The 217,909-nt window shown below is 63.7% G+C and carries 207 protein-coding genes, 1 tRNA gene, 1 pseudogene and 1 riboswitch (1 of these 210 only partly in view); of the genes and pseudogenes, 109 read left to right on the forward strand and 100 right to left on the reverse strand.

Features of this window, described 5'->3' with window-relative positions; all coding sequences use genetic code 11:
- The 8 genes from AWH62_RS01850 to AWH62_RS01885 form a co-directional block, all read right to left on the reverse strand.
- Window positions 1-159, reverse strand: partial view of a hypothetical protein gene (locus AWH62_RS01850; protein ID WP_075188741.1) — the start only. The gene continues 822 nt to the left of window position 1, outside the view; only the first 159 of its 981 coding nucleotides appear in the window; the start codon lies at window positions 157-159; its stop codon lies beyond the left edge, outside the window.
- Between the two features lie 148 nt (window positions 160-307).
- On the reverse strand, window positions 308-1,576 hold the full coding sequence (locus tag AWH62_RS01855; protein ID WP_075188742.1) for a DUF819 domain-containing protein: 1,269 nt from the start codon (window positions 1,574-1,576) through the stop codon (window positions 308-310).
- Between the two features lie 122 nt (window positions 1,577-1,698).
- Complete coding sequence (locus AWH62_RS01860; RefSeq protein WP_075188743.1) at window positions 1,699-3,732, reverse strand: M13 family metallopeptidase; 2,034 nt, start codon at window positions 3,730-3,732, stop codon at window positions 1,699-1,701.
- 142 nt (window positions 3,733-3,874) lie between these two features.
- On the reverse strand, window positions 3,875-5,959 hold the full coding sequence (locus tag AWH62_RS01865; protein ID WP_075188744.1) for a M13 family metallopeptidase: 2,085 nt from the start codon (window positions 5,957-5,959) through the stop codon (window positions 3,875-3,877).
- Window positions 5,960-6,103: 144 nt separating this feature from the next.
- Window positions 6,104-8,167, reverse strand: a complete 2,064-nt coding sequence (locus AWH62_RS01870) for a M13 family metallopeptidase (protein ID WP_075188745.1) — start codon at window positions 8,165-8,167, stop codon at window positions 6,104-6,106.
- Between the two features lie 78 nt (window positions 8,168-8,245).
- Window positions 8,246-11,464, reverse strand: coding sequence for an efflux RND transporter permease subunit (locus tag AWH62_RS01875; RefSeq protein ID WP_075188746.1), 3,219 nt, complete (start codon window positions 11,462-11,464; stop codon window positions 8,246-8,248).
- A gap of 29 nt (window positions 11,465-11,493) precedes the next feature.
- Window positions 11,494-12,768 (reverse strand): efflux RND transporter periplasmic adaptor subunit, encoded by a 1,275-nt coding sequence (locus AWH62_RS01880; protein ID WP_075188747.1) that lies wholly within the window; start codon window positions 12,766-12,768, stop codon window positions 11,494-11,496.
- Between the two features lie 2 nt (window positions 12,769-12,770).
- Complete coding sequence (locus AWH62_RS01885) at window positions 12,771-14,186, reverse strand: efflux transporter outer membrane subunit (RefSeq protein WP_075188748.1); 1,416 nt, start codon at window positions 14,184-14,186, stop codon at window positions 12,771-12,773.
- Between the two features lie 284 nt (window positions 14,187-14,470).
- Here AWH62_RS01885 and AWH62_RS01890 point away from each other — a divergent pair, with 284 nt between their 5' ends.
- The 6 genes from AWH62_RS01890 (at window position 14,471) to phoB (ending at window position 21,683) form a co-directional block, all read left to right on the forward strand.
- A complete protein-coding gene (locus AWH62_RS01890; RefSeq protein WP_233128231.1) occupies window positions 14,471-15,868 on the forward strand; it encodes an ATP-binding protein in 1,398 nt (465 codons plus the stop codon).
- Window positions 15,869-16,014: 146 nt separating this feature from the next.
- On the forward strand, window positions 16,015-17,715 hold the full coding sequence (gene pstC / locus AWH62_RS01895) for a phosphate ABC transporter permease subunit PstC (protein WP_075188749.1): 1,701 nt from the start codon (window positions 16,015-16,017) through the stop codon (window positions 17,713-17,715).
- Window positions 17,708-19,450 carry a phosphate ABC transporter permease PstA gene (gene pstA / locus AWH62_RS01900; protein ID WP_075188750.1) on the forward strand — a complete coding sequence of 581 codons (1,743 nt, stop codon included), beginning with the start codon at window positions 17,708-17,710 and terminating at the stop codon, window positions 19,448-19,450. Before pstC ends, pstA begins: the two co-directional genes overlap by 8 nt.
- Window positions 19,451-19,454: 4 nt before the next feature.
- Window positions 19,455-20,246: a phosphate ABC transporter ATP-binding protein PstB gene (gene pstB, locus AWH62_RS01905; RefSeq protein WP_075188751.1), complete on the forward strand. Its 792-nt coding sequence runs from the start codon at window positions 19,455-19,457 to the stop codon at window positions 20,244-20,246.
- A gap of 31 nt (window positions 20,247-20,277) precedes the next feature.
- Window positions 20,278-20,961, forward strand: a complete 684-nt coding sequence (phoU, locus tag AWH62_RS01910; RefSeq protein ID WP_075188752.1) for a phosphate signaling complex protein PhoU — start codon at window positions 20,278-20,280, stop codon at window positions 20,959-20,961.
- A gap of 32 nt (window positions 20,962-20,993) precedes the next feature.
- Entirely contained in the window at window positions 20,994-21,683 is a 690-nt protein-coding gene (gene phoB / locus AWH62_RS01915; protein ID WP_075188753.1) for a phosphate regulon transcriptional regulator PhoB, read from the forward strand.
- A gap of 36 nt (window positions 21,684-21,719) precedes the next feature.
- On the opposite strand, the gene AWH62_RS01920 is transcribed toward phoB, so the two are convergent.
- Together AWH62_RS01920 and AWH62_RS01925 are read right to left on the reverse strand one after the other, a co-directional pair.
- Complete coding sequence (locus tag AWH62_RS01920; protein WP_233128232.1) at window positions 21,720-22,274, reverse strand: class I SAM-dependent methyltransferase; 555 nt, start codon at window positions 22,272-22,274, stop codon at window positions 21,720-21,722.
- A 313-nt stretch (window positions 22,275-22,587) separates the two neighbouring features.
- Window positions 22,588-23,118: a GcrA family cell cycle regulator gene (locus tag AWH62_RS01925; protein ID WP_075188755.1), complete on the reverse strand. Its 531-nt coding sequence runs from the start codon at window positions 23,116-23,118 to the stop codon at window positions 22,588-22,590.
- Between the two features lie 204 nt (window positions 23,119-23,322).
- Here AWH62_RS01925 and AWH62_RS01930 point away from each other — a divergent pair, with 204 nt between their 5' ends.
- The 3 genes from AWH62_RS01930 (at window position 23,323) to AWH62_RS01940 (ending at window position 26,352) form a co-directional block, all read left to right on the forward strand.
- Window positions 23,323-24,135 (forward strand): ABC transporter permease, encoded by an 813-nt coding sequence (locus AWH62_RS01930; RefSeq protein WP_075188756.1) that lies wholly within the window; start codon window positions 23,323-23,325, stop codon window positions 24,133-24,135.
- An 80-nt stretch (window positions 24,136-24,215) separates the two neighbouring features.
- On the forward strand, window positions 24,216-25,403 hold the full coding sequence (locus AWH62_RS01935) for an aspartate aminotransferase family protein (protein WP_075188757.1): 1,188 nt from the start codon (window positions 24,216-24,218) through the stop codon (window positions 25,401-25,403).
- Window positions 25,404-25,431: 28 nt separating this feature from the next.
- Window positions 25,432-26,352, forward strand: coding sequence for an Hsp33 family molecular chaperone (locus AWH62_RS01940; RefSeq protein WP_075188758.1), 921 nt, complete (start codon window positions 25,432-25,434; stop codon window positions 26,350-26,352).
- Window positions 26,353-26,362: 10 nt separating this feature from the next.
- Here the strand turns inward: AWH62_RS01940 and AWH62_RS01945 are convergent, their stop codons facing one another.
- The gene (locus AWH62_RS01945) at window positions 26,363-27,820 is read right to left on the reverse strand and encodes a TrkH family potassium uptake protein (protein WP_083634914.1); all 1,458 of its coding nucleotides are present in this window, start codon (window positions 27,818-27,820) and stop codon (window positions 26,363-26,365) included.
- 51 nt (window positions 27,821-27,871) lie between these two features.
- Window positions 27,872-28,264, reverse strand: a complete 393-nt coding sequence (apaG, locus tag AWH62_RS01950; protein ID WP_075188970.1) for a Co2+/Mg2+ efflux protein ApaG — start codon at window positions 28,262-28,264, stop codon at window positions 27,872-27,874.
- Between the two features lie 165 nt (window positions 28,265-28,429).
- Here apaG and AWH62_RS01955 point away from each other — a divergent pair, with 165 nt between their 5' ends.
- From AWH62_RS01955 to AWH62_RS01965, 3 genes are all read left to right on the forward strand, one after another.
- On the forward strand, window positions 28,430-29,446 hold the full coding sequence (locus AWH62_RS01955) for a 2'-deoxycytidine 5'-triphosphate deaminase (protein WP_075188759.1): 1,017 nt from the start codon (window positions 28,430-28,432) through the stop codon (window positions 29,444-29,446).
- A gap of 70 nt (window positions 29,447-29,516) precedes the next feature.
- Window positions 29,517-29,590: transfer RNA gene (locus AWH62_RS01960), tRNA-Gly, on the forward strand.
- Window positions 29,591-29,683: 93 nt separating this feature from the next.
- Entirely contained in the window at window positions 29,684-30,607 is a 924-nt protein-coding gene (locus AWH62_RS01965) for a hypothetical protein (RefSeq protein ID WP_075188760.1), read from the forward strand.
- A 117-nt stretch (window positions 30,608-30,724) separates the two neighbouring features.
- Here the strand turns inward: AWH62_RS01965 and AWH62_RS01975 are convergent, their stop codons facing one another.
- Together AWH62_RS01975 and AWH62_RS01980 are read right to left on the reverse strand one after the other, a co-directional pair.
- Complete coding sequence (locus AWH62_RS01975; protein ID WP_075188761.1) at window positions 30,725-32,140, reverse strand: glycosyltransferase; 1,416 nt, start codon at window positions 32,138-32,140, stop codon at window positions 30,725-30,727.
- A 295-nt stretch (window positions 32,141-32,435) separates the two neighbouring features.
- On the reverse strand, window positions 32,436-32,924 hold the full coding sequence (locus tag AWH62_RS01980; RefSeq protein ID WP_083634916.1) for a histidine phosphatase family protein: 489 nt from the start codon (window positions 32,922-32,924) through the stop codon (window positions 32,436-32,438).
- 136 nt (window positions 32,925-33,060) lie between these two features.
- Between AWH62_RS01980 and AWH62_RS01985 the strand changes: the two genes are divergently transcribed.
- From AWH62_RS01985 to AWH62_RS02000, 4 genes are all read left to right on the forward strand, one after another.
- Window positions 33,061-33,714: a peroxiredoxin gene (locus AWH62_RS01985; protein WP_075188763.1), complete on the forward strand. Its 654-nt coding sequence runs from the start codon at window positions 33,061-33,063 to the stop codon at window positions 33,712-33,714.
- 142 nt (window positions 33,715-33,856) lie between these two features.
- A complete protein-coding gene (locus AWH62_RS01990; protein WP_143742865.1) occupies window positions 33,857-34,123 on the forward strand; it encodes a hypothetical protein in 267 nt (88 codons plus the stop codon).
- Window positions 34,120-34,530: a hypothetical protein gene (locus AWH62_RS01995; protein ID WP_075188765.1), complete on the forward strand. Its 411-nt coding sequence runs from the start codon at window positions 34,120-34,122 to the stop codon at window positions 34,528-34,530. Before AWH62_RS01990 ends, AWH62_RS01995 begins: the two co-directional genes overlap by 4 nt.
- A complete protein-coding gene (locus AWH62_RS02000) occupies window positions 34,527-34,727 on the forward strand; it encodes a helix-turn-helix transcriptional regulator (protein WP_075188766.1) in 201 nt (66 codons plus the stop codon). The genes AWH62_RS01995 and AWH62_RS02000 overlap by 4 nt, the downstream gene beginning before the upstream one ends.
- 11 nt (window positions 34,728-34,738) lie before the next feature.
- Here AWH62_RS02000 and AWH62_RS02005 read toward each other — a convergent pair whose 3' ends face one another.
- From AWH62_RS02005 to AWH62_RS02020, 4 genes are read right to left on the reverse strand one after another with little or no spacing between them, the layout of a single operon-like run.
- Window positions 34,739-35,845 (reverse strand): ABC transporter permease, encoded by a 1,107-nt coding sequence (locus tag AWH62_RS02005; protein ID WP_075188767.1) that lies wholly within the window; start codon window positions 35,843-35,845, stop codon window positions 34,739-34,741.
- Window positions 35,846-35,858: 13 nt separating this feature from the next.
- Window positions 35,859-36,785: an ABC transporter ATP-binding protein gene (locus AWH62_RS02010; RefSeq protein WP_075188768.1), complete on the reverse strand. Its 927-nt coding sequence runs from the start codon at window positions 36,783-36,785 to the stop codon at window positions 35,859-35,861.
- The gene (locus AWH62_RS02015; protein WP_075188769.1) at window positions 36,782-37,732 is read right to left on the reverse strand and encodes an HlyD family secretion protein; all 951 of its coding nucleotides are present in this window, start codon (window positions 37,730-37,732) and stop codon (window positions 36,782-36,784) included. The genes AWH62_RS02010 and AWH62_RS02015 overlap by 4 nt, the downstream gene beginning before the upstream one ends.
- Entirely contained in the window at window positions 37,729-38,367 is a 639-nt protein-coding gene (locus AWH62_RS02020; protein WP_075188770.1) for a TetR/AcrR family transcriptional regulator, read from the reverse strand. Before AWH62_RS02020 ends, AWH62_RS02015 begins: the two co-directional genes overlap by 4 nt.
- A 106-nt stretch (window positions 38,368-38,473) precedes the next feature.
- Between AWH62_RS02020 and AWH62_RS02025 the strand changes: the two genes are divergently transcribed.
- Entirely contained in the window at window positions 38,474-38,929 is a 456-nt protein-coding gene (locus AWH62_RS02025; protein WP_075188771.1) for an ABA4-like family protein, read from the forward strand.
- Between the two features lie 556 nt (window positions 38,930-39,485).
- Here AWH62_RS02025 and AWH62_RS02030 read toward each other — a convergent pair.
- Window positions 39,486-41,558 carry a pentapeptide repeat-containing protein gene (locus AWH62_RS02030; protein ID WP_158025535.1) on the reverse strand — a complete coding sequence of 691 codons (2,073 nt, stop codon included), beginning with the start codon at window positions 41,556-41,558 and terminating at the stop codon, window positions 39,486-39,488.
- Window positions 41,559-41,709: 151 nt separating this feature from the next.
- Between AWH62_RS02030 and AWH62_RS02035 the strand changes: the two genes are divergently transcribed.
- From AWH62_RS02035 to AWH62_RS02055, 5 genes are all read left to right on the forward strand, one after another.
- On the forward strand, window positions 41,710-43,299 hold the full coding sequence (locus tag AWH62_RS02035; protein ID WP_198928853.1) for a lysine--tRNA ligase: 1,590 nt from the start codon (window positions 41,710-41,712) through the stop codon (window positions 43,297-43,299).
- A gap of 130 nt (window positions 43,300-43,429) precedes the next feature.
- A complete protein-coding gene (locus AWH62_RS02040) occupies window positions 43,430-43,864 on the forward strand; it encodes a hypothetical protein (protein WP_075188774.1) in 435 nt (144 codons plus the stop codon).
- Window positions 43,864-44,298, forward strand: a complete 435-nt coding sequence (locus AWH62_RS02045) for a hypothetical protein (RefSeq protein ID WP_075188775.1) — start codon at window positions 43,864-43,866, stop codon at window positions 44,296-44,298. Before AWH62_RS02040 ends, AWH62_RS02045 begins: the two co-directional genes overlap by 1 nt.
- 3 nt (window positions 44,299-44,301) lie before the next feature.
- Complete coding sequence (locus AWH62_RS02050; RefSeq protein ID WP_075188776.1) at window positions 44,302-44,520, forward strand: helix-turn-helix transcriptional regulator; 219 nt, start codon at window positions 44,302-44,304, stop codon at window positions 44,518-44,520.
- Between the two features lie 132 nt (window positions 44,521-44,652).
- Window positions 44,653-46,842 carry a TonB-dependent siderophore receptor gene (locus tag AWH62_RS02055; RefSeq protein ID WP_075188777.1) on the forward strand — a complete coding sequence of 730 codons (2,190 nt, stop codon included), beginning with the start codon at window positions 44,653-44,655 and terminating at the stop codon, window positions 46,840-46,842.
- On the opposite strand, the gene AWH62_RS02060 is transcribed toward AWH62_RS02055, so the two are convergent.
- Window positions 46,839-48,212, reverse strand: coding sequence for a cytochrome P450 (locus AWH62_RS02060; protein ID WP_075188778.1), 1,374 nt, complete (start codon window positions 48,210-48,212; stop codon window positions 46,839-46,841). The two genes, AWH62_RS02055 and AWH62_RS02060, sit on opposite strands and share 4 nt — an antisense overlap.
- A gap of 111 nt (window positions 48,213-48,323) precedes the next feature.
- Between AWH62_RS02060 and AWH62_RS02065 the strand changes: the two genes are divergently transcribed.
- A complete protein-coding gene (locus AWH62_RS02065) occupies window positions 48,324-49,085 on the forward strand; it encodes a hypothetical protein (protein WP_075188779.1) in 762 nt (253 codons plus the stop codon).
- Between the two features lie 9 nt (window positions 49,086-49,094).
- On the opposite strand, the gene AWH62_RS02070 is transcribed toward AWH62_RS02065, so the two are convergent.
- Window positions 49,095-49,721 carry a helix-turn-helix transcriptional regulator gene (locus AWH62_RS02070; RefSeq protein ID WP_075188780.1) on the reverse strand — a complete coding sequence of 209 codons (627 nt, stop codon included), beginning with the start codon at window positions 49,719-49,721 and terminating at the stop codon, window positions 49,095-49,097.
- 90 nt (window positions 49,722-49,811) lie between these two features.
- Here AWH62_RS02070 and AWH62_RS02075 point away from each other — a divergent pair, with 90 nt between their 5' ends.
- The 5 genes from AWH62_RS02075 to AWH62_RS02095 all read left to right on the forward strand — a co-directional run bounded on the left by AWH62_RS02075 (window position 49,812) and on the right by AWH62_RS02095 (window position 53,568).
- Window positions 49,812-50,780, forward strand: coding sequence for an IS1595 family transposase (locus tag AWH62_RS02075; RefSeq protein WP_075188781.1), 969 nt, complete (start codon window positions 49,812-49,814; stop codon window positions 50,778-50,780).
- A gap of 99 nt (window positions 50,781-50,879) precedes the next feature.
- Window positions 50,880-51,092, forward strand: a complete 213-nt coding sequence (locus AWH62_RS02080) for a hypothetical protein (RefSeq protein WP_143742867.1) — start codon at window positions 50,880-50,882, stop codon at window positions 51,090-51,092.
- Between the two features lie 207 nt (window positions 51,093-51,299).
- A complete protein-coding gene (locus AWH62_RS02085) occupies window positions 51,300-51,935 on the forward strand; it encodes a hypothetical protein (protein ID WP_158025536.1) in 636 nt (211 codons plus the stop codon).
- 245 nt (window positions 51,936-52,180) lie between these two features.
- On the forward strand, window positions 52,181-52,537 hold the full coding sequence (locus tag AWH62_RS02090; protein ID WP_075188784.1) for a DUF952 domain-containing protein: 357 nt from the start codon (window positions 52,181-52,183) through the stop codon (window positions 52,535-52,537).
- Window positions 52,537-53,568, forward strand: a complete 1,032-nt coding sequence (locus AWH62_RS02095; protein WP_143742868.1) for a quinone-dependent dihydroorotate dehydrogenase — start codon at window positions 52,537-52,539, stop codon at window positions 53,566-53,568. Before AWH62_RS02090 ends, AWH62_RS02095 begins: the two co-directional genes overlap by 1 nt.
- Here AWH62_RS02095 and AWH62_RS02100 read toward each other — a convergent pair.
- The 11 genes from AWH62_RS02100 to AWH62_RS02150 all read right to left on the reverse strand — a co-directional run bounded on the left by AWH62_RS02100 (window position 53,520) and on the right by AWH62_RS02150 (window position 61,341).
- Window positions 53,520-54,887, reverse strand: coding sequence for an MATE family efflux transporter (locus AWH62_RS02100; RefSeq protein ID WP_075188786.1), 1,368 nt, complete (start codon window positions 54,885-54,887; stop codon window positions 53,520-53,522). The two genes, AWH62_RS02095 and AWH62_RS02100, sit on opposite strands and share 49 nt — an antisense overlap.
- A 46-nt stretch (window positions 54,888-54,933) precedes the next feature.
- Window positions 54,934-55,278: a UrcA family protein gene (locus tag AWH62_RS02105; protein ID WP_075188787.1), complete on the reverse strand. Its 345-nt coding sequence runs from the start codon at window positions 55,276-55,278 to the stop codon at window positions 54,934-54,936.
- 137 nt (window positions 55,279-55,415) lie between these two features.
- Window positions 55,416-55,784, reverse strand: coding sequence for a thiol-disulfide oxidoreductase DCC family protein (locus AWH62_RS02110; RefSeq protein ID WP_075188788.1), 369 nt, complete (start codon window positions 55,782-55,784; stop codon window positions 55,416-55,418).
- Window positions 55,785-55,880: 96 nt separating this feature from the next.
- Window positions 55,881-56,204, reverse strand: a complete 324-nt coding sequence (locus AWH62_RS02115) for a UrcA family protein (protein ID WP_075188789.1) — start codon at window positions 56,202-56,204, stop codon at window positions 55,881-55,883.
- Between the two features lie 211 nt (window positions 56,205-56,415).
- Complete coding sequence (locus AWH62_RS02120; protein WP_075188790.1) at window positions 56,416-56,841, reverse strand: PaaI family thioesterase; 426 nt, start codon at window positions 56,839-56,841, stop codon at window positions 56,416-56,418.
- Window positions 56,838-57,326, reverse strand: coding sequence for a PaaI family thioesterase (locus AWH62_RS02125; RefSeq protein ID WP_075188791.1), 489 nt, complete (start codon window positions 57,324-57,326; stop codon window positions 56,838-56,840). The genes AWH62_RS02120 and AWH62_RS02125 overlap by 4 nt, the downstream gene beginning before the upstream one ends.
- A gap of 60 nt (window positions 57,327-57,386) precedes the next feature.
- Window positions 57,387-58,220 (reverse strand): response regulator, encoded by an 834-nt coding sequence (locus AWH62_RS02130; protein ID WP_075188792.1) that lies wholly within the window; start codon window positions 58,218-58,220, stop codon window positions 57,387-57,389.
- Window positions 58,221-58,294: 74 nt separating this feature from the next.
- Window positions 58,295-58,615 carry a DUF6460 domain-containing protein gene (locus AWH62_RS02135; protein WP_075188793.1) on the reverse strand — a complete coding sequence of 107 codons (321 nt, stop codon included), beginning with the start codon at window positions 58,613-58,615 and terminating at the stop codon, window positions 58,295-58,297.
- 60 nt (window positions 58,616-58,675) lie between these two features.
- Window positions 58,676-59,506 (reverse strand): mechanosensitive ion channel family protein, encoded by an 831-nt coding sequence (locus tag AWH62_RS02140; RefSeq protein WP_083634918.1) that lies wholly within the window; start codon window positions 59,504-59,506, stop codon window positions 58,676-58,678.
- A 74-nt stretch (window positions 59,507-59,580) separates the two neighbouring features.
- Complete coding sequence (locus tag AWH62_RS02145) at window positions 59,581-60,312, reverse strand: hypothetical protein (RefSeq protein WP_075188794.1); 732 nt, start codon at window positions 60,310-60,312, stop codon at window positions 59,581-59,583.
- A gap of 81 nt (window positions 60,313-60,393) precedes the next feature.
- Entirely contained in the window at window positions 60,394-61,341 is a 948-nt protein-coding gene (locus AWH62_RS02150) for a hypothetical protein (RefSeq protein ID WP_143742869.1), read from the reverse strand.
- Between the two features lie 136 nt (window positions 61,342-61,477).
- Between AWH62_RS02150 and AWH62_RS02155 the strand changes: the two genes are divergently transcribed.
- Together AWH62_RS02155 and pdeM are read left to right on the forward strand one after the other, a co-directional pair.
- Window positions 61,478-63,964 (forward strand): ligase-associated DNA damage response DEXH box helicase, encoded by a 2,487-nt coding sequence (locus AWH62_RS02155; RefSeq protein WP_075188796.1) that lies wholly within the window; start codon window positions 61,478-61,480, stop codon window positions 63,962-63,964.
- On the forward strand, window positions 63,957-64,658 hold the full coding sequence (gene pdeM, locus AWH62_RS02160; RefSeq protein WP_075188797.1) for a ligase-associated DNA damage response endonuclease PdeM: 702 nt from the start codon (window positions 63,957-63,959) through the stop codon (window positions 64,656-64,658). Before AWH62_RS02155 ends, pdeM begins: the two co-directional genes overlap by 8 nt.
- Here the strand turns inward: pdeM and AWH62_RS02165 are convergent.
- The 5 genes from AWH62_RS02165 to AWH62_RS02185 form a co-directional block, all read right to left on the reverse strand.
- Window positions 64,655-64,936: a hypothetical protein gene (locus AWH62_RS02165; protein ID WP_075188798.1), complete on the reverse strand. Its 282-nt coding sequence runs from the start codon at window positions 64,934-64,936 to the stop codon at window positions 64,655-64,657. The genes pdeM and AWH62_RS02165 overlap by 4 nt on opposite strands.
- Before the next feature lie 20 nt (window positions 64,937-64,956).
- Window positions 64,957-65,805, reverse strand: a complete 849-nt coding sequence (locus AWH62_RS02170; protein WP_075188799.1) for a TIGR02186 family protein — start codon at window positions 65,803-65,805, stop codon at window positions 64,957-64,959.
- 1 nt (window position 65,806) lies between these two features.
- Window positions 65,807-66,742 carry a sulfite exporter TauE/SafE family protein gene (locus AWH62_RS02175; protein ID WP_075188800.1) on the reverse strand — a complete coding sequence of 312 codons (936 nt, stop codon included), beginning with the start codon at window positions 66,740-66,742 and terminating at the stop codon, window positions 65,807-65,809.
- A gap of 6 nt (window positions 66,743-66,748) precedes the next feature.
- Window positions 66,749-69,874, reverse strand: a complete 3,126-nt coding sequence (locus AWH62_RS02180; protein ID WP_158025537.1) for a peptidoglycan-binding protein — start codon at window positions 69,872-69,874, stop codon at window positions 66,749-66,751.
- Between the two features lie 284 nt (window positions 69,875-70,158).
- Window positions 70,159-71,814 carry a hypothetical protein gene (locus AWH62_RS02185; protein WP_075188802.1) on the reverse strand — a complete coding sequence of 552 codons (1,656 nt, stop codon included), beginning with the start codon at window positions 71,812-71,814 and terminating at the stop codon, window positions 70,159-70,161.
- Window positions 71,815-71,947: 133 nt separating this feature from the next.
- On the opposite strand from AWH62_RS02185, the gene AWH62_RS02190 reads away from it, so the two are divergent.
- The 8 genes from AWH62_RS02190 (at window position 71,948) to AWH62_RS02225 (ending at window position 80,782) form a co-directional block, all read left to right on the forward strand.
- Window positions 71,948-72,430, forward strand: a complete 483-nt coding sequence (locus AWH62_RS02190; protein ID WP_075188803.1) for a MerR family DNA-binding transcriptional regulator — start codon at window positions 71,948-71,950, stop codon at window positions 72,428-72,430.
- Window positions 72,431-72,502: 72 nt separating this feature from the next.
- Window positions 72,503-74,293: an acyl-CoA dehydrogenase C-terminal domain-containing protein gene (locus AWH62_RS02195; RefSeq protein WP_075188804.1), complete on the forward strand. Its 1,791-nt coding sequence runs from the start codon at window positions 72,503-72,505 to the stop codon at window positions 74,291-74,293.
- Between the two features lie 136 nt (window positions 74,294-74,429).
- On the forward strand, window positions 74,430-75,596 hold the full coding sequence (locus AWH62_RS02200) for an acyl-CoA dehydrogenase family protein (RefSeq protein WP_075188805.1): 1,167 nt from the start codon (window positions 74,430-74,432) through the stop codon (window positions 75,594-75,596).
- Between the two features lie 2 nt (window positions 75,597-75,598).
- On the forward strand, window positions 75,599-76,069 hold the full coding sequence (locus AWH62_RS02205) for a hypothetical protein (RefSeq protein ID WP_075188806.1): 471 nt from the start codon (window positions 75,599-75,601) through the stop codon (window positions 76,067-76,069).
- A 107-nt stretch (window positions 76,070-76,176) separates the two neighbouring features.
- A complete protein-coding gene (locus tag AWH62_RS02210; RefSeq protein WP_075188807.1) occupies window positions 76,177-76,614 on the forward strand; it encodes a hypothetical protein in 438 nt (145 codons plus the stop codon).
- The gene (locus tag AWH62_RS02215; RefSeq protein ID WP_075188808.1) at window positions 76,614-77,219 is read left to right on the forward strand and encodes an FMN-binding negative transcriptional regulator; all 606 of its coding nucleotides are present in this window, start codon (window positions 76,614-76,616) and stop codon (window positions 77,217-77,219) included. The genes AWH62_RS02210 and AWH62_RS02215 overlap by 1 nt, the downstream gene beginning before the upstream one ends.
- Before the next feature lie 123 nt (window positions 77,220-77,342).
- Window positions 77,343-78,548, forward strand: a complete 1,206-nt coding sequence (locus tag AWH62_RS02220; RefSeq protein WP_075188809.1) for an acetyl-CoA C-acetyltransferase — start codon at window positions 77,343-77,345, stop codon at window positions 78,546-78,548.
- Between the two features lie 23 nt (window positions 78,549-78,571).
- Complete coding sequence (locus tag AWH62_RS02225; RefSeq protein ID WP_075188810.1) at window positions 78,572-80,782, forward strand: 3-hydroxyacyl-CoA dehydrogenase NAD-binding domain-containing protein; 2,211 nt, start codon at window positions 78,572-78,574, stop codon at window positions 80,780-80,782.
- A gap of 1,894 nt (window positions 80,783-82,676) precedes the next feature.
- Here the strand turns inward: AWH62_RS02225 and AWH62_RS16945 are convergent.
- Complete coding sequence (locus AWH62_RS16945; protein WP_158025538.1) at window positions 82,677-82,826, reverse strand: hypothetical protein; 150 nt, start codon at window positions 82,824-82,826, stop codon at window positions 82,677-82,679.
- 729 nt (window positions 82,827-83,555) lie between these two features.
- Between AWH62_RS16945 and AWH62_RS02235 the strand changes: the two genes are divergently transcribed.
- The 5 genes from AWH62_RS02235 (at window position 83,556) to AWH62_RS02255 (ending at window position 88,245) form a co-directional block, all read left to right on the forward strand.
- The gene (locus AWH62_RS02235) at window positions 83,556-83,780 is read left to right on the forward strand and encodes a hypothetical protein (RefSeq protein ID WP_143742870.1); all 225 of its coding nucleotides are present in this window, start codon (window positions 83,556-83,558) and stop codon (window positions 83,778-83,780) included.
- Window positions 83,781-83,984: 204 nt separating this feature from the next.
- Window positions 83,985-84,656 carry an AraC family transcriptional regulator gene (locus AWH62_RS02240; protein WP_075188813.1) on the forward strand — a complete coding sequence of 224 codons (672 nt, stop codon included), beginning with the start codon at window positions 83,985-83,987 and terminating at the stop codon, window positions 84,654-84,656.
- An 86-nt stretch (window positions 84,657-84,742) separates the two neighbouring features.
- Window positions 84,743-85,927 (forward strand): hypothetical protein, encoded by a 1,185-nt coding sequence (locus AWH62_RS02245; RefSeq protein WP_143742871.1) that lies wholly within the window; start codon window positions 84,743-84,745, stop codon window positions 85,925-85,927.
- An 82-nt stretch (window positions 85,928-86,009) separates the two neighbouring features.
- Window positions 86,010-87,125, forward strand: a complete 1,116-nt coding sequence (locus AWH62_RS02250; RefSeq protein ID WP_075188815.1) for a glutathione S-transferase family protein — start codon at window positions 86,010-86,012, stop codon at window positions 87,123-87,125.
- A 91-nt stretch (window positions 87,126-87,216) separates the two neighbouring features.
- Complete coding sequence (locus AWH62_RS02255; RefSeq protein WP_075188816.1) at window positions 87,217-88,245, forward strand: ankyrin repeat domain-containing protein; 1,029 nt, start codon at window positions 87,217-87,219, stop codon at window positions 88,243-88,245.
- Here the strand turns inward: AWH62_RS02255 and AWH62_RS02260 are convergent, their stop codons facing one another.
- Window positions 88,246-89,013, reverse strand: coding sequence for a class III extradiol ring-cleavage dioxygenase (locus tag AWH62_RS02260; protein WP_075188817.1), 768 nt, complete (start codon window positions 89,011-89,013; stop codon window positions 88,246-88,248).
- Window positions 89,014-89,100: 87 nt separating this feature from the next.
- Here AWH62_RS02260 and AWH62_RS02265 point away from each other — a divergent pair, with 87 nt between their 5' ends.
- The 4 genes from AWH62_RS02265 to thiD all read left to right on the forward strand — a co-directional run bounded on the left by AWH62_RS02265 (window position 89,101) and on the right by thiD (window position 92,740).
- A complete protein-coding gene (locus AWH62_RS02265; RefSeq protein WP_075188818.1) occupies window positions 89,101-89,991 on the forward strand; it encodes a LysR family transcriptional regulator in 891 nt (296 codons plus the stop codon).
- A 90-nt stretch (window positions 89,992-90,081) separates the two neighbouring features.
- Window positions 90,082-90,930, forward strand: coding sequence for a hypothetical protein (locus AWH62_RS02270; RefSeq protein ID WP_143742872.1), 849 nt, complete (start codon window positions 90,082-90,084; stop codon window positions 90,928-90,930).
- 41 nt (window positions 90,931-90,971) lie between these two features.
- Entirely contained in the window at window positions 90,972-91,889 is a 918-nt protein-coding gene (locus tag AWH62_RS02275; protein WP_075188820.1) for a tetratricopeptide repeat protein, read from the forward strand.
- A gap of 41 nt (window positions 91,890-91,930) precedes the next feature.
- Complete coding sequence (gene thiD / locus AWH62_RS02280) at window positions 91,931-92,740, forward strand: bifunctional hydroxymethylpyrimidine kinase/phosphomethylpyrimidine kinase (RefSeq protein ID WP_075188821.1); 810 nt, start codon at window positions 91,931-91,933, stop codon at window positions 92,738-92,740.
- 6 nt (window positions 92,741-92,746) lie between these two features.
- Here the strand turns inward: thiD and AWH62_RS02285 are convergent, their stop codons facing one another.
- Window positions 92,747-93,658, reverse strand: coding sequence for a DMT family transporter (locus AWH62_RS02285; protein ID WP_233128234.1), 912 nt, complete (start codon window positions 93,656-93,658; stop codon window positions 92,747-92,749).
- The gene (locus AWH62_RS02290; protein WP_233128235.1) at window positions 93,655-94,803 is read right to left on the reverse strand and encodes an aminotransferase class V-fold PLP-dependent enzyme; all 1,149 of its coding nucleotides are present in this window, start codon (window positions 94,801-94,803) and stop codon (window positions 93,655-93,657) included. Before AWH62_RS02290 ends, AWH62_RS02285 begins: the two co-directional genes overlap by 4 nt.
- Window positions 94,804-94,892: 89 nt before the next feature.
- Between AWH62_RS02290 and AWH62_RS02295 the strand changes: the two genes are divergently transcribed.
- On the forward strand, window positions 94,893-96,086 hold the full coding sequence (locus AWH62_RS02295) for a phosphoserine transaminase (protein ID WP_233128236.1): 1,194 nt from the start codon (window positions 94,893-94,895) through the stop codon (window positions 96,084-96,086).
- 64 nt (window positions 96,087-96,150) lie between these two features.
- Window positions 96,151-96,720, forward strand: coding sequence for an acyloxyacyl hydrolase (locus AWH62_RS02300; RefSeq protein WP_075188822.1), 570 nt, complete (start codon window positions 96,151-96,153; stop codon window positions 96,718-96,720).
- 213 nt (window positions 96,721-96,933) lie between these two features.
- On the opposite strand, the gene AWH62_RS02305 is transcribed toward AWH62_RS02300, so the two are convergent.
- A complete protein-coding gene (locus tag AWH62_RS02305) occupies window positions 96,934-97,494 on the reverse strand; it encodes a hypothetical protein (RefSeq protein ID WP_075188823.1) in 561 nt (186 codons plus the stop codon).
- A gap of 145 nt (window positions 97,495-97,639) precedes the next feature.
- Between AWH62_RS02305 and AWH62_RS02310 the strand changes: the two genes are divergently transcribed.
- The gene (locus tag AWH62_RS02310; RefSeq protein WP_075188824.1) at window positions 97,640-98,767 is read left to right on the forward strand and encodes a GNAT family N-acetyltransferase; all 1,128 of its coding nucleotides are present in this window, start codon (window positions 97,640-97,642) and stop codon (window positions 98,765-98,767) included.
- On the opposite strand, the gene AWH62_RS02315 is transcribed toward AWH62_RS02310, so the two are convergent.
- A complete protein-coding gene (locus tag AWH62_RS02315; protein WP_158025539.1) occupies window positions 98,764-99,912 on the reverse strand; it encodes a GNAT family N-acetyltransferase in 1,149 nt (382 codons plus the stop codon). The two genes, AWH62_RS02310 and AWH62_RS02315, sit on opposite strands and share 4 nt — an antisense overlap.
- Before the next feature lie 260 nt (window positions 99,913-100,172).
- On the opposite strand from AWH62_RS02315, the gene AWH62_RS02320 reads away from it, so the two are divergent.
- Complete coding sequence (locus AWH62_RS02320; RefSeq protein ID WP_075188976.1) at window positions 100,173-101,462, forward strand: adenylosuccinate synthase; 1,290 nt, start codon at window positions 100,173-100,175, stop codon at window positions 101,460-101,462.
- On the opposite strand, the gene AWH62_RS02325 is transcribed toward AWH62_RS02320, so the two are convergent.
- Window positions 101,459-102,592, reverse strand: a complete 1,134-nt coding sequence (locus AWH62_RS02325) for an acyltransferase (RefSeq protein WP_075188826.1) — start codon at window positions 102,590-102,592, stop codon at window positions 101,459-101,461. The two genes, AWH62_RS02320 and AWH62_RS02325, sit on opposite strands and share 4 nt — an antisense overlap.
- 140 nt (window positions 102,593-102,732) lie before the next feature.
- Between AWH62_RS02325 and AWH62_RS02330 the strand changes: the two genes are divergently transcribed.
- The 3 genes from AWH62_RS02330 to AWH62_RS02340 all read left to right on the forward strand — a co-directional run bounded on the left by AWH62_RS02330 (window position 102,733) and on the right by AWH62_RS02340 (window position 105,788).
- Entirely contained in the window at window positions 102,733-103,266 is a 534-nt protein-coding gene (locus AWH62_RS02330) for a hypothetical protein (protein WP_143742873.1), read from the forward strand.
- An 89-nt stretch (window positions 103,267-103,355) separates the two neighbouring features.
- Window positions 103,356-104,138 carry a helix-turn-helix transcriptional regulator gene (locus AWH62_RS02335; protein ID WP_083634922.1) on the forward strand — a complete coding sequence of 261 codons (783 nt, stop codon included), beginning with the start codon at window positions 103,356-103,358 and terminating at the stop codon, window positions 104,136-104,138.
- A 117-nt stretch (window positions 104,139-104,255) separates the two neighbouring features.
- On the forward strand, window positions 104,256-105,788 hold the full coding sequence (locus tag AWH62_RS02340; RefSeq protein ID WP_075188829.1) for a serine hydrolase: 1,533 nt from the start codon (window positions 104,256-104,258) through the stop codon (window positions 105,786-105,788).
- Here the strand turns inward: AWH62_RS02340 and AWH62_RS02345 are convergent.
- Entirely contained in the window at window positions 105,773-106,282 is a 510-nt protein-coding gene (locus AWH62_RS02345) for a hypothetical protein (RefSeq protein WP_143742874.1), read from the reverse strand. The two genes, AWH62_RS02340 and AWH62_RS02345, sit on opposite strands and share 16 nt — an antisense overlap.
- A gap of 110 nt (window positions 106,283-106,392) precedes the next feature.
- Window positions 106,393-106,495: riboswitch (TPP riboswitch) on the forward strand.
- Here AWH62_RS02345 and AWH62_RS02350 point away from each other — a divergent pair.
- From AWH62_RS02350 to AWH62_RS02390, 9 genes are all read left to right on the forward strand, one after another.
- Window positions 106,490-106,855: an MmcQ/YjbR family DNA-binding protein gene (locus AWH62_RS02350; protein ID WP_075188831.1), complete on the forward strand. Its 366-nt coding sequence runs from the start codon at window positions 106,490-106,492 to the stop codon at window positions 106,853-106,855. Its footprint overlaps the riboswitch before it by 6 nt.
- The gene (locus AWH62_RS02355) at window positions 106,852-107,697 is read left to right on the forward strand and encodes an MBL fold metallo-hydrolase (protein WP_075188832.1); all 846 of its coding nucleotides are present in this window, start codon (window positions 106,852-106,854) and stop codon (window positions 107,695-107,697) included. Before AWH62_RS02350 ends, AWH62_RS02355 begins: the two co-directional genes overlap by 4 nt.
- Window positions 107,690-108,220, forward strand: a complete 531-nt coding sequence (locus AWH62_RS02360; protein ID WP_143742875.1) for a hypothetical protein — start codon at window positions 107,690-107,692, stop codon at window positions 108,218-108,220. Before AWH62_RS02355 ends, AWH62_RS02360 begins: the two co-directional genes overlap by 8 nt.
- The gene (thiC, locus tag AWH62_RS02365) at window positions 108,217-110,094 is read left to right on the forward strand and encodes a phosphomethylpyrimidine synthase ThiC (RefSeq protein ID WP_075188834.1); all 1,878 of its coding nucleotides are present in this window, start codon (window positions 108,217-108,219) and stop codon (window positions 110,092-110,094) included. Before AWH62_RS02360 ends, thiC begins: the two co-directional genes overlap by 4 nt.
- A 210-nt stretch (window positions 110,095-110,304) precedes the next feature.
- Entirely contained in the window at window positions 110,305-111,342 is a 1,038-nt protein-coding gene (locus AWH62_RS02370; RefSeq protein WP_143742876.1) for an FRG domain-containing protein, read from the forward strand.
- Between the two features lie 192 nt (window positions 111,343-111,534).
- Window positions 111,535-112,134 carry a hypothetical protein gene (locus AWH62_RS02375; protein ID WP_075188836.1) on the forward strand — a complete coding sequence of 200 codons (600 nt, stop codon included), beginning with the start codon at window positions 111,535-111,537 and terminating at the stop codon, window positions 112,132-112,134.
- 874 nt (window positions 112,135-113,008) lie between these two features.
- A complete protein-coding gene (locus tag AWH62_RS02380; protein ID WP_075188837.1) occupies window positions 113,009-114,790 on the forward strand; it encodes an ABC transporter ATP-binding protein in 1,782 nt (593 codons plus the stop codon).
- Window positions 114,791-114,891: 101 nt separating this feature from the next.
- A complete protein-coding gene (locus AWH62_RS02385) occupies window positions 114,892-115,728 on the forward strand; it encodes a thioredoxin family protein (protein ID WP_075188838.1) in 837 nt (278 codons plus the stop codon).
- Between the two features lie 15 nt (window positions 115,729-115,743).
- A complete protein-coding gene (locus AWH62_RS02390) occupies window positions 115,744-116,565 on the forward strand; it encodes a PhzF family phenazine biosynthesis protein (RefSeq protein ID WP_075188839.1) in 822 nt (273 codons plus the stop codon).
- Between the two features lie 24 nt (window positions 116,566-116,589).
- On the opposite strand, the gene AWH62_RS02395 is transcribed toward AWH62_RS02390, so the two are convergent.
- Complete coding sequence (locus tag AWH62_RS02395; RefSeq protein ID WP_143742877.1) at window positions 116,590-117,060, reverse strand: hypothetical protein; 471 nt, start codon at window positions 117,058-117,060, stop codon at window positions 116,590-116,592.
- A 209-nt stretch (window positions 117,061-117,269) separates the two neighbouring features.
- Here AWH62_RS02395 and AWH62_RS02400 point away from each other — a divergent pair, with 209 nt between their 5' ends.
- Entirely contained in the window at window positions 117,270-118,631 is a 1,362-nt protein-coding gene (locus tag AWH62_RS02400; RefSeq protein WP_075188841.1) for a serine protease, read from the forward strand.
- Between the two features lie 92 nt (window positions 118,632-118,723).
- Here AWH62_RS02400 and AWH62_RS02405 read toward each other — a convergent pair whose 3' ends face one another.
- Window positions 118,724-119,995: an alpha/beta hydrolase-fold protein gene (locus tag AWH62_RS02405; protein ID WP_075188842.1), complete on the reverse strand. Its 1,272-nt coding sequence runs from the start codon at window positions 119,993-119,995 to the stop codon at window positions 118,724-118,726.
- Between the two features lie 75 nt (window positions 119,996-120,070).
- Between AWH62_RS02405 and AWH62_RS16950 the strand changes: the two genes are divergently transcribed.
- Entirely contained in the window at window positions 120,071-120,739 is a 669-nt protein-coding gene (locus tag AWH62_RS16950; protein ID WP_158025540.1) for a lysoplasmalogenase, read from the forward strand.
- Between the two features lie 218 nt (window positions 120,740-120,957).
- On the opposite strand, the gene AWH62_RS02415 is transcribed toward AWH62_RS16950, so the two are convergent.
- The 5 genes from AWH62_RS02415 to AWH62_RS02435 form a co-directional block, all read right to left on the reverse strand.
- On the reverse strand, window positions 120,958-121,998 hold the full coding sequence (locus AWH62_RS02415) for a DUF481 domain-containing protein (RefSeq protein WP_075188843.1): 1,041 nt from the start codon (window positions 121,996-121,998) through the stop codon (window positions 120,958-120,960).
- 86 nt (window positions 121,999-122,084) lie between these two features.
- Entirely contained in the window at window positions 122,085-122,972 is an 888-nt protein-coding gene (rpoH, locus tag AWH62_RS02420) for an RNA polymerase sigma factor RpoH (protein WP_075188844.1), read from the reverse strand.
- A 157-nt stretch (window positions 122,973-123,129) separates the two neighbouring features.
- Window positions 123,130-124,764 (reverse strand): hypothetical protein, encoded by a 1,635-nt coding sequence (locus tag AWH62_RS02425; RefSeq protein WP_158025541.1) that lies wholly within the window; start codon window positions 124,762-124,764, stop codon window positions 123,130-123,132.
- A gap of 57 nt (window positions 124,765-124,821) precedes the next feature.
- Window positions 124,822-125,211 carry a DUF6768 family protein gene (locus tag AWH62_RS02430; protein WP_075188846.1) on the reverse strand — a complete coding sequence of 130 codons (390 nt, stop codon included), beginning with the start codon at window positions 125,209-125,211 and terminating at the stop codon, window positions 124,822-124,824.
- Between the two features lie 19 nt (window positions 125,212-125,230).
- Entirely contained in the window at window positions 125,231-125,797 is a 567-nt protein-coding gene (locus tag AWH62_RS02435; protein WP_075188847.1) for an RNA polymerase sigma factor, read from the reverse strand.
- 185 nt (window positions 125,798-125,982) lie between these two features.
- Between AWH62_RS02435 and AWH62_RS02440 the strand changes: the two genes are divergently transcribed.
- Together AWH62_RS02440 and AWH62_RS02445 are read left to right on the forward strand one after the other, a co-directional pair.
- Window positions 125,983-127,017 carry a hypothetical protein gene (locus AWH62_RS02440; protein WP_143742879.1) on the forward strand — a complete coding sequence of 345 codons (1,035 nt, stop codon included), beginning with the start codon at window positions 125,983-125,985 and terminating at the stop codon, window positions 127,015-127,017.
- Between the two features lie 21 nt (window positions 127,018-127,038).
- Entirely contained in the window at window positions 127,039-127,710 is a 672-nt protein-coding gene (locus AWH62_RS02445; RefSeq protein WP_075188849.1) for a M12 family metallopeptidase, read from the forward strand.
- Here the strand turns inward: AWH62_RS02445 and AWH62_RS02450 are convergent.
- Window positions 127,707-128,114: a hypothetical protein gene (locus AWH62_RS02450; protein WP_075188850.1), complete on the reverse strand. Its 408-nt coding sequence runs from the start codon at window positions 128,112-128,114 to the stop codon at window positions 127,707-127,709. The genes AWH62_RS02445 and AWH62_RS02450 overlap by 4 nt on opposite strands.
- Before the next feature lie 351 nt (window positions 128,115-128,465).
- Window positions 128,466-129,539, reverse strand: coding sequence for a DUF481 domain-containing protein (locus AWH62_RS02455; RefSeq protein ID WP_075188851.1), 1,074 nt, complete (start codon window positions 129,537-129,539; stop codon window positions 128,466-128,468).
- A gap of 203 nt (window positions 129,540-129,742) precedes the next feature.
- Between AWH62_RS02455 and AWH62_RS17200 the strand changes: the two genes are divergently transcribed.
- Window positions 129,743-129,865: a hypothetical protein gene (locus AWH62_RS17200; RefSeq protein ID WP_255371583.1), complete on the forward strand. Its 123-nt coding sequence runs from the start codon at window positions 129,743-129,745 to the stop codon at window positions 129,863-129,865.
- A 111-nt stretch (window positions 129,866-129,976) separates the two neighbouring features.
- Here the strand turns inward: AWH62_RS17200 and AWH62_RS02460 are convergent, their stop codons facing one another.
- The 7 genes from AWH62_RS02460 to AWH62_RS02490 form a co-directional block, all read right to left on the reverse strand.
- Window positions 129,977-130,180, reverse strand: a complete 204-nt coding sequence (locus tag AWH62_RS02460) for a hypothetical protein (RefSeq protein ID WP_075188852.1) — start codon at window positions 130,178-130,180, stop codon at window positions 129,977-129,979.
- Window positions 130,164-130,613, reverse strand: a complete 450-nt coding sequence (locus AWH62_RS02465; RefSeq protein ID WP_075188853.1) for a nuclear transport factor 2 family protein — start codon at window positions 130,611-130,613, stop codon at window positions 130,164-130,166. Before AWH62_RS02465 ends, AWH62_RS02460 begins: the two co-directional genes overlap by 17 nt.
- Window positions 130,614-130,716: 103 nt before the next feature.
- Entirely contained in the window at window positions 130,717-131,307 is a 591-nt protein-coding gene (locus AWH62_RS02470) for a hypothetical protein (protein WP_143742881.1), read from the reverse strand.
- A gap of 101 nt (window positions 131,308-131,408) precedes the next feature.
- Window positions 131,409-131,861: a hypothetical protein gene (locus tag AWH62_RS02475; RefSeq protein ID WP_075188855.1), complete on the reverse strand. Its 453-nt coding sequence runs from the start codon at window positions 131,859-131,861 to the stop codon at window positions 131,409-131,411.
- Between the two features lie 172 nt (window positions 131,862-132,033).
- A complete protein-coding gene (locus AWH62_RS02480; protein WP_075188856.1) occupies window positions 132,034-133,032 on the reverse strand; it encodes a hypothetical protein in 999 nt (332 codons plus the stop codon).
- A 1-nt stretch (window position 133,033) separates the two neighbouring features.
- Window positions 133,034-133,957 carry a thioesterase family protein gene (locus tag AWH62_RS02485; protein ID WP_075188857.1) on the reverse strand — a complete coding sequence of 308 codons (924 nt, stop codon included), beginning with the start codon at window positions 133,955-133,957 and terminating at the stop codon, window positions 133,034-133,036.
- A 12-nt stretch (window positions 133,958-133,969) separates the two neighbouring features.
- Window positions 133,970-134,413, reverse strand: a complete 444-nt coding sequence (locus tag AWH62_RS02490; protein WP_075188858.1) for a transcriptional repressor — start codon at window positions 134,411-134,413, stop codon at window positions 133,970-133,972.
- A gap of 116 nt (window positions 134,414-134,529) precedes the next feature.
- On the opposite strand from AWH62_RS02490, the gene AWH62_RS02495 reads away from it, so the two are divergent.
- The 3 genes from AWH62_RS02495 (at window position 134,530) to AWH62_RS02505 (ending at window position 139,966) form a co-directional block, all read left to right on the forward strand.
- The gene (locus AWH62_RS02495; protein WP_075188859.1) at window positions 134,530-136,698 is read left to right on the forward strand and encodes a TonB-dependent receptor; all 2,169 of its coding nucleotides are present in this window, start codon (window positions 134,530-134,532) and stop codon (window positions 136,696-136,698) included.
- A 208-nt stretch (window positions 136,699-136,906) separates the two neighbouring features.
- The gene (locus tag AWH62_RS02500) at window positions 136,907-137,692 is read left to right on the forward strand and encodes a SapC family protein (RefSeq protein WP_075188860.1); all 786 of its coding nucleotides are present in this window, start codon (window positions 136,907-136,909) and stop codon (window positions 137,690-137,692) included.
- Between the two features lie 153 nt (window positions 137,693-137,845).
- Window positions 137,846-139,966: a protein-disulfide reductase DsbD gene (locus tag AWH62_RS02505; RefSeq protein ID WP_075188861.1), complete on the forward strand. Its 2,121-nt coding sequence runs from the start codon at window positions 137,846-137,848 to the stop codon at window positions 139,964-139,966.
- A gap of 8 nt (window positions 139,967-139,974) precedes the next feature.
- On the opposite strand, the gene AWH62_RS02510 is transcribed toward AWH62_RS02505, so the two are convergent.
- Window positions 139,975-140,451 (reverse strand): hypothetical protein, encoded by a 477-nt coding sequence (locus tag AWH62_RS02510; protein WP_075188862.1) that lies wholly within the window; start codon window positions 140,449-140,451, stop codon window positions 139,975-139,977.
- Between the two features lie 180 nt (window positions 140,452-140,631).
- Between AWH62_RS02510 and hisS the strand changes: the two genes are divergently transcribed.
- Window positions 140,632-142,107, forward strand: coding sequence for a histidine--tRNA ligase (hisS, locus tag AWH62_RS02515; protein WP_083634952.1), 1,476 nt, complete (start codon window positions 140,632-140,634; stop codon window positions 142,105-142,107).
- Between the two features lie 269 nt (window positions 142,108-142,376).
- Here the strand turns inward: hisS and AWH62_RS02520 are convergent, their stop codons facing one another.
- Window positions 142,377-143,519 (reverse strand): hypothetical protein, encoded by a 1,143-nt coding sequence (locus AWH62_RS02520; protein WP_075188864.1) that lies wholly within the window; start codon window positions 143,517-143,519, stop codon window positions 142,377-142,379.
- Between the two features lie 216 nt (window positions 143,520-143,735).
- Here AWH62_RS02520 and AWH62_RS02525 point away from each other — a divergent pair, with 216 nt between their 5' ends.
- Window positions 143,736-144,845 (forward strand): glycoside hydrolase family 3 protein, encoded by a 1,110-nt coding sequence (locus AWH62_RS02525; protein ID WP_075188865.1) that lies wholly within the window; start codon window positions 143,736-143,738, stop codon window positions 144,843-144,845.
- A gap of 108 nt (window positions 144,846-144,953) precedes the next feature.
- Here the strand turns inward: AWH62_RS02525 and AWH62_RS02530 are convergent, their stop codons facing one another.
- The 3 genes from AWH62_RS02530 to AWH62_RS02540 form a co-directional block, all read right to left on the reverse strand.
- Window positions 144,954-146,921, reverse strand: coding sequence for a S9 family peptidase (locus AWH62_RS02530; RefSeq protein WP_075188978.1), 1,968 nt, complete (start codon window positions 146,919-146,921; stop codon window positions 144,954-144,956).
- Between the two features lie 506 nt (window positions 146,922-147,427).
- Entirely contained in the window at window positions 147,428-149,083 is a 1,656-nt protein-coding gene (gene groL, locus AWH62_RS02535) for a chaperonin GroEL (protein WP_075188866.1), read from the reverse strand.
- A 54-nt stretch (window positions 149,084-149,137) separates the two neighbouring features.
- Complete coding sequence (locus AWH62_RS02540) at window positions 149,138-149,425, reverse strand: co-chaperone GroES (protein ID WP_075188867.1); 288 nt, start codon at window positions 149,423-149,425, stop codon at window positions 149,138-149,140.
- Between the two features lie 267 nt (window positions 149,426-149,692).
- Between AWH62_RS02540 and AWH62_RS02545 the strand changes: the two genes are divergently transcribed.
- From AWH62_RS02545 to AWH62_RS02555, 3 genes are all read left to right on the forward strand, one after another.
- Window positions 149,693-150,376, forward strand: coding sequence for an OmpA family protein (locus AWH62_RS02545; protein ID WP_075188868.1), 684 nt, complete (start codon window positions 149,693-149,695; stop codon window positions 150,374-150,376).
- A gap of 199 nt (window positions 150,377-150,575) precedes the next feature.
- Entirely contained in the window at window positions 150,576-151,823 is a 1,248-nt protein-coding gene (locus tag AWH62_RS02550) for an EAL domain-containing protein (RefSeq protein ID WP_075188869.1), read from the forward strand.
- A gap of 48 nt (window positions 151,824-151,871) precedes the next feature.
- Entirely contained in the window at window positions 151,872-152,723 is an 852-nt protein-coding gene (locus AWH62_RS02555) for a TIGR01459 family HAD-type hydrolase (protein ID WP_075188870.1), read from the forward strand.
- 12 nt (window positions 152,724-152,735) lie between these two features.
- Here AWH62_RS02555 and AWH62_RS02560 read toward each other — a convergent pair whose 3' ends face one another.
- Both AWH62_RS02560 and AWH62_RS02565 read right to left on the reverse strand, forming a co-directional pair.
- Entirely contained in the window at window positions 152,736-153,425 is a 690-nt protein-coding gene (locus AWH62_RS02560; protein WP_075188871.1) for a protein phosphatase CheZ, read from the reverse strand.
- A 54-nt stretch (window positions 153,426-153,479) separates the two neighbouring features.
- Window positions 153,480-153,866, reverse strand: a complete 387-nt coding sequence (locus AWH62_RS02565) for a response regulator (RefSeq protein WP_075188872.1) — start codon at window positions 153,864-153,866, stop codon at window positions 153,480-153,482.
- Between the two features lie 109 nt (window positions 153,867-153,975).
- On the opposite strand from AWH62_RS02565, the gene AWH62_RS02570 reads away from it, so the two are divergent.
- The 6 genes from AWH62_RS02570 to mutL all read left to right on the forward strand — a co-directional run bounded on the left by AWH62_RS02570 (window position 153,976) and on the right by mutL (window position 161,724).
- On the forward strand, window positions 153,976-154,431 hold the full coding sequence (locus AWH62_RS02570) for a MaoC family dehydratase (protein WP_233128237.1): 456 nt from the start codon (window positions 153,976-153,978) through the stop codon (window positions 154,429-154,431).
- A gap of 6 nt (window positions 154,432-154,437) precedes the next feature.
- Window positions 154,438-155,382, forward strand: coding sequence for a bifunctional riboflavin kinase/FAD synthetase (locus AWH62_RS02575; protein ID WP_075188873.1), 945 nt, complete (start codon window positions 154,438-154,440; stop codon window positions 155,380-155,382).
- Between the two features lie 180 nt (window positions 155,383-155,562).
- Window positions 155,563-158,544 carry an isoleucine--tRNA ligase gene (ileS, locus tag AWH62_RS02580; protein ID WP_075188874.1) on the forward strand — a complete coding sequence of 994 codons (2,982 nt, stop codon included), beginning with the start codon at window positions 155,563-155,565 and terminating at the stop codon, window positions 158,542-158,544.
- A complete protein-coding gene (gene lspA / locus AWH62_RS02585) occupies window positions 158,537-159,136 on the forward strand; it encodes a signal peptidase II (protein ID WP_075188875.1) in 600 nt (199 codons plus the stop codon). Before ileS ends, lspA begins: the two co-directional genes overlap by 8 nt.
- Before the next feature lie 75 nt (window positions 159,137-159,211).
- Window positions 159,212-159,754, forward strand: a complete 543-nt coding sequence (locus AWH62_RS02590) for a DUF3035 domain-containing protein (RefSeq protein WP_075188876.1) — start codon at window positions 159,212-159,214, stop codon at window positions 159,752-159,754.
- 80 nt (window positions 159,755-159,834) lie between these two features.
- A complete protein-coding gene (mutL, locus tag AWH62_RS02595) occupies window positions 159,835-161,724 on the forward strand; it encodes a DNA mismatch repair endonuclease MutL (RefSeq protein WP_075188980.1) in 1,890 nt (629 codons plus the stop codon).
- A 162-nt stretch (window positions 161,725-161,886) separates the two neighbouring features.
- Here mutL and rsmD read toward each other — a convergent pair whose 3' ends face one another.
- Window positions 161,887-162,447, reverse strand: coding sequence for a 16S rRNA (guanine(966)-N(2))-methyltransferase RsmD (rsmD, locus tag AWH62_RS02600; RefSeq protein ID WP_075188877.1), 561 nt, complete (start codon window positions 162,445-162,447; stop codon window positions 161,887-161,889).
- A gap of 6 nt (window positions 162,448-162,453) precedes the next feature.
- The gene (locus AWH62_RS02605) at window positions 162,454-163,548 is read right to left on the reverse strand and encodes a pseudouridine synthase (protein ID WP_075188878.1); all 1,095 of its coding nucleotides are present in this window, start codon (window positions 163,546-163,548) and stop codon (window positions 162,454-162,456) included.
- A gap of 38 nt (window positions 163,549-163,586) precedes the next feature.
- Here AWH62_RS02605 and tadA point away from each other — a divergent pair, with 38 nt between their 5' ends.
- The 3 genes from tadA to AWH62_RS02620 all read left to right on the forward strand — a co-directional run bounded on the left by tadA (window position 163,587) and on the right by AWH62_RS02620 (window position 164,973).
- Window positions 163,587-164,081: a tRNA adenosine(34) deaminase TadA gene (gene tadA / locus AWH62_RS02610; RefSeq protein WP_233128238.1), complete on the forward strand. Its 495-nt coding sequence runs from the start codon at window positions 163,587-163,589 to the stop codon at window positions 164,079-164,081.
- Complete coding sequence (locus AWH62_RS02615) at window positions 164,071-164,403, forward strand: TfoX/Sxy family protein (RefSeq protein ID WP_075188879.1); 333 nt, start codon at window positions 164,071-164,073, stop codon at window positions 164,401-164,403. Before tadA ends, AWH62_RS02615 begins: the two co-directional genes overlap by 11 nt.
- A 105-nt stretch (window positions 164,404-164,508) precedes the next feature.
- Entirely contained in the window at window positions 164,509-164,973 is a 465-nt protein-coding gene (locus AWH62_RS02620) for a hypothetical protein (RefSeq protein WP_075188880.1), read from the forward strand.
- Here the strand turns inward: AWH62_RS02620 and AWH62_RS02625 are convergent.
- From AWH62_RS02625 to purD, 5 genes are all read right to left on the reverse strand, one after another.
- Window positions 164,970-165,545 carry a GNAT family N-acetyltransferase gene (locus AWH62_RS02625; RefSeq protein ID WP_075188881.1) on the reverse strand — a complete coding sequence of 192 codons (576 nt, stop codon included), beginning with the start codon at window positions 165,543-165,545 and terminating at the stop codon, window positions 164,970-164,972. The two genes, AWH62_RS02620 and AWH62_RS02625, sit on opposite strands and share 4 nt — an antisense overlap.
- Window positions 165,542-166,285, reverse strand: a complete 744-nt coding sequence (locus tag AWH62_RS02630) for a sulfite exporter TauE/SafE family protein (RefSeq protein ID WP_075188882.1) — start codon at window positions 166,283-166,285, stop codon at window positions 165,542-165,544. The genes AWH62_RS02625 and AWH62_RS02630 overlap by 4 nt, the downstream gene beginning before the upstream one ends.
- A gap of 687 nt (window positions 166,286-166,972) precedes the next feature.
- Window positions 166,973-168,037: a phosphotransferase gene (locus tag AWH62_RS02635; RefSeq protein WP_075188883.1), complete on the reverse strand. Its 1,065-nt coding sequence runs from the start codon at window positions 168,035-168,037 to the stop codon at window positions 166,973-166,975.
- Window positions 168,037-169,335 (reverse strand): amidohydrolase family protein, encoded by a 1,299-nt coding sequence (locus AWH62_RS02640; protein WP_075188884.1) that lies wholly within the window; start codon window positions 169,333-169,335, stop codon window positions 168,037-168,039. Before AWH62_RS02640 ends, AWH62_RS02635 begins: the two co-directional genes overlap by 1 nt.
- Before the next feature lie 83 nt (window positions 169,336-169,418).
- Window positions 169,419-170,696 (reverse strand): phosphoribosylamine--glycine ligase, encoded by a 1,278-nt coding sequence (gene purD, locus AWH62_RS02645; protein WP_075188885.1) that lies wholly within the window; start codon window positions 170,694-170,696, stop codon window positions 169,419-169,421.
- Window positions 170,697-170,824: 128 nt separating this feature from the next.
- On the opposite strand from purD, the gene xseA reads away from it, so the two are divergent.
- From xseA to AWH62_RS02665, 4 genes are all read left to right on the forward strand, one after another.
- Window positions 170,825-172,282, forward strand: coding sequence for an exodeoxyribonuclease VII large subunit (xseA, locus tag AWH62_RS02650; RefSeq protein WP_075188886.1), 1,458 nt, complete (start codon window positions 170,825-170,827; stop codon window positions 172,280-172,282).
- Window positions 172,283-172,331: 49 nt separating this feature from the next.
- Entirely contained in the window at window positions 172,332-172,562 is a 231-nt protein-coding gene (locus AWH62_RS02655) for a DUF2093 domain-containing protein (RefSeq protein WP_075188887.1), read from the forward strand.
- Window positions 172,559-173,470, forward strand: a complete 912-nt coding sequence (locus tag AWH62_RS02660; RefSeq protein WP_083634929.1) for a M23 family metallopeptidase — start codon at window positions 172,559-172,561, stop codon at window positions 173,468-173,470. The genes AWH62_RS02655 and AWH62_RS02660 overlap by 4 nt, the downstream gene beginning before the upstream one ends.
- Before the next feature lie 407 nt (window positions 173,471-173,877).
- Window positions 173,878-174,534 carry a hypothetical protein gene (locus tag AWH62_RS02665; protein ID WP_075188888.1) on the forward strand — a complete coding sequence of 219 codons (657 nt, stop codon included), beginning with the start codon at window positions 173,878-173,880 and terminating at the stop codon, window positions 174,532-174,534.
- A gap of 57 nt (window positions 174,535-174,591) precedes the next feature.
- On the opposite strand, the gene AWH62_RS02670 is transcribed toward AWH62_RS02665, so the two are convergent.
- The 4 genes from AWH62_RS02670 to AWH62_RS02685 are packed head-to-tail and all read right to left on the reverse strand — an operon-like array spanning window position 174,592 to window position 178,639.
- Window positions 174,592-175,515 carry a lysophospholipid acyltransferase family protein gene (locus tag AWH62_RS02670; RefSeq protein ID WP_075188889.1) on the reverse strand — a complete coding sequence of 308 codons (924 nt, stop codon included), beginning with the start codon at window positions 175,513-175,515 and terminating at the stop codon, window positions 174,592-174,594.
- Window positions 175,516-175,524: 9 nt separating this feature from the next.
- The gene (gene lpxK / locus AWH62_RS02675) at window positions 175,525-176,538 is read right to left on the reverse strand and encodes a tetraacyldisaccharide 4'-kinase (protein WP_075188890.1); all 1,014 of its coding nucleotides are present in this window, start codon (window positions 176,536-176,538) and stop codon (window positions 175,525-175,527) included.
- Entirely contained in the window at window positions 176,535-177,830 is a 1,296-nt protein-coding gene (locus tag AWH62_RS02680) for a 3-deoxy-D-manno-octulosonic acid transferase (RefSeq protein ID WP_075188891.1), read from the reverse strand. The genes lpxK and AWH62_RS02680 overlap by 4 nt, the downstream gene beginning before the upstream one ends.
- Window positions 177,827-178,639, reverse strand: a complete 813-nt coding sequence (locus tag AWH62_RS02685; protein ID WP_075188892.1) for a lysophospholipid acyltransferase family protein — start codon at window positions 178,637-178,639, stop codon at window positions 177,827-177,829. Before AWH62_RS02685 ends, AWH62_RS02680 begins: the two co-directional genes overlap by 4 nt.
- Before the next feature lie 103 nt (window positions 178,640-178,742).
- Here AWH62_RS02685 and AWH62_RS02690 point away from each other — a divergent pair, with 103 nt between their 5' ends.
- Window positions 178,743-179,405 carry a beta-lactamase hydrolase domain-containing protein gene (locus AWH62_RS02690; RefSeq protein ID WP_075188893.1) on the forward strand — a complete coding sequence of 221 codons (663 nt, stop codon included), beginning with the start codon at window positions 178,743-178,745 and terminating at the stop codon, window positions 179,403-179,405.
- 129 nt (window positions 179,406-179,534) lie between these two features.
- Window positions 179,535-181,142, forward strand: a complete 1,608-nt coding sequence (locus AWH62_RS02695; protein WP_075188894.1) for an ATP-binding protein — start codon at window positions 179,535-179,537, stop codon at window positions 181,140-181,142.
- Window positions 181,143-181,169: 27 nt separating this feature from the next.
- Here AWH62_RS02695 and AWH62_RS02700 read toward each other — a convergent pair whose 3' ends face one another.
- From AWH62_RS02700 to AWH62_RS02725, 6 genes are all read right to left on the reverse strand, one after another.
- Window positions 181,170-182,921, reverse strand: a complete 1,752-nt coding sequence (locus AWH62_RS02700) for an ABC transporter ATP-binding protein (protein WP_075188895.1) — start codon at window positions 182,919-182,921, stop codon at window positions 181,170-181,172.
- 15 nt (window positions 182,922-182,936) lie between these two features.
- On the reverse strand, window positions 182,937-183,191 hold the full coding sequence (locus tag AWH62_RS02705; protein WP_075188896.1) for a DUF4170 domain-containing protein: 255 nt from the start codon (window positions 183,189-183,191) through the stop codon (window positions 182,937-182,939).
- 35 nt (window positions 183,192-183,226) lie between these two features.
- Complete coding sequence (locus tag AWH62_RS02710; RefSeq protein WP_075188897.1) at window positions 183,227-184,588, reverse strand: TldD/PmbA family protein; 1,362 nt, start codon at window positions 184,586-184,588, stop codon at window positions 183,227-183,229.
- A 40-nt stretch (window positions 184,589-184,628) separates the two neighbouring features.
- Window positions 184,629-185,021, reverse strand: coding sequence for an MAPEG family protein (locus tag AWH62_RS02715; RefSeq protein ID WP_075188898.1), 393 nt, complete (start codon window positions 185,019-185,021; stop codon window positions 184,629-184,631).
- A gap of 37 nt (window positions 185,022-185,058) precedes the next feature.
- Window positions 185,059-185,709, reverse strand: coding sequence for a DsbA family protein (locus AWH62_RS02720; RefSeq protein ID WP_233128239.1), 651 nt, complete (start codon window positions 185,707-185,709; stop codon window positions 185,059-185,061).
- A gap of 181 nt (window positions 185,710-185,890) precedes the next feature.
- Entirely contained in the window at window positions 185,891-186,109 is a 219-nt protein-coding gene (locus tag AWH62_RS02725) for a hypothetical protein (protein ID WP_075188900.1), read from the reverse strand.
- Between the two features lie 205 nt (window positions 186,110-186,314).
- On the opposite strand from AWH62_RS02725, the gene AWH62_RS02730 reads away from it, so the two are divergent.
- Window positions 186,315-186,887 carry a YkvA family protein gene (locus AWH62_RS02730; RefSeq protein ID WP_075188901.1) on the forward strand — a complete coding sequence of 191 codons (573 nt, stop codon included), beginning with the start codon at window positions 186,315-186,317 and terminating at the stop codon, window positions 186,885-186,887.
- Between the two features lie 68 nt (window positions 186,888-186,955).
- On the opposite strand, the gene AWH62_RS02735 is transcribed toward AWH62_RS02730, so the two are convergent.
- Window positions 186,956-188,149, reverse strand: coding sequence for an LL-diaminopimelate aminotransferase (locus AWH62_RS02735; protein ID WP_233128240.1), 1,194 nt, complete (start codon window positions 188,147-188,149; stop codon window positions 186,956-186,958).
- Between the two features lie 274 nt (window positions 188,150-188,423).
- On the opposite strand from AWH62_RS02735, the gene AWH62_RS02740 reads away from it, so the two are divergent.
- From AWH62_RS02740 to AWH62_RS17090, 4 genes are all read left to right on the forward strand, one after another.
- Window positions 188,424-188,843: an MAPEG family protein gene (locus tag AWH62_RS02740; RefSeq protein ID WP_075188903.1), complete on the forward strand. Its 420-nt coding sequence runs from the start codon at window positions 188,424-188,426 to the stop codon at window positions 188,841-188,843.
- A 60-nt stretch (window positions 188,844-188,903) separates the two neighbouring features.
- Window positions 188,904-189,977, forward strand: coding sequence for a peptide chain release factor 1 (prfA, locus tag AWH62_RS02745; RefSeq protein WP_075188904.1), 1,074 nt, complete (start codon window positions 188,904-188,906; stop codon window positions 189,975-189,977).
- Window positions 189,978-189,982: 5 nt separating this feature from the next.
- Window positions 189,983-190,930 (forward strand): peptide chain release factor N(5)-glutamine methyltransferase, encoded by a 948-nt coding sequence (prmC, locus tag AWH62_RS02750; protein ID WP_083634934.1) that lies wholly within the window; start codon window positions 189,983-189,985, stop codon window positions 190,928-190,930.
- Window positions 190,931-191,143: 213 nt separating this feature from the next.
- Window positions 191,144-191,872 carry a DUF4167 domain-containing protein gene (locus AWH62_RS17090; protein ID WP_083634935.1) on the forward strand — a complete coding sequence of 243 codons (729 nt, stop codon included), beginning with the start codon at window positions 191,144-191,146 and terminating at the stop codon, window positions 191,870-191,872.
- Here AWH62_RS17090 and AWH62_RS02760 read toward each other — a convergent pair.
- Window positions 191,869-192,624, reverse strand: coding sequence for an MOSC domain-containing protein (locus AWH62_RS02760; RefSeq protein ID WP_075188905.1), 756 nt, complete (start codon window positions 192,622-192,624; stop codon window positions 191,869-191,871). The genes AWH62_RS17090 and AWH62_RS02760 overlap by 4 nt on opposite strands.
- 167 nt (window positions 192,625-192,791) lie before the next feature.
- On the opposite strand from AWH62_RS02760, the gene clpB reads away from it, so the two are divergent.
- On the forward strand, window positions 192,792-195,398 hold the full coding sequence (gene clpB / locus AWH62_RS02765; RefSeq protein ID WP_075188906.1) for an ATP-dependent chaperone ClpB: 2,607 nt from the start codon (window positions 192,792-192,794) through the stop codon (window positions 195,396-195,398).
- A gap of 309 nt (window positions 195,399-195,707) precedes the next feature.
- Here the strand turns inward: clpB and AWH62_RS02775 are convergent, their stop codons facing one another.
- The 8 genes from AWH62_RS02775 to AWH62_RS02810 form a co-directional block, all read right to left on the reverse strand.
- Complete coding sequence (locus AWH62_RS02775) at window positions 195,708-196,793, reverse strand: beta family protein (protein ID WP_075188908.1); 1,086 nt, start codon at window positions 196,791-196,793, stop codon at window positions 195,708-195,710.
- Between the two features lie 16 nt (window positions 196,794-196,809).
- Window positions 196,810-197,358 carry an ImmA/IrrE family metallo-endopeptidase gene (locus AWH62_RS02780; RefSeq protein WP_075188909.1) on the reverse strand — a complete coding sequence of 183 codons (549 nt, stop codon included), beginning with the start codon at window positions 197,356-197,358 and terminating at the stop codon, window positions 196,810-196,812.
- 20 nt (window positions 197,359-197,378) lie between these two features.
- Window positions 197,379-197,921 carry a hypothetical protein gene (locus AWH62_RS02785; protein WP_075188910.1) on the reverse strand — a complete coding sequence of 181 codons (543 nt, stop codon included), beginning with the start codon at window positions 197,919-197,921 and terminating at the stop codon, window positions 197,379-197,381.
- A 192-nt stretch (window positions 197,922-198,113) separates the two neighbouring features.
- Window positions 198,114-199,187: an ACR3 family arsenite efflux transporter gene (arsB, locus tag AWH62_RS02790; protein ID WP_075188911.1), complete on the reverse strand. Its 1,074-nt coding sequence runs from the start codon at window positions 199,185-199,187 to the stop codon at window positions 198,114-198,116.
- Complete coding sequence (locus AWH62_RS02795; protein WP_075188912.1) at window positions 199,184-199,690, reverse strand: arsenate reductase ArsC; 507 nt, start codon at window positions 199,688-199,690, stop codon at window positions 199,184-199,186. Before AWH62_RS02795 ends, arsB begins: the two co-directional genes overlap by 4 nt.
- A gap of 81 nt (window positions 199,691-199,771) precedes the next feature.
- Window positions 199,772-200,212 (reverse strand): glyoxalase superfamily protein, encoded by a 441-nt coding sequence (locus tag AWH62_RS02800; RefSeq protein ID WP_075188913.1) that lies wholly within the window; start codon window positions 200,210-200,212, stop codon window positions 199,772-199,774.
- A gap of 328 nt (window positions 200,213-200,540) precedes the next feature.
- Entirely contained in the window at window positions 200,541-201,068 is a 528-nt protein-coding gene (locus AWH62_RS02805; protein WP_143742883.1) for a hypothetical protein, read from the reverse strand.
- Window positions 201,069-201,578: 510 nt separating this feature from the next.
- Window positions 201,579-203,036, reverse strand: a complete 1,458-nt coding sequence (locus AWH62_RS02810; RefSeq protein WP_075188915.1) for a M23 family metallopeptidase — start codon at window positions 203,034-203,036, stop codon at window positions 201,579-201,581.
- A gap of 246 nt (window positions 203,037-203,282) precedes the next feature.
- Between AWH62_RS02810 and chpT the strand changes: the two genes are divergently transcribed.
- The 7 genes from chpT (at window position 203,283) to AWH62_RS02845 (ending at window position 211,628) form a co-directional block, all read left to right on the forward strand.
- Window positions 203,283-203,954: a histidine phosphotransferase ChpT gene (gene chpT, locus AWH62_RS02815; RefSeq protein WP_233128241.1), complete on the forward strand. Its 672-nt coding sequence runs from the start codon at window positions 203,283-203,285 to the stop codon at window positions 203,952-203,954.
- A gap of 130 nt (window positions 203,955-204,084) precedes the next feature.
- On the forward strand, window positions 204,085-206,886 hold the full coding sequence (locus AWH62_RS02820) for a chemotaxis protein CheA (protein WP_075188917.1): 2,802 nt from the start codon (window positions 204,085-204,087) through the stop codon (window positions 206,884-206,886).
- Entirely contained in the window at window positions 206,883-207,368 is a 486-nt protein-coding gene (locus tag AWH62_RS02825; protein WP_075188918.1) for a chemotaxis protein CheW, read from the forward strand. Before AWH62_RS02820 ends, AWH62_RS02825 begins: the two co-directional genes overlap by 4 nt.
- Before the next feature lie 14 nt (window positions 207,369-207,382).
- Window positions 207,383-207,757 carry a PleD family two-component system response regulator gene (locus AWH62_RS02830; protein WP_075188919.1) on the forward strand — a complete coding sequence of 125 codons (375 nt, stop codon included), beginning with the start codon at window positions 207,383-207,385 and terminating at the stop codon, window positions 207,755-207,757.
- A gap of 11 nt (window positions 207,758-207,768) precedes the next feature.
- Window positions 207,769-208,962 carry a chemotaxis response regulator protein-glutamate methylesterase gene (locus tag AWH62_RS02835; protein WP_075188920.1) on the forward strand — a complete coding sequence of 398 codons (1,194 nt, stop codon included), beginning with the start codon at window positions 207,769-207,771 and terminating at the stop codon, window positions 208,960-208,962.
- A 1-nt stretch (window position 208,963) separates the two neighbouring features.
- Complete coding sequence (locus AWH62_RS02840) at window positions 208,964-209,800, forward strand: protein-glutamate O-methyltransferase CheR (RefSeq protein ID WP_075188921.1); 837 nt, start codon at window positions 208,964-208,966, stop codon at window positions 209,798-209,800.
- A gap of 523 nt (window positions 209,801-210,323) precedes the next feature.
- Window positions 210,324-211,628 (forward strand): AraC family transcriptional regulator, encoded by a 1,305-nt coding sequence (locus AWH62_RS02845; protein ID WP_158025542.1) that lies wholly within the window; start codon window positions 210,324-210,326, stop codon window positions 211,626-211,628.
- Window positions 211,629-211,676: 48 nt separating this feature from the next.
- Here the strand turns inward: AWH62_RS02845 and AWH62_RS02850 are convergent, their stop codons facing one another.
- A complete protein-coding gene (locus tag AWH62_RS02850; RefSeq protein WP_075188923.1) occupies window positions 211,677-212,204 on the reverse strand; it encodes a porin family protein in 528 nt (175 codons plus the stop codon).
- Between the two features lie 309 nt (window positions 212,205-212,513).
- Here AWH62_RS02850 and AWH62_RS02855 point away from each other — a divergent pair, with 309 nt between their 5' ends.
- The 3 genes from AWH62_RS02855 to AWH62_RS02865 all read left to right on the forward strand — a co-directional run bounded on the left by AWH62_RS02855 (window position 212,514) and on the right by AWH62_RS02865 (window position 213,541).
- Complete coding sequence (locus AWH62_RS02855; RefSeq protein ID WP_075188924.1) at window positions 212,514-212,822, forward strand: hypothetical protein; 309 nt, start codon at window positions 212,514-212,516, stop codon at window positions 212,820-212,822.
- 300 nt (window positions 212,823-213,122) lie between these two features.
- Window positions 213,123-213,299 (forward strand): DUF1328 family protein, encoded by a 177-nt coding sequence (locus AWH62_RS02860; RefSeq protein WP_075188984.1) that lies wholly within the window; start codon window positions 213,123-213,125, stop codon window positions 213,297-213,299.
- A 47-nt stretch (window positions 213,300-213,346) separates the two neighbouring features.
- Window positions 213,347-213,541, forward strand: coding sequence for a hypothetical protein (locus AWH62_RS02865; protein WP_143742886.1), 195 nt, complete (start codon window positions 213,347-213,349; stop codon window positions 213,539-213,541).
- Here the strand turns inward: AWH62_RS02865 and AWH62_RS02870 are convergent.
- The 3 genes from AWH62_RS02870 to ctrA all read right to left on the reverse strand — a co-directional run bounded on the left by AWH62_RS02870 (window position 213,538) and on the right by ctrA (window position 215,373).
- Window positions 213,538-213,963, reverse strand: coding sequence for a hypothetical protein (locus AWH62_RS02870; protein WP_075188925.1), 426 nt, complete (start codon window positions 213,961-213,963; stop codon window positions 213,538-213,540). The two genes, AWH62_RS02865 and AWH62_RS02870, sit on opposite strands and share 4 nt — an antisense overlap.
- Window positions 213,964-213,972: 9 nt before the next feature.
- Window positions 213,973-214,545 carry a hypothetical protein gene (locus AWH62_RS02875; RefSeq protein WP_143742887.1) on the reverse strand — a complete coding sequence of 191 codons (573 nt, stop codon included), beginning with the start codon at window positions 214,543-214,545 and terminating at the stop codon, window positions 213,973-213,975.
- Window positions 214,546-214,677: 132 nt separating this feature from the next.
- On the reverse strand, window positions 214,678-215,373 hold the full coding sequence (ctrA, locus tag AWH62_RS02880) for a response regulator transcription factor CtrA (RefSeq protein ID WP_075188927.1): 696 nt from the start codon (window positions 215,371-215,373) through the stop codon (window positions 214,678-214,680).
- Window positions 215,374-215,900: 527 nt separating this feature from the next.
- Between ctrA and fliI the strand changes: the two genes are divergently transcribed.
- Together fliI and AWH62_RS02890 are read left to right on the forward strand one after the other, a co-directional pair.
- Window positions 215,901-217,244 (forward strand): flagellar protein export ATPase FliI, encoded by a 1,344-nt coding sequence (gene fliI, locus AWH62_RS02885; protein ID WP_075188986.1) that lies wholly within the window; start codon window positions 215,901-215,903, stop codon window positions 217,242-217,244.
- Complete coding sequence (locus tag AWH62_RS02890; protein WP_075188928.1) at window positions 217,241-217,660, forward strand: flagellar FliJ family protein; 420 nt, start codon at window positions 217,241-217,243, stop codon at window positions 217,658-217,660. Before fliI ends, AWH62_RS02890 begins: the two co-directional genes overlap by 4 nt.
- Window positions 217,661-217,806: 146 nt before the next feature.
- On the opposite strand, the pseudogene AWH62_RS17095 reads toward AWH62_RS02890, so the two are convergent.
- A pseudogene (locus AWH62_RS17095) lies at window positions 217,807-217,909 on the reverse strand (IS110 family transposase); the annotation flags it as partial.

Raw genomic sequence — 217,909 nt, forward strand, 5'->3', positions numbered from 1 at the left:
ATAGACATCATATTCCGGCGCGATCCGCACGCGGGCGTAACACTCGCCGGTGGCGGCGGTGGTTGGCGGATCCGGCGGGAACCATTCGGTATCACCGGCAAACGCGGTCGACGCGGTCAGCAGTGTGATGGCACTGGCGCACAGGAGTTGGTGTTTCATCTTGCATCCCCCCTAGGAATTCGCTGAAGGCACGCTGATCCGCCCCTCGATTAAATAAGGTTAACGGAAACAAGGGGTGTCGTTAAGAAATAATACGCGTCAGACGGTATTTTCAACCCTCAGGGGAAATGGAAGAGGTGTTTTCAACTCAAGGGGTTACGCTGGCGCCCATCATGAACATCATCAAGTAGCCGGTCATCATGGCGGCCCAGGTGCCGACGATGTAGCCAACGACCGCCAGCAGCACGCCGACCGGTGCCAGGGATGGATGGAAGGCCGCTGCGACGACCGGCGCCGAGGCCGCGCCGCCAATGTTTGCCTTCGAGCCGACCGCGATGAAGAAGGTGGGGGCCTTGATCAGCCACGCGACGAGCAACAGCAGCGCGACGTGGACAAGCATCCAGATGATGCCGATCACGAAGAACTCCGTGTTGCGGAAGATCGCCGTGATGTCCATGCGCATGCCGATGGTGGCGACCAGCACATAGATGAAGACCGAACCGACCTTCATGGAGCCGACACCTGACAGCTTGCGCGCCTTGGTAAAGGACAGCGCGACCCCGATCACCGTGGCCGACAGCATTAGCCAGAAGAAACCTGAGTTAAGCCCGAGGTCCGCCAAGCCCGGGAAGTTGGCTCCGACCCAGGGCCCCATGAAGTCAGCGACGATATGGGACAGGCCCATGGCCCCAAGGCCGAAGGCGAGGATGATCATCAGGTCCTTGAGCTCGGGTATCCGGGCATGGGTCTTCTCGAAACCCTCGGCCTTTTCGCGCAGTGTATCGACCGAACGGCTGTCGGCGTTCAGCGCCTTGTCGATGCGCTTGGCGTTGGCGACACCAAGCAGAAGGAAGGCCATCCAGATATTGGCGACGATGATGTCGACCGCGATCCAGGCCGAGTAGACCTCGCTTCCGACGCCGAAGAATTCATACATGGCGGCCTGGTTGGCACCGCCACCGATCCAGGTGCCGGCCACGGTCGACATGCCGCGCCAGACCGCATCCGGACCGGTCACACCGATCAGGTCGGGGAAGAGGATGCTGGCAATGAAAAGCGCGACCGGGCCGCCCAGCACGACGCCGATCGTACCGGTGAAGAACATGATCAGCGCCTTGGGGCCGAGCTTGAAGGTCGCCGGCAGGTCGGCCGACATGGTCAGCAGGACCAGCGCGGCGGGCAGCAAATAGCGTGAGGCGACGAAATAGGTCTGCGAGGCTTCCGGATCGACAATGTTGAACAGGTTCAACAGCGAGGGCAGGAAGTAGCAAAGCAGCAGGGGCGGAAAAATCCGGTAGAAGCCCTTGGCCAGCTTGTTGTCGAGGTTGGAGGTCCAGAATACGGCGCCGAGCAGGACGGCAAGCAGGCCCATGATGATCGCGTCATTGCTGAAGAGCGGCGCGGTTTCGGCGTCCATGAATTCCCCCGAGAATGGTTCTTGTTGGCGGATAGGACCGGTTTTGGTGAAACATGGCAAGGCGCCGGATGCAAAACGGCCCGGCTGTGATGCCGGGCCGTTTCGTCAGTTCATCCTCAGGCCTACCAGATCGAGACGCGCTCTTCCGGTGGCAAATAGAGGTCATTGTCCTCGGTGACGCCGAACGCCTCGTACCAGGCATCCATGTTGCGCACGACGCCATTGGCCCGGTATTGGCCCGGACTGTGCGGGTCGGACAGGAGTTGGCTGCGCGCGGCATCGTCGAGTTGGATCACGCGCCAGACCTGGGCCCAGGACATGAAGAAGCGTTGCTCGCCGGTATAGCCGTCCAGTACCGGCGCTTCATTGCCGTGATCGGCCAGATACATCTGATAGGCCCGGTGGGCCATGGACAGGCCGCCGATATCTCCGATGTTTTCACCAAGGGTCAGCTGCCCGTCGACATGCATGCCCTCGATCGGCGAGAATTGCTCGTACTGGGCAATGATCCGGTCGGTACGGGCATCGAACTGTTCGCGGCTGGATTCGGTCCACCAGTTCCGCAACACGCCATCGCCGTCGGACTGGCTGCCCTGATCGTCAAAGCCATGCCCGATCTCGTGACCGATCACGGCGCCGATACCGCCGAAATTGACTGCCGGGTCGGCGTTCGGATCAAAGAAGGGCGGTTGCAGGATGGCCGCCGGGAAGACGATCTGGTTGCCGGTGGAGTTGTAATAGGCATTCACCGTTTGCGGTGACATGCCCCACTCCCAGTCGCGGATCGGCCCGCGCAGCCGATCGCGACTGTCAGCGCGGAACCAGGCATTGATGCGCCAGGCATTGCCGAACAGGTCGTCGGACCGGATTTCGATCTCGGAATAGTCCGGCCAAACCTCGGGGTAGCCAACCTTGGGGAGGAATTTGTCGAGCTTGTCGAGCGCTTCGGTGCGGGTCTCGGCATCCATCCATTCGAGGGTCTCGATCCGCTCTTCCAACGCGCGGCGCAGATAGTCGACGAGTTCGTCCATCTGTTCCTTGTGCTCGGGCGGAAAGTATTGCTCGACATAGATCTGGCCGATCGCTTGGCCCAGATTGCCATTGACGAACTGGATCGCGCGGCGGTCCCGGGGGCGCGGCTCCTGGGCGCCGCTCATCGTCCGGCCCCAGAAGTCGAAGGAGCGGTTGTAGATTTCCTCGGACAGAAGATTGGTGTTCGAATTGACGTAGGCGAAGGTCAGGTAATCCCGCCAGGTCTCGACTGGCGTGTCAGCGAAGACGGCAGCCAGGCCAGTAATCGCGGACGTTTGGGAGACGATGAAATTCTCCTGGTCGGCATAGTCGGCCGTTTCGAAGAAGGCATCCCAGTCAAAGCCCGGCGCCAGTTCGCGCAACTCGGCCAGCGATGTCGGATTATAGGTGGCGACACGGTCGCGGCTCTCGGCCGGGGTCCAGTGGACATTCGCCATCGCGGTTTCCAGCGCGATGATGCGGTCGGCGCGCGCTTCGCCATCATCCAGCCCGAGGAAGCCGAACACGTCGGCGATATAAGCGCGGTAGGCGGCGCGATATTCGACGAAGCGCTCATCTTCCAGCAGGTAATAATCGCGCGTCGGCAAGTGCAAGCCGCCCTGGTTGAGATACAGGATGTAATGGCTCGGATCACCTTCGTCTCGCTGCACCGACGTGCCGAAGATCGAGGCATGACCGAGCATCCCCATTACGGCAGCAATGTCGTCATGACTGTCGGCATCGGTGATCGGCGCCAGACCTGGACGGACCGGATCAATCCCGAGCGCGTTGATCGCGTCGACATTCATGTAGGACGCGTAGAGGTCGCCCACTTGTTGGGCGAGTGTTCCGGCCGGCGCGTGGGCAGCGGCACTGTCGCGAATGATGCCCTCGATCCGTTCTTCCGATTGCAGATAAAGCTCGTGGAAGGCGGTGTAGGAAGAAAAGCCTGCCGGGATCTCGGTCGTGTCGAGCCAGCCCTCATTGACGTAGCGGAAGAAGTCATCGCCCGGGTTCAGCGTGTCGCTGACATGGGCGGTTTCGACACCCCAGTCCCCGAGAATGGCGTCTTGCGCCAGGGTGGGACCAAGAGCGGTGAGTGACAAGGCAATGCCGGCGACGCCGGCGCGCAGGATGTGTTTCATCAGTTACCCCCGAAAAACGGTTTCAGACGCCGCAAAATTGGAATCGGGCAGGCGTCGCGCCGATGGGGGATTGATTAAGCTTCCGCAATGCAAAACGGCCCGACGCGAGCGCCGGGCCGTTTCGTGGGTTTAGGGTTAAACCCTACCAGATCGAGACGCGTTCTTCCGGGGCCAGATAGAGTTCGTGGTCCTCGGTCACGCCAAAGGCCTCGTACCAGGCGTCATTGTTTCGGACGACGCCATTGATGCGGTACTGGGCCGGGCTGTGCGGGTCGGACAGGAGCTGCGCGCGCAGGCTGTCCTCGGTGCGCACATTCCGCCAGACCTGTGCCCAGGCCATGAAGAAGCGCTGATCACCGGTGAAGCCGTCGAGCACTGGCGCTTCGCCGCCATTGTCGGCCAGATACATCTGGTAGGCGCGGTGTGCCATCGACAGACCGCCGATATCACCGATGTTCTCACCCAGCGTCAGCGAGCCGTCGACCGTCTGGCCTTCGACCGGCGAGAAGCCATTATACTGGGCGACGATCTGGTCGGTGAGGGCATTGAAGTTCTCGGCGCTGTCATCAGTCCACCAGTTGCGCAGGACGCCGTCACCGTCGGACTGGCTGCCCTGGTCGTCGAAACCATGGCCCATTTCGTGGCCGATCACGGCGCCGATGCCGCCAAAGTTCACGGCCGCGTCGGCATAGGGGTCGAAGAAGGGACCCTGCAGGATGGCAGCCGGGAAGACGATCTCGTTGGCGGTCGATGAATAGTAGGCATTCACCGTTTGCGGCGACATGAACCATTCCCACTCGCGGATCGGGCTGCCGAGGCGGGCGCGGTTGTCGGCCCGGAACCACGCCGCGATCCGCTCGGAATTGCCGAACAGGTCATCGGCCCGGATTTCAATCTCGGAATAGTCCGGCCAGATGTCCGGATAGCCAATCTTGGGCAGGAATTTCTCAAGCTTGTCGAAGGCTTCGATGCGGGTCTCGTCATCCATCCATTCGAGCGTCTCGATGCGCTCGCGCAGGGCACGACGCAGATACTCGACGAGTTCTTCCATCTGCGCCTTGTGCTCGGGCGGGAAGTATTGGTCGACATAGATCTGGCCGATGGCCTGGCCGAGATTGCCGTTGACATACTGGATGCCCCGGCGATCGCGCTCGCGCGGCTGTTCGGTGCCCCGCAGGGTGCGGCTGTAGAAGTCGAAGGAACGCTCGTAGAATTCCGGCGTCAGAAGGTTCTGGTTCGAGGACATGTAGCGGAAGCTGAGATAGTCCTGCCAGGCCTCGACCGGGATTTCCGTGAACAATGTGGCCAGCGACTGGATCGCCGTGTCCTGACGGACCACGACTTCGCTCTCGCCGTCAAATTCGAGCGCCGTCATGAAGGCCTGCCAGGGGAAGCCCGGCGCCGAAGCGGTCAGATCGTCCATGCCCACCAGGTTATAGGTGCGAACCCGGTCACGGCTCTCTGCGCGCGTCCAATGGATTTGTGCGATGCGCGTTTCCAGATCGAGCACGCCCTGGGCCCGCTCGGCCGCATTGTCCATGCCGATCATGTCGAACACGTCGGTCATGTAGGCCACATAGGCGTCGCGATAGCCGACGAAGGTCTCGTCATCGCGCTCGTAATAGGACTTGTCCGGCAGGCCGAGACCGCTCTGGCTGACCGAGACGATGTAGCGCTGGGGATTGCCCGGGTCGCGGCCGACGCCGGCGCCGAAGATCGAAGCCGTGCCGGGGCTGCCCATCAGCGTGGCGATGTCGTCATGTGATTGCGCTTGCGCGATGGTGTTGAGCATCGGCCGTGCCGGCTCCAGACCGCGCGCCTCAAGCGTATCGGTGTCCATGTAGGAGGCGTAGAGATCGCCGACCTGCTGTTGCAGGGTGCCGGCCTCGGCGTTGGCAGCGACCGCCTCCTGGATGATGCCTTCCACGCGTTCTTCCGACCGCAGATAGAGCTCGGTGAAACCGCCAAAGGACGAGAAGCCCTGCGGCAGCTCGGTCGTGTCCAGCCAGCCTTCATTGACATAGCGATTGAAGTCATCGCCCGGAGCCACGGTCTCGGAGACGTATTCAATCTCGACACCCCATGTGCCGAGGTCCGGCGAGCCGGCCGGCATCGCGGCGGTGTCCTGGGACGCGGTCGTATCGTTGGCAGTATCCGGCGTCTCGCTGGTCGGCGAGCAGGCCGCCATCAGCGCCACGCAGGCGCTGGTCAGCAGAAGCTTTTTCATGGTGTTTCCCCTCAGAGCGATTTCATTGGCGGAAACACTAGTGCGATAGGGCGGCGGCGCAATACGCGGGAGACATGTCTTACAGCCCTGTAACAAAACGGCCCGACGTTTCCGCCGGGCCGTTTCATACGGTCAGGTGTGAACCTACCAGATCGAGACACGCTCTTCCGGTGGCAGGTAGAGGTCATTGTCCTCGGTGACGCCGAAGGCCTCGTACCAGACGTCCAGATTGCGAACGACGCCATTGGTCCGGTATTGCGACGGGCTGTGCGGGTCAGTCGCCAGGCGGTTGATCAGGTTTTCTTCCCGATACAGGCGACGCCAGACCTGGGCCCAGGCGAGGAAGAAGCGCTGCTCGCCGGTGAAGCCGTCGATCACCGGGGCTTCACCATCGCAGCAGGCATCGAGGTGACGCTGATAGGCCGTGTAGGCCATCTGCAGACCGCCCAGGTCGCCGATATTTTCACCCATGGTGAACTCACCATTGACGAAGCGACCTTCAACCGGGGAATAGCCGGAATACTGGGCTTCCAGCACGTCGGCCCGTTCTTCGAAACGCTCATTGGTGGCCTCGCTCCACCAATCCCGGATCGAACCGTCATGATCGAAGCGGCGGCCCTGATCGTCAAAGCCATGGCCGATTTCGTGGCCGATCACGGCACCGATACCGCCGTAATTGATCGCCGCGTCAGCATTGGGATCAAAGAAGGGCGGCTGCAGGATGCCGGCCGGGAAGGTGATCTGGTTCATCAGCGGATTGTACGACGCATTCACCGTTTGCGGCGGGTAAGGCCAGGCATTGCGATCGACCGGACCCGCGAGGTCGGCGATTTGCTCATTCCACTCGAATTCGGTCAGGCGGAAGAGGTTGCCAAACAGGTCGTCGGCCTGGATTTCCAGTGCCGAATAGTCCTGCCATTCGTCGGGATAACCAATGCGTGGCTCGAAGGTGGAGAGCTTCTGCAGTGCATTGGCCCGGGTCTCGTCATCCATCCAGTCCAGCGCTTCGAGGCGGCCCTCAAAGGCAACAGTGAGATTGGCCACGAGGTCTTCCATCGCCGCTTTGGACTCCGGCGGGAAATGACGTTCGACATAGACTTGGCCGACGGCCTCGCCCAGCTGGCCACCGACCAGGTTGACGCCGCGGCGATCGCGCGGCCGCTGCTCCTCGGCGCCGTTCAGCGTGGTGCCGAACATGGCGAAATTGGCGGCGTCGAATGCTTCCGGCAGTGCGCCGGCATTCGAGCGGATGAAGTGGAAGGTCATGTAGTCCTGCCACACATCAACCGGCGTTTCCTCGAAGATTGCGCCGGCCGCTTCAATGGCACTCGGCTGGGCGACCAGATAGGTGGCGACGCCATCAAGACCAAGCTGTTCCATGCCCGCTTCGAAGTTCAGCTGGGGCGCGAGGCTGGCAAGCTGCGCCATCGGCATGGGGTTGTAGATCTTCTGGATGTTGCGGCTGTCGGCCTGGGTCCAATGGGACTCGGCGAGACGCATTTCCAGATCGAAGATCGACTGTGCCTTGGCGGCTCCGTCCTCGATGCCGGCCAGATCGAAGATCTGGGCAATGAAGGCCAGATAGGCATCGCGGATCGATTGGTTTTCCTCGACCAGGTAGAAGTCGCGGTCCGGCAGGCCTAACCCGCCTTGGCCGACAAAGACCGTGTAGCGGGTGGTGTCGGCCGGATCGGGGATGATGCCGACGCCGTAGGGCGACTGGTGATGGATCGTCGCGAACAGGGCATTGATGTCGGCATGGGTCTGGGCTGCCGCGATCTCGTCGAGATAAGGCTGGGCCGGCGCCAGGCCGAGCTGGTCAATGGTCGAGGTGTCCATCCAGCTGCCATAGAGATCGCCGACCTTTTGTTCGATCGAGCCGTTCGCAGCGTCGAGGGCCGCCAGTTCCAGAATGATGTCCTGGACCTGTTCCTCGGCTTCAAGTGCGAGCTCGGTGAACATGCCGTAATTGGTCAGGTCGGCCGGAATTTCGGTGCGGTCGAGCCAGGCGCCATTGGCGTAGCGATAGAAATCATTGCCGGCCACGACACTGGTATCCATGCCCGTCAGGTCAAAGCCCCAGGCGCCGATTTCCGGGCTGCCGGTGGTGGCTGTATGCGTGTTTTCGGCGGTCGTGTCATTGGATGGTGCCGGTTGGCAGGCCACGGTAAGCGCCAGCACGGCGGTGCTCAGCAAGAGCTTTTTCATGCGATGATCCCCTTGTTTCATTGTCCAAGACGCAAAAACGCCCCGCGCTAGATACAACGCGGGGCGTTTTGACGCCAATTATTCGGCAGGCGAATGGTCGAGATGGCCGGGCCGTTCGCCATGGGCGAAATCGGTGTCGGTATAATGCTCGCCAAGGGCCGGCTGTTTCTGGCCCGTCCACATCATCCGGAAGAAGCGGGCGATGTCGACGCCGATCGCGTACATGGCCGGAACCATCACCAGTGTCAGGAAGAGCGCGAAGATGACCGCAAAACCCAGGGCGACGACCATCGGCTTGAGGAATTCCGCCTGGGTCGAGCGCTCGGCCATCATCGGGAAAATCCCGAGGAAGGTGGTGACCGAGGTCAACAGGATCGGGCGGAAACGCTGCACACCGGCATCGACCAGCGCTTGGAAAGCCCCGACGCCATTGGCCCGCAGCCGGTTGACGAAGTCGATCAGCACCAGGTTGTCGTTGATCACGACGCCAGCCGCGGCGCCCACTCCGAAGTAGGAGAAGAGGGCGATCGGCATGTCGAACATATAGTGCCCGAAAATGGCGCCGGTCAGCGAGAACGGGATCGCGATCATGATCACGATCGGCTGGAAGTAGCTGCGGAAGGCGATCGCCAGCAGCAGATACATCGAGATCAGCGCGAAGAGCAGCAGGACCATGACTTCGGCCATGAATTCGCGCTCACCTTCGGCTTGGCCGATCTCGTCGCGCGAGACGTGCGGGAAGCGGGCTTCGAAGGTCTCCCAGTAGTTCTCGTTGAGACTGGTATTGACGTCGCCGCGGGCTGCCGGGTCAGACAGTTCGGCACTGACCGTGATGGTCCGCATGCCGTTGCGGCGGTTGATCCGGTTGAGGCCCGGTGCGAAATCCGCCTCGGCGACAGCTGCCAGCGGGATCTCCCGGCCGTCAGCGGTCCTGATGCGGACATCGCGAAGCGTGTCGAGCGAGCGGCGCGAGGCTTCGTCCATGCGCACCATCACCCGGACATCCTGGCCGTCACGCGGCAGGCGTTGCACTTCCTCACCCCAGAAGGCCTGACGGACCTGGCGGGTCACGTCATTCAGGGTCAGGCCGAGTGCCTGGGCGTTGGGACGCAGGCGGACCTGCAATTCCTCGGTCGAGGTCTGCATCGAGTCGACGACGTCATAGAGCGTGTCATAGCTGCGCAGTTGGGCTTTCAGATCGTCTGCCGCAGCACGCAATTCGTCGAGATTTTGCCCGGACAGGGCGAAGTTCATCGAATTGCCGCCGTCATTGATCGTGGAGTCGAGGCGGATTTCCTCGGCATCCGGGATCGGTCCCAGAAACTCGCGGATCTGGGCCGCGACTTCTGATGTCGGCAGGTTGCCGGGGCGGACTTCCGGATCGGCAAGTGTGATCCAGGCCCGGATACGGCCATCGGTTGCCAGGGTCGAGCGGCTTTCGATCATGTCGACTTCGCCCGGGAACTGCTCCCGATAGTAGCTCAGAGCCTCGTCCTGGGCCTGGTCAAGCTGTTGGCGAACCTGCTCGGTCCGGTTCCAGGGCGTGCCCTCGGCCAGGGTGATCGAGGTCTGGATCGTCTCATTCTCGATCTGCGGCATGAAGACCGAGCCGACGCGGTTCGTCGTCAGCATGAAGATCGAGATCAGGAAGACAAGAAAGAAGCCGAGGAAGGTCGCATAACGATTGCGGATGCAGGCCTTGGCGACCGGGCGGTAGACACCGCGGGCAAAGGTCAGCAGCGAGTTGGCGATCATCCGTTGCACGGCAATCAGCGGCCCGAAGAGGCCGGTATTGGACTGCGGCTTCATGTGCGACAGGTGGGCCGGCAGGATGAGCAGGGACTCGATCAGCGAGAAGGCCAGCGCCGCGATCACGACCAGCGAGATCTGGCGGGTGAACTGGACTTCCGGACCGGTCAGCAACATCCAGGGCGAGAACATCATGATGGTGGTGATGACGGCGAAAATCACCGGCTTGGCCACCATCTGCGTGCCGACGATCGAGGCCGTCAGCCCGGGTTCGCCGCGTTCGACGCGGTCGTGGATGTTCTCGCCGACAACGATGGCGTCATCGACGACGATACCGATCACCAGCAGGAAGGCGAACAGGGACAGCATGTTCAGCGTCACGCCGAGCATGGGCAGGAGCAGGAAGGCGCCACCGAAGGCCACGAAAATGCCGACAGTCACCCAGAACGCCACGATCGGACGCAGGAAGAGGAAGAGGACGATCAGCACCAGAATGCCGCCGAACAGGGCCGATTTGGCAATCGTCTCCATACGCCCCGTATACATTTCCGAGTTGTCCCACCACAGCGACAGGTGGACGCCATCGGGCAGTTCGGCGCGCTTGCGATCAATGTAGTCCCGGACCTGTTGTGAGGTGTCGACGACATCGATATTGGGCGAGGTCTCGACGACCACCAGCACCATCGGCTCACCATTATAGGTGGCTTCAAGGTTGAAATCGTTGAATCCGTCCGTCACCCGGGCAACGTCACGGACGCGCAGCGTACCGCCGTCCGAGGTCTGCCGGATGATGATGTCCTCGAATTCGGGCGCCGTGTCGGCGAGCTGGCGCGAGGTGATGTTCACATCACCGAGATCGGTTCGCACGCTCCCCGCCGATGCATTCAGCGAGCTGGAGCGGACGGCGCGGACGATCTCGTCAAAGGTCAGGTCATAGCGGCGCAGCGTCTCTTCGGAGACCTCGATGGACACTTCTTCGCCGCGGGTTGCCCACATGTTGACGATGGAGGCACCCGGGAGCTGGGCCACTTCATCGCGGATCTCGCGCCCGATCGCCTGAAGCTCACGCCGGTCGGGGCTGCCATGCACGGCAAATCCGACGACTTGGTCCTGCGAGCGCCAGGGCGTCACAACCGGGCGGAAGGCTGATTGCGGCAGGTTGTTGACCGAGTCGACTTCCAGCTTGATGGCGTCAATGAACTCACCAACATCGACCGAGCGCTTGCCCTCGATATTGATGTTGCCGCCGCCTTCGCGGGCCGTCGAGGTGATGGTCTCGATCCCGTCCATGTCGGACAGGGCTTCTTCGATTCGGACGATGATCTGTTCTTCGACTTCCTGCGGTGAAGCGCCGGGCCAGGCAACGGACACGCTGGCGCCGTTCACCGACACGGTCGGGAAGACTTCGCGGTTGAGCGAAGTATAGCCGATGAAACCGCCGAGAACGGCGATGATCATCACCAGGTTGGCGGCGACGGAATTCCGCGCCCACCAGCCGATAATACCGCCCCGCGGGGCTTCGTCATGAGTGGTGTTCGGGTCGGTCATCGCCGTATTCCTCCCTGGGGACTGTTCGATCAACCGGCGCTTGCGACAGCTTCGCTGTCAGCTTCGCCGGTTTCGGTTTCAGCCAGGCCTTCGGCCGTGTCTTCTTCGTCATAGGTTGCTGAATGGGACGCTATCATTGTGCCTTCGGCGTCGAATGTCTGGATGCGCATGCCATCACTGGCGCCGCGGATCGGCGAGGTGACGACCATTTCGCCGCCACGGACACCGGACGAGACCACGACCCGCTCGGAGTTGGAGTCGATGACCTCAACCGTGCGGACCGACAGCGTTCCGCCTTCTTCGGCGACATAGACGCTGTTCTGGCCGCGCAGAGCTGACCGCGGCAGGATGTAGGCGTTTTCCACATCCCGTCCGGTGATGCTGGCCGTGACAAACAGGCCGACTGCCAGCGGCGTCCCGTTCGATGCGCCGGCGCCATAGGGGTCGGTCACTTCGGCAATCGCGTAGAGGACGCGGGTTTGCGGGTCGATGGCACTGTCGGTGCGGGTGATGCGGCCCTGCCAGGTTTGCTGGCTGCCACCGAGGGCGGCGCGCAGCTGGACCGGCATGCCTTCGCCATCGCCGCCGGCATTATAGGCGATCGGAATGCCCAGCAGGCCGAGTTCATGATCGGTCAGCGGCAGGCGGACCAGCACGGCATCGGTCGAGAAGACCTCACCCAGCGGCGTGCCCGGAGAGACATACTGGCCGAGATCGGCATTCTTGACGCGGACGCGACCGCTGAAGGGTGCAGAAATGCGGGTGCGTTGCAGGTCGAGGCGTGCCGATTGCAGCGCGGCTTCGGCGGCGGCCAGCTGGGCCCGGGCTTCGGCCAATTGCGGCTCGCGCAGCGTCAAGGCAGACGCCTCGCCGTCACCGAGCTCGGCCCATTCGCTGGCAGCCAGTTCGGATTCGGCCTGTTCGCGGACCAAGGCTTGCTGGGCTTGGGCGACCTGCGCCGAGGCGCGGGTCACGGCCAGGCGATAGTCGGCATCCTCGATCTGGACCAGGGTCTCGCCGGCTTCGAAGAAACCGCCCTCGATGAAGTCGGGGTTCACGAAAGTGATACGGCCGGCGACTTGGGGAACCAGATTGATCTGGGTGCGTGGCCGCGCCTCGCCCTGCGACGTCACTTGCAGCGCGATGGTGTCCAGCCGAGCCTCGTCGACAAAGACCGCGACCGGCCGCGGTGCCGCATTGGCGCGCTCAGGGCGCTGTTGTGATGCCACCAGGCTGATGATGACGCCAATGCCGACTGCGCCGACAACGATCAGGATCAAAAAACGTCCGAGAAACTTACCCATGATTATTCTCCTGTGTGCGCGGCCGGGTCTGCGGACTGGGCCGCGGAGAAATCGCCGGCGAGGGCGAGATAGAGGTCGACGCGATTGGTCACACGTTCGCGACGCGCCGAGATGTATTGGCTTTCAGCGCTGATCCGCCGCGACTGGGCGGTCAGCAGTTCGAATATGGTCGAGACGCCGCGGGCATATTCGCGGACCACAAGATCCTCGGCAGCGGCGGCTTCTTCATAGGCTTGGCGCAAATTCTCGACGCGTTGGGCGAGAATGGCGTCGGCATGGATCGCGTTTTCCGATTCCTGCCACGCGGTCAGCACGGTCGAAACATAGCTCGCGACCAAGCCTTCGGCATTGGCATAGACCTGATCACGCTGCGCCAGCAAGGTGCCGCCATCGAAAATCGGGGCCACAAGCGACGCCGTGATGCTGGAGACCAGCGTGTCGAGGTCGAACATGTCCGAGACGTCGACACCGCCGGTACCGGACGATCCGCGCAGTGACAGGCTCGGAATGAGGGCCTTGGCTGCGGCCTCAGACTGCAGGCCGGCGGCATCGAGGCGATCACGCGCGGCGCGCACATCCGGGCGGCGACCGAGCAGGTCGACCGGCGTGCCCAGCCCGCCAAGGGTGGCAAGCTCCGGGAAGTCGCCTTCCGGCGCGAGGCTGGCGGACGGATAGCGACCAAGCAGGGTTTCGAGGCTGCGCGCGGACGATGCTTCGGCACGCTGGCGCGAGGCGAGGGCCGCTTCCGACGAGGCCAGCGCACTGCGGGCGGTACGAACGTCCGAACTGCGGACCAGTCCGCGGGCGAACCGGCGTTCAGTAAGGTCGAGTGAGCTCTGGCGCGTTGCGACATCGCGTTCGGCCAATTCGGTCTGCTGGCGGGCTTCGATCAGCGAGAACCAGCCCTTGGCCACCAGTCCGGCGACCGACAATTGCGCGGCGCGCACGTCTTCGGCCGCGGCTTCGGCGTTGAGGCCGCTGGCGCGTGAGTTGTCGCGGAGGGCACCCCACAGGTCGGTTTCCCAGGATGCGGACAGCCCCAGGCTGACGCTGTCCGATCCGGCACCGGTGTTACGCTCGGTGCGGGTATAGCTGGCGCTGCCGTCAAGCTGTGGAAGGAAACGCGCACCGTCGATGCGGGCGGCGGCCCGGGCACCATGATACCGTGCCAAGGACTGGGCCAGGGACGGATTTCCCGCGAAGGCCTCGTCGATGAGAGCGGTCAGCCGCGCATCCTGGAGGGAGGCGACCCAGTCGCGGGCCAGTTCGGCGCCGGCTTCACCCGTCCCGGCCGACCAGGAGGTCGGTGCCGGGGGAAGGGTTCCATCGGCACTGAATTCCCGCGTCTCGAAGGCCTGCATCGTGCTGCAGGAAGCGGTGGCCAGTGCTGTGGCGATTACTAGCAAACGTTTTGCCATGCGTTGTCCCCGCACGTCTTGATCTGAATTGGAATTGCATCCTAGGAAGGGCATAGCGAAAGTCAACAGATTTTTATCGAAAAACACTAAATGCATAGCGAATGGCATGAAAACTCTCTCGAAATTCGTGATGTCGTCCGCCTGCCATGACACCTTTGATGCCGCAGGCTCGTCATTTGGATGCAAATCACGCTAGAAGCGGCGCGCGACAGGGCGCTCCGGTCAAGCTTTGCGCCCGATTGGCGCGCTACATGACGCATCATCAGTGCGAAGGCGACTAAAACTTGAGCAATAAAAGGGACTCAGAGGCGCCGCTGATCCGGATCAGGCGGCGCGACACAGCGGCGGTCGCTGCGCTCGGCAGCATGGTGCTCATCCTGTTCTGGCTGTTCGGCGAGCTGGGACTGCTGGAAACCGTGGTGGCGATCGCCACCATCGCGGCCCTGTCGACTTTTTATTACCTGACCGTGCGCACAACCCTCAATCCGCTGCCGGACCCGGCGTCGCGGCGCGAGCATGAGGCCAGCGGTCCCGACAGCCCGGCAAATGCCAAGCTGATGTTGGACAGCCTGCCCATTCCGGTCCTGCTCATCGGGGCCGGAGGTCGCATTGAAATTGCCAATCCGGCGGCGCGCGAGTTTCTCGGTCTCGGCCCGGTGACCGGGCATTTGTCGGCCGTGCTGCGCCAGCCGCAAGTGCTTGAGGCGGTCAGCGCGGCGCTGCGCGGGCAAACTGTCGACCCGGTGGAGTATTCGATGATGGCGCCGGTTGAGAGTCATGTCCGGGCCTTCGTCGCGCCAGTCGCGTCGCAGGGTGATCCGGCGCAGCCCTGGCGCGCCATGCTGGTGCTGTCCGATGAAACCTCGATCAAGCGGGCCGACCGCATGCGGGCTGACTTTCTGGCCAATGCCAGTCATGAACTCCGGACGCCGCTGGCGTCATTGGCCGGTTTCATCGAGACCTTGCGCGGCCATGCCAAGGACGACCCGGACGCGCGCGACCGTTTCCTCGGCATCATGTTCGATCAGACCGAACGCATGCAGCGATTGATCAATGATCTGCTGTCGCTGTCCCGGGTCGAAATGGACGAACACGTACTGCCGGGCGGTACTGCGGACATGGCTGCGATCATTGATGACGTCGTTGACGTTCTGCGACCGCAGATCACCGAGAAATCTATCACCCTGTCCGTCGAGGCCGACCCGGCGACGGCGATGGGGGATCGCGATCAATTGCTCGAGGTCGTGATGAATCTGGTCGAAAACGCAATCAAGTATTCCGAACCCGGCGCGACGGTGACGCTGCAGCTCAGCAATGATCTTACGCGTGACCAGGCCGAGCGGCCGGGCCTCTTGTTGGGCGAGGGGGCAAGTCGTTTGACCCTGGCCGCGCCCAGTTCGGATGCAGCCGACCGGTTCGTGGCGGTCCGGATCCGCGATGCCGGCAAGGGGATCGAGCGCCGGAACCTGCCGCGGCTGTCCGAGCGATTCTACCGCGTTGATGGTCAGAAGAGCGGTCCCAGGGAGGGCACCGGCCTCGGTCTCGCCATCGTCAAGCACATCATCAACCGGCATCGTGGCGGCTTCACGGTCGAGAGCCTGCCGGGCGCTGGTTCTGTTTTCACCGTGTTTTTGCCTGTCATGAAACGCATGCCAAAAACGTCTCAAACACCAAGGGCTTGAGGCAAAATTCGGAATATCCCTGCAGGCAGTTCGGGCGCTGTCACAAAACTGTAGCCCGACTGTCATAAACGGAGCGCGCACCGGGCGTACCACGCAGCACGGTGCCAACGAAACCCGACCACCATCGGCGAGCCGAGGGGAATTGCATGTCGATTATCGCCATAGTCGCTCTCGCGATCATCGTGATGCTGGCCGGCGCCTTCTATGTCGGTCGTTCGCGTGCGATCGCGGCTGTCGCCGGCGCGACAGCGGGCCTGCATTCCCTCCCCAATTATCACGGCTATTATGTAGCGATCTGGACCGGGCTTCCCGCGTTTCTCCTGCTCGCCGTCTACGGCATGTTCGGAACTCCGCTGGTTGACCGGTTGACGGCCAGCGAGCTGCGCCGCGACGCCGTCGTGCTGACCGCCGATTTCGAGGCCGGACTAGTCGCCGACACCGCCACGCGTGATCTGGAGGAAGCCCTCACCATGCTGCGTGCGCGGGCCGCAGCGATCACCAACTCGATGGCTGATTTGCGCGACGCCAGCGGCAGCGATCGTGACCCCCACCGGCTTGAGGCGCTGGGGGTCGAACAGACCGAGCTGGTCAATCAGATCGCGACGGCCGAGGAGGCCCGGCTGGCCCGTCGCAACATGTTGCGGGATGCGGTCGCCCGTGCCGCTGCCGAGGACGGGGCCAGTCTGCGTGCGCTGGCCGGGTTTGAACTCGTTCATGCTCCGCGGGAACGCCGCCAGCTGTTTTTGTCGGATGCCCGCCGGATCGCCACCGACGGTCTGGCGAGCCGGTCGAGCGATGAACTCGATGCGGCGGCTGCGGTCATGGCGCGTCATGACACCCAGATGCGCAACCTGTTCGCCGGACTGGCGCTCGCCCTCGCCGTGGCCGGTCTGATCCGGACACGCGGCCAAGTCGCAGTCGCCTTCCGAGCCCGCAATCATGTCGAAAGCCTGGTTACCGCGATGCTGTTCCTGTCGTCGGTCATCGCGATCCTGACAACGGTCGGCATTGTCTTCTCGCTGCTGTTCGAAAGCATACGTTTCTTCTCGACCGTGCCGCTGACCGAATTCCTGTTCGGTTTGCAATGGTCGCCGCAGATTGCGTTGCGGGCTGATCAGGTCGGCCAGTCCGGCGCTTTCGGGGCCGTGCCATTGTTTGCCGGCACGGCGATGATCACCCTGATTGCAATGGTTGTCGCAGTCCCGATCGGTCTTCTGTCCGCGATCTACCTGTCCGAATATGCCGGGCCGCGCTTCCGCCTGACGGCGAAGCCGATCCTGGAAATCCTCGCCGGCATTCCGACCGTGGTCTATGGCTTCTTTGCCCTGCTCACCGTCGGGCCGGCCATCCGCAGCTTCTTTGCCATGGTCGGCATTGACGACGTGGTGACCCAGAGCGCGCTATCTGCCGGCCTGGTCATGGGGGTGATGATCATCCCCTTCATTTCCTCGCTCAGCGATGACGTCATCAATTCGGTGCCGCAATCCCTGCGGGACGGATCCTATGCCATGGGCGCAACCAAATCCGAGACAATCGGCCGCGTGATCATGCCAGCCGCCTTGCCGGGCATTGTCGGGGCTGTCCTGCTGGCCGTGTCGCGTGCCGTCGGCGAGACCATGATCGTGGTGATGGCCGCCGGCCAAGGCGCCAACCTGACCGCCAATCCGCTGGAATCGGTGACCACCATCACGGTTCAGATCGTCATGTTGCTGACTGGTGACCAGGAATTCGACAGCCCCAAAACCCTGTCGGCTTTTGCCCTCGGTCTGGTCCTGTTTGTCATCACCCTCCTGATGAACGTCATCGCGCTGCGCGTCGTGCAAAGATACCGGGAAAAATATGACTGATACCCCCGACATCTCGCCGATCCGGTCCGCCGTCAGCAAGAATCTCGGCGCGCGCTATCGCGCCGAATTGCGCTTTCGTGCCGCCGGTCTCGCCGCCGTTGCGGCGGCCGTTGGCATTCTGATCGTATTGCTCAGCTCGATCGTTTCCGGCGGCCTACCGGCATTCACGGTCAATGAGCTGGAGCTGACGGTCGATCTTGAACGCGAGGTCATTGATCCGCTTGGCGATGGCAGCGAGGAGTCGCTGCGCCGGGGTGGTTATAGCCGTGTCTTGCAGAGTGCGATGCGGGCCGAGTTCCCGGAGGTGCAGGCGCGCCGTGACCTGCGCAACCTGTTCAGCCTGTACACCGCGCTCAACGCGACCCGCCTGATGGACGAGGTGCTTGAAAATCCCGGGCTGATCGGTAGCCGGCATGTCTTCACCATGCCGCTGGCAGATGATCTCGACCTTTACCTCAAGGGCCTGCTGGTCGAGGACCGGGTCCTTGATACCGACGGGGCGCTGTCCTTGTCGGTCGAGGGTGATGCCGTGACGGTGCGTTCCAGCGCGACCGACTTTCGCGACCTCGCGGGCGAGTTTGCCCGCACCTTGCGCGCCCGTGCCACCCTGCTCGAGGTCGAGGCCGACACGCTGGCTGAACGCGCCGAAGGCCTGTCCGGCAATGACGCCGAGGACATGCTTTATGATGCCGAGCTCAACCGGCGCCGGGCGCTCGACATCCGCGCGACCCTGGAGCGGGACGCTGGCCCATTGGCACTCGATGCCAGCTTGCCGAGTGTGCTGGTCGAAGTCGACGGGCGGGCAGTTGCGCTGACCAGTATCGCTGCAGACGGGGCGACGGCGAGCGGCCGCTTCCTGCTCGGCTCAGAGCCGGTCGACGCCATGTCAGACTGGACGCTCTATGTGATCGACACGCCGGCCGAGCGCCGCCGGGTGAGCGATCAATTGATCGTCTGGACACGGGCCCTCGAGGCCCGCGGCGTGATCAGTTCCGCGTTCAACACCTATCTCTTCGCCAATGCCGACAGCCGCGAGCCGGAACTTGCCGGCGTCAAGGGTGCCTTGTTCGGTTCGATCCTGACGATGATCATCACCATCACGATCTCGGTCCCGATCGGCGTCTTCACGGCACTTTATCTGGAAGAATACGCGCCGAAGAACCGCTTCACGGCTTTGATCGAGGTCAATATCAACAATCTCGCGGCCGTTCCTTCCATTGTCTTCGGCCTGCTGGGCCTGGCGGTCTTCATCAATGCGTTCGGCCTGCCGAGATCAGCGCCGCTGGTTGGTGGCCTGGTCCTGTCCTTGATGACGCTGCCGACGGTGATCATTGCGACCCGCGCGGCGCTGAAGGCTGTGCCGCAATCGATCCGGCAGGCGGCGCTGGCCGTGGGGGCCTCACGGACCCAGACCGTCTTCCACCATGTTCTTCCCCTGGCGGCGCCGGGCATCCTGACCGGTTCCATCATTGGCCTGGCCCAGGCGATGGGCGAAACCGCGCCGCTCCTTATGATCGGCATGGTCGCTTTCATTGCTGACGCCCCGACGCTGGGCCTGGAAGGCTTTACCCAACCCGCCACCGTCATGCCGGTCCAGATTTTCCTGTGGTCGGATGGCGCCGAGCGGGCCTTCGAGGCGCGCACGGCCGCCGCAATCCTTGTTCTTCTCGCGCTGATGATCGGCTTCAATGCCCTGGCCATCTATCTGCGCCGTCGCTTCGAGCGGAGATGGTAGATCCATGACCGACGCTATTCACAACCCGGCTGACGAGCTGCCGATCAAGGTCGCTGCGCGCGACGTGACCGTGAGCTATTCCGGCAAACAGGCCTTGCACAATGTCTCGATCGACATTCCCGATCGCTCGGTAACTGCCTTCATCGGCCCGTCGGGCTGCGGCAAGTCGACCTTCCTGCGGTGCCTGAACCGCATGAATGACACGATCGAGGGCGCCAAGGTCGGCGGCTCACTGACCATTGACGGCCAGGAAATCAACGACAAGTCGATCGACCCGGTCGTGCTGCGCGCGAGCGTCGGCATGGTGTTCCAGAAGCCGAACCCGTTTCCCAAGTCGATCTATGACAATGTCGCCTACGGACCCCGTATCCATGGCCTCGCCCTGTCGCGCCCCGAACTCGACGAGATCGTCGAGAATGCCCTGCACAAGGCCGGCCTGTGGGCGGAAGTGTCGGATCGGCTTGCCCATCCGGGCACCAGCCTGTCGGGTGGCCAGCAGCAGCGTCTGGTCATCGCGCGCGCCATAGCCGTCAATCCGGAAGTCATCCTGATGGACGAGCCGTGCTCGGCCCTCGACCCGATCGCGACGGCGCGGATCGAGGAGCTGATCGACGAGCTGCGCGAGAATTACTGCATCATCATCGTGACCCACTCGATGCAGCAGGCGGCGCGGGTCTCCCAGCAGACCGCCTTCTTCCATATGGGCAACCTCGTTGAGTACGGGCCAACCGAGGACATTTTCACCAACCCGCGCGACACCCGCACGCAGGACTACATCACCGGACGCTTCGGCTAGGCCGCTGCATCCATCGAGAAGGGGGCCAGTCATGGCGCTTTCAAGAACTGCGCATATCGTCACCGCCTATGGCGAGGAGCTGGATCAGCTCGCCGACGATCTTGCCCGCATGGGCGGGTTGGTCGAGACCCAGCTTGAAAAGGCCATCGCTGCGGTTGTCCGCCGTGATGCCAGCGTCAAGCCGGACATCAAGGCCCGCGAAGCCCAGGTCAATGCTTTGCAGGTCGACGTGGAAAAACGCGTCCTGCGCCTGTTTGCCCTGCGCCAGCCGCTGGCGACGGATCTGCGCATGACGATTTCAGCACTCAAGATCGCCACCGACCTCGAACGTGTCGGCGACCTGGCCAAGAATATCGCCTATCGCGCCGGCGATCTGGCCGGATATGCCCCGGTCTCGCTGACCCAGCAGGTCGAGCGCCTTGGCGCTATCGTCATCAAGCAATTGCGCGAAGTGCTGGACGCCCTGTCCTCGGCCGATGTCGAACCGGCCGTGCGGGTCTGGCATTCCGATGATGAGGTGGACGAGCGCTACAACACGCTGGTTCGCGAGATGCTGCTGTCGATGACCGAGGATTCCGGCCTGGTTGGCCCGGGTGTGCACATCCTGTTTGTCGCCAAGAACCTCGAACGTATCGGCGATCATGCCACCAATATTGCCGAAGCCGTCCACTTCATGGTGACCGCGTCGCCACTGGTCGAAGACGGCAAGTCCTGAGCCATAGCTGATCGATAGCCCGGAGCCGGTCGATGAAACCCCAAGTCCTTGTCGTTGAAGACGAAGATGCCCTCGCCACCCTACTTCAGTACAATCTGGAGAAGGAGGGCTACACCGTTGCGGTTGCCGCTGATGGCGAAGACGCGCTGATGCAGGCCGAGGAGACCACGCCCGACCTGGTGCTGGTCGACTGGATGTTGCCGAAAGTGTCCGGCATCGAGGTCTGCCGCCGCCTGCGCGGTCGCCAGGAAACGGCCAATGTGCCGATCATCATGCTCACCGCCCGCGGCGAGGAGACGGATCGTGTGCGCGGTCTCGATACCGGCGCCGACGACTATGTCGTCAAACCCTTTTCGATGACCGAGCTGTTTGCCCGCATCCGTGCCGTGCTGCGCCGCATCCGTCCGGGCCTGGCCGAGGACGTGATCGAGGCCGGCGATATCACCATGGACCGGGTCGCCCACCGGGTGCGCCGTGCCGATCGCGAAATCCATCTCGGGCCGACCGAGTTCCGCCTGCTGGACTATCTCATGCAGCACCCGGGCCGGGTCTTCTCGCGCGAACAATTGCTGGACGCGGTCTGGGGGTCGGACGTCTATGTCGAGGCCCGTACCGTCGACGTCCATGTTGGCCGCCTTCGCAAGGCGCTCAACAACAAGGACGAGCGTGACCCGATCCGCACCGTGCGTTCGGCCGGCTATGCGTTTGATGTGAATGCGTGATCGCGTCGAGCTTCACTCGCTAGGCGTCATTGGGCGCTAAACCGCTTCCAGTACCACAAGCCGGCATTTGTGCAGGTGATAAGGGGCGACATCGTACTCCTTGAGGCGGGCAGCGCCGGAGGCGTCCAGGCCTTTGAGATGGGCCAGATAGTCGTCGGCGTCCCAGACGTCCTCATGCACGGTGGCGACGATCAGACCGCCCGGGCGGGTGATGCGGACCAACTCGTCGAAACCCTTCGGGCCGACATGGGCGTGGGTGAAGGTGCCGACGCACATGACCGCGTCATACTGGTTGGTCTTGTAGTCGAGCGGGCCGGTCATGTCGGCGGTTCGCAAATCCTCATACGCCCCCTTCTTGCGGGCGAGGTCGAGCATGTCCGGCGAAATATCCATGCCGTCGATCAGCGCGCTGGCGCGTTCCGCCAGTTCGACACCGGCGAGGCCGGTGCCGCAGCCGGCATCAAGAACCGATTTGCCGTCCAGCTTGGCGAGGCTTGCCAGCTTCTCGGCGACCACGGCCGGCGCGACATAGCCCATACCGTCTACGGTGTCCTCTTCGTAATGATCAGCCCACTCCTTGTAAGCTTCCACGCACTCATCGGGATTTCCCGTTAAGTTGTAAATCCTATTCAGAGTGCGATTTTTTGATTTGGCTTCCATCGTGACCTCCTGAACAGATGAGCGCTATTATGCGCAAACTTGGTCTTATTCCAAGTTTTGTGGAGATCGCAAATTTAATGTTTGTATAAGTCTATACGTTGCCGAGCAAAATATGTGGTCACTTGGCGCAGAGGCGAGGCTGGTGCTTGCGGGATATGGTCGGAACCGGGATTTCGGCAAAAAAACGGCCGCCTCGAAAACGAGGCGGCCATTGTCTGTCCCGGTACCTGGGTGAGGGGTCGGGTCAGAAATTATAGCGGCGCGTGGCAGCAATTGCGTCGAGTGCAGCCGAAGCGTCGGAATTGCGGCGACGGCGTTTCTGGCTCGGCTGGTAGGCCATGTCGGAATGCGCGTTGCAATAGGCCTGACCGGTGTCGGTCTTGCGGCCGCAGAAACGGAATTCCGACTGGGACGGATCGCCGATCGGCCATTTGCACATGCTTTCGCGGAGCGTCAGCACGGTGGCGAATTCGCCGGACGGAAGGACGGCTGGCTCCACCGGCGCCGGCGTTGCAGCCGGGGGCGCTGAGGGGGAGGGGCGCGCAACGGTGCGAGCCGGCGCGGTGGAAGCCGTTGTTGCGCGCGGGCGGGAGGGTTTGGCGGTGCGGCGGGCCGGTCGCGACGGGGTCGCCCGACCTGACAAACCAAGACGGTGCACCTTGCCAATGACGGCATTGCGGGTCACACCACCGAGCTGTTTCGCAATCTGACTCGCGCTCAGGCCTTCCGACCAGAGTTTCTTGAGTTCTTCTACGCGTTCGTCAGTCCAAGCCATCGCCCTAGTCTCCCGTTTGGGATGCGCTTGCCTACCTTGATGATGGTAAACCGCGCATTGCTCAATGCATGTTTAATTACACTAGATATTGTACCCACGCGGAGCGGTGCCACAAGATGGGGTTATGGTCATACCTGTGGAAAGCTCCCTTGCAACACCAATCGTTAACGAAGATGGTTACCGGGAAATTAAGGGTAATTCGATATGAGTAACGCTGCCTTAACCGATTTTCCACAGCCCAAGAAATTCGGCCTTTTCAACGGGTTGGGTCTTTGGACTTTGTACAAGAAGGAAGTTCGGCGATTCCTCAAGGTCGGCATGCAGACCGTGCTCGCACCGGTCGCAACCACGCTGCTTTACATGACTGTCTTTGCTGTCGCCATCGGAGCGCGGCGCGGTGATGTCGGCGGCATTCCGTTCGCGGAATTCCTGGCGCCGGGCCTGATCCTGATGGGGCTGTTGAACAATGCCTTCGCGAATTCCGGCTCTTCGATCCTGGTCTCGAAGGTCCAGGGCAATACCGTCGACTTCCTGATGCCGCCGCTTTCGGCGCTGGAGCTCTTTATCGCCTTCACGGCCGGTGCGATGACGCGCGGCGTGTTGGTTGCGGCCGTCACGGCCATCACTTTGGTACCCTTCATTGATGTCATGCCGACACACTGGTGGGCGGTGGTCTATTTCGGTTTCAGCGCGGCGGCCATGCTGTCGATGATCGGTATTGTCGGCGGACTCTGGGCCGAGAAATTCGACCACATGGCGGCGGTCACGACTTTCGTGATCACGCCGCTGACCTTCCTGTCGGGCACTTTCTATTCCATCACCAATCTGCCCGGACCGTTGGCAACGATCAGTCATTTCAATCCCTTCTTCTACATGATCGACGGCTTTCGCTATGGTTTCACCGGCCATGCCGATGGCAACCTGCTGATTGGTGTTGTCCTGCTCGCCGTGATCAACCTTGCACTGGGCGCGGTGAGCTATGCGCTCCTGCATGCAGGCTGGCGCTTGAAGAGCTGATCGGCGCGGCCTAGAGGAGAGGAAAGGCCCGCATCAAGACCGGGCCGGATAGCCAGCCGGACACTCCAGGAGGACACGACATGCCCGCACCGATGATGGACACCTATGCCCCGCCGGATCTGGTCTTCGACCATGGCAAGGGCGCGCGCCTGTATACGGGCGATGGCGCAGGGTATCTCGACTTCATTTCGGGCATTGCGGTAAATTGCCTGGGTCACGCGCATCCCAAGGCGGTCGCGGCGCTGACCGAGCAGGCCGGCAAGCTCTGGCACCTGTCCAATATGTTCAGGGTGCCGGCCGGTGTCGAACTGGCCGACAAGCTGACCAAGGCGACCTTTGCCGACCGCGTCTTCTTCACCAATTCCGGTGCCGAGGCGATGGAGTGCGCGCTCAAGACGGCGCGTCGCTATCACTATGTGAACGGCAATCCGCAGCGCTATCGCATCATCACCTTCACCGGCGCCTTTCACGGCCGCACCTATGGCGCGATCAATGCCGGCGGCAATCCGAAATATCTCGAGGGCTTCGGTCCGGCGATGGAAGGCTTTGACCAGGTCGAGTTTGGCGACCTGGACGCGGTCAAGAATGCCATCAGCGACGAGACGGCTGCCATCTGTGTCGAGCCGGTCCAGGGTGAGGGCGGTGTGCGCGCCCCCGAGGACAGCTTCCTGCGCGGTCTGCGCCAGCTCTGTGACGAGCACGGCCTGATGCTGGTCTATGATGAAGTCCAGTCCGGTGCCGGCCGGACCGGCAAGCTGTTTGCCCACCAATGGATCGAGGGCGCCGAGCCGGACATCATGGCCGCGGCCAAGGGCATTGGCGGTGGTTTCCCGATGGGCGCCTGTCTCGCTACGGAAGCAGCGGCTGAAGGCATGGTCGTCGGCACGCACGGGTCGACCTATGGCGGCGGCCCGCTGGCCATGGCGGTTGGCAATGTCGTGTTTGACGAGCTCACCTCGGATGGCTTCCTCGACCAGGTGGTCGAGGTCTCCAACTATCTCAGCCAGCAATTGCATGGGCTGATGGACCGTCATCCCGACAAGATCGAGGAAGTGCGCGGCAAGGGCCTCTTGATCGGCATGAAACTGAAGCCGGGTTTCGACCCCAAAAAGCTGGTGGGCCTCGCCCGCGACCGTCATCTGTTGATCGGCGCCGCTGGTGACAATGTCTCGCGCATGGCGCCTCCGCTGGTCATCACCAAGGACGATGCCAGCGAGGCTGTCGCGGTGCTGGACGAGGCATTGGCTGCTCTGGAACCAACCGCCTGATCCTGTCAGGCTTGGATGATCAACAAGGATTTCGACCGTGAGTGACCCGCTCGGTGAACACGACAATATTGTTGCCGGCTTTCAGGTTGAAGGCCGCACCGTTCGCGGGCGGATCACCCGGCAGGGCGCCGTGCTCGACGAGATCCTGTCGGCGCATGACTATCCCGAACCGGTCGCGCGCCTGCTGGGCGAGGCCGTGCTGATCACCACGCTGGTCGGTGCTGCGCTGAAATTTGACGGTCGCCTGATCGTGCAGGCCCAGGGTGATGGACCGGTCCGCTTTCTCGTTGCTGAATACGTCACCGGCGAGGGCGTTCGGGGCTTTGCCTCGATGGACCGCGATGCGGTGGATGCGGCCTTGGCCGCCGAGATCGCGCCGGAAGCGATGATGTCGACCCTGCTCGGGCGCGGTTCCTTCGCCATGACCATCGATCACGGGCCGGATATGGACCAGTATCAGGGCGTGGTGGCGCTGGAAGGCGAGAGCCTGAGCCAGGTCGCCGAAACCTATTTCCGTCAGTCCGAGCAAACGCCGACCCGGCTGCGTTGTGCGATCGGCGAGATATGGACCGGCGATGCGGCGCGGCAATGGCGCGGCGGCGGGGCCCTGCTCCAGTCGGTGGCGGGTGACGAAGCCCGCGGGTCGGCCGAGGAGGACTGGGATCACGCCCGTGCCCTGTTCGAGACGGTCGAGGATGCCGAGCTTCTGGATCCTGACCTGTCTGCCGGGGCGCTTCTTTATCGCCTGTACAATGAGGACGGTGTTCGCCTGCTCGAGCCGGCGGCTGTCACCAAACGCTGTTCCTGCGAGCGTGAACGCCTGCGGCGCATCATCGCCTCTTTCCCGGCCGATGACCGGGCCGAGATGGAGGCTGACGGGGCCATCGTGATGACCTGTGAATACTGCAATCGCGACTGGCGTTTCGCGCCGGACGAGGTGGCGGGCTGAACAGCGCCCCCTAGGCGCGCCAGAAGCGCGGGCTGAGCAGGACAAGCACGGCGAGGACTTCCAGCCGCCCGATGAACATGTTGGCGGTCAGTACCCATTTCACCGGATCGGACAGTGGCTGGAACGTGCCCGATGGCCCGATAAGGGTGCCGAGTCCCGGGCCGGTATTGGTCAGCGTGGTGCCCGCACCGGACAAGGCCGTGATCAGGTCCAGTCCCAAGGCGGACAGCAGGGCCGCCGAGACCGCATAAACCGCGAAGAAGACAAAAAAGAAGCCCAGCACCGAATGCAGGATGCTCTCCGATACCGGTCGGCCATTATACCGCATGGGGATGATTGCATTGGGGCGAAGCAGCCGGGCCAGGTATCGGCGGATTGCGGTGCCGGCGATCTGGAAGCGGAAAATCTTGATCGAACAGGTTGTCGAGCCGGCACAGCCGCCGATGAACATGAAGATGAAGAAACAAGCCTGTGCGAAGGGTCCCCATTGTCCGTAATCCGTGGTGGCAAAGCCGGTTCCGGTGATAATGGAGATCGCGTTGAAGCTGGCATGGCGCCATGCCGCTACATCGTCGGTCGGGATGTCCTGCAGCATCAGCAAGGCTGTGAGTCCGACCGAGGCCATCAGGATGACGAGCAGGAAGCCACGCACCTGTGCATCGCGAAACAGACCGCTGAACCGCCCCCTTGCCGCAAGCAGGAACAGGGCGAAGGGCAAGGAAGCCAACACGATGAAAACCGTCGTGATCATGTCGGCGCCCAGATGGACATATTGGCCCATGGAATTGTCCGACGTGGAAAAACCGCCGGTCGAGACCGTCGACATGGCGTGGCAAATTGCCGGCAGCCAGTCCATCCCCACCGCGATGTAGGCAAGGAAGCAGATCACCGTCAAAAGCAGGTAGATGATGGCGATCCCGGCAGCGATCTGGGTTGCGCGCGGCAAGACCTTGTCGGATTTGTCGCCGCTCTCCAGCTGGAAGAGCTGCATGCCGCCAATGCCGAGCATCGGCCAGAAGGCCATGGCGGTGACAATGATCCCGATGCCGCCAATCCATTGCAGGATGGCCCGCCACAGCAGCAGGCCCGGCGGTCGGTAATCGAGGCCGGTGATCACCGTGGCCCCGGTCGTGGTCAGGCCCGAGATCGACTCAAAAACGGCATCGGTCCAGCTCAACCCCTCGCCGGACAGGCGTAACGGCAGCGCCGCACACAGTGCCAGTGCTAACCATGCGCCGACGATCAGGACAAAGGCGCCGCGCGGCGGCATGTCGCCGACCGGGCCGCGCGTGCCCAGTGTCACGGCGCCGCCGATGAAGACACCGATCACGGCGGAGAGGATGAAGGCTGTGGCGCTCTCCTGGTCGCCATCGACGAGATCAACTAGGGCAGGCGCCAGCATGGTCACGGCCAAGACGGTGACCATCATGCCGATCATGAAGAGGACTTGCCGCAGGGCCTGGGTCACGGTTGCAGGGCTTCCTGGGCCAAGACGTGCCGGGCGGAGGCGTTCATCGGATCAATGCAGCCAGAGCCGGTCGGACGGGCGGTCGAGCGAGAAGCCGGGGATGGTGGCGGCAAAGCTCTCACCATCGCCGCGGCGCATTTCATAGCTGCCGCTCATGAAGCCGGACGGGGTCGGCAGCGGTGCGCCGGAGGTATAGCGAAAGCGCTCACCGGGCTCGATGACCGGCTGTTCGCCAATCACGCCCATGCCCTGCACATGCTCGGTGCGGCCATTGGCGTCGGTAATCACCCATTTGCGGGCAATCAGTTGCACCGGTTGCTCGCCGGTATTTTCGATCTCGATCGTATAGGCCCAGACATAGCGCCCCTCGTCCGGAGTGCTTTCGTCTTCGAGATAGTCCGGACTGACACTGATCCGCACGCCGCAGCTTTCGTGCTGGTACATGGAGCGCCCCTGTGACCGGCACGCCCTGTGCCGCCGGTCGGTTCTGAATTCGCCGCCATCATCAACCTGCGGGCGGGCCGGCTCAACCCCCACGGTCAGCATCGCTGGACAGGGCGGGCTGGATGTTGGACATCTGCCACGCACCAGACATGCTGATCGAGAGCCATGGCCGACACCGGAATCCTACCTGACCATCATCTCGCCGCCCTCGTCGGACAGGGTATCCTGACCACGCAGCAAGCACTGGCGGACGGCCAGGTGCAGCCGGCCAGTATCGACTTGCGCCTGGGCAGCAAGGCCTGGCGCTTGCGGGCCAGCTTCCTGCCCGGTCCGGACCGCACGGTTGCCGAACGTCTCGATGATGATCTGGTCATGCACACGGTCGATCTCACCGCCGGCGCGGTCTTGGAGACAGGTTGCGTCTATCTCGCGCCACTGCAGGAAGGCCTCAAATTGCCCGCCGGTCTGACTGCCGCGATGAATCCCAAAAGTTCAACCGGTCGTATCGACGTCTTCACCCGTGTCATCACCGATCGCGGGGTTGCGTTCGATCAGGCCCCGGTCGGGTATGACGGGCCGCTCTATGCCGAGATATCGCCCTGCACCTTCTCGATCCTTGCCCGTGAGGGCGACCGTCTCAGCCAGGTCCGGTTTCGCCAAGGGGCGCATTCGACCTTGCGCGAAGTCACCGTCAGCGTTGACCTGGCCGGGTTTGGCGATGGCATTGTCGGCTATCGGGCCCGTCGTCATTCCGGGCTCGTCGACCTTGCGCGGATCGGCGGACATGCGGCGAGCCGTTATTGGGAGCCGCTGCGGGCGCCGGATCGGCGCCTCATTCTGGATCCGGGTGAGTTCTACATCCTGGCATCGCGCGAGGCGGTCGAGATCGGCCGTGGCGAGGCGGCCGAAATGGCGCCGATCGCCACAGAGATTGGCGAGTTCCGCGCCCACTATGCCGGCTTCTTCGACCCGGGCTTTGGCACAGCCGAGGCGGGCGGTGTCGGGGCGCGGGCGGTGCTGGAAGTGCGTGGTCGCGATGTCCCCTTCATTCTCGAGCACGGCCAGCCGATCGCCCGTCTTGTCTATGAGCCGATGCTCGAACCGCCGCAGACGGCCTACGGCCAGGTAGCGTCGAACTACCAAGCGCAAGGCCTGAAGCTGTCGAAGTTCTTCACGCTCTGAGCCGGTCGCAGCCGGGCGTGCAAATCGCGGCTTCCGCTGTGGCAATCAGTGCGTATAAGCTGACGGTGTCGCGGGTGTAGCTCAATGGTAGAGCAGAAGCTTCCCAAGCTTACGACGAGGGTTCGATTCCCTTCACCCGCTCCAGTCCCTGCGCCCGTTTCCGTCGACCCGCCGGGCAGAGCCGTCACATAAGGCGTGTAGCCTATCTTTCATTGTGGTGGTTTTGAGGAGTGTCCAATGTCAGCAACGACTGCGGCACAGGCGATACGGCGCGGGATTTCGCAGGTGATCTCGACAGCGCTTGGCGCATTTCGCACGATGCTGGGCTATCTCACATTCACCGCGACCCTGCTGACCGCACTGACGCTTGTGGTGCGGCGCGACTTTTCCAATGCCGTTCTGTCGGTGGTCGAAGATTGGCTCAGCCAGCTTGGGCAGGTCGCCGATGTCGTCGACAGGATCGTGGTCGCGTGGCACGAAATTGCGGTCGTCCCGCTTGCCGCATATCTCGGTGACTGGCTGGATTGGCATCCATCGCTGCTTGTCGTTGAAGTTGCCACGCTCGTACTGTTTGCCATCGGGCCGTTTTTGCGCGCGGTGTGGACGGCGCAGACAATCAGGTCTTCAGTCCGGAAACGCTTGCGTTGGGTCGTTGAGCTACAGTCGGCCAAGGAGACGCAGTCGGCTGCGATCAGCGAACTCAAGAGTATCCAGGATGAGCTGCAAGCCTCCTATGATGATCGCAATTGGACGCGGGCCAAGAAGGTTGGCAAGGCGGTGGGCGGGCTGGCGCTTGCCGGCTTGAGCCTGCTGGCGGGAGGCGCGAATGTTCGCTTTGTGCAACCGCTGGCCAAATCGGCCTGGGACAGCCTTTCCAGTTGGGATGAGGTCCGGGACCGCATCATCGAGCTCGGCAAGGACGTCGAAATGCTCGAGAAGGAACAAGCCCGGATTGAGCGCCAGATCGAGGCCTTGAGCGCGCGAGACAACCATCTGATCGGCCGTCTGGTGACGGTGTCGGCGGAGGCGGCGGCCGCGCAAATTCGGGACCATGTTGCGCACAAAATGCGGCTGGCGGTCGCGCTGTCCCGCTTTGCGCTCGGCGTGGTGATGGCGGTCGTCCTCGCCTATGTCGTTGAGTGGACCTGGCCGGGGCTTTGAGCGCTACACATTTCGTTCCAGCCTAGCGCTGAGGCCGGAACGCCGCCGGGTCCATGCCGGCCAGCTCCACCAGGTGTGCCACCATCACGATGGCGATTGCCGCGGCGAGAATGGCGATCAGCGTCCAGGGGATGAGGCGGGGCCCGCGTTCGGGGCGGACCGGCTGTCCGGCGCGCCAACGCGCGAGGAAGAAGGCGCCGATGCAGGCGGCAAGGCCGATGAGTGTGGGGGTGAGTGAGAGGTACATGGCCGCCCCGTCATGGCGCTCAGGCCGTGTTCGGTTTTCTCCCAGTGATGTGGGTTGGTCAGGAGTTGACGCAAGGCCCGTGCCGCCGCAAGCGTTTGCAACAGCCAATAGCCGGGCATGATCGCCAGATCACGGACCCGCAGGCGCAGTCCGGCGCGGCGCATCGCGATGGTGGCGCATGTGAGGGCACTGGCATAGCCGGTCAGCATGAAGGCCAGGGCCGCCAGGCTGTCGGGCCAGGCGGCCGGGGCGAGCGCGAGCGCCGCGATGCAGACCAGGCTCAGCGGACCGTGGATCAGTGCCGACAAGGCGGCGCCGCCCAGGACGAGGGCGCCGGGCCAGACCTGTCTCCAGGGTGTGTCGGGGCGGGCCGCGAGCACAGCCAGCGTCTGGGCATAACCCTTGATCCAGCGGGTGCGCTGCGTGACCCATGGTGCCAGGCGCAGCGGGGCTTCTTCCATCGTCATCGGCGCAATCAGGCCGCAACGATAGCCGGCGGCATGCAGGCGCAAGCCGAGATCGGCGTCTTCGGTGACATTCCAGGCATCCCATCCGCCGACCCGGATCAGCGCGTCGCGGCGGAAATGATTGCTGGTTCCACCCAGCGGCAGTGGCCATCCCATGCGTTGATAAAGCGGCAGGAGGGCGTGGAAATGGGCGGCGTATTCCAGTGCGAATTGGCGCGTCAGCCAGGTTTCGTTGCGGTTGAACCAGTTCAGCGGGGCCTGGATACAGGCCAGTCGGGCGTTGCCGGCGGCAAAGACTTCCGCAGCCCGGCGCAGCTGACCGGGGTCAGGCCTGTCCTCGGCATCGTGCACGGTGACCAGTTCGCTGCGGCACAGGCGCAGGGCGTAATTGAGCGCGCGCGGCTTGGTGCGCGGATGGCCCGGCGGCACAATGATGATCTCGAACCGGTCATCCAGCGCCAAGGCGCGTGCGACATGCAGGGTCTCGCCATCCCCGGCTTCCAGTACCAATTTGAAGCTGACCCGGTCGGGCGGATAATCGATTGCGAGCAGGCTGGCGGCAAGCTGTGGCAGGACGGCCGCTTCATCATAAAGTGCGACCATGACGCAGGCGGTCGGCAGGTCTGTGTCCGGAAGCGTCGGCGCCGCTTGCCAGCGTGGTGCCACGACACTGGCAGCGAGCCGCAGGCCGATCAGTGCCGCGAACAATGCGCAGACAAGGCAGCTGGCGAGCGACAAGGCGAGGCCAGGGGCGAGCAGAAACAGGATCAGGCTGCCGACAAGTCCGGCGAGGCTTGCTGTAGCGAGGCCGTGCGACACCCGGCCAAAAGCACTCAGCTCGGGCGCCCGGCATGGCAGGCCACAAGCGGCGTGATCCCGCCACAGGTGCGCCAGTCGTGCCGGCGGCCGCGCCAGTCGTGTGGGCCGGAAGGCGTGTCCGCCTTGGGGGCGCCAAGGCCGGAAGGTTGATGTTACGGAGTCACGCCTTGCAACGGTTCGCGGTCGCGTGCGAACGCGGGTTTCGTCGTCCAGCATCGCCATGGTGCAAAGATCCCCACTGCCTCCCATGGGCGCATACAAGCATGGCTGCACCTTTAACGCGAATCATTTGGCATTACGTCTTGGGATTGCTGCAGGTCACGAAGTGCGGCTGGCGCAGATCACAATCGGTCAGTTCGAACACGCTGGCCGTCGCGGTGGGGTAGCCGGACGGAAGATCGCGGGTCGCGCCGCACAGCTGGGCCAGCTTGTGGGCAAAGCCGCCAATGCCCGGATTATGGCCGACCAGAAGGACGCTCCGTCCCGGCGCCAATACGTCGCGCGTGGCCCGTTCCAGCATGTCGGTCGAGGCGTGGTAGAGCACCATCGGGTCGTCCATTTTCGGTGAACCGATTTGCGGGACCAGCTGGTCGAAGGTCTGACGCGTGCGCCAAGCGGGCGACACAAGGGCGATGTCGGCGCTGATGCCGAGCGCCGCCAATGCCTCTCCGGCATCACCGGCATCGCGGCGGCCGCGCGGTGTCAGTCCGCGCTGGAAATCATCTTCCGCTTCCAGCCGGTCGACGGCCTTGGCATGTCGCATAAGGATCAATGTGGCAGTCATGGCGTCCGCTGTTTCAGGCCAGGTCCGGCTGTTGCAAAGTCGGGCGTGCCGGGCGGAACAGGGCTTGATCTCCCGACCGACAAGGCGCACCTACTCCTAGGCCAGTTTCATCGCGTTTTGAACCGAGGAGAAAGCCATGGGCCTGCTGTTGGGCGATATCGCCCCGAATTTCCAAGCCGAGACGAGTGACGGACCGATCAGTTTTCACGACTGGATCGGCGATGACTGGGTGATCTTCTTCTCCCACCCGGCCGACTATACCCCTGTCTGCACAACCGAGCTGGGCTTTACCGCCAGGCTGAAGGACGAGTTTGCCAAGCGCGGCGCCAAGGCGATCGCGCTGTCGGTGGACAGCGTCGAGGACCACAAGGGCTGGATCAAGGACATTGAGGAAACCCAGAATGTCCGGATGAACTTCCCGATCATCGCCGATACGGATCGCTCCGTGTCCGAGCTCTACTCGATGATCCATCCCAATGCCGATCCCAAGCTGACCGTGCGTTCGGTCTACATCATCGATCCGAACAAGAAGATCCGCGCCACCTTCACCTATCCGCCCAGCGCCGGCCGGAATTTCAATGAAGTGCTGCGCCTGATCGACAGCCTGCAACTGACCGACGGCTACAAGGTCGCCACCCCGGTCAATTGGGAAGATGGCCAGGACGTGATCGTCGTGCCGTCGATCTCGGACGCCGAAGCCGACAAGCTCTTCCCGGCCGGCTACAACAAGATCAAGCCCTATCTGCGGGTGACGAAACAGCCGAACAAGGTCGATGAGCCTGCGGAGTAGGCGCATTTTATACGGTCGGAAGAGAGGCGCTCAGGGCAACCGGGCGCCTTTCTTTTCGCATTCGATTGTAAGGCACCCTTGACGACAAGTTTCCTTTACGCCACATAGTCAAGGTCACTTTACAAGCGTGAAGGAGGTTTTCATGACGATGCGTGACTGGATGAAGGATTTTGGAGATGCGGGCGACCCGCCCAGCCTGGTCTCTCTGGCCCTGTTTGCCGTGGTCTTTCTGCCCGCGATCTTTCTGGCCGGCATGGTCGGTCCCTCGCTGGACATGGTGCGGGACGTTATCGGTGGTTTGTCCCCGGAGATGAAAATGGCCGGCCTGACGGTGTTCATTCTCGGCGTGATGGCGATTGCCCGCATTATCTCGCTGTTGGCCAGCGGCGACGAAAAGGACGTGTCATGAGTGCAAGTGAAAAACAGGCCTCGGTGACCCGTCGCTATTTCTGGCGGACTTTCGTGGCGATGATCGCCTTCACCGCCATTCTCGTTGCCATCGACAAGGTGTTGAACCCTTCGCTCAATGGTTGGGACGCCATTTCGGCCTGGCCATTGGTGGCGCTGACCTGTCTGCCGCTACTGGTCTATGGCTATGAAGTCATTCGCTATGTGCGCTCGATCGACGAGATGCTGGCGCGCATGCAGGTCCGCGCGGCGGCGATCGCAATGCTGGCGATGCTCCTGTTCAGCGCGGTCTTCGGGGTGGCCGAGATCTACGGGATCATGGAACCGCTCAACATGACCATGCTGTTTCCGTTGGCGGCCGTCGTGCACTCTCTTGCAGCCGCCGTCCAGCAGGTCCAGGTGCGATGAAGAACCGGCTCAAGGACTTGCGCGGCGAGAAGGGGTGGAGCCAGCAGGTGCTGGCCGACCATCTCGACGTCTCCCGCCAGACCGTCAACGCGCTGGAGACCGGCAAGTACGACCCGTCCCTGCCGCTCGCCTTCAAACTGGCCCGCCTGTTCGGCGAACCGATCGAGAGCATTTTCGATGATGAGTGGGCGGGTTAGCGCCTGCCCACTCAGTCCAGCGTCCGGCGGTAGCGCAGCATCGCCACCGCTGCGATCGCCGTGAAGATCACCAGAAGCGGCCAGATCTGGGGCCAGACGTGATCCAGTCCGGCGCCCTTCAGCATGATCGCGCGAACCGCCCGGATGAAATGCGTGGCCGGGATGATCTGTCCCAACGCTTGTGCCCACTGCGGCATGGCGGCGAAGGGAAACATGAAACCGGACAGGAGGATGGAGGGCAGGAAGGCAAAGAAGGTCAGTTGCATCGCCTGCATCTGGCTGCGCGCCACGGTCGAGAACAAAAAGCCCAGCGCCAGATTGACCAGGATGAAGAGCGAGACTGCGACCAGGAAGGCCGGCGGCGAACCCTCAAAGGGCACGTCGAACAGCAAGCGGGCACCCAGCAGCATGATTGCCACCTGGATGAAGCCGACCACGACATAGGGCGTGATCTTGCCGATCATCACCTCGTGCGGCCGGGTCGGGGTGGAGAGGAGGGCCTCCAGCGTGCCGCGCTCGGCCTCGCGGGTCAGCGCCATCGAGGTCATCATCGCCATGGTCATGGTCAGGATGATGCCAAGAAGTCCCGGCACGATATTCAGCGCGGTCCGCCCGGCCGGATTATAGCGACGGTGAATCACGGTTTCGACGGGAGGAGACAGGTCGCCCAGCATGGGTTCCAGTGCTTGCTGGACGATGGTGGCGAAAGCGCCGCTGCCAGCCCCGGCCGCCACGGGGTCTGTGGCATCGACATCGAGCAGGATTTGCGGCCGCTCGCCGCGCGCGAGGGCGCGTTCGAAGCCGGGCGGAATGGTGACGATGAAGACAGCCTCACCGTCGCGCATGGCGTTCTCAACCGAGGCACCCGGCGCGACCGTCCCGACAATGTCGAAATACGCCGATATCTCCATGGCCTGCAGGATGGCGCGGCTGGCCGGGCCATTATCCCCCATCTCCACAAGGGTCGGCAGATGGCGCGGATCGGTATTGATGGCATAGCCGAACAGCAAGAGCTGCATCACCGGAATGCCGACCATCATGCCGAAGGTCAGCCGGTCGCGCAGCATCTGGATGAATTCCTTGCCCAGGATGGCCAGGATGCGGGACAGGGACTTCATGGCGTGAGACTCGTCACTGGAAATTGTCCTCCGCACCGCTCATCAACCAGATGAAGGCTTCTTCCAGCCCGGTCTTGGCCGCGCTCACGCTCAGCCCGTCGCGCCCGTCATAGGGCTGCGCGGCGGCGGCCAGTGCGTCGGCATCGCGGCCGGAAATGTGCAGGGCGGCGCCAAAGCGCGCGATCTGCTCGACACCCGGATCCTGTTCCAGCGTGTCATAAACCGGCTGCAGGCCGGGACCTTCAATGCGGATCGTGTGCAGGCCGATGCGCGACGGGATCTCACCCGCGGGGGCGTCGATCAGCTTTCGGCCATAGGCGATGAAAGCGATATTGTCGCATTGCACCGCCTCATCCATGTAATGGGTCGAGACCAGCACCGTAACGCCCTGCTTGGCCAGTCGCCGGATCCGGTCCCAAAAGTCGCGCCGCGCCTTGGGGTCAACGCCCGCGGTCGGTTCGTCGAGGAGCAAGAGACCGGGCTGGTGCAGCGAGGCGGCGGCGAGGGCCAGGCGTTGTTTCCAGCCGCCGGAGAGATTGCCGGCCAGCTGTTTTGCGCGTGGCGCCAGATCACATTCGTTGAGCGCCCGGTCGACGACATCACGCACCTTGGGCAGGGCATGCAGCCGCGCCATGAAGGTCAGGTTTTCGCGCACGGTCAGATCGCCATAGAGCGAGAAGCGCTGGGTCATATAGCCGACCCGTGCCTTGATCTCCCGGCTCTGGCGGATGATGTCGAGGCCGAGCGCCGTGCCGCCGCCACCATCGGGCTTCAACAGGCCGCACATCATCCGGATCGTGGTCGTCTTGCCGGACCCGTTGGGGCCCAGAAAGCCATAGATCTTCCCGGGCGGGACAGCCATGTCGAACCCATCGACGACCCGGGTACCGCCGAAAGACTTGCTCAATCCCTGCACGTCGATGGCGAGAGCGTCACTCATTGTGCGGGCTCAAGAAAGAGCGGGGTACCGGGTGGGGGCGGATCAGACGCGAAGCGGGCTTCAGCGCGATAGACCAGACGCGCCCGCTCATTGTCGGAATAGAGGATGGGTGGGGTGAATTCGGCTTCGTCGTCGATCGTCGCAATGGCCACCTCGAGACCGGTCGGGCAGGCATCACAGCTCACCCGAAGCCGGGTTCCGACCGGCAGGCTGGCCAGGGCGGGTTCCGGGATGAAGATCACGGCATGCACGGCGTCGTCGGGCAGGAGGTCATAGACCGGCGCGCTGGGTCCTGCCTGTTCGCCGCCAAAACGCAATTGGCGATGGATGCGCGCATCGACCGGAGCGCGGGTCGTGCGCTGCTCCAGCCGGTAGAGGGCGGCATCGCGGTCGGCTTCGGCGCCGGCGATCTCGGCTTGCAGGGCGCGCAACTGATCGGCCCGGGCGGGCAGGCGCACAATGTTGAGCCGCTGGCGCATTTCATCGACCCGGGCATCCGCCGCTGTCGCGGCAGCCCGGACAGTGTCCAGTCGGGCCTGGGAGATATGGCCGTCGGCAAAGAGGGCCTGGCTGCGCTCAAGCGAATGCGCGGCGTCGTTCTGGGCGGCCAGGGCCTGGCGCAACAAGTCCCGCGCGGCCTCGATTTCCGGGTCACGGGCGCCGGCGAGGGCATCATCATAGCGCGCAGTGGCGGCATCGATGCGGGCGGTAGCGGATGCGAGGGCCGCGATCTCGGCCGTGGCGTCCTGGCGAAAGAGCTCGTCGCCCTCACTCACCCGATCGCCCTCGCGCGCGGCTGTGTCGATGAGCTGGCCGGGCTGCTGGGGTGCGATGCGGATGAAGTCGCCTTCGGCATAGCCGTGCAGCGTGGTGTCCGTTTCCGCACTGCAGGCGGTGAGTCCCAGGGGCAGGGCCAGAAGGAGGGCAAGCGTGCGAAGTCGGGTCATAAGGCGGGAACTCGCGGCTTGAGACCATTGAGGAGAATGTCAGCCAGGGCGTCGGCCATCTCGGCTGGATCCGTGAGCTGGTCGGGCGGGAAGCCGAAAATCGAGGTCAGCGCCATATGCGCGATGCCGGGCCCGCCCGTGGCGCGCATGAAGGCGTCAGCATCGACATCCCGGAAAGCTCCGCTCTCGACACCCGCCGCAAGGAGCGCCCGCAAGGCACGGCGAGCCACATCCAGGACCTGGCTGCGGTAATGGGCAGCGATCTCCGGGAAGCGGCCGGCCTCGGCGAAGACCAGGCGCGGCGCGGCATTGATGTCCGGATCGCCCATGGCCGTGAAGAGCATGCGCAGAAGACCGCGAAAAGCGGTTTCCGGGTCCTGCGGTGCGCCCAGCGCGACCAGCCGCTCGGCACCCTTGGCCAGCTCGCCGGCGGATTGTTCGACCAAGCCGTTCAGCATGGCCTCTTTGGAGGCAAAGTAGAGATAGACCGCCCCCTTCGACAGGCCGGCCTCCCGGGCAATGTCCTCCACGCGCGCCGCGGCAAACCCCTTGGCCGAAAACACGGCGAGGGCGGCGTCGAGGATCTCGTCGGGGCGGGCGTCAGGGCGGCGTCGTCGTTTGGGAGCGGAGGTCATGAGATTGTTTATAACTGACCAGTCAGTCAGTAACAAGGGTGGAGCCGATCGCGAATCTGGATGAAGTAGTCCGGTTCGCCCCTATCCATCGCGGAAGGAGTTCGTGATGAGCTATGACACCCTTTACACCGTGCTCAACCTGTCCGTTGTGCCGGCTTGGGCCCTGCTGATCCTCGCACCTGGTTGGTCATGGACACAGCGCCTGGTTCACTGCGCATTGATCCCGCTTGTCCTTGCTGCGATCTATCTGAGCTTCCTGACGCTGGGGATCGGTTTCGGCCAGTCCGACCCGGAGGCCGGCATGTCCAGCCTGGCCGCTGTCCAGGCCCTGTTCTCGCACCCGGTCGGCTTGCTGACCGGCTGGGTCCATTTCCTGGTCTTTGATCTTTTCGTTGGTGCCTGGATAAGCCGCGATGCCCGGCGGATCGGCCTGGGCCGCTGGATCGTGACGCCGGCCCTCATCCTGACTTTCCTGTTCGGACCGGTCGGCCTGTTCATCCATCTCCTCGCCCGCAAGTTCAGCGGCAAGGCGGGCTGGTCGCTGGACGAGGTGGCAGGCTAGCGCCGCAGTGTTGTGGCGACCCGCGACTGCCCCAATACGGGAGGGAGCGCGTCGGGGGTCGCGCTCCCTCCCTGGGTTTGCATTCCGGCCGCCATGGGGGGAGAGCGGCGCAGAACACAAAAAACCCTCCTCGAGCGGGCGCTCGGGAGGGCCAACAACCGGGACTGTGGGGCCAGTCTACCGGGTGGAAGCGTCATCCTCCGCGCGCACAACCACCGCCGGCCAAAGGGCCGGGCGGGAGAGGCGATATCGGGTCTGAACTGGGTTCATGATCGTCTCTTCTTGTGCGCAGGACCGGATGGGCCGGTCCCGAGCGGGGCTAACGGGAGGCGGCTTATGACGCCGTCCGACTTCGCGTTCAAGGCGAAATCGACACGTCTGGGTTGGATCGGTGCGAAGTGTGGCTTTTGGGTGACGGGTTTGTGGTGTGGGGTGCCGTCTTCAGTCCTTCTCCCGTGGGAGAAGGTGCCCGAAGGGCGGATGAGGGGGATCAGCCCGCCATCATCGGGATTTCCCCCTCACCCTGCCCCTCTCCCAAGGGAGAGGGGAAGCGTGCCTAGTTGATCTGGAATTTCCGGCGCAGGGCGAGGGCGGAGAGAAAGAGGAGGATCAGCGAGATCAGCGATTGCCCCGCCGACAGCAGGCCCAGCAGCAATCGCGTGGCCGGTGCGTCCGCTGTCATCGCGGCGAAGGGCTGGCTGTCGGTCAGGGCGAATTTGAGCGGGCCGAGCATGTTGGTCAGGGCCAGTTCCAGAGCGGCCAGGCTGGCGCGGTTCAAGGCTGGGTCCGGATCGGGCCAGAGCTGGTTCGTATCCTGGCTCAGCAGGCCGAGGGCGATCATCGTGTAGAGTAGGAAGAAGATTATGGCCGTGGCGAGCAGGGCAAGCAGCGGCCGCGACGACGAGGCGCCATAGTCGGCAACGAGGCCGTAAAATCGTGAGGCGAGATTGGAGAAAATGGAGATCTGGGTTTCCGGCTTCTGCTTGATCCAGTAGACCGGCCGTCTTTCCCGCGCCTTCAACTCCATCCGGTGAAAGGCCTGCTCGCGCTGCCGGTCACTGCCGCGCGCCATGGCGTGTTTGAGGACGAGGCAGCCCTTCTCCAGCGCGGCAAAGCGGGCGTCGCGGCCCCGCCTGTCGCGATCACCATCCTTGTTGGCGTCGTAGGATGGATCGGCGAGGATATCCGTATCGCGGCGAACAGTCGCTTCTGTTTCGTTGCGGGCGCGGTGGAAGTCGGCATTCTTGGGGTGGTCCGAGCCGATCAGCACGCCCTGATCGAAGATGGCGCCCTGAAAGGCGGAGAAGGGCAGGTGTTCCACACCTTTGAAATCCACCGTCTCATGAAAGCGCGCCCCTTCCAGCGCGCCATTGCGGTGTTCAGCCTGTTCGGGAAAGCGGCAGCGAGCAAAATCCGCGAGGGCATGGAAGGTCGAACCGCGGAAGCTGAGTTCCGCATCAAAGCGGGCGCCGGACCGGACGGCAGTGTCGCGCAAGCCAAACTGAAAGGCGTCGCCATATCGGACACCACCCTCGAACGTGCAATCCCGAAAATAGGTGGCCTTCTCGAATTGGGCCTCAATAAAACGGCACTCATGCTTTGCGTTTATTTTGTCGAAGTTCGCGTCTCCGCCGGAGAATTGCGCGTCTGAGAAGTCAGCGTACCCGCCGGAGAATTGCGCTTGATTGAAGTAAGCGTCTCCGCCGGAGAATTGCGCGTCTGAGAAGTCAGCGTATCCGCCGGAGAATTGCGCTTGATTGAAGTAAGCGTCTCCGCCGGAGAATTGCGTTTTCCAGAAGAAAGCGTCTCCGCCGGAGAATTGCGCTTGATTGAAGTAAGCGTCTCCGCCGGAGAATTGCGCTTTATAGAAGTTAGCGTATCCGCCGGAGAACTGCGCTTGGCTGAAGTTCGCAGGGGAGTCAAAGCGGGCGTTTCCCAGATGCAGATGTTCGAGCCAGCGGGTGTGACGGGCGGCCAGATTGTAAGCACCGGGTGGGTCGGCCTGTGGGTTTGCCCCGGGCGCATCGCTATTGGTCGATCGGGCGCGGTCGGTATCAGGGTGTTCAGGGTGGGTGGGAGGGCGGGGCAGGGCGCGAAGATGGGCGCCGGTCAGCTGGGCCCGGTGATCCGCGCCCTTGAGTGACCCTTTTTCAAAGCCATCTGTATGGATATCGCAAGATTTCGTATGACTGAACAGGCGCTCCAATTCATCGGTGAGAGCTGTCCACAACGGATGCGCGGGATCAATTTTCCAGCTTTCCGATCCGTCTTTCCAGCGTTCGGGCAAATGCAGGATGTGAAAGCGCGGTTGGCTTGGTGTTTCGATCAGGACGCCGTCCGCGATCAGCCGCTTGTCCCCACGCCAACGCCGGGACGCGGCATCCCAGCGGAAATAGTCCTGCAAGTTGGCAGGCCGTGCCGAAGCCGTGGCGTGGCTGGTCTCGATCAGGGTTTTCGTCTTGGCCTCGGTGCCTTCCTGTACCGACCAACCAATCCACGGATGGACCGGATCGCCATCCTCGTCCAGCCGTCCCAACCCCTCCCAGCTATAATCCGCCGCCCACCAGCCCTTCCACCATTCCTCGTCTGCCGCTTTGATCGCGGCCTGGCGTTCTTCCTTGGTCAGCATGGGTTTGGCGCTCTTGTCCTGCATCTTCCGCGCGAGTTAAGCGCAGCCGCGTCGAAAAGGCCATCGCTGCCAAGCCCCGCCAGCTTGACCCTGCCGCCCTTCCCCTCTACCTCGCGAGCTCCTGTCCACATGCATGAGAAAGTTGCCCGGGATGTCTGTTTCCGATCTTGCCCAAAACGCGAAGGCCTGGCCGTTTGAACAAGCGCGCCTGCTCAAGAAGCGTCTGGACAAGCTGGGGCGAAAATCCGGGCCGGTCGTGTTCGAGACCGGCTATGGCCCGTCGGGGCTTCCGCACATGGGCACATTTGGCGAGGTGGTGCGCACCACCATGGTGCTGCGCGCTTTCGATGCGCTGACCGGCGGGGCCTATGAGCCGCAGCTGATCTGTGTCTCCGACGATATGGACGGCATGCGCAAGGTGCCCGACAACCTGCCGCAGCAGGACATGCTGAACCAGCACCTGCAGGAACCGCTGACTGTGGTGCCCGACCCGTTCGGCACGCATGAGAGTTTCGGCGCCCACATGAATGCCCGCCTGCGCGGATTTCTCGACGGGTTCGGCTTCACCTACACCTTCCAGTCGGCGACCGAGCTCTACAAGTCCGGCGCCTATGACGCGATGCTGCGCCGTGCCGCCGAACGCTATGACGACATCATGGCGGTGATGCTGCCGACGCTGGGGGCGGAACGCCAGGCGACCTATTCGCCTTTCCTGCCGATTTCGCCGAAGACGGGCCGGGTCCTCTATGTGCCGATGAAGGCCGTCGATGCAGCGGCTGGCACGATCACCTTTGACGATGAGGACGGGACCGAGACCACGCTGCCGGTCACCGGTGGCCATGTGAAGCTGCAGTGGAAGCCCGATTTCGGCATGCGCTGGGCCGCCCTGGGCGTTGATTTCGAGATGTTCGGCAAGGACCACCAGACCAATGCGCCGATCTATTCGCGCATCTGCAAGATCCTCGGTGCCGAGCCGCCGACGCAATTTGTCTACGAACTCTTCCTCGACCAGAAGGGCGAGAAGATCTCCAAGTCCAAGGGCAATGGCCTGTCAGTCGAGGACTGGCTGAAATATGCCCCGGCGGAGAGCCTCTCCTACTATAATTTCGTCAAGCCGAAGACGGCCAAGCGCCTGTATTTCGACGTCATTCCCAAGGCGGTTGATGAGTATATGCAGCATCTGGCGGCCTATGCCGGCCAGACGCCGGACAAGCAGTTGGAAAATCCGGCCTGGCATATCCATGACAGCAATCCGCCAACGGATACCTCGCCGATTTCCTTTGCCCTGATGCTCAATCTCGCCTCGGCCGCCTCGGCCCATAGCACAGACGTGATGTGGGGCTTTATCGGTCGTTATGTCGAAGGCGCCTCGCCGGCCAGCCATCCGCTGCTCGACCAGCTGGCCGGCTTTGCCGTGCAGTATTTCCAGGACTTCGTGAAGCCAACCAAATCCTTCCGCGCACCCACCGACATGGAGCGGGCAGCGATGGAGGATCTCTTGTCCCGCCTTCGCGCGATGGATGCCGGCGAGCGTGACGCTGCCAAGATCCAGGACGAGGTGTTTGCCGCTGGCAAGACGCAGGAATTCGACAATCTGCGTGACTGGTTCCAGGCCCTCTATGAAGTCCTGCTCGGCCAGTCACAGGGACCGCGATTTGGCTCCTTCGTCGCCATTTACGGCGTTGGCGAGACCATCAAGCTGATCGAAAAAGCGCTGGCGGGCGAGCTGGTAACAGGTTGATTTGACTGGAAGGCCCGCCATGCGGGTCTTCTTTTTCTCACAAAATGTAAGAAAAATTTGACATAAAGTCCGATCCTTCTTACATAACGTCATGTCAAAAAAATCAGACACAGAGAATGGAGTATTTGACATGAGTTTTCACGAGAAAAGCAATATCGCCATGCTGCTGCTGACCGGCGGTGTCTATGCCTGGTACTTCGCGACCTCAGCCGGTGTCCTGTTCGGCGGAGCGATGAGTCCTGAGGACGCGCTCGACCTGACCAATACCAAGATGCTGGTCACGGTCGGCATTATCATCCTGGCCTCCATCGTCGCCAATATCGCGATCGCAATTTCGGCCCCGTCGCAGGCCAATGAGGACGCCGACGAGCGTGACAAGCTGGTCGAGATGCGCGGTGACCAGCGCGGCGGTTTCGTGCTGGCCCTGTTTGCCCTGGCGGCGATGGCGTCGGCAATGACCGCGCAGCCCTACCACCTGATCGCCAATCTGATCCTGGCCGGCCTGGTCGCCAGCGAGCTGGTCAAGGGCGTGTCCAAGCTGGTCGATTATCGGCGGGGTGTGTGATGTCCGGTTTCCTCGAAAAACTGAACCGCGCCGCCGCGATCGGCACCATCCTGGCCTTGGGCTGGTATCTCATCCGGGTTGTGCCGCAACTCACCAGCGGGCCGTTGGACGACGTGTCCTGGAAGGGGGAGATGATGATTGCGGTGGTGATCTTCGTGGTCACCCTGATTGCCGACAGTATCCGGGCTGCCATCGCCAGCCGGGAAGAACTCGTCGAGGCGGATGTGCTGGATGATGAGCGCGATGACGTGATCGAACGGCGCGGCGACGCCTGGGGTGGGCATGCCATGCATGCTGTTGCCTTCATTGCCTTGATCTTGCTGGTGCTGGACTTCGATCCGTTCTGGGCCGCGAATACCCTCTTTGTGGGCGCCATGCTGGCCGGCCTGACGAGCATGTTGGTGAAATGGATGAGCTATCGGGGAGGTGTGTGAGACATGGCCAAACCCACCCCCATCATCAATGAGATCCGCACCCTGCGCTTTCACGCTGGCGAGATGACCCAGGCCGAGCTGGCCAGGCAGGTCGGTGTGACGCGGCAGACCATCATTGCCATCGAGCAGGGCAAATACTCGCCCTCGCTCGAGGTCGCCTTCAAGATCGCCCGTGTCTTCAAGGTCGGATTGGACGCGGTTTTCCAGTATCCGGAAGATTAAGCCTGCATCCGGTTGCGCAAGGGAGAATTGCGCTGCAATTTCTCACCGGACAAGCTGGATTTTCCGGTCAATCCTCGTTCTTTTCTAACAAAATTCAGCGATCTTGCCGTTTGATTTTGTTGGAGGGGGCGGGTGGTGACGCAACAGAACTGGCACAAGCTTCCGGTCGCAGCCGGACTGATCCTGGCTGGGCTGTCGAGCGTACCGGCCCTGGCAGACGGCGCCGATGTTGAACCCGCCGCAGCGGCAGAAACCGGGGTTGCCGTCTACACGCCGGCCTCCTTCCGCGAATATCTGCCGCGCAACGCCCTGGACATGGTTTGGCAATTGCCCGGCTTCAGCCTCAATGGTGGCGACAATGTCCGCGGCCTGTCCGGCGCGCAGGGCAATGTCCTGATTGACGGTCGCCGGCCACCCCGCGGTGGCGGCTCGGTTGAAAGCCGCGTTCGCGCCATCCGGGTCGGGGACGTGGTGCGGCTGGAATTGATCGATGCCGGCGCCCGCGATGTCGATATGCAGGGCTATCCCGTCCTGCTCAATATCGTGACAACCCAGCGCAGCGCCGCTCGCACCGATGGTCGGATCGAGCTGGAGCAGCGCGGCAATGGCGGTGAACGCAATAGTGGTGAGCTGGTGGCCTCGCTGAGTGGTGGGCGTCTCGAACTGGAAGCGCGCATTGATGGGCTGGACGAGAGCCGCATCGACTTCGCTGAAGTGCGGGCGTCGACGGCCGACGAACCCTTCGCACGAGCCTCGGTTGACGAGTTGACGACACGGACGCGGCGCAACTGGCAGGCGATGGCCCGGTTCGAACTGGACGAGGCGAATGAGTTTGAATTCACCCTGTCCACCGAGCGCCGGGAAGACACGGGTGAGCCCACCACCGAGGCGCAGGCCGCGGGTGGGTTGATCGAAACAGGGGAGTCGTCTTCGGTCGCCCGTTTCGGTTCGGCGCGCTGGCGCCATATCCTCACCCGGCGATTGCAGATGATCGGGCTGGTGACGCGACGTCAGGGCGAAACGGTCGCCAGTGACAGCCTGTTCTCTGGCGGGTCACGCAGCCGTTCCGCCTCGCTGCGCGAAACAAGTGAGACCGCGGCCCGGGCTGATCTGCGCTGGCGGCCAATCGATAGGCTGACCGCCGAGACGGGCGTCACCTGGGCCAGCAATACGCTTGAAGGGGCCTCCTCGGCGTCGATTGACGGGGTCGAGCAGGCGATTGATGGCGCCGATGCGCGGGTCGAGGAGACTCGGTCGGCGGTATTGGCGTCTGCGACCTGGACACCATCCTCGACGGTTACAGCCACGGTTGGCGGTCGCGTCGAGCAATTCTCGCTGGAAAGTTCGAACCAGGGTGGTGCTTCGCTCAGCCTGACCGATATCGCACCGCGGGCCGATCTCAACTGGACCCTGCTGGAAGCCTGGACGCTGCGCCTGAGCACGGAACGTGAGGTCGGTCAGCTCAATCTCGACCAATTCCTCGCCTCGACGGATCTGGACAACGCCCTCAACACGGCGGGCGCCTCGACGCTGGAACCGCAACGCGACTGGGTCCATCGCGTCACGCTGGAGCGCCGTTTCGGCGAACGCGACCTGTTGCGTCTCGAGGCGGCCGCTCGGCGCACGGACAATCCGGTCGCCAATGTCCTGGATGGCGATGGCAGCGTTCGCCCGGCCAATGTCGGACCGGAGAGCATTGATCAGCTGACCGCCGAGTTCGAGTTCGATCTCACGCGGTTCGGCCTGGATGGGTTGAGTGTCGAGGGCATGGCGACGCGGCGCTGGTCGGACCGCCTGGATCCCTTGCAGGGCTTTGCCCGCACCACGTCGGGCCATCGCGATCATCACGTCCGTCTTGGCTTGCGTCAGGAATGGTCCGACGGGCGCTATGTCGTGGCCGCCAAAGTCGAGGACAAGGCTCCGGCCATGCATTACTGGCTGACGGAAATTCGCAAGGAGGCCAATGGTCTCAGTGTCGAGCTGGATGGCGAGTGGCGACACGCGCCGGGCTGGCGGTCCGGCATTGCCACGCGCTGGCGCGGTGATCGCGAAGACAGGATTTACGTGTTCGACGGGGTCCGCCAGTCGGGCAATGCACCGATCCTCGTCAACACGCTGGACCGTGCCGAAGGCATACATGCCGACATCTGGTCAGAATGGGAAATTCGCCGCGCCGCCTATCTGCGCCTGTCCCTGCGCACCGGTCGTGACCGAGCCGGCGTCAGCCGTGTCGAAACGCTCGACGGGGTGGCACTCGATCAGCTCAGTCGCGACTCGCAATCGGTGCCATCGGTGAATGTACGCCTGCGCTTCCAGCGCTAGCGCGGCTGGACAGTCATCGGCATGCCGGTGTCCGGCTGCAGTGTGATGCGCATCACCGGCACCGGGTCGCGCTCGCCGGCGAAGTCGAGACGCAGGCGCTTGGACAGGCATGCCATTACGATCACCATCTCCATCATCGCAAAACGGGCACCGATACACACGCGAGGCCCCAGCCCGAAGGGCAGGTAGGCATCGCGCGGAATGGCGGCGGCGGCCTCGCCAAGGAAGCGGTCGGGACGGAATTCGTCCGGCTGTTGCCAGATGTCGCGCTGGCGATGCAGGAGCCAGGTCGAGACCAGTATGTCGGTGCCGGCGGGCACCGGCAGACCGGCCACCAGGCTCCAGGCTTTCGAGGTCCGCGTCAGCATCGGCGCCGGCGGGTAGAGGCGCAGGCTCTCCTTCAACACGGCCTCGGTGAAGGGCAGCAGGCCCGACCAGGCGGCGGGGTCGGTATCGGCCAGCGGTGCGGCGTCGATTTCGGCTTCGACCCGGTCGCGGGTCTTGGTGTCGCGTGACAGGAGGTAAAGCGTCCAGGCGAGGCTGCGTGCGGTGGTCTCGTGGCCGGCGGCGAGGAAGGTCAGGAGATTGTCAATGACGGCAGTATCGTCCAGCCCGGCGCCCAGCAGCAGGTCGAGGAAGTCGGGTGTACGACCGGCAGCCTCTGGCGAGGGGGCGGCGCGGCGGGCGGCGGCGACGGCGCCGACCTGATCGCGCAAGTCACGGATCACCTGGCGCGACTTGCCCTGGCCGATGCGCGGAAGCCAGCCGGGCAGGTGCATCAGGTCGAACGGGTGCGGGAGACCGGAGATTTCCAGGAGATCACAGATGCCGCGGGTGAAGCGCGCCTTGTCGAGGGCTTCGTCGCCGGAAAACAGTGTTTCCATCAGCACGTCCAGCGTCAGCTCGACCATCAGGTCCGAGACGCTGATCGTCTCACCGGCCTTGTCTACCAGTCGCGTCGCGGCGGACTCGCACACGTCGCGGATTAGCGGCGCGAACCCGTTTACCTTGCGTGGCGTGAAGACCGGCGAAACGGCCTTGCGGGCGGTCTTCCAGACATCGCCCTCTGCGGTCAGCAAACCATCCCGCAGGAAGGGACGCAGCACCGCCTGTCGTAGCGGGTTCATGATGAAATTGCCGGCGTCGGAGACGAAGCATTGGTGGATGGCTGCCGGATCGTTGAGCAGCAGGTTGGAGCGGCCGAGAAAGCGAAAGGGCGCCAGCCGGATCGAGAAATGATGCTCGCCCCAGACTTCCAGGGGATTGCGCTGCATCGCCTGGAAATAGGTCCAGTAGTCGGACAGCTTCAATTTGCCGACGCCGCTATAATTGGCATAGGGCGGTTTGGGCGGCGCGAAGGCGAGGGTCATGCGGGCTTCCTTGTGACGTCACGAAACTAGCCCGATTTGCGCCTTACGCCAGCGCGCGAAAAGTCGCGGTCGCGGCTTGCGCCGTCGTCCGACTGATCTAGAGTTTCCGGCATGGTCCGGACCTTCGCGCTTCTCTCATTCCTGTTTCTCGCTGCGCCGGCCCAGGCCGACCGCGCTGCTGCCGCGGCGGCCTATCAACAAGGCGATTGGGAATTGGCGGCATATGAGGCGCAGCGGCTGGAAACAGCCGACGGGTACGCCTTCGCAGCGGGCGCCTTGCTGGCCAGATTGATGGTCGAGGATGTCGGCGCCGATCGGGAAGCGCTGGCCGAGCGGGCGATTGATCTCGCGGAATATGCCCTGCGGCTGGACGAGGATCATGTCGAAGCGCGCGTCAGCCTTGCCGGCGCACTCGGTTTTCGTGGCCGTTACATGAGTGGCTGGCGGGCCTATCTCACCCGGGTTCCACAGCGCGGTCGCAATCTTCTTGAAGACGTCGTGGCCCGGCAGCCCGACAATGCCCGGGCACTGGGCATGCTGGGGGCCTGGCATCTGGAAGTCGCCCGCCGTGGCGGATCGCGAGGTCTGCGGGTGCTCGACGCCTCGGTCGAGGCTGGCATGGGATATTATTCGCAAGCCATCGCGCTGGATCCGGCCAGTCCGGCACCGCGCTATTTTGCGGCGCTCGGCCTGGCGGCGCTGGATGAGCCGGCCTACCGGGTCCGTATCCGTGAACTGGTCGAGACCGGTCGCCAATTGCAGCCGCGTGATTCCTTCGAGGCGGCCATTCTCGGTGAGCTGGGCGAGTTCGCGGCCCGATTGGACGATCACCGCCTCGTCTCGGCCTGGGCCGATGCGCGTCTGCAACGGTAGGATCTGCCGTTACTGGCTGACCCAGATGATGCGCGCCATCCAGGCGATTTGCGACAAGGGCAGGTTTATGCCGGGGCACAGCGGGTCGAGGGGCGCCAGCCGCACGCCCTGCACGGTCTTCTCCGCCAATGTCCAGGCCGCACGCGTGCCGTCGCGGCGCTGGATGATGACGCGGTCGCCGACCCGTGTCGGCGCCTCGTGCGACACGACCAGTCGATCGCCGGGACGGTAGACAGGCCGCATCGTGTCGTCCTGTACGGTCAGGGCGTAGGCGTCGCCGGGCGCCAGGCCGGGGAAGGGAATGGCCTCCCAATCAGGGCCGACCGGGTGACCCGTGGCGTCAAACGGGTTGCCGGCTTCGCTGTCCGCGAGGGCGCGTGAAAGCAGGGCGCCGCCGCGCGGTTGGCCCGAGATCAGGGCGGCGAAATCATCGAAATCCAGATTGGCGGCCGCCAGCGCCTTGGCGATGCTCTCGGTGGAGGGCCAGCGCGGCTTCTTGCCGTCGGATGATACCCGTTTGGACGGGTTGAACGTGGTCGAATCCAGCCCCGCACGTCGGGCCAGACCGGACGGGCTGGTCTGTGCGTGCCGGGCCAGGCGGTCGATCCCGCGCCAGATGTCCTCATGGGTGAGCATGGGCGCGGAACGCTATAGGAAAATTGTGGCGATTATATACTTGACTGAACATATCCGTTGTGATGTTATGGGCTTCAAGGAGTTAGACCCATGTGCAACTTGACCGACCCCATCTTTCACAACGAAGACGCAGCCCGCAACCATCTTGAGGCCATCCGCTGGCCTGAAGGCGCCGTTTGCCCGTTCTGCGGTGAGCGGGAGACGGTCAAGGCGCTGGGTGGCAAGTCGATGGGTCGAGGTTGGTATCACTGCGGCGATTGCCGCAAGAAGTTCACTGTCCGTGTTGGCACCGTCTATGAGCGCTCCAAGGTCGCCCTGCACAAGTGGCTGCTGGCGACACAGCTCATGGCGTCTTCCAAGAAGGGCATCAGCGCCCATCAGATCCACCGCACGATAGGCGTCACCTACAAGACGGCTTGGTTCATGTGCCACCGTATCCGTGAAGCCATGCGCGACGATCTGCCGAAAGGCTCCGGCGGCATGGGCGGCGAAGGCAAGACCGTAGAAGCCGACGAAACCTATTTCGGTAAGGTGTCCAATCCTCGCACCGTGCGTGCTGATGGCACGCCCTACCTCAAGGGCGGTGGCGGGCCGGCCAACAAGCGCGCCGTGGTCGCTCTTGTCGAGCGTGGCGGCAATGTCCGCTCATTCCACGTCCAAAAGGCCAACCGCAACACGGTGGCGACGATCCTGTTCGAGAACGTCACCCGCGAAACCAAGCTCTACACCGACGAAAGCCGTCTCTACACGGTTCTGGGCAAGCAGTACGCCACCCATGAAACGGTGCGCCACTCAGCTGACGAATACGTTCGCGGCGAGGTCCACACCAACACCATTGAAGGCGTGTTCTCGATCTTCAAGCGCGGCATGCGTGGCATCTACCAGCACTGCAAAGAGAAGCATCTGCACCGCTATCTGGCGGAGTTCGACTTCCGCTACAACAATCGCCAAGCTCAAGGCGTGAGCGATGTCGAGCGCCGCGATAACATTCTGCGCGGCGCCGAGGGCAAGCGTCTCACCTATCGGCGGACTGCTCAATTCCACGCTGCCGCCGCTTGAGGGCGCACGCTTCCTAGACTGGCCGCACCGCCCGACGCGTGAGCATTCCCGAAAGATCGACTCAGGGTAGTGTCGGCGCTCCAACACAAGGAGGCCGAAATGGCGATTTTAGTAAAGAGCGTTGAAATCGGTCGGGCAGAGGAAACCGGTGAGGATTTTGACATTGCTGAAGTGTCGCTTCTTGCATCAACAGAGTTCGGGGCTTTCCGTTTTGATGTTCAAGTCGCTCTAAACACGGGCATTGATGCGGCCGTTGACGAAGCGCGAGAACGCCTTCGAAATGTGTGCCGTCAGATCGCACAAGAGGGATAAGGCTCCGCCCCCGCACAACCCCGTCTACGTCAATATGTATGCGGCTAGACAGCGCGGAATTCATCGCCGATCTCCATGAAAAAACCCGCCTATTTGGCGGGCCTCTTTTCTTGTTTCTTGCCGTCATTGTGCGGCTGCGGGGGCGTCTCTAGCATACGCTTTAAGATTTCATCGCGTCGCTGTTCGTCAGTTTTTTGAGGCTTCGTCATGACACCGACTTTCGAGACTAAAAGTATACGCCCTGGAGACCGACTTTTTGAACCCATGAAGCATCTTGCAACCCTCGTCGCCAGCGTTGGAATTGCAGCGCAATACTATGCGGACGGTCGGGTCACGGTAAACCCTGGCGATTATCTCGCCGTCGTATCAAACCGATTTCCCATGCAGTTGCGCGTTCCAATGAGCGGGCCGGTTGAGGCCGCGCTCATGGAAATTCCCATCTCGCGAATAGACCTAGCGATCGAAGCCAGCACCCCAGCACCAACCTACAAAATCTGGACGTCAGGATATCAGTCGCTGGTCCGCCACCTGATCGCACCCCTGTTTGTAGACTTTTACGAGCAACATCTGCCTTGGATAGAGGCCAATCTTGGCGGTCGCGACGGCTCGAAATGGCCAGCAGTGTTAGACTTTGCACGGGTAATTCGAAATGCTTGCTCTCACGGCGGAAAGCTTACGTTCAAAAATTCTACTAGCCGGTCGGTTAACTGGCGTGGCATCACCTACTCTCCAGCAGATCATGACAAGCTAGTTGTTTGTGCAGACCTTTCCTTGGCTGACATCATCGCGCTTGTGTTTGATATCAGCGACGAACTAGACGCACGCGGATGCCCGCAGACGTGAGCACAGACGATATTACCTCCCACACCAAATCCGCCGCGTGCGCTTCATCCAGTAGATCAGTAAATTGCACGTCTCGCTGAAAAGCCCCCGCCCCCGCCTCGATCATTTCCGACGTGACTTCGATTTCTGGTAGGGTGTCTTTTTCGGGAGGTATTGGCTGTTCACTCATGTATATAGTCGCCAAAATTGTCCCATGCGCGAGTCGTGTGCTTGCCCGAATCCGCCCTCGGGGCTAGTCCCTCCCCATGACCATTAAAACCGCATATCGACTGGCCACGATCGAAGGCTGGTCCGACGTCATGGCCGCGGGCCGTTTCACCGGTGATCCGCACGACATCGCCGACGGTTTCATCCACCTGTCCGCTGCCGATCAGGTCGAAGGAACGTTGATCAAGCATTATGACAGCCATGAGCGGCTGTTATTGGTCGAGATCGATCTGGAACCGCTGGGCGATGCCGTGAAGTGGGAAAAGTCCCGCGGCGGCGCCCTCTTTCCCCATGTCTATGGCGAGATCCCGACGGCGGTCGTGCGCGGCATGCGCCATGTCCGGCGCAATGAGGAGGGTGACTGGATTCTGCCCGCCGATCTGGAGAGCCGCTGATGATTCACGACCTCGCCACCCGCCTGCTGCACGGATTCGAGCCGGAGACCTCGCATCGGCTGGGCCTGCTCGGCCTGAAAGCCGGCCTTGGGCCACGCCAATTGCGTCGCGATCCGGCGATCCTGAAGACCTCGCTGACTGGCCTCGATCTGCCCAATCCGGTCGGTCTGGCTGCCGGTTTCGACAAGAATGCCGAAGCGCCCGACGCCCTGCTGGCAGCCGGTTTCGGTTTTGTCGAATGCGGCGCCGTGACGCCGCGCGCCCAGGATGGCAAGCCGAAGCCGCGCATTTTCCGACTGGCCGAGGACCGCGCCGTCATCAACCGCATGGGCTTTCCCAATCAGGGTCTCGACCTGTTCCGGGCGCGGTTGCAGCGACGGACTGGTCGCAGCGGCGTGGTCGGCGTCAATCTTGGTGCCAATCTGGACAGTGAGGACCGGGTCGCCGACTATGTCACCTGCCTGCGCGAGCTGCAGGATCTGGCGCAATTTTTCACCGTCAATGTCTCTTCGCCCAACACGCCCGGCCTGCGCACACTGCAATCTTCCGGCGCGTTGGATGATCTCCTGTCGGCGGTGGCTGCGGTTGGTGCCAAGGCACCGGTCTTCCTGAAGATCGCGCCGGATATTGATGACGCCGAGGCCGATGTCATGGTCGCCGCGATTACCCGCCACAAGCTCGACGGGATCATCATCTCCAACACCAGCATCACCCGGCCGGAAAGTCTGGTCAGTGACAAGATGGGCGAGGGGGGCGGTCTGTCCGGCCCGCCGATCTTTGCCCGGTCGACCGAGCTGGTCCGGGTCTTCCGCAAGGCGGCCGGACCGGAGATGGCGATCATCGGCGTTGGTGGTGTGGCCTGTGCCGACACCGCCTATGCCAAGATCCGTGCCGGGGCGAATGCGATCCAGGTCTATACGGGGCTGGTCTATGAGGGGCCGGGTCTTGTCCAACGGATCAAGCGCGGCCTGGCGGAGCGGCTTCAGGTCGACGGGTTTGCGTCTGTCGCCGAGGCTGTCGGCGCCGAGTGAAGCCGGCGTTCCAACGCCGGATAGGCACTCATCAGCGCCCCGGCCCGGGCGATGTAGAAGATCAGGAAAGCGGCCCAGACTCCGTGGTTTGAAAAGGCCGGCGCCAGGATCGCATCGGCGGCCAGATAGACCGCGACCGCGGCCAGTCCGGCATTGCGCAGGATCTTGCCGCTGGTCGTGCCGATGAAAATACCGTCCATCAGCCAGGCCGGCGCGCCCAGCAGCGGTACGACGGCACACCAGGGCAGATAGGTGATGGCGGCGGCGCGGGCTTCGGGATCCTCGATCAGCGCCGTCAGGGCGGCGGGACCGAACAGCCAGGTGGCAAGGGCAAACAGGCCGCCGGCGATCAGCATGGGTTCGCCGGTGAGGCGCACCGAGCGCCGCAAATCGCTTACCGACCGCCGCCCGAAAGCGCGGCCCGCTTCGGTCTCGGCCACGAAGGCGAAGGCGTCCAGCACGAAGGCCCAGACCGAGATCACCTGCAGCAGGACGTGATTGCCTGCCAGCGCGGCGGTGCCCTGGCGCGCGCCGGCATTGGCAAACCAGGTAAAGCCGATCACCAGCGACCAGGTGCGGATCATCAGGTTCACATTGACCTGGAACAGCTCGCGGATGGCGGCCGCATCGAGCAGGCGGGCGCGGTCGAGAACACCGTCCGCCCAGCCTTTCTGGCGTCGCAGTGTGTCAGCCATGAAGGCCAGGCCGACCAGAAGGGCGACCCATTCGGCGATGGCCGTCGCGGCGCCAACGCCGCCTGGCCCATAACCAAGGCCCAGCACAAACCACAGATCGAGCCCGATATTGACCAGGCTGAAGACGACATAGATGGCCAGTGTCGCGGCGTTGCGCCCCAGCCCGATCAGCCAGCCGGACAGGGCAAAACATGCCAGGGCCGCCGGGGCGCCCCAGGCCCTTGCCACGAGATAGGTCGCGCCCTTGTCCTCGACGCGGGCCTCGCCCTGAAGGACCGCAAAGCCGGCCAGGGCGATCAGATCGCGCAGCGCGAAGATGAGGATGCCGAAGGCGGCGGCGATGGCGAGGGCGCGCAACAGGATGCGCTGGGTCTCGGCCCGGTCGCCGGCGCCATCGGCCTGGGCCGTCAGCCCGGTCGTCCCCATCCGCAGGAAGTAGAAGCTCCAGTAGAAGATCGCGAACAGGGCGCCGCCCAGGGCGACCCCGCCCAGATCCGCCTTGTCACCCGACAGGCCGAGCACAAATGTGTCGACGACCCCGGCAAGTGGTACGGCGGCGTTGGCGAAGACGAGGGGCCAGGCGCGCTTGATGACGTCGAGCCGGGTCAGGGACGGAACAGACATGTTCCGCACCTATCCCGGCCCGGCGAGGCAGGCAATAGCCGAACGGTCAGCCCTGGTCCGGCACTGATGCCGCGGCGACGGTCAGGGCCGTTGATCGTTGCGCCTCGAGTTGATCAATGGCCCGGGCATGCGCGTCCCGGATGCAGGCGTTGAGGGTGACGGGGCGTAGCAGATCACCCAGCAATTGCTCGCGGCAGACATCGCGGGCGGCGATTTCGACCCGTTCACGCAGGGCTTCGTAGCGGGCCGGGTCGATCAGGTCGGCCGCTTCGAACGGGATCTGGACCGCTGGGCCGGCAGGTGTTTGGGCGGTGGCGGTACCACCCGTTCCCGACAGCGCTGCGGTGAGGCCGGTCAGGCAGACGGCGAGGGTGAGCAGGGTATGTTTCATGGCTCTCTCCAGAATGGATGTCACGCGACATGCAAACATGCATGATGCAACGACCCCTATTTGGGTGGGGTTGTCCAAGAGTCCATGGCTGTGTTGTTGAGGTTTGTCTCTGGCGGCTATACAAAATTGTATGGATGTCAGATGCGACCGCCGCAGATACCGTCGCGGCAGACCTGACGGGGCCGGTAGGGGGCCAACCAGCGATAGAGGCGGTCGAGCGGGACGCGGATCCAGGCTGGCCGGGTCATCCAAGCCAGCCAGCCCCAGCCGGGCACACGTTCCCAGATTGCCAGGAATGCAATCCACCCGTCGACCACGACACCGTCGGGAAGGCGGACATGCAGGCTGGCAAGGGCGGCCTCGCGGTCGACATCGACGGGCAGCTCGCCGTTGCAATCATGCAGCTGGATGAGATCGGGGGCGCGTCTCGCATAGCCGGCCATTTCGTGTCGGCAGATCGGACACAAACCGTCGAAATAGGCAATTACGGCATTGGCGTTGGTCATGGCGTCACCGTGCCGCGAGCGCGCGCCACAGGCGAGATGTCACAAGGTCGCAGGCGGCCGCGCCAGCCCCGTGGCGGCCGCCTTGATTGCGAGCGTCTACTGGGCGGCGATGACGACAGCAACGGTGCGGCTGGTCGTATCGGCGTATTGGCGGTTGAGCTGCGACATGCCGTCGGTGAAGGCTTCGCGGAAGCAGGCTCGCCGGATGCGTTCGGCGACCAGGCCGCGCAGGCCGTGTTGGCGGCAGACACGATTCGCAGCGACGCGGATGCGGGTCTCGACATCGGCCCGACCGGCTTCGCTTTCGAGTTCATTCATATGAATGCGCACGATCTGGCTTGGCGGGGACTGATCGGTGGCGGCGGCGAGTGGGGTTGCGGTCAGGCTCATCGTGAGCGCGGCCAGGGACGTGATAAGCATGGGGCTGTCTCCTCAGGCGTGGCCGGTTACCCTCTGTGACCCGTCACCACGCCCACCAGATTGCGCGACGCCATGTCTCCGGGCCCTGACAGCGGGCCTAAACCTTTGAGAGAAAACAGTTAGAAACTGTCGGCATTGTAAGGTGCAGGTAAGTACCCGTCAGTCTTCTGCGACCAGTGACGGCGTGTGTGCGACGAACGACACCGCCCGGTCAGTCGGTCGCGGTGTCGTCTTGTCCCGGTGTAATCAGGAAATGACCGTGCAGGGTCGCAACCGGCGCATCAATGCGGTTTTGCCATGCTTCAACACGGACATTGGCGACGCGTCGTCCGGACCGGGCGACGACGGCGCGGGCATAGACGTCCTGGGCCCGGGCCGGGCGCAGATAGTCGATCGCCACATCAATCGGCTTGGGCAGGCGTTGCAGCGGCTGGCTGGCCAGCAGCGAGGCCGAGGCGACGATTTCCAGGAAGGCGCCGACGGCGCCGCCATGCAGGGCCGGGATCAGCGGATTGCCGACCAGGTGGTCCGCGAAGGGCAGCACGCCGGTCAGCTCATTGCCCTTGCGTTCCAGGCGGACACCGAAGCGGGCAACATAGGGGGCTGACATGAGGGTTTCGATCAGCACCTGGCTCATTCCATCCGCCCCTCGGTATAGGCCCGGCGGGCCCGTTCCTGGGCAAGCTTGGACGCCTTGGTGATCATGAAAGCGGCTTGGGCGATGGCGACCGGGTCATCCGGGTCGCCATCATGCGCCGTGGCCCGGACGAAGGCGACGAGGCCGTGCGATTTCAGGCAGCTGGCCTCGGCCGTGACATCAAGGCCGGGTTTCGCCGGACGCAGATAGTCGATCCGCAGGTCAAGTGTGGCCGGCGTGTCCTTGGCGCCGAAACCGGCAAAGGCCGCCATGCCGCAGGCATGATCAAGCAAGGCGGTGACCACGCCGCCATGCAGGGTTCCCGTATCCGGATCACCGATCAGGCTTTCGTCATAACGTGCGCCCATCACCGCCCGTCCCGGCGTCAACGCCTTGAGCGAGAGGCCGAGCGCGACGGCATGTGGTGACCCGTCCACGATGAGCGGGGCGATGGAATCGAGGCGGGACTGGATATCGTCGGTCATGGCGATCCTGCGGACTTGGACCGTCTTGATAGGACAGGCCGGGGTTTCCCGGAAGCGGCGTCAGCGGCGGCCCATGCGTTTGGCGACCACCTGCTCGAGGCCGGCAACGACCGGTTCGCGCAGTGGATTACCGTCCTCAGCCATGCGTACGAGTTGTGCCAGGGCAGCGCGGTGCATTTCGACAACCTCGGCCTCGACGGGTGTATAGTCGGTCACGGCCGTGATGAAGCGCTGCAATGAGCGCCCGACCCGGATCGCCATCCGGTCGCCGCTGAGCTGGGTCTCGTGGGCCAACGCCACCGCTGCCGCCCGGGCGGCGCCCATTGGTGTTGCCAGGCCAGCCTCGACATCGGCCGTGCGCTTGTGGGCCGGCCCGTGCGCCTTGCGTGGCCGACGCCGACGATCCGGCCCGGCAAAGCGGGCCGCGCTGATGAAGTCTCGTGGCTGTGTATCCAGCGCCTGCAGTCGGTTCTGCAGGGTGATCGGTGCGATCGGCGTGATCAGGAATTCCGAGACACCGACATCGCGGGCCCGTTCGACTTCCCGGCGCGAGCGTGGCTGGGAGATGAGAACAATCGGTGTGTGCCGGTAGGGCGCGTGTTCGGATTCGCGGATCGCGCGGACCAGTTTGAGGCGATCTTCGGTCGGGTCGTCATGATTGTGCCAGTCGGCGATGATGACGCTCGGCGTGCGTTCGGCAATCTGCATCAGGGCCGCATCGCCGCGCTTGGCGAGCATGACGTCGCCGGCGCCGGCATCGCGCAGCAGTCCGAGCAACATGTTGCGCAGGAACCCGTTCGACTCCAGCAGCAAGGGGGTCTCGCCGCAGCCGTTCGGGGCGACGGCGGCCAAGCTGGTGGCCGAGACCGGCAGGTTTCGCGCAAGGGTTGTCATGCCCAAGCTCTAGCAAACCTTCCTTGCCATTCGGCAAAGGAAGTTGGTTAACGAATCCGAAAAGTCGAAAAGATTCAGCTGCGTCGCAGGGCGCCGAGAACCCGGAACACGATCCAGATCGGGATGACCAGGATGGCGCCCAACAGGAAGTATTCGATCGCCCAGCCCACCGAATGGGTGAGAAAGTCGATGAAACGCCCCCAAGATTCGGCGATCGTGCCGAAGAAGTCGACCCACAGCCGCCGCGGATTGACGTGGAAGGCGGCCAGTACGAAGCCCGCAAGCACGCACAGCACCACGACCCGGATGATGTCGGTCGACCCGACCCGGATCAGCCGTTGGACGAATGTGGTGCGGTTTGACCGGCTATCGGTCTCTGTCTCTCGGTCTGTCATGTGCCCAGCTTACCCCCAAATGCGGCGCAATCGGGGCCGCAACCCCGACCGCGGACCGATTCAGCCCTTGCGGGCGATATTGACGCGATGCGGATAGGGAATGGAGATGCCGTTCTTGTCGAAAGCCTCTTTCACATTCTTCATCGCATCGAAGTGGACGCCCCAATAGTCGCTGGTATTGCACCAGGCGCGGGCGACGATATCGACCGAGCTTTCGCCATGCGCGGTGACCGCGGTAAAGACAGCCGGGTCGACATGAACCCGTTCGTCGGCAGAAATCGTGTCCGTGATGACCTGCATCGCCTTGCCGATATCGTCGCCATAATCGATCGAGAAGGTCAGATCGACGCGGCGGGTCGGATTGGCCGAGTAATTGGTGATCGTATCACCCCAGGACTTGGAGTTGGGGATGATGATCTTCTTGTTGTCGCCGGTCGACAACACGGTGGTGAAAAGCGTGATTTCGGTTACTGCGCCCGACGTGCCCGCCAACTCGACCCAGTCGCCCAGGCGATAGGGGCGGAACAGGATCAGCATGACGCCCGCAGCCAGGTTCGACAGCGTGCCCTGCAGCGCCAGGCCGATGGCCAGCGAGGCGGCACCCAGCGTGGCCACGAAGCTGGTGGTGGGAATACCGAACGTGCCGAGCATCGCGATGACGACCATCGCCATGATGCCGTAATAGGCCAGCGAGCCAAAGAAGCTGCCGAGCGTATTGTCCATGCGCTCGTTCTTGTGGACCGCATTCTTGATCGCCTTGCGTACCGAGCCAGCGACCACCAGGCCGATAATGAGGATGATGGCGGCCAGGACCACATTCGTGCTGGCGGCAATCCCGGTCTCGATCAGCGTTGCGAGTGTTTCCGGATTCATAAGGTCTTCGGGATTCATGCGGGGCCCCCTTGGCATTTGGTTCTGAAACGCTCCCTAGCACCCTTCTTCCGGGAAGGGAAAGCACCATTCGGTCAATCGTCGCGGTGCTCGCCGGCATTTGGCTGCGCGTCGCGCACGATGTTGATTTTCTGCCAGATCTTGGCCGACATGTTCGATGTCAGGCTTTCGATGTCATTGACGGCCGCGATCACGACCGGATCGCGTGAGCTCTGGGCATAGAGGGCGGCGATCTTGCCGGCCAGGCTCAGCGCTTCGGCGCAGTAGTCGAGATAACGACCAAGCTCGAACTCGCTCATCGCCCGATCCGGCGACGCAGCTGTGCGAGGCCCCAGCCGCAGCAGGGCCGTCGGGTCCTTGGTCAGCTGGTGCATGTCAATGACGTGGGCGATTGAGCGCAATTCGTGCAGGTCATCCAGGGCAAGCGAGCGCTTCAGGCGTTCCTCGACGCGGGTCAGTGTGAAAATCGCGACGGCGGCGAGGATGACGATATTGAGGCCGGCCTCGACCCCCTCGAATACCGTAAAGACATCCGCGCTGGCCCCGCTTTCCTGCGCCCAGTTGAAGACCCGTTCGCCGACAAAGACGAGCCCGGTCAGGGCCAGCAATACGGCGAGCAGTGTGCCGCCGCGTAGCAGGAGATAGGGGCGGGACAGGCGCTGGCTGCGCCGGCGATCGCGTTTGGCGAGGCCGATAAGCTCGTCGATGACATTGTTCAGGCTGGCAGACGCGAACCGGTCGCGGCAGCGGGCGGCCAATCGCTCCAGTGTTGCCACGATGTGATCGGAACTGAGTTGGCTGAACACGGCACTTCCCCCGACGCCACCTTCGCGTGCGAAGGCCAGAACCCGTTTTTAACGTGGTCTGGCGCCGGCTGTCACGCCGGTTCAGCTCGCAGCTGCAACGGCCGCCGTGGAACCGGCGACTGCGGCGATCACTGCGGCTTGGGCGGCCAGGATGGCGGCCAAGTCGCGGGCCGCCGCGTGCGGTTGGCTGGTTCCGGTTTGGGCTTGGGCGAGGCGCATGGCCAGACGCGCAGCGACCTGTCCCGATGGCCGCGGCCGGAGCGCCCGCACGGCTTCGAAACTGGAGACCAGGCGGTCGGCGGTCTCGGCGCCACGGCCTCGCGCGGCAAGGATGGCCAAGCCGGTCTTGCCGACGCCATTGCGCAGCACGATGCGGCCGCGAACCGCTGTGTTGAGACTGGTCCAGGCCGCGGCAATCTCGCCGTGATCGATTGGGCCGAGGCAGATCTCCTGTGCCGCGCCTTCCACGTGATGGCCGGGAACACCGGCGGCGCGCAGGGCTTGGCGAGCCTTGTCGAGCTTGGCGCGCGCACAGTCCGGAGTCTCGCCCATGGCGGCAAAGGTGGCCGCGAGAACATCCTCGCGCGCCGGCACACGACGCCACCAGGGCAGCGAGATTTCGTCAAGTATGTCAAAGAAGGTGTCGACCTGGCCGATCTCGCCGCCGGCCACGGCCAGAGCGAGTGCGGCGCAGGAGCCACCATGGCTGAGCACGCGGCTGCCACGCTCGCGCCGCCGCGTATTGATCGCTTCGCGGATGGCGAAGAATTGGTCGGCGTTGCGGTTGGACGAGGCGAGGGCGGCGGAGAAGACCAGTCGCATGGCCCGCCCCGGCGAACGCCAGGTGCCAAGGCCCTCATTCATCCGGTCGCGAATGGTGAGGGTCCGCGCGACAAGCGCCTCGGGGGCTTCGGTCGCCGAGATGCAGGCCAGCGCCGAGAAGCGGCCATACAGGCGCTCGCCCTTGCTGGCACGCTCACAGAACGCGGCATCAAGCCGTTGAAACCGTTCGATGACGGCGTTGACCATGACCCAATTTCCCTCGCTAATGGCAAACTCGCCTGTCACCATGGCGAAATCGGGGCAAATCGGGCAGGGGGACGCTCAGGGCAGTCATCCCCCCATGAGGAAAGCGCGCGCCACAAGGGCGGGCCGGAATAATGTCATGCCGACTGCACCCGCCGCAAAACCCGCCGCGACCACATTGCCGGAGCGCTTTGCTGACTGGTTCGCCGCACGTGGCTGGCAGGCCCGTCGCCATCAGATCGACATGGTCGCGGCCGCCCGCGCGGGCGAGGACGCATTGTTGATCGCGCCGACCGGCGGCGGCAAGACGCTGGGCGGTTTCCTGCCGAGCCTGATCGATCTGGCCGAACAGACAGACGGGTCGGGCAAGACCCGGCCTTATCGCCTGCACACGCTCTACATTTCGCCGCTCAAGGCGCTCTCGGTCGATGTCGCGCGCAATCTGATGATACCGGTCGAGGAGATGGGGCTGGACCTGCGCATCGAGACCCGGACCGGTGATACATCGACCGCCAAGCGCCAGCGCCAGCGTGCCCATCCGCCGGACATTCTTTTGACCACGCCGGAACAGCTGGCCCTGTTCTGCGCCACCGCCAATGCCGAGGCCTTTTTTCGGGATCTGCGCCGGATCATCATTGACGAAATCCACGCCATTGCACCGCAAAAGCGCGGTGACCTGCTCTCGCTCGATCTTGCCACGATAAGCCAGTGGGCCCCGCAGGCCAGCCGCGCCGGCCTGTCGGCCACGGTGGCGGACGAGGGCGGTCTGGCGCGCTGGCTGGTGGCACAGCCGGCCGGCGATGACCGTTTTGCCCGCATCGTGCGCGGCGAGGCCGGCACCCGGCCGCAGGTGGAAATCCTGGACCCGGCTGACCGCATCCCCTGGGCCGGCCATTCCGGTCGTCACGCGCTCGGCGATGTCTACGAACGCATCAAGGCGGCGAAAATGGCGCTCGTCTTCGTCAATACGCGCTCCCAGGCCGAGCTGACCTTCCAGGAGCTATGGGCTCGCAATGACGCCAACCTGCCCATCGCCCTGCATCATGGCTCGCTGTCGCCGGAACAGCGTCGCAAGGTGGAAAAGGCGATGGCCGAGGGGCGTCTGAAGGCGGTCGTGTGCACCTCAACGCTCGATCTCGGTATCGATTGGGGCGATGTCGATCTGGTGATCCAGATGGGGGCGCCGAAAGGTTCGTCGCGACTGATCCAGCGCTTGGGGCGCTCCAATCACAGGCTCGATGCACCGTCTCGCGCCCTGTTGGCGCCGACCAACCGGTTCGAGCATCTCGAATGCCAGGCGGCCCGTGAGGCTGTGGCTGAGAATGCGCTTGATGGTGAGCCGCTGGCTGCCGGATCGCTGGACGTATTGGCCCAGCACATCATGGGGCGCGGCTGTGGTGACGGTTTCGAGGCCGAGGCCCTGTTCGACGAAATCCGCGGCGCTGCGCCCTATGCGCAGCTGGATCGCGAGACTTTTGACCGGGTGCTCGATTTCACGGCGACCGGTGGCTATGCGTTGAACACTTATGAGCGCTTCCGGCGCCTGGTGAAGCGCAAGGACGGGCGCTGGTTGGCCCGCACACCACAGATCGCCCAGCGCTACCGGATGAATGTCGGCACCATTGTCGAAGCGCCGATGCTGGATGTGGTGGTGTCCGGACGGGGCCGCGGCGGCCACCGGCTCGGCCAGATCGAGGAATGGTTCGTCGAACAGCTTGTGCCGGGTGACACCTTCATCTTCGCCGGCCAGGTGCTGCGCTTTGTCGGCATCGAGGAGATGTCGGCCCGGGTCACCCGCGCTGCCGACGCCGATCCGAAAATTCCCTCCTATCAGGGCGGCAAATTCCCGCTCTCCACCTATCTGGCCGGGCGGGTGCGCGACATCGTGCAGAACCCGGACCATTGGGGCGCGCTGTCCGTCCAGGTGCGCGACTGGCTGCAGCTGCAAGCCGAGCGTTCGCGCCTGCCCGATGCGGATGGCCTCTTGGTCGAGACCTTCCCGCGCGCGGCCCGCCACTACATGGTCTGCTACCCGTTTGAGGGCCGGCTGGCGCACCAGACGCTGGGCATGTTGCTGACCCGCCGGCTGGAACGTCTTGGCATGCGGCCGATGGGGTTTGTCGCCAATGAGTATGCGGTCGCGGTCTGGGGGTTGCGCGATCTCGCCGGCCTCGATTTCGACGCCTTGTTCAACGAGGACATGATGGGCGATGACCTTGATGCTTGGCTCGCCGAAAGCCAGCTCATGAAACGTACTTTCCGCAATTGCGCGGTCATCGCCGGCCTGATCGAGCGTCGTTTTCCCGGTCAGGAGAAGTCCGGCCGCCAGATCACCTTCTCGACCGATCTCATCTATGACGTGCTGCGCGAGCACGAGCCCGACCACATCCTGTTGCGCGCAGCCTGGCAGGACGCGGCCACCGGCCTTCTGGACATTCGCCGTCTCGGTGAAGCGCTGGCGCGAGTGAAGGGCCGGATCAGCCATGTCGACCTCGATCGCATATCGCCCTTGGCGGTGCCGGTCATGCTGGAGATCGGCAAGGAAGCGGTTTATGGCGAAGGCCATGACAGCATCCTGGAGGATGCTGCCGATGATCTGATCGCGGAGGCCGTCCGGCTTGACTGACAGGCTTGCGGATCACGCGTTCACACTGGCCGGTGAAGCCGCGATTGCCGATGCCGACGGGGTGCTGGTGCTCCCGGACCACGGCGTGCTGGTGGTCTCCGACCTGCATTTCGAGAAGGGCTCGTCCTACGGCATGGGCGGCCAGATGCTGCCGCCCTATGACACCCGCACGACGCTGCGCCGCCTCGCCGCGGCCATTGCCCGGCACCGGCCCCGCACCGTGATCGCGCTGGGGGACAGTTTCCACGACCGGCTTGCTGATCGCCGCATGGACGGGGCCGATGTTGAACGGCTGGCTGATCTGGTGGATGGGGTTGGCCGCTGGGTCTGGATCGAAGGTAATCATGATCCGGCGCCACCACCGCAATTTGGCGGCGAGGTGCGTCACACGCTCGAACTGGGAGGCCTGGTGCTGCGCCATGAACCGACCGAGGGCCCGGCGCCCGGCGAAATCGCCGGTCATCTACACCCTTGCGCGAAGGTGCGCGGCAAGGGGCGGGCGGTCCGGGCGCGTTGTTTTGCCACTGATTGCGAGCGGCTGATCATGCCGGCTTTTGGCGCGTTTACCGGTGGGTTGAATGTCTGTGATCCCGCCTTTGAGCGCTGTTTTGGCGCGGTGCCGGGCGTGCTGGTGATGGGGCGGGCACGGGTTTATCCGGTCGCCGCCAAATCCTGCGTGCCGGATCGCTCCTAACGGGCGACCGGGTCGCCGCCGGTGCCAACACGGTCGATCAGGCCCCACATGTCCGGATTGTTTTCCTGTGGCCGGGCGCCGAGGGCGACGAGGTCTTTGCGGACGGTGTCCGGGTCTGTGCCCGAGGCCGCGACCAGTTGGGCGAGGCTGCGCCACTGGAAGCGTTCATCCTCCAACATGGCCTGCAACCGCATTCGGCGCGCCCGTTGATCGGCACCAGCGTCGCGGTGCCTGACCCAGCCAAGCAGGAGCTGGCCGATATCGCTGATCCATCCCATGGCTGGAGGATAGCGCTGATCTAGCGACGATTGAAGGCCAGGTTGGCGAGGTAGCCGGCGAGCATCGCCATCAGAACGCAGAACAGGCCGTAGAGCGCCGGCAGGTCGTGGGCGAATTCGAAGAAGAAGCGTTCGATGCCGGCTTTCTCCACCCGCAGGCTGGCCGAGCGGCTGGCAATCGGACGGCCGTCGCGGAAGAGGTAGACCTCGGCGACATAATTGCCGACCGGGGTCAGGGGCGGCAGGGCGATGGTGGCGCGGAACAGGCCGCCATCAAGGATTTCGACACCGCGCTGGGCCTCGGCAAAGGTGTTGTCGCGGCGGCCGGAACGGGCGATGGCGGCGAGATAGTCGGCGACCTCGTCGCGCCGGATCAAGGCCGGCACGTCGTGATCATCGGCGACGGCGGCCGGTTGCAAGACATCTGCTGTTTCGGCGGGCAGGGTTGAAGCGCTCAGCAGCCAGCTCGGCGCCATGGCCGCGGCATTGGCTTCCAGCATGGCCTGCAGGCCGACGCCACTGCGCGCCAGCTCGTCCGGGCCGGCAATCGTGTCCAGCGGTAGCGAGGTGGCGATGGCGTAATAGCTGGGCACGTCGTCAAATTCGAGCGGCGCGGCGTTGATCCAGATACCGAACGTGCGGCGCTTCTGCATGACCCGCAGATCGCGTCCCGGGCCGCGAAGGACGACCACGATCTCGTCGCGGATGGTGAGGCCGCGGGTGGCGCCGTAGAGCACGAGTTCAGCGCCGTCGAAATCCTCACGTATCTCGACCGTTTCCTGGGTCAGGGCGGCGACGATGCCGGGCGCTTCGGTGGCGATTTGCGGCTGGCCCTGCAGGGCGATGGCAAGGAGGAGGCTGGTCAGCATCTCAAAACCCCTCGCCGGCGCCGCGAGGCAGGATGACAAAGAGATCGGACGGCGTGACCACCAGATCCCAGCCCATTTTCAGGCATACGGCCAGGACCAGGGCGGCCAGCAGGGCGCGCAATTCCTCCGCCTTCACATTGCGGCCGGCGCGGGCGCCGAACTGCGCCCCGATGACGCCACCGACGGTCAGCAAGAGTGCCAGCAATATGTCGACGGTCTGGTTCTGGGCAGCCTGCAGGAAAGTCGTCAGGGCGGTGACAAACAGGATCTGGAACAGGGAGGTGCCGACCACGACGCTGGTCGGCATGCGCAGCATGTAGATCATCGCCGGTACCATGATGAAGCCGCCGGCAACGCCCATGATCGCGACCAGCGTGCCAACGAAAAGGCCGATCGCGAGTGGCGGCAGGACCGATATATAGAGGCCCGATGTCGGGAAACGCATCTTGAACGGCAGGCGCGAAATCCAGCCGCGCCGGCGCAGCGGGCGTTTGCTGCCCGCCTTTTCCGGATTGGCGGCGCGCAGGATGGAGCGCACGCTCTCGACCATCATCAATCCGCCGACCACGCCGAGAAAGCCGACATAACTCAGGGAGATGATGAGGTCGATCTGCCCCAGTCCGCGCAACAGGGCGAAGAGTTGCACTCCGGCGATCGAGCCTGCAGAGCCGCCGATAAGCAGAAGCAAGCCCATCTTGATGTCGAGCGTCTTGCGTCGCCAATGCGGGAAGACGCCGGACATGGAGGAGGCGACGATCTGGTTGGCGCCCGTCGAGACGGCGACCGCCGGCGGCACACCGATGAAGATCAATAGCGGCGTCATCAGGAAGCCGCCGCCAACCCCGAACATGCCGGACAGGAAGCCGACGCCGAGGCCCAATCCGAGCAAAAGGAAGATGTTGACCGAGATTTCCGCGATCGGGAGGTAGATCTGCACCGCCGGTCAGCCCGCCGCCGCGCGCTCGAGGCGTTCAACGAGAACGGCATCGACACGTCCGGTGCGGGGCAGGCCCTGATCGGCCTCGAATTGCATGATGGCGTCGCGGGTGCGGCCGCCGATTTCGCCGTCGATCGGACCGGGGCCATAGCCGAGCACCGAGAGGAAGCCCTGGGCGCGGCGAACGATGGCCGTGTCGGTTGTCGCGACCCGTTCCCAAGGCAGGTCGGCGTAAATGCCGTTGGCTTCGCCATCGAGGGGGCGCGGCGTGAAACCGGCGGCGGTCGAGCGGGCGGCGCTGAGGGCGGCAGGTTCGATCAGCTCGGCGAGGGCCGCAGCGCGCTCGGTCGCCGTCGGATCGCTTTCGCTGGCGGCGATGGTGAACCAGGCATAGGCGTCGGGAAGGCTCAGCGGCACGCCGTCGCCGGTCTCGTAGAGCAGCGCCAGATTGAACTGGGAATCGCGCAGACCAAGCAGGGCCGCCTCCTGGAACCAGCGTGCCGCCGTCTCCATGTTCTGGGCGGCACCGGTACCATAGTAATACATCACGCCGAGATTGTGCATGGCCCGGCGATGACCGGCATTGGCGGCCCGTTCGGTCCAGCGGCGGGCATCTTCGAGATTGATCTCGACGCCTTCGCCGGTCTCCAGCAGCTTGCCATAGCGATACTGAGCCGCTGGCACGCCCTGTTCGGCGGCGCGACGAAGCAGGATGGCAGCCGTCGCGGCGTCACCATTGTCCAGTGCACGCACGCCCAGCTGGTAGCGGGCGACCGGATTGCCTTCGGCGGCGGCGCTTTCCAGCGTCATCCGGCCGGGCTGGTTGTTGTTTGAGGCCGTGCGTGTCGGAACGGGCGCGGGTTCGACTGCCGTCGCGCTTGGCGCGGCGGGCAGGCTGGTGCCTGTGGCGTCGGCGACCTGGTTGGCCGGCGGCCGCGGATTATCGGTTGCCGGCCGGGCTTCAGCGACCCGGGTTTGGGCCGGTGGCTGGTCCGGCGATGGTTCCGGGACTTGATTGACTGGCGGCGTCGCGGCGTCCGCTTCGGCGGTTTGCGACGCGGCAGTGTTGCTCGGTGCTGTGGTGGCGGCGGTCTGGTTGTCGCTGCCGGACAGGTCGGCTTCAACCTGGGCGATGAAGCTGCGTTCGGCGGCTGTGTCGGCGGCAACGCGTTCGCCATCACCTTGCCAGGCTTCCCAGATCAACAGCGCACCGGCACCGGACAGCATCACCAGCGCGATGACCGGCAATGTGTAGAGCAGGCTGCGGCCGAGCTTGGACTGCGGCAACCGGCGTTGTTCACCCGTATCGCTGCCCTGGCTCGGCATGCCGGTGCGGGTGCGCTCGCGGGCGGCGGCCAGGAAATCGGCATCGGCGGTGGCGCCCATGCGGTGCGGACGGGCCGGCTGGGCCGGTGGTTGTACAGGGCCGCGTGCCTGGGGGGCTGGCGTCGGCATGGCAGCCGCCGTCGAGGGCGTCTGGGGCCGGGCCGGCTTCTCGCGCAGGATCGGCGCGGCATGTGCAGCGGCCGCGACCGGTGTCACAGGGTCGGCCTCGGCGAGGAAGGGGTCATCGCCGTCAATGTCGAAGCCACCCGATGGCGTCTCGGCCTGCGGCGGCGGCGCCAGCGGTGTGTCGAAATCAATCGCCGGGTCCGGCGCGGCGTCGTCTTCGGCTTTGCCGGTCTCCGGCTCGCTGTCCGGCGCCGGCTTGCCGCGACCTTCAATGGCTTCAAGCCGGTCGGCCAGGGCTGACATGGCGCGCTGGACCGGCGACAAGGCCTGTTCGGTCTCGGCACGCACCGCGCTCATGCGATCCTTGACACCAGACAGCGCCTCTTCAATGCGCTGGGCGGTGCGTTCCTCGGACTGGCGCAGCCGGTCTTCCAGATTGTCTTCGCGGCCGGATTGTTCCAGCCGATCCATCATCTGGGCCATGCGGTCGGTCGCGGTCTCGACCATGCCGGCGGCGCGTTCTTCCGACTTCACGATGCGGTCGCCAAGGGCGCGTCCGAGGCGGGTGACCTCGTCACCCATACGCTTCATGGAGTCCTTTTGTTCCTGGCGGACTTCATCGAGGCGGCGATCAAGCTTTTGTTCCGACTGGCTTTCGCGCAGAGCCTCGACGGAACGGCGTTCGCTCTCGGTGAGGCGGCGGTCGATGGCGCCGGCCAGCTTGGTGATCTCTTCGCCGAGGCGGGCCATATTGTCGCCTTGGCGGCGTTCGGCGGTGTCGATGCGGTCGAGGGCCTTGGCGAGGGCATCCTCCAGCCGGTCAACACGCGGCTCGGCGGCGGCCTTGTTGAGCGCTTGGCTGACCTGGTTGCGGGTCTCGGCGATGGTGCGGGCGACGTCATCGGTCAGGCGTTCGAAGCGGCGCTCCAGCTCGACCGTGTCAGAGGAATTGCGGGTTTCCAGCTGGCGTAGCCGATCGTCGAGGCGTGTGAAGGAGGTTTCCAGCAGGCGGGCAGCATCATTGGTGACGCGCTCGGAACCTTCGATGCGGGCCTTGAGCATTTCGGTCGAGGTGTGCAGGCCGTTCAGCGTTTCGGCGGTGCGGTCGTCATGTTTCTTGGTCAGCTCGGCGAAGTCTTCGGCCCGGTTTTCCAGCCGCGCGAGACGCTCTTCCAGGCTCTCGGCCATGCGCTTGCTGTCGTCGCCGACCTCATGAACGCGGGCAGCGGTGTCATTTTCGTGTTCATAGAGCCGGCGCGCCAGCTTCATGATTGTGGTCTCGACTGCCTTCACCGTGTCCGGAGACGCGCCGCTGCCGCCACCGCTTTCCAGCGTGCGCAGGCGGTCGCCCATCTCGTCCTGGCTTTTCTTGACGCGTTCAATGCTGTCGCGCGCTGCGGCCAGTTCGGACTGGGTGCGTGTCCCGGTCTTGCTGATCTTCTCGGCCAGCTGGGTGATCGCCTTGTCGATGCCGCCGAGTGTGCGGGCCGACATTTGTTCGCTGCTGTCGACACGTTCGGACAGGCGATTGACCATGGCCCGCAGCAGCTTGTCCTCGTCTTCGCTCAGCGATTGCTGGCTGCCAAAGCCGGGGAAGGCTTCCAGCGCATCATCCCAGTGCGGGGAGGACGGATCATTGTCTTCGAGGATGACGCGGTTGAGCCATTCGCCGAGGGTCATGCCCTCCTTGCGCGCGGCCGTCTTGGCTCTCGCCCGGGCGCGGGGATCAATCCCTTTCACGCTCCAAGGGTTACCCATAGACGACATTTGATTCGCTCGCTCAGCCTAACCCGCGGAAGGCTATTCCGTGGTTAATATTGTGTAAACCAAGGGTGGAGACCCAATATGTAGTGTTTCCACACCAAATCTCAGATTGACGCACACGGGTGCGAAATCCTGAGTCTGAACAAGGCTCTGACTCGGTTAATGGTGGGTAAAATGTGTGGATAAGTTGGCGTTCCGACTCAGTTTTCGACCGGGTCGACGGCGTTACCTTCGTCGGCGTCTTGGTCAGGGTCATCCTGGGGGGTGTCGCTGACATGCAGGAAGAAGCCGGGCGCAAGCATCTGCAACTGCTCGCTCATTGCCACGGCTTCGCGGGCCGGCGGCAGGCTCTGCGAGGCCGGCAGCGAGCGGGCAATATCAAATAACAACCAGGCCGTCTCGACATCGCCTTGGCTCGCGACGAACCGGCCACCATGCCAGAATGCCATCGGTGCATAAGGGTCGGCGACGGCGCTGGCGGCGAACAGGGCCGGCAGATTCATGTCCGGCAGGGCGCCAGCCTGGCTGCTGCGCAGGGCGGCCAGGGCCTGGGCGGCGAGCAGGTTGGCGGCGCCGCCTTCCAGCCCGTCCCGGTGCAGGTGGTCGCGCAGGATGGTGATGGCGGCGGCCCGGTCGCTCTGCATGCTGGTGATGGCGCTCATCAGGGCTTCAAAATTGGCATTGCCGATCCCTGACGCGGTGACCTGGCTCATCCGATTGCACACTGGCGACGGCGTGTCGCCACGGCACGGGCCCTGATGGTGCGAGATCTGGTACAGGGCGAGATAGGCGCCGGCGGGATCAGCGCGGCGCTGGGCGGCGTCGGCGGCGGCCAGGAAGTCGGCATCGGCCGGCGCTGCTGATGGTCGGGCGGCAGCGTCGAGCCCGGCCTGCAGCAGGCCGCGCACGGCGGGGTCGTCGATCTGGTAGCTGTCGGCGCGGGCCGGGGCGAGGCCTTCGGGCCAGGGGAAGGCGGCCGCGTCCTCGTGCTCGCTGAGCCGGGTCCAGGTCTCGCGGCGCCCGTCCGGACTGGACGGGCTGAAGACGAGGAAGCTGAACTCCGCCGGAATGCCGGCCTCATCGACCAGCGTGGCCAGCGCGTCCGGATGGACCGGGACGGAGTGTTGCAGCCAGGCGCGGAACAGGGCGGCCGGGCGACCGGCGCCCAATCTGTCATCGCGGTGTGTGAACAGGGCTGAGCCGTCGGCATTGCGGCGGATTTCGGTGATGCCGTCCTCGTTCACAGTCGAGGCAAGCTCGGCCTCGGCCAGTCGCACACCCATCGCGGCTTCGATCCAGAACCGATCGAATGCCGTGCCGCCGGGGCCGGTCACCTGATCCAGCGTGCCGCCCTCGGTGTAATAGGCGAACGTGTTCATCTGGCGATGGATGTGGGCGACGAAGGGTTCGTTGCGCATGACCGGCCCGTCCAGCGCCGGGACGCGGGTCAGGGTTCGCCGGGTCAGGAAATCCTGGATGACGCGCTCGGACTCGCCGGTCTCGGTGACATAGCCGTCACCGATCACGATCTCGCGCTGTTCGCTGTCCAGCGCCGTCCCGTCGAGCGCGGTCCGCGCGATCCGCCAGCGGGTGCGCAGGACCTGGTCATGCGTGCCGCCGCGCAGGGCCAGATAGGAATCGCGATCAAGGTGCGGCCCGATCACGATATAGGTCTCATCCGACAGGTCCGCGACCGGCTGGTCGGGTGTCGGATCCGTCCGTCCGGCCTGTGGCGCCAGGATGGAGAAGCCGGGATCGGGCTGGCCGGCCTGGGCGGCGGCACTGGCAGGAAGGGCCAAGTCAATAAGGGCCGACAAGGTCAGGGCGAGGGCGGGGAGGGCAGGAGAACGCAACATGCGGCGGACTGTGCCGTGCCTGCCGTGAAGATGAAAGGGGGCAAAGGCGGATGAGCCCGGCAAGGCTGAAAATTTCCGTCTGTCATATATTTGACGTTGACGTTCGCGTCACTTCGTGAACACCATTCACCCCATGATCAAGCCTGTCGCTCCCGATGCCGAATTCACCATTCGCGAACTCGCCCACGAGTTTGATATCACCCCGCGCACGCTCCGCTTCTATGAGCAAAAAGGGATGATCCATCCGCTGCGCCGCGGTGCAGCCCGGGTCTATTCCGCCGAGGACCGGGCCCGGATTGAGCTGATCCTGCGCGGCAAGCGGGTCGGGTTTGCGCTCGACGAGATCAAGGAAATCCTCGACCTGCAGGCGATCGACCGTGGCGGCCGCGAGCGTCTGGAGCCGGCGATCAAACGTTTCGAGCACCGCATCACCGTGCTGCAGCAGCAGCGCGAGGATGTCGCCCGTGCCCTGGCTGAGCTTGAGGCCGGTCTCGACTGGATGCGCGAGCGCCTGGAAGACCGCACCCCGCCGGACGATGTCCGTCGCCGGGCCCGCGCCTTCGAGGCGCTGGCCAATGCCCATCTGGAAGACTGGAGCGGTCTGTCACCGGGTTGACCCGGTATCGCCCGCCCTGATCGCGCCATTACAAATCACAATAATTCACACCCCGCTCCCCGGAGACCCATCATGACCACCCCGTATCGCGCCCCGGTTCGTGACCAGCGTTTTGTCCTGCATGACGTGCTCAATATTGCCCAGTATGGCGACCTGCCCGGCTTCGCCGACGCCGATGCCGACACGGTCGACGCCATCCTCGAGGAGGGGGCCAAATTCTGTGAGGGTGTGCTCGCTCCGATCTCCAAGATTGGTGATGAGGAAGGCTGCACGCGTGACGCGGACGGAAACGTCAAGACGCCGACCGGCTGGAAAGACGCGTTCAAACAAATGTCCGAAGGTGGCTGGACGGCGCTGTCCTCGGATCCGGAATATGGCGGCCAGGGCCTGCCGCATGTCCTCAATCTCGCCTTCAACGAGATGGTCTCCTCGGCCAATATGGCCTTCGGCATGTATCCGGGTCTGACCCTGGGCGCCGCGGCCGCGCTGGCGACCGGCGGGACCGATGAGCAAAAGGCGCTCTACCTGCCCAAGATGATCTCCTGCCAGTGGGGCGGGACGATGAATCTGACCGAGCCGCATTGCGGCACCGATCTCGGTCTCCTGCGCACCAAGGCCGTGCCGCAGGCCGACGGCTCCTACAAGATCACCGGCCAGAAGATCTGGATCTCCTCCGGCGAGCACGACATGGCGGAGAACATCATCCACCTGGTCCTCGCCCGCATCGAGGGTGCGCCGGAAGGCGTGAAGGGTATCTCGCTTTTCGTGGTGCCGAAATTCATCCCCGATGCCGACGGTAATCCGGGGGAGCGTAACGCGGCCAAGTGTGGTGGCCTGGAACACAAGATGGGCATCCACGGCAATGCCACTTGCGTCATGGACTATGACGAGGCGACCGGCTGGCTGGTCGGCGACGAGAACAAGGGCCTCAAAATCATGTTTATCATGATGAATGAGGCCCGTCTGGGTGTCGGCCTGCAGGGCTATGCCCTGGCCGAGGCCGCCTACCAGCAATCCCTCGGCTTTGCGAAAGACCGCCTCCAGGGTCGCTCCCTGACCGGACCGAAAAACCAGGATGGCCCGGCCGATCCGATCATCGTCCATCCGGACGTGCGTCGCATGTTGATGGACCAGAAGTCCTTCGTCGAAGCGGCCCGCTGCTTTGCCCTGTGGACCGCCCTGCAAGGCGATCTCGAGGAAAAAGCCTCCGACCCGGCCATGCGCGAAAAGGCCGGCGACTACATGGCGCTTTTGACCCCGATCGTGAAGGGTTATCTGACCGGCAAGGGCTATGACATGGTCTCTTCCGGCCTGCAGATTCATGGCGGGTCCGGCTTCACCGAGGAATGGGGCGCCTCCCAGCTCCTGCGCGATGCCCGCATCACCCTGATCTATGAAGGCACCAACGGCATCCAGGCGCTCGACCTGGTGGGCCGCAAGCTGGCGATGAACGGCATGCGCCCGATCACGACCTTCTTCGCCGAGCTGGACGCCTTCATCGCCGAAGGCGGCAATGACGAGACCCAGCCCTTCGTGGACGCTGTGGCTGAGACCAAGGGCAAGCTCAAACAGGCCACCGACTGGCTGATGAATAATGCGCTCAACAATTTCGACCATGCCGGCGCCGGCAGCCACGACTATCTCAGCCTCTTCGGCCTGACCTGCCTGACCTATATGTGGGCGAAAATGGCCAAGGTCGCCTCGGCCAAGATCGCCGCCGGCGACAGCGATCCGATCTATGCCGCCAAGCTGAAGACCGGCCAGTATTTCCTCGACCGCTGGGTCCCGGAAGCGGCCATGCACCTGGCCAAGGTCGAGGCCGGCGCCGACTCCATGATGGCGCTGGAAGCCGACGCCTTCTAGGCGCAGACTGAACGACAAATCGGCGGGACCGTTCCGACAAAAGAGAGCGGCCCGCCACACAATTCCGGTTGATAAAGGGCATCCGCCATCCCGCGGTCAGGCTCGTCTCAAAAGAACCGTCTGGGGAGGACGTTTCATGTTTCAGGACCCACTCAATGTGCCCCGTCCGGCCTTTCTCGAACGCGAGGATGTGCGGATGTTCGAGGACACGGTTCGCGCCTTCATGGCGAAGGAATGCGTGCCCAATGCCGAACGCTGGGAAGAACAGGGCATGGTCGATCGCGAGATCTGGACCAAGGCCGGCAAGGCGGGGATTCTGTGCCCCTCCGTGCCCGAGGAATATGGCGGCGCCGGCGGCGACTGGGGCCATGAATACGTCTTCCACACGGCAGGGGCCGAGATCGGCGCGGCCGGCTGGGGTGTCGGCTTGCACAATTCCATCATCGCCCCCTATGTCACCCATTACGGCTCGGAAGATCAGAAGAAGTCGGTCCTGCCGCGGATGATTTCCGGCGAGCTGATCGGCGCCATCGCCATGTCCGAACCGGGCACGGGCTCGGACCTTCAGAGCGTCAAGACGACGGCGATCAAGGACGGCAATGGCTATCGCATCAATGGCCAGAAGACCTTCATCACCAATGGCGGTTCGGCCAATTTCATCATCGTCGTGGCCAAGACCGATCCGTCCAAGGGCTTTGACGGCGTCTCCCTGCTGATGGTCGAGACCGACAAGGTCGAGGGCTTCCGTCGCGGTCGCCTCCTCGACAAGGTCGGCATGAAGGCCCAGGACACGGCCGAGCTCTTCTTCGAGGATGTCTGGGTGCCGGCCGATGCCCTGCTCGGCCAGGAAGAGGGCCAGGGCTTCATCCAACTGATGCAGCAATTGCCCCAGGAACGCCTGCAGATCGCCGTCCAGGGTGTCGGCGCCATGAAACGCGCCCTGCACGAGACGATCAACTACACCAAGGAACGCGAGGCGTTTGGCCGTCCGATCCTGAAATTCCAGAACACCCAGTTCAAGCTCGCCGAATGCAAGACCAAGGCGACTCTGGCCGAGGTCTTCACCCATCACTGCTCGGAACGCCTGATGAAAGGCGAACTCGACGCCGCCACCGCCTCGATGGCCAAATACTGGGTCTCCGAAGCCCAGAATGAAGTCATGGACGAATGCGTCCAGCTGCATGGCGGCTACGGCTATATGCGCGAATACCCGATCGCGAAAATGTGGACCGACAGCCGCGTCCAGCGGATCTATGGCGGGACGAACGAGATCATGAAGCTGCTCATTGCCAGGACGCTGTAGGGATGAATGATGCGGTCATCATAGACGGGAGGACCCCTCGCAATCGTGTGCTGTCCGTCTTTGCGGGGCTGAGTGCGATCAGCCTTTATACCTCGATCAATGGCAGTGTTCTTTCGGTCGCCAATGCGGCCGGTCTGATGGACGGATGGTCGTTCGACGCAGCAGCGCGTTTTGGCGCAACGCTTGATGCGGTGGCTTGGCTGTTGGCCGCGTTGGGCGTGATCACGATTGGTTGGTGGCTTCGTAGACAAGGGTCCATCATTTGGGGAGCGGCGGGTCTCACTTTTGTTGGCTTGGCCGATGGGGCCCTGAAGGCTCTCAACTGGGTCGAAGCCATCCGACCGTTGGCCCCGGGCGAGGTCGGTTTTCGCACCTCCGTGTCATATTTTCCCTTCATGATGCCGGTCCTTGTGCTCGTCGGCTTGTTATTGCTCGGCGCGGGTCTGCAAATTCTTCGGGAGAAATTCAGGTGATCGTCGTACCCGCCACCTCCCTTCTCCGCTCCGCACAACCCGCCTGCATTGGCTATGGCGGGACGAACGAGATCATGAAGCTGCTGATTGCCAGGACGCTGTAGGGAATGACTGACGCTCGCGACAACTCCACCCGTTCCCTCCTCATCGCCGCGATCGCTGGCGGTGCGGGTGCCTATGCGGCCGGCGTTTCCGCGTCGATGATTTGGTTGAGTGTGGAGTTGGCGTCGGGTTTTTCCCCCTTTCATCCGCTCAGCGGGGGATTGGTGATCGGGCTTGTCGCGGCGACTTGTTTTGCCATTTGGCTTGGCTGGTTCCTGCGCGACGGGCGGTTCGCTCTCTGGGCGGCGGCTGGCTATGTCGCCATGCAGTTCGGCCCCTGGCTCCTGTCGTCGCTGGTTTATGCCGTGCTGGGCGGTGCCGATCCGCTCGCCCATGCCAGTTTGGGCGATGGATTGCCGTGGCCGCTGATCGGGTTCACCGTGGTGGTTTGTGCGGGCTTTCCGCTGGGTGCCTGGCTTCGCACAAAAGGAAAGCCCGCCTGATGTACACGCCCACACATTTCCGGATGGAAGACGAGAGCGAGATGCGGGCGGTGATGCGTTCGTATGATTTCGGTCTGCTGCTCATTCCGGGCGAGCCGGATCTGGCCGCGACGCATATCCCCTTCAAGCTGGCCGATGAGCGCCTGGTCCTGATCGGCCATGTCGCCATGGCCAACCCGGCCTCCGAGGCGATCAAGGCGGGAAAGGAGGCGATGGTCGTTTTCACCGGTCCGCACGCCTATGTCTCGCCGACCTGGTATTCGCGGCCGCACGAGAATGTGCCGACCTGGAATTATGTCGCCGTGCACGCCTTTGGTACGTTGGTGCCGCTCGAGGGTGTCGAGGCCGAGCGGGCGCTGTCCTCGCAGATCGCCGATTTTGAGAGCGAGTGGCGGATCACCCAATTGGAAGAAAAGCGCCGCGCCATGCTGGAACGCGCCATCCAGCCTTTCGAGCTCGAGATTGACCGCCTGGAGGGCAAGGCCAAGCTCTCCCAGAACAAGCCATTGGAGGAGCGTCTGCGCATCGCCCACGCCCTCAATGAACGCGGCGAACACGCCGTCGCCTACCACATGATCGAGGACGAGGCGGAAGAGGATGATTAGTCCCGTGCCCAGCCCTCATCGGCTCCCGAGCGCGATGCGCCCGAGGGCCACTTCCCCCGCTAGCGGGGGCAGAAAACTTACGTCGATAAAGGGAACCACCCCGCCAAGGGAAAGGAAGTGACCATGACAGAAGCTTATATCTTCGACGCCACGCGCACGCCGCGCGGCAAGAAAAAGAACGGGGCGCTCAACGAGATCACCGCGCTGCAGCTGGCTACCCAGCAGCTCGCCGCGATCCGTGACCGCAATAATCTCGACACCGCGCTCGTCGATGACGTGATCATGGGGGTCGTCTCGCCGGTCGGTGAGCAGGGCGCCAATATTTCGCGGTCGGCGGTGATCAATGCCGGCTATGCCGAAACCACGGGCGGCTATCAGCTCAATCGTTTCTGTGCCTCGGGCCTGGAAGCGGTCAATGTCGCGGCGGCCAAGGTGATGTCCGGCGAGGCCGATTTTGCCATTGGCGGCGGTGTCGAAGCCATGTCGCGCGTGCCGATGGGTTCGGATGGTGGCGCCATGGGCGTCGACCCGGAGATTTCCTTCGACAATTACATCGTGCCGCAGGGCGTTTCTGCCGACCTGATCGCCACCAAATACGGCTTCAGCCGAGATGATGTCGACGCCTATGCCGTCGAGAGCCAGAAGCGCGCGGCGCGGGCCTGGGAAGAGGGCCGCTTTGCCAAGTCGGTCGTTGCCGTGAAGGACCAGCTGGGCACCACGATCCTTGATCATGACGAGCACATGCGTCCGGGTACTGACATGCAGGGCCTCGGTTCGCTGAAATCGGCCTTCAAGGACATGTCCGATTTCGTCGGTTTTGAAGCGGTCGCGACCCAGCGGTATCCGGAAGTGGAATACCTCAACTGGGTCCATACCGGCGGCAATTCCTCGGGTATCGTTGATGGCTCGGCCATGGTCCTGGTCGGGTCGAAAGAGGCGGGCGAGCGTGCCGGCCTGAAGCCGCGGGCGCGGATCCGTTCGATGGCCTCGATCGGTTCGGAACCGACCATCATGCTGACCGGCCCGGTCCCGGTCACCGCCAAGGCTCTGAAAAAGGCCGGCATGGAAGCGGGCGATATCGACCTGTGGGAGCTCAACGAGGCTTTCGCCGCGGTCGTGCTGCGCCTGATGCAGGCCTACAACATCGATCACGACATCATGAATGTGAATGGTGGCGCCATCGCCATGGGTCACCCGCTGGGCGCGACCGGCGCGATGATCCTGGGCACCGTCCTCGACGAGCTGGAGCGCACGGGCAAGCAAACCGCCCTGACCACGCTCTGCGTCGGCGGCGGCATGGGCACCGCGACCATCATCGAACGCGTTTAACGGGTCGAGCAGGAGAAAAGACGATGAAAAACTTCACACTCGAAATCGATACCGACGGCATTGCCCTGGTCACCTTTGACAGCCCGGGCAAGTCGATGAATGTCATCTCGGCCGATGTCATGGATGACTTCGACGCGCTGACCGACAAGATCATCAATGACGACGCCATCAAGGGCGTGGTCATCACCTCGGGCAAGGACGCGTTCTGTGCCGGGGCCGACCTGTCGGAACTGGGCAGCTCCTCCTCCGAGCTGGCCAAGCTGCCGGAAGAGGAAATGAAGACGAAGCTGTTCGAGCAATGCTTCCGTCTCAACAAGACTTTCCGGGCGCTGGAAACCTGCGGCAAGCCGATCGCCGCGGCAGTCAACGGTCTCGCCCTGGGTGGCGGCTTCGAGATTGCCTTGGCCTGTCATTACCGGGTCATGCCGTCGGATAATCCCAAGGCCAAGCTCGGCCTGCCGGAAGCCATGGTCGGCGTGCTGCCCGGCGGTGGCGGCACCCAGCGCCTGCCGCGCCTGGTTGGTCTGATGAACGCCGCACCGATCCTCTTGCAGGGCAAGCAGCTCGACGCTGCAACCGCACAGCAGCAGGGCATCGTGGATGCCCTGGCTCCGCTCGACGAGCTGGTGGCCAAAGCCAAGGGCCTGGTCAAGGAAGATCCGAAGGGTGCCAAACAGCCCTGGGATGGTGACAAGTTCCGCTTCCCGGGCGGTGGTCCCTACCATCCCGCCGGTGGCCAGATGTTCGGCGCCGCCTCGCCCATGCTGCGCAAGACCAGCTATGGCAATTACCCGGCCCAGCGCTACATCCTGTCCTGCGTCTATGAAGGCAGCCAGGTCAATATGGATCAGGCGATCCGCATTGAGAGCCGGTATTTCACCAAGCTTTTGCTGCGCCCGGAAAGCCGCAACATGATCCGCTCGATCTTCCTGTCCAAGCAGGATCTGGACAAGGGCGGACGTCGTCCGGCCGGTCAGGACAAGGGCGAGATCAACAAGATCGCCATCATCGGCGCCGGCTTCATGGGGGCGGGCATTGCCACGGTGTCGGCCCAGGCCGGGATCGAGATTGTCCTCATCGACGCCACGCAAGAAGGCGCCGACAAGGGCAAGAAACATTGTACCGATCATTTCGCCAAGGGCGTCGCCCGCGGCAAGTTGAGCGAAGAGAAGGCGGCCAAGCTGGGCGGTCTGATCACCCCGACCACCGACTATACCCTGATCAAGGATGTCGATCTGGTCGTCGAGGCCGTGTTCGAGAATTCCGAACTCAAGGCCAAGATCACCAAGATGGCGGAAGAGCAGATCGGCACCACGGCGGTGTTCGGCTCGAACACCTCCTCCATCCCGATCACCGATCTGGCCAAGGCGTCGGATCGTCCGGACAACTTCATCGGCATCCACTTCTTCTCGCCGGTCGAGAAGATGAACCTGGTCGAGATCATCATGGGCGAGAAGACGGGCGATTTTGCCCTCTCGCGCACGATCGATTTCGTCACCAAGATCAAGAAGACGCCGATCGTCGTCTCCGACACGCGCGGCTTCTACGCCAATCGTTGCGTCATGCGCTATATCGGCGAGGGCATGAACCTGCTGGCTGAGGGCGTGAAGCCGGCCCTGATCGAAAATGCCGCCAAGATGGCTGGCATGCCGGTCGGCCCCTTGTCCCTGCAGGACGAGGTGGCGCTGGATCTCGGTGTGAAGTTGATCAAGCAGACCAAGGCCGATCTGGGTGACGCGCACAAGCCGTCCAAGACCGAGCCGATCCTGTTCAAGATGGTCGAGGAATATGAGCGCTTCGGTCGCAAGAATGCCAAGGGCTTCTATGACTATCCGGCCGAAAAGGGTCAGCCCAAGCGTCTCTGGCCGGAGCTGGAGCAGTTTGCTCCGGGCGGCAAGTACGCCGACGAGCAGCCGACAGCCGACGAGATCAAGGACCGCATCCTCTACGCCCAGGCGCTGGAAGCGGCGCGTTGCATGGGTGAGGACATCGTCCAGGACCCGCGCGAGGCCGATGTCGGCTCGATCCTCGGTTGGGGTTTCGCGCCCTATACCGGCGGCACGCTGTCCTACATCGACACCATTGGCGCCAAGGCCTTCGTGGCCCGCGCCAAGGAGCTGGAAGCCGCCTATGGCGACCAGTTCGCGGTGCCGGCCCTCCTCATCGAAATGGCCGAGAAGGGTGAAACCTTCTACGGACGCTTCGGCGCTCCGGCGGCAGTGGCGGCGGAGTAGTCCGCCCTAAGCCTCACTGAGAGTGCAAAGAACCGGCGCGGCATTGTTCGCGCCGGTTTTTTCTTTGCGCTGCGGAGTAAAGGGTGTGTGCCTGTCCTTTGCGTCATCCTGACGAAAGTCAGGACCCAGTCTCGCAGGCGCGGTTTCACCAGACTTGCCAACAACCAGAGTCGCAATCTGGGTCCCGGCGTTCGCCGGGATGACGGTATTTAAGTCCAGGAATGGATGAGGACGCACGTCATGCCTGTGCGCTGCAGAAGCCGAGCGGATTCAATGAGCGCCCCTCCACGTCCGCGCCTCCGGCGCAAACCCCACCATAAACCGCTTGCCGAGACCCCGCCGTATCCGCTTCTTCAGGTCAAGGGCCGCAAGGCGGCCGCTTCGCGGTTTCACCCTTGAGCTGAAGAAGCGGATACGGCCTGCTGGCTGACAAGCGATCTATGGTCGTTGGGTGCGGGATCTGACCACAGCTGAGCTGGCGGCTGTTCGAGTGAGTCCGAGGTGTCCATTGGTCGGCTTCTCGATCATCCGGGCTCAGGTGAGCGGTCTTGGAGCCTCTTACCTGCGCCTGGGGGTTGGGCTTAGGCCGGATCGTATCCTGCGTTCGGCCATTTCCATGCCGTCCTCCAGGGGACACAAGTCGAAGCGATCATCCGCTTGAAAGCACGATTGCGTGCCGTATCGTTGGCTGCGACCTTCCCCTATAGCGACGCGATCATAGAGGTATGCATAGTACATGCTCGGGCGACTGCCAGATTCGGCGTATGGCCGGAACGCTTCCAGCGCCAAACGTTGGAGATCGAGGTCGTGGTCCGCGTGCTGCGACGTGTACCATATGCCATACAAGGTGGTCGGGTCGTCCGGCAGATTCGATAGGATGTCACTGCTACGAACGTACTCCGCATTAGCTTTGACCGCTTCACACCACAAAATTGAGCTAATTCGGTCGTGTGTTGCTCCGAACCTGTCTGAGTGAGGTCGCGTTGTATTCATCGCAACGTCTACCTCAACCAATCTTTGCCATGTCCCAGGGTCGCTTGCGTCCGCTCCGTCCAGAAACTCAATGTGTCGTCTGAAAAGCTCCAACTCGTCCGCATGGCCATCAAGCAAATCGAGCAAAAGAGAATTGTGTTCAATATCAGGTGCGTTGAGTGCTTCGGACCCATTAAAAAGCTGATGCAGAGCTATAGTTACGCGAGCCCAAAGTGGCGTTTCGCAGCCACCAATAGCGTGCTGCGCGGTACGTTCAGGTATGCGCGGACCAATCGGCGACACCTCTCGCGCTTGGTCCCGCAATTCACGGGCTTGCTCCAGTACGTTTCGGTTGTCGGGCTCAACCACTCTTTCATTCAGGCATATTGCAAGGTCGGAAAGTTGCCCAGTCCCGAATTCGAGCGCACATCCGCTGGGGTCAATGGATGATCGCCCATAGAGTGAAGGTGGGATGCAGCCGGCAGCAAACATCGCTGCTGATAGCGCAATTGTTGTTTTTAAGACCGAATTATTGGAAACATAACAATGCATTAGGCTTCGCTTGCGGCGTCAGATTGAAATCTGAGAGAAGCATTCCGTTCAGATCGATGCAATCCCACCAAATCTAGGATTGGAAGTAACCGGGAAAAAGCAACCCAGATACGATTCCTACCCCTCTCCCCCCGCGCCCCGGCGCATACTCCGCTATAAACCGCTTGCCGAGAGACCGCCGTATCCGCTTTTTCAGGTCAAGGGCCGCAACGCGGTCGCTATGCGGTTTCACCCTTGAGCTGAAGAAGCGGATACGGCCTGCTGGCTGACAAGCGATTTATGGACAGCCCCGCGCGCCGCACCTGGGTCAGAGCTGAACTTTTGGCGGCTCAAGACTGCTCGCGCCGGTTTTTTCCTGGCCGCACCTGGGCTAATCAGGGCGTGAAAACAGGCTGTTGAAAGTTTTCACCAGCTTTTCCACGGAAAGTGGAAAGTTTTCCACCAACTCCGGCGACTTGTCCACGAAATCGCATTTTCCGTGCGTTGCGGAGCCGGGTTCGGCCTGCTCTACTTCACTCATCGACAGCGACCGAAGTGGCCCGCAAGGACCAGGGATCGCCGGAGAGGTGGCTCGGAGGAACAGGTTCGCAAGAACAGGTTCCACAAGGGCAGGCCGGAAGGAAAAGGACCCGCAAGGGGCCCGGAATTCAGGTCAGGTTTCAAGGCAAGGGTCCGCAAGGACTGGCGCTGAAGGGCTCACCGAACCGGAGGGACTGAACCGACCGCAAGGGAGGGGACCAGGACGCCAAGATGCCAGCGCTGCCTCACCGTGGTGCTGCCCCGGACGAAAGAAAGGGGACGCGGAAGGAACAGGTGTCAAAGCCTCAACCCGACGCAACACGGCCGCCCGCCTCCTCACCTCTTGCCAGGTAAGGGACGGGCGGTTGGTGCGTTTGGGGCGTATCGCGCGATCGCCCGCACCGCGACGGATCCCCCCTCCTTCATCCCTCGTCCAGTTACCCGCTGCGCTATCCGCCGTCCGGCCGTGGAGCCTGGGGCTGGAACTGCGCCGCCTGGGCTGACCTGGCGTTTTCGGCACAGGTTTCTCGCGACAAATTCCCCTCACAGGCGAATATCGTATTCGTTCACCAACGCAACCAAGTGTTTAGGTCGTTGAATTGGCGTTCAAAACACGTCTGGCGCGAAAATTGAACAAGACGTTAATCAAATATGAGATGCGTTAACCAAATCCATCGCCAAGATGCGCGGCGACGGGCTGGTCATGCCCGGCAGGCAAGGCAAGACAGACATGAACACCTTCGGACCCGATCGCTGGAGACTGACTGACTGGGCGGGCTATACCCGTGCTATCGCACTTGTGTGCTGGTCTGTCGCGGTGCTGATGACCGGCGTGATGGGGTGGTCGGCCTGGCGGGCCTTCGACAATGCCGCCGAGGGCGTCGACCGTGTCGTCGCCCGTCACGAGGCCGGTGTCGTCGCCAAGAGCCGCGACATCTTCATCGCCCGCCGCTAAGCCCCGGGACGCGTCGCGGATTGCCGGGCGCCGGATAATCTGGCACCGGGCACCCGGTACATGTTCGAGCACAGCGCACCCAGCCTCGCCGACATGGACTCTCATCTTGCTTGACGTACTGGCGGAAAGGCCCTGCGTCGATTGTGAGGCCGCTGGCCGCAGCGCCCTATCGCCACACGCAATCGGCTCGCCTAGACTTACGCCATGTTGGCCACCGAAATTCCGGGCAGGACACGTTTTGAAGCCGGCGAGTGCCTGCCGATGCACCGGCATGCCGATGCCTATGCCGCCGTGATCATCGAGGGCAGCTATGACGAGTTCGGCTTCGACGGGCGCTATGTCTGTCAGGCGGGCGATGTCGTGCTGCATCCGCGTGTGCATGCACATGGCAATGCCTTCCCGCAAGGCCGCGCCAGGGTCGTCAATATTCCGCTGCCCGGCATGCTGGCCGACGCGCACGGCCTGAAAGTGTTCAATGCTCCGGATGTCCGGTCATTGCTCGCATTGGCGGCGCACAATCCGGTCAAAGCCGGCCATGCGTTGATCGAGGAGGGGGCCGGTCGTCCGCCGCTGGCGCCGCCGAGTTGGCTGACGGGTTTTACCTTGCGACTGTTGGCTGGTGCTTCGGTCGCTGCCAGTGCTAGGCAGGCCGGTTGCTCACCGGAACATGCCAGTCGCACGTGCCGGTCATGGTTCGGGCTTTCCCCCCTGGCGTTGCGTCGCGAGGCGCGGATGCGTGCCGCGATCGCCGCCCTGCGCGACGGCGCGAAGATATCGGAAGCGGCGCAGATCGGCGAATTTTCGGATCAGCCACATCTGACCCGTGTCTTGCGTCACCAGACAGGACTGACACCGGCTGGTTTCCGCGGTCATTGAGATCAGATTCGTTCAAGACAATGGCCACACCATTGCGGTCCTATCCGGGGACGCTTGGGGGCGTATGAACGAAAGAGATCATTCAGATGCGTTTACTCGTACTTGCGTTCGCCGGCGCGCTGGCTTGTGGTTCGACAGTTCCGGCCGTCGCGCAAACCGAAGCTCCAGACCACACCCAGGCCATGACAACGCAATGGCGTGTTCGGCCGGCACCCGGGCTGGATGCGCTCATGTTGCTCGGGGCGGCATCCGGCGATGCGTTGCAATCGGGCTATTATTCCGAGGAAATCGTTTTCATTCGCGGGCAGCTTGATCCTGCGGCGGTGGCGGCGATGGATCGTATCGGGCAGCGGATCCGGTCGCACGACTTGTTGGTCGGCCCGTTGCTGGCGCTGCTGTTTTCGGCCGGGCCGGTCGACAGCCTTCAGGACATCATCACCTCGGCCGGCGACCCGGACCGCTACTTGCGGCCGGGCTTTGAGGCCTCACCGAGTTGGGACGCCGAACGTTATGCGGGGTTGCGGGGCTTGATGCCGGACATACTCACGGTCCTGGAGGGATTTCGCACCAGTGGTTTCGAGACTTGGTATGCGGAACGCTTCATGCCCGACATCGCACTCGCGATTGACCGCAACCTCGCCGCCGTGTCGGCTCATGACATTATTCCGGAACAGGCGCGTCTTCTCGGTCAGGATCTCGAACCGACCGTCGAGATCTTGATCCTGAGTTTCTCGCAGCCCTATGGCATCCGCATTATCGGTCAGCGCTTCATCGCCTATCATGGCTGGCCGGGCGACACTCAGGTCCGGGTTGCGGCCCATGAAATCTTCCACCCGCCATTCGATCGCGGCGACGCGGATCTGCGCGCGCGGCTTGCGCCGTTGGAATCCGATCCGTGGATGATCTCGATCGTCGAGAACCATGAACCGGCGTTTGGATACAATTCCTTCATGGGGGTGGTGAACGAGGACTCGACACAGGCGCTGGACCAGATCGTTTCCGAGCGTATCGGCGTCGGGCGGGATCCGTCGCAGCGCTGGCAACACGCCGATGACGGGATGCACATGCTCGCGGCGGCGCTCTATCATGCGATGAAAGAGGACGGATTCGACGAACGCGGCGGCCGATATCGCGATTGGCTCATCTCCGCCTTTGATCGGGGCCTGCTGACGCCGGCCGAGGTGCGCCGGCGGGCGACCGCCATCGTCGGGGCGGACGCGGTTGCGCGGTGGTATGTCGTCGCCGACATGCCGGAGGCGGCAACAGACTGAAGCCCTGCCATGCACTGACGCAGGCTGGCGCCGGGCGAAAAGCAGGTTAGCTTTCGTGGCTCAAAGCGGTGCGGAGCGAGCAATGAGCTATACCCTGATCGGGACCCCGGTCTCCCTTTATACCGGCAAGGTGCGGGGCTATCTGCGCTGGAAGAATGTCGCCTTCACCGAGCGGCTTTCAACGCGCGAGGTTTTCAAGGCCGACATTCTTCCGCGCGTCGGCTGGTCGGTCATTCCGGTCGTCATCCATGAAGACGGGTCCGAAGACGGCGTGACGCTTCAGGACACGACCGATATCATCGACCATGTCGAAGCGTGCGAACCCGGCCCGTCGGTCTATCCCGACACGCCGCGCCAGAGGCTTGCCGCCCTTATCCTGGAATTGTTCGGCGATGAGTGGCTGGTCATCCCGGCGATGCATTATCGCTGGGCCTATAATCGCGACTTCGCGCAGCAGGAATTTGGCGCCACCAGCCATCCCCACCTGCCGCCGGAAGAACAATTCGTCGCCGCCGAGAAGGCTGTCGGCTTCTTTTCCGGCTCGATCACCGGGCTCGGCATCAATCCTGACAGTGTGGCGGCGATCGAAGCGGCCTATGAGGATTTTCTGGCCGTGTTCGAGGCTCATCTGGGCGAGCATGACAATCTGTTCGGCTCGCGGCCCTCTATCGGCGACTACGGTCTGCTCGGTCCCCTATACGCGCATTTGCTGCGCGACCCGAAGTCGGGCGAACTGATGCGACGGCTGGCGCCGCGGGTCGCGCGCTGGGCGGAGCACTGCCATGCGCCGCAGCATTCGCTGACCGGTGACTTCCTGCCGGACGACGAAATCCCGGCGGGCGTCGAGAAATTGCTGCAGCTTTTTGCTGCGCAGCATTGGCCGGTGCTGCGCGATACCGCCGACGCCCTCGCGGGCTGGGCTGCGGACAAGGCGCCGGGCACAGAATTGCCCCGTATACTGGGCTTCCACAAGGCGGTCATCGGCCATGGTGACAGCGCGGTCACCACCGACCGGGCGATCATTCCCTTCCCGCTCTGGATGCTGCAACGGGTCACCGATTATCGCGACGGCCTGGGTGGTGAAGCGCGGCGGGCCGTTGGTGAATTGCTGCGCAGCATTGGTGTGGCAGATCTTGATGAATTCACGCTGCCGGTGCGCTTGCAACGCCGCAATTTCAAGCTCGCGCTCGCGGATTGATCACAAAGATGTTGGACGCGTCTGGCGTCGTGCCGGGCTAACCTTCCGATCGGGACGGGAGGACATGATGCGAATTCTTGTGACGATATGTATGGCTGTTGGTTTGATGCTTCCGGCGGTCGGTGCACCGCTGGCGGCCCAGTGGCCGGAGGCGGTGCGGACGGCGTTGGAGGCCGGCGATGCCGACGCACTGGCCGCGGCATTGGAAGCCGGCGCTGATCCTGACGCGCGGGCCGAGGGTGGTCTGCAAGCCACTGCGCTCATGTATGCAACATCCAATCCCGACCCTGCGATGGCCCGCGTTCTTATCGAGGCGGGCGCTGACATCCATGTCCGGGACACGATGGGTGATCCGGCGGTAAACTGGGCCGCCTATTATGGCCACGCCGCAATTGTGCAGATGTTGTTCGAGGCCGGCGCCGATGGTGAGGCCAGCGGCCATGGCTCCGTTGCCGAAATCGCCCTGCGCCGGGGACATCAGGCGACCCTTGCGGTGGCATTGGACGCCACGGGTCAGGCGCCGGCCCGCTTGGCGGTCGACGCCGTCCTGGAACGGGCCGTGATAGCCGGCGACACTGCAACGGTCGCGGCCATCGCGGAATGGCATGACGTCGCCTCAGCACGCGATTGGGCCGGTCGGCCCCTGACCCATGCCGCGGCCGGGGCCGGACAGGCCGAGACGCTGGGCCTGCTTCTCGCAAATGGGGCCGATCCGGATGCGGTCGACGCGATCGGCTATACGGCCCTGTTCGAAGCAGCGCGGACCGACCAGGTCGCGATTGTCGAGCAATTGATCGAGGTCGGCGCCGACCTCAACCGGGCAGGGGCGGAAAACGGCATGGCGTTGACGGCGGTCCACCTGGCCGCAATCGCAGGGCACACGGCCATGCTGTCCCGGCTGGCCGAGGCCGGGGCCGATCTGGATGTCCAGGGCGTGTCCGGTGCCACGCCGCTGTACTGGGCCGCGTTTGAAGGCCAGCGTGAGGCCGTGCTTGCCCTGCTGGATGCCGGTGCCGATCCCGATGTCAGATCCGAGACAGCACCGGGTTTCGCCGAGATCGCCGAAATGCTGGATTGGCCGGATGTCGCGGCGCGACTGGCGGAGCGCGCCGCCGAGTGATCAGGCCGCAAAGCGCCAGATATCCATGGCCAGGGCGCTACGGCTCCAGGACTTGTGCAGACACGTGCCGGCCTGTCCGCCGCCAGCCGCCATGGCGACAAGCAGCGGCCGGAAATGCTCCGGTGTCGGGTGATTGAAGCGCGCGGCCGGTGCGCTGCGCCAGCCGGCAATGGTGTCGGTGTCACCGGATGCCAGTCGCGGTCGGATCCAGTCGGCGAAGGCCAACGCGTCGGGATGGGCAGGCGCGTCCTCGGCGGCTGGCAGGGCGGCGCCGAGCGCGTGCGTCAGGGCGCCGGACCCGATGATCTGGACGCGGTCACGGCTCAGTGGGGCGAGTGCCTTGCCGAGGGCGATGGCCGCGTCGTCGCTGGCGGGAAGGCTGACCTGGAAGACCGGGATGCGGGCGTCTGGATGCATCAGCGCCAGCGGGATCCAGGCGCCATGGTCGCGGCCACGTTGCGGCTCGGCGCCGGCGGCCAGCCCGGCCGCTTTCAGGCGCTCGATCACGGCCGCTGCCAGGTCGGGCGCACCCGGTGCGTCATAGACGGCGCGCGCGAGTTCCGGACCGAACCCGCTGAAATCATGGATGGTCGACGGGGCCGGCGCGGTCTGAACCCGCACCGGGTCCGCTTCCCAATGCGCCGACACGACCAGAACAGCCCGGGTTCCGGGTGTCAGGGTCAGGGATGCGAGGGCGTGATGAGCGGGTGTGTCGCGTACCAGAACATCCGGTGCGCCGTGGGAGATGAAAAGCGGATCGATCAACATGTCGGCCTCCTGGCTTTTCCATATGAATGCGGCGGCAAATGGGATAAATGCCCGGTAACGACACTTTCTGTTTCTTGTGGGGAATAAATGGACCGGATTGATGCGCTGCGCCTGTTCTGCTCGGTGGCTGAGCTGGGGAGTTTCACCAAGGCGGCTGACCGCGAAGGCATGACGCCGGGCGCTGCCTCGAAGCAGATCACCGCGCTCGAGGAAAGATTGCAGGCGCGCCTGTTCGAGCGCACGACCCGCTCCGTCCGCCTCACCGATGCCGGTGACGCCCTGCTCGACCGGGTGCGGCCCTGGCTGGACGAGTATGACGGGCTGGAGCAGGGCGTTGCCGATGCACGCTCGGCGCCGGCCGGCGTGTTGCGCGTCTCGGCGCCGGTTGATTTCGGCGCCCGCCGGCTGATGCCGATCATCACGCAATTCATGACCGACTGGCCCGGTGTCGAAATTCGCCTGTCGCTGGCCGATCGCATGGTCGATCTGGTCAATGAGGGATTTGATGTCGGGGTGCGGATCGGCAATCTGCCCGACAGCGCCCTGATCGCCAAACAGCTCGCGCCGGCCTGCATGTCAGTGGTCGCCTCGCCGGCCTATCTCGCCCGTGCCGGAACCCCGCAACACCCGTCGGAACTGGCCGGGCACGAAATGGTCATCGACCGCAACAAGCCGGCGCCGCAAATGCTCAAATTCCTGCAGGGCGAGGACGAGGTCGATGTCCGCATCCATGGCCGCCTGTCACTCAATGGCGCTGTGGCGGCGGTGACGGCGGCAGAGGCGGGGGTCGGCATTGCCTGTTCGCCGCGCTGGGCGGCCGAGCGGGCGATCGCCGAGGGCCGCGTCGTTGAAATCCTGACCGACTGGGAGTCGGAAAACCGCTTTCTGTGGGCCGTTTTCCCGTCCAACCGCTATCTGGCCCACCGGGTCCGCCTGTTTGTGGACTTTCTGGCCTTGCAGTTCACCGATCGGATCTGACAGCGAACAGATTTCGCCACTCAGCTTGCGTTCATGTGTTAGGCTATTTAAAGGCGGCTGGACGAGCAGGGGGCATCTGGGCGGATGAATATGCGCGCACTCATTTTGATCATGGCAGGCTTGAGCCTGTCCGCGTGTGCCACGACGGTCACGGACAGTCGCAATGGCGGCAGCATGGCCAATTCGGCGTTCAACTACGCGCCCTCATCGCGGGCGCCGGTCAGTGGTGCCGGCTATGAGCTGATCGGGCATTCCGACTGGACCGGGCGGTTGGCCTATTATGACGACGAGGGCGATGCCCGGGCGCATCTGGTGATGCGTTATGATGACGGCCGCGAGGTCGATGCCCGGCTCGATATCGTGATGCCCTATCTCGATGGCGGGCTGCGCCAGTTCCGTGGCGAGGACCAGGACGGGCGTTATGTCGCGGTCGAATTGCAGGCCGGCCCGTGCCCGTCCGCCGACGGCGACACGCTGATCTATTTTGCCGACATGTCGATCGGCAGCCAGACCGCCAGTGGCTGTGGCCGCGAGGTTGGCGGCGAGGTCGATCGCTGGTCGAACTATCTGATCGATTATCTGCCGATGATTGATCTCTGCCTGTCCGATTTCCGCGACCGCGCCCGTCATGTCTCGATCGCCTATACGATGGCGGGTGGCGAAACCGGTGTGCGGATCGTCGATCTCGACATGCGGACCTGGGAATGCGCGACCCGCGAAGGCGGGACCGAGATCAACACGATCCGCCCGCTCGACGCCGCCGATGCCATGTTCGGTGAAGGCGATCCGATCTTCGTGCGGGGTGCCATGCCGGACTTCGGTGAGGGGTGTTATGTCTACGAAGCGGTGCGTGAAGCCGACCGGACACTGATCGGTGCCTTTGGCTTCGACGCCTGCAATAGCGGCCCGATTGCCGCGCTCGGACCGGACGTCGGCTGACTTAACCGCGTCTTTACGCAACGCAGAGCAAGGCCTTGGGCATGCGCGCGAAAATCGTCCTGACCCTGATTGCCAGCCTCGCCCTGACAGCCCCGTCGGCGGCAGAGATCACCGATTTGCGGGCCCGCCTTGATGGCGATGCCGGCCAGATCTGGATTGCCCTCGACGAGCAACCGGCCGGTCTGACCAGCGAGGTCAGCCAAGTCGGCCTGACGCTCACCCTGGACGGTGTCAGCCTGCGCGCCCGCGCGATCAGCCCGGCCTCGGATACGCTGGTGGCAGCGGTGACCATTGATCCGACCGAACAGGGCGCGATCGTCCGGCTGCATGCCAGCCGCAGCTGGACCGGCGCCCGTGCCGAACTTCGCCAGGGCGGCGTGCTGGTCAGCATGATGGTTGGTCCGGCGCCCGAGGTCCATGTTGCCGCCGGTGCCCTCCCGTCTGACGGTGGCATGTCGCCTGCCAATGTCCCGCCGTCGGACCGTGCGCCGATGCCGACATCCGCCACCGGCAGCGAAAATGCGATCCAGGCCACGCCGGAGCCGGCGCAATCCGTCGCTCCCGCTACATCAGCGCCAGCCGCGCCGACGCCGCTCTTCGCCAGCAATGACGGTGCTGCCCAAGCGGCGCGTAGCGGCACGTCCGTGGTGCCGCCGGGCGTTTGCACCGAGGCGGCACAAGCGGTCGCCGAAAGTCCCTGGGATGATGATCTCCTGCACGCCCAGGCGGCCTGCCTGAATGATGGCGGCTATCACGCCGCCGCCGCATCGATCTACGAACAGATGCTGGCTTTCGAGCCCGAGAATTTCCGCGCCACGGTGGCGCTGGCGGAAATCCGGGTCGAGCAGGGCGATGAACAGGCGGCGCGTGCGCTCTATGACCAGGCGGCCCGGCATGCGATATCCGACGCCGAAGCGGCCCGTGCGCGGTCCCGGTTGCGGGCCTTGCGGGAGCAATAGGCAAGACAGGCCGCCTGTCCGGCCGGAGGATGCAAGGCGCGATGGATATTGATGAACCCAAGGGCCGGGTCCTGATCATTGCCGGCTCAGACAGTGGCGGCGGTGCCGGTATCCAGGCCGATATCAAGGCGGTGACTGCGATGGGCGGCCATGCTGCCACCGCGATCACCGCAATCACCGTCCAGAACACGCTCGGCGTCAGCGCCATCCATTCTGTGCCGCTGGACATCGTGAAGGCGCAGATCGACGCGGTGCTGTCCGATATCGGGGCCGATATCATCAAGACCGGCATGCTCGGCACGCGCGAGATCGTCGATCTTGTCGCCGACAGTCTGGAGGCCTGCGACCCGCCGGTCCCGCTGGTGCTCGATCCGGTCATGGTCGCGACCTCGGGCGACAGCCTGGTCTCCGACGACGCTGCAATGGCGATCCGCGACCGGCTGCTGCCACTGGCCTGGCTGGTCACGCCCAATATCCCGGAGGCGGAAAAGCTGACCGGCCTGGTGGTCGAAGACATCGCCGGCCAGCTTGAGGCGGCCAACAAGCTCGTCGCGATGGGGGCCCGCGCGGCGCTGGTCAAGGGCGGTCATCTCAAGGGCGGGGTGGTGACCGATGTTTTGGTCTCGACACGCGGTATGGAGCTGATGGAACGGCCGCGCCTGCCCGGCCGCAACACCCATGGCACCGGCTGCACGCTGGCCTCGGCGATTGCCGGCCTGCTGGCGGACGGGGCGGCCCTGCCGGACGCCGTTCGCCGGGCCGGCGACTATCTGCACGAAGCGATTGCCCGCGCACCGGGCTTCGGGGCTGGCAATGGTCCCGTCTATCATGCCTGGGTGATGCGGCCCTGATCCCGGTCAGGGCGGTGAAGTCGAGGACGTCCCGCTGCGGGCCAGCCAGACGCCGGCCAGAATGACGGCGAGCGCGACCACCGCTGGCCAGCCGATCATCTCGCCGATCACCAGACCGGTCAGCAGGGCGGCGATCGGTGTCAGATAGTTTGCAATCGCCAGAAAATTCGGCCCGGCGGTCCGTGCGACCTGCATCAGCACGACCGAGGCGAGGGCGGTGGGGCCGATGGCCAGCCAGGCCGCGGCAGCCCACGCCGTCGGGGCCACGGCCTCGACCCGCATCAGATCCCAGATGCCGATTGGCAGGGCGAACAGGGTCGCCATGATCAACATGCCGGCAGCCGATACGGAGGGGCGGGTTTCGGGCAGGAGCCGGGCCTGGATCGCGTTGACGGCATAACAGACCGCGGCTCCGATCACGGCCAGCTGGGCCAGCGTGTCGGCGCCGCCGAGACCGGCCAGCGCCGAGGGCCCGAGCAGCAGGATGACGCCGCTGAAACCGACCAGAAGGCCCAGAACGGCGCGCAGGGTCATGCGTTCACCGGGCACGAAGACATGCGCCAGGCCGACCGTCGCCAAGGGCATGGTCGCGACCAGGATTCCGGCCAGTGCACTGTCGATATATTGCTGCGCCCAGCTGACCAGGAAAAAGGGCAGGGCGTTGCCGAACAGGCCGAGCCCGGCCATCCACAGCCAGCGTCGGTCGGTGAGCGGCGGCAGCCGGTGACCGCGGGCGTGGGCCCAAGCGGTCAGGATTGTGGCGGCGAGGCCAAGGCGCACAAAGATCATCGCGCCGGGTGGCAGGGTTTCCACGCCATGTTTGATGAAGGCGAAGGCCGATCCCCATAGAACGGTAAGCAGGATCAGGGCGGCCCAGTCGCGCGGGCCGACGGTGTGAGGCAAATGTGCGGGCGTCAAAGCAGGTCTTCCAGAGCAGTCACAAAACGCTGGAAGTCTGCCTCATCATTGTAGATATGGGGTGTGATGCGCATCCGGTCGCCGCGCTGGGAAACATAAACTCCTTCGGACGCCAACCGGGCAACCAGATCGCCGGGCGCGCCATCGGGCAGCGACAGGCTGAGATAGTGGGCTGCGCGATCCGGTGTCGTTTCGCGCAGACCGAGCGGTGCAAGCCGGTCGGCGAGCGCGCGATTATTGTGGGCCAGCGTTGCGGCGAGGGCGTCTGCGCCCCAGCCCAGCATCGCGTCGAGACTGGCAATGGCGGCGGGAACAAGCTGGAAGTTCGAGCGCTCGCCCATGTCGAAACGGCGGGCGCCGGCGGCGTGCGCGTCGGCATAATCGACCAGGCGGGCAAAATCTTCGGCCTTGTCGCGAACGATCCAGTTCTGTTCCAGCGGTTCACCGTCATGATGGTGCGGTGCGACGTAGAGAAATCCCATCGCATAGGGGCCGAGCAGCCATTTGTACGAGGCAGCGACAGCAAAATCCGGTTGGATCGCGGCCAGGTCGAAGGGCATCATGCCGAGTGATTGGGTCAGGTCGAGCACCAGGGCTGCCCCCTGGCGCCGGGCTGCATCGCTGATCGCGGCCAGGTCGAGGGCGCCGCCATCGGCCCAATGGACCTGCGGGCAGGCGACAATCGACGTCGCGGTCGAGATGGCGCTCAACACGGCCTCGGTCCAGCTCTGATTGTCCGACCGGCTGACCGTGCGCAGGCGGGCGCCATGCTCGGCCGCCAACTCGCGCCAGACATAGACATTGGACGGGAATTGTTCCGCCAGGACCAGGATTTCGCTCTTGGCGTCCGGGGCCAGACTACGGGCTGCCGTTGCCAGCCCGTAGGAGGCCGCCGGCACCAGGGCGACCGTGTCGGCGCTTGCGCCAAACAGGCGGGCTGCCCGTTCACGCAGGGCTTCCGGGGCGTCGAAGAAATCGGTCTGGACCTGATAGCGCCAGGGCTGGCCCTTGCGGGCATAGCTGTCCTGGCCGGCTGCGACGGCGTCGTGCGGCATTGGCCCCATATAGGCGGCGTTCAGGTAGCAAGTCTCGCGCGGCAGGTCGAACTGGTCGCGTTGCGGTGGAATCAGGGACGGGGAAATCATGGCGAAAGCTCTTGCCCCGCGCCGGCGAGGGCGTCAACGTGCGCTGCAACATAACCTGCCCTGCAGCCCGTACATTCCCGGAGACAGACTTGGCCGATATCCCGACGCAATCCGCGACCCGCACGAATAATCCCAAACCTGTCCTTCGTCCCGGTGATCCGCGCTTTTCCTGCGGGCCGGTGAAAAAATATCCCGGCTGGTCATGGGACGCGATCGCCGATGCGCCGCTATCGCGCACCCACCGGGCCGGGGCCCCGGTCGCGCGGATCAAGGAAGCCATCGAGCGTACCCACGCCCTGCTCGAACTGCCCGAAGGTTACAAGGTCGCCATGCTGCCCGGCTCGGACACCGGCGCCATGGAAGCGGCGATGTGGTCGCTGCTCGGTCAGCGCGGCACCGATGTCTTCTCCTGGGATGTGTTCGGTAATCGCTGGACGCTCGATGCCCGCGACGAGCTGAAGCTGCAGGATTTGCGTGTTTTCCAGACGCCGGCGGGCACGCTGCCGGATATCAGCCAGTATGATGGCAAGCGCGACGCCATTTTCACCCTCAACGGCACCGCGGCCGGTGTCTGGATTCCGGATTTTGACTGGATCGACGCTGATCGCGAGGGGCTGACCCTGTGTGACGCCACGTCTGCTGCGTTCGCCGTGGAGATCGACTGGTCGAAGATCGATGTGCTGACCTTCTCCTGGCAGAAATGCATGGGCGGTGAGGCCCAGCACGGCATGCTGGTGATGAGTCCGCGCGCCATCCAGCGGCTCGACAGCTGGCGCCCCGACTGGCCGATCCCGGGCCTGTTACAGCTGCACGCCAAGGGCAAGGCCAATATGGCGGTCTATGAGGGCTCAACCCTCAACACCCCGTCCCTGATGGCGGTCGAGGACTATCTGGCGGCGCTGAAATGGGCCTCGCGCATTGGTGGCCTGCCGGAACTCATCCGTCGCCGCGAGGAGAATTTCGCCGCTCTGGACGCCTGGGTGCAGGAGGCCGACTGGATCGATTATCTGTGTGATAATCCGGCCCATCGCTCGCCGGTCTCGGTGACGCTGAAATATACCGACCCGGCGGTGATCGCCGCCGGCGAGGATGCGCAATGGGATCTGACCAAGAAAATCTCCTCCCTGCTCGAGCGGGAAAATGCGGCGCTGGACATCAGCATGCACCGCGCTTCGGTGCCGGGTATCCGCATCTGGTGCGGGCCGACGGTGGAGCGTGATGATTTGGCCGCACTCGGCCCCTGGCTTGATTGGGCCTATCGCGAAGCGCTGGACGCAGGCTGAGACACGCTTTATCCCGTTGGCAACAGCCAACAGACCGGTCGCATCGGCGGCCCGAGGGGACATCATGAAACTCATCCTGACGACGACCGCCGCTTTCGCCCTGCTGACCGGAGCCGGCCTTGCCGATGATCGCGGCATGGAATTCCGCCTTGGCGTGACCGCGCACGATCTCGCCGATCACGTTGAAGATGGCCCGAACGTCACCCTCGACCTGCTGTTTGCCTCGCCGGATTTCCTCGATGTCATCTGGTCGCCGCGCCCGTATCTCTATGGTTCGTTCAACACCAATGGTCTGACCAATTTTGGCGGTACGGGCCTGGCCTGGGATTTCGAGGTCACCGAAAATCTGAACTTCGAATTCCGCACCGGCCTGACCTATAATGACGGCGTCGAGGACATCGACCCCAACTCGCCGCCCGGCGACCCGACCCGCATCCGCCTGGCGACCACGCGCTCGCTGATGGGCAATGAAGTCCTCTTCCACAACGCCATCGGTCTCGATTACGACCTCAATGAGCGCTGGTCGATCGGCGCCTATTACGAGCACATCTCGCACGGCCAGATCCTCGCCTCGGGCCGTAACCAGGCGCTCGACAATGCCGGCATCCGTTTCGGATATCGCTTCGGGAATTAGGGGTGCGGGCTTTAGCTCCGATACTTTTCCTCCCCATCTTGATGGGGAGGTGTCTCGACGCGTAGCGGCGGGACGGAGGGGGCGCCGCAGGCGGAGGGCTCCTCTGGCCCCATCGACCCCAGCTACGCCAAGGCTACGCAGGGCCCACTTCCCCATTTCATGGGGAAGAAAAGTGGCTCACCAGGTCCTCGCCCATGATGGGCGCAACATCGCCTACTCCCCGCGAGCGGCTGCCGCTTCCGCGGCGCGCGGATCGTCGGCTTTGGGGACATAGATGCCGATAAACACCGTCTGCCAGTTTCCTTCGCCATCACCCTGGTCAAACTGCTGGGTGACGGTGCCGTCATCATTCGGTGTCCAGCTGCCGCGCAGCGGGGCGCGGGTGTCGGTCTGGACGGTGTAGGCCTCGCCGGTCAGGACCATGGCACCGACCTCGTCGAGCCCGCCGGTATAGTCGATATACCAGCCATTGCTCATCCAGACCTGACGCCATTCGCCGATCAGCGGATCATGGATATTGATACTGTTGCCGGCATTGCCGCTGGCGCCGACCCAGTGCTCGGTGACCAGGCAGCCGCCATTGATTCGTTCGATCTGGTTGTGGCCGAGATAGGGGCCGGGCGCGTCATCGGTGTCAGGCGCGTAGACATTCCAATCCCCGACCCAGAAATCGAAGGCGTTCCAGGGCGCGCCCACACAGGCATCCGGCGGCGGGGTTGCGGCAGACTGCAGCAGCAGGAGGCCTGACCCGGCGAGGGTAAGCGCGAGCGACATCTGATACTCCCCGTTCTCGACACGCTTGCCATAATGCCGCCGCTGCCCGCCGGGGCAAGTCACGCATTCGCGACCGGGGCGACCGGTAACCTGTGACACACGGACAAGGCGTCATGATCGGCGAGACAAGCTGACGGAGTCTCGCATGGCAGGACATATCCGCGTGGTCGCCCGGGATGACCTGGCCCGGCTTGCCGAGTTGATCGACATTTGCGGCTTCCCGGACCGCGACCCTGCCGGCTGGGACTGGGTATTGTTCGGCAATCCGGCGCAGGGCGATGCGCCACCGGGCTGGGTCTATGAGGAGGCCGGGACGATTCTCGGCTTTGTCGGCAATCTGGTCAGCGACTTCATCGGTCCCGACAAAACCTATCGCGGAGCAATGGGGCATACGCTGGTGACTGATGTTGGCACCCGGACCGCGCGTGCCGGCATCCGCTTGGTGCGACACCAGCTGACCCAGTCGGGACAGGATTTTTGCTATACGCTCAACAATAACACGCTGTCGGCCGTGATCCTGCCGCGATTGGGCTATCAAGCCTGGCTCGGCGCCGATGCCCGGGAATGGCTGGAATGGGTGACCGCCCCGGTCCGGATCGCGGCCTCGACCGTGCGGACCCGCCTGAAGGTTGCGGGCCTGCCGGCGCCGGACTGGTCCGGGCGGATGGCGCTGGAACGGCCGGGCGACCCGGTTGCGGCGCGGCTGCAGCGGGAGATGGCGGCCAACTGGCCCGAAGACATGCCCGGTCTCGACACCGTCGGGCCGGACGCGCTGGCGCGTTTTCGCGATCGCCGGACGGCGGCCGGCGGGATTGTGCGGGACGGCAGTGCGGCCGATCTTGGTTGGCGCCGGTCCGACCCGCTGCGGGCCAGCGGACAGGTGTGGCGGGTTGCGCGGCGTGATGGCGATGTTCTCGCGCTGATCGGTGCCGTTGTCGCCAAGATGGAGGTCGACGGCCCGGAGGCCCTCGATATTGTCGAGCTGGCGGTCCTGCCCGGCGCCGACGGTGTGCGGGCCGGGCGCGATCTGATTGCGCGCGTGCTGCAAACGGCGCGGCGGGCCGGCTTGGCGCGTGTGCGTCTGCGTTTTGCCGCCTCATTGGACAGTGCCGTACTGGCGGGGCTGCCGCGACCCTTGCGCCGTCGCCAGCGCCATGACTCCTGCCATATTGCCTTTCACAATCCCGATCCGGCCTTGCGACAACTTTGGCGACCGGCGGCTGGTGATGCGGACTTTTTCTTCGCCCAGCGGGTGCCGCCGGCGCTGCGCTAGAGAAGGCCTTGGCGCAGATTGGCGAGCCGGCACAGCGACGCGCCGACACTGCGGGCGCGGTCGATCGGTGAGCGCTCCGTGGCGCAGATCTGGTCAAAGCGACGACGCGAACGCGCCACCATTGAGCGCACCATGGCGGGCCCGCTGTATTCGAGATGTCGGATGATCTGCGCCAAGGGGCGGCTGCGCGGGCGGTCCGTCAGGGCGTCGATCGTCGCTGAATGGCCGATCACGACATCATTGGCGTAAAAACGCTTATAGCCATGCTCGAGGCTTCCGGCGTCATACTGGCGGACACCGATGCCGGGCATCGCGGCGAACATGTGCTGCATCAGGACATGCCCGGGTGAGTATTGACCGAACTCCGGATCGAAGGCGGTCAGCCAGCCATGTACGCGATCGGCGGATCGCAGGTTGAACTCTGCCGCCGCGAGACGTCCATCCAGGTGCAGGGTTGAAAAGAGCGCGCCGAAGCGGCCGTCCGGACTGCCGGCATGCAGTTGCTTCAGCAGGCGATGAACCCAGGTCCGGCTCAGCACATCGTGTCGGCCGGTGGCGCGAAGCTGCCGCCGTTTCAGCGCGATCAGCGCTGCAAGGTCGGCTGGCGATGTCGAGTGAAGGGTGAAACGCACCGAATGCGCATCATGCAGGCGACGCTCGAGTCGGCGCATTTTCTTGAACTGTCGTGGATGCCGGGAGGCCTGCTGCCGGAGGAAGGCCGCGCCATCCGTCCCGAGATCCGACAGGGCGTTGCGAGTGGTGTTCAGATGGGCATGATCCAGCGTCACCGGGGTCACCAGATTATTGCCGCTATAGCCCGCCAGGCCGAGTTCGCGCAGCATGTGCGAGGGTTCGATCGACACGTCGGGGGCCAGGATCGGACCGTCCCAATCCGTGAAGGGGGCAGCCGGCGCCCTGCACCAGCCATTGGCGCGGCGTTGTACCGGCCAGGCTGCCCGCATCTCGCCACCGTGTTCGGCAAAGCCGATGGCCAGGCCGGGCTGAACCGCAGCCACGGCTCGCAGATAGTCGGGGTCGAAGAAGGGGCTGGCATAGGCGGGATTGTCCAACCGCATGGCCTGGATGCCCTGCCAGTCGCGTGGTCGAAGTTCGCTGGCCGGTCGCAGTCGGTATGCGTGTATCATGGGCGACTCCAACTCGTGGTGTTCCATTCCGCAACGATCTGCATCGTCATGCCGGAGGGCTGCAGTATCGGGGCCAATCAGTTGGGCGGCCCGGCGCACGTGGAAAGCGGTAACGCCTCACTTGTGAGGATGGCGGTTCTGTTTTAAGGCTCGCCCGACGCGGCCCGCTCTGGCTTTGATCCGTCGGCGGACGTCTTCCGCAGGCAGTTGCGGACAGATCGACCGGCCGCGGTCACGACATGACAGAAGCGGAGATCTTCATGGCCAATGTTACCGTGGTGGGTGCCCAGTGGGGCGATGAGGGCAAGGGCAAGCTGGTCGACTGGCTGTCGCACCGCGCCGATGTGGTGGCCCGTTTCCAGGGCGGTCACAATGCCGGTCACACCCTCGTTGTTGGCGAGAATGTCTACAAGCTCTCTTTGCTGCCGTCCGGTGTCGTGCGCGGCAAGCTGTCGGTGATCGGCAATGGCGTGGTTGTCGATCCCTGGGCCTTTGTCGCCGAGGTTGATCGCATCGCCGAGCAGGGCGTGGTGATCACGCCGGACGTGGTCAAGATTTCCGAGACCGCGACCCTGATCCTGCCGATCCACCGCGAACTCGATGCCCTGCGTGAAAACCGCGATGATGGCGAGCCGATCGGCACGACGCGCCGCGGCATCGGTCCGGCCTATGAGGACAAGGTCGGTCGCCGCGCCGTCCGCGTCATCGACCTCGCTGATCCGGCGGCGCTGAAGGCGCGGGTCAAGGATATCCTGCATCACCACAACGCCTTGCGCCGTGGCCTGGGCCATGAGGAATACAGTGCCGACCAGCTGGTCGCCGAGCTGACCGAGATCGCGCCGAAAATCCTGCCCTATGCGGCGCCGGTCTGGCGGGTGCTGAAAGACGCCATCAAGTCGGACCAGAAAGTCCTGTTCGAAGGGGCGCAGGGCGCCCTGCTCGACGTTGACCATGGCACCTATCCCTTCGTCACCTCCTCCAACACCGTCTCCGGACAGGCCTCGGCCGGGACCGGCGTCGGTCCGCGCGATGTCGGTTATGTGCTGGGCATTGCCAAGGCCTATATGACCCGCGTTGGCGAGGGGCCGTTCCCGACCGAATTGTTCGATGCCGATGGCCAATCACTGGGCGAGCGTGGCCATGAATTCGGTGTGGTCACCGGACGCAAGCGTCGCTGTGGCTGGTTCGATGCGGTCATCACCCGCCAGACCCTGCAGGTCGGCGGCGTGCACGGTGTCGCCCTGACCAAGCTGGATGTGCTCGACGGTTTCAAGACGATCAAGGTCTGCGTCGCCTATGAGCTCAATGGCGAACGCCTCGACCATCTGCCCGCCGGCAAGGAAGCCCAGGCCGGTGTGACGCCGGTCTATGAAGAACTGCAGGGCTGGGAAGGTTCCACCGCAGGGGCCCGCTCCTGGGCCGATCTGCCGGCCGAGGCGGTCAAATATGTCCGCCGCCTGGAAGAGCTGATCGAATGCCCGATCGCCCTGGTCTCGACCTCGCCGGAACGCGAGGACGTGATCCTGATGCAGGACCCCTTTCGGAGCTAGGCAGCGGCGGTTTCGGCAGCGGTGGCAGGCGCCGCCCGTCGGCTCAACCGGGCGCGCAGCGCCAGTGCCGGTTTTTCGACCGCGACCCGCAGCATCCAGCCGGCCAGCACGGCCAGCGGCAGCATGATCAGGGCGAGCATTGTGGTGCTCAGGCCGGGTAGCAGGGCGAAGGCCATCATGCCGATCGGCCAGTGCAGGATGTAAATGCCGTAGGACACATCCTCGACATTGCGGACCCGCTCTCCGGTCTGACCGGGAATGCGGGCATAGCCGAGCAGGAGATAACTGGCGGCGAGCGCGATATCGAGCATCATCCAGCCGATCGGCAGGTGCTGGGTCAGGATTGCAGCCAGGATGGCGAGGCCGGCAAAGGCCGGGGTCAGGCGCAGATATTTGCGGCCGGCATGGAAAGCCGCGCCGATCATGAAGGCCGGGGCAAAGCGGGCCAGCGTGCCGATCGTCTCCTCGCCGATGCCGCGATAGCCGAAACTCTCGACCAGCATGCCGAAAACGAGGGTGAGGGCAGTCCAGACAAGGACCTGGGCATTTTTGCGATAGAGGCCGAACACCATCAGTACGCCGACACCGAGATAGGCCATCAGCTCATAGCGGATGGTCCAGAGCGGGCCATTCATGTTTTCGCCCATGGGCGAGGCTTCGAAGACGCCGGGCAGGCCGGCCATCGGATCGACCTGGCTGATCAGCTTGATCGGGAAGAGCCAAGTCTGTGACTGGCTCCAGTATTCTCCGGCCGGCAGGCTGGTGAAGAGCGGACCGACAATCAGCCAGAGCAGCAGCACCGTGGCGATCAGGCCCGGGAAAATGCGGAAGAAGCGGGCGCCGGCATACCGTCCGATATCGCGTGATTTCATGGCGCTGGCGGTGATCATGTAACCGGACAGGATGAAAAACCCGTCGAGCGCACACTGCACGATGAAGTCGACCGAGGTGGCCCAGGCACCTTCAAAGGGCAGGCCGAGCGGGATCATCAGGGCGTGGCCGTACAGGACAATCAGCGCGAACAGGATCCGCATTGCCGTGAAGTTGTTGGCCTTTTCGTCGAGACGGCCGTGACCGTCGCGAAACAGGAAATGTCGCATGCCCGTATCCTTGTTCTGGGGCAGATCCATGCAAAATCCGATCCGCTCATGGCGATCCGGGGTATTAGGGTTAATATATTGAAATTATTGAAATACTGGGCGTTGATATTGGGGCGAAGTTAAAAGGCCGGGCGCCACATTCCTGCCAGATTTCAATCTGGGAGGGAAAAATGGTCCGAAATCGGACAATTCTTGTGTGGACGGTGGCGCTGGGCTGGGGCCTGGGCGCGGCGCTGATCGGGATGAGTGACGCAGCGGCGCAATCGGCCCGGTCTGCGGACTGTCAGCGCTATGGTCAGCATCGCGACAGCTATCTGCAGGGCGTCAGCGCCGGCATGGACGAACAGCTCGAGGCGATGGCGAGGCAACGCCAGGTGCCGGTGCAGGCTGCGGCCTTTTACTGGGGCGGTGCGCTGATGCAGGCCGGCGATACGCGCACCCTGGCCCAGCTGACCCTGGCGACGGCGCGCTGGCCGGGGCAGGGCGCCCGGGCGGAGCGGGCCATGGCGCGAATTTCAGATGAGCATCAGGGCGATCTGGCGGCTTTGCTGGCCGGGCTGATGCTGTCGGACGGCCGCGGCACGGATGATCCTTACCGGGCCCGTGCCTATCTCACCGATGCCAGTCGGCGCGGCAATGCCGACGCGACAGCCTTCCTCGGCCTCTACGAGGCGTGCCATTCGCGGCGGGTGGCCCTGAACTAGCGCGAAAGCCGACCTTACAGCGACGTCATCATCCAATCACATCGCCGCGTGCATCCATGCACTAACCCTCGGTAGCCTGGGTGACGGGAATGATGATGAAACGGCAGAAAATCTTGGCAACAGCGCCCGGTCTCGACATCCGGCTTACCTGGTACCAGCCGGGCCAGTCGATGGCCGATCATGTCCATGCGGACCATCAGGTGTCATGGCTGATCAGCGGTGACATGCGCGAGACCAGCGCCGGGCGCGAGCACGACCTGCTCCGCGTCAGCCGCGGCGTCAAACCCGCCGGTTGCCGCCATGCCAATCTCTACGGGCCCGACGGAGCCCTGGTCCTGGCGCTCAACCTTCAGCCCGGATCGCCTTTCTGTGCCGACTTGCCGGGGCTCGACGACTGGGTGTGGGCGGCGTCCGGCGAGGACATGCCGGGAGAGATCATCCGGATTGCGCTGGCCCTGTCCGACGGCAAAATCTCTGCGGGGCTGGCCTTGCCCGACCTTGCAGCTCGCATCACGGCGCCGCCCCGGATCACGCCATGCCGGTCGGCCCGGCCGCCGGCCCCCTGGTTGGCTCGAGTGCGGGAGCAATTGCGCGACGCGGTAGACGATCCGGATCTGGCGCAGCTGGCCGAGAATGCCGGCGTGCACCGGGTCCACCTGTCGCGCAGCTTTGCCCGGCATTACGGCATGGCGCCCAGCCTCTACCGCCTCCATTGCAAGCTGGGACGGGCGATGTCCGGCCTGATGCAAGGGGCCAGCCTGGTCGATGCGGCCCAGGCGGGCGGCTTTGCCGACCAACCGCATTTTACGCGGGCTGCCCGGCGCCAGACCGGGCTCACCCCGCACCGGATCCGGACTCTCATGGCCGCATGATCCGGTCACACAATACGCCCGGCGGTCGGTTACATGCGTTCAAGACCGCAGCGGTCCCGGTCCCTAACCTGCTCGCGAAACCCGGTCACCTTGCGTGGCCCTGACAGGAGAGATTGCATGTTGAAAGCCCTGTGCCTTGCCACGGTCGCCGCGTTGGCGACCACCGTCGGCGCCTCTGCGGAAACGCCGGAAGGGGCGGTCGCCAGTCTGGATGAATTCCTCGATCAATTCCCCGATCTGGGGCCCGGGTATGCCGTCGTGGTGGTGACGGCGGACGAGGTGCTGATGCGGCGGGTGCAGGGCGAGCGACGCGCTTCGACCGGGGCGCTGATGACGCCCGATACGCCGATCTATATCGCCTCGCAGACCAAGGCCTATATGGGCCTTCTGGCAGCTCGGCTCGACGCAGAAGGCATTTTGCCGCTGGACAGCCATCTGACCGATTACTGGCCGAACCTGCAATTGCCCGACGGGATGGATGCGGCGGACTGGACGCTGCGTGATCTCATCACCCACCAGGTGCCGATCGAGAACGGCTTCATCACCACGATCGAAGCCTATGTCGGCTATCTCGACCCGGCCGATTATCCGCGCCTGATCGCCGAACATTCCGAGGCCCGCGAAACCGGCTTCCAGTACAGCAATCTCGGCTACAACATCTACGGCGCCATCCTCGCGACCGCGACCGGTCGCTCGTGGCAGGACTGGCTCGACCTCTATGTGATCGACCCGCTGGGCATGGACCGCACTTCGGCCCGGACCTCCGATTTCAACATCGACGATTTGTCCTGGGGCCATTACTGGATGGGCGAGGAGGCGGGCTGGTACGACATTGCCCCCAAGACCGACGGCATGATGCAATCGGCCGGTGGCCTGGTGACCTCGGTTGATGACATGGCCAGCTGGCTGCAGCTTCAGTTGCGCGGTGAGGGGCCTGACGGTTCCGGCATCACGGCGGAGATGGTGGCCGCCGCCCAGACCGGCCAGGTCGCCACCCATCAGGAGGATCGCCGCAACGCGGCCGAACTGCCCTGTTCACAATACACGCTGGGCTGGAATATCTGCGATTTTGAAGGCCATGATTTCTACGTCCATGGCGGTGGTTATACCGGTATCCGCACGCAAATGGCCTTCGCGCCCGATCTTGGTGTTGGCATCGCGGCCTTCTCGAACTCCGACAACATGACCGGCTGGCTGACCAGCCGCACGATCAACATGTATTTCCAGTTCCTCACCGAGCACGAGACGGCGGCGCGCATGCGTCAGATCCGCATCGAACAGTATCCGCAACGCGTCGAGCGCTATCTCGACTACCGCACCGGCAATCTGGCCGAAGTCCGGGCGGAAGAGCGTTGGGGCGGGTGGACGTGGTCTCCGGATGCTGAAACGCTTGCGGCCTATACCGGCACCTGGTCGACGGGCGAGCCCTATCTCGATCTCGACATACGGATCGATGGTGATCAGCTGGTGATGCACTGGGGCGATCGTCGTGAAGAGCTTGAACCGGCCAGGCCGGACCGTTTCGCAGCCCTGTCGGATCCGTTTGACGAGTTTGACCAGTTTGACTTCGAACGCGATGAGACAGGTGCACTGGCACGACTTGTTTGGGGCGACGACACCTATGCCCGCATCGATCAATCCGGGCAGTAACTGAAGGGCCGCAGTGCCCGCCCGTCCGCGTCGGCGCCGGCTTCGGCAAAGACGCGGACTTCGCCCGGCCGTCCATTGCCGCGACGACCGGCCGGGTCGTAACGCCCGGTGACAAGGCGCAGATCGCCGCCTTGCCCGGCGGCCAGCTCGACCACCAGCTCTCCGGTCAATTGCGAGTCGAGGACGCCATCACGCTCGACCCCGACGGTGAAGGCCGTGCCGCCGCCAAACAGCCAAGGGTTGGACGAGGCCCGCAGGATGAAGCGGCCCGACACGTCGCTGATCCGGATACCCAGATTGCCGACATTGCGTGAGCGCGCATGCGGGGGTTCGCCGTTCGGCGCCAGATGCAGGTCGAACCGGTTGGCGTCGTCGTCAAGGCAGGCGGGTGAGCCATCGGCGGTGCGCTCGACATAGAGGCCGGGCCGCGGGCCGCTCGCAGTCTCCGGCGCGGCGGCGACCAGTGCCAGTGTGAACAAGGTCGGTGCAATCATGACGGTCTCCTCCATGACGCACTCAAGACAATCGCATTTGAACCGCAGCTGAACAGGGCCGCTGACGCGCTCCGCTTGCCAAATCACCGCGTCCCGTCCACCCTGCGCGCATGAGTTCCAAGGGGTGCCCGCGCATGTTGCGTCCGGGCTGAGACTTCACCCTTAGGACCGGATCCGGGTCATGCCGGCGTCGGGATGGAGCGGGGAATGGACGTCGAAAGCTTCAATACGTTTTGCGGATCACTGCCTCACACCACGCATGTGGTGCAATGGGGCGGCGCCGAAGTGTGGAAGGTGGGCGGCAAGATTTTCGCCGTCGGCGGCTGGAACAAGAATAGCGACAGCTTCGCCGCCAGTTTCAAATGCTCGGCCATGACGTTCGAGATGTACAAGGACGAGCCGGGCGTGCGCCCCGCCCCCTATCTCGCCTCGCGCGGCATGTTGTGGCTGCAATGCTATGACGACAGCACGCTCGACGACGCGGCGCTGGAAGCCTATCTCGCCGAAAGCCATCGGCTGGTGGCCTCCGGTCTGACCAAGAAACTGCAACGCGAACTGGGGTTTATAGAATGAAGACCAAACGCCTTCAAATGGCAGCCACCGGTCTCACGCTCGCCCTGGCCACGGCCATGCCCGCCTTCGCCCACCCGTCCGAAGACGATCCGGCGACCGCGCATTTCCTCGCCAATGAAGCGATCCTGGTCACCGCCGGCGAGACGCGCATCCTGTTCGACCCGCTGTTCAGCGTCTCCTATGGCTATCCGCTGGTAGCGCCCGATGTGCGCGCCGCGATCATGGCCGGCACGCCGCCCTTTGACGGGGTCGATGCGGTCTTTGTCAGCCATGTCCATGGCGATCATTTCGACGCGGAAGCCGTCAATGCCTATCTCGCCGCCCGTCCCGATGTGATCCTCGTCGGCCCCTGGCAGGCCCGGCTCGACATGCAGGCGGCGGACGGCTGGGACGCGGCCTTCGAGGCGCGCATCCACGCGCTGCCCTTCATCGCCAGCCCGCAGGGACTCGTCCTGGCTGCCGACGGTGTCGAAGACGCCATCCGCGTCGAGACCGTGCACATCCCCCATGCCGGCGGAGCGGGCCGGGCGGGCATCCAGAACATGGCCCACCGCGTCACGCTCAATGGCGAGGCGACCGTTATGCATATGGGCGATGCCACCACCGATAGCGCGATTTACGACACCCACAGCGACCATTTCGACGCCCGCCGCAGCCAATACGCCTTTCCGCCCTACTGGCTGATCGGCGAGTGGGGCGGCGACACCACGCGCGACCGCCTCAATGCCGACCATGTCACCGGCATCCATCTGGGCAATGCCCATCCCGTCTGGATCGCGCAGAGCGATGAGGATTTCTTCACGCAGGCCGGTGAGGAGCGCGGGGTGCATGGGCATGAGTGAGATCGAACTGGTCGAGGGCGAGGCCCTGCTCTGGCGCGGTGAGCCTGATTTTACCAAAGCCGAGAAGGCCCCGAAATCCTGGCACCATCGCCGGATGGTGCATGTCGCCTGGCTGGTCGGACTGGCGCTCGCCGCGATGGTCGTCTTCTATCTCGGTCATCTCGTCGCGCCGCCATGGCTGCGCAATACGCTCGGCGGCGGGCTGGTGCTGTTTTTCCTGTTCACCCTGCTGGGTTTTGTGCACGCCAAGCCGCGCCCGGCTGATCTTGCCACCGAGCCGCCGGTCTTCATTGTCACGGATCGCCGCGTGACCCGGATCGACGGGCCGGATGCCCGCTTCAGCCTCTACGCCCAAGGCCTGGCCGCCGCCCGTTTGGAGCCGAATGGCGAGGTTCATGACCTCTCGCTCTACGGCATGACGGAAGACGCCTTCATCCAATTCACCGCCATTGCCGACGGCCCGTCCGTTGAAAAACTGATCACGTCGACCCTGGTCGCACCGCTCAAGGGAGCTCCCTCATGAACAAGCCCACCCACCAGTCCGAGTTTGAAACGCCGAAAGTCACCACCGGGCCGCTGCCGGGGTCGCGCCGGGTTTATACCTCGCCCAAGGCGGCGCCGGCGCTGAAAGTGCCGCATCGCGAGATCGATCTTCACCCGACCGCCAATGAGCCGCCGGTGCGGGTCTATGACACCTCCGGCCCCTATTCGGACCCGGACGCGAAAATTGATGTCGAGACCGGCCTGCCGCGTCACCGCCTCGCCTGGTACAAGGATCGCCAGCTGACCGAATATGAGGGCCGGCCGCTCTCGCCGCTCGATAATGGCGGCGCCACCGGCAAATATCTCGCCCGCGAATTCCCGGCCACGCACGCCCCCCTGAAGGGCAATGACGGCCAGCCGGTCACCCAGTATGAATTCGCCCGCGCCGGCATCATCACGCCGGAAATGGTCTATGTCGCCGAGCGCGAGAATTTGGGTCGCAAGACGGCGGTCGAGGGCGCTGCCGAACGTCTTGCCGATGGCGAGAGTTTTGGCGCCGAGATTCCGGAACATGTCACGCCGGAATTTGTCCGCGACGAGATCGCCCGCGGCCGCGCCATCATCCCGGCCAATATCAACCATCCCGAACTCGAGCCGATGATCATCGGCCGCAATTTCCTGACCAAGATCAATGCCAATATCGGCAATAGCGCGGTGGCGTCCTCGGTCGAGGAAGAGGTCGACAAGATGGTCTGGTCAATCCGCTGGGGCGGCGACACGGTCATGGACCTCTCCACCGGCAAAAATATCCACAACACCCGCGAATGGATCCTGCGCAACTCCCCCGTCCCGATCGGCACCGTGCCGATCTACCAGGCGCTGGAGAAGGTGAATGGCATTGCCGAGGACCTCACCTGGGAGGTTTTCCGCGACACGCTGATCGAGCAGGCCGAGCAGGGCGTCGACTATTTCACCATCCATGCCGGCGTGCGCCTGGCCTATGTGCCGCTCACCGCCGACCGGGTCACCGGCATCGTCTCGCGCGGCGGCTCGATCATGGCGAAATGGTGCCTGGCCCATCACGAGGAGAGCTTCCTCTACACCCATTTCGAGGAGATCTGCGACATCATGCGGGCCTATGATGTGAGCTTCTCGCTGGGCGACGGCCTGCGCCCCGGCTCCATCGCCGATGCCAATGACCGCGCCCAATTTGCCGAGCTGGAAACCCTGGGCGAGCTCACCAAAATAGCTTGGGACAAAGGCTGCCAGGTCATGATCGAGGGGCCGGGCCATGTCGCCATGCACAAGATCAAGGCCAATATGGACAAGCAATTGAAGGAGTGCCACGAGGCGCCCTTCTATACGCTCGGCCCGCTCACCACCGATATCGCGCCCGGCTATGACCACATCACCAGCGGCATCGGCGCCGCCATGATCGGCTGGTTCGGCTGTGCCATGCTCTGCTATGTCACGCCCAAGGAACATCTGGGCCTGCCCGACCGCGATGACGTCAAGGTCGGCGTGATTACCTATAAAATCGCCGCCCATGCGGGTGACCTCGCGAAGGGCCACCCCGCCGCCAAGATCCGCGACGATGCCCTGTCACGCGCCAGGTTCGAATTCCGCTGGGAAGACCAGTTCAACCTCGCCCTCGACCCGGAAACCGCCAGGGATTTCCACGACAAGACCCTCCCCAAGGAAGCCCACAAGGTCGCCCATTTCTGCTCCATGTGCGGGCCGAAATTCTGCTCGATGGAGATTACACGGGAAATTCGGGACCGGTTTGGGAGCGCGCGGGCGCCGAATGCTGTGGAGGCCGAAGAGGGCATGCAGGCCAAGGCCGAGGAGTTCAAGGCGTTGGGTGGGGAGATTTATCTGAGTGAGGATGGGACGGTCCGCGAACCCATCGACTAGCACCAGGAGGGACATGTACCTTCGGTACGTGTCCCATCCAGACCCCGCGTCTCATGCCGTCCGGCTCCAGGGCATTTTCCCGGGACACGGACCAGAGGTCCATGGTCCTCAGCGCGGGAGCCGGCAGAATAGCTTTAGTGGCAGGTTGGGGAGGGCGAGCCTTTGGTTGACGATTCTGTAGTCGAACGGCCGTACGAAACGGCGAGAGAAATGTTCGAAGCCCTAGTATTCGAAGGTAAACCGGGGTCGGTTTTTCGTGGAGTTCCAGATGCAAACTATAAGCTGGTGCCCACAATTGCACGCCCAGATGTGGTTTCGCGACTCCGTCTGAAGGATCAGGCAAGTCTACCCAATTTTCACGATGCCGTTGACGTGTTCGCAAAGCAATTGGCGTGTTATCAGCAATTCCTGATGGCGCTCTTTTATCAGGCGGTGCACGGGGCGGGCGGTGAGCTGCCGATGCTCGACGATGCGCTGCACGATAAACTGTGTGGTGTTCCAGGAGTTGCTTCGATTCAAGGGTTTCCTAGGGTATCCACGTTCGCCGGGATGGAGACTGATCCTACCGAGTGGCCTCTATTGGCCAAAATGCAGCACCGAGGCATCGAAACTAGGCTTCTCGATTGGTCATGTAGTCCATTGAGTGCAATGTTTTTTGCAGCTTCTAAAGATTTTTCGAAGGCAGAAGTTCTGCCAACCCACCTCGCCATTTGGGAGTTTGATCCAAAATTCGCGAATTGGGCAAATCGACAGTCGACAGCTTGTTGGGAGCCTTTCGAAGCGATAGCGCAAGGTATTAAACGGCCCAGGTCGTTTGATGTGGGCATCTATCTAATTTCCCCGAACAATTCGGGGAATGCCAACATGCGTTCACAGCGAGGGGTTTTCACCGTGACGGCCTACTCGCCTTTTGGAAAAATTTATCAGGCTGTGCAAGGGAGTGGCATTCATTCTTGGGATGCTCAAAACGAACAAAGGTATGATTTCGAACGAGTTTACACGCGGATGGCTGAGTGCAATGAGGTTGCACCTAGTCCCGCTTATGGCGATAAGCCGACTTTTTCACCTCTAATTAAGCACCTATTGCCAATTTCTGAAATTGAACCATTGCGTTGGCTCCTTGAGAAAGTTGAGATAACCAGCGCAATGGTGTTTGCGGATGGCGGCACCTACCGGCCAGTGCTTGAGCGAGCAATCGATGAATGGTTTGCTAGCGATGTTTGGCTGGAGAGCGCGTTGGTAACATGAAACGCGCTCCGTATTCCCCATAAACCCCACACCTCGACCCCGCCGTATTGAAGTCCCGCGGTCAAGGGCGGCGGAGCCGCCGCTTTGCGGTTGTCACCCTTGACCGCGGGACTTCAATACGGCCCCTTGCTGGCAAGGGTTTTATGGCTCTGTCCGCGCCGGGGGCGCGTCGGCTGACAAGGTGGGGACTTGATGGCGACCAAGGAAGACATTCTCGAACAGGTCGTTGAGGAATACCTCATCCACCAGGGCTATTTCGTACAGCACAATGTGAAATTCCTGCCACGGCGGGATCATCCGGATTTCGTGTCCAATCAGGACAGCAATCACTCTGATATCGATGTGCTGGGCTTCCATCCGGCCAGGTGCGGCCCGGAGCAGGTCGTTGCGGTCAGTTGCAAGAGCTGGCAGCAGGGCTTCAGCCCGGCCAGTGAGATCGCGGCCATCGAGGGCGACAAGACCCTGCGCGGGCGAAAGGCGTGGAAGGCGTTTCGGGAGCTGACCGTGCCGAAATGGTCGGAGGCGTTCATCGCTGCGGTCGAGGAAAAGACGGGGCGCCGCGAGTTCACCTACGTCACCGCCATCGCCAAGCTGAGAGGCCCTGCCGAACCGTGGGAAACCCATCCCGGCTTTCGTGCCGCGCTCGGTGGCAACCCGATCCGCATCCTCACCTTCCAGCAAATGATCCGCGACCTCGCGCCGGACATGTCGACAACGCTCGCGGCGACGGAAGTCGGACGATTGCTGCAAATGTTTGCCGCCTCGGGTTTCAACCTCGATCAAACCCGCTGAAGCGCCGCCTTGCCGGCAAGACTTTCCTGCTGCCCTCCGCGCCAGGTGCACCGCCTCTCCCCGACCGGGGAGAGGATTCAGGTGAGGGGCGGCCGCGTTGCGGCCAGGGAAGGTCATGTCTGGCGCGGCTGTCGCCGCGTGCCCCTCATCCGCCCTTCGGGCACCTTCTCCCCGGTTGGGGAGAAGGTGGGCTGTGACGCTGGTCCCAACCATTATCCCACAGTGACCACTCGCTTCGCGGTTTCACCCTTGACCCCGCTCATCCCCTGAGGCCCCTTTGGCTGGCAAGGGGGTTATGGCTCGGTCTGCGCCGGGGCGCGTGAGGTCCTCGCCCTTGATGGGCGAGGTGGCTGGGCGCGTAGCGGCCAGACGGAGTGGGTGCGGGGCGGTCGGTGCCGGAACGCTGCGCGTTTCACCCCTTCCGGCCCTTCGGGCCACCTTCCCCATCGAGGGGAAGGACCTGTCGTGTGTTTTCCGTGCGCCACCATCCGCCCCTCGCTCCGCTCGGCCCCCGTCGACCCGTCGCTTTGCGCCGGCGGACGTAGGAGGCGGCGCGTCAGCGCCGGGGGGCTGCCTGTGCCCCGCTTGCCACACATCTCGCCTCAAACGCGAAACAGGCGCGTCTTCACCTTGCCCTTGCCGCCGGGCCGGGCTACCCAGCGCGTCCCGGATCAATCGGCACAAGAGAGCAGATCCATGCGAACTTTCATCTAGGCAAAACAGGTCGCCGGCGCGCGTCCTGACCCTGAGACCGCTTCGACCGCAACCCGGTCGCCGCCCTCGGGATTCCGCTGCGTCACCGCCTGACTGTCCAGATGATGATGACCATGAGGACGGACCCTGCAGCACCGCTGCCCCCGGGTCCGCTGCTGAGATGTCCGACTTTCAAAACCAAGACGAAACGCCCCGCGCCCGCAATCTCTCCAATATGGAAGTGCTGGCCTATCTGACGCGTCAATGGCGCCGACGCCCGGTCCTTCTGACCGGGATGATCCTGTTCATGGTGCTGGCGACCATTGCCGAATTGCTGATTCCGCTCGCTGCCGGACGGCTGATCGATGCCCTCGCGGCCGGCCCCGACAACGGCAGGCCCTGGCCGGCCTTTGCCACCTATCTCGGTGCGGCATTGCTGTATTATGCGCTGCGCCAGTCGGCCTCGCGCTGTGAAGTGCCGTTTTCCTCGGCCAACATGGCCGACCTGACCACCCATGCCTTTGCCCGGGTGCAACGCTTTTCGCTGGACTGGCACGCCAATACTTTCGCCGGCTCGGTGGTGCGCAAGATCACGCGTGGCATGTGGGCCTATGATAATATCACCGTGAACATCTTCATGGGGATTGCGCCCTCGATCGGGGTGATGCTGGGCATTGCCGGCATGATGGCGCTGCGCTGGCCGCTGGTTGGCGGCGTGGTGTTCGCGGTGATGGCCTGTTTCGTGACCTCGTCCCTGCTGCTCAGCCGCTATTACATCCGGCCGCAGAACATCCGCTCCAACGCGCTCGACAGCGAGATCGGCGGGGCGCTGGCCGATGCCATTGGCGGCGTCGCGACGGTGAAGAGCTTTGGCGCCGAGGCGCGCGAGGATGCCCGCTTCCACGATCTCACCTGGCGTTGGCGGGCCGAGACCAAGAAGACCTGGCTGCGCTTCGTCAATTCCTGGCTGGTCAATATCGTCACCGACCTGACCATGCAGGCCGCCCTGGTGGGCCTTTTGGTCTGGCAATGGTCGCGCGGTGTGGCCTCGGCCGGTGATGTGGTGGCGGCGCTGACCGCCTACATGATCGTGTCCGGCTATATGCGCCGCTTCGGTGAACAGGTGCAGCAGGTCCAGCGCGGCATGGACGAGATCCAGGACCTGGCGATCTTTGACCTGCAGGAGAGCGATGTCGGCGACCGGGCCGATGCAACCGAGTTCAAGCGCCGTCGCGGGGCCATCCGGTTCGAGGAAGTCGGCTTCACCTATGCCGGCCAGACGCGGCCGCTCTATACCGACTTCTCGCTGGAGATCGATCCGGGCGAGACGGTGGCGCTGGTCGGGCCGACCGGCTCGGGCAAGTCGACCTTCGTCAAGCTGGTGCAGCGTCTTTATGACGTGACTGAGGGTGCGGTGCGGATTGACGGTCAGGACGTGCGCGGCGTGACCCAGGACAGCCTGCGCCGCAATGTGGCGCTGGTGCCGCAGGACCCGGCCCTGTTTCACCGCTCGATCGCGGCCAATATCGCCTATGGCGCCCCGGATGCGACGCCGGAGGATATCGTGGCGGCCGCCAAGGCGGCCCATGCCGATGCCTTCATCCAGCGCCTGCCGATGGGTTATGACACGCTGGTCGGCGAGCGCGGGGTGAAACTGTCGGGCGGCGAGCGTCAGCGGGTCGCCATCGCGCGGGCCATCCTCACCGATGCGCCCATTCTCATCCTCGACGAGGCCACCTCCAGCCTCGACAATGAGACCGAGCGCGATGTGCAGGCGGCGATGGAAGCGGTGATGGATGGCCGCACCACCATTCTCATCGCCCACCGCCTGTCGACCATCCGCAATGCCGACCGCATCCTGGTCTTTGAACAGGGCCGGATCGTCGAACAGGGCACGCATGACGAGCTGGCGGCCAATGATGACGGCCTCTATGCCCGGCTGGCAGCGCTGGCGGCGGGCTAGGGTCACAATCGCGCGAAGAACAGGCGGACGCAGCGTGTCCGCCTGTTCGATGGCGCCTGATCATGCTTGACTGGCGACCACACAAATCGAGGACATCCGACATGCGTCTCGCCGTAATCCTTGGCTGCCTGCTGCTGATCATCACACCCGCCGGACTGGCGGATGACGACCACCCCCGTCCCTTCGACGAGAATTTCGCGGCGATGGACGTCGTTGATGCGGCGCTTGCCGAAGCGTTGGCCGAGGACAAGCGGCTCCTGCTCGTGATGGGCGCCAATTGGTGCCATGACAGCCGCGGCCTGGCGCATCATTTCGAGGATGCCGAGCTCGCCGCCACGCTGGAGGCGCACTATGTCACCCGTTTCATCGATGTCGGCTGGCGCGACCAGAACCACGACATCATGCGCCGTTTCGGGGTCGCCGCGATCTATGCCACGCCGACCGTGCTGGTGATTGATCCGGGTGACGAGACCCTGCTCAACCGGGCCGAACGCAATTTCTGGGGGTCGGCCTATTCGACGCCGATCGAGGAGGCGCGCGCCTGGTTTGTGCGCTGGGCCGATGCCCGTCCGGCGACCGGCGGGCTGGTCGAGAATTCACTGATCTACCAGGCGATGATGATCGAGATCGATATTTTCGAGGAGGAGGAGGGCACGCGCCTGTCCGCCGCCTATCGCGATATCGGTCGCTGGCGGCAGCTGGACGAGGCGGACCGTCCCGACAATTTCCGCACCCTTGACCGCGAGGTCGAGAACTGGCGCCGCAATCTGCCGCGTGACATCGCGCAATTGCGTCAGGAGGCCCGCGCCATGGTGATCGGTGCCCTCAATGCGCGCGCCGGCGGTGATCCTTTCACCGCTGACACCGTGGCTGCGCTGGATGCCGATGATCCCGATCTCGCCCTGCGTTTCCGCCCGCATGCCAGCGACACCTGGTAAGGATCACGGCCGGTCATGACGCGCAGCTTTCCCTATTACGAGCTCCACAGTTTCGCTGTGCCGGGCCGGCCCCACAGCGGCAATCCGGCCGGTGTGGTGCTGATGGATGATTTCCTGTCCGACAGCGAGTTATTGGGCATCGCCAATTCCAACAATCTCTCCGAAACCGCCTTCCTGGTCCCGCGCGGGACAGATTGCTGGCATCTGCGCTGGTTCACGCCGGCCATCGAGGTCGATCTGTGCGGCCATGCGACCTTCGCGGCCGGCGCCGTGGTGCTGGAACAGGGGATGGTGTCGGGTCGGAGCGCCAGTTTTGACACCCGTTCGGGCCGGCTGGCCGTGAGCCGCGACAATAAGGGTGACGGCTTTGCCATGGACCTGCCGGCAATCGGCTTTGAAACGACCGGCCGCGCTGCCGCGTTGGAGGCGGCGCTCGGTCTGGATACGTCACCGGAAGCGGTGTTCAACGTCACCCGCATCCACGGTGCGCGCTACCAGATGTGGGTGATGGCGGATGAGGCGGCGGTACGCCTGGCCGAGCCGGACCATGGCAAGTTGCGTTCGCTGGACACCAATATCATCCTGACCGCGCCAGGCGAGCAGTGCGATTTCGTGTCCCGCTTCTTCGCCCCGGCCTCCGGCGTTGACGAGGACCCGGTGACCGGGTCGGCACATTGCACGCTGGCGCCTTATTGGGGCGAGCGGCTCGACAAGCTGCGCCTGTCGGCGCGTCAGATCGGTCCGCGTCCGGGGGCGCTGGACGTCGCGCCCAAAGGCGAGCGCGTGACCTTGTATGGCCACGCGCCGCGCTATCTTGAAGGCCGGATCACGGTCTGAGCGACCGCGACGGCGGCGGCTGGGTCAGTGACGCAGAGCGCGGCCGCGCCGGGGGTCACGTCGGTCGCGCGGATGGTCGAAACGGTCCGGCCCGAAACGGCGTCCGCGGTATTCGCGCGGATAATGGATGGCGACATCGATCCAGCGCGTCTCGCCGCGATAACCGCGCACATAATAGGCGCCATTGCGGGCGACATAGACCACGCCCGGGCTGGCCGGCTGGGCGGCAATGCCGATATAGCGACGGTCGCGCTCATACCGGTCCGGCTGGTAGGACCAGGCCCGGGGCGGACATTCGATGACGCTGCGGTCGCGAATGTCCTCGCGGCGGTCGAAACGGCTGTCGGTGCGGCGGGCATCGATCCGGTCTTCGCGCAGATCGGGGCAGGCGGCGGCATTGAGATGCCAGGTTCCGGCACTGGCCGCACCGGTCGCAGCGACCGATCCGAACAGGGCGAGAAGGGCAATGCCGATACGGGTTTTTGCGGTCTTCATTGGGGTCTCCTTCATGGATCCGGCGGGGGACAGCCGGGATATGATGGGAGCAGTGAGCCAGAATGCGCCTGACTGGCGCTTGAAGCGGTCGTTCAGCTTCCAGTCATCGCGATGAACATTAAATGCATGGCGCTGGATTCAGGGGGCAATCTCGGCTTTGCTGAGGTCTGATGGCCAGGCAGCCGGGCCAACGGGGAGGGGAAATCATCATGCGCCACATCATCGGGAACCTCGCATCGGTCCGCGCGTCGGCACTTGCACCGGCATGGGTAATGGCATCGATACTGGCATTGGCACTGTCGACGCCCGCCCCGGCACAGGGCGATGCTCCCGAGCTCGCAGGCGGGCCGGATACGCAGCTTGAAGCCGACCGTCTCTCCAGCCGCGAGATCGGCCGCTGGCTGCGCCAGATCGACGTCAAACCGCCCAAGCCCGGCGGCGGCACCTCTCCGGCCTCGACCCGCTATACCGGCAATGACAGCTGCCAATGGGCCAATGATGGCGAGTGCGATGATCCCGGCATCGGCACCGGCGCCTGCCAGGTCGGCACCGACTATTCCGACTGCTGGCGCCTGGTCGAAGGTGTCGAGGACAATACCTGCCGCTGGGCCAATGATGGCGAGTGCGACGAGCCGGGTTTCGGCACCGGCGCCTGCACCCAGGCCACCGATCTCGCCGATTGCGGCGACATCATCCATCTGCGCTTCCGCAATGACAGTTGCGAGACCGCCTTTGACGGCGTCTGCAACGAACCGGGTATCGGCGATGGCGCCTGTGCCGAGCGCACTGACCGCGCCGATTGTTTCGGCCGTGAACGCCCGCTGACCATCAATGACCATTATTTCGGCCGCGACGACCGGGTCTTCCACGACACTGCCACCTTCCCGTGGTCGGTGGTCGGCCAGGTCGATTTCGACACGGGCGGCGCCTGCACCGCGACCCTGATCGGTGACGACATATTGATCACCGCCTCGCATTGCATCGACGATAATGGCCGTCCCAATTCACGCGGCACCTTCCACACCGCCTATGGCCGTCCCGGTGGGGCGCTGTCGGCGCGGGTGATCGATCACATGATCGATCCGGACTGGAATTCGCAGCGCTTTTCCTCCGGCGACGAGATTGACGGGACCGACTGGGCCCTCCTGCGCATTGACCGCCCGCTCGGAGCCGAGCTTGGCCATGTCGGCGTGCGCGCCCTGGTCGACAGCGGCAGTCGCCGCGATGCGCTGCGCGCCGAGCTCTACCAGGGCGGCTATAGCTGGGATACCGGCGCTCATCTGTCCGGAAATATCGGCTGCCACATGGTCGAAATCTTCAACGACAACACCATGGCGCATGATTGCGACACCACGCGCGGCGATAGCGGTTCACCCTTCATGGTGCGCGAGGGTGACGCGTATTTCGTGGTCGCGACGGACAGTAATTTCCGCTCCAACCCGAACGGCCCGATGATCTATATCGCTGCCCGCTCGGACCGCTGGATCCCCTATCTGGAGGAGTTTGCGTCAGGCCGTCGCAGCACAGCCACCGCCTCGCGCCCGACGAGCGGGGTGAAACCGCCGAAATAGGTGGGTTGGGCGCAGGATTGGGACGGGGAAGCGCGCGTCGGTTTCGTAAAAAGCCAAGCGCCTGCAGCGCGCGGGCAGGCTTCACGTCGTGCCTACTCCTCTCCCAACAGCGCCACCAGCCCCTCCGCGAGCGCATTGCGCCAGCCGGCGATGTCGTGGCCGCCGGGATAAACCGCCAGTTCGGCCGGATAGCCGTGGGCGATGAGTGCATCGGTCATGGCGGTATTGGTGTCCAGCATGACATGGCCCTGATTGGTCGAGGTCGCGACGGTCTCGAGGCGCCCGGCTGCGAGGTGGAAGCGCGGGGCATCGACCGGCGCATCGCCGAGCTGCCTTGCCGCCCATTGCGGGGCTTCCCCATCCGGCGCCCAATAGAATGAGCCCGATAGCGAAATCACCCCGCCGATCCGGTCGGGCCGGGCCAGCGCGGTCAGGCTGGCTGACAATCCGCGGCGCGAGGCGCCGGCCAGCAGCGTCGTCTCGCGGCGCGGTGCCAGGCCGACCTCGCGGGCGAGCACCGGCAGGAGTTCATCGGCGATGAAGACGGCCTGGTCGGCATAGGCGTGACCGGCGCTGGCGGCGTCGAGCTGGTCGATCAGCACCAGATGCGTCGGCGGGATGGCGCCGCGTTCTGCAAGGCGGACCAGCAGGTCGCTGGCCGGCGCGCGCTGCCCCCAGAGGAAGGCGTCATAGAGGATCAGCAGCGGCGCATCATCGGCGACGCCGGGCATGCGATGGACCTGGGTCCGGACCCGGCGCCCGAGCGCCGCACTGTCGATGTCCAGCTGATGCGCCTCAATCACTTCATCAAAGGCGAGCGGGCGGTGGATATCGGCCGGCGCGGCGCGGTCGAGACGCAGCAAGCTTTCCCCGTCCGCCCCGCCGAGGCGGGCCGGATTGGCCGGGTCGGACCAGCGCCGCAGGCCGCTATCCTCCTCGACCAGGAAGGAATAGACCGCCTCGACATCGCGCGGGAGCGACAGGGTCAGCGTCCAGATATCGGCGCCCTCGACACGGCGCAGCGGCAGGGTGAAGTCGGCGATGTAGTCGGTCACCGGCTGGCGGGCATGGGCGGCGTTGACGACACTGTCCAGCCGCACGCTGCGCGTCTCCGCCGTGCCACGCCAGGCGAAGGTCACCAGGGTCCGCTCGGGATCGTCCGGGTCCGGCGTGCGGCGCGGCAGGCGCGGTTGGGCCAGCGCGCGCCAGGCCTCGTCACCGGCATGCGGCCGCTCGACCAGCATGGTCTCGATGGCCATGACGAGCGGCGAGCTATCCGGTGTCGGCGTCTGGGCACCGACCCGCGACACTGTTGCCGCCAGCGCCAGCGTCACGACCAGAAGACTTGCAATCCCCGTCCGCATCGCCGCTCTGCCCTCGCCCCTTTGCGCGTCCATGCGGGCAGTCTAGCGTGGCCGGGTGGCATGAGGGGAGAGCCGATGACATTGTTCAAGGACGCATGGCCGGACGAGCGCATCTCGCGCCTGATCCTGATCGCCTCGGCTATTTTCGGCCTGGCCTATCTGTTGGACGGGTTCGGCCTTGCGGCACCTTTCCCGGTCAATGTCGTGATCAAGGCCGCCGGAATTGTGTTGCTGGCGGTGTATGCCCTGCGCCAACGCCATCTCGTTCTCGCCGTCGGCCTGGCCCTCGGCGCGGCGGGTGATGTTTTCCTCGCACTCGACGAAAGCGTGCTGCCACTCGGTATCGCCGCCTTTGGCCTCGGTCATCTGGTCTATATCTGGCTGTTCGCCCAATGGCGTATCAAGGCCGGACCGCGCGGCGGCATGAGCCGGGTCGCGGCCTTGGTCATCGCCGTCTTCGGCCTCGTCATGCTGAACTGGCTGCAACCGCATTTCGGCGAGATGCGCGTCTTCGCCTCGGTCTATAACGGTATCATCCTGGTAATGGCCGTGCTCGCCGTGCTCGGCCGCTCCCCAATGCTGGCGATGATCGGCGCACTCCTCTTCGTGGTCTCCGACAGCGTCCTCGCCGTGCGCCTGTTTGCCGGCGAACTCGACTGGGCCGGACCGGTGGTCTGGATCACCTATTATCTCGGACAGGCCGGGATTGCGCTGGGGCTGGCGCGCGCCAACCCCGAAGCCTAGACGCTTTTCGCGACCAACATTGCCGTCAATGCGCGCCCGGATCAGTTGGAGCGCAACCGTGATCGCCAATACTGACAGTGACATGACGGCCCTGCGGTCGGGCGGCGCGGATCGACGAGAGCGTGTTGGCCAATTTCGGCGTTGGTTTCGGCGGCAGGACTGGCGAGGTTGGCGCGCAGGCGGGTGTTCGTCTGGGTTGGTAGCCTGCCTGGTCCGGCTCAGAAATCGCGGACGATGGAGACGTTGAGGTGGCTGTCGGTTGCCTCGCTGCCGGGCTGCGGTTCGAATTCGTGTTTGATGCGGTAGGCCAGCTCCATGCCCCAATCCCCGGCGATGGCCGTGGTCAGCGCGAAGCGCTGGTCGGCGCGTGAGGCCGGGCCGGCGAGCATGGTGGTTTCAGATGCGAAGTCCGTCGTCTCGCTGAGGGCAAAATTGAGGATTGAGCCCATCTCGAAGATCCAGTCGGTCTCGGCATCCCCGTCATCAGGTTGGCGATAGCGCATGCCGGGTCCGGCCCGCAGGTCCCAAGCCAGCCCGTCGCCATCAAAGGGCTGGTGCAGCGCGCCGGCGGTGGCAAAGGCGACGTGTTGGTAGCCGGACAGGCGGTCCTGTTCGTAGGTGCCGCCGACATAATAGCCCCAGGCGTCGATGACATTGCGCTCGCCACGCATTTCAACCAGCCAGTTGTCGCGGGTCACGGCCTCACCGTTCCGGGTGAAATGATAGGCGAACTTGCTGTCGAGGCCCCAGCCGCCCTCCAGCTCGCGATCCAGTTCGACGGCGAAATTATAGTCAGTCTGTTCGGTATTGCCGCTGTCGATGGTGACGCCGAAACGCGCCCGGCCGGACCATTCCTCAGGCTCGATCCAGGCCATCGCTTCGGCCAGTTTCCCGACAGGAGACCAGCCTTCCGGTCCCGGTTCAGCCGGGGTGGGATCGAGCCTGATGATGGCATCATCTGACAGGGGGGCAGTCATGGCGGCGCTGGCTTGCGTGGTCGTCGCATCCGCCACCGGCTCACGCCAATCGGCCAGCAGGGCTTGGCGACGGGGTGCAATATCGGCAATAGCGGCCAGCACCTCGGCTTCCCCGCCCTCGGCGACATCGGCGATCAGCTCGACCGTCTTGCGGAAATCCCCGTCATTCTGCTGCCGGTCGGCGGCCCGGATCAGCGTCCGGTAATCATCAGACAGATCGGCGTGGGCGACCGGGAGCAGGCCGCTCGCCGCCGCGATCAGCAGGGCAATCAAACAACGCATGGGCAGTCCTCAACTTGCGCACCATCGTGGCGACGACACGCGCGCAAGTCCAGTCATGCCCCATGCAGGTTTCCGTAATCTTGACGCTAGTTGAGAAGGCCTTGGTCAGCTGCCATGGACTTCATGGCCTTTTGCAGCTTTTCGAAAGCGCGCACCTCGATCTGGCGGATACGCTCACGGCTGACACCATAATGCTCGGCCAGATCCTCAAGCGTCTTGGGCTCATCCGACAGGCGACGTTCCTGCAGGATGTGCTGTTCGCGCTCATTGAGCTCGCCCATGGCCGATTGCAGGAGCTGCATGCGGGTGTCGAACTCGTCGCTTTCGGCCAGCTCGTCTTCCTGGCTCTCGGCATTGTCGTCCGACAGCCAGTCCTGCCATTGACCTTCACCTTCGGTGCCGCGCAGCGGCGCGTTGAGCGAGGCGTCGGGACCGGACAGGCGACCATTCATCGACATCACCTCATCATTGGTGACACCGAGCTTGGTGGCGATCGCTTCGACCTGGTCGGGCTTCAGATCACCCTCGTCCAGGGCCTGCATCTGGCTTTTCATGCGACGCAGATTGAAGAAGAGCTTCTTCTGGGCCGCCGTCGTGCCCATTTTCACCAGCGACCAGGAGCGCAGGATATATTCCTGGATCGAGGCGCGGATCCACCACATGGCATAGGTGGCGAGGCGGAAACCCTTGTCCGGGTCGAATTTCTTGACCGCCTGCATCAGGCCGACATTGCCCTCGGAAATCACTTCCGCGATCGGCAGGCCATAGCCGCGATAGCCCATGGCAATCTTGGCGACGAGGCGCAAATGCGAGGTGACCAGCTTTTCAGCGGCGCCGCTGTCCTCATGCTCACGCCAGCGCTTGCCCAGCATGAATTCCTCGTCCTTCTCCAGCATCGGAAAACGACGGATCTCAGAGAGGTAGCTCGACAGCCCTTGTTCGGGCGAGAGCGTCATTGAAACTGCATTGGCCATGACACGTATCCTATCCCATCGAGGTGCCAGTCGACATGCGACATTTGCACGTCCCCGGCGCCTCGTCCGAGACCTATTTGGGGACCCGACTTACGAAATGTAACCCCCTCACATGCCTGTGATGTGCATGGGTGTCATTCGTGAATGGTTGAGCGGGTCAGTCGGGCATTGTGGCGGCGAGGTGCGCCAGGATGACGAGCCGGTCCAGCGTCAACTCTGCCTGGGCATCGCGCCACACCACGGCCCGATAGATTGGCGCCCAGATATCCCGAGCCCTTTCCGGCATTCCGCGGACCATCAATGTCATCAAGATCAGCTCGTCCAGACGGCGATGATCCGTTGCCCGTCGGTGCGGCATGAGCGCGATCAGCGGAATCAGGGAGCGTTCGAACTCGTAAGTCGGCATCGGCCAGCGGTTCCAGATGGCGGCCTCCATGTCGGCACGCGACGCCGGTGCCTGCAGCGTCTGCCACAACGCCAGAAGATCGATTTCGATCTGCGCAAGGCTGACAGGGAGCATTCTCATCGACTGACCGGCCTGCACATCCAGGGCCTCGCGCGCCGCACCGCATTCCAGGAGCACGGTGGCGATGCGCGCCCGTATGCCGCCAGGGCGCCGCATTGCCTGGCTGCGTGACACATCCGCGTGAGTGATCACGGAATCCTCGTGAGCGGATCTGACGCCTTCATCACCGCTATCGAGACGGACGCCTTCCATGGCAGGCTCATCGATCCTATGCATGGTCAGGCGTGCGGCGGCCTTCGCGCGTGGACAATCCTCAAGTGCGAACCACAACTCGGCCAGGCGCGGCGACGCCTCGGCCAAGGGCACGTTCTGATAGGAAATGAGAAGCTCCGTTGCGGCCTCAATCTCGCCCGACGCAGCGCGATCACGGACAAAAGCCGAAAGCATGTCGCGCGCTTCCCGGAAATGGTCGTCGCGTAGGTCCCAATGCCCCGAAAGATATGCCTCGATGACCATGGACGCTGACCGCTCGCCAGTCAGCACCGAAAGTCGTGTTTCGATTATATCCCGGGGATTGTCCCCCCAGGCGTCAAAAGCATGGCTCAGCAGTCGGTCCGGCAAGCTATCCAACAGGTCACGCGCCAGAGTGCGCGCTTCGAAATCCCAACCCCCATCCCAGGAAAGGGCAGGCTCATCAGACTTCCACACCCCGGTGGTCACGGCTTCAGTGATGAGCAGGGCACGAAACCGCCCGATCGCCGCATCATGCTCGAGATTGAGGGCTTCCTCATACGCAACCGCAATCGCTTCGCCGCGCGTATCTGGTTCTGTCGACTCGATCACCAATTCGAGCCAGGCGACATGAGCCGCGGCGACCTGATCGGCCGCCGCCTCTGCGCCCGCAGCCCGAAGCTGCCGGGAAAACGGCGGAACGTCATGCCAATCCATATAGTCACGCGTCGCAACCGGCTCCGCGAGCGCAATATACCGATCGACCCAGACCTGCTGCCTGTCCGGCTCGATCACCGGTACAAGGGGCGGCAGGACGCCCACAATTAGCTCGAGCGCGGGCCCGGGGCCATCGCTTTCAAGCAATGAAATCCGCTCATCCCATTCACGATCAATGAGTGCGATCAAGGCGTCCCGGCCCGGTGGGTCTTCCAGTGCCCCCAGATCGCCAGGAACAGTCTCGATTGCCTCTCCGACAAGTTCGTATTCAAACGCCGTGCGCTCGTCTGCGGCTTGTTCCCTCAACGCATCCACCGCCTCGCGCACCGTCTGCGCGGACGCCGGCATCGCCATGGCGACGACCCCAGCCAGTCCCATCAGGATCTTCCAGAACACCATCAACACCCTACACCCCGAAACGCGTATCAGCTGACCCTACACGCTTGCCCGCGCCTGGCCACGCGCGAGCTGGAGTTCGACGCGTTTGAGCTCGCGCAGGATGCGGTTGTTCTGCATCTGCAGGCCCAGCCCGCCTTTCATGAACAGGCCGACATTGACGGCCACGACCACGCCCACACCCCAACGGATGGTCATCACCGGGTCGGTGGTCTGGAACATCTTCCAGGCGGCGAAGATGGCCAAGCCGGCGCCGATAATGTTGACGATATAGGCAATCCACATCACCCAGGCGAGCTTGCCGTGGAACAGGCCGAAGGCTTGGGCGAAATAGCCGGGTTCCTCGCTGAGTTCGCCGAGAATGGCGCGATCGTCGGCGTCGAGGGATTCCAGGATGAGACGGTCGAGGTCTTCAGTCCGGTTGGTCATCGCGATCTCCTTTTCATGATCAGGATGCGGTGGGCTCAGGATTGAGGGCCGCGGCGAGTTTGCGCCGGGCATGCATGAGGCGGGTTTTGACCGTGCCCGCCGCGGTATCCGTAATGACGGCGATCTCGGCGACGGAGAGTCCGTCCTGATGATAGAGCGCCAGGGCCAGATGCTGCTCGGCGGGCAAGTCCGCCATGGCGAGGCGGATGGCGCCCTGGTCGGCCTGGCGTTCGGCGTCGGCAATCCCGTCAACTGCGGCGCCGGCGAGTTCCGCCCGCAGCCCGTCGGACGTACGTCGGTCCGTTTGCCGGCCGCGGATTTCCGCGGCGCACTTGCGGGCGACGATGCGGTAGGCCCAGGCCGGGAAGGCCGCCGGCTCACGCAATCGGCGCAGTCCGCGCAGAATATCGCACCAGGCCTCCTGCATGATGTCACGCGCCGCCTCGGCCTCGCCGATCAGACGTGCGGCATGGCGCAAAAGATCGCCGTGCCAGAGTTGGCAGAGCCGGTCGAGCGCGCGCCGGTCGCCGGCATGGGCCGACACGATAAGGAATTCCGACAGGACGCGTTTGCGATCTCGTTGCATGCCGTCTCCCACCGCACCGCAACGAATGCAGCGCTTCGGAAACAAGGTGTGCACGCGCCGGGAAATGGTTCAATCGGCACGTCACGACAAGGCACGCACGCTCCGACTGCGAACGTCCGAAAATCGACCTGACATTGCCAATTGCCCGATTGTGAACTATGATTGCCGAACTGAAGGGGGGAAGCATGCAGGTTTCTCGGATCATTGCCAGCATGGCGGCGCTTGCCCTGAGCGGCTTGGCCGGCTGCAACACGCTCACCCCGCCACCGCCGCCGGCGCCCTTGAATGGTGCCAGCTATTGCTTGGCCGTATCGGGGCCGATCGATGCGGCGAACCCGTCAGCCGGCTATGCCTTTTCCGTCCGCGCCCGAGATTTTTCTGACCCGGAAGCGGCTCTCGCCGACGATCTTGACTGCCAGCTCAGCGAAGTCCTGGCCCGGCAAACGCTCTACAATCAGCGCTATTTGGCCATCGCCGGTGAACAACGCGCGATCAATTTCGGCAGTATCGGCTCAGCCTTGCTCGGCGCTGGCTTCGCAGCCTTTGATGCGCATGACGACAATGTCAGTGCAGCAGCCCTGTCGCTGGGCGGCCTGACCGTCCTGCGCAATGGTCTCAACCAGTCCGAATTGATGGACGCCTATGCCGACGGCGCGAGTGCCATGGGCTGTTACGCGGCCCCGGGCCAGCAGGTCTATCGCGGACTGCGGCTCGACCATGATACTGAGCTGGAAGCCTATATCAACGATCTCTCAGGCTTGGTCGGGCAAGGGCATGGTCGGCTCGAAAATCAAGCGGCCGCTCCCGATTCCGACGAGGCCAAATCGGCGCTTCGGCAGGCCATGGCGACCGCCAGTACCGTCATCACCGATCTGCGGGCCAGTCGCGCGGCGCTGAACCGGTTCCCGGGCGCGCTCGGCCGCAGCTGGCGCGATGCGGACGATGCGACGCTCGTCCGCTTGCGCAACCAAGCGCCCAACATCGCCTCCCTTGTCGAAGCGGCGCAGGCGCTGGCCAATCCGACAGGCAGTGGCGGCGGGTCGAGCAGTGGCGCGGCGCCACCGCCGAACGCTGTGGCTGCCCCGTCAAACCGGACGGCCGCCATCATCCAGCGGGAGATTTCCGGCATGATCTCCGAAACGCGGACCTTCCTCGACCAGACGCGCTATCCGGCAGCACTGGCCCGCCTCGGCCAGTGCCAGGCCCTGGCCTCGGGCTGAGCGTGCGGGGATGGTCGCACCATGACGAAGGCCCGGGCTTGTGGACTGGACGGCGCCCACAGCGTCAAGTGGGCGAACGGATCGACCTTGCGCTACCATCTCTACAAACGGCCATCATCGCGCGCAGCGAATGCCCGTGACCGGACCATATTTGATGAGGTCCTCGGCCTGTGGACGAGCGGCGGCTGCGGACTGCAGCTGATCGAAGAGGCCGACCCGGACAAGGCCGAAATCCGGGTCATGTTCAATCATGCACGCGGGCGATGGTCGATGCTGGGCGCCGAGGCGCTGGACATCACCAACAGCAAGGAGCCGACCATGAATTTCGACTCCCATCTCGTCAGCACCGACGGCCTGCTCGCCGCACTGCACGAGGTCGGGCACATGTTCGGCTTTCGCCATGAACACCAGACACCGGACACGCCGCTGCGTTGGCGCGAGGACGCGGTGATTGCGCACTACAAGTCGATGTCCGGATGGTCCGCCGATTACACCCGGCGCAATGTGATCCACCGCCACGACATGGCCCGCAAGAGTCCCCATCCCTGGGACCCGGAGTCGATCATGCACTATGGCGTGGCGCCTGGGTTGATTGCCGCGCCGGCGGACTGGAAAGACAAGAAAATTCCGACCCCCACCGGCTTGTCCGCCGGCGACCGCGCTGAACTCCTCGCCTGGTATCCGCCGCTCTAACCCGGACCGGGTTTTTCTGCACCCTTGTGGAATTGCAGATAGCCGCGTTCGACCATGCGCCGCATGGCTTCATACGCCTCGGAGAGTTCCTCATAGGCGGTGCGAAGCAATTGCAGGCGGGAGACTTCCTCGGCCGAGAGCGGCGAGCGCGAACGGGCGGCCGACATCGCCGCATCCACCCAGGCCGAGCGGGCTTTGGAGGCCGACAGGGCGAGATTCTGGAAATCCTCGATGCCGACATGATGGATGGTCTTGGCGATCACCGCCTGATTGGCCGCGAACACCGTGTAATCAATCTGCTCGAGATGGCCGCGCCGCTTGCGCTGTTCGGCCGGGTCCTCGACCAGGTCGGGCTCGAAATGATCCGAAACCCGGCGATAGCTGGACGCAATGATCTTGCCCATGACGACACCTCCCTGCGGTATCAGGCGTCAAGCTTGACCGATCACGCCTTAACAAAGCGTGCAATGGTCGCGCGCAGGGCCCGGGGGGCGGCGGGTTGTGTGGGGTATCGGGAGGCGGACGAACCAAGTGGCGCTTGGGGACGTTGGGGGGCACCGGGACACCCGCCTCCCGATCCGGTTACAGCGTGGCCGAAGGCCCGCCGAACAACAAAACCAGGGAACCGCTCAAGAAGGCAGCGAGGTAAAAATACAGTTTGATACGCGACCGCATGACGTCTCCCCACTGGTCTGTCTTGCGGGGATAACGCGCGATTGTGAAACTGGTTCCGTCGTGGCGGAAAAAAATTGCGGTCAGTCGAAGGCGTACAGCAGCGACACGTCGAGGCGGATATCGGTCGGGTCGAAACCGGGCCGGTCCTCGAATTCGTGCTCGATGCGCAGACCGGTCTGTACGGCCCAGTCCCCGAACAGGCGGTTGGTGAGCGTGAAGCGCTGGTCAATCCGTGAACCGCCACCGGCAAAGCCTGTGGTTTCCGATCCGAAGCTGGCGGTGTCGGAAATCTGGTAGTGGAAACTCGACCCCGCCTCGGCAACCCAGTCCGTCAGGGTGTCGCCGGTCAGGCCGTCCTCCCGCAAGCGCTGGCCGACACCGGCCCGAAGCACCCAATCGGCCTTGGGATTTTCCACCGCATGCCAGATTCCGCCTGCGGTGAGGAAGGCTGAGCGTGCGTAGATCCCGATCAGGTCACGCTCATAAGAGCCGCCGGCGTAATAGCCGATGCCGCTGTCGAGCTCGCGCGTGGTGCGCAACTCAACCAGCCAGTTGTCGCGTGTCGTGCGGGTCGCGCTTTCGGACAGGAAATATTCGAACTGGCTGTCGATGCGCCAGCCGTGCTCCAGCTCCCGGTCGAGCTCGAAGGCGAAGGTGAAATCGGTCAACTCGGAATTGCCACGCTCGAGCTGGACGCCGGCGCGGATATGCCCGGCCCAGCTGTCATCGGCCAGTGCGCGGATCGAACCGGCCAGCCAGCTGCCGGACCCGTCGGGCGCTTCTGTGAGGTCAATCGGTGCGCCGCCAAGGCTGCGGTGTTCCGGGTGCTCGGCCGGGGTCGGTGCGGGCGTGTGCTCCGGTGTGGCCGCCGGCGCGGTATCCGGTGCCGGCGCGGGCAGAGGCCAATCGGCCACGGCGCCGGACCGCTGCGGCAAATGCGTATTGATATAGGCATGCACCTCGCCCCGGCCGCCCTCGACGAGGACGGCGACCATGTCGGCCGTCTCGAGGAAGCGGGCATCATCGTCCTGCCGGTCCGCGGCTTCGTTGAGCAGGGCCTGATAAGCTTGCGGCAGGTCGGCAAACGCCGGGCCGGTCGCCGTCGTTGCGACAACAAAAATACTGGCAAGAATGGCGGGGATCGGGTTGCGCATCGAAAGTCTTCTGCTGGCAGCGACCGCAGATCGGCCTGTGAACGGCGCGGTTCTAGCCAATCAAGCTTAAGATTTCGTGGGTTGCGCTTCCCGCACGGCTCGTCGGATGGGGTGCTGCCAATCCCGTATCCTGCTGTCGCGGTGCAGCGTAGGATAGGGCGCGCGCATCCGCCGGATGCGGCCCCCGTGCGATGGAGCACACCATGGCCAAAGGCCAGAAACGTTCCAACAAGGAAACCAAGAAACCCAAGGCCGAAAAGAAGGCCCCGGCCCCCGCTGTCGCCCCGGGCAGCGTGAATGGCGTGCTCGACCGCCGCCGCAAATAGCGACACGCCGCACCGCGCCTGCAAGGGCGCGGTGGACGGGCGTCGCAACAGGCCGCCCCCGCTGTCACCGCTCACACGGTCAGGCGATTGGCCCTGACCTCATCCGAGCCCCTATTCGATGCGCGTTATCTCCCAGTCGAGCTGGCCACCGTCCGGGCCGAGCCGGCACAGGCCCGTCGCTTCGCAGTCGCCGCCAACGGACTCGATATTCGCGCCAACCGGATAGTCCGGCCCGCTGCGGCAGGCCGGGCGTTCACCCCAGGCGTCTGTCCAGAAGATCGAGGCGGGGCCGCGCCGGCTAGCGCCCCGCGCCATCAAACGGGCCGTGGTCATAGCTGACGATGCGGGTGATCTTCCAGCCATCCTCGTCCTGCCGCCAGATGTGCAGGAAGCGGCCCTGGCCGTGCGGCTCGTCGGCGCCATAATTGATGAAGGCATGCCAACCGCTCTCGATGGCGCCATAGCCGGGCAGCGGCCAGACTTCGATCGAACCGGGCGTCAGCTGGCGCCGGAAATTGCCGCAGATCGAGGTGTTCACGGCCTGGATCAGGCTGTCGCGGTCCTGATTGAGGCCGTCCAGGTCGTGATAGAATTCGATGTCCTCGGCGATAAAGGTACCGAATTCTTCGCCGTCACAGCTGTTGAAGGCCTCGAACATGGCAGCATCGAGGGCCGAGATGGTGTCATGCAGCGTGGCGTCACCGGCCGGTTGGGCGACAAGGATGAGGGCGGCAAGGATGGCAGACATGGCGGGACTCCGACTGAAGGGCCCGCATCTTCGTCTGACCGTTCAGGGCCGACCAGCGGGACCGTGACCGGCCTGATCCCGGGCCTGCCAGTGCCGAACCGGCCTAGCCGGGCAAGCGCCGGCTTCGCAGCCCGTCGAAACACAGGGCATAACCGATCAGGATCATCACCCAGCCGGCAACATTGTACCATTGCGTGCCGAACAACATGACCAGCGAGCCGGTCACAACCACCGCCGCGCCGATGCGTGACACCGACAGGTAGGACAGGCAGGGCAGCACGACGGCTGTGACGAAGACATAATTGGGGCCGAAGGTGATAAAGGGCGACCAGACGGCCGGCGTGGCGATCAGCTGGCGTGCGACCGTATTCTCCATCTCGCCATTGGGCAGGGCCCAGAACACGAAATCCAGAACGCACATGCCGATCAGCGCGGTGATGCCGGCATAGAGCAGCGGGATGGTCAGCCAGTGGATATTCCGCCAGGGAAGGCGACCGGCAAAGGGCAGAAGCATCACCCCGCCCACCAGCAGGGCCCAATGGGCAAAATCGATCGGCCGCTGCGCCTCGACAAAGTCCTGGCCCTGCCGCAGCAGGACCTGGCCGATGATGTAGACAAGCAGGCCGGCCAGCCACAGGGCCCGCTCGCCACGGCGCGGAAACTCCGCCCGACCCGATGTCGCCTGGATGATCATGGCGCCGCGCTCTCCATCCGCCTGCACCGGCACACTAGCGACAGTGTGGAAGGGCCGGAAGCGGCGATAAGCAGCGGCGGGTGCGGCAGCCGGTCCGGGGCCTAATTCTCCCGTGTCACCTCAACACCGGCCCAGCAGACCGAACCGGTTTCCCCCGGCTGCAAATCGTCCCAGCCATGCTCACACGCCCCGTATCCAAATCGCAGGACTTCCTCCATGCCCTGCGCGCGCGCGCAGGCATTTTCGGAGGTTTCCAGCGTGGTCATCGCCGTGCCGTCACTGTTGACATGGATCCGCCAGCTCATCTCGACATGGGCCGTGCAGAAGGTCTCATCGAGGCTGTAATAGCCGCTGCCGGAGGCATCCCGGCCACCCGCGCCATCGGGACGGAATTCGCCTTCGTCGGAAAAGCGGATGGTGGCGCTGCCAGCGAGCCCTCCGCCGGCCACCGAATAAGTCCGCCCAGTCGGGGTTGTGACATCATCCTGGATCGCCAGCGCCGGAGCGCCGGCCATCATGATGGCCGCGATTGTACCAATTACCGTTTTCATCATGGTCCGTCCCCCGGGTCTGATCTGTTGGACGGCCAAGCCTGACGGGAAACACTTAAATTTTCGCGTGCGGCGTGGCGGGTCGGTCAGACGCGCCAACATTCCGGCATCCCCACGCCTCGTCCGGGCGAGGATCTTTTCAAGTCTCAAATCTGGGCATTGGGTGCTGAAAGGCTCAGTCGGCGATTTCTCGCGATATGGCGCGCATCAGTGGGGTCATCGCGTTGTCGACGTCTTCGGCAACGTCTTGCAAAGCTGGGCAGTTGCGCCATTGAGGTGAGACATCGAAGGAAAGCGATGTTGAATCGGAATAGGTGATCATCACACCGACCCGCATCCCGTCGCCGGTTGTCTCAACGCATGGCTGGCCGGATCCTGCGAGGATTGCTGATTCTACGCGCCGGCGCTCGACGTGAGTTGCGACACCGGCAAATACCTCAGACCCAATTCGGCCGGATGGTCCGCCAAATCGCGGTCGGGGAAAGCGGGGTGCCAGCCAGAACTCGCCACTGTCCCGCAATTCGAAATCGAACTGCGGGCAGGGCCCGTAACAGCCTGATGAATAGTAACGCACAGATGTGGGCCTGGCGCCCGCTGTGCGCGAGCCAATGAGCGTTTGGAATGCCGATTGGATCGCTTGGAATGCCGATTGGATCGCGGTTGTGATGGAATCCAGGTCGGAACACTCATCCCACCCCGGCGAATGATAAAAGCTGAACCGGGTGCCGTCCGGGTATTCGATCCGCACGAAGGCGTGGTTATGCGCGCCCAGCAATTCGGTACACCGGCCTTCCTCGAAGGGACGCATCGCGGCACTGACTCGATCGAAGGTCAGTTGATTGGCGAGTCCGGCCATCATTGTCCCGCGATCGCGTGCGGTCGGCGATGTCCGTCGTGTCGGATGGGGCGCCGGTCTGTGCACATCCCGCGGATAATCCAGATAAGCACCGGGGAATGTGTCGCTGATCCAGTAGGCGCCGTCGATGCGTACCATGATGTCGTAGACCGGGCACAGTCCATCACATCCAAGCGACCCCAAACGGACGACAAAGGGCAGGTCGGGATCAGCGCCCTGCCGGACCGGGTCCTCCGGCCTTGGATAGGCGTTGAGCTGACTGGTCGCGAGTCCTGGCGCCAGGGCAATGAGCAGGCAGGCCAGGGCGCATGCCCGCATCCTAAGCCTCAATCCCCGGCACCGCTGCCGCGTCCAGTTTTGCCTGCGTCTCCGGATCGATCGCCGCCAGCTTGCGCTGGTCAAGGTCCATCGGCGCGGCGACGCCTTCCATGGTCCACCAGGGTTTGCCGCTGGCCGGCTCGAGCACCCAATGAACGATATTGCGGACCTTGGGGCCGGCGGATTTGAGACCGGAGCGGATGGCGAACCCCTCGCCGGCGCGCGGCCAGCGGTGGACATGGATGCAGCATTCCAGCAGTGCCGAGCCGATGCGGGCGGACGGTTCGCCGGCATGCATGTCCCATTCTTCGGGGAAGGCGGCGGCGAAATTGGTGACGCTGTCGGACACGCGGCCGAGCAGGAACTCCGCCCGCATCCAGCCGAAAGCATCCATCTCGTGCGGGCCGAAACGGCCGCGCCCGATCACCGGCAGGTCGAGCGCGTCGGCGGCGCTCATCGAGGCGCGTCGGCCGCCCGTCCCGGTGGCCAGGCCGCGCGGTGCCGCGAAGTCCGGCTTGTCGACGGTCAGGGCCTCGACGGTCGTCGCGAAACGTTTCGGCCAGGGGAAAGCTTCGGCACTGGCGGGGGCGGCATGGCCGACGCGCATACTGAAGCTGGCCGCCGGCTTGCCGGTTCCGGAATGGCGCATGACCAGCACGATGTCGGCGGTCGCGGTGTCAAAGCCGACAATGCCGCCCTCGATGTAAAGCGGTGCACCGGGACGGGCCTCGGCCAGGAAGCGGATGTGCAGGGTCTGCGGGATCAGGGTGGCGAGCGCATCGGCGCGCTGGATCGGGTTGAGACCGGCGGCTTCGGCCAGGTTGGCCAAGGCCTCGCTGGCCCGGGCGAGATAGAAGCGGACATTGTAATGGCCGAGCTCGTCACATTCCCAGGCATTCACACAGCCGCGCCAGAGCTCGATCATGGCCTCACTCCATCAGCCCGGATGGCAATTGGCGCACTGGCCGAAATGCTCGACGACCGAGCGCTGGATCGTGAAGCCGGCCGGCGCATTCATGGGCAGGGGCGCGCCATGGCGTTCCTCGACCGCGCCGCAATCCGAGCAGATGAACAGCTCGGCGCCGCCGCCATGCTCGTCGTGGTCATGGGTGTGACTGCAGCCAACAAAGGCGTTGAGTGCCTCGACCTTGTGCACCAGGCCGGCGGTCATCAGGAAATCGAGGGCGCGATAAACGGTGGGCGGCTTGGCCGAGCCGGGGCCGGGTTTGAGCGCTTCGAGCAAGTCATAGGCTTTCACCGGCCCGTCGGCTTCGAGCACGAGTTCAAGCACGCGCTTGCGCACCGGGGTGAGTTTCTCCCCCCGTTCCACGCAATGGGCTTCTGCGGCGTCCAGCGCCTTGGTCAGGGAATCAGTGGTCATCTTGCCGATATTTAATCACGCTTTGCCGCATTTCCCAGTGCTTCGGCATTGCGATAATCTGAATGTTATAATATCACGCTTCAAAGTCTGTATTGTTATTACATATCGGGGAAGCCATGTTCGCGCGTCTGACCACCTCCACCGCCTGTATTGCCCTGCTCGCCGGAGCCGGCTTGGGCGGCACCGTTTCCGCCCAGGAAACGGACCGGGACGAGGACGTGATCCTCGTCACCTCCTCGGCACTGGGAGTCGGTGCGGATGAGGTCGCCGGTGCGGTCGAAATCGTCGACCGGCGCCACCTCGAGGACAATCTGTCCGGCTCGCTGGCCGACACGATTGCCCACGAGCCCGGCGTGTCCACGACCTATTTTGGTCCGGCCGCCAGCCGTCCGGTGATCCGCGGCCTCGGCGCCGACCGGGTCCGCGTCCTGGTCAATGGTGTCGGCCTGATCGACGCCTCCACGAATTCCCCTGACCACGCCGTTGCCTCGGAAGCACTCGAGGCCGAGAGCGTCGAAATCCTGCGCGGCCCGGCGGCGATCGCCTATGGCGGCGGGGCCATTGGCGGCGTGGTCAATGTCATTGACGGACGCATTCCTGAAGCCCGGGTCGAGGACGGGCTGGAAGGCCGCTTCTACGGCTCGATTACCTCGGTCGACGACGGCGAGACCGCCGCCGGCCGTGTCCGCTTCAACGCCGGGCAATTTGTCGTCAGCCTGGAAGGTCTGATGCGCACGGCCCAGCCCTATGACATTCCCGGCTATGCCGAGTCGGAGGCCTTCCGCCTGTTCGAAGAGGCCGAGGAAGAGCATCACGACGACGATGATCACGACGAAGACCATGAGGACGAGCATGAGGACGAGCATGAGGACGAGCATCCGTATGGCTCGGTCGAGAATTCGGGCCTCGATTTCCGCTCGGCCTCGGCGGGCATCTCCTGGGTCGGGTCAAACGGTTTCGTCGGGGTCGCGATCAAACAGTCGAACGCGCTCTATGGAATCCCGGGTGGCCATGCGCACGGTGAAGAAGAGCACGACGAAGATCACGATGAAGATCACGACGACGACCATGATGATGACCACGAAGATCACGACGAAGAACACGGGCATGATGAGAGCGTCCGCATCGATCTGGAACAGACCCGTTTCGACCTGCGTGGTGAGTGGCGGAATTTGGGCGCGCATATCGAACGCGTGAAATTTTCCTTCGGGACCGGCAGCTACGAGCATGTCGAACTGGAAGGCGACGAGATCGGCACCCTGTTCACCAATGATGGCTGGGAAGGCCGGGTCGAGGCCCGGCACACGCCGATCGCCCTGTGGGGTGGCAGCTGGGAAGGCGCCGCCGGCATCCAGGCCTTCAATCGCGACTTTGCTGCCATCGGTGAAGAAGCCTATGTCCCGCCGTCGGAAACGGCCGATTGGGGTGTCTTCTTTGTGGAGCGCTGGGACGCTGAAAGCTGGGGCCTGGAAGGCGGGCTCCGTTTTGAAAGCCGCGACCTTGATACCGCTACGGACAGCCGGAGTTTCGACACGGCCAGCATCTCGGGCTCGGTCTTTGTGCGGCCGGCGCGCGATACCTTCCTCGCCTTCACCCTGTCATCCAGCGAACGCGCACCGACTGATGTCGAGCTGTTTGCCGACGGGCCGCATGTCGCCAGCAGCACATTCGAGCTGGGTGATCCGGACCTGGGCGTCGAACGCGCGGTGTCTGCCGAGCTGACGGCGCGGACCCGCTTCGCCGATTGGGCGCTGGAAGCGTCGGTTTTCCGGGCCGATTATGACGGCTTCATCGCCGCCTATGCCACCGGCGCGGAAGATCACGGCTTTCCGGTCTATGCCTACAGCCAGGATGATGTCGTCCTGTCCGGCTTCGAGGGGCGCCTGGAAGGGCCGCTCGGTGCCTGGGGCGGATGGGATTTTGATGGCGAGCTGACCGGTGAGTATGTCGAGGCGAGCCTTGATGCCGGTGGCGATCTGCCGCGCCTGCCGCCGCTCTCCGTCACCGCCGGCGTTTCCGCGTCGCGGGCGGGGCATGACCTGCACCTGGAAGCGGAATGGGCCGACGTCCAGGACAATACGGCGCCGTTCGAACTCAAGAGCCAGTCTTACGTGCTTTTCAACGCCCGCTGGTCCTTCGAGCCGGTCGAAAGCCGCGACATGCGGGTGATCCTGGAAGCGCGCAACCTGACTGACGCCGAAGCGCGCCTGCACACGTCTTTTCTGAAGGATCAGGTGCCGCTGCCGGGCCGCAACTTCCGCGCCGCCCTGGTGCTCGACTTCTAGGACTGCCCGGCGCGGAGCGGCGCTGAAACCGCTCCGCGCGCCGTTCCGGCGGAGGGCAATTCAGGTTTGAAATCAAGTCCCTTTCAGCGTCCCGGCAAACGCGGCATTTTTCTTGCGTGGACACACTGGCACAGCCCTGCGCCGGTCCGTTGCCGGGGCAGGGCATATCCGCTATCCAGTGCGCAAAGAACTTAAAGGGGTTTCTATCATGGTCGACGCTGCCGCAACCGAGCCGCGCCTTACCGGGACTGTTCCGCTCTACAAGAATGTGGAGCCGCTCAATCGTCAAAAGCATGCCAAATACGGTGTGAACACGGTGTCGCAGCCGTTCAACTTCCTGAAGGATTGGCATTTCGTGCCGGCCATCAGCGCGGAATTCTCTTTCGCTTGCGGCAGCTTTCCGATCATCTTCCTCGGTGAGAAGAAGATGCCGATCCTGGTGATGGGGCTGCGTCAGGGTTCCAACGTCTTCGTGACCGAGGAAGGCCAGTTCGACAGCGAGCACTACATTCCGGCCTATGTCCGTCGCTATCCCTTCGTGAGCGCCGCCAACCCGAACGACCAGCCGTCGACGGTCTGTGTTGATCTGGATGCCGAGTTTGTCGTCACCGAAAATCCGGAGCGTCCCTTCTTCGACGCCGACGGCGAGCCGACCGATTACACCCGTCAGGCCATCGACTTCGTGTCCGCCTTCGAGAATGATGCGCGAACCACGGAAGCCTTCGTCGAGCGTTTGATCGCGCTTGACCTGCTCGAGAAAAAAGACGTCAAGGTTTCCAACCCGCAGGACCCGGAAAACCCGGTCACCGTGGCCGAGTATTTCGGCGTGTCGGCCGAAAAGTTCAACGCCCTGCCGGCTGAAAAGCTGAAAGAAATGAACAGCAATGGCGATCTCGTTGCGATCATTTCGCACATGATCTCGCTGCAGCGCTGGGAACGTATCCTGCGCCGCACATCGAACGTCGCCAACACCCAGGCACCGGCTCAGGCCTGATTGCCTGACTGATCCGATCCGTGAACGGCCGTGCCCTTGGGTGCGGCCGTTTGCATTTGTGATCACGGTTGCGCGAAGTCGGTTCGACCCGCGCGAAAAAGCGACTATATCCTCCGCACATGCGCCGAACCCGTGGCTCCGAGAGGTAGTTGAATGCGTGTCCTGAGAGGACTGATATCCCTGATCCTGCTGGCCGGCCTGCCCGGTCTTGTCATGTCCGCGCCGGGACGCGCCCAATCCGGTTGGTCAAGTGGTCAGGAAATCATCGAGGCACAACTGGTCTCTGACAGGGCGGTCGTCGCACCGGGCGAGGCGTTTCATATCGGCCTGCACCAGATCATGCCGGAGGGTTGGCACACTTATTGGCGCAATCCGGGCGACAACGGGCTGCCGGTCGAGATCGACTGGACCCTGCCGGCCGGTGTCGAGATCGGCGAGATCGTCTGGCCGACCCCGATCGAATTGCCGCTGACCGATGTGATCATGGACTATGGCTACAAGGGCGAGCTCGTCCTGCCGATGCCGGTCACGGTCGACCCGTCCTATGCCGGCACTGCCATCGAATTGCGCGCCGATGCGACCTGGCTGGTCTGCGATGATATCTGTGTGCCAGAAGAGCGAACGCTGTCATTGACCCTGCCGGTTGGCGCGACAAGCGAGCGCGACGAGGCAGGGTATTGGTATATCCAGGGCGCGCTCGACAGCGAGCCGCAAGCCGACCCCGCCATCTCCGCCCGCCTGGCGGTTGAAGGCGGTCAGGTCATTCTCGAACTGGACGGGCCGGCGTTCACCGATGCGGCCGCCATTCGTGCGCTGCGCTTCTTCCCCTACGAGACCGGCGTCATCCGCAATGCCGGCGAGCAAGTCCTGTCGGCCGGTGACGGTAGCACGCTGGTGGCGATGGAGCCGGGCTATGCGGTTCAGTCGGCGATCCGCGAGGCTCAGGATGGCGTCGTGACCTGGCGTGATGCCGATGGCGAGCATGCCGTCGTGATCTCGGCGGAGCCGGGACCGGGCGGTTATGGCCTGGCGCCGCGCCGCGCTGGGACGGAGGCGACCGGGAGCGCGCCTGTCGGCCTGTTCGGACTGGTCCTGCTGGCCTTTGGTGGCGGTCTCATCCTCAACCTGATGCCGTGCGTCTTCCCGGTCCTCTCGATCAAGGTGCTCAAATTCGTGCAAGCCGCCCATGCCGATACCGGCGCGGTGCGGCGCCAGGGCGGTTTTTTCCTGGCCGGCGTGTTGCTGAGTTTTGTCGGGCTGGCTGCGGTGCTGGTGGTCCTGCGCGAGGTCGGCCTGCCGGTCGGCTGGGGCTTCCAGCTGCAAATGCCGATCGTGGTCGCGGTGCTGGCACTGTTGCTGTTTGCCATTGGCCTCAATCTGCTGGGCGCATTTGAGGTCGGAACGCGGCTGATGGGGCTCGGCGCCGGCTTGGCTGACCGGCCTGGCTGGAAGGGCGCCTTCTTCACCGGCGTTCTGGCCGTTGTGGTCGCGGCGCCCTGTGTCGGCCCGCTCGCAGCGGGTGCGCTGGGACTGGCACTGACCCAGCCTGCGCCTGTGGTGTTGCTGGTTGCTGCGGCGATGGGACTCGGCCTGGCAGCGCCGTTCGTGGTCTTCTCGCAATCACCCGGCCTGTTGCGTTTCCTGCCCAAGCCGGGCGCGTGGATGGTGACCTTCCGGCAATTCCTCGCCTTCCCGATGTTCGCCTCGGTCGTCTGGCTTGGTTGGGTATTGGCGATCCAGTCCGGCCCGACCGGCCTGCTCTTGCTGGGCGCGGCGATGCTGGCGCTCGCCTTCGCGGTCTGGGCGCACGGGCTGGGTCATCGCATCTGGTCCGTCACGGCCGTTTTCGCGCTGCTGCTGGGCGTGACCAGTCTTGTCGCCATCGCCCGCCTGCCAGCCTCGACCAGCACACAAACCCTGTCGGCGCGGCAAGAGGCGTGGTCGCATGAGCGCGTTGCCGAGTTGCAGGCCATGGGACAGCCGGTCTTCGTCGATGTCACGGCGGCCTGGTGCGTGACCTGCCAGATCAACAAGCTGACCGTGCTCGACAGCGCGGCGGTGGAAGATGCGTTCGAAACACTGGGCGTGGTCAGCCTGCGGGCCGACTGGACCAATCGCAACGAGACCATTGCCAACCTGATCGCCGACCATGGCCAGGCAGGGATTCCGCTCTACCTGCTCTATCCGGCATCCGGCGGTGAACCGCGTGTGCTACCGACGGTTCTGACAACCGGCGGACTCGTCGATGCGCTGGAATGGGCTGCCAACAGTTAGGGGCAGTCTCAGCCGCCGGACAGAGCCGGGCAGCTGGCCGGCAGTGCGACGCCATCGAGCGAGGCTTCGTCGTCGATTGCGGGCGCGATCTCGCTGGCATCTGACATCAATGCTGCCAGGTCGGTATAGATATGCGCTTGCTGGGCGGCGGTCTCGGCGGCATTGAGCGCGTCGAGCCGGGCCGTTGCATCGGCTGACATGCCGCGGAAGATGCAGCGCAGATCGATCGGGCCACCGGCTTCGTCGATGCGGCGGCTCAACAACAGGGCTTCGACGGAAAACTGCTCCAGCTCGAAGGAAAGCGGATCCTCGATGTCCAGCGGCCTGGCCGGCGCTGCCGGGCGGTTGGCGGCTTCACGGGCGCGCTCACGCGCCGTCGCGCCGATCGCGGCGGCGAAGGCGGCAAAATCGCTGCCCGGCCCGGCCGGAGCAGCGCTGCCGGTCAGAATGAGCGCGGCGAGGGCGGCATGGAGCGCGGTTTTCATCTCTGTCTCCCGTGATGTCTCAGATTGTCCTAGCAGTAACGCCTTGATTTCCGGTGAATCGACCGGCATCTCCCCTGTCAGTCTGCGCACGTGGGTTCACAGCGCGTGCCGGCTCGTGGAAAACACCGCCTGATAAAGGTTGCCATGCAGGGCAGGGCGACCGGCAAACCGGAGATCGTGATGAGCGCCAAGAAACCCTTCCGACCCAAGGCCCGCCGTCCGCGCGGCTTTGAAGACCGCAGCGGGTCTGTCCTCCGGGTCGAGCGCCATCTCGTCGAAACCGCCAGCCGCATCTATGATGATTGGGGCTTCGAGCCGCTGCAGACCTCGGCCTTTGAATATGCCGACGCGCTCGGCAAATTCCTGCCCGACGAGGAACGCCCCAACGAAGGCGTGTTCGCACTCGAGGATGATGACGGGCAATGGTTGTCGCTGCGCTATGATCACACCGCGCCGCTGGCCCGTTTCGTGGCCGAGAATTATCAGGACCTGAACAAGCCCTACCGCCGCTATCAGGCGGGCGATGTCTGGCGCAACGAAAAGCCCGGGCCGGGGCGCTTCCGCCAATTCGTCCAGTGTGATGCCGACACGGTGGGGGCCTCGAGCGCTTCGGCCGACGCCGAGATGATCGCTTTGGCCGCTGATGTCATGCGGGCAGTTGGCCTGGCCGATGGTGACTACGTGGTCCGCGTCAATGACCGGCGCATTCTTGATGGCGTGCTGGAAACCATTGGCGCGTCAGATCCGGAGCGGCGCATGCGCGTGCTGCGCGCGGCCGACAAGCTCGACCGGCTGGGTCGCGAGGGTGTCGCCCTGCTGCTTGGCGAGGGCCGCAAGGACGAATCCGGTGACTTCACCGAAGGCGCCAGGCTGGATGTCGCCGGGATCGACACCGTGCTGGGTTTCCTCGATGCCGGCGGTGGCAGCCGCAGCGATGTCATCGCCCGCCTCGAACCCCTGATCGGCACGTCGCAAACCGGCAAGGCCGGCCTTGCTGCCCTGGCCGAGATCGATGCTGTCCTCACCGCCATCGGCGTTGATGTCGACCGGGCCCTGTTCGACCCGTCCGTCGTGCGCGGGCTGGGCTATTACACCGGTCCGGTTTTCGAGGCCGAATTGCTGGCCCAGGCCACTTATGACGACGGGGCGCCGATCCAGTTCGGCTCGGTCGGCGGCGGTGGTCGTTATGATGACCTGGTGTCACGTTTCACGGGCCAAGCGGTGCCGGCGACCGGTTTTTCCTTCGGCGTCAGCCGCTTTGCCGCGGCCCTGTCGGCGCTGGGCCTGACCGGTGCGGTCGAGGAGAAACCCCTGGTCCTTGTCGTTGCCAGCGAGAAGGATCGTTCGGCCGACTATCTCGCCATGGCGCGCGAGCTGCGGGCCGCCGGTTTCCGGGCCGAGGCCTTTGTGGGCTCGGGGAATATGGGCAAGCAGATGAAATATGCCGATCGCCGCGGTGCGGTGGCGGCGGTCATCATCGGTTCCGACGAAAGGGAGCAGGGCCTGGTCACGATCAAGGACCTCAAGCTCGGCGCCCGCCTGGCGGCAGATATCAGCGACAACAAGCAATGGCGCGAGGAACAGCCGGCGCAGGAGACTGTATCCCGCGAGACCTGGATCAGTGCGGTCGCAGCGGTCGTGCAACGCAACAAATAGTGGCAAAAAGTCGAATGAGCGGTGAGGCTTATCCCCATGTGCCGGGAATATTGGGGTTGACGTAGTGCATGCGCTACGTCAACGTCGATATCGGACTGGGCCTGACCGCTCTGTCCTTTGGCGTTTCGGGGAGGAGACGCCCTTTATCGACCAACCGTTATCTCGGGGCTGGCCTTTGCCAGCCCCTTTTTTTGTCCGTATCCGGCCAGAAAAAGGGCGGACCCGCCCGTGCTGGTCCGCCCCGTTTCATGACGGGCATTGGCGCGCGGTTACTCCTCGTCATCCTCGCCGGTCTCGATTTCCATGATGACGACGCGATCGCCGCCATCCAGCTCGATAACGCGGCGATTATCGGCCCGCTGGACGCGTTCGATCCGCATTTGGCGGCGGGCGTCGCGGCTTTCACGGCGACCCTCACGGTCGGCGCCGGCCAGGCGATCGACTTCCAGGCGATTGAGCCAATCGACCAGATCATCGCCGGTCTGTTCTTCGCCGTCGATCCAGACACGCTGGCGGCCATCGGTCTCTTCGATCCGGATGTCGTTGACATCATCGCGGCCCATCACTTGATGCAGACGTTCGATGTCGGCGCGTCGGGAGTCATCCGCCCGCAGGACTTCGACCCGGGCCCGGCGCATCTCGTCGTCGGCGCGCAGGACCTCCACACGGGCGCGGGCGATGTCGCGTTCGGCGCGGGCCATGTCACGGACGGCGCGTTCGACCTCGATCCGCGCATGACGGCGTTCGGCCTCCATCTCGATGCCGGCCTCGCGCAACTCACGGCGCGCCTCTTCCATGGCTTCGCGCATTTCGTGGCGCGCTTCCCGGAGTTCGGCGCGAACTTCGGCCTTTTCCTCGTCGTTGAGCTCTTCCCAGTCGCGCGAATTGACGACGCGATCCTCGTCGAGCCCGGCCAGGGCCATCTCGAGCGAGTGCATCACCGTGGCCTCCAGGCTTTCGCCGTCAAAGCCATCGAGATCGATCGCGATGCGGGCGAGATTGTGTTCCATGTCGGCAAGGTGTTCGGCGCGCTCGGCCATGTGGATGTCGAGCTCGCGGCCCATCCGGACGTGCTCACCTTCCACGACGCGGACGTCGTCACCATCGATGATGATGACGCTGCGCGGGCCGATTTCGACGCGGTTGCCATCGACGTGCACGATGTTGTCGTCGATCGCGATTTCCTGACCGTCGATGCGGATCACCGAGCGCTCGCCGTCACGGTCGATATGGATGGTCCGGTCGCCATTGGCGCCGCGGATCTCGACGATCTGGCCATCATCGCCGACAAAGGTGGCGTGGTGGTCGGTGCTGACATGCACACGCATCTGGCGGGCGTCGTCATCGTCCAAAGCAAAGGCGGCGGCCCCGGTCACGGCAAGCGCAGCACCTGCCAGCAAGAATTTTCTCATCGCTCATATCCCTCTTCGATGTCCGCTCAACCTGCACAGTCCAGTCTTACGGCGCCCCTGTGCGCGGCTAAATAATTTGTCACGAACCCAACCTGCTCCGCCTGGACTTTATCGACAAGCTATAGCGCGTGACTGCGCCTGAGGGGCGAGCAGGCTTGCCAGCGGGCGGACCGGTCCGCATGGTCACCACAGGGCAAGTTGGTGACGGACAGGACAATGGATCGACGACGCGTACTGCAATCGGGGCTCGCGGCCACGCTGATGGCGGCGGCTGGGCCGGCGGCCCGCGCAAGCCTGCTGGACGCCGTGGCAGAACGCTCGCTGGCCGAGCGGGTCGGCGAGATGTTGTTGCTGGGATTCATCGGTTCGCATGCTCAAACGGAAGGCGCCGACATCATCGACGCCCATCTGTCCGAAAAGCGGATCGGCGGCGTGCTCTTCCTGCGCCACAATGCCCGCACCCGCGAGGGCGCCGAAGGATCAGCCGCCCGTTTCCGCGCGACCCGGCCGGACGCCTGGATGGCGATCGACCAGGAAGGCGGGCTGGTCCAGCGCCTGTCGCGTGACATGGGCTATACGTGGATCCCCCGCGCCATGCAGGTGGTCGAGGAACGCGGGCTGAGTGGTGCCCGCGAGCTCTATGCGATCGGTGGCCGCGAGCTCAAGGCGGCCGGCTTCAACATGAATCTCGCCCCTGTCGCGGATGTGCATGATGCGGAGAATGCCGTGATCGGTCGTCATGGCCGGGCCTATGGCACGGATGGCGAGACCATCGCCGCCTATGCCGGGGCCTTCATCGATGCGTTTGAAGCGTCAGGCGTGGCCTGTGCGATCAAGCATTTCCCCGGACATGGGCGCTCACGCGGCGATAGTCATGACGGTTTTGTCGACATCTCCGAGAGCTGGAGCGAGGCCGAGCTGGCCCCCTTCCGCGAACTCATCAATGACGGCAAGGCGCACCTCATGATGGGCGGACACCTGACCAATCGCCAGCTCGACCCCAGCGGCGTGCCGGTGACCTTCTCGGCACCCGTGCTTGAGGACTTGCTGCGCGGTCAGCTCGGTTTTGATGGCGTGGTGATGACCGATGATCTCGACATGGGCGCCATCCGCGATAATTACGACCAGCGCGAGGCCGTGATCAACGCCATCGAGGCCGGCAATGACATGATCATGCTGTCCAACTCCGCCGCCCCGGATGCCGAACTCCCGCAACGCATTGTTGACTGGGTGGTGGCGGCCATCTCGGAAGGCCGCCTGACCGAAGAGCGCATCAACCAGTCGGTGGCCCGACTGGCTGTGCTGAAGGCGCGAGTCGGGCTTTAGTCGGCGGGGCCGGTCAGGGCGTCCAGCAGGATCTGTTGCGCCAGCTGACCGGCTAGGTCACCGGGACATATGCGCAAGGCATCTGTCCCGGCTTTGACTTCCGTCGACTTACTCGGCCGGAGCGTCGTCCTGCTCACGCAGATACTCATCCAGGAAGCTCACATAGGCCTCCGACGCCGTGATGCGGTTCTCGCGGCGGCGGAAGCCGTGGCCCTCATCCGGGAAGAGAACATATTCCACCGGCACGCCATTGGCGCGGACAGCCTCGACCAGCTCGTCGCTCTCAACCTGCAGCACGCGCGGGTCATTGGCGCCCTGGATGACCAGCATCGGACGGATCACATTCTCGGCGTGGAAGAGCGGGGAGATGGCGTGGTGACGCTCGCCGTCGGTCGCCGGATCGCCCATCTCGTCATAGAGCGCTTCGCGGAAGCTCTCCCACCAGGGCGGGATCGAGGCCAGGGTGCGCTCCCAATTGGTGACACCGAAAATATTGATGCCGACCTCGAAGGCTTCGGGATGGAAGGTGAGGGCGGCGGCGGTCATGAAGCCGCCATAGGACCCACCGATCACGCCGACCTCGTCTGCCGAGACCCAGTCCTGTGACCGCAGCCAGTCACCGGCGGCGACAATGTCGCGCAGGTCTTCCTCGCCATGACGGCGGTCATCCATGTGGAAGAAGGTCTTCCCATAGCCTGACGAGCCGCGGTTATTGGCGGCATAGACAGCATAGCCGTGATTGACGAGGTGCTGGATGGTAGCGGAATAGCCGATCCGGCTTTGCCCGCCCGGGCCGCCATGCACCCAGACCAGCGCCGGCACCGGATTGTCGGCGCTGGCCTCATGCGGGCGATAGAGAATGCCCGGGATTTCCAGCCCGTCGAAGCTTTCAAAGCGGACGACCTGCGCGTCCACCATCTCGTCTTCCGAGATGGCCGGATTGAGGGCATTGGTCAGTTGGGCATGGTTCTGGCTGGCCAGGTCCACGACATGGAGATTGGACGGCGAGGTCGCCGAATTGATCAGGAAGGCGATGCGGCCCTCGTCGCGGGAGAAACGGACCGAGCCAATATCACCGGCCGGCAGTTCGGGCAGGGTCAGGGTCTCGCCACTCATGGTGTCGAGAATGGTCACCTCGGTGCGGGCATCGGCATTGATGCCGGAGACGCGGTATCGGCCCGTGTCGGAATAGATCACGAACTGGACGTCCCATTCGGCCTCGATCAACGGCGCTGTGGTGCCGTCGGACAGGTCATAGGTCCAGGCCTGGTTGAATTCGCCATGCTCGTCCGTGGCATAGACAAGCTGCGAACTGTCTGGCGTGAAAGTGTAGACGCCATGCGCGATATTGCCTTCGTGGGCCGTGATCACGCTGGGCTCGGTCTCGCCGGAGGCCAGGTCGAGCAGCAGGATGTCGCTGTCGGCCGAGGTGCGGTTGCGCACCAGGGCGACCCAACGCCCGTCCGGGCTGACATCGCCGATCTCCAGCGCATCATCATTCTGGAAGACGAAGCCGCTCTCATAGCTCAGCGTGTCATAGGCATAGATGTCCATGGCGCTCTGGTCGCGCTCATTGGTCATCAGCCACATGTCATTGCCATCCGGCGACCAGCCGAGGAATTGCGCTCGCACTTCTTCGCCGGGGGTGATGTCATTGAGACGGCCATCGAGCTCGCGCACGAAGATGTGGGAGATTTCATTGCCGCCGCTGTCGGCGGTCACCACGGCGCGGTCATCGGTCGGGAACCAGGACAGGGCGAAGGTGGCATTGGTGTCGGATGTCGTCAGCGCCTCGCGCTCACCCGTTTGCGGATCGACGGCATAGGCATTGAACACGCCGGTCTCGTCCGAGGAGATCAGGATCCGGCTGTCATCTGCCGACCAGGCAAAACCGGCTGATGAGGCGAGGCCGAAGCTGGTGGTCTGGTGGAAGGTGGCCGCATCGTAGCGGGCAACGGCCTCAGCGGCCGCAGCGGGCGCCTCGGCGATCTCGGTTTCGGTGCCGGTCCCGGCCGGCTGGCAGGCGGCCAGCAGGCCGGCCAGCGCCAGGCTGGAAGCGGAAATCAGGTATTTCATGGCGAACCCCTCGAAAATTGCTGGCGCGACCATAACGCGGAGAGGGGGCCATGTCGCAAGGCAAATGGAATAAGTCCTTCGCGCGTCTTCCTTCTCCCTTGGGAGAAGGTGCCCCAAAGGGGGCGGATGAGGGGATTGGGTGGTTGGCACCGCGATTTGCCCCTCACCTTGACCCTCTCCCGAGGGAGAGGGAAGCGCGCCGAGAGAACAAAAGAAAAGGGCCGCCCCATCGGGACGGCCCTTTCCTTTGTTCGGTCAGGTGACCGGCATGATTACATCATGCCGCCCCCGCAGACCGGCTTGCCGGTCTGCTCACCTTTCGATGATGGGCGGCTTTATGATGTTTGTTACATCATGCCGCCCATGCCACCCATTCCGCCGCCGCCGTCCGGCTTGCCGGACGGCTCACTTTTGATCGATGGGCGGACTCATGGGGGCATGGCAAAAGAAAAGGCCCGCTCCATCGGAGCGGGCCTCTCTTTTAGTCGGTCAGGTGACCGGCATGATTACATCATGCCGCCCATGCCACCCATTCCGCCCATGCCGCCCATGTCAGGCATGCCGCCACCGGCGCCTTCTTCCTTCGGCGTATCAGCCACGGCAGCTTCCGTGGTGATCAGCAGGGAGGCGACGGAGGCCGCGTCCTGAAGGGCTGTGCGGACAACCTTGGCCGGGTCGATCACACCGAAGGCGAGCATGTCGCCATACTCTTCGGTCTGGGCGTTGAAGCCGAAGGTCGCGGAAGCGTTTTCCATGACCTTGCCGACCACGATCGAGCCTTCGACACCTGAATTGGTGGCGATTTGGCGGATCGGGGACTGCAGGGCGCGGGCCACGATGGCGATACCCTGGGTCTGGTCCGGATTGTCACCCTTCAGGCCGGCCAGCTTGGCGGAGGCCTTCAGCAGGGCAACGCCGCCGCCCGGGACAATGCCTTCTTCAACCGCAGCGCGGGTGGCATTGAGGGCGTCGTCGACGCGGTCCTTCTTCTCTTTCACTTCGATCTCGGTGGCACCGCCGACCTTGATCACCGCGACGCCGCCGGCCAGCTTGGCCAGACGTTCCTGCAGCTTCTCACGGTCGTAATCAGAGGTGGTTTCCTCGGACTGGCGACGGATCTGGCTGACGCGGGCTTCGATCTGGGCCTTGTCGCCAACGCCGTCGACGACCGTGGTGTCGTCCTTGGTGATGGTGACGCGCTTGGCCGAGCCAAGCATGTCGAGGGTGACGGTTTCCAGCTTGATGCCGAGATCTTCAGAGATCACCTGGCCACCGGTCAGGATGGCGAGATCTTCCAGCATCGCCTTGCGGCGATCACCAAAGCCCGGCGCCTTGACAGCGGCGATCTTCAGGCCGCCACGCAGCTTGTTGACCACGAGGGTCGCCAGGGCTTCGCCTTCAACGTCTTCCGCAATGATCAGCAGCGGACGCGAGGACTGAACCACGGCTTCCAGGATCGGCAGCATCGGCTGCAGCGAGGTCAGCTTCTTTTCGAAGAGCAGGATATAGGGCTCTTCCAGCTCGGCCTGCATCTTGTCGGCGTCGGTGATGAAGTAAGGCGACAGGTAGCCGCGGTCGAACTGCATGCCTTCGACGACGTCCAGCTCGGTTTCCAGGGACTTGGCTTCCTCGACGGTGATGACACCCTCTTTGCCGACCTTGTCCATGGCCTTGGCGATCATCTCGCCGATTTCCTTCTCGCCATTGGCGGAGATGGTGCCGACCTGGGCGACTTCAGCGGAGTCCTTCACCGGGGTGGAGCTCGCTTTGATGTCTTCCATGACGATGGCGACGGCCTTGTCGATGCCGCGCTTGAGGTCCATCGGGTTCATGCCGGCAGCAACCGACTTCATGCCTTCACGGACGATGGACTGGGCCAGGACCGTGGCGGTCGTGGTGCCGTCGCCGGCGACATCATTGGTCTTCGAGGCCACTTCGCGCAGCATTTGTGCGCCCATGTTCTCGAACTTGTCCGTCAGTTCGATTTCCTTCGCGACGGAGACGCCGTCCTTGGTGGTGCGCGGTGCGCCGAAGGATTTTTCGATGACCACATTGCGGCCCTTGGGACCGAGTGTGACCTTGACAGCATTGGCGAGGATATCGACGCCGCGCAGCATGCGTTCACGCGCGTCGGAGCCGAAAAGTACGTCTTTGGCAGCCATTGGAATATTTCCGTTCTTCTAGCTTGAGAGGGGTGTTCTGATCAGGTGTGCGGCTTACGCCATCACGCCGAGAATGTCGGACTCTTTCATGATCAGCAGCTCGACACCGTCAACGGTGACTTCGGTGCCGGACCATTTGCCGAACAGGATGCGATCACCGGCCTTGACGTCGAGCGGGCGCACAGTGCCGTCATCCTTGATGGCGCCGCCACCGATGGCGACAACTTCGCCTTCCTGGGGCTTTTCCTTGGCCGTGTCGGGGATGATGATCCCGCCTTTGGACGTGGACTCTTCTTCAACGCGCTTCACCAGCACGCGGTCGTGCAGAGGACGAAAAGTCATCTTGGGTTTTCTCCAAACAGAGGACTGAAGGTTCATCGCGGTCGGTGGGGGTTGTTGGCACTCACCCCAGTCGACTGCTAACAGCGGCGGAGATAGGTTGTCGCCGCTCGTCCGTCAAGGGAGATCCGGTGCAATTTGTGCCGCTTGAGTTCGACGGATCGCCGGTCAGCTTGCGTTCATATCCGGAAAGATAAATCCGCCATTGCCATAGCTGTCATATAAATCGATATGATAGGCATCTAGTTGCGTCACCGAGAGGGATACACGATGAAACTCCGCCCAACCATTCTCCGCACGACCATTCTGACCGTCGCTGCGCTGTCCATGGCAGCCTGCACGACGACCGACCCCTATACCGGCGAGACCCGGGCCAACAATACGGGGCGCGGCATTCTCCTGGGCGCAGCTGCCGGTGCGGCGCTGGGTTATCTCACCAACACCAATGACAGCGAAGAGGGCCGGACCAACGCCCTGATCGGTGCCGGCATCGGCGCGCTCGCCGGTGGGGCCATCGGCAATTACATGGACCGCCAGGAAACGGCCATGCGCGAAGCCCTGTCCGACACCGGCGTTGGTGTCCGCCGCGAGGGCAATGATCTGCGCCTGATCATGCCGGGCGATGTCACCTTCGCGACCAACTCCGCTGACATCCAGGGCCAGTTCTATAGCATCCTCAGTGATGTCTCGACGGTGCTGAACCGTTACCCGGCCACTTATGTCGATGTTGTTGGTCATGCCGACTCGGTTGGCGCCGCGGACTACAACCAGCAGCTCTCCGAGCGTCGGGCCCTGTCGGTCGGCAATTATCTCATCGCCCAAGGCGTGTTGCGGGACCGTTTCTACATCGCCGGCATGGGCGAGCGTTCACCGATCGCCTCGAATGACACGGCGGACGGGCGTCAGCGCAATCGTCGCGTTGAAATCCTGATCCGGCCGCACGCCGCCTCGTAGGCAAACTGATTCTCCACAGGAAACGACCAGCGGCCCGCCTCCAAGGCGGGCCGCTTTAATTTATGCATGTCATTATAGATCAATATGTTAGATGGTGAATGCCCGATCAGGGTTTACCTTCGTTAACCAAACGACAACCCGCGCCAACACAGTTTAACCTTCAAGCACACCTGACGTTTCGCTGATTCGAAGGCCCGACATGCCCCGCGCATCCGACATTTTGATCCTGCTGACCTACATCACCATTGCGGCCGTTGCCGCGATCGGCTTCGAGTTCTTCGGTCTGATGCCGACGCTCAATGCCTGGATGATGGGGGCGATCGTCTTCGTCGTGGCCGGCATGGCCCATTCGGCCGCCGCCCGTGGCCAGGAGCGTCGGGCGCTGGAATCCGAGATCCATGAACTCAAGGCGGCCAATCTGGCGCTTGCCGAGGAATTCGAGGCGGCCCAGTCGCGCATTGACGAGATCGCCGACGAATTGCGCGCGGAATCGGTCGAGCGCGATAATGCCTTGGTTCATGAAGTGAAGGTGCTGGAAGATCTGGTCCGTCGCGTCGGCCCCGCCGACGCGCAAGCGCGGGCCGACATGCCGACGGCTGCCGCATCCTCCTCGCGCACCGACATCGACACGGTTCGCGAGGCACTCGCTGCCAACCGCGTCGATCTTTACCTGCAGCCGGTCGTCACCCTGCCACAGCGCCGCACGGCCTTTTATGAGAGCTATACCCGCCTGCGCGACGCCACCGGCCGCATCCTGGCACCGGGCGCCTTCATGGCCGCCGCCGAAGAGGCCGGCCTGATGACCGAGGTCGACAATCTCCTCTTGTTCCGTTGCGTCCAGATCGTGCGCCGCCTGACCGGCCAGGACCGCAAGGTTGCGATTTTCTGCAATGTCTCGCTCAACTCCCTGGCCGACGAGACCTTCTTCCCGGAATTCCTCGACTTTATCCGCCAGAACAAGGATCTGTCCGGGTCACTGATCTTCGAGATTTCGCAGCAGGCCTTTGAAGAGCGTGACGCCATTGCGGCCCGCAACATGGCCCGCATGGCCGATTTCGGCTTCCGCTTCTCGATTGACCAGATCCACCATGTCGAGCTTGACCTGACCGAGATGGAACGGGCCGGTGTCCGCTTCGCCAAGATTGGCGGCCGTCGCCTGCTCGACGCGATCGATAATTACGAGTCGATTGCCGGCTATGAGGCCGGTGCCATCGCCACCGAAGACATGGCGGGCCTGTTCGGTCGCCACGGGATCGAACTCATTGTCGACAAGATCGAGGATGAGGCGACGGTGGTTGAAGTGCTGGAAATGGACGTCGCCTATGGTCAGGGCCACCTGTTCGGCGAACCTCGCCCGGTTCGTGATGACGTGCTGGAGACTGCCCGTGACAGCGGCAAGGGCACGGGGCGCGACGCCGACAGCAATGTCATCCAGATGACGGCTTGACCAACGCGCCGCATTGACCGCTTGCCTTGCGCCTGCTTCAAGCGCGGCATGTTACCTGAACTCGCCACACTCGGCCCGCTCCGCGACCGCTATGACACGCTCTATTGCGATGTCTGGGGTGTTATCCGTGATGGCAGCGACCTTCTCCCGCCGGCCGTTGATGCATTGATGCGTTTCAGGGCCAGCGGCGGTCGGGTCTGTCTGGTCTCGAACTCGCCGCGACGCAGTTCGTCGCTGGTGCATTTCCTCGCAGATATGGGCCTGCCGGATGCCGCGACCGATGCGGTCGTGACCTCCGGCGATGCGATCCATCGCCAGCTGGTCAAGCGGACGCCAGGCAAGGCCTTCAATATCGGACCGGAGCGGGATGGCAGCCTGTATGCCGGACTCGATCTGGAATTCACTGATATCGAGCAGGCAGACTTCATTTCCTGCACTGGCCCCGACGACTATTTCAACGGTCGTCCGGAGGATTACGACGCGGTGTTGCGACGGGCGCTGGAGCGTGGGCTGGACCTGGTCTGCGCCAATCCGGACATTGTCGTGCAATCGGGGAATCGCCTGGTCTTCTGCGCCGGTGCGATCGCCCGGTATTACCGCGAAATGGGCGGGACCAGCATTGTCGCGGGCAAGCCGCACCGGCCGATCTACCGACTGGCGAAGCGGGCGCTGGAAGCAAAGGGTTTCGAGGTCGACCTGGATCGCGTGCTGGCGATTGGCGACGGTCCGGAGACCGATGTCGAAGGGGCCAGCCGGGCCGGGGTCGATTGCCTCTTCATCGCCGACGGAATTCTCGGCGAAACGCTGAACGGCGGCCGCCTCGATGTCGAGACAGCCGCCGCAGCGCTGAAGGATTATGGTGTGTCGTCCCGCTATGTCGCGGACCGTCTCACCTGGTAGCTGTGTGGCCGGTCAATCGAACAGGGAGTCGATCGAACCCTGGTCGAGATCCGAGGCCGGGGCCGCGTCGGCGAACATCGCGTCGATGTCGTCCTGGCTGGTTTCCGGACCGCCGATGGCAGGACCATTGAGCAATTGCTCACGGTTGCGCTTGTCTTCGGCGGTTTCCTCGACAACCTGGTCGGCATCGCGAACGCCCATGACTTCGGCAAAGCGGGACACGCGGTTTTCCACGTGGCGCAGCGATGTCACGACTTTGGACACCCGTTGGCCGGCGAGATCCTGGAAGCTGCACGCCTCGATGATGGTCATCATGCGGGCTTCGACATTGGCGCGGTAGGCGTCATAGTCGGCTTCATCGTCACAGAGCACGGCTTCCGCCTCGCTCATGATGGTCTCGGTCGCCCGTTCGGTATCCCCGACGACGGCCTCAAGTTCCTGACCGGCTGACGGGATACGCGACGTCTTGATATCGTTCGGTCGCAGGGCAGCAATCTCGTCGCGAGTGCGTGAGATATAGTCCGCGATATAGTTGAATTCCTGGCAGATCGACTGGTCGAGGGAGCTGAAGAACAGCTTCATCGTATCCGTCAGCTGGTGCGCCAGCTTCAGGACTTCCATGATCTGGGCATCCTGCAGATCACTCGCTTTCAAAGAAGCAAGAGACGTGCGGACTTGCGCGGCAACATTGGCGGCGGGCATGGGGCCCTCCTTCCTTTGCAGACTCAAACGAGGGTGGGGCGGTTCATCAAGCGACTAGAAGTCGCCGAGAACAGCCGACATCTTCGATTTGAGGGTTCCGGCGTTGAAGGGCTTCACGATGTAATTGTTTACACCAGCCCGCTTCGCCGCGACCACGTTTTCGGTCTTGGATTCTGCGGTTACCATGATGAAGGGCGTTGCCTTCATGCTTTCATCCGCACGAACTTTCTGCAGGAGCTCGTAGCCCGTCATGGGCTCCATGTTCCAGTCTGAGATCACCAGACCGTACTTGTTTTCCTGCATTTTCGCGTAGGCTTCCTGGCCATCGGCGGCCTCGTCCACATTTTCGAACCCGATCTGCTTGAGCAGGTTGCGAATAATGCGGATCATGGTTTTGTAGTCATCCACGACCAGGATCGGCATCGTCATATCGACAGCCATGCTTAGTCTCCATCCACTCGGCGCGTTTACACAAGGACAGCTTGTTCCGCTGTCTTCAGCGAGGACCCTAGACATTCGCGGATAAAAATCGGTTAAAGCGGATACAAAGATGGAGTCACACATGTCGGAAGTGCGCGGCATCGCCCTTGAAGAAATGGAAATTGGTCTTTCCGCAGAGGCAGTTAGAACTGTCACTGAAGATGATTTGGATATGTTCGCGAAGGTGTCCGGGGACTATAACCCGGTGCATATGGACGAGGAATTCGCCCGCAAGACGCCTTTTCGCGGCCGGATTGCACATGGCGCGCTGGTCGCATCCTATATTTCAGGCGTGCTCGGAAATCAGCTGCCCGGACCGGGCGCCATCTTCCTTGGCCTCAACATGCGCTTCTTCCATCCGACCCGGATCGGCGACGAGGTGCGCACCCGTGTTGAAGTGAAATCGGTCGATCTCAAATCCCGCAAGGCGGTCATGGACTGTACCTGTTATGTCGGCGAGAAACTGACCATGCAGGCGGAGGCCGAGGTCATGGTTCGCAAGCAACGCCGTGCCTCGACAGACTGATCGCGGATGAGAATCCTGCGAGGTCATAATCAATTGCCGGGTGATAGTCGTGGCGCTGTCATTGCCCTGGGCAATTTTGACGGTGTCCATATGGGGCATCGTCACGTCATTGCGCTGGCGGGTGGTCTGGCCGGCTCATTGAAGGCGCCGCTCGGGGCCGCCCTGTTCGACCCGCATCCGCGTCGTTTCTTCGCGCCGGACGCGCCGACCTTCCGGCTGATGAGCGAAACCCGGCGTAACCGCATCCTGGAAAGCCTGGGCGTCGAACAATTGCACATCCTGCCTTTCTCCATGGATATGGCAAGGATGACTCCGGCCGAATTCGTCGGCGATGTGCTCGCCGACGGGCTGGGCATTGCCGGTATTGTGACCGGTGAGGATTTCCGTTTCGGGGCCGGTCGGGCGGGCGCCACCGATGATCTCGCCCGCCTGTGCGCGGATCACGGCATCGCAACGGCCTTTGCCGAACTGCACGGCAATGGCGCCGACAAGGTCTCCTCGACGCGTATCCGCAAGGCCATCCGTGATGGCGACATGCGTGCCGCCGAGACGCTGTTGGGTACGCCCTGGGCCGTTGAGGGCATCGTTCAGCGCGGCGATCAGCGTGGCCGCACCATCGGCTTTCCGACCGCCAATCTGACGCTGGGCGACTATGTGCGCCCCGATTATGGCGTCTATGCCGTCCGGGTGGGTGTCGATGGTGACAGCCCGTCCATCGCTGCCGTTGCCAATATCGGCAAACGGCCGACGGTTGATGGCGTCACGGAACTGCTCGAAATTCATTTGCTCGACTGGTCCGGTGACCTTTACGGTCGCAAGCTGGAGGTCGAGTTCTTCGATCATCTGCGCTCGGAAAAGCGGTTCGACGGGCTGGAGGCGCTGAAGGCCCAGATTGCCGAGGACGCCATCGCCGCCCGCAAGGTGCTGAGCGGCCTGTCTGGACCGGCCTGAGCGGCTCTGTTACACGCGAGGCATGGTCTCAATGTCCCTGTTCATCCGCCCGGCAGCGCCCGCTGCTGCCCTCGCCATCGGGCGAATTACCGGCCCGGGCCGCCGCATGTGATGTGGGCGGTTCCGGGACATGTCCTGCCTTGAACCCATGACCATAAAAGACCGCAAGGATCCGATCCGATGACGGACACGCCCTCGACGACTGGCGCGACAGATACCGCCGCCACCTCCCGTGATTACAAAAACACGCTTTTCCTGCCGACCACGGAATTCCCGATGCGCGCCGGCTTGCCGCAGCGCGAGCCGGAATGGCTGGAACGCTGGGCCAAGCTTGACCTGTACAAGCGCCTGCGGGCCGAAAGCGCCGGCCGGCAGCGCTGGGTGCTGCATGACGGGCCGCCCTATGCCAACGGCCATATTCATATCGGCACCGGCATGAACAAGATCCTCAAGGATATGGTCGTCCGCTCCAAGCAGATGGCCGGCTTTGATGCTCCCTACCGACCGGGTTGGGACTGTCACGGCTTGCCGATCGAGTGGAAGGTCGAACAGAATTTTCGTGCCAAGGGGCGCAACAAGGACGATATCCCGGTCCAGGAATTTCGCGCCGAATGCCGGACCTATGCCAGCGAGTGGGTCGGCGTCCAGTCGTCGGAATTCCAGCGCCTGGGTGTCAGCGGTGAGTGGGATGATCCCTACACCACCATGGCGTTCGAGGCCGAAGCCGCGATCGTGCGCGAATTCCTCAGCTTCGTCGATCAGGGCCTGGTCTATTGCGGTTCAGCCCCGGTGATGTGGTCGCCGGTCGAAAAGACCGCCCTGGCCGAAGCCGAGGTCGAGTATCAGGATAAGGTTTCCTCGACGATTTTCGTGCGTTTCCCCGTGCGCGGCGTGCGCAAGGATGGCAGCGCCATCCCGAAATCCTGCATTGGTGCGCATGTCGTCATCTGGACGACGACGCCCTGGACCATCCCGGGCAATCGCGCGATCTGCTATTCGCCCGAGATCAGCTATGGCCTTTACAAGGTGACCGGCGTTGATGGCGGCGATTTCACGCCCTGGGCGATGCCGGGCGACCTTCTGATCGCAGCCGATGCGCTGTGGGAAGAGACGGCCAAGGCCGCGATGATCGGCAATTGGGAACGCGTTGACTCCATCGATCCGACCGGCTTCGTGTGTTCGCACCCACTCTCCGAACTCGACCGTTTCTGGTCCTATCCGGTGCCGCTGCTGGCCGGCGATCATGTCACTGACGAGGCCGGAACCGGTTTTGTGCACACCGCGCCCAGCCATGGTGCCGAGGACTATGTGGCCTGGATGTCGGCGCCGGAATGGCATGACAAGGACGCGCCGGTCCCGCACATGGTCGACGAGAACGGCGCCTATTATCCGCATGTGCCGGTCTTTGCCGGACTGAACATCATCCGCCTTGACGGCAAGAAGCAGGGCCAGGACGGGCCGGCCAACAAGGCGGTGATGGACGAGCTGATCGTGCAGGGCAAACTGCTCGCACGCGGCCGTCTCGAGCACTCCTATCCGCATTCCTGGCGTTCCAAGGCGCCGGTCATTTTCCGCAATACACCGCAATGGTTTGTCGCCATCGATCGGCCGATGAAGTCCGGCGGCACGCTGCGCGAGAAGGCCCTGAAGGGCATCTCGGAGACCAGCTTCACGCCGAAAATCGCCGAAAACCGCATCCGCTCCATGGTCGAGCAACGGCCGGACTGGTTGATCTCGCGCCAGCGCGCCTGGGGCGTGCCGCTGACCATGTTCGTGGAGAAGGGCACCACCCGCGTGCTCAACGACCCAAAGGTCAATGAGCGCATCATCGATGCGGTTGCCGCCGATGGTGCTGACGCCTGGTTCGAGCGTCCGGCCGCCGACTTCCTTGGCAGCGAGTATGACGCCGACGCCTATGAGAAAGTCACCGACATTCTCGATGTCTGGTTCGACAGCGGCTGTACCCACGCTTTCGCCCTGGAACCGCGGGCCGATCAGAAATGGCCGGCCGACCTCTATCTGGAAGGTTCCGACCAGCATCGCGGCTGGTTCCAGTCCTCCCTGCTCGAAAGCGCCGGCACCCGCGGCCGGGCGCCTTATGACGCCGTCCTGACCCATGGTTTCGTGATGGCCGGCGATGGCCGGAAAATGTCGAAATCGCTGGGCAATACGCTGGCCCCGATCGAGATCGGCAAGAAATACGGCATCGAAATCCTGCGCCTGTGGGCCGCAGCCCAGGACTTCACCGATGATCTGCGCATCTCCGAGGAGATCCTGCAGACCTCGGTCGATGCCTATCGCAAGATGCGCAACACGCTGCGCTACCTGTTGGGCGCGCTGCACGGGTTTGACGAAACCGTCGAGCACGTGCCGCATGATCGCATGCCGTCTCTCGAGCGCTTCATGTTGCATCGCCTGCATGAGCTCGATGGTGTCGTGCGCGATGGCTATGCCGCCTACGACTTCAAGAAGGTCTATTCGGCGCTGTTCAATTTCTGTGTCGTCGATCTGTCGGCCTTCTATCTCGATATCCGCAAGGACAGCCTGTATTGCGACCGGCCTGATGATGATCGCCGCAAGGCCTGCCGTTCGGTGATGCACGAGATTTTCATGCGCCTGACCGCCTGGCTGGCGCCGATCATGCCCTTCACCATGGAAGAAGCCTGGTTGTCGCGCTTCCCGTCCGAGGATGACAGCGTGCATCTGCGCACTTTCCCGAAGACGCCGGGCGACTGGCAGGATGGGAGCTTGGCGGAGAACTGGCGCACCATTCGCCGTTTGCGCCGCGTCGTGAATGGCGCCCTGGAAGTCGAGCGCCGCGAAAAGCGCATCGGGTCGAGCCTTGAGGCCGCGCCGCGTGTTCATGTGACCGATGCGGCGTATCGGGCTGCCCTGGCTGCCGAGACCAACGGGGATGTCGATGACTTCCTGGCCGAGATCGGCATCACCAGCCAGGCTTATCTGGTTGATGGTGACGCGAGCGGCGAAGCCTTCCGCCTCGACGATGTCGCGGACGTCGCTGTGGTGCCGGGCCGGGCCGAAGGCGCCAAATGCGCTCGCTCGTGGAAATATTCGACTGAGATCGGCGCCGACACACGCTATCCCGACCTGAGCCCGCGCGATGCGGATGCGGTCGCCTGGTGGGACGCCACCCATGCCTGAGTGGGCGATCGAGATCCGGCGGCGCTTTGCCGCGTCGCCGGTCCCGCGCCTGGGTCTGGGCATTGCCGCCGTGATCCTGGTGCTCGACCAGCTCTCGAAATGGTGGGTGTTGTCCGGCCTCAATTTCTCGCCGGCCGGTTGTCTGGACTATCAACGCGCCGAGGGGGCCGAGCGGCTCACCCTGGCCAATACCTGCGGTCATATCGAAGTGTCGCCGGTCTTCGACCTCACCATGGTGTGGAACAAGGGTGTCAGTTTCGGCCTTCTGGGCGCCGACGGGCCGATCGGCCGGACCATATTGATCGCCTTTTCCGTGCTGGTCGCCGCCGGCCTGATCGCGGGACTGCTCAATGCCGGGCCGATCCGGGCGACCCGCCGACTGCAAGGCATCGCTTTCGGTTTCATCATCGGCGGTGCGCTGGGCAATGCCATTGATCGTGGGCTCTATGGCGCTGTCGTCGATTTCCTCAACTTCTCAGATGTTTACTTTCCTTACGTCTTCAATATCGCTGATGTCGGCATCAATCTCGGCGTCGCTGCCATCCTGCTCGACGTCTTCTTCAATGATCGCAAACCCGCATCCGACACCTAGTGTGGAATGCGGGGTGGAGTGATGCCCCGGCTTTGGGTTAAGCTGCGGCAGACAAAAATTCGGAGTCTCACAGAGATGCGTTTGCGTACTGCTATTTTCGCCGCGACCACCGCGGCCATCGCCCTTTCCGGCTGCAGCAATGTCTCGCGCGCGCTCGGCGCCGAGCGCTCGACACCGGATGAGTTCCGCACCGTGACCATCGCACCGCTGACGGTTCCGCCGGAATATAATCTGCGCCCGCCGCGTCCCGGTGAGCCTCGCCCGGACGAGATCTATCCCGACCAGCAGGCGCGTGCTGCCCTGCTCGGCTCGCAAGGTGAGTTTGAAGGCTCCGACGCCGAGGCCCTTTTGGTCGCGCGTGCCGGTGGCGGTGGTGCTGATCCCTTCATCCGCTCGATCATTGACGGCGAGATGGCCAGCGTTGTTCGCAAGAATCGCGGTTTTGCCGACATGGTCCTGTTCTGGCGCGATGGTGAATACCGTCCGCGTGGTGACGCCACCCCGCTCGACGCCGAAGCCGAAGCCCTGGCCCAGGAGCGCATCCAGAATGTCACCGGTGGTGGCGATGTGGAAATCGAGCGCGATCGTCGCCTGCTGCCCAAATTGCCGGGCCTTTGAGGCCGTTCTGTCCATGAGGGCAGGCACACACACTTGACCGACTCGGGGCCAGCCAAGAGGCTGGCCTCATGTCTTTGGCCATGACCCGACCCATCATCCGACGCCTGCCACCGGAAACGGTGAACCGTATTGCTGCCGGCGAAGTCGTCGAGCGGCCGGCCTCTGTCGTCAAGGAACTGGCCGAAAACGCCCTCGATGCCGGCGCCCGGCGGATCGACATCACGGCCGAGGGCGGTGGTCTGGCCCGTTTGCTGATCGAGGATGACGGCAAGGGCATGAGCCCGGCCGAGCTGGAACTGTGCATCGAGCGCCATGCCACGTCCAAACTGCCGGTCGGTAATAACGGGCAGGATGACCTGCTCAATATTTCCACCATGGGGTTTCGCGGCGAGGCCTTGCCGTCGATCGGCTCCATCGCCCGCCTCTCGATCACCAGCCAGGCCAAAGGCGCCGGTGACGCCTGGGCGATCCTGGTGGAAGGTGGCAAGACCAATGGCATCGCTCCCGCGGCTCCACTGGGACGCGGCGGTACGCGGATCGAGGTGCGCGACCTTTTCTACGCCACGCCGGCGCGCCTGAAATTCCTCAAATCGGAACGCTCGGAAAATCTCGGCATCACCGATGTCGTCAAGCGCATGGCCATGTCACGGCCCGATGTCGGCTTCTTCCTCACGCTCGACGGTCGCAAACGCCTGTCGGTCGCTGCCGAGCGCGGTGAGGGGGGTGAGGCGCGTATCGCCCGCATGTCAGCCATTCTCGGGGCCGATTTCGGCGAGAATGCCCTCGAGGTCGACCAGACCCGCGATGAGGTGCGCATTTTCGGCTTTGCCAGCCTGCCGACCTATTCGCGCGGCAATGCGATGCACCAATATCTCTTCGTCAATGGCCGACCCGTCCGGGACAAGCTGCTGGGCGGCGCTGTGCGCGGCGCCTATCAGGATTTCCTTGCCCGCGATCGCCATCCGGTCGTGGCGCTGAATGTCGAACTGCCTACCGGTCTGGTTGACGTCAATGTCCATCCGGCCAAGGCCGAGGTCCGCTTCCGCGATGCCGGGCTTGTGCGCGGCCTGATTGTCGGCTCCTTGCGCCATGCCCTGGCCGCGGCCGGTCATCGCGCCTCGACCACGGTCGCCGGCTATGCGCTGGGGCGGGTCCGTCCCGAGGGGTATCAGCCGCCGCAACCACCGCCGGGTGGCTATCAGTCCCACACCGCCAGCCTGGCCGCCTGGGGCGCACCGCGGCCGCCGTCGGAACCGGTCCAGGACCGTGTCTTTGATCCCGGCATGTCGGCGCGCGTTGAACCGGATACATCAGGCTATGGCACCGGCATGGGCGAGGGGGCGCCGGCGGGTTTCGACACCGCCCAGCAGCCCGCCAGCCCACCACCGGACTGGCCGCTGGGCGTGGCGCGGGCGCAATTGCACGAGACCTATGTCGTCGCCCAGACCGGCGATGGCATCGTCATCGTCGACCAGCACGCCGCCCATGAACGCCTCGTCTATGAGCGCATGAAAAAGATGATCGCCGAGACCGGTGTCCAGCGTCAGCGTCTGCTGGTCCCGGAAATCGTCAATCTCGACGAGGCCGAAGCGCGTCGACTGCTCGAGCGGGCCGAGGAACTGGAAGAACTCGGCCTCGTCATCGAAGCCTTCGGCCAGGGCGCCATTGCCGTCCGCGAAACGCCCTCGCTTCTGAAAAAGCTCGACGTCCAGGGCTTGATCCGCGACCTCGCCGACGATCTCGCCGAGTACGACCAGGCCCTGTCGCTCAAGGAAAAACTGGAAGACGTGGTCGGCACCATGGCCTGCCACGGCTCTGTCCGCTCAGGCCGCCGCCTGACCGGCGAAGAAATGAACGCCCTCCTGCGCGAAATGGAAGCGACGCCCCATTCCGGCCAATGCAATCACGGTCGGCCCACTTATGTCGAGCTCAAGCTGAGCGATATCGAGCGTCTGTTCGGGCGGCGGTGACCCCTCACCCGGCCCTTCGGGCCACCTTTCGTCGTGTCAGACAGTCCACAGGACTGTCCTTTGGCTCCTCAACCCGCAAGGGGAGAGGGCGTTCTTGATGAAGGCCGGCTCATACGCCTTCTCCCCTCGCGGGAGAAGGTCCCCGCAGGGGGGATGAGGGGCCTAGCCCCGCGTCAGAAACAGGACCTTCGCCGCGCCATAGACCTTCTCCACCTGACACACCCAGCCCGGTGTCACCGGTTCTTCCTCCGCTCCGACTTCCAGCACGGCGACGGCGTCCTCGCTGACCCAGTTTCCCTCGATCAGCTTTTCCAGCGTCTTGGTGCCGAGACCAAAGCCATAGGGCGGGTCGAGGAAGATGAGGGTAAAGGGCTCACCCAGATTGGAGGGTTTTTCGCCCAGCGCTGTGGCGTCGCGGCGGTGGATGCGGGTGATGCCGAAGAGTTGCAGCGTGTCGACATTGTCTCGGATCGCGCCGCGCGCCTCGGCCGCGAACTCGACGAAGAGGCAGAAGGCCGCCCCGCGCGAGATGGCCTCCAGGCCCAGCGCGCCGGAGCCGGCATAGATATCGGCGACGCGGGCGCCTTCAATGGCCGGACACCAGTCGGCATGCTCGATCACATTGAACATGTTCTCGCGCGCCCGGTCCGAGGTCGGCCGGGTCGATTTTCCCTTCGGTGCCACGAGGGCGCGATTGCGGAACTTTCCGCCGACGATGCGCATGCCGGACTAGCTCCGGCCGCCCGGCTTGCGCGGACCACCCGGACGACCGCTGCCGCCGCGTGGACCGTCATTGCGGCTGCCTTTCGGGGCGCTGCCCTTGGGGCCGCTCGGACGCGGTGCCGGCTTGGCGGTTGGCTTGCCATCCTTGTCGCGGCGGGCGCGGGTGGACTTGGCGTCGAGCGGGCGACCCTTCAGGGTCGGCTCGAGCAGGCTGTCATCGATTTCGCGCTTGGGGCGACCCGGCTGCCCCGGTCCGCCCATGGCACGCCCTGCAGGCCTTTGCCCCGGCTTCTGGCCGGGCTTGCGCGGCGGGCGGCTGGGCGCGCGCGGCTTGGCGATGGCCTGTCCGGTCGGTGTCTCACCCATCTCGATCAGATGGCCGCACTGGTCGTGCAGCACGCGCGAGGGCACGGACTTGATCTCGCCCTTTTCCAGCTGGCCGAGCTGGAAGGGGCCATAGGCGATGCGGATCAACCGGTTGACGCGCAGGCCGACCGCGTCGAGCGCCTTGCGGACCTCACGGTTCTTGCCTTCGCGAATACCGATTTCCAGCCAGATATTCGAGCCGGTCTCGCGCTCGACCTCGACTTCCATCGGGCCGTATTTGATCCCTTCCACCGTCACCCCGGCGCGCAGGATTTTCAGCGCTGACTCGGAAATCGAGCCAAAGGCACGGGCGCGATAGCGGCGCGTCCAGCCGGTCGAGGGCAGTTCCAGGGCGCGGGCGAGGGCGCCGTCATTGGTCAGAAGCAGCAGACCTTCCGACGTCAGGTCGAGACGGCCGATCGAGATCACCCGACCGATATCCTTGGGGATGGCGTCGAACACGGTTTCGCGCCCTTCCGGGTCGGCATGGGTTGTGACCAGACCGTCCGGCTTGTGATAGCGCCACAACTTGGTCGCCGCTGGCGGCTCGATGCGTTTGCCGTCCACCTCGATCATTTCCGTGCCCGTGACCTTGAAGGCCGGCGTGTCGAGCGTCTTGCCATCGACCTTGACGCGGCCGCCCTCGATCATGCGCTCGACCTCGCGGCGTGAGGCCACGCCGGCGCGGGCGAGGAATTTGGCAATACGTTCTGAGGTGTCGGCAGTTCCGGTCACGCTTGACCCTTTCGATGCGGCGCTCTATCGCGCGCAGTATGACGAACCCGCGCGATACACGTTTTATGCAGGCGGCGCTACGCCTGGCGCAAGCGGCAGCTGAGGCTGGCGAGGCACCGATCGGTGCACTGATCGTCGATCCGGCCACGGACAGCATTGTCGCGCAGGCCCATAACCGTCCGATCGCCGGCCATGATCCGACCGCCCATGCCGAGATACTGGCCTTGCGCGCGGCGGCCGAGACGCTGGGCAATTACCGGCTCACCGGTCTGGAACTCTATGTCACGCTCGAGCCGTGCGCCATGTGTGCCGGCGCCATCAGCCATGCCCGCATCGGCCGGCTGGTGTTTGGTGCCAGCGACGAAAAGGGCGGGGCGGTGATCAGCGGCACGCGCTTTTTCGAACAGCCGACCTGCCACTGGCGTCCCGATGTCGTCTCCGGCATTCTCGCCGATGAAGGTGCGGCCCTGCTCAAGGATTTCTTCCGCGCCCGGCGCAAGGCGAAGGCAGTGGAGCGTCGCGATGGCATATGATCCTGATCTTGTCGACCGCATGGAGGCCGCCCTGGTGGCACTGGGCCAACGCCCGGAACGTCGCCGCATGTTCGGTGGGATCGCCCTGATGATCGGTGGAAACATGAGTTTCGGGACGTCCCGGGATGAGCTTCATGTCCGCGTCGGCCCTGACCAATATGTCGCCGCACTGGCCAAACCCGGTGCCCGCGAAATGGATCTGACCGGCCGTGTCATGACGGGATGGGTGACGGTGGACGGGCCGTCCGACCTCGATGATGAGGCGCTGTCGGCCTGGGCGAAAATGACCACCGACTTCGTCACCACCCTGCCCGTCAAGTAGTTACGTTATTTCGGCAATTCACGTTAACGCCAACTTGTCATAAAACCTTGTCTTGAGTTGAATCGGTCGCCGGACGAAGAGGAGCCATCCAAGCGGAGCGCTCCGATGCGTCGTGCACTGATCAAAACTTCCCTCGTTTCCGCCCTGGCGCTTGCCGGCTCTGGTGCCGCCATGGCCGAGGCCGCCATTTGCGCCGATGCGCCGATCCTGCTGCGCGATGTCACCATTATCGATGCGTCCGGGGAATGGGACGACCAGGATATCTTGATCGAGGCCGGCCGTATCTCGGCCATCGGTTCGGAAATCGAGCTGGAAACCGGTCAGGCCATCATCGAACTCGGCCGGCCCGGCGCCATCGTCCGCCCCGGCGTGCAGCCGACGGCGAGCGCCGGCGCGATCTTCATTCGCACCTCGACCGCCGCCAGCCGTCGCACGGCAGCAGTCCTGTCAGCCGGATCGCCAGCCGATCTTCTCGTCTATGCCACGGACGAACATCTGGCCGGCCAGGTCGAGCTCGAAATTCGCGGTGGCCGTATCGCCGGTCTCACCGATAGCTGCGTCGCCGGCTAGGCCAGGCGCGCATCCAGTCCGGCTTTGACCGTCGGCCATTCGTCTTTCAGTACCGAGAAGAACACCGTATCGCGCCATTCGCCTGTCCAGCACAGGAGATGGCGGCGCAGCGTGCCTTCGCGTGTGGCTCCCATCTTGGTCATGGCGGCTTGCGAGCGGGTATTGAGATGATGGGTCTTGAGCTCGACCCGTTCCGCCCCGGCCTCGAAGGCGCCGCCGAGCAGCAGGCGTTTGGCGGCCGGATTGATCTTGGTGCCGCGTGCCATGGCGCCATACCAGGTCCAGCCGATTTCGAGGCGTTTATGCTCGGGGGCGAGGGTCAGATAGGCCGAATGGCCCACCGCCACACCGTCCTCTTGCCGGCGGACGACGTGGGAGAACTGCGTGCCGGCCTTGGTGCCTGACAGCATCAGGTCGAACCAGGCGTTGAAATGCTCGCCATCGCCGCGCAGCGAGGTCAGCGCCCAGAGCTCTGTCTCGGCGGCGAGCGGGCGGAGTTCCTCGCGATGATCGTCCGTGAGCGGTTCCAGGCGGACAATCGCATTCTCGCGAACCTGTGGCGTGATGATCATGCCGATCCTCCGATGAGCAACAGGGCACCGCGCAGCACATAGATTGCGCCGATGACCGAGACGATCCATTTCGTCCATTTGCGGAATTGCACATCACTCATCAGCGCCAGGAAGCGAGCGCCGGCGGTCGTGCCGAGAATGGCGAGCGGGGCGGCGACCAGCAGCCATTGCGCCTGTGGCAGGCTGGCAGCGGTGAACGCAGGCAGGATGTAATAGGCGATCTTGACGCCATGGCTGACCACCTGGGTCGCCGCCTTGGTCGCCACGATGCTGCGCCGGTCGCTCTGCGTGTCGGCGAAGAAGACGTCCAGCAGCGGGCCGGACACGCCGGCGACGACATTCAACCCGGTCACCACAAAGCCGCAGGCCACCGCGTGGTGCGGCCGGGCCGCGTCGAGATGCAGGATGCGTTTGGGCAGCCAGATCACCGCTGGCACCAGTCCCAGGATGATGAACAGCCAGGGCTTGGACAATTCGAAACTGGCGAAGGCGAGCAGGCCGGCGGCGCCGGCCGAGCCGGCGAGATAGATCGCCAGTATGCGCCAGTCGATCCATTTGAGGTGCAATATGGCCCGCCAGCCATTGGACACGCTCTGGATCACGCCGTGTACGACCATGGCCGAGGCCACCGGCAGGACCAGCGCCAGCGCGCCCATCAGGATCAACCCGCCCGCCATGCCGAACACACCGGAAATAAAGGCGGTGATGAAGGTCGCGAGAAGGATGAAGGCAGCGATCATCGGGCGACTATATCGCGGGCTGAGGCGAGGGCGAGTGCTGGGTGCAGGCGGGTGTATGGCTTGCGGAACACAACCGGAACGTGTAGTGTGCGGGCATGCGTGGTTGGCTTGGAGAAATAGGGCGCAGACTACTTGATAGTGTGGCGCGGCTAATCGGCTGGCGCCCAAGTGGCGCGACCGCGAATAAGGCGCTGTGGCGAAGCTGGGAGCAGTCCAGCAGGGCGATCAGTTTGGGCCTATTGGGCATATCCCTGTTTGCAGACAATGCGGCAATGCGCCCCGGTAGCTTTGTTTTGGGCGCGGGCCTGCTGGTAGTAAGCTGGCTTTGCGCATTTTTCCTTGGCCGTTTGGAGGTGATGGAATGATCGGTGAGATTGAACTCAATTTGTGGCCAGCTTGGGCAGTGTTCGCCTTGTTCGTCACTGTCGTATCAGTTGCCGCGATCCGCGAGGAAAGTCGGCGAAGGCAAAAGCGCGAAAGCGACGATTGATCACGTCTTTGGCAACTGAATATCGATTGCCGCCTGTGCGGAACTGTTTGCGGGGCTTTCAGCTGATCCATTCATTTGAGCCAGGGTCCTGGATCGAATCGGCCCTGAGGTTCAAGGCAATGCCAGCGTGGTGGTGTATGGAGGCGTGTGTGCCGGGCTGCCTCTCATACATGTTCACAAGACAGCGGCGCTTTCCCTCAAGCCCCCGCCTGTTTCGCGAACCCCCACGCCGCCTCGGCCATTGGTTCGACAGCCGCGCCCATCTGTGACGCGGTGGCGTTGGACGCATTGCCCTGCAGGGAGCGGGCATAGACGCCCTGGATGATCGAGGTCAGGCGGAAAATGTTGTAGGCGAAGTAGAAATCCAGCGCCGGAATGGCGGAGCGGTTGGTGCGCTCGCAATAGGCCTGGGTGTATTGCTCGATCGTCGGGATGCCGAGCGCGGTGATGTCGACGCCCAGGAGGCCGTTGCGGATCTCCGGCGGCATGACCCAGCCCATCAGCTGATAGGTGAAGTCGGCCAGCGGGTCGCCAAGCGTTGAGAGTTCCCAGTCCAGCACCGCGATGACGCGCGGCTCGGTGGGATGGAAGACCATGTTGTCGAGGCGATAATCGCCATGCACGACGCTGGTGCGCTCCTGTTCGGGCGCGGCGGTCGGCAGCCAGTCGATCAGCCGGTCCATCGCGGGAACGGTCGTGGTCTCGGCGGCCCGGTACTGCTTGGTCCAGCGGCCGATCTGGCGCTCGAAATAATTGCCCGGCTTGCCGTAGTCACCCAGCCCTGCGGCCTCGACATCAATGCCGTGCAGATGGGCCAGCGTGGCGTTCGAGGCATCGTAAATGGCGCTGCGTTCGGATGTGTCGAGATCGGGCAGGAGCGGATCCCAGAAAATCCGGCCCTCGACGAAATCCATGATGTAGAATTCGGTGCCGACGACCTCCCGATCCATGCACAGCCCGTGCATGACCGGGGCCGGAAACCCCTGGCCGCCCAGCGCCTTCATCACGCGGAATTCGCGGTCGACGGCATGGGCCGATGGCAACAGCTTGCCCGGCGGCTTGCGGCGCAGGACATAGGCCTTGCCCGGCGTCACCAGCTTGTAGGTCGGGTTGGATTGGCCGCCCTTGAACTGGCTCACCGTCAGCGGACCCTCAAAGCCGCTGACATGGCGCGTCATCCACGCCGCCAGCGCTGCCTCGTCAAAGGCCAGCGCGTCCACAACCGGCTTGGTGCCGGAAAAACTGTCGTCGATCTCGCTCATCAGTCCCGGTAAACCTCGCCGCCCTTCATCACGAAACCCATCTCGCGGAGTTCGGAAATGTTTTCCAGCGGATTGCCGTCGACAGCGATGATGTCGGCGAAACGACCCGCCTGGATGGTGCCGATATCCTCGTCCATCTGCAGATGGCGCGAGGCGTTGATGGTGGCGGTGACAATGGCTTCCATCGGGGTCAGGCCAGCTTCGACGAGGAGCTCGAATTCGCGGGCATTGAGACCGTGGCGGGAGACGCCGCTATCGGTGCCGAAGGCGATCGTGACGCCGCCCTCATGGGCCCGGCGGGCCATCTCCAGCATGACCGGACCGACCTCGCGCGACTTGGCACGCTGGTTGTCGGTCATGAAATCCGCTGTCTCGGCCAGTTCGGCGACGGTGATACCGGCCAGCACGGTCGGCACCAGATAAGCGCCATTGCGGCGCATCAGGCGGATGCTTTCGCGGTCGAGATAGGTGCCGTGTTCGATCGAGTTGCCACCGGCCTCGAGGAAGGAATTGATGCCGGTCACGCCGTGGGCGTGAGCGGTGACGCGGCGGCCCATCATGTGGGCGGCCTCGACAATGGCAGCGAGTTCGTCATCGAAGAATTGTTGCTCGACGCCGGCCGCGGTGTCGGACAACACGCCGCCGGTCGCGGTGATCTTGATCACGTCGGCGCCGCCACGGATCAGCGTGCGCACCGCTTCGCGGCATTGCGCCACGCCATTGCAGGCGCTCTCGCTGGCGAACATGTGCAGCACGTCGAGCGAGAAGCCGTTGATATCGGCATGGCCGCCGGTCGGTGTGACGGCCGAGCCAGCCACGCGCATGCGCGGGCCGGGAACATCACCGGCCGCGATGGCGTCGCGCAGGGCCAGAGACGCTTCAAAATTGCCGCCCACATCCTGCACGGTGGTGAAGCCGGCCATCAGTGTGGTGCGGGCATTGACCGCCCCGTCAAAGGCGAGATCGGGGGCCGACATTGTGAAGGCGTTGAAGCGACGGCCCGGGCCGAGTTCCGATTGCAGATGGACATGGCTGTCGATGAAGCCGGGCATCACATACTCATCGGAGAGATCAATGATGGTGGCCCCGTCCGGCGTGACATAGCCGGCTTCAATCCCTTCAATCCGCTCGCCGCGGATCAGGATGGATTGCTCCATCGCCGGGTCTTCGCCCGGCACCGCCAGCAGCCAGCCGGCATGGATGACGGTCAGTGCATCATTGCTGTCCTGGGCCATTGCGGCCGGGACGAAGGTGGTCGTGGCAATCAGCGCGATCGCTGTGAGGGTTGTCTTGAGCATCAGGTCTGCCTCCCCGCAAACATGTGTTTGCGCAAGAAGATGACGACCCGGCCCGTGATGTCAAACCATGGTCGCGGTTGGCACTAATGCGTCTTGAGCGCCCGCCAGGCGATGTCGCGGCGGCAGAAGCCTTCCGGCCAGTCGATCTCGTCGATGGCGGCATAGGCCCGGTCGACAGCATAGTGGAGGGTTTCACCCGAAGCCGTGACATTGAGCACGCGGCCGCCATTGGCGGTGCGTTCGCCGTCGGCATTGCGGGCCGTACCGGCTTCGAAGACGACCACGCCTTCCATCTTGTTGGCGTCATCGACCCCGCCGATCACGCTGCCCTTCTCATAGGCCTCCGGATAACCATTGGCGGCCATGACGACGGTGATCGCCGGCTCGGCCGTCCAGCGCAGCGGTGGCATGCCGGCGAGGCCGCCGGTCGCGGTGGCTTCCAGATAGGGCAGGATGTCATCCTCGATCCGCATCATCAGGACCTGGCATTCCGGGTCGCCGAAGCGGATGTTGAACTCGACGACCTTGGGACCCTCGGGGGTTACCATCAGCCCGGCAAACAGCACGCCCTGGAATGGCGATCCTTCTGCCGCGAGGCCGTTGGCGACCGGTTCGATGATGGTCTTCATCGCGGTTTCGATCAGTTCGGGCTTGGCGATCGGGGCCGGTGAATAGGCCCCCATCCCGCCGGTATTGGGGCCGGTGTCGCCTTCGCCGACGCGTTTGTGATCCTGGGCGGCGCCGCAATAAAGCACGGTCTCGCCGTCACACAAGGCGAAGATCGAAACTTCCTCGCCGGCCATGAATTCCTCGATCACCAGCGTCTTGGACGCCTCGCCGAACTTGCCCGACAGGAAGGCGTCGATCTCGGTCTCGGCTTCGCCGCGGTCGGACACAATGACCACACCCTTGCCGGCGGCCAGACCGTCGGCCTTGAGCACATAGGGCGGTTCGAACTGGTCCAGGAAGGCCTTGGCCTCACCGGCATTGGAGAAGGTGCCATAACGCGCCGAGGGCACATTGTGGCGGGCGTAGAAATCCTTGGCGAAGGCCTTGGAGGCTTCCAGGCGCGAGGCCAGTTTGGACGGGCCGAACGTATTGATCCCGGCCTGGCGCAGCTGGTCGGCCAAACCGTCGCAGAGCGGGTTTTCCGGCCCGATGACGACCAGATCGACGGCTTCAGCGCGGGCCAGCTCAACCAGGCCGTCAAGGTCGGACACCGGAATATCGTGGCAGGTGGCGAGTTCGCTGATGGCGGCGCTGCCGGGGGCTGCGAGAATCGCGGAGATCACCGGGCTTTGCGCTATTTTCCACACCAGGGCGTGCTCGCGCCCGCCTGATCCGACAACCAGAACCTTCATCTGACCCTCAATGCGTCTGTGGCAACTCTTTCCGCGCCCTGCCTAGCGCAATCGCCGGACAATCGCGAGTCCGCCCGACGGTATCCGGGACGTTGCGATGGCCGACAATCCAATTTACCAGATGAAGCATGAATACGCCCACGGGAAACATCCACGAATTCACGGTGTCCGAGCTTGCCGGCTCGCTCAAGCGTACGGTCGAGGATGCCTTTGGCCATGTTCGTGTGCGCGGTGAGCTGGGCCGGGTTGTCGTGGCCAAGTCGGGGCATGTCTATTTCGACGTCAAGGACGACAAGGCGGTCATCGCCTCGATCGCCTGGAAGGGCACGGCCCAGCGTTTCCGCTTCCGTCCGGAAGAGGGGCTGGAAGTGGTCATCGAAGGCCGGCTCTCGACCTATCCCGGCCGGTCGCAATACCAGCTGATTGTTGAAAGCATGGAACCGGCCGGTGCCGGGGCGCTAATGGCGCTGTTGGAGGAGCGCAAGAAAAAGCTCGCGGCGGAAGGCCTGTTCGACACTGGCCGCAAAAGGCCCATCCCCTTTCTGCCGACCACGATCGGGGTCGTCACCTCGCCCACCGGCGCCGTTATCCGCGATATCCTGCACCGGCTGCAGGACCGCTTTCCGCGACATGTCCTGTTATGGCCGGTCCTGGTTCAGGGCGACGCGGCCGCCGCCCAGATTGCCGATGCAATCCGCGGCTTCAACGCCCTGCCCGTCGGCGGAGTCGTGCCGCGTCCGGACGTGCTGATCGTCGCGCGGGGCGGTGGCTCGATCGAGGATTTGTGGGCCTTCAACGAAGAGGTGGTGGTCCGCGCTGCTGCCGAGAGCGAGATCCCGTTGATCTCCGCCGTCGGCCACGAGACCGACACGACGCTGATTGATTTCGCCTCTGACCGTCGCGCCCCGACCCCAACCGGGGCCGCCGAGATGGCGGTGCCGGTGCGGGCCGAGCTGAAGGCCGATATCCACCAACTCGGCGGACGCCTGGTGGCGGCCCTGTCGCGCCATATCGAGCGTCGTCGGACTGAATTGAGATCGGCGGCCCGCGCCATGCCGCGGCCAGCGGCGCTAATGGCGCTGAAACGCCAGCGTTTTGACATGGTCGCCGACAAGCTCGACCCGGCCCTGCTGAACCACGCCGCTGAGAAACGCGGCCGGCTCCTCGTCCTCGCAGCCGGCCTGAAACCGGCCGCGCTCAGCCGTGACCTGCGCCAGAAACGTGATTTGCTGGCCGAGCGCTCGGCGCGGTTGATGCCGGCGGCCGACCGGGTACGTCGCGACCGCAAGCGTGATCTCGCCAATTGGGCCGCGCGATTGGAGGCCCTGTCACACCAATCCGTGCTCAAACGCGGTTTTGTGCTGGTGCGCGACCGGGCCGGCAAGCTGGTCCGCTCGGGTGCGTCCCTGATCGAAGGCGCAGGGGTTGATCTTGTTTTTGCTGATGGCGAACGCGCTGCCCGGATCGAGGGCGGGCGGAAGGCGCCGAAACGGGCACCGGAAACGCCGCAGCCTGTCCGCAAGGCCAAGCCCAAAGCCAAGCCGCGCGGCAAGCCCGAGGCGGAAGGCCAGGGCAAGCTTTTCTGATGCGGCACAGCCCTCCCGCTCGCCCGCAAACCCTGCTAGAGACAGTTCCATGAGCGATTTCAGTTTCGACAAAGACTTTCAGGGCGAAGCCATTCTCGAGTTTGGCGACAGCGACTTCATCATCCTGAAGGCGGGCAGTTTCGTGCGTTGCGCCGTGACCGGTGACCCGATCCAGCTCGACCAGCTGCGCTATTGGAATGTTGACGAGCAGGAAGCTTATCGCGATGTACTGATCGCCAAGCAGCGCTGGATCGAGCTGAACACGGAGCCGGGCAAATGATCGCTCTCGCCGTCGCCCTTGCCCTGCAATCCACGACGGCCTTCGTCGATGGCCAGTTCGATCCCATTGCCGAGCTGATTGCCCAGAACGCACCGCAGGCGCGGGAAGCTTCCGCGCCTGCGCCCACGGGCTGTCGTGGACAGTATGAGCAGGGCGCTCTGATCATCTGCCGGTTCGAACCGGGCACGCGACTGGATCTGGGTGAGAGTGTGGCCGTCGCTGACGCGCAGGGCTTCGCGGTACTCGGAATTCCGCGCAATGCGCCTGAGGAAATGCTTTTCGAGATGTCGACGGTCAATGTCGTCAACAGTACCAACCAGATCGACGAGACTCAGATCTTGTTCATCACCCAGCGCGAATACAATCTCCAGCATGTTGACGGCGTGCCGCAGGCGACCGTGACGCCGGACCCGTCCACCCTGCCGCGGCGCCAGCGCGAATACGCGCAAAAGCAGGGTGCTTTCAACTCGGTCTGGGACGGGCAGGGCTTTTTGGACGGTTTCATCAGTCCCGCCGAGGGTATCACGACCGGTGTCTATGGCTCGGCGCGGGTCTACAATAACGGCCATGAGGGCAGCCCGCATTGGGGGCTGGACTGGGCCAATGAGGTCGGTACCCCGGTTTACGCGCCCGCTGGCGGCTTGGTCACCCTGGCCGAGCCGGACATGTATTACGAAGGCGGACTGATCTTCATCGATCACGGCCAGGGCCTGGTCTCGGCCTTCTTGCACCTGTCCGGTGTCGAAGTCTCCGAGGGCGATATCGTCGAACAGGGCCAGCTGATCGGCGCCATGGGTGCCGGCGGACGGGCCACCGGCTCACACCTCGATTGGCGGGTGAAGCTGCGCAACCAGTTCTATGTCGACCCGCAGAGCCTGCTGGATCTCGACCTGAGCGAACTGCGTTAGGTTGGCGGCTTAGCGCCTGTTTTCCGGTTTCTGGGGAAGATTCCGAATTTCCCATTCGATGTGCCGGCCTCCGGTTGAACTCGTCGCGAACTGAGCGCCGCGCGCGCAATGAGCCATAAACCGCTTGTCAGCCAGCAGGCCGTATCCGTTTCTTCAGCTCAAGGGTGAAACCGCGCAGCGGCCGCCCTGCGGCCCTTGACCTGAAGAAACGGATACGGCGGTCTCTCGGCAAGCGGTCTATGGATGAGTGTGCGCCAGGGCGCTGACGCTTTGGGGTACCATTGTGTCTGCTGCGGGTTTTCAGCGCCGTAAAACGGTGTGTGTCCCTATTAACTGGATCGGGAAACGGATGGACTCCAGCCCACACCCTGTGAACAATCCTGTCCAGCGCCTCGGGAGACAGAGTGATGATGCTGCAATGGACACGACGCTTGCTGGCGGCACTGGCGATGGCCGGCTTGACGACCTCGGTCACACTGGCCCAATCGCCCGAGGCCGGTGACGCTCTGCTTGCTGCAGACCGGATACCGCAACCCGCATCCAGCTGGTCCGCCGTCAGGATTGATGCCGATGGCCATTCCCGTCCTGCACGGGGGCTGGCGGACGGCACGCTGTCCCTTGGTGCAGACGAACACGGTGTGGAAGCACTTTACCGGCCCGCCGATGGGCACGTCTATGAGCGCGATTTGGGGGAACCGGATTATGCCGTCATGGAACCGGCGCCGCGCCGTCCGATCTATCTGGACCCCGAGCACCTGCGTTATCTGGATGTCCACGTCACCGCCGTCGCAGCGGACACTTGGCAGGGGGAAGCGGTCGAGCGCCTGCAATTGGAAAGCCGGCATTCGATGACGCCCGAGGCCTTGTCGGGCGAGGTGGTGGTTACCGGCGACGGGATCATCGTCGCTGCGGACTTGAGCGGGACCTATGCGCCGGAAGGCCAGGATGACTGGTTCGACTGGCGTGACTCCTATCGGCTGACCGACCTGGAGCGCGGTGTCGACCACGACCCTTACCTGTTCGACTGGCCCGAAACCGTCGCCCACCTCAACGCGCCGGGTTAGAAAGGGCGCAATCTTGGCCGGTGGTGCCGTTGCCGCCCGCGGCGAGTAGCGCCGTTTTTAGTCTGACTTGTAGACCGACTTGGCCCAGCGGCGATGGACCCAGAACCATTGCTCGGGGGCCTGACGGATTTCGCTTTCCACCCATTGATTGATCCGCGTCACCGTCTCGATGATGGCGGCGGACTTGTCTGGATTGGTGGAGATTTCGATCGGGTCGTGGACTTCCACCCGGAAGCGGGCGCCGCCCATGCGCCGAATTGAAAGGGGCAGGATCGGGCAGCCATGGCGCATGGCCAGACGGGTCGGTCCCGGTGCGGTCATCGAGGGCTGGCCGAAGAAAGGCGCTTCGACGCCGTCATTCATCTTCTGGTCGTTCATCAGCGCCACCGACTCGCCAGCCTTCAACGCCTGCATCAGCGCCTTGGCACCGTCGCCGCCCTTGGCGGTCAAGGTCTTGACGCCATAGCCGACGCGCATGTCGGTGATACGGCGGTCGATCAGCGGGTTGTTGGCGGGGCGGTAGGTAATGTGACAGGGCAGGCCGGTCTGGCTGATGGCTGCGGCCCCGATCTCCCAGTTCGAGTGGTGCATCGAGATGATGACCGCCGGCTTGCCGGCATCACGCAGTTTTTCGAACTTCTCGCGGCCGATGAACTCGACCCGCTCATTGAATTCCGGCCCGGCGAACACGCCCAGATGCGGCATCTCGCCGGCCAAGCGTCCGAAATTTTCCCACATGCCGCCGAGCAGTCGTTCGATTTCCGGCGCGGCGGCTTCGGGGAAGCAGCGCTGCATGTTGATGCGGGCGACCTTGTGCACGGGCATCAACGGCCCGAGCTTGCGCAGCAGCTCGCCGGCCGCGTCGGAGGCCTTGTCGATGCCCTTGATCTTGTACCAGCCGGCATAGGCATCCCAAGCAGCGGCTTCGAACCGCCAGCCGATCCGTGTCAGCGTCGAGGCATTGCGTTGGGCATCTATCATTGTTCGGATTTAACCAGCGTTGGCGGCGCCGTCCACGATGTCGCGCAACAGGCCGTCCAGGGCGCCGGGATTGGCGAAGACCGCTCGCACCGGCCAAGCGGTCACTCGCGCGCGGATATCCGGTGGCAGGCGGACCCAATCTTTCTCGGTCGTCACCAGCTGCGCGTCATGGGCGGAAGCGAGGGCATCAAGATGGCGTATGTCGCCCGCAGTGAAGCAGTGATGGTCGCCATAAACGGCAACCTCACCCAGATCGCCGCCGGCCGCTTGCAGGGCGTCGAAGAATTTTTGCGGACGGCCGATGCCGGCAAAGGCGACCAGCTTGCCCGGTGGTGGCGGCGCGGCCGGTTCCAGCCAAGCGTGGAAGGCGGGAATCTCCAGGTCGGCGAGGCCGAGGCCTGCCCAGTCGGGTTGGCTGTCCTCATCCGGCATCATCACGATCACCGCATCGGCACGGGTCAAGCCCGCCTTGACCGGTTCGCGCAGCGGGCCTGCAGGAAAGATCGTGCCCGGACCCCAGCCGGTCACCCCGTCGACGACGATGATCGAGCAATCCTTGGCGAGGTCGGGGTTCTGGTGACCGTCGTCCATCAGCACAAGGTCGATACCGCCCGCCGCGTCAATGGCCTGGCCGCCGGCAGCGCGGTCGCGGGCAATCCAGGCCTGGCCCGAACGGGCGAGGAGCAGGGGTTCATCACCGACATCGGCGGCGGCGTGTTGATCGGGATCGACCTGCAGCGGACCCGCCTCGGCCCCGCCATAGCCGCGCGAGAGCGAGACAGTGGTGATGTCCATGGCAGCGAGGCGTTGCATCAGGGTCTGGGTGACCGGCGTCTTGCCCGTGCCACCGACAGTGAGATTGCCGATACAGACCACTCTCGGTGTAATGCGGACCGGTGTCGCCCGGCGGATGCGACGAGCAACGGCCCAAGCATAAAGCCAGCCCAGAGGTGCCAGCAGGGCACGCGCCAAGGCGCCCGAGCCGCGTCCTCCGTCGGTGCGCCAGAAAGCCGGTTCCTTCATGTGCTTGCCCCTGCCTTGTCGGCCCGGTTCAGCAGGCGGTTGATCGCCGCCAGGCTGGTCTCCAGCGCGCCGCCCGAGACATCGGCGATGGCGCGCCCGGCACTGGCCTTGCCCGGACCCTTGGCCTGCCAGACCTGCTCAACGGCTTGCGCCAAGCTCGGTGCGTCGTCAACTTCCAGCACAGCGTCGTGGCGGCGATAGGCGGCGTACACGTCATCGAAACTGGCAACATGCGGCCCGGTGATCACGCTGGCCCCTGCCTGGCTGGCTTCGATCGGATTGTGCCCGCCAATATCCGGCAGCAGGCTGCCGGCGATCAAAGCGGCCGGGGCGAGGGCGAACCAGAGCGGCATTTCGCCCAGCGTATCGGCCAGCCAGACCGTGTCCCGTGGCTCGGGGACCTCGCCGCGCGAACGCCGGGCCACCGCAAAGCCGTGTTGCTTGATCCGTGCTTCCAGCGCGTCGCCGCGTTCCGGGTGGCGCGGGGCGAGGATGAGCAGGGCGCCGGGATGGGTCCGGTGCAACCGGGCATGGGCCGACAGCACCACATCGTCCTCGCCGTCATGCGTCGAGGCGGCGAGCCAGATCGGGCGCCCAGCGAGACCGGATTTCAGCGCTGCCAGCTCGCCGGCGTCCGGTGCCAGGGGGCGAGCTTCCAGTTTGAGATTGCCGGCCAGCACGATCTCGCGACCGGTCAGGTCTTCCAGACCGTCGCGGGTGCGGGTGTCGGCGGCGCCGATCCAGTCGAAACCCTCCAGCAGCCGCCGGAGGGCGTCACCGCGCTTGCGCCAGCGCTGCAGCGAGCCCGCATTCATGCGGGCATTGACGAGCGCCATCGGGATGTCGCGGAGGCGCGCCTCGATCAACAGGTTCGGCCACAGCTCGGATTCCGCGATCACGCCCGCATCCGGTCGCCAATGGTCAAGGAAGCGCCGGACAGCGCCGGGCGTGTCGACCGGCACATATTGGTGCTTGGCCTGGGGCGGCAGGCGTTTGCCCATCAGCGTGGCCGAGGTCACCGTGCCGGTGGTGACCAGGAATTCGAGGTCCGGGTCGTGCTGGGCCAGCTCGTCGACCAGGGTGGCCAGGACCAGGCTCTCGCCGACGCTCGCGCCATGCAGCCAGAGGAGCTTGCCGCCGGGCCGGCGGATATCGGGACGGCCCAGGCGCTCGTGCCGACGGGCCGCGTCTTCCTTTCCGGCCCGCGCCCGGCGCGACAGGATGGCGGGCAGGAGCGGTGACGCGAGCCCGGTGAGCGCGCGATAGAGCTGGAGCGAGACCGGCAGGCTCACGCCGGCGCCTCGGACGGTTCGGAGGCGTTGCCATTCTTGGGGGTGTTGCCCCGGCGTTTGCCGGAACGTTCGCCGGTACCGGGACGAAGCTTGCTGTCGGGCTCGACAATGTTGCCGCCCACCGCTTCGTCGGCCTCACGCGTGATCGCGTTGAGTGTGGTTTCCAGCGCCAGCCGCGCCGCTTCCAGCTCTTCCGGTCCGGCATTCTTGGCGACATGGATCGGTTCGCCCCAGATGATGATGCCACGGGTGAAGAAATGCGGCAGGCAATGATGATCCCAGGCGTTGCGGAGGACGGTCTTGCGGCGCGTTGACCAGGTGAAGGGCAGGATCGGAACGCCGGTATCGCGGGCCATGCGAATAGCGCCATAGCCGGCGCGCATGCGCGGGCCGCGCGGCCCATCCGGTGTCACCGCACCGCAGCCGCCGGCATTGAGATGGTTGACCATGGCGCGATAGGCGGCTTCACCGCCCTTGGTCGCACCGGGCTTGTCGGGATTGCGGGACGAGCCGCGCACCACGCCGACCTTGTACCAACGGGTCAGTCGCGAGCCGATTTCGCCTTCGCGCGAACGCGAAGCGAGGGCGACCATGCGGTCCTTCTGGCGCGCCCAGCCATGCAGGGCCATCAGGATCCGGCCATGCCAGACGCAGCCGAGAATGGGTTTGCGCTCGTCCCAGACCGATTGCACGAAGTCGGCATTGCGATGTTCCCAGCGTATCGAGCGCCGGACCAGCTCGAGATAGAGCAGGATGAGGAAGGCGAGGGCTTCCTGGGCCCAGGGGCGGGAGAGCAGGCGTTTTGACATGTCAGGCCCTAGCTCACCTCCGTGACGCAAAAGGTCAAGCATGGCGCGCGGTTGCGTCGGCGCCGAGACCAGCCTAAATGCGCTGCCAGACGAAAGGCCCAGCATGCCCTATGACCTGAACGACCCGAAGGACCGCGAGCGCGCCTGGCAGGATTATCTGTGGAAGGATCATGGCATCCTGCGGCAGAAATTCCACAACATGCACGAGGTCGGCGGCGGCATGTGGCGCGCCAACCAGCCATCGCCCGAGCGCCTGGAACAGCTGGCGGCAGACGGGTTCAAGACCATTCTCAACATCCGCGGCACCCAGCCGGGCGTGTGTTATTATGATCTCGAGAAGGAGGCCTGCGAGCGTCTCGGTCTCAAGATGATCGACATGCCCTTCGGCTCACGCGAGGCGCCGCATGTCGACCGCATGCAGCGGGCCGTGAAAATATTCGACAGCATCGAATATCCCGCCCTGATCCATTGCAAGTCAGGCGCCGACCGGGCCGGCATCATCTCGGTCCTCTACGCGCTGACCAAGCTGAAACTGCCCTATGACGAGGCGATCACGCATCTGTCGCTGAAATACCTGCATGTGAAAGCCGGCAAGACTGGCGTGCTGGATTATTTCTTCGAATGCTACCGCCTCTACAATGAAACCACGCCGATCGATTTCATGGACTGGGTCGAAAATGTCTATGACCGGGATGTCGTGCAGGCGGGCTTCATGTCGAGTTGGTGGGGCAATTTCCTGACGGAAAAGCTATTGCGCCGCGAATAAACGCCGCCCATTTTTTATAACCAGTGAATTCATCAGATATGACGACTCTTTCCACAGGATTGAGTCACATTAATGCTCGTTAACCACGTTCAGCGTCCCGGCTTGCCGGGGGGCGAGGGGGAGGGGCTGATGCCGGATCTGGCCATACGTTCAGACTATACGCAGGAGCGGTTGAACCGTCTGAATTTCCTGTTGTCGCGCGAATGTGGCCCGGCCTTTCTGGAAGCCTTCGTCAAGCAGACGGCCGAAGTTTTCGCTGCTGACCGCCTCTTTATCGCCCGCATCGACGCCACCCATTCACGCCTGCGCACCCTCAAGGTCGCCTGCGGCAGCGCCCTCGTCGGCAATTATTGCTACGAGTTGAAGGGCACGCCCTGCGCCGATGTGATGGAGGCTGGCGCTGATATCTTCGAGGACAATGTGGCGGCGCGCTATCCGCGCGACTTCATGCTCGAGGAAATGGGCATGCGGGCCTATGTCGGCATGCCGCTGTTTAATGGCGCCCAGTCGGTCGGCATTGTCGTGGCGATGTTCAAGCGGCCGGTTGAACTCGCCGACGAACTGCTCGCCGTGTTCAACCATTATCGTCGCCGCCTGACCGGTGAAATCCTGGCCGCTGAGTCCGGTGACCGCGCCGAACTGGCGATGAAGGGCACGTCGGACGGCATTGTCGACATGTGCCTGGAAACAGACCAGGTCTACATCTCGGCCCGCGGTCGCGAATTGCTGGGCTATCAGCCCCGCGAGTTCACCGCCGCCACCGACAGTTTCACAACGCTCGTCCACGGCGATGACCGGTCGCGCTTCCAGTCGGCCCTGAACGCCCATTTTCGCGCCGGTCGCCCGTTTGACCTGACGATCCGTCTGAAAGTTGTCGGTGGGCTTCATCGCTGGTTTCGCATGCGCGGTGAGGCGGTGCGCACGCCGGACGGCGATCCGGTTCGCCTGGTCGGTGCCCTGACCGATATTCACGACCTTGTTGAGGCGCGTCAGCAGGCGACCGAGGCGAGTCGGGCCAAATCGCGCTTCCTGGCGACGATGAGCCACGAAATCCGCACGCCGATGAATGGCGTCCTGGGCATGTCCGCGCTGCTGGCGAGCACAGACCTTGAACCGTCCCAGCGCGAGATGGTCAGTCTAATCGAGGCCTCCGGCCAGTCACTGCTGACCATTCTCAATGACATTCTCGACCTGGCCAATATCGAGTCCGGTCGTTTCGAAGTCGAGCAGGCCAGTTTCAATCCGGCCGAGCTTGTCCGCACGGTTGCCGGCCCCTATCGCATGAAGGCGATGGAGAAGGGGTTGAACCTGCATCTGGAAATCGACCCGGTTGCCGAGCGCGAGGTCGTCGGAGACCCGGCCCGGGTCCGCCAGATTTTGTCCAACCTCCTGTCCAACGCCGTGAAATTCACCGATCGCGGCGAGGTACGGGTGCGCTGCCTGATGAGTCAGACCGAAGACCGGTCGCACGATGTGAGATTCGAGGTCGGCGATACCGGCATCGGCATGGACAGCGATCTGATGGCCCGCATCTTCATGCCGTTCAGCCAGGGCGAGGCGGTCATGCAGCGCAAGAATGGCGGGACCGGCCTGGGGCTCGCCATCGCCAAGAAACTGGCCGAGCTGATGGGCGGCGACATCATCGTTGAAAGCGCGCCGGGCGCCGGCTCGAAATTTGCCGTGACATTGCCTGAGAGCGGGCGTCGCAGCGAGATACTTCAGGCCCAGCACGCCTGATCCGGCCATCCGGGGCTGTCGCTGGCGCTATTCGCCGAATTGCATCCGGCACAGGCGGGCATAGAGACCGTCGCGGGCGACCAGCTCGTCATGTCGGCCCTGTTCCGCGATCCGCCCCTGTTCCATCACATAGATCCAGTCGGCATGACGCACGGTCGACAGCCGGTGGGCGATGACCAGGCTGGTCCGGCCCTGCGACAGGCGTTCCAGCGCGGCTTGAACCCGTTGTTCCGACTCGGTGTCGAGCGCACTCGTCGCTTCATCGAGCAACAGGATGGGGGCGTCCTTCAGGATCGCCCGGGCGATCGACAGGCGCTGGCGTTGACCACCCGACAGATTGCCGCCGCGCGGCCCGACCGGGCTGTCATAGCCATCCGGCAGTGCCATGATGAAATCATGCGCATCGGCGGCCTTGGCGGCGGCGATGATGGCGTCCTCGTCGGCGTGCAAGTCACCGAAGCCGATATTGGCGCGCACCGTGTCGTCAAACAGGGTCACATCCTGGCTGACCAGCGCCATGCTCTGTCGCAGCGATCCCAATGAGACGGTGCGGGTGTCGGTGCCGTCAATCGTGATCATGCCGTTCTGGGCGTCATGGAGGCGCGGCAAGAGGTTGAGAATGGTCGACTTGCCAGAGCCGGACGGTCCGACCAGCGCGATGGTCTGGCCCGGCTCGGCCTTGAGCGAGATGTCTGACAAGGCCACCGAACCGTCCGGATAGGCAAAGCCGATCCCGTCAAAGCGGACGGCGCCATCGGTGACGGCGAGGGCTGGCGCATCGAGGGCGGTGGTCACGGTCTCGTCGGTGTCGAGCACAATGAAGATACGGTCGAGGACAGCAAAGCCCTCCTGCACGACGGCATTGAGCGTGCCCAGGGCCCGGATCGCCGGTGCGATCACCGTAATCCCGGTCAGCACACCGATGATATTGCCCAGCGAGGTCTCGCCATTGAGCATGCGCCAGCCGGCAAAGGCCACCAGACCGGCAAAGGCCAGCCCGCCGACGACTTCAAGGATCGGATCAATACGGGCCTTGTTCTCGGTGATTTTCAGGAGGAAGCGCAGCCGGTCGAAGAAGGATTTGCGGGCGCGCTCGCTCTCATAATCCTCCAGCCCATAGGTCTTGACCATGCGGGCGCCGGAGAAACTCTCTTCAAGCTGGCTGGTCACCTCGCCCATTTGCGACTGGGCCTGGGAGGAGGTCTTGCGCAGGCGCTGGCCGATCCGGATCACCGGCCAGGCCGCGATCGGGTAGACGACCAGGATCAACAGCGACAGCATCCAGTCGAGGCTCAACATGACGCCGATCGTGATCACCACGGTCAACACGTCGCGCATCAGATTGTTGGAGAGGCGGACAATCGTCTCGCGCAGCAGGGTGATGTCATTGGTGAAGCGCGAGACCAGCGAGCCGGTGCCCTCGGCCTGCAGACGCGCGAAATCAGCCCGCACCAGCTTGCCGAACATGGCGTTCTGCAGATCCTGCATCACGTTCAGCGCCAGCCGGTTGGTCTGCACGGTCTGCAGGTAGAGGCTGACCCCGCGCAGGGTGGCGAGGCCGATCACGGCCAGCGGGGCGAGCGGGAAGAAGTCCGCGGCACCATTGTTCAGCTTGTCGAAGGTCCAGGCGATGACGCCGGCATAGGAGGCGGCGGCTCCGGCCGTGATCGCCGACAGGACCAGCGCCAGACCGACCAGGCCGGGGCGCCGCCAAAGCCAGTCGCGCCACAGGCGTTTGCCCAGCGTGGCTGTTGAGGAGGGTGGGGTCTCGCCTGTCACGCCGTGGATCGGAACCTAGCCGTCCTTCTTCTCGGTCGAGGGATCGAGAAGCTTGTGGGCGTGGATGATGAAATAGCGCATGTGGGCATTGTCGACGGTGCGCTGGGCGGCGCCCTTCCAGGCGGCGCGGGCTTCGGCATAGCTTCCGAACGCGCCGACGAAATCGACCTCGTCGAGATCCTTGAACTCGCAATTGGTGGGGTCGACACAGGCCAGCTCGCCGCCGATGACGAGGTGGAGAAGCTGGTTGTTGATCTTGGTTTCAGTCATGACGGGCTCCTAAAATGATCCTGTCCGTCCGGCGCCTAGAGACCGCCGATGGACATGGCGTCCACGAATACGCTGGGGGCGTTAACAGAACCCCGAAATTCCAGGTCACTGGCCGGAATGAGGCGGGCATAGATGTCGACGAGATTGCCGGCCACGGTGATCTCGCTGACCGGGTGATCGATCTGGCCATTGGCGATGCGATAGCCGGACACGCCGACCGACCAGTCGCCGGTATTGGCATTCAGCGACGGGCCGAACATTTCCATGATCAGGACGCCGTCCTTGATGCCGCCGATCAGGGCGTCGCGGCTGGCCTCGCCAGCTTCCATGTGGAAGTTCGTCGGACCGGCACCGGGCGAACCGCCCATATTGCGCCGGGCATGGCCGGTCGGGCTCATGTCGAGCTGGCGGGCTGCGGCCGAGTTGAGGAACCAGGTGGTCAGCCGCCCGTCCTCGATAATGGCGCTGCGCCGATTGACCGTGCCTTCGCCGTCAAAGGGTGCCGAGGCATGGCCCCATGGCCGGTGCGGGTCGTCGATGACGGTGATGCCCGGCGCGAAGATCATCTCGCCCAGCTTGTCGCGCAGGAAAGAGACACCGCGGGCCACGGCCGGGCCGGATATGGCGCCGGCGAGTGAACCGAGGAAAGTCGTGGCGACACGGCGATCAAACACCACCGGCATTACGCTGGAGGGGAGTTTCTTCGGACCCAGTCGGCGGGCGGCGCGTTCCCCGGCCTCGCGTCCGATCTCGACACGGTCACGCAGGTCGGCACGGCGCCGGGCCGATGTGGCGGCATAGTCGCGTTCCATCGCCTCGTCGCTGCCGGCGATCACGCTGGCACCATAGCCGAACACGCTCTTTTTCCAGCCGGCATTGAAGCCGGTCGATGTGGCATAGGCGGCTGCGCCCTGACCGGACGAGGCGAAGGCGGCGTCGGTTTTCGTGACGCCGTCAACCGCGCGGGCGGCGGTCTCGATGGCCAGCGCCGTTTCTTCGAGTTCTTCCGGCGTCCACTCGCCGGCCTCGAACTGCTCGATCGACGGTGGTGCCTTGCACAGGCGCTCCGGGTCGGCGAGGGCGGCATAGGGATCTTCCGGTGCCGCCTTGGCCATGGTCACGGCGCGGCCGATGGTGAAGTCGCGGCCTTTCTCCGACAGGTCGGAAAAGGCGACGCCGGCCTGGCGCTTGCCGACAAAGACCCGCAGGCCCGCATCCAGCGTTTCCGAGCGGCCAATGTCTTCCAGCTTGCCATCGCGGACGGAGAGCTCGGTTTCGCGCGACTCGGCGACCGAGGCCTCGGCGCTGTCGGCACCGGCTTTCAGGGCCCGGGCGACAAGGTCGGCGGCAATGTCCTGCAGGGCGGCGGGGTCGGGGGCTTTGAAGGTCTGTGTCATGTGAGCGCTATAGCCCCGCGAGGCCCCGCCGGGCAATGGCTCAACTGACGGCCGTCCAGATCAGCCAGCCCGATCCGACCGCGACGCTGATCCAGGTGAACAGCGTGCCGACGACCCGGCCCATGGACGTGCCGGCCGAACTCGACAGGCCCCAGGCGTGCAGGATGCGGCCCAGGGTCAGGCAGATGCCGAGGGCATGGATCACCAGGGCAGAGACACTGCTCAGTGCGAGACCGGCCAGGATGACCAGGGCAATCGGGACATATTCAACCGCATTGCCATGCACACGGCAGGCCCGTTCCAGCGCCGCATCCGTGCCGGAGCCGAGGCCGATCTTCGAGCGCTGGCGATGGCGAACCACATTGTAGGCAAGACCGACGAGCAAGAGCCCGTTGAGGCCGGTATAAAGGGCAAAAGCCTGGATGGCGGTCATGATCTCTCCCCGTCTGACCTGCCCGCTTGAAGCGGGCCTATTCCGTTTCGGCCGGTTCCTTGACCGCCTGGCGGATTGCATCGGCCAGAACGGCCGCTTCCTGAGCACCGGACACGGCAAAGCGTCCGTTGAAAATATAGGTGGGTACGCCGGAGACGCCGAGCTTGCGGTAGAACAGCTCTTCCTCCCAGACCGCTTTTTCGTCGCGATCCGTGGCCAGGAGATCGGCCGTCACCGCGGCATCAAGGCCCGCCTGACCGGCGAGCTCCGCCAGCACGGCCGTGTCACCGATATCGCGTCCCTGGTTGAAGAAGGCCGCGAACAGGGCTTCGGCCATTTCCGGCGTCTTGCCCTGACCGCCGGCCCAGCGCATCAGCCGGTGGGCGTTGAGCGTGTTGGGTCGCATGGTGATGTCGTCGAAACGGAACTCGATCCCGGCGGCCGGCCCGGCCTGTTCGAGATGGTCGCGCATGGCCTTCCAGCGGCCGGACGCTTCGGCGCCGGAGAATTTCTCGCGCATATAGTCCTTGTAGGGGCGCCCTTCGCGTGCCAGCGTCGGGTCGAGCTGGAAGGGGCGCCAGACGGTCTCGACCTCGATTTCCGCGGTCAGTTTGCGGGCTTCATCCCAATGGCGCTTGCCGAGCCAGCACCAGGGGCAGACGAGGTCGGAGACGATGTCAACGGTCACGGATTGGGTCATGCCGGTGATTTAGGCGAGTTCGCAGGAAAATGCGAGGCTTGGAGGGAGCGATGGGCGGGAGAGATGCGGGTGGCGGGCTCGTCATCCCCCCGTGCTTGGACACCAGGCCATCGCGGACCTGTGAACGAGGGGATGACGCCCACCGGCCACCCACCGACCGGAAGTCGGGCTAGACTGTGATGTCCAGCAATGTGTCAGTCAGCTCTGCCGCTGTTCGCGCCATCACGGCGGACGCTGAATGGGCCGCCTCGGCCTTTTTCAGCGCCACCGCCGCCTGGATGATGTCTTCGCCCTTGGCCGCATTGTTGACGGCTTGGCGGGCGGCCTCGCCGGCATGGGACTGGGCGGACATCATGCCGGCAACGGCGGTATTGAAAGCGACGTTCATGGCGGCACAATAGGCCTGCCATCACGAAGCCCGGAGCGGAGATTGGAGTCATGGTTAAGCCTTGGTGTCCGGCAGGCCGATCGGCGGATCGGCACCGTGTCGCGTCCCCCGGGATGCAATCGGTTGTGTTCCCGCTATTGGCGCGACGGCCGGTATGGGACAAGCTCTCCATCAATCAACGGCCACAGGAAGGTGCCACACTGTCATGACCAATTCGTCCACCCCGACCCTCAAGGTTGAGTTCGAACTCTCTGAATCCGATCTCGCCTTCTTCCGGGACCGTCTCGACAAGGCGCGTGAGGATCGTGCCGATCTGGATGAAGGCCGGATCACGGCTGGCGTGGCCGACATGATCACCAAGGCACTGGCCGCCAATCCGCCGGAATTCGTCAAGACGCGCCTGCGCCAGCTCGGCCCGCTTGTCGGCATGCTGGACGATGCCGAATGGAAGCTGGAAGGCGAGGACCGCGAGCGGGTGCTCAATGCGTTGGCCTATTTCGTTGATCCGGACGATCTCATCCCCGATTCAACGCCGGGCATTGGCTATATCGATGATGCCATCATGATCGAGCTGGTCGCGGCTGGTCTGGCGCCGGAGCTGGAGGCCTATGCCGAGTTCGTGGCGCACCGCGAGGATCTCAAGGCACCCGACAGCGCGCCCAAGCCGCCGCTGGAGGAAGTCCGCAAGGTCATGCAGGACCGCATGCGTCGTCGTCGCGGCCGGGCCAAAGCTGGTGGCCTGTGGTCACATTCGACGGTGATCCGTCACTATTTCTAGGCAATAGGCAGATTGCCGGTCCGGCATCCTCCCTCAACCGGACTGGCCTGCACAGGTGATCCGGGCGGTCAGACCGCCCGGATTGCTGGCTGTCTGGACTTGAGGAAGTCGGCAACACCGCGTGCCGCCTGCCGGATCCGCTGCTCATTCTCGACCAGCGCCAGGCGGACATAGCCCTCACCATGCTCGCCAAAGCCGATACCGGGCGCGACGGCGACGCCGGCCTCTTCCATCAATTGCTTGGAAAATTCCAGCGAGCCCATCTCCTCGCAGCCGCGCGGCAGCGGCGCCCAGGCGAACATCGAGGCTTCCGGAGACGGAATGGCCCAGCCAGCCCGGCCGAAGCTTTCCACCAACACATCACGGCGATGCTTGTAGATGGCGCGGACCTCGTCGACACAGTCCTGTGGACCATCCAGAGCGGCACAGGCCGCGACCTGGACCGGCGTGTAGGCGCCGTAGTCGAGATAGGATTTGACCCGGGCCAAGGCCCCGACCAGCCGCGGTGAACCGGCGGCAAAGCCGACCCGGAAGCCGGCCATGGAATAGGTCTTCGACATCGAGGTGAACTCGATCGTGCGCTCCTTGGCCCCGTCGACCTGCAACATGGACGGGGTCGGCTCATCACCGAAATAGATCTCCGAATAGGCAAGATCGGAGAGAATGAGGAGGTCGTGCTTGGTCGCGAACTTCACGACCTCCTTGTAGAAATCCAGCGAGGCGGTTTGTGCCGTGGGGTTGGAGGGAAAACAAACCACGACGGCAATCGGACTCGGGACCGTATGCCTCGCTGCATGCTCGAGTCCGCGCAGATAATCTTCCGGCGACGGCGCGTGGACATGCCGTATCGTGCCGCCGGCAATAAGAAAGCCGAATGTATGGATCGGATAGGAGGGTGACGGCGCCAAAATGACATCGCCCGGCGCGGTGATCGCCTGGGCGAGATTGGCAAAGCCTTCCTTGGAGCCCAGCGTGACAATGACCTCGCTGTCCGGGTCGAGATCAACATCGAAGCGGCGCTTGTAATAACGCGCCTGGGCTTTGCGCAGCCCGGGAATCCCGCGCGAGGCGGAATAGCCATTGGTGCGCGGCTTCTCTGTCGTCTCGCGCAGCTTGGCGAGGATATGCGGCGGGGTTGGCAGATCCGGATTGCCCATGCCGAAATCGATGATGTCGGCGCCATTGGCCCGCAATTTGGCCTTCAGGCGATTGACTTCTTCGAAAACGTAAGGCGGCAGACGCTTGGTGCGGTGAAATTCCATCGTTGAATCCGGCATACTCGAATTTTTTCCCATAGAACGCGTTCTGGTGCTGTCCTGCAAGAGGCTAGACCCAGTGAAAGGCGGGAATTGGCAGGGATCGCGGCGGCAATGCGGCGGGTTGATCGGTATCAAGGTCCCGGACTTGTGCCCGGCCTGCGCCGGGCGTCCATCCGGGACGACCAACCGGATGGTCTGCAGGGCGAAAAACCGCCCTCTCGCCAAATCAACCAAACTCGGACTAACCTCCGGCAAAATGGCCGGGGAGGGCTGAGCTATGTTTCAATCAATGATGACGCCGATATTGGCGCTGGTTTGCTGGACGCTGATCATGTGGGTGTGGATGTATGCCACCCGCATTCCGGCCATGCGCAAGGCCGGGATCGACCCGGCGACGGTGAAAGACAAGTCCGTGATGGACCGCCTGCCCATCGAGGTGCGGCGTATCGCGGATAATTACAATCACCTGCACGAACAGCCGGTGATCTTCTATGCGCTGGTGCTTTACTCCCACCTGGTCGGCGTGTCGGACGAATTCAACATCATGCTGGCCTGGGCCTATGTGCTGATCCGGGTGGTCCACTCGCTGATCCAGTGCCTGTGGAACTTCATCCCGATACGCTTTCTGGTCTTCACCCTCGGCTCGATCGTGTTGATCATCATGGCGGTGCGCAATGTGATGGCGGTACTGGCCTGACGGGTGTCCCGACAGCGGCGCAGGATTTTCATCGCTCGCGCGAGGTGCTAACGGAGCGTCATGCACGCACCTGAAGCCAGACTCGCCCAAGTCATCGACCGGTTCGACCAGGTGGAAGCCCGCCTGGGCGCCGCCGCCGACCCGGATGAAATCGTCAAGCTCTCCAAGGAGCATGCCGAGCTCAAGCCCGTGGCCGAAAAGGCCAATGCGCTGAAGTCGGCCCGCGCCGAACTGGCCGAGCTCGCAGAGATGATGGAAGGCGATGATGCGGAAATGGCCGACATGGCGCGTGAGGAATTCTACGCGCTGAAGGAGCGTCTGCCCGAGCTCGAGCACGCGATGAGCCTGATGCTCCTTCCTAAGGACAAGGATGACAGCGCCAATGCCATGATCGAGATCCGGGCCGGAACCGGCGGCGATGAAGCCGCCCTTTTCGCCGGCAATCTCTATGGCATGTACCAGCGCTATGCCCAGCTGCGCGGTTGGAGCTGGGAGCTGGTTTCGGCGTCTGATGGCGAGCATGGCGGCTTCAAGGAAGTCGTCGCGGCGATCTCCGGCAATGGCGTGTTCGGGCGACTGAAATTCGAGAGCGGCGTGCACCGCGTTCAGCGTGTCCCGGCGACGGAAAGCCAGGGCCGTATCCACACCTCGGCCGCGACGGTGGCGATCATGCCGCAGCCAGAAGACATCGATATCGAACTCGACATGGGGGATGTGAGGGTTGACACGATGCGGGCCTCCGGCGCCGGCGGGCAGCACGTCAACAAGACCGATTCAGCCGTGCGCATGACCCATATCCCGACCGGGATTGTCGTTGTCTGCCAGGAAAAGTCGCAGCACCAGAACCGGGCCCGGGCGCAGGAAATTCTCAAGGCCAAGCTCTACGACATGCAGCGCGAAGCCGCCGCAGCCGAACGGGCCGCCGAACGCAAGGGCCAGATCGGGTCCGGCGACCGCTCCGAGCGCATCCGCACCTATAATTATCCGCAAGGGCGAGTGTCGGATCACCGCATCAATCTGACCCTCTACAAGCTGGATGACATTGTCGCCGGTGACGGGTTGGACGAGGTCATCACGGCGCTGATCGCCGAGGACCAGGCGGCGCGCCTGGCCGCCCTCGAAGACAATTCGTAAGCGCCATGGCGCGCGGGCCTTTCGACACGCTGGTCGATGCGGCCCGGTTCGGCTTTGACGCGGCGGACCACAAACCACTGCTTGAGGCCTGGCAGGCGCTCTCCCTTGCCGACATCCGCAGCGATCTCGCCGAGCGCCTGATCGCGGCGGGGATTGATGAGGGCGGAGACGAGGCGCGTTTCCTCCTCAATCATGTCCTGGCTCCCGCCAGTCTCGCCCAGGCCCTGGCCGATCCCGCCCTGTTCTCCTGGCAACAAGCCGAACGGCTCGCCGCCCTGAGCTGGCGCCGTTTGCAGCGCGTGCCCTTGTCGCAGGTTCTGGGCAGTCAGCCTTTCTGGACGCTGGACCTCGCTGTCACGGCGGATGTGCTGACGCCGCGGGCAGATACCGAAACCCTCGTCGAGGCGGTGCTGTCCGAGGCCGGGGTCGACGCCGCGCGGTTGGTCGATCTGGGCACAGGCTCCGGCGCCATCCTGCTCGCCCTCCTGTCGGAACGACCGGGTTGGAACGGTCTCGGCGTCGACTTGTCCGACTCGGCCCTGATCGTCGCGAGCGGCAATGCCGAACGTTGCGGCCTGGCGAATCGCGCTCGCTTTCTGCAGGGCCGCTGGGGGGCGGGGCTGGCTGATGCCTCGGCGGATATCTTGGTGTCCAACCCGCCCTATATTGTCGCTGACGTGTTGGCCGGGCTGGCGCCGGAAGTGCGCGACCATGAACCGGCGCTGGCGCTGGATGGCGGCGCCGACGGGCTCGATGCCTATCGCGAAATCATCCGCGACCTGCCGCGCCTGCTGGTGCCGGGCGGCCTGTTCGCGCTGGAAATCGGCTATGATCAGGGCGCTGCGGTGAGCGCGTTGGCACAGGCGTCCGGTCTTGTCGGGATCGCCGTGAAAGCGGACCTTGCCGGGCATGACCGCGTCGTCATCGGGCGGCGATCCGGGGGTGACCGCTAAAAGGGCTTGGAATGACCGGCCTCGCAGTCTAGGGTCCGGACCAAGGCAGGTGGATCGCGCCAGTACGGGGGTCTCGCGCGGCCGGATGAGCCACCTGCCATTATCCGGTCAATTATTTGGATCCCCAACGTATCAGCGCACAGGCTTGCACCTGCGAATGCACCGCCAAGCCAGAAGTTAGATATGCATCGCTGTTGAACAGGATAACGCGATATGAAGCGTCAACGTGGTCGAGGACGTAAGCCCGGCAATTCCGCGAACCGTAGCTATGAGAGCAATGGTCCCGAGGTGAAGATCCGCGGCAACGCGTCCCAGATCTATGACAAATACATGCAGCTGGCGCGCGACGCGTCGTCGGCGGGTGACCGGGTGCGGGCGGAAAATCTCTTCCAGCACGCCGAGCACTATCTGCGCATCGTCCAGCTGAACCAGCCCAAGCGTGATCCCAACCAGGATGACGACAATGGCGACAACATGGATGATGACGACGACGGCAATCAGTCCCAGGGCAATTACAACGGCAATGGCCAGGGCCAGAACCGGAATGACCGCCATGATCGTCAGGACCGGGGTGACCGTCAGCCGCGCGAGCGCCGTGACCGGGATCAGGACGAGAATCGTGACCAGCGCGAACCGCGCCGCGGCCGCAATAATCGCGGTCGCAATGGTCGCGACACTGAGCGTGACTCCCAGGACGACCCGCTTGGCGTGGTGACCCCCGAGGGTGATGCGCCGTCGCCGGAGACGACGTCCGACGCGCCGAAAGATGCCGGCAATGAGGCTGAAGAGCCGCGTCGCCGCACCCGTCGCCCGCGCCGCACCAAGGCGGAAATGGAAGCCGCCCGCGCTGCCGAGGCCGCCCTCAAATCCGCGTCGGAAACCGCCGATGAAGGCAGTTCCGACAAGACCGGCGGTGACGGTCCGGAAAGCGAAGCGGCCTAGGCCAGGCTGAACGGATCGCCGAGCGCGATCTCGCCATCCTCAAGAACCGTCAGATACAGACCGCAATCCATGTGCCCGTAGTGCTCGAACAGCGCTGCGGGCACATCGATATCGCGCTCACCCTTGCCGGGATGCACGCTGGTCGCGGCGCAGCGGCGGATGCGGCTCTCGACCCGGCATTTGACGCCGCCGATCCTGACCTCCTGCCCCACCAGTTCGAACTCCTCCCAGGGCGAAAGCCCGTCGATCAACAAATTGCCGCGAAAGCGGACCGGGTCGAGCGACTGGCCGACCTTGGTGGACAAGTCCCGCACCGAGGCGGCGTTGATCAGGGATATCTGCGGCTGGGGTATATCGGTCATGGCTTGGTCAGGGGCGTGAACGAGGCGAAGCGGTCCCCGGATGGCATCGCCGACCAGCGCTTGCAGGCAGTCAAACAGCGGTTGGTGGGTATCGGCATCGTCCAGCGTCACCGCGATTGATGTGCTGCCGTCGAGGCTGACCGTGTAGCGCCCGTCGAACTCGGTGTAGCGGCAAATCAGCCGCGCCAACTCGGCCTGGCCGGCGAGCATCAGGAAATGTTTCTTTTTGACGTGGCCGGGCGCGGCGTCATCGAACGGCGAGGGGCCGTTCTCGATGGCGTAGGCGCGATCCATCGGCAGGGTTTGGTAGGCACGCAGCGGCACCGTGGTCAGCGGGTCGGGGCCAAGTCCTTTGACCGGAAAGCGTGTGATGGCTGTAAGCTGGGGCATGGTCCGAGTCGCTCCGCTGCGTCCGGGTGAAACCGTGGTCAGAATGTCGCAGATCAGCCCCTTGTGTGGTGCATATGCAACACCTACATGCGGTCTGAAACGCGAGTTTGCCGTGCTTGATCAAGGCGGCGAACTGCAACCTATCTCGCCTTATCCGGGGGATCGACATGGAATTCGAGAACTATACAGACCGCGCGCGGTCCATCATCCAGGCCGCTCAAGGGCTGGCCCTGAAATCAAGCCACCAGCAATTCACGCCCGTGCATGTGCTCAAGGCGCTGATGGACGACAATGCCGGTCTGGCCGGCAATCTGATCAAGGCCGCAGGCGGCCGTGTCCGTCAGGTGCAGGACGGGGTCGATCAGGCCCTGGCCGCCCTGCCGCGCGTCGACGGGGCGGAGGCCAAACTCTATCTTGCGCCCGCGACGGCCAAGCTGTTTGGCGCCGCCGAGGAGGCGTCCAAAAAGGCCGGCGACCAGTTCGTCACGGCCGAGCGCATCCTGCTGGCAATGGCGCTGGCGAGCGGCACCAAGACTGCCGACATCCTCAAGGCCGCCGGTGTGACACCGCAGGCCCTCAACACCGCGATCAATGATCTGCGCCAGGGCAAGACGGCCGACAGCCAGTCGGCCGAAGACGGCTATGAGGCGCTCAAGAAATATGCTCGCGACCTGACCGAAGTCGCCCGCGATGGCAAGCTGGACCCGGTCATCGGCCGGGACGAGGAAATCCGCCGCGCCATCCAGGTCCTGTCGCGCCGGACCAAGAATAATCCCGTCCTGATCGGTGAGCCGGGCGTTGGCAAGACCGCCATCGCGGAAGGCCTGGCCCTGCGCATCGTCAATGGCGACGTGCCGGAAAGCCTGAAGGAAAAGCGCCTTCTCGCGCTGGACATGGGCGCCCTGATCGCCGGTGCGAAATATCGCGGCGAGTTCGAGGAGCGGCTCAAGGCGGTGCTGTCCGAGGTCGAGAATGCCAACGGCCAGATCATCCTCTTCATCGACGAGATGCACACCCTCGTCGGCGCCGGCAAGACCGATGGCGCCATGGACGCGTCCAACCTGTTGAAGCCCGCCCTGGCGCGTGGCGCGCTGCATTGTGTCGGAGCCACCACGCTGGATGAATACCGCAAGCATGTCGAAAAGGATGCCGCCCTGGCACGGCGCTTCCAGCCGGTGATGATCGAGGAGCCGACGGTGCAGGACACGGTCTCCATCCTGCGGGGCCTGAAGGAGAAATACGAGGTTCACCACGGCGTGCGCATAGCCGATAGCGCCATCGTATCCGCCGCCAACCTCTCCAACCGCTACATCACCGACCGTTTCCTGCCCGACAAGGCGATCGATCTGATGGACGAGGCTTCGGCCCGCCTGCGCATGCAGATCGATAGCAAGCCGGAAGAGCTCGACGAGATCGACCGCCGCGCCATCCAGCTCAAGATCGAGGCGGAGGCGCTCAAGAAGGAGGCGGATGACGCCTCGAAGGAACGCCTGGCAACAATCTCCAAGGAGATCGCCGAGCTGGAATCCCGCTCCGCCGAACTGACCGCCACCTGGCGCGCCGAAAAGGACAAGCTGGCCTCGGCCACCACCTTCAAGGAAGCCATCGATCGGGCCCGTTCCGAACTCGCCGACGCCGAACGGCGCGGTGATCTCGGCCGGGCGTCGGAGATCAAATACGGCCAACTGCCCGACCTTGAACGCAAGCTCGCCGCCGCCGAGGCCGAGGGCGATGACGGGACCACGATGCAGGAAGTCGTCGATGACGAGCAGATCGCCCAGATCGTCTCGCGCTGGACCGGTGTCCCCGTCGACAAGATGCTCGAAGGCGAGCGCGACAAGCTCCTGCGCATGGAAGATGCGTTGCGCGGCCGGGTGATCGGTCAGGATCCGGCGCTGGAAGCGGTGTCCGACGCCGTGCGCCGGGCCCGTGCCGGTCTCAAGGATCCGGCCCGTCCGATCGGCTCCTTCCTCTTCCTTGGCCCGACCGGGGTCGGCAAGACCGAGCTGACCAAGGCGCTGGCTGAGTTCCTGTTCGATGACGAGACCGCGGTGTCGCGCCTCGACATGTCGGAATACATGGAGAAACACTCGGTCTCGCGCATGATCGGCGCTCCGCCGGGCTATGTCGGCTATGAGGAGGGCGGTGCCCTGACCGAAGCCGTGCGCCGGCGCCCCTACCAGGTCGTCCTGCTCGACGAGATCGAGAAGGCGCACCCGGATGTCTTCAACGTGCTGCTGCAAGTCCTCGATGATGGCCGTCTGACAGACGGGCAGGGCCGCACGGTCGATTTCCGCAATACGATCATCATCATGACCTCCAATTTGGGGTCGGAGCACCTGCAGCTCGTCGACGATGTCGAGGAGGCGCGGGACAGTGTGATGGCTGTTGTGCGCAGCCATTTCCGGCCGGAATTCCTCAACCGGATCGACGAGGTCATCCTGTTCCGCAAGCTGGCCGAAGCGCATATGGGCGCCATTGTCGACATCCAGCTTGGCTATCTCCAGCGCCTGCTGGACGATCGCCGCATGGCGATCGAGATTGATGCCGGCGCCCGTGGCTGGCTCGCCGCCAAGGGCTATGACCCGGCCTATGGCGCGCGCCCGCTGAAGCGCGTCATCCAGAAAGAGCTCCAGGACCCGCTGGCCCGCCTCCTGCTGGAAGGCAAGATCAAGGACGGCGACACCATCCAGGTCTCCAGCGAGGCCGGTGTGCTGACGGTGAATGGGGTTGCCGTGGGTGTGAAAGTGCCGAGGCCGGACGCGGTGAATTGATGTTTGGGGCGGTCGTGATGGCCGCCCCGACGCCGCCTCGCTCACAAGCAAGAAAGGGACTGGACGTGACTGACGAGCCGGACATTCAAAGCTTGGGCGCTGCGATCATCAACGGTCTTGAAGAGGCTTGCGCCTGGAAACTCGGACAGCTTGAATTGCCGCCGCTCTTTCTTCGGGATGGTGATGAAAGCAGGGACCGCGTTTCAAGCGGATGGATTGACCATCGTCGTCAAGCTCGCTCGCAGGCGCCACGGGGGCTTGATCAGCGGCGTGGCACAGAGAATGAGCCCTGAGACCTATCCGAGGCGATTAAAGGTCATCATCGCTCCATTCTTCGTCTAGGGCCTCCGGTGGCGGCAAGTGGCCGTAGAATGCTTGACGGTGCAGGTGGATGTTGATCCGTGCTGAATACATCTTAGGCATGGTATCAATTGCGAAGGCCTGCCCGGCGGCGGTTCCCTCTATGAGTTGTTCTCCCCAAATGCCAAGGTTTCCAGACCAGTGTTCACTTTTCAGTATTCGCTGTGCCGCATCTTGGAATGAGACTTCGTCAGTCTGGTCGCGGGCGATTACCCATGAGTTGTCTGCTGGGTAATCAATGCGGTTCTTGGGCCGGCTCGCGTGACCGTAGGTCCGAGGCTTTGTGGTGCCCCAGTCGCCGTAAATGATCTTGGGGTGGTTGGTCGCCTTCTGCACCTGGTCGAGGAGATCGCGATTCGTGAAGCGGCACGTTTTTGTTCCGTCGAATACAGTGAAGTCCTTGGGATACGAGGTGCAAGAGATGGCAATCGGGACCTCCGGCGGTGTCGTTCCGAAAAAGCTGTTAGTGTACCCGCTCGCAAGGGCCGCCAATAAGAGTGGGTCTTGTACCCAGCCAAATTCGAACACGATGGCGTAGTCATTTGCGCCTTCTGCTGCCAATTCTGCCACAAGAGCAGGCATCCACTGCGGAATGCCTGAACCAATCCCCTCGGCAAGGTTCATCCGCAAGCAGAAAGTTCGGTCATGCTCCCGAGCCCACACAATCTGTTTCCGAGCGCTTTCAATTGTGCGTTCCGCCATGAGAAGGCAGGGATTGGCATTCGGATACTGCGATAAAATTTCCCACCACGCATCTAGGTCCGCTGGTTTCGCGGACAGCCGAGACCAGAGTTCCTTTGCATCATTGGGTTTGTCGTTCATTTGGTAGTAGGTATCAACGTCGACAAAATACGGGCGTGACGGGTAGGATTCTTCAAACTTGTCCACCGCTCGGGACAAAGGCGAAGTAGCCAGCCAAGGGGCAAGCAGAACGAGGGGGGTCAGCTTGTCCTTCGTAGTTCCCGGCAGTTCTTTCAAACCGCTCAGTTCGGCGGGGCGGATGCCCAGCGTGACCAGATAATCTTGAACATCCATCCCCGTTCCCGTCCCCTCAGGTCATCTGCAGTTTGATTTCCATCGCCGCCGTGGACACCCCAAAGCGGCGGGCAAGGTCCTCGATGATTTCGCTGGTCATGGGACCTGAGTAATCCGCTGTTGCCTCCGCCAACAATGCCGAAGGTATAACCAAATCAGAAGCAAGACGGTTAGCCTCATACTCAATACTCGCAGGCTGCCCTGACCGCAGCAAGACGTTCTCAGACCAGCCGCCGTCGGCTAAAATCCGGTCGCGGTGCAGCAGGAAATGCGCCAGTTCATGGGCAAGTGTGAAGCGCTGGCGGTGCTTCGCCTCATGGCGGTTGATGCGGATCACAAAGTCTCCGTCCTCCTGCCCAATCTGACCTGACGTTCCTCGAGGCAGCGTGGACAGTAGGACCTTGACGCCCAACCGCTTCGCAATCGCCCCCAATTTAACCGGATGCTCCGAAAGCAATCCGTCAATTTTCTCCCGGACCTCTGGACACAGGGTCCTGTATTCGTGCGAAGGTGACTTGACCTCCCAGTCAGTTGCGGTCGCGAAATTTTGCATACTACCGTCCATGTTTTCTCCCTCCTGTTTTGTCAGGCTTGATCGCTCTCGTCGTCAGCATATTGGTCTGCGGCGTCCGGATCGGGTTCCGGCCCGCCCCCTTGTAACCGCATAGCTACGCGCTCAAGCACTTCATCAAGTTCGCCCCGCTGCGCCATCTCACTCAGTATTCTATGCCCCAGTTCGTCATTCAATAATGCTGCTTGCAGCGCCGCCGGAAGGGCTTCTTGCACCTTCGTATTCACGTTCGGCTCCAATTCAGCAGCCATCGTCTCCTTGATCTTGTCTGCAGCGGCATCCTTGGCCTTATTCGCCGCCTCGTCTTTGATTTCACGCAACGTCTTCAATGCAACCACACCGATGACCAAGGCCCCAACAGTCACGGCGACGCCCACGGCCCCAAGGAAGATGGTCACTACCGTCAGCAGGAGGTCGATATAGTCTGACCTTGTCGGATCGACATGCGCCTCCTGGCCATTTCCTGGCGCGCCCCATCCAAACAAAAAGACAATAGCCACAACGGCGGCAAAGCCGCCCATAACGGCGCCCAAAATTGCTGCGCTCACCTTGCCCATCAGTAGATCAGACCGCCATGTTTCATTGATTTACCCTCTAAAGATAGAACATAATAAGAACAAATTGATGGAAACGCTAGCGCTTCTTGACAAAAGCGTCGATAGGGTCGGCATCCGTGACATTGTTTGACGCTGTCGATATCCAAGCACCAAGAGCGATAGCACTCGAGTTTCGAGGAACAGCGCCCCGTTCTAACGCCCCGCAAACCACCCCTGCGTCCGGTTGGCAAAGGCTACCAGGGACAGCATCACCGGCACTTCCACCAGCACCCCGACCACGGTCGCCAGCGCGGCGCCGGAGTTCAGGCCGAACAGGCTGATGGCGACCGCGACGGCCAGCTCGAAGAAGTTCGAGGTCCCGATCATGGCGCAGGGGGCGGCGATGTTGAACGGGGTCTTCCACAGCCAGGCGGCGCCATAGGCGATGGCGAAAATGCCGTAGGACTGGATCAGCAGCGGCACTGCGATGATGGCGATGGTGATGGGCTGGGTCAGGATGGTCTCGCCCTGGAAGCCGAACAGGATGATCACCGTGCCGATCAGGCCGATGATCGAGGCCGGTTTGATCAGCGCCGTGAAATCACCGACGGCCTTGTCGGCACCCGCGGCGGACTTGCCGCGCGACAATGCCTTGCGGGTCAGCCAGCCGGCGATCAGCGGGATGACGACATACAGGCCGACCGACAGCAGGAGCGTATCCCACGGGACGGTGATGTCGGTCACGCCCAGCAGCAGGGCGACGATCGGGGCAAAGGCGACGACCATGATGAGGTCATTCGCGGCGACCTGGACCAGGGTGTAATTGGCGTCGCCCTTGGTCAGCTGCGACCACACGAAAACCATGGCCGTGCACGGTGCGGCGCCGAGGATGATGACGCCGGCCAGGTATTGCTGGGCGTCCTCGGGCTGCAGCCAGGGCGCGAAGACATGCTCGAAGAACAACACGCCCAGCAGCGCCATCGAGAAGGGCTTGACCAGCCAGTTGACGACCAGGGTGATGATCAGGCCCTTGGGCCGTTCGCCAACATGGGTCAGCGAGCCGAAATCGATCTGGATCATCATCGGCCAGACCATGGCCCAGATCAGCACTGCAATGGCGAGATTGACCGAGGCGTATTCAAGCCCGGCGAGCCAGGCAAAGGCGCCGGGCATGATCACGCCGAGGGCGATACCCGCCGCCATGCCCATGCCGACCCAGACCGACAGCCATTTTTCGAAAAAGCCGATCCCGCCCGGGGCGGCGTCCTGTGCGGTGGTGTCGGTCATGCGGGTGTGTCCTGTGGCGTGTCGTTCGGTCGGGCGTTGAGCGTGTCGAAAGCGCGTTTGAGCGCGTCGCGATCATCGCCGTCAAGTGCGGCTATCAAGGCGGTGATGCGGGCGTCCAGGGTGTTGAACGTGTCATGGAAGGCTTTTCGGGCGGTCTCGGCATCGGCAATGGCAGCCGGGTCGGGCAGGCCCCAATGGGTCTTGACCGGGGCACCGGGCCAGACCGGGCAGACTTCGGCCGCGGCGCTGTCGCAGACCGTGATGACGGCATCGAGGACCGGCGCGTCCGCCGCGGAAAACACATCCCAGCTTTTCGAGCTATAGCCGGTTGCGGGCAGGCCGTGGGCGGCGAGGGTCTCAAGGGCGAGGGGATTGGGTGTGCCGGTCGGTGCCGAGCCGGCGGAGTATCCCGCAACCCGGCCTTGACCACGGGCATTGATCAGGGCTTCGCCCAGGATGGAGCGCGCGGAATTGCCCGTGCACAGAACCAGGATGTTGAGCATGCGACCCCGCCCGTCTCATTGAGTACAGGCGGGGTCGTAGAGGTTGACGCGTTCGGGATCAACGCTGTTTTGTTTCGCAGATTATCGAAGCGACAATTGCAGGTGCGGCGTGCCGTCCGAGGTATGCGCGACCGAGCGGCCATCGCGACCGATCGTGCCATTGATGCGTTGGCGAAACGCCGAGAAACTGTCGAACTTTACTACATCGACGGCCTCGTCGAGGGCCAGCGAAACCCGCCAGCCACCGGCACCACCGGCAATGGATTGCAGGCCGATAATGTCGGCCTGGAATGCCTGGCCAAGATAATGTCCGGAGACACGCCCGCCAACGGCGAGCGGCGTGTCCGGCCGGTTGCCAGCGGCGGCACTGAGCGTGTTCCAGTCGCGATGGCCCATCTGGCGCGCAAGGAGTTCAAGGGCCTCGCTGTGCGAGACAAAATTGCCTTCGGCTTCCAGCGCTTTTCGCAAACGCTTGGCCTGGGCTTTCAGCGCATCGCGCGAAAGCGGTTGGGATGAGGTCATGACATGCCCTTTTCTTCTGGCATGCGGTTCAAGTGATGGGGCTCGCCTTGCCATCCCGCCGCATGTCGAAAAGACGTGAGGGAAATGTCGTGTTCAAGGGAGATTTCACCAAGGCCGAAACCTGCGAGCGGCGGGCATCTCCATGCCTAGGGTGCTAGATAGGCGCGGCGAGGACGGGGGTCAATGGGCGTCGATGTCGGTTGTCATTCCTGATGGACGCCCCCGCGAAGACCGGCGGAGATCAGAGAAATGAACTGCGTCGCCGTTTTGTCGAGGTTGGCCCATCGAGGAAGCAGGTGAAGCTACCGTGCCGATCTGGCCAGCCGCGCTACCGGCGTCGGGTGTATCCGACAAAGAGGGGGGCCCAATCAGACGTATCGTCCGGGCGGACCCAGAATTCCTGTCGGACGCTGCTGTCCTCCTGCGGTGCCCAAACGCCACGGACCTGCAGTTCGCTGCCGTCCGCATTGCTGTGCAACCGGCCTTCCAGGACCATCGCGCCCGTTGCGTCGAGTCCGCCTGAATAGTCGATGTGAAAGCGCGGGCTCATCCAGACCTGCCGCCAATGCCCGGTGGCCGGGTCGACAAACGTCATTCCTGTGCCTGTGCCGCCATCGAAGGTCGACCAGTCTTCAACCACCAGACAACCAGCCTCCCGCCGGGTATAGGTCTGGGTGCCGATCTGTTGCCCGTCGGCGGTAAAGAAGTCCCACTCGCCGATCACGAAATCGAAATCCGAATATGGTGCGACGTCCTGACCGCAAACAGGCGGGGCGGCTTGTTGGGCAGATGCCGTCCCTGCATAGCCGAACAAGCCCATTCCGATGAGAAGGCAAGCGGATTTGAAACTTTGCATCTTGCGTATTTCCTAGTTTCGACGCGTCTCGGATCAGCGTATGGCTAACAAGCCGGACGGCTTGGCAATAGCGAGATCCGACGCGTCGCAATCCCGCTTGGCGCCCATGACAGGCGGCGACCGGGGCCGGCTGGGGACACATGCCGTTGTCCCTGATGCACTGACCATTCGCCTCCCGAGGCGGGGCTGGCTTGGGCAGGAAACAGGTGACGCTACCGCGCCCACGGCGCTCACCCCGCCATACATCACTTGACGAGAGACAGCCGTATCCGGTTCTTGAGCTCAAGGGGCATGCCCGCGGAGCGGCGCCAGGGGCGCCCTTGACCTCAAGAACCGGATACGGCCCGATGGCTGCCAAGTGATCTATGGACGACCGCGCGCGTCGCGCGCGAAAATGAAGGCCTGTCACCGCTTGTTTTGCACTGACAGCCGATCACCCACTCCGTCTCGCCCTGCGGGCGATCCACCTCGCCCATCAAGGGCGAGGACCTGCGGTCTTCGCCCCAGATACTACTGCGCCCCATTCCCCGCATCGGCGACGATCGGCGTGTCGGTGTCAGCCGCCGGGCGGGCCGCGTTGCGGATGGCGATGATGCGGTCGCGTTCGGCTTCAAACAGCGGGATCTCGTCTTCCGACAGCTGGCGGCCGGTCGGCAGGTCCAGCGTCATCGGGTTGCGCGGCGTGCCATTGTGGTGGACTTCATAGTGCAGGTGCGGACCGGTCGAGCGACCGGTCGTGCCGACATAGGCGATGACCTGGCCCTGGGTGACACGGCTGCCGGCGCGGATGCCACGGGCAAAGCCGTTCAGGTGGGCATAGGCGGTCTGGTAGCCATTAGCGTGCCGGATACGGACATAATTGCCGAAGCTGCCATAGCGGTCAGCGCGTTCGACGACGCCATTGCCGGCGGCCATCACCGGGGTGCCGGTCGGGGCCGCGAAATCGGTGCCGTTATGGCGGCGTGTATAGCCCAGGATCGGGTGGCGGCGCGCTCTCGAGAAGGATGAGGACAGGCGGGCGCCATTGACCGGAGTCAGCATCAAAAGGCGCTGGGCACTGGCGCCCTCGGGGCTGTAATAGCCGACGATGCCGTCTTCGGTCTCGTAGCGGAAGAATTCCTTGGCATCGCCGCGTCCGTCATACATCGCATAGAGAATGTCGCCGGTACGCGCGGTATTGCCCTCTTCATCGACAAAGCGTTCGAACAGGATGTCGAAATCATCGCCCGGCTGGATCGAGCGCTGGAAGTCGATGGCATAGGCGAGGACGCCGGCCAGTTCGACGACGATCCGGTCGGTGGCGCCGGCGGCCAGGGCATCGACATAGAGCGAGGCGGTGATGGAACCGGAGGCGCGCACCATTTCGCGATCAAACTCGGCGATCGTCTCGCGGGCGCGGAATGTGTCGTCAAACGTGCGGGCAACGGTGATCGAACGCTCGATATCGGGGCGGAAGGACAGGCCTTCAAACCGTGTCGCGGCCTCGCCGCCATCGGCGGCCGCATCGGCGCCGAAATACAGATTGATCCGTTCGCCGATATTCAGGTAGCGCAGGTCGAAAACCGTACCCAGCGCCGCGATGGCCCGAGCGGCTTCGACGCGATCAACACCGGCATCGTCCAGCAAGCCGGCCATGGTCCCGCCACGCGGCACGGTCCGCTCGATCTGGATCCGGGTGGCGCAGGTCCGGCATTCGGTGAAGGCGGCATCATTGACGCGCGCCAGATCGGCGGCGCTGAGCACCCGCGGGGCGGCCTCGACGGCGATGTCCTGAACCGGGACGATGTTGGCCGGATCGGTCGGTGCGGCCATCGCAAGGCTCATGGCCTCGGTGCCAGCGGCTTCGCTGCGCGGTTCACCGCCCAGCATCAGCGCGGCCAGAAGGCCGGCAGACAGCGCCAGGCTGGCGAAAGCTACCAAGCCGCGCGTGCGACGGGTATCGGCGCGGGTGACGTCGAACTCTGACACTTGCCCAAAACTCCGGTCTGCTCAAACGACACGCCTGTCCGTAGCGGATCAGGCCTGTCTGGTCCATCAAGCAAGTCTCGCACCGGTTTGTGGCTTGTCCCCAAACGCAACGCAAAACCTGTCCCCACAGCCGGGGACGAATCATGTCTTGGACTGATCCGGTTGCCAAGACCTTTCCGCGACCGTGATTGCAGTCACGGTGCGAAAACCGTCACCGATCCTCAAGAATCGTGTATGGAAATTTGCATGCAAGATGCTCTTCCCGCCGAAATCCCGGCCGACCAACTCGCCGCCCTGCTCTGTGCACGGCTCTGTCATGACCTCGTCAGCCCGGTTTCGGCGCTCGGCGCTGCGCTGAGCGTATTCGACGATCCGGACTCGACGGACATGCATGACGACGCCATGGAGCTGGTCCGCGAAAGCTCGCGCCAGGCCCAGGCCAAGCTGGAATTCTGCCGCCTCGCTTTCGGGGCCGGCGGTTCGGCGCCGGGCATTCTCGACAGCCGCGAGCTGCAACGCCTGACCGAAGCCATGTTCTCGGCGGTCAAGCCGCAGATTGTCTGGAAGGTTGAAGCCACCGGGCTGGAGAAGCAGGCCGCGCGCCTGTTGCTGAACATGTGCCTGCTGGGCGTCGATGCGGCCCCGCGCGGCGGCACGGTGACGATCGAAGCGGCGGCCGCTGCTGGCGGTGCGCGCCTGCGCGTGATCTCGGACGGTCCGCGGGCGCGTTTGGAGGAAGGTACGGCGAAGGCCCTGGAGGCGATTGCTCCGGAGAACGGCTATGATGGTCGCTCCATCCAGCCGTATTATACGGGACTGATTGCCCGCACCAATGGTGGCCGCGTCAGCGCCCAGGCCGGTGAGAACCGGGTCGAGTTCATCGCCCTGGTCAAGCCGCCGGAAGGCATGATCGGCTAGCCAGGCCAAGCGCTGTCAGCCAACCTCATATCCTATGAGCGATTTGGCTGTCTCGCAGACGTCCCGGCCAATAGTCCGTTAACCAAGCCCTGTCAGGTTGCTGTGGAATCAGAACCGTACGGGGCCTGCCATGGATGATCTCATCAGTGAATTCTTGACCGAAACGGGCGAAAGCCTGGACGTCATCGATTCTGAACTGGTGCGCTTCGAGAACAACCCGGAAGACCGGGCGATCCTCGATAATATTTTCCGCCTGCTGCACACCATCAAGGGAACTTGCGGTTTCCTTGGATTGCCGCGACTTGAAGCCGTGGCGCATGCCGGCGAAACCCTGCTGGGCAAGTTCCGTGACGGCGAGCTGAGTGTCAGCCCGCCAATGGTGACGCTGGTCCTGCAGGCGATCGACCAGATCAAGGTCGTGCTTGAATCCCTCGAAAACAGCGGTGTCGAGCCGGCCGGCGACGATGCCGAGCTGATCGGACGCCTGGAAGACGCCGCCATGGGCCGTCTGCCGGAACAGGCTGCCGAGGAAGTCCAGCAAGAGCCTGAAAACTGGGACGCCGATCTGGGCCGCGAACTGCGCCCCGGCGAAGTCTCGCTCGCCGACCTGGAAGCCGCTTTCAACAGTGCCGCCCCGGAAGTCGATGTGCCCGCCGTCCCGACGGCTGAGGTCGCACCTGCCGAGGCCGCACCCGTTGAGGCCGCACCGGTCGAGCATCTCGGTGTTGGCGATTTTGACCCCGATCTGGGCCGTGAACTGCGTCCGGGCGAAGTCTCTGCCGCCGAGCTTGAAGCCGCTTTTGCCAGCGCCGAGCCAGAAGTCAGCGTCGCGCCGACGGCCGAACTGATCTCCAAGGATATGAGCCGCGAAGAGGCCCTGCAGACGGCGATGGCCGAACTCAAGGGCAGCGATGAACATGTCATGGGCGAGGGCGGTGTGAAGGTCATGGCGACCGTCCGCGTCGGCGTCGATGTGCTGGAAGCGCTGATGACCACGGTGTCGGAACTCGTCCTGACCCGGAACCAGCTGATGCAGACCGTGCGCGGCCTTGAAGATGATGACCTCAAAGGTCCGCTGCAGCGCCTGTCTGCCGTGACCGGCGAGCTGCAGGACGGCGTCATGAAGACCCGCATGCAGCCGATCGGTGATGCCTGGCGCAAGCTGCCGCGTATCATTCGCGACGTCTCCACCGATCTCGGCAAGAAGATCGAACTGGTGATGGACGGCAATGATACCGAGCTCGATCGCCAGGTCCTCGAACTGATCAAGGACCCGCTGACCCACATGGTCCGCAACTCGGCAGACCATGGCCTGGAAATGCCGGCCGACCGCGTCAAGGCGGGCAAGTCCGAAAAGGGCACGATCAAGCTTTCCGCCTATCATGAGGGCGGCCATATCATCATCGCGATCTCTGATGATGGCATGGGCCTCAACACCAAGCGTATCGGCGAGAAGGCCCTGGAGAAGGGCCTGACCACGCATGAAGAGCTGGAGCGGATGACGGATCAGCAGATCCACCGCTTCATCTTCGCGCCGGGTTTCTCGACAGCGGAAAAAGTCACCAACCTGTCCGGTCGCGGTGTCGGCATGGACGTGGTGCGCACCAATATCGAGCAGATTGGCGGCGTCATCGACGTCACGTCGACGGCCGGCAAGGGCTCGAACTTCTCGATCAAGATCCCGCTCACCCTGGCCATTGTCTCGGCGCTCATCATCGGTTGTGACGAGCAGCGTTTTGCCATTCCGCAGCTTGCCGTTCGCGAGTTGGTGCGGGTCGGTGCCGGGTCGGATCATACGGTTGAAAACCTCAACGGGGCCCGCGTCATGCGTCTGCGTGACCGGCTCATGCCATTGGTCGACCTGCACGATGTGCTCGGTGTCGGCGAAGCCTATAACGGCGCGTCTGACGAAACCGGCTTTGTGGTCGTCCTTGACGCCGGTGGTCGCAATGTCGGCCTGGTCGTCGACAATGTCCTTGATACCGAGGAAATCGTCGTCAAGCCGCTGTCGGACTCGCTGCGCGGCGTCCACGCTTATTCCGGCGCCACCATTCTCGGCGATGGTTCGGTCATCATGATCCTCGACCCGAATGGTCTGGCCGGTGAAATCGTCACCGCCATGGATGATGAAGCCGCGATTGATACCGGCGCGCTCAAGGCAGCAGAAATGGCCAATACCCAGCGACTTCTCCTGGTCCGTGCCGGTGGCTCCGAGCCGAAAGCCGTGCCGCTGGCCCTGGTCACGCGCTTGGAAGAGTTCGAGCCGCAGGCCATCGAGAGCACCAATGGTCGCCTCGTGGTCCAGTATCGCGGCCGCCTGATGCCGATCGTGCCGATCGGTTCGGAAATCCGCACCATTGAGGGTCAGCGCCAGCCGGTACTCGTCTTTGCCGAGAACCACACCTCGATCGGTCTGGCTGTCGACGAGATCGTCGATGTGGTCGAAGAACGTGTCGATCTGCAGATGTCGTCCGACAAGCCGGGCGTCATCGGGTCGGCGATCATCAAGGGCAAGGCGACCGATGTCGTCGATATTGCCTGGTATCTCGACCAGTCGCGCGCCGGCAATATCCAGCGCCGTTCGAGCAATCGCCGCCGCCGCATCCTGCTGGTCGATGCCGACGCCTTCGCGCGCCGCATGATCGCACCGCTGCTGGCCGCTGCCGGTTATGACGTCACGCCCACGGGCGGCATGCATGAAGTGCACGCCATTGCCGAGGCGGGCGAGAAATTCGATGCCATGGTGGGTGATCCCAGCGCGCTCTCGCGCATTCGCCAGGAGGGCCTGTGGCCGAACCTGCCGACGCTGGCGGTCACCGATTGGCCGGAAGATACGCAGGCTGAGGGCCTGACGGCTGTGCTGCCGAGATCGGATCGTGGCGCCCTGATCGCCGCCCTCGACTCGGTGTCTCAAGAGGAGAAGGTGGCATGACCACGCATCACGGTGACAATGCTGAACTCAGCGCCGAGTCGATGAATGAATATGTCTCGGTCCGCATCGGTGACCAGCTCTTCGGGGCTCCGGTCGATGCGATCCGCGAAGTGTTCGCGCCGCAATCGGTGACGTCCGTGCCGCTCGCCCCGAGCGAAGTGGCCGGCCTGCTCAACCTGCGCGGCCGTATCGTGACCGCGATCGACGCCCGCCGCCGCCTCGGTCTGCCGCCGCGCGACGCCAATGATGCCGGAATGGCATTGGGTGTTGAGCGTGGTAGCGAAATTTTTGGACTTATCGTGGACAGTGTCGGTGAAGTGCTTCGTCGTCCGAGGGCGGAGCTGGAGCCGGTGCCGGCCCATGTCGACCCGACCTGGCGGTCCATGGTCAAGGGTGTGCACAGGCTGGAAAAAGAATTGCTCGCTGTACTCGATGTCTCGGCCGTAATCGGATCGGCCGGTGCCAAGGCAGAGGCAGCCTAGCGGAGGGTGTTGGGATGAAAACATGTCTGGTCGTTGACGACTCCCGGGTGATCCGGAAAGTCGCACGCAAAATTCTCGAAGAGCTTGATTTTGAATGCCATGAGGCGGGTGACGGGGCTGAAGCCCTGGAAGCCTGTCGCAAGCAGATGCCGGATGCGATCCTGCTGGACTGGAACATGCCGGTCATGAATGGACTCGACTTCGTCAAAGCCTTGCGCCGCGAAGAAACCGGTGATCGTCCGATCGTGGTTTTCTGCACCACCGAGAACGACATGGCGCACATCACCGAAGCTCTGCGGGCCGGCGCTGACGAGTATGTCATGAAGCCTTTCGACGGCGACATCATCGAGTCCAAGTTCCAGCAGACGGGTTTGCTGCGCGCGTCCTGAGGGAGTTTCCAATGACGGAACTCGCCCCCAAGGCGTCTCCCGCCCATTCCATTGCCAGGGTCCTCGTTGTCGACGACTCGGCTGTTGCCCGCGGTCTCATGACCCGTTGGGTCGAAGAGGACCCGGATCTCACACTCGTCGGCTCTGCCGTCGACGGTGAGCAGGGTCTTCGCAAGGCGACCGAACTCAAGCCCGACCTCATCGTTCTCGATGTTGAAATGCCGAAAATGGACGGGCTCGCTGCCTTGCCATTGCTGCTGAAGGCTGTGCCGGGCTGCAGGGTTGTGATGGCGTCGACATTGACCCGCCGCGGTGGTGAAGTGACGATCCGCGCCCTGTCGATGGGCGCTGCCGATTATGCGTCCAAGCCTCAGGCCGGCCGCTTGGCGGGCGCCGAGGAATTCCGCCGCGACCTGCTCTCCAAGCTGAAAGCGCTGGCACCGCGGCCAATTCCGCCAGTGCCGACCCAGCGCGATGTCCTGCCGTCAACGACACCGCCCACACCGGCAACGCCGACAGCGCGCACAACGACCGCGCCGCCGTCCGCCGCCGCCCCGGCCAAAAAAATGCATGCACCGGTGGCCCAGCCGCCGATGAATCGCGGTGGAACGCCGCGCCATACCGGGCGTCCGGAAATCATTGCGATCGGGTCCTCGACCGGTGGTCCGCAGGCCCTGCGTGATGTGATCGGTGCCTTTCCGGCCGATGTGCGATCGCCAATCGTGATCGCCCAGCACATGCCGGCCCTGTTCACCAAGATCCTGGCCGAACATCTGACCAAGGCCGGCAAGCTGGTGTGCAAGGAAGCGGAAGACAATGAGCGCCTGAAGCCGGGCTGCGTCTATATCGCGCCGGGTGATTTCCACATGACCATCCGCAAGGACGCGGCCGGTTACTATGCGGTGCTCGACCAGACACCGCCGATCAATTTCTGCCGTCCGGCGGTTGATCCCCTGTTCCAGTCCGTCGCCGAGGTTACCCGCGGCGCGGCGCTGGGGATCGTGCTGACGGGCATGGGCCATGACGGCCGCGAAGGCGCGCGCATGCTGCGCAATGCCGGCGGCACGATCCTGGCCCAGGATGAGGCGACGAGTGTCGTCTGGGGAATGCCGGGAGCCGTTGCCGAGGCGGGTCTGGCTGATGAAATTCTGTCCCTCGCGGACATGGGCCCGGGCATTGTCCGGCGCGCGAAAGGTGGGCTGTAAAATGATAAAACACGACGACATCCTTTTCGTTGCCGCAGAGGCGTTCAAGCGCTCCGGCCTGGTTCTGTCCGCTGACAAGGGTTACCTGCTGGAAAGCCGCCTGGCGCCGCTGGCGCGGGCCGAGGGCTATCCCTCGATCGAGGCCCTGATCACCGCAGCCCGGCGCGATGCCGGCGGTCGCCTTCTGTGGGCGATCACCGAGGCCCTGGCGACGCACGAGACCTTTTTCTTCCGCGACAACACGCCGTTTGACCTGTTCAAGCAGGACGTGCTGCCGGTCCTGGCCCGCGCCCGCGGCAATAATGGTTCGATCCGGATCTGGTGTGCCGCCTGTTCGTCAGGCCAGGAACCCTATTCGCTGGCCATGCTGCTTGAGGAAGAGCGCGCGCGTCTTGGCAATCTGCGTGTCGAGATCATCGCCACCGACATGGCGCCGCGTGTGCTGGAGAAGGCCAAGGCCGGCATCTATTCCCAGTTCGAGGTCCAGCGCGGCCTCGCCGTGCAACGCCTGGTGCAGCATTTCGAACAGCAGGGCGAACAGTGGCGCGTCAAGCCGAACATTCGCTCGATGGTGACCTTCCAGAAGCAGAACCTGCTGGAAAACTTCTCGGCGATGGGCACGTTTGATCTGGTCCTGTGCCGCAATGTGCTGATCTATTTTGATGCCGACACCAAGAAGAAGGTGCTGGCGCGCATCGCGACGCAGACGGCCCAGGACGGCTATCTGATTATGGGCGCCGCCGAAACCGTGGTCGGTCTTTCCAGCGATTTCTCGCCGGTCGAGGGACGTCGCGGCCTCTATGGCCGCCAGGCTGTCGCCAAATCAGCTGCGGCCTGATCCTGTCCGGTCAGGACGCGAATTGAGAAACCCCGCAGTGGCGACTGCGGGGTTTTCTTTTGTTTGTGGGCGACGGATCGTCCCCGACGGCCGGTCGTCTAGGACCGGCCCGAGCGGGTCGGTCGTCAGCGGCCCGGGCAAAACTGACTTTCCGATATCTTCAAGCGTGCCGTGCCGATGGCCAGGCCCACGAGTCAAGCGACGGGATGAATCATGACAGCCAGCATTCTTGCCGTCGTCGCGATGGTGATCGCCGAGGCGGGCTCCGCCACCACCCCCGCCATCTCGGCCAATTGACAGGGCAACGCGCTGCCGGGCCGCGGTGGACCCGTTGTCGATCTCAAGGCCAATCTCGGGGACGCGCCGGTCGCCTCTGTCGCCGGTCGTCATCGTCCATGTCGCACCGATCGCGTATGGGGTGTCGCTTTTCCCCTGTTTCGGCTTGCCGGTGCGGCCAGCTGCCGTGCCAGTCAGGGTCTCCTCGCCTTCATGACCGAGGCAATGGAGGGGGCGGCAACCAGGATTGACCTTGTTGGTACCGAAACCGAAGGTGGACATGATGGATTGGGCTTCAAATTTGTCGGATTACCCATTGGAACAACTCAAATTGGCGTTGCTAACCGCCGGGTTTTCGCAGTCGCTGCTCGTGGCCGTGATGCTGATTGCCTATGCGCGCAGCAAGGCGGAACCCCGCTTCTATCTGGGCGTCTTCGTCGGTCTCTACGGTTTGACATTCCTGGCCGAAATCACGTCCATGACAGGCGTCCTGACCGTGGCGCCCGGCCTCGCCGTGCCGCTTATAGCCGCGCCGATGTTTCTGGGTCCGCTTCTCTACCTGTACATCACCAAGGTCGTGAACCGCGAAGGTGAGCTTTCGGCACCGGTCAACCGACAACACTTCATTGCGCCAGCTATTGGGGCGGTGTTCACGTCGGGACTGCTTTTTGTGCCAACCGACGCGTTTGGCGGCTTCATCACTCAGGACGTCGACCCGGCCACTCCGGTCGACTTTCTTATCGTGTTGATGCTGGCCGTTGTCTTGTTGGTCACCTTCGTCATCACCCTGATCTACATCATCAAGGGGTATGCACTTCTGAACAGGAATTCGGCCAGCATTCGTGACGAGTTTTCCAATCTGGACCGCAAGCGGCTGAGATGGCTGAAAGTGTCGCTGATCAACATCTCGCTCCTGTGGGTGGTGACGATGGCGGCTGACTGGACCGACTGGTCGGAGGCATCGGCCGGCTTTATCGCGCTGAGTGTTTGGGAATTGCTGAGCTTTTATGTGATGGCGATCCTTGGACTGCGACAGGGCGTCATCTTCGGACCACAATCCCCGCCGCCGGCGCCCGTCGCGCCTGTGCCGCCGGGCAGTGCCCGGGACGATCCCGATGCGGGTCCGGACCCGTCCGATGGTCGGCAAGAGGCGGAGCAGAAATATTCCAAATCCGGCCTGACCCAGCGGGACATGGACCGTATCGCCGCAAAGATCCGGCAGGCTGTCCATGCCGACGGGATCTATCGCAACAGTGACCTGTCACTGACCCAGCTGTCGAAATGTATTGGTGTTCAGGCGCCCTACGTGTCCCAGACACTGACACAGGAGATCGGCAGTACGTTCTACGATTTTATCGCCCAGGCCCGTGTTCGGGCGGCGATGGAGATGTTGGCCGACCCCGACAGTTCGGAGTCGGTCCTGTCGGTCGCCCTCACGGTTGGGTTCAACACCAAATCGACTTTCAATGCCGCGTTCAAGCGCGTGAGTGGTACGACCCCAACCGAATGGCGGCGAAGCTGCGGTGGGCACCGCAACTCCGCCGCCGGCTGACGTCCGATCGCCACAGGGGGGCAGGCGATGGCGTACAGACCCTGCCTGCTAGAAGCGGCGAACGTAGGAAATACCCCAGCTCGACGCATCGTCTCGATCGTCGAAATCAGTCCGTGAGTATTCCAGCCGGACGCCATGTGCGTCGTTGAAGAAGAAGTCGGCGCCGGCGCCGAACGCCAAGCCGGAGTCGTCGCCGGACGGCCCGGCGGTGGCCTTGAAGTTGGCGACGTCGTAGCCGATGCGGGCGAACATGGAGAGGTGTTCGGATACCGGATACTCGCCGGCGACTGACACGCCATATCCGTAGCGGAAGCGGGCTCGTGGCTCTATGGACGAGCAATCTGTGCCAACCGGGCAATCAATCCCCGAGGAGCCGCTCAGACCGGACACTGCATTGGCCTCGACACGGATGAAGTCCGTGAGGTTGTAGCCCAGCCGGCTATTGAGCGAGTGGGCGTTGAATTCGTCAAATTGTTGGTAGGCGTAGCCCTCGGAGAGGGTGAAGCGCGAGTCTTGCGCATGGGCAGTTGCTGAGAAAGCGGCGACCAGAGCCGTTGTCAGGATCAGATGTTTCATTGTTTTTCTCGAAACTGGATTTGAACACGGATTGGAATACCGGCGGCCTTGGGCTCGGCGCAGTTTTGCTTGAGCGCCTTGACGCCCGGGGGGCGGCCACCGTTTGGACTTCCAGCCGGATCCAAGTGGGATGATCCCGTTGCCCAGACCCGGCTGATGCGTCTTGGTAGCGGTGTCGGTCGGTCGTGACGTCCGAGCCATCCGGGGCGGTCTGCCGGAGCTGCCAGCGAGGGCCGTGCCGTTTGGCTCGGACGCGGCATTTCGCCTGGGGCGACTAAGGTCCGGTTACGATCAAAACCGGAGCCCCGCATGACCTCACACATCAAGTCAATCATCCGCCCGACCAGGACTTGGCTGGCCGTTCTCACGATCGGGCTCTTCGTCAGCGGCTGCACGACATCCGAGCCGCTCACCTCACCGGACGGCCTCCCGGGCTTCTCGATCGATTGTTCGAGCGGTCGCTGGAGTGACTGTTATGAAGAGGCAAGCCGCTTGTGCCCGCAGGGCTATATCGTGATCGATCGCGTTGGTGACACGGACACGCATGTCTCAGAAATGGATGGCGACCTGAGCTTCCAGACCATGGTCAGCCGCGAACTGATGATCGAATGCCGGTAGTCGAGACCGCTGCCGATCACTGCCGCACGAAAACGCGACCGTGGTCAAAATCATGGACAGGTCTCACCTCCATCGTGGCGCTGTGGTCAACCATGCAGGGGGCGGCCGCCGCTGACCATGACGCCTGACCATCCGGGCCGGCGTAATGGTGTCGCATCGATCGGCGAATGCCGGCCCGGCCCCTGAACAGGGGAGGACAATTTGTCGGAGCGTCGCCAGGCAATACTTCAGCTTCGCGGCTGAACGGAACCAAAGCCGGTTCCAAGCATTTCACAGACATAGCCGAACCAGGAGATGATCATGTTAAATCTTGCTCTCGCCTTTTTCATTATTGCCGTGATCGCCGCCGTACTGGGTTTTGGCGGTATCGCAGCGGGCGCCGCGTCGATCGCGAAGATCGTGTTCGTCCTGTTTCTCTTTCTGTTCGCGCTCTCGGTTGTGGTAGGTCTGTTGCGCGGACGTAATCCGCGGATCTGACACGCAGACAATCCAGAATTCCTGAAGTCACACAGAAAGGAAATCCCATGTTGCGCAAATACATTCCGCTCGCCCTTACGGTCTCCGCCCTGGCCCTGGCCGGCTGCACCGACGGTGATGCCGAAAATGCCGGCGAAGAGGTCGACGCCGCGATTGAGGACGTCACCGGTGAAGACAGCGATACGTTTGAAGAAGCCGGCGAAGAGGTTGATGACGCGGCGGAAGAGCCGTCGCTCAACTAGTCGTCATTGTTCGGGGCGGTGATCACCGCTCCGGCGGCCAGCATCTGCAGTATGAGGCTGACCTCGCTTGTTAGCCTGCCCCGGAAGGATGGCGTATCGGTTGATGCCCGCAGGGACAGTTCGAACCAGCCACGAGAGCGCGGTCCTTGCGTCTCGCGCCAGATCATGAGCAAGGCTTGCCGCCCGTCATCGTCGCGCGCGATGCATTGATGCCAGATATGGTGGATGCCATTGCCGTCCGGCAGGCCGTCGCCGTCGGTCACGGTCTCAGCGCCTTGGAAGGCGACAGTGATCGCCCACCACGCCCCGACAGCGTGCGATTCGGCTTCGAGATCACGGGTCGCTGTAGCCAGCCGCTGAGCCAGCCGCGTCGAGTCCGGGAAGCTGATATTGCCGTTGGACTGGTCGGTGAGGTCGTCCATCAGGACAATTCACTGTTGGGGGGCGTCCATGTTGACCGGTTCGTTGACGCGGATATCTGACACGACCGCATCGGACATGGCGGTCAGCAGGCCCATGCCATCAGCCAGAAGGTCGGGATCGGTCGCCTGTATCGTCACGATGCTGCGCACAAACAGGTTTTGCTCCCCGATCATGGTCTGCAGCAGCAGATCTCGCGTGAGGGCGGAGGCGCCGTCTACATCCTCGGCAAACAGGCATAGCGTGCCGTCGAACGCGACACCGTGGCGGCTGACCGTGCGAAACGGCTCGATCGTGTCGCACGGATCGGCCTCCGGCTCGGTCGTGGTCAGGTGAAAGCCAATGGCAGCGCTCCACTCGCCATCCTGCCCGGCGGCGCGAGCTTCAAGCCGGTCACTCAAGGCGTCAATCTGCCGGGCCAGTGCCTGGCCGTCGTCCAGGCTGAAGCGGTCCCCCGCCTGAGCGGCTAAGCGATGGAGATCCGCCACGATTTCCGGACCAGAGATCCGATAATGGTCCTGTGCTGCAGACGGCGCCATCAATACAGTCGATAGGATAGCTGCGATAAAGGCCTCTTTGATCATCATCCCCTCCCTGGTCGCCCGGGAAGGTAAGGCGCAAATCGTCAGGTCGCCCAGCCCCTGAACAGGGGAGGCGCCAACAAAAAAGGCCCGGGCGGGCAGCCCGGGCCTTTTTATCACGCTGAGACCGGTGGATCAGGCTGACGCCTTCTCCTCGACCGGGTCGCGCAGCACATAGCCGCGGCCCCAGACCGTCTCGATATAGTGTTCGCCATTGGTGGCCGCTGCGAGCTTCTTGCGGAGCTTGCAGATGAAGACGTCGATGATCTTCAGTTCCGGCTCGTCCATGCCGCCATAAAGATGGTTCAGGAACATTTCCTTGGTGAGCGTCGTTCCCTTGCGCAGGGAAAGCAGCTCGAGCATCTGGTATTCCTTGCCCGTCAGGTGGACGCGCTGTCCTTCGACCTCAACCGTCTTGGCGTCGAGATTCACGCCGATCGAGCCGGTCTTGATGATGGACTGGGAATGGCCCTTCGAGCGGCGCACGATCGCATGGATGCGGGCGACCATCTCGTCCTTGTGGAAGGGCTTGGTCATATAGTCGTCGGCGCCACAGCCCAGGCCGCGCACCTTGTTGTCGATGTCCGCATTGCCGGTGAGGATCAGGATCGGGGTGTCGACCTTGGCCACGCGCAGCGTCTTGAGGACGTCGAAGCCCGGCATGTCCGGCAGGTTCAGGTCAAGCAGGATGATGTCGTAATCATACAGCTTGCCCAGATCCACGCCCTCTTCGCCGAGATCGGTGGTGTAGATGTTGAAACCCTCGGATTTCAGCATCAATTCGATGGACTGGGACGTTGCCCGATCGTCCTCAATAAGAAGAACCCGCATATGGTTCGCCTCCGGTTTTGCTACCCGGGCGAATCAGTGCGCGCCCGGTCTCATCTGGTGATTAACCTTATTTGGACGCTATGCGGAAACCCTTAACGAAAGTTAACTGCGTCTTGACCCAGTTTTGGAATCGCAGATTTCCGAAATTTCCCCGGAAAAGCTTGATTCGGATTTCGCGTTAACCATTCAAGGGTTAACGGGGGTGCCAGGGCCATCATCGCGGTGAAATTGTGCGGATTGATCAAATATGCACGGTATAAAGTATTCCCAGTGAGTTGCGATTTTCACCTGTGCAGACAGGCAAATCGGCTCAGGATTCCCGCGATCCGATCGACCAGGCTTATCCACAGGCAATTGTTGCGACTGCGGGACTCAGGATTGGAATCGGAATCCGGCCTCGGTCAGAATCACCGCGTTTCCAAGGCTGCAGAATCTGCCGGGTGTTTACGTCGAGGCAACCGACGGCCCTTAAACTGTCCGGGAAGTGGCATTTGCGCCACATTTGAGAAGGCGGGCTGACCCGTATGATGCAAACGCTGATCGATCGCGTCGGGCGACTGGATGACCGGATCCTGGAAGGACGGGTCACCGCGCTCAACGGGCTGCTTGTCGAGGCGGAGGGGCCCAAGGCGGGCCTGTCACTCGGAGCCCATGCCCGGATCGACACCGGTAATGGCATCGCTGAATGTGAAGTGGTCGGTTTTCGCGGTGAAACGGCGTTGATGATGCCGTTTGGTCCGCTTGAGGGCATTCGACCGGGCGCCCGCGCGCTGCTCCAGCCGGAAGCTGCCCGTGTTCGCCCGAGCCAGTCCTGGCTGGGCCGTGTGCTCGACGGGTTCGGGCGCCCGCTTGATAGCGGTGCGCCGCTCACCGAAGGCGGCACGCCCTATCCGCTCAAGGGCAATCCGCCCAGCGCCCATGGTCGCGCCCGTCTGGGCGACCGCATGGATATGGGCGTGCGCGTCCTCAACAGCTTTGTGCCCATGCGTCGTGGCCAGCGCCTCGGTATTTTTGCCGGATCGGGGGTCGGCAAGTCGGTGTTGATGTCGATGCTGGCGCGCGCCTGCGATGCTGATGTGATTGTCATCGGCCTGATTGGCGAACGGGGCCGGGAAGCACGTGAATTCGTGGACGACGTGCTCGGGCCGGAAGGTCGCAAGCGCTCGGTCGTGATCACCGAAACCTCGGACGCGCCGGCCCTGGCCCGCCGTCAGGCGGCGCATCTGACATTGACCGCGGCGGAGTATTTCCGCGATCAGGGCCTTGATGTGCTGTGCCTGATGGACAGTGTCACCCGTTTTGCCCTCGCGCAGCGCGAAATCGGCCTTGCCGCCGGTGAACCGCCGACCACGCGCGGCTATACGCCGTCGGTATTTGCTGAATTGCCACGGCTACTTGAGCGTGCCGGACCCGGTCCCGAACGCAAAGACGGCAAAAAAGCAGGCTCCATTACCGGTCTTTTCACTGTTTTGGTGGATGGTGATGACCATAACGAACCCATAGCCGATGCCGTACGAGGCATCCTGGATGGACATGTGGTCATGAGCCGAGCCATTGCTGAACGGGGGCGCTACCCCGCCATCGACGTTCTCAAGTCGGTCAGCCGGACCGCGCCTGAAGTCTATGACGCAGCCGAGCGACCTCTCGTCGCCGAGGCGCGAAAGCATTTGTCGGCCTATGCCGACATGGAAGAATTGATCCGTCTGGGTGCTTACACCCAGGGATCGAATCCGGCGGTGGATCGGGCCATAGAGCTCAACGATCCGCTGGAAGCGTTTCTCGGGCAGTCAAAAGACGAGGCGGCGGACATTCCGTCGACCTTCGCGATGCTGTCGGAGATTTTGGGTGGTGGTGAAGGAGTGCGACAATGACACGCTCACATGAACCCTTGATCCGGCTGGCCCGGTTCAAAGTGGAAGAACTGCAAAAGCAGATGGCCGAGCTGGATCGCTCCCGGGCGGCACTGATCGGACAGATTGAGCGGCTCGAGGCATCCGTGCCGGAGGAGCAGGCGGCTGCGACGCAGTCGAAAGAGGGTTATGTCGCCTACGGCTCCTATGCCCAGGCGGTCATCAAGCGGAAGGAAAACATCCGCGCCTCGCTCGATGAGGTCGACGTCCAGGCCGACGCCCTACGCGACCGGCTGTCGGAAGCCTTCACTGATCTCAAGAAATACGAGCTGCTGGAAGAACGCCGTCTGGCCCGGATCGAACAATCCCTCCGCGCCGCCGAACAGGACGAGCTCGACGAAATCGCCCAGATTCGCCACGGCCGCCAGTCGCACTGATCGCGCGAATTCTGTGACGACGCAAAAAGGCCCCGGACCAGCTGGTTCGGGGCTTTTTTGTTGTTTGGGCGCGGATACCCCGCCAGGATTGTCATCCCTGCCGGATGTCCGGCGAAGGCCGGACGCAGGGCAGGCAACTGTTTTGATCAGGCCTGGAATGGGCGTTGGTCTCGGATGATAGCGTTGAGGGTTATGAGGAGTTTTCGGGCGACGGCGATGAGGGCGAGTTTTTTGGGTTTTCCGGCGTCG

This window comes from Maricaulis sp. W15 (assembly GCF_001924955.1).
Classification (GTDB): Bacteria; Pseudomonadota; Alphaproteobacteria; order Caulobacterales; family Maricaulaceae; genus Maricaulis; species Maricaulis maris.

Excerpts from the sequence above, each read along its gene's own strand:
- AWH62_RS02695 (WP_075188894.1), top strand. The coding sequence starts at position 179,535 with ATGCCGGATCTGGCCATACGTTCAGACTATACGCAGGAGCGGTTGAAC.
- AWH62_RS02795 (WP_075188912.1), bottom strand. The coding sequence starts at position 199,690 with ATGCTCAACATCCTGGTTCTGTGCACGGGCAATTCCGCGCGCTCCATC.
- AWH62_RS02030 (WP_158025535.1), bottom strand. The coding sequence starts at position 41,558 with ATGCTGACCAAGGAAGAACGCCAGGCCGCGATCAAAGCGGCAGACGAG.
- AWH62_RS02660 (WP_083634929.1), top strand. The coding sequence starts at position 172,559 with ATGATCGCTCTCGCCGTCGCCCTTGCCCTGCAATCCACGACGGCCTTC.
- clpB (WP_075188906.1), top strand. The coding sequence starts at position 192,792 with ATGGAATTCGAGAACTATACAGACCGCGCGCGGTCCATCATCCAGGCC.
- AWH62_RS02590 (WP_075188876.1), top strand. The coding sequence starts at position 159,212 with ATGCGTTTGCGTACTGCTATTTTCGCCGCGACCACCGCGGCCATCGCC.
- phoU (WP_075188752.1), top strand. The coding sequence starts at position 20,278 with ATGGCGCTTTCAAGAACTGCGCATATCGTCACCGCCTATGGCGAGGAG.
- AWH62_RS02800 (WP_075188913.1), bottom strand. The coding sequence starts at position 200,212 with ATGACCTCATCCCAACCGCTTTCGCGCGATGCGCTGAAAGCCCAGGCC.
- AWH62_RS02850 (WP_075188923.1), bottom strand. The coding sequence starts at position 212,204 with ATGAAACATCTGATCCTGACAACGGCTCTGGTCGCCGCTTTCTCAGCA.
- AWH62_RS02085 (WP_158025536.1), top strand. The coding sequence starts at position 51,300 with ATGACACCGACTTTCGAGACTAAAAGTATACGCCCTGGAGACCGACTT.
- AWH62_RS02620 (WP_075188880.1), top strand. The coding sequence starts at position 164,509 with ATGCGTCGTGCACTGATCAAAACTTCCCTCGTTTCCGCCCTGGCGCTT.
- AWH62_RS01985 (WP_075188763.1), top strand. The coding sequence starts at position 33,061 with ATGGGCCTGCTGTTGGGCGATATCGCCCCGAATTTCCAAGCCGAGACG.
- AWH62_RS02870 (WP_075188925.1), bottom strand. The coding sequence starts at position 213,963 with ATGGACGACCTCACCGACCAGTCCAACGGCAATATCAGCTTCCCGGAC.
- AWH62_RS01925 (WP_075188755.1), bottom strand. The coding sequence starts at position 23,118 with ATGGCTTGGACTGACGAACGCGTAGAAGAACTCAAGAAACTCTGGTCG.
- AWH62_RS01980 (WP_083634916.1), bottom strand. The coding sequence starts at position 32,924 with ATGACTGCCACATTGATCCTTATGCGACATGCCAAGGCCGTCGACCGG.
- AWH62_RS02500 (WP_075188860.1), top strand. The coding sequence starts at position 136,907 with ATGGTCGACGCTGCCGCAACCGAGCCGCGCCTTACCGGGACTGTTCCG.
- AWH62_RS01875 (WP_075188746.1), bottom strand. The coding sequence starts at position 11,464 with ATGACCGACCCGAACACCACTCATGACGAAGCCCCGCGGGGCGGTATT.
- AWH62_RS02335 (WP_083634922.1), top strand. The coding sequence starts at position 103,356 with ATGATGATGAAACGGCAGAAAATCTTGGCAACAGCGCCCGGTCTCGAC.
- AWH62_RS02785 (WP_075188910.1), bottom strand. The coding sequence starts at position 197,921 with ATGGGCAAGGTGAGCGCAGCAATTTTGGGCGCCGTTATGGGCGGCTTT.
- AWH62_RS02385 (WP_075188838.1), top strand. The coding sequence starts at position 114,892 with ATGCGTCTCGCCGTAATCCTTGGCTGCCTGCTGCTGATCATCACACCC.
- pstC (WP_075188749.1), top strand. The coding sequence starts at position 16,015 with ATGTCGATTATCGCCATAGTCGCTCTCGCGATCATCGTGATGCTGGCC.
- AWH62_RS02165 (WP_075188798.1), bottom strand. The coding sequence starts at position 64,936 with ATGGGATGGATCAGCGATATCGGCCAGCTCCTGCTTGGCTGGGTCAGG.
- arsB (WP_075188911.1), bottom strand. The coding sequence starts at position 199,187 with ATGACCGACACCACCGCACAGGACGCCGCCCCGGGCGGGATCGGCTTT.
- AWH62_RS02240 (WP_075188813.1), top strand. The coding sequence starts at position 83,985 with ATGTTGGCCACCGAAATTCCGGGCAGGACACGTTTTGAAGCCGGCGAG.
- AWH62_RS02760 (WP_075188905.1), bottom strand. The coding sequence starts at position 192,624 with ATGCCCCAGCTTACAGCCATCACACGCTTTCCGGTCAAAGGACTTGGC.
- AWH62_RS02180 (WP_158025537.1), bottom strand. The coding sequence starts at position 69,874 with ATGACCCTCGGCGAATGGCTCAACCGCGTCATCCTCGAAGACAATGAT.
- AWH62_RS02235 (WP_143742870.1), top strand. The coding sequence starts at position 83,556 with ATGAACACCTTCGGACCCGATCGCTGGAGACTGACTGACTGGGCGGGC.
- AWH62_RS02310 (WP_075188824.1), top strand. The coding sequence starts at position 97,640 with ATGGCAGGACATATCCGCGTGGTCGCCCGGGATGACCTGGCCCGGCTT.
- AWH62_RS02440 (WP_143742879.1), top strand. The coding sequence starts at position 125,983 with ATGCAGGTTTCTCGGATCATTGCCAGCATGGCGGCGCTTGCCCTGAGC.
- AWH62_RS17200 (WP_255371583.1), top strand. The coding sequence starts at position 129,743 with ATGGCCAAAGGCCAGAAACGTTCCAACAAGGAAACCAAGAAACCCAAG.
- AWH62_RS01855 (WP_075188742.1), bottom strand. The coding sequence starts at position 1,576 with ATGGACGCCGAAACCGCGCCGCTCTTCAGCAATGACGCGATCATCATG.
- AWH62_RS01965 (WP_075188760.1), top strand. The coding sequence starts at position 29,684 with ATGTCAGCAACGACTGCGGCACAGGCGATACGGCGCGGGATTTCGCAG.
- AWH62_RS02355 (WP_075188832.1), top strand. The coding sequence starts at position 106,852 with ATGAAGACCAAACGCCTTCAAATGGCAGCCACCGGTCTCACGCTCGCC.
- AWH62_RS02140 (WP_083634918.1), bottom strand. The coding sequence starts at position 59,506 with ATGAATCCCGAAGACCTTATGAATCCGGAAACACTCGCAACGCTGATC.
- AWH62_RS02445 (WP_075188849.1), top strand. The coding sequence starts at position 127,039 with ATGACGAAGGCCCGGGCTTGTGGACTGGACGGCGCCCACAGCGTCAAG.
- thiC (WP_075188834.1), top strand. The coding sequence starts at position 108,217 with ATGAACAAGCCCACCCACCAGTCCGAGTTTGAAACGCCGAAAGTCACC.
- AWH62_RS02665 (WP_075188888.1), top strand. The coding sequence starts at position 173,878 with ATGATGCTGCAATGGACACGACGCTTGCTGGCGGCACTGGCGATGGCC.
- AWH62_RS02135 (WP_075188793.1), bottom strand. The coding sequence starts at position 58,615 with ATGACAGACCGAGAGACAGAGACCGATAGCCGGTCAAACCGCACCACA.
- AWH62_RS02255 (WP_075188816.1), top strand. The coding sequence starts at position 87,217 with ATGGCTGTTGGTTTGATGCTTCCGGCGGTCGGTGCACCGCTGGCGGCC.
- AWH62_RS02415 (WP_075188843.1), bottom strand. The coding sequence starts at position 121,998 with ATGCGTTGTTTGATTGCCCTGCTGATCGCGGCGGCGAGCGGCCTGCTC.
- rpoH (WP_075188844.1), bottom strand. The coding sequence starts at position 122,972 with ATGGCCAATGCAGTTTCAATGACGCTCTCGCCCGAACAAGGGCTGTCG.
- pstA (WP_075188750.1), top strand. The coding sequence starts at position 17,708 with ATGACTGATACCCCCGACATCTCGCCGATCCGGTCCGCCGTCAGCAAG.
- AWH62_RS02200 (WP_075188805.1), top strand. The coding sequence starts at position 74,430 with ATGTTTCAGGACCCACTCAATGTGCCCCGTCCGGCCTTTCTCGAACGC.
- AWH62_RS02570 (WP_233128237.1), top strand. The coding sequence starts at position 153,976 with ATGGAGTCACACATGTCGGAAGTGCGCGGCATCGCCCTTGAAGAAATG.
- lpxK (WP_075188890.1), bottom strand. The coding sequence starts at position 176,538 with ATGAAGGAACCGGCTTTCTGGCGCACCGACGGAGGACGCGGCTCGGGC.
- AWH62_RS02125 (WP_075188791.1), bottom strand. The coding sequence starts at position 57,326 with ATGACCGACGATATCCAGTCCCGCCTCGATTCCATCGCCCCGCTCATC.
- AWH62_RS02370 (WP_143742876.1), top strand. The coding sequence starts at position 110,305 with ATGTTCGAAGCCCTAGTATTCGAAGGTAAACCGGGGTCGGTTTTTCGT.
- AWH62_RS02705 (WP_075188896.1), bottom strand. The coding sequence starts at position 183,191 with ATGACTGAAACCAAGATCAACAACCAGCTTCTCCACCTCGTCATCGGC.
- AWH62_RS02050 (WP_075188776.1), top strand. The coding sequence starts at position 44,302 with ATGGCCAAACCCACCCCCATCATCAATGAGATCCGCACCCTGCGCTTT.
- AWH62_RS02860 (WP_075188984.1), top strand. The coding sequence starts at position 213,123 with ATGTTAAATCTTGCTCTCGCCTTTTTCATTATTGCCGTGATCGCCGCC.
- AWH62_RS02865 (WP_143742886.1), top strand. The coding sequence starts at position 213,347 with ATGTTGCGCAAATACATTCCGCTCGCCCTTACGGTCTCCGCCCTGGCC.
- AWH62_RS02640 (WP_075188884.1), bottom strand. The coding sequence starts at position 169,335 with ATGCTCAAGACAACCCTCACAGCGATCGCGCTGATTGCCACGACCACC.
- AWH62_RS01990 (WP_143742865.1), top strand. The coding sequence starts at position 33,857 with ATGACGATGCGTGACTGGATGAAGGATTTTGGAGATGCGGGCGACCCG.
- AWH62_RS02730 (WP_075188901.1), top strand. The coding sequence starts at position 186,315 with ATGACCAATTCGTCCACCCCGACCCTCAAGGTTGAGTTCGAACTCTCT.
- AWH62_RS02270 (WP_143742872.1), top strand. The coding sequence starts at position 90,082 with ATGCGCGCACTCATTTTGATCATGGCAGGCTTGAGCCTGTCCGCGTGT.
- AWH62_RS02060 (WP_075188778.1), bottom strand. The coding sequence starts at position 48,212 with ATGACCCTCGCCTTCGCGCCGCCCAAACCGCCCTATGCCAATTATAGC.
- AWH62_RS02360 (WP_143742875.1), top strand. The coding sequence starts at position 107,690 with ATGAGTGAGATCGAACTGGTCGAGGGCGAGGCCCTGCTCTGGCGCGGT.
- AWH62_RS02375 (WP_075188836.1), top strand. The coding sequence starts at position 111,535 with ATGGCGACCAAGGAAGACATTCTCGAACAGGTCGTTGAGGAATACCTC.
- AWH62_RS02195 (WP_075188804.1), top strand. The coding sequence starts at position 72,503 with ATGACCACCCCGTATCGCGCCCCGGTTCGTGACCAGCGTTTTGTCCTG.
- AWH62_RS02835 (WP_075188920.1), top strand. The coding sequence starts at position 207,769 with ATGACGGAACTCGCCCCCAAGGCGTCTCCCGCCCATTCCATTGCCAGG.
- AWH62_RS02065 (WP_075188779.1), top strand. The coding sequence starts at position 48,324 with ATGGTCCGGACCTTCGCGCTTCTCTCATTCCTGTTTCTCGCTGCGCCG.
- AWH62_RS02430 (WP_075188846.1), bottom strand. The coding sequence starts at position 125,211 with ATGACCAACCGGACTGAAGACCTCGACCGTCTCATCCTGGAATCCCTC.
- AWH62_RS02045 (WP_075188775.1), top strand. The coding sequence starts at position 43,864 with ATGTCCGGTTTCCTCGAAAAACTGAACCGCGCCGCCGCGATCGGCACC.
- mutL (WP_075188980.1), top strand. The coding sequence starts at position 159,835 with ATGACCCGACCCATCATCCGACGCCTGCCACCGGAAACGGTGAACCGT.
- AWH62_RS02075 (WP_075188781.1), top strand. The coding sequence starts at position 49,812 with ATGTGCAACTTGACCGACCCCATCTTTCACAACGAAGACGCAGCCCGC.
- AWH62_RS02090 (WP_075188784.1), top strand. The coding sequence starts at position 52,181 with ATGACCATTAAAACCGCATATCGACTGGCCACGATCGAAGGCTGGTCC.
- AWH62_RS02690 (WP_075188893.1), top strand. The coding sequence starts at position 178,743 with ATGCCCTATGACCTGAACGACCCGAAGGACCGCGAGCGCGCCTGGCAG.
- AWH62_RS02015 (WP_075188769.1), bottom strand. The coding sequence starts at position 37,732 with ATGACCCGACTTCGCACGCTTGCCCTCCTTCTGGCCCTGCCCCTGGGA.
- apaG (WP_075188970.1), bottom strand. The coding sequence starts at position 28,264 with ATGTACCAGCACGAAAGCTGCGGCGTGCGGATCAGTGTCAGTCCGGAC.
- AWH62_RS02035 (WP_198928853.1), top strand. The coding sequence starts at position 41,710 with ATGTCTGTTTCCGATCTTGCCCAAAACGCGAAGGCCTGGCCGTTTGAA.
- AWH62_RS02670 (WP_075188889.1), bottom strand. The coding sequence starts at position 175,515 with ATGATAGATGCCCAACGCAATGCCTCGACGCTGACACGGATCGGCTGG.
- AWH62_RS02875 (WP_143742887.1), bottom strand. The coding sequence starts at position 214,545 with ATGATCAAAGAGGCCTTTATCGCAGCTATCCTATCGACTGTATTGATG.
- AWH62_RS02495 (WP_075188859.1), top strand. The coding sequence starts at position 134,530 with ATGTTCGCGCGTCTGACCACCTCCACCGCCTGTATTGCCCTGCTCGCC.
- AWH62_RS02330 (WP_143742873.1), top strand. The coding sequence starts at position 102,733 with ATGGTCCGAAATCGGACAATTCTTGTGTGGACGGTGGCGCTGGGCTGG.
- AWH62_RS02565 (WP_075188872.1), bottom strand. The coding sequence starts at position 153,866 with ATGGCTGTCGATATGACGATGCCGATCCTGGTCGTGGATGACTACAAA.
- AWH62_RS16945 (WP_158025538.1), bottom strand. The coding sequence starts at position 82,826 with ATGAGTGAAGTAGAGCAGGCCGAACCCGGCTCCGCAACGCACGGAAAA.
- phoB (WP_075188753.1), top strand. The coding sequence starts at position 20,994 with ATGAAACCCCAAGTCCTTGTCGTTGAAGACGAAGATGCCCTCGCCACC.
- AWH62_RS02480 (WP_075188856.1), bottom strand. The coding sequence starts at position 133,032 with ATGCGGGCATGCGCCCTGGCCTGCCTGCTCATTGCCCTGGCGCCAGGA.
- AWH62_RS01880 (WP_075188747.1), bottom strand. The coding sequence starts at position 12,768 with ATGGGTAAGTTTCTCGGACGTTTTTTGATCCTGATCGTTGTCGGCGCA.
- hisS (WP_083634952.1), top strand. The coding sequence starts at position 140,632 with ATGAGCGCCAAGAAACCCTTCCGACCCAAGGCCCGCCGTCCGCGCGGC.
- AWH62_RS02390 (WP_075188839.1), top strand. The coding sequence starts at position 115,744 with ATGACGCGCAGCTTTCCCTATTACGAGCTCCACAGTTTCGCTGTGCCG.
- AWH62_RS02435 (WP_075188847.1), bottom strand. The coding sequence starts at position 125,797 with ATGCAACGAGATCGCAAACGCGTCCTGTCGGAATTCCTTATCGTGTCG.
- AWH62_RS02350 (WP_075188831.1), top strand. The coding sequence starts at position 106,490 with ATGGACGTCGAAAGCTTCAATACGTTTTGCGGATCACTGCCTCACACC.
- AWH62_RS02780 (WP_075188909.1), bottom strand. The coding sequence starts at position 197,358 with ATGGACGGTAGTATGCAAAATTTCGCGACCGCAACTGACTGGGAGGTC.
- AWH62_RS02105 (WP_075188787.1), bottom strand. The coding sequence starts at position 55,278 with ATGAAACATACCCTGCTCACCCTCGCCGTCTGCCTGACCGGCCTCACC.
- purD (WP_075188885.1), bottom strand. The coding sequence starts at position 170,696 with ATGAAGGTTCTGGTTGTCGGATCAGGCGGGCGCGAGCACGCCCTGGTG.
- AWH62_RS01870 (WP_075188745.1), bottom strand. The coding sequence starts at position 8,167 with ATGAAAAAGCTCTTGCTGAGCACCGCCGTGCTGGCGCTTACCGTGGCC.
- AWH62_RS02405 (WP_075188842.1), bottom strand. The coding sequence starts at position 119,995 with ATGCGGACGGGGATTGCAAGTCTTCTGGTCGTGACGCTGGCGCTGGCG.
- AWH62_RS02655 (WP_075188887.1), top strand. The coding sequence starts at position 172,332 with ATGAGCGATTTCAGTTTCGACAAAGACTTTCAGGGCGAAGCCATTCTC.
- AWH62_RS17090 (WP_083634935.1), top strand. The coding sequence starts at position 191,144 with ATGAAGCGTCAACGTGGTCGAGGACGTAAGCCCGGCAATTCCGCGAAC.
- prmC (WP_083634934.1), top strand. The coding sequence starts at position 189,983 with ATGGCGCGCGGGCCTTTCGACACGCTGGTCGATGCGGCCCGGTTCGGC.
- AWH62_RS02425 (WP_158025541.1), bottom strand. The coding sequence starts at position 124,764 with ATGGGACTGGCTGGGGTCGTCGCCATGGCGATGCCGGCGTCCGCGCAG.
- AWH62_RS02070 (WP_075188780.1), bottom strand. The coding sequence starts at position 49,721 with ATGCTCACCCATGAGGACATCTGGCGCGGGATCGACCGCCTGGCCCGG.
- ileS (WP_075188874.1), top strand. The coding sequence starts at position 155,563 with ATGACGGACACGCCCTCGACGACTGGCGCGACAGATACCGCCGCCACC.
- AWH62_RS02475 (WP_075188855.1), bottom strand. The coding sequence starts at position 131,861 with ATGATGAAAACGGTAATTGGTACAATCGCGGCCATCATGATGGCCGGC.
- AWH62_RS16950 (WP_158025540.1), top strand. The coding sequence starts at position 120,071 with ATGACATTGTTCAAGGACGCATGGCCGGACGAGCGCATCTCGCGCCTG.
- AWH62_RS02265 (WP_075188818.1), top strand. The coding sequence starts at position 89,101 with ATGGACCGGATTGATGCGCTGCGCCTGTTCTGCTCGGTGGCTGAGCTG.
- AWH62_RS02005 (WP_075188767.1), bottom strand. The coding sequence starts at position 35,845 with ATGAAGTCCCTGTCCCGCATCCTGGCCATCCTGGGCAAGGAATTCATC.
- pstB (WP_075188751.1), top strand. The coding sequence starts at position 19,455 with ATGACCGACGCTATTCACAACCCGGCTGACGAGCTGCCGATCAAGGTC.
- AWH62_RS02290 (WP_233128235.1), bottom strand. The coding sequence starts at position 94,803 with ATGATTTCCCCGTCCCTGATTCCACCGCAACGCGACCAGTTCGACCTG.
- AWH62_RS02395 (WP_143742877.1), bottom strand. The coding sequence starts at position 117,060 with ATGAAGACCGCAAAAACCCGTATCGGCATTGCCCTTCTCGCCCTGTTC.
- AWH62_RS01935 (WP_075188757.1), top strand. The coding sequence starts at position 24,216 with ATGCCCGCACCGATGATGGACACCTATGCCCCGCCGGATCTGGTCTTC.
- AWH62_RS01885 (WP_075188748.1), bottom strand. The coding sequence starts at position 14,186 with ATGGCAAAACGTTTGCTAGTAATCGCCACAGCACTGGCCACCGCTTCC.
- lspA (WP_075188875.1), top strand. The coding sequence starts at position 158,537 with ATGCCTGAGTGGGCGATCGAGATCCGGCGGCGCTTTGCCGCGTCGCCG.
- AWH62_RS02560 (WP_075188871.1), bottom strand. The coding sequence starts at position 153,425 with ATGCCCGCCGCCAATGTTGCCGCGCAAGTCCGCACGTCTCTTGCTTCT.
- chpT (WP_233128241.1), top strand. The coding sequence starts at position 203,283 with ATGCAAGATGCTCTTCCCGCCGAAATCCCGGCCGACCAACTCGCCGCC.
- AWH62_RS02190 (WP_075188803.1), top strand. The coding sequence starts at position 71,948 with ATGATCAAGCCTGTCGCTCCCGATGCCGAATTCACCATTCGCGAACTC.
- AWH62_RS02380 (WP_075188837.1), top strand. The coding sequence starts at position 113,009 with ATGTCCGACTTTCAAAACCAAGACGAAACGCCCCGCGCCCGCAATCTC.
- AWH62_RS02340 (WP_075188829.1), top strand. The coding sequence starts at position 104,256 with ATGTTGAAAGCCCTGTGCCTTGCCACGGTCGCCGCGTTGGCGACCACC.
- AWH62_RS02170 (WP_075188799.1), bottom strand. The coding sequence starts at position 65,805 with ATGCTGACCAGCCTCCTCCTTGCCATCGCCCTGCAGGGCCAGCCGCAA.
- AWH62_RS02820 (WP_075188917.1), top strand. The coding sequence starts at position 204,085 with ATGGATGATCTCATCAGTGAATTCTTGACCGAAACGGGCGAAAGCCTG.
- AWH62_RS02150 (WP_143742869.1), bottom strand. The coding sequence starts at position 61,341 with ATGGTCAACGCCGTCATCGAACGGTTTCAACGGCTTGATGCCGCGTTC.
- AWH62_RS02095 (WP_143742868.1), top strand. The coding sequence starts at position 52,537 with ATGATTCACGACCTCGCCACCCGCCTGCTGCACGGATTCGAGCCGGAG.
- AWH62_RS02315 (WP_158025539.1), bottom strand. The coding sequence starts at position 99,912 with ATGATACACGCATACCGACTGCGACCGGCCAGCGAACTTCGACCACGC.
- AWH62_RS01865 (WP_075188744.1), bottom strand. The coding sequence starts at position 5,959 with ATGAAAAAGCTTCTGCTGACCAGCGCCTGCGTGGCGCTGATGGCGGCC.
- AWH62_RS02540 (WP_075188867.1), bottom strand. The coding sequence starts at position 149,425 with ATGACTTTTCGTCCTCTGCACGACCGCGTGCTGGTGAAGCGCGTTGAA.
- AWH62_RS01955 (WP_075188759.1), top strand. The coding sequence starts at position 28,430 with ATGGCCGACACCGGAATCCTACCTGACCATCATCTCGCCGCCCTCGTC.
- AWH62_RS02555 (WP_075188870.1), top strand. The coding sequence starts at position 151,872 with ATGTTACCTGAACTCGCCACACTCGGCCCGCTCCGCGACCGCTATGAC.
- AWH62_RS02485 (WP_075188857.1), bottom strand. The coding sequence starts at position 133,957 with ATGATCGAGCTCTGGCGCGGCTGTGTGAATGCCTGGGAATGTGACGAG.
- prfA (WP_075188904.1), top strand. The coding sequence starts at position 188,904 with ATGCACGCACCTGAAGCCAGACTCGCCCAAGTCATCGACCGGTTCGAC.
- rsmD (WP_075188877.1), bottom strand. The coding sequence starts at position 162,447 with ATGCGCATCGTCGGCGGAAAGTTCCGCAATCGCGCCCTCGTGGCACCG.
- AWH62_RS02635 (WP_075188883.1), bottom strand. The coding sequence starts at position 168,037 with ATGAGCGAGATCGACGACAGTTTTTCCGGCACCAAGCCGGTTGTGGAC.
- AWH62_RS02710 (WP_075188897.1), bottom strand. The coding sequence starts at position 184,588 with ATGACACAGACCTTCAAAGCCCCCGACCCCGCCGCCCTGCAGGACATT.
- AWH62_RS02735 (WP_233128240.1), bottom strand. The coding sequence starts at position 188,149 with ATGGAATTTCACCGCACCAAGCGTCTGCCGCCTTACGTTTTCGAAGAA.
- AWH62_RS02510 (WP_075188862.1), bottom strand. The coding sequence starts at position 140,451 with ATGAAAACCGCGCTCCATGCCGCCCTCGCCGCGCTCATTCTGACCGGC.
- AWH62_RS02155 (WP_075188796.1), top strand. The coding sequence starts at position 61,478 with ATGCCGACTGCACCCGCCGCAAAACCCGCCGCGACCACATTGCCGGAG.
- xseA (WP_075188886.1), top strand. The coding sequence starts at position 170,825 with ATGAATACGCCCACGGGAAACATCCACGAATTCACGGTGTCCGAGCTT.
- ctrA (WP_075188927.1), bottom strand. The coding sequence starts at position 215,373 with ATGCGGGTTCTTCTTATTGAGGACGATCGGGCAACGTCCCAGTCCATC.
- AWH62_RS02100 (WP_075188786.1), bottom strand. The coding sequence starts at position 54,887 with ATGTCTGTTCCGTCCCTGACCCGGCTCGACGTCATCAAGCGCGCCTGG.
- AWH62_RS02455 (WP_075188851.1), bottom strand. The coding sequence starts at position 129,539 with ATGCGCAACCCGATCCCCGCCATTCTTGCCAGTATTTTTGTTGTCGCA.
- AWH62_RS02685 (WP_075188892.1), bottom strand. The coding sequence starts at position 178,639 with ATGTCAAAACGCCTGCTCTCCCGCCCCTGGGCCCAGGAAGCCCTCGCC.
- AWH62_RS02625 (WP_075188881.1), bottom strand. The coding sequence starts at position 165,545 with ATGATCATCACGCCACAGGTTCGCGAGAATGCGATTGTCCGCCTGGAA.
- AWH62_RS02000 (WP_075188766.1), top strand. The coding sequence starts at position 34,527 with ATGAAGAACCGGCTCAAGGACTTGCGCGGCGAGAAGGGGTGGAGCCAG.
- tadA (WP_233128238.1), top strand. The coding sequence starts at position 163,587 with ATGACGAACCCGCGCGATACACGTTTTATGCAGGCGGCGCTACGCCTG.
- AWH62_RS02220 (WP_075188809.1), top strand. The coding sequence starts at position 77,343 with ATGACAGAAGCTTATATCTTCGACGCCACGCGCACGCCGCGCGGCAAG.
- AWH62_RS02120 (WP_075188790.1), bottom strand. The coding sequence starts at position 56,841 with ATGAGCCAGGTGCTGATCGAAACCCTCATGTCAGCCCCCTATGTTGCC.
- AWH62_RS02825 (WP_075188918.1), top strand. The coding sequence starts at position 206,883 with ATGACCACGCATCACGGTGACAATGCTGAACTCAGCGCCGAGTCGATG.
- AWH62_RS02630 (WP_075188882.1), bottom strand. The coding sequence starts at position 166,285 with ATGATCGCTGCCTTCATCCTTCTCGCGACCTTCATCACCGCCTTTATT.
- AWH62_RS02525 (WP_075188865.1), top strand. The coding sequence starts at position 143,736 with ATGGATCGACGACGCGTACTGCAATCGGGGCTCGCGGCCACGCTGATG.
- AWH62_RS02020 (WP_075188770.1), bottom strand. The coding sequence starts at position 38,367 with ATGACCTCCGCTCCCAAACGACGACGCCGCCCTGACGCCCGCCCCGAC.
- AWH62_RS02450 (WP_075188850.1), bottom strand. The coding sequence starts at position 128,114 with ATGGGCAAGATCATTGCGTCCAGCTATCGCCGGGTTTCGGATCATTTC.
- AWH62_RS02040 (WP_075188774.1), top strand. The coding sequence starts at position 43,430 with ATGAGTTTTCACGAGAAAAGCAATATCGCCATGCTGCTGCTGACCGGC.
- AWH62_RS02260 (WP_075188817.1), bottom strand. The coding sequence starts at position 89,013 with ATGTTGATCGATCCGCTTTTCATCTCCCACGGCGCACCGGATGTTCTG.
- AWH62_RS02210 (WP_075188807.1), top strand. The coding sequence starts at position 76,177 with ATGACTGACGCTCGCGACAACTCCACCCGTTCCCTCCTCATCGCCGCG.
- AWH62_RS02740 (WP_075188903.1), top strand. The coding sequence starts at position 188,424 with ATGTTTCAATCAATGATGACGCCGATATTGGCGCTGGTTTGCTGGACG.
- AWH62_RS02725 (WP_075188900.1), bottom strand. The coding sequence starts at position 186,109 with ATGAACGTCGCTTTCAATACCGCCGTTGCCGGCATGATGTCCGCCCAG.
- AWH62_RS02110 (WP_075188788.1), bottom strand. The coding sequence starts at position 55,784 with ATGACCAACGCCAATGCCGTAATTGCCTATTTCGACGGTTTGTGTCCG.
- groL (WP_075188866.1), bottom strand. The coding sequence starts at position 149,083 with ATGGCTGCCAAAGACGTACTTTTCGGCTCCGACGCGCGTGAACGCATG.
- AWH62_RS02775 (WP_075188908.1), bottom strand. The coding sequence starts at position 196,793 with ATGGATGTTCAAGATTATCTGGTCACGCTGGGCATCCGCCCCGCCGAA.
- AWH62_RS02300 (WP_075188822.1), top strand. The coding sequence starts at position 96,151 with ATGAAACTCATCCTGACGACGACCGCCGCTTTCGCCCTGCTGACCGGA.
- AWH62_RS02830 (WP_075188919.1), top strand. The coding sequence starts at position 207,383 with ATGAAAACATGTCTGGTCGTTGACGACTCCCGGGTGATCCGGAAAGTC.
- AWH62_RS02545 (WP_075188868.1), top strand. The coding sequence starts at position 149,693 with ATGAAACTCCGCCCAACCATTCTCCGCACGACCATTCTGACCGTCGCT.
- AWH62_RS02490 (WP_075188858.1), bottom strand. The coding sequence starts at position 134,413 with ATGACCACTGATTCCCTGACCAAGGCGCTGGACGCCGCAGAAGCCCAT.
- AWH62_RS02520 (WP_075188864.1), bottom strand. The coding sequence starts at position 143,519 with ATGAGAAAATTCTTGCTGGCAGGTGCTGCGCTTGCCGTGACCGGGGCC.
- thiD (WP_075188821.1), top strand. The coding sequence starts at position 91,931 with ATGGATATTGATGAACCCAAGGGCCGGGTCCTGATCATTGCCGGCTCA.
- AWH62_RS02225 (WP_075188810.1), top strand. The coding sequence starts at position 78,572 with ATGAAAAACTTCACACTCGAAATCGATACCGACGGCATTGCCCTGGTC.
- AWH62_RS02550 (WP_075188869.1), top strand. The coding sequence starts at position 150,576 with ATGCCCCGCGCATCCGACATTTTGATCCTGCTGACCTACATCACCATT.
- AWH62_RS02215 (WP_075188808.1), top strand. The coding sequence starts at position 76,614 with ATGTACACGCCCACACATTTCCGGATGGAAGACGAGAGCGAGATGCGG.
- AWH62_RS02575 (WP_075188873.1), top strand. The coding sequence starts at position 154,438 with ATGAGAATCCTGCGAGGTCATAATCAATTGCCGGGTGATAGTCGTGGC.
- AWH62_RS02465 (WP_075188853.1), bottom strand. The coding sequence starts at position 130,613 with ATGTCTGCCATCCTTGCCGCCCTCATCCTTGTCGCCCAACCGGCCGGT.
- AWH62_RS02320 (WP_075188976.1), top strand. The coding sequence starts at position 100,173 with ATGGCCAATGTTACCGTGGTGGGTGCCCAGTGGGGCGATGAGGGCAAG.
- AWH62_RS02130 (WP_075188792.1), bottom strand. The coding sequence starts at position 58,220 with ATGACAACCCTTGCGCGAAACCTGCCGGTCTCGGCCACCAGCTTGGCC.
- AWH62_RS02805 (WP_143742883.1), bottom strand. The coding sequence starts at position 201,068 with ATGCAAAGTTTCAAATCCGCTTGCCTTCTCATCGGAATGGGCTTGTTC.
- AWH62_RS02245 (WP_143742871.1), top strand. The coding sequence starts at position 84,743 with ATGCGTTTACTCGTACTTGCGTTCGCCGGCGCGCTGGCTTGTGGTTCG.
- AWH62_RS02890 (WP_075188928.1), top strand. The coding sequence starts at position 217,241 with ATGACACGCTCACATGAACCCTTGATCCGGCTGGCCCGGTTCAAAGTG.
- AWH62_RS02530 (WP_075188978.1), bottom strand. The coding sequence starts at position 146,921 with ATGAAATACCTGATTTCCGCTTCCAGCCTGGCGCTGGCCGGCCTGCTG.
- AWH62_RS02115 (WP_075188789.1), bottom strand. The coding sequence starts at position 56,204 with ATGCTTATCACGTCCCTGGCCGCGCTCACGATGAGCCTGACCGCAACC.
- AWH62_RS02855 (WP_075188924.1), top strand. The coding sequence starts at position 212,514 with ATGACCTCACACATCAAGTCAATCATCCGCCCGACCAGGACTTGGCTG.
- AWH62_RS02470 (WP_143742881.1), bottom strand. The coding sequence starts at position 131,307 with ATGATCATCCAGGCGACATCGGGTCGGGCGGAGTTTCCGCGCCGTGGC.
- AWH62_RS02840 (WP_075188921.1), top strand. The coding sequence starts at position 208,964 with ATGATAAAACACGACGACATCCTTTTCGTTGCCGCAGAGGCGTTCAAG.
- AWH62_RS01995 (WP_075188765.1), top strand. The coding sequence starts at position 34,120 with ATGAGTGCAAGTGAAAAACAGGCCTCGGTGACCCGTCGCTATTTCTGG.
- AWH62_RS02325 (WP_075188826.1), bottom strand. The coding sequence starts at position 102,592 with ATGGATCTGCCCCAGAACAAGGATACGGGCATGCGACATTTCCTGTTT.
- fliI (WP_075188986.1), top strand. The coding sequence starts at position 215,901 with ATGCAAACGCTGATCGATCGCGTCGGGCGACTGGATGACCGGATCCTG.
- AWH62_RS02080 (WP_143742867.1), top strand. The coding sequence starts at position 50,880 with ATGGCGATTTTAGTAAAGAGCGTTGAAATCGGTCGGGCAGAGGAAACC.
- AWH62_RS02275 (WP_075188820.1), top strand. The coding sequence starts at position 90,972 with ATGCGCGCGAAAATCGTCCTGACCCTGATTGCCAGCCTCGCCCTGACA.
- AWH62_RS02715 (WP_075188898.1), bottom strand. The coding sequence starts at position 185,021 with ATGACCGCCATCCAGGCTTTTGCCCTTTATACCGGCCTCAACGGGCTC.
- AWH62_RS02185 (WP_075188802.1), bottom strand. The coding sequence starts at position 71,814 with ATGTTGCGTTCTCCTGCCCTCCCCGCCCTCGCCCTGACCTTGTCGGCC.
- AWH62_RS02305 (WP_075188823.1), bottom strand. The coding sequence starts at position 97,494 with ATGTCGCTCGCGCTTACCCTCGCCGGGTCAGGCCTCCTGCTGCTGCAG.
- AWH62_RS02400 (WP_075188841.1), top strand. The coding sequence starts at position 117,270 with ATGCGCCACATCATCGGGAACCTCGCATCGGTCCGCGCGTCGGCACTT.
- AWH62_RS02460 (WP_075188852.1), bottom strand. The coding sequence starts at position 130,180 with ATGGCGCGGGGCGCTAGCCGGCGCGGCCCCGCCTCGATCTTCTGGACA.
- AWH62_RS02205 (WP_075188806.1), top strand. The coding sequence starts at position 75,599 with ATGAATGATGCGGTCATCATAGACGGGAGGACCCCTCGCAATCGTGTG.
- AWH62_RS02250 (WP_075188815.1), top strand. The coding sequence starts at position 86,010 with ATGAGCTATACCCTGATCGGGACCCCGGTCTCCCTTTATACCGGCAAG.
- AWH62_RS02615 (WP_075188879.1), top strand. The coding sequence starts at position 164,071 with ATGGCATATGATCCTGATCTTGTCGACCGCATGGAGGCCGCCCTGGTG.
- AWH62_RS02025 (WP_075188771.1), top strand. The coding sequence starts at position 38,474 with ATGAGCTATGACACCCTTTACACCGTGCTCAACCTGTCCGTTGTGCCG.
- AWH62_RS02010 (WP_075188768.1), bottom strand. The coding sequence starts at position 36,785 with ATGAGTGACGCTCTCGCCATCGACGTGCAGGGATTGAGCAAGTCTTTC.
- AWH62_RS01860 (WP_075188743.1), bottom strand. The coding sequence starts at position 3,732 with ATGAAACACATCCTGCGCGCCGGCGTCGCCGGCATTGCCTTGTCACTC.
- AWH62_RS02505 (WP_075188861.1), top strand. The coding sequence starts at position 137,846 with ATGCGTGTCCTGAGAGGACTGATATCCCTGATCCTGCTGGCCGGCCTG.
- AWH62_RS02345 (WP_143742874.1), bottom strand. The coding sequence starts at position 106,282 with ATGATTGCACCGACCTTGTTCACACTGGCACTGGTCGCCGCCGCGCCG.
- AWH62_RS01930 (WP_075188756.1), top strand. The coding sequence starts at position 23,323 with ATGAGTAACGCTGCCTTAACCGATTTTCCACAGCCCAAGAAATTCGGC.